Here is a 167,708-nt window from a genome sequence, read left to right as displayed (position 1 = left end):
GCGTCCCTACGGGGATTCGAACCCCGGTTACCGCCGTGAAAGGGCGATGTCCTAGGCCTCTAGACGATAGGGACGTTTCAGAGGTGGGCGTATATTAGGTCGATTTAATAAAAGTGTCAAATAGTTTTCTGAAGAAATATTAAAAAAAACAATCAAGCGATTAAAAATAACTCAAATTGTAGAAAATATATACATTTAGCCCTCATTTTTCTGAAAAGGTTCAATAATTGCCTTTATAACCGATGGATGTTGTAAATATCCTAAAATCTCATGTGGTTGGTGGGCAAAGGTATAAATTTTCTGATTGATAATGGCAGGATCAAAATTAAATGGGGCCTCGCATAAGGGAAAAGCGGTCAAAAAATCATCTTGAGAGTAAAAATTAAACCAGTCACCATGAATACAGGGTGGTCTAGAAATTGGATTCGGGAGCTTACTTTGAATCACGCGAAAAGCTAAAGGCGAAGCTAGGGTAATAAAACGCTTAACTGAGAATTGATAAGATGGATCTGATAATAATTGGAAAGCGATAACTGAACCAAGAGAGTGTCCCACCACAATATAATCTTCTTCTTCTCGCATTTTCTTTAAAATTCTTTGATGTACTTCCTGCATGAACTCTGGATTAGATAAATACATATAGGTTTCGATAAGGAATTGTTGAATCAAACTTTCATGCAGTTTAGGAAAGTTATTTAATAGAACAACTAGTTCTTTCAGTACGCGATCTTTAACTAATTGAGAAGTGAGATAAAGTCGTTCTGAGAAGCTTTGCTCAGCTTGATCGGTTGAGGGACGTAACAACGGAACAAATGGAGTGTGCTCTTTAGGTGGGGGATTACTTGGGTGTACGTTAATAGGGAAATAATTATTAAAAAATGATTTAGGTAACAACGTGTTAAGGTCTAATTGATTGCTTAATTGGTATTTGGTCATTAAGTCGCCATAAAATGGCATGTGAATATGAAGATCACGGATATTAACTCTGCAAGGCATTTGTTTTAGGCCGAGCTTAAACACTTTTAACCAATGCTCTTTCAAGCGATGTGCTGTGTAGTTTTGTTGATTCATCCCATGGATAAATATAATTTTCATTCTATACAAAGAATTGTTTTTAATATAAATTTTAATCTACCGTGGTCTGATACATAAAACCAGTATGTAGGCAAAAAAAAGTGTAGCTTTTTGCTACACTTTAATTGAATAACGACAGTTTTAGTCTTTATTACGATAAAAAATGAAATAACTGGCATAGCATAAAGCTGTGAAAATGAGACAGCCTACAAAGCCAGCTCGCATTTCAGGGTCTGCTGCCATACTTAAACAAGTAATAAAACAGAAAATAAAACCTAAAATTGGCACAATAGGAAATAAAGGCGCAGCATATTGTAAGTCTTTAACAGTATGGCCTGATTTATACCATTGGCGGCGGAAATTGAACTGGCTTAAACAAATGCTCATCCATACAATCACCATGGTAAAAGCCGCTACGCCAAGCAGATTCTTAAAAATAGTCTCTGGTGCAAATTGCTCTGATAGCAAACCTGGAATTGCTCCAAACATGGTTACAACTAGAGCAACGATTGGTGTTCCACTTTTTGATAAAGTCGCAAACACACTAGGTAGTAATTTTTGTTCTGACAGAGACCACATCATACGTGAAGCTGCATATAAGCCAGAATTTGCTGCTGAAAGTAGAGCAGTAATAATTACAAACCTAATAATGTCATCCGCATATGGAATGCCAATATAATTAAATACGGTCACGAAAGGACTGCTACTTACACCATCACCGCCTAGACCTGCGAGTTGGAATGGGAGTAAGGCGCTAATAACAATGATGGTACCTACAAAGAAAATAAGTAGGCGCCAGATCGCGGCATTAATCGCTTTTGGTACATTTTGAGCTGGATCTTTTGTTTCGCCAGCTGCTACACCAATTAATTCGGTTCCTGAGAAAGCAAAGTTAACAATTAGCATGGTCGTAAAAATAGGAATTAAACCATGAGGGAACCAGCCTTGAGCTGTAAGATTGCTAAATAGTGGAGCAGTCTGGGCACCATGGAATGGAATTAAACCAAAAATTGCTAATAAGCCAAGAACAATAAAAGCAATGACCGTGACGACTTTAACAAGGGCTAGCCAAAACTCAGACTCAGCAAAAATACGCGTTGAACTAATATTTAAGCCAAAAATAGTAACTGCAAAAATAATTGTCCAAATCCACATTGAAATCTGAGGGAACCATTCTTGCATGAGCAATGCTGCGGCTGTGAATTCTGTTCCAAGTGTTGCAGTCCAAGTTAACCAGTACATCCAAGAAATCATATAGCCTGTACTTGGACTAATGTATTTTTTGGCATAGGCTCCAAAAGAACCTGAAACAGGCATGTGTACAGCGAGTTCTCCTAGGCAGAGCATGACCATGTAAGCGATCGCGCCACCAAGAATATAGGCAATAATTGCGCCAATAGCTCCAGTTTGTGAAATGACTTCCCCTGAACCTAAAAATAGACCAGTTCCGATCGCTCCGCCCAGTGATAACATCACAAGGTGGCGAGTACTCATGGCTCTTTTTAAAGGTGCAGTACTGTTCTGATGCTGATGAGCATCTAGTTGTTTGTCAGATGGCTGCATATTACACATTGAGAGAATTAAGAAAGACGCTATTTTAGATAAAATAGACAAATGTGCAATCTAGAAAGAGATAAAGAATAAACAGTAAGGTGACGATAGAGTCTTTTAATAATTTTTAAAGCAGAATATGGCGTCCCTACGGGGATTCGAACCCCGGTTACCGCCGTGAAAGGGCGATGTCCTAGGCCTCTAGACGATAGGGACTTAATGAGGCAAACACAAAGGAGCGTGGTGGAGTCAAGCGGGATCGAACCGCTGACCTCTACAATGCCATTGTAGCGCTCTACCAACTGAGCTATGACCCCAGTTTGTGTGAGCGCAATCTTAGGGTGAATGCGCTCACACGTCAACAAAAAAATGAATTAAACTTCGCTAGTTGCGTCATTTTTCGGCAATTTTAAGCTCTCATTGAGTTTTTCCCAATTTTTAACTTCTTTCTTGCTTGGTCCGCCTACAATTTCTAGGGCATGACGTAAGCGAGCGAAAGTTAAATCAGGTCCAAGCGTAACCATTGATTGCATCACTGGGGTCGAACTCGTTGAACCGGCGATTGCAATAAAGAACGTTGGCATGAAATCACGTAATTTAATGCCCATCTGATTCGCAAGATCCATTAGGGTTTGGCTAACGGTGTCATTATTCCAAGTAAACTGACCTTCAAGACGCCAAATTGCAAATTGTAAACTTTGACGAACTTGCTCTTGAGTCAATTTTTTACTTTCAAACATTTCAGCAGTAATTTGTGGCATATGGTTAAAATAGAAACCAGCCCAATTTACAGCTTCTGAAAGTAAATTAATACGTGGTTGAATAGCGGCAGCAATATCTTCTAAAGTGTTGCGATCACTCTTCCATGTTAATAAACGGTCTAATAATTGGCCAGGTGTTAAACCTTTGATCCATTGACCATTTAACCAATTCAGTTTTTCAACATCAAAAATTGGTCCACCTAGTGATACACGCTGAATATCAAAGTTGTCCATCATGTCTTGTAATGTGAAAACTTCTCTTTCATCCGGCATTGACCAACCCATGCGGCCTAAATAATTTAACAAGGCTTCTGGTAATACACCGATGTCGCGGTAGTAGTTAATTGATGTCGGGTTTTTACGTTTAGATAGTTTTGATTTATCAGGGTTACGCAACAGTGGCATATGGCAAAGTGTTGGCATTTCCCAACCAAAATATTGGTAAAGCAACTGATGCTTCGGTGCAGATGGAAGCCATTCTTCACCACGCAATACATGAGTGATTTCCATTAAATGGTCATCAACAACGTTAGCCAAGTGGTAAGTTGGTAAACCATCTGTTTTTAGAAGGACTTGCATATCGACTTGTGCCCAAGGAATTTCAACTTCTCCACGTAGCAAGTCATTAAATTTACAAACACCTTCTTCAGGCACTTTCATACGAATGACATGAGGTTCACCTGCTTCAAGACGTCGAGTCACTTCTTCTTGAGAAAGTTTTAAACCGCGGCCGTCATATTTTGGTGTTTCGCCACGTGCCTGTTGTTCAGCACGCATTTGATCAAGTTCTTCTGCTGTTGCGAAACAGTAAAAAGCATGACCTTTTTCAACAAGTTCTAATGCGTATTGCTTATAAATTCCCATACGTTCAGATTGGCGATATGGCGCATGTGGGCCACCTACATCTGGACCTTCAGACCAATTCAGACCTAACCAACGTAATGAATCCAAAATCATTTTTTCAGATTCTGGTGTAGAACGAAGTTGGTCTGTATCTTCAATCCTTAAAATAAATTCTCCGCCATGTTGTTTCGCAAAACACATGTTAAATAAAGCAATGTAGGCTGTGCCAACATGAGGAAAACCGGTAGGGGAAGGTGCAATACGAGTACGAACTTTCATAGATAATGGGTCAGAATAAAAATTGAAACTATTATAACGAAAAAGCCCAGTATTCTGACGTTTTATTTAACGTCAGTCTGGGCTAAGACTGAAACGAAGAGGGGATGTTTCAGATTTTAAGAAGCATGCGGCTGAAAGATTGCCTGAACAAAACGTGAAAAACGTTCGTGTTGTGCAGCAAGAAAATTTTGGGTTGGAGTAACGCGAATAGTATTAAGAACCTTAAGCTCATCATTTGTAGAAGGTAACACGATAGGGTTACGTTTCTGCTGATCTAAAGCTTTTTCAATAAGCGAAGTTTGCTTATCTGAACCTGTTTTGTTTGGAGTGTCTTTAAGTACTGCTGCTGCAGAAAACTGTGATGCTAAACCCAGCACCAAACTTAAGCTTAAAGCTTTTCCATAATGAATTTTCATTGTTAATCATCCCCTCTGTTCATTACATTTCATCTATTTTTTGAGTTTAACAAAATGTAAAATTACGGTAATGCTACGATTTAAACATAAATATTAATAAAAAAGTGGAACTGTGTCACACTTTTTACAAAATTTACCTATATTTTAAATTGGTCGACTCAAATGTAGACCATATGTATCCTTTACACTTCATTATTTAACAAATTAATGTGTAGATAAAGTGAAGGTCCTAAATAAGTTGTAAGAATAATTACAAAATTTTTCAAAAATGAAATAACTTAGACATTTTCAGCTATATATCTAAAAAAGATTAATAAAAAAGATATAAATATAAGTAATTGATTGTAAAAAATAAAATTAAAAATATAGTTAAACTAAAACGAATGATGGGTTTTGTAAATGAAAAAAATATCAATAATAGCGGTCGCTTTATATATGGGAATAGCGACAACAGCGGCTCAAGCAGCTACCTCTTTTTTAAATGTTTTTTATGATCCGACTCGAGAGTTTTATCAAGAATATAACCAAGCATTTGGTAAATTTTGGAAACAGCGAACAAGGCAAGATGTTTAATTTAAACAGTCACATGGTGGATCTGGTAAACAAGCCCGCGCGGTAGCCACAGGACTTGAAGCTGATGTAGTAACGCTAGCGTTAGCGAATGACATTGATGAGATTGTGAAAGCTGGGTTTATTCAGCCGAACTGGCAAAAAGAATTCCCAAATAATTCTGCCTCTTATACGTCAACTGTCGTGTTTCTAGTACGAAAAGGTAACCCGAAAAATATACGCGACTGGAATGATTTAACAAAACCAGGTGTGGAAATTATCACCCCTAACCCTAAAACAGGTGGTGCACCGCGTTGGATTTATCTCTCTGCGTGGGGATATGCTTTAAAACAGCCGGGTGGAAATGATGCTAAGGCTCGAGAGTTGGTGAAAAAGCTTTATCACAATGTGAAAGTTCTAGATTCGGGAGCCCGTGGTTCACTTACGACATTTGCCGAACGTGGCATTGGTGATGTTTTGTTGTCTTGGGAAAATGAAGCTTTGTTGGCGACGAAAGGACCTGATAAGGATAAATATCAAATTGTTTATCCATCAATTTCAATTTTGGCAGAACCATCTGTAGCGATTGTAGATAAAACAGTAGATAAAGATGGAAACCGAACCTTGGCAACAGGTTATCTGAACTTTTTATATTCACCTTTAGGCCAAGAATTGGCTGCTAAACATTATTTCCGTCCGCGGAATGCTCAAGTGGCTGCGAAATATGCAGCGCAATTTCCAAAAATTAAATTATTTACCATTAATGATGTGTTCGGTGGTTGGGCTAAAGCTCAGAAAACTCACTTTGCAAATGGTGCTATTTTTGATCAAATTTATGATGGAAAGCAGTAAATAAAATGATCTAAAACAATAGTCCAAAAAGAAAACTTAGAAGTTAAATATTCATAAATAAAGCAAGCAAACTTAAAAAAGTGAGCTTTCTTTATTTTTTTGCTTAAAAAATGCTAACAAAACGGTTTTATCTATGAAAAATTAATATTTTCCTACAAAAAGCCGTTTGGCGTTGATCATAAACAAGGTGATAATGTGCAGTTACATTTTTACGCAATGATTTAACACCTATGTCGCATATTTCTGTCTTACTTTTCGAGACCGTTGAGAGCTTATTGGCAGATCGCACAACAGGGGTGTATATCGATGCAACCTTCGGACGAGGTGGGCATACACGTTTATTGCTCTCAAAACTTGATGAAAATGCACGAGTATATGCATTTGATAAAGACCCTCAAGCTTTGGAAGTTGCGGCTGCTTTGGCAAAAGAAGACCCAAGATTTACCATTATTCATGCCAGTTTTGCTGATATTAAAGAAAAAATGCAGGAAATTGGTGTGATGAGTGTTGATGGCATTATGGCTGACTTAGGGGTGTCATCTCCTCAACTCGACCAAGCTGAACGTGGTTTCAGTTTTATGCAAGATGGTCCTCTAGACATGCGAATGGATAATTCTAAGGGGTTAACCGCAGCTGAGTGGTTACTTGAAATTGAAGAAGAACAATTAGCAAATATTATTTATCAATATGGCGAAGAACGTTATAGTCGACGTATTGCAAAAGCGATTAAACAAGCTGGAAAACTAGATACAACAGCCCAATTGGCAGAACTTGTTAAAACAGCTCATCCAAAATGGGAAAAGCATAAGCATCCAGCAACACGGACATTTCAGGCAATTCGTATTGCTATTAATAAAGAACTAGATGATATTGAAGTATTTTTACCACAAGCTGTAGACTTACTAAAACCAAAAGGGCGTTTGTCTGTGATTAGCTTTCATTCTCTTGAAGATCGCTTGATCAAACAATTTATTCAAAAAGAATCGACTTTGGCAGAAGATATTGGCTGGGGAATGCCACAGCAACAGGTAGATACAAGAAGGTTAAAGAAAATTTCACGGGTTCGTGCGAGTGAAGAAGAAGTAAAAGCGAACCCACGTTCACGTAGTGCATGGCTTCGGGTTGCTGAACGCTTGGAACAAAAAGGCGCGTAATGAAAAGCAGTGATGAAATTGAAACCACTGAAAATAAAGTGGTGAAAAAAGTTGTGGCATACACCGTATTAGTGGTGCTTGTTTTTATCAGTGCCATGATGGTGGTATTTCAAGTGTTTGAATATCGTCATGATTATAGAGAGCTTAGCTCTTATATGCGTGAACGTGATGATCTCAATGCTGAATGGGGACGTTTGCTTATTGAGCAACAAACCTTCGGTGCAACAGCACAGATTGGTACGCGTGCTGTAACCCAGCTACGCATGTTTTCGCCACCTGCTGCAGAAACGGTGGTAATTTCTTTACCGATGACCTCAGAGCAAAATAAGTAAGGCCTTGCTGTATGGTAGATAAGCGAACAAAGCAAACACGGAAAAAACAGCAGTCTATTTCGGAAAAGCCAACTCTTGCCTTCGATATGTGGCGGTTTTATCTGCTATGGGCAACAGTACTGCTCTGTTTTGTTGTTTTAATTGCACGTGCATTTTATGTGCAAGTGATTAATAAAGACTTTTTGCAAAACAAGGCCAATGCCAATATTTTGCGTACTGAACGTATTGAGGCAATGCGTGGGGTTATTAGTGACCGTCATGGCGTGCCTTTGGCCATTAGTACGCCTATTATGAAAATTGTCATTGATCCACGTGATTACTTTGATACCAAGCATTTATATGACGAAATTACAGCCGAATTAAAAAAAGATCCAAATAATCGTAAGTTAAAACGACAATTACCAGATAAAAACCTAAACCTTGATGAGTTGGCGGATGTGGTTGGTTTAGATCGTGCAGATCTAAAGAAACAGATGAATGCACGTCCACGTTCTCGTTATTTGGTTTTGAAAAAAGAAGTTCCGCCGCAACAGGCAGATCTTATTACAAAGGGTAACTTCCAAGGCGTTTATGCCGAGAAAACATATAAACGTTATTATCCTCAACCGCAGCCAAATGCTCAGATTATTGGTTTAACCAATAGTGAAGGCCAAGGGATTGAAGGCTTGGAAATGCAGTTGAATAAACAACTGTCTGGGGTAGATGGCGAACAAAAAATTATTCGTGATAAACGTGGTAACCGCTTAAAAGTTTCAGAGGTTATTCGTGAGGGTGAACCAGGCGAAAACATCACTTTAAGTATCGACTCTCGTTTGCAATATATTATGTACCGTGAGTTGACTGCTGCTGGTGTTGCAAATAACGCTCGTTCGGCGACAGCAATTGCTGTTGATGTTAAAACAGGCGAAATTCTGGCCATGACCAGTTGGCCATCTTATAACCCGAATGATAAAAACGGTTTATCTAATAAAGATGCCATGCGTAACCGCGGTGCGATTGATATGTTCGAGCCAGGTTCTACCATGAAGCCTTTTACAGTTTCTGCTGCACTCGAAACTGGACAATATACGCCAAATACTATTGTCAACACTTCGCCAGGTTCAATGCGTTTAGGCTGGCATACTATTCGTGATACGCATAATTATGGTGCTTTGACTGTCAGTGGCGTAATTATTAAGTCATCAAACGTGGGTTCAGCAAAAATTGCGTTGTCACTTCCTAAGGAAACATTACCAAGCTTCTTTAACCGTGCTGGCTTTGGTAAACGTTCTGCTGTGAAGTTCCCCGGTGAAAGCTCTGGTTTAGTACTTCCTGTAAGCAAATTAAACTCTTCCCAAATTGGTACCATGGCTTATGGTTATGGTCTAAATGCAACTATTCTTCAGTTGGCGCAAGGCTATGCAATGCTTGCAAACCATGGGGTAAAAATGCCTCTAAGTTTGCATAAGCTCGATCAAGCTCCTAAAGGTGAGCAAGTTCTTGCTCCAAAAATTGCTGATCAGGTTTTGCTTATGCTTGAGCAAGTGACGATGCCAGGCGGTACCGCAAAGCAAGCTAATATTCCAGGTTATCGCGTTGGTGGTAAAACAGGTACGGCTCATAAACTTCGTGCAGACCGTAAAGGTTATTCTAATAATGAATATCGTGCTTTATTTGCAGGTGTAGCTCCGATTAGTGATCCTCGTTTAGCGGTTATTGTAGTTGTTGAAAATCCACAAGGCCGTTATTACGGTGGTTTGGTTGCGGCCCCTATTTTTGCACGCATTATGCAAGAATCATTGCGCTTAATGAATATACCGCTTGATAAGCCCCTTGATACTCCAGAAAATCCTATTCGCAGGTAAGCTATGTCTGTTTCTTTCCAAGAAATTAATCCAGTCGAGATCGATGCACAGTGGTCTAAACAGCCTTTTCAAGGCTTTAGTTTAGACAGCCGTAAGGTTGCGTTAGGCCAGATCTTTATCGCTTTGACCAGTTATAGCCAACCTGAAAAAACACGTGCTTTTGCTGAGTCAGCTTTAGCTAATGGTGCTCTTGCCATTATTAGTGAGACTGAGTTGGGCGTAGCAAATGAGTGGGTATGTTCTGATGTACGTCAACGTATGGGTGAGTGGCAAGAACGTTATTTACAGCATATAGATCCCGTAGCACCAGTGCGTATTATTGCAGTGACTGGTACAAATGGTAAAACCACAATTTCGCGTCTAGTGGCTGAATTAATTAGCTCTCAACAACAACGCTGTGCTGTGATGGGTACTACAGGCAATGGTATTTTACCAGACTTAACACCATCAACTCACACTACGCTTGATGCTTTACAACTGCAAAATGCATTACATGATTATGCAAAACAAGGTGCGACTTTTGCTTCTTTAGAAGCAAGCTCACATGGTTTAGAACAAGGTCGTTTAAATGGTTGTGCGATTGAGATTTCTGTTTATAGTAATTTGAGTCGTGACCATCTGGATTATCACGGTACTTTAGAGGCTTATGCAGAAGCGAAGGCTCTTTTATTCCGTTTTAGCTCTTTAAAAGTAGCCGTTATTAATTTAGATGATGAGCATGCTACTCTCATGATCAATGCAGCAAAGCAAAATCCTGCTCAACCGAAAATTTTAACGTATTCACTTACTCAAAATACTGCTGATTATTATATTACTGACCTGAGTTACAGTTTAGCAGGGGCGACATTTAATTTAGTGAGCCCGCAAGGTTCTTTTGCTGTGCAAAGTCCATTGTTAGGGCATTTTAATGTCGAAAACTTGGTTGCAGCTCTTATTGCTACTGAGCAAGCAGGTTTTGATTTAAAAGCGCTAGTAGCTTTCGTTCCTGAGCTGATTGGTGCCCCAGGTCGAATGCAAGTTATTCGTGATGGTGAGCGTTTATTTGTTGTTGATTATGCACATACACCAGATGCATTAATTCAAGTGCTTAAAACATTAAAACGTCATGTTTCTAATCAACTTTGGGCTGTATTTGGGTGTGGCGGGGACCGTGATCGCGGTAAGCGTCCACTCATGACTCAAGCAGCTCTGGATGGCGCAAATCCAGTTATTTTGACGTCGGATAACCCTAGAACAGAAGACCCTGAACAAATTTTTGCTGACATGAAGCAAGGAATCGATTTTTCAGGGCACCGTATGCATGAAATTCATGACCGCCGTGAAGCAATTAAATTTGTTGCACAGCAGGCTCAGGCTGGTGATATTGTTGTGATTGCCGGTAAAGGACATGAAAATTATCAAGAAATTAATGGCGTACGTCACTGGTTTGATGATGTTGTTGAAGTGCGTTCTGCGATTGATGCACAACATCACACTGTAGACGCTGCTTACCCTGCACAATAGGACAAATTATGCATACTTCAACCACCAGTACCGTGCCTTTGGAACCGTGGACAGCTCAACAATTACAACAGGCAACACAGGGCTACTGGCATAAAGACCAAATCCCTCAAACTGAAATTAAACGTATTTTGACGGACTCTCGTCATGCGGAAACTGGGGATGCCTTTTTAGCACTAAAAGGTGAGCGTTTCGATGCGCATGATTTCGTTGCACAAGTTGTTGCAAATGGTTGTCAAATAGCTATTGTTGAACGTCCGCTAGATGTAGATATTGCACAACTCGTTGTTGCCGATACCCGATTGGCTTTAGGGCAACTCGGTGCTTATCGCCGTGAGCAAAACTCACAATTAAAGGTGATTGCCTTAACGGGAAGTAGTGGTAAAACTACAACCAAAGAAATGCTGGGAAGTATATTGTCGCGCTTAGCACCGACACTAATCACCCGAGGCAATTTAAATAATGACCTTGGTGTACCAATGATGTTGCTAGAGCTTCGCAAGGAGCATCAATATGCGGTGATGGAGTTGGGTGCAAGCCATCAAGGCGAGATTGATTACACATCAAAACTCGTTCAGCCTCATGTTGCGGGCATATTAAATATTGGTACAGCTCATTTAGGCGAGTTTGGTGGTCGTGAAGGTATTTGCCGCGCTAAATCGGAAATTTATCGTCATATTTTACCAAATGGCGTTGCAATCGTGCCAAAACAAGATGACTTCACTGCTGAGATTGTTGATGCTGCAAAAGCTCATCGTATTTCTACATTTGGTGTAGGAGGTGATGTCTATGCAACAGATGTGGAATTGTTGCCTCAATCAACGAATTTTAACCTTCATACACCGCAAGGTAGTAGTGCAGTTAAGCTTCCTTTTGCGGGGGAGCATAATGTTCAAAATGCGACCGCAGCTGTAGCTTTTGCTTTAGCAATTGGTATTGGACTAGAAGATATTGTCCAAGGTTTAGAGCAAGCTCAGGGAGCCAAAGGTCGTCTTAACTTTATTCAAAAGTCACCTTACTTATTTATTGATGATACCTACAATGCCAATCCGACTTCTATGCGCGCTGCTGCACAAGTATTGTTACAGCAACAAGGCGTAAAAGTGATGGTCATGGGGGATATTGGTGAGTTAGGTGATAGTAGTTGGCAAGAGCATCATGATTTAGGTCGTGATCTTGCTGAGCTTCCTTTAGATCATATTATTGCGGTGGGGCAATTTGCTTCAGCGGCTCTCGAGGGTGCAGACTCTCATTCTAATAAAGTGAAAGCATTTCAGACACAAGCTGAGGCGCTTCCATTTTTAATTAATCTAATCCAAACACATCAACCCCAGTCCATGAGTTTCCTGTTTAAAGGTTCTCGCTTTACTCATATGGAAACGTTGATGGCTGATTTGATGGAGAAACTTTAAATGCTGTTATGGTTGTTTGAACAACTTGCGGGCTATCACAGCTCGTTTCAGGTCGTTCGTTATTTAACATTACGTTCTTTACTCAGTGTACTAACTTCACTGACCATTGGTCTGGTCCTCGGCCCGATCATGATTCGTAAATTACAAGCGTTAAAATACGGTCAGGCAGTAAGTTCGTTTGCTCCTGAAAATCATGCTAAGAAAATGGGTACACCGACGATGGGTGGGATTTTAATTCTGCTCTCAATTGGTATTAGTACTTTGCTGTGGGCTGATTTGTCTAACCCTTATGTCTGGATTGTGCTTGGTGTAATGGTTGTGTTCGGTGCCGTAGGCTGGGCAGATGACTGGATTAAAATTCGCTATAAAGACAATGCGGGATTACCTGCACGTAAGAAATTTTTCTGGACTTCTGTTGCATCGCTGGGTGCTGGTATTGCGTTATATTTAATCGCAACTCAACAGTCCAATGCAGAACATACCGCAAACATGCTGGATTTATTGATTCCATTTTTTAAGAATCTTTCAATTCCACTCTCAATTGTTCCGTTAGGTTTGGCATTTATTGTATTTACCTATCTGGTGATTAATGGTGCTTCTAACGCTGTTAACTTAACAGATGGTTTAGATGGCTTGGCAATCATGCCGGTTGTCATGGTAGCTACGGGCTTAGGCGTATTTGCTTACTTGTCTGGTGACATCCGTTTCGCTAACTACTTACATATTCCATATGTGAAATATACTTCTGAGCTTGTAGTGATCTGTTCTGCCATGATTGGTGCAGGTTTGGCATTCCTTTGGTATAACGCGCATCCTGCTCAAGTATTTATGGGTGATGTCGGTGCTTTAGCTTTAGGTGCGATGCTTGGAACAATTGCAGTTATGGTTCGTCAAGAAATCGTATTTGCAATTATGGGCGGTGTATTTGTAATGGAGGCAGTATCTGTATTTTTACAAATTGGCTCTTTGCGTATGCGTAATAAACGTGTGTTCTTAATGGCGCCGCTGCATCATCACTATGAAAAGCAGGGCTGGAAAGAAACGCAAGTTGTGATCCGTTTTTGGATTATTACAATTATATTAGTAGTTTTAGGTCTAATGACTTTAAAATTGCGATAGATCTTATTTTAGTGTCAATATAAAGCCAGTTCTACTGGCTTTTTTTATTGGAGAGGTGAATGACAAAAGTTGCTGGTCTAGACCAATTATCTGTGATTAATCAAAAAGTAGTTGGAGAGGGCGAAGTATTACCTCAAGTTGTACTTAAAGATGGAAGTCAGGTGCAAACAGGAACTGTAGCGACAATGCTGCACAATATTGAATTATATAATGCAGGTCAAAGAGGACAAATTGAGGAAGAGCTAAAGATCGCAATTCCAACTTTAGTCAAAGTAGGTCTGTTTGATTTGTTTCAGGTAGATGAATGGATTAATGGTACAAATGCAGGTCGCACCTTTGTTGGACTACACGCAAAGACTTATTTACAACAAAAAGAACAAGAGAATAATTAAAAGTGGCTAAGCAAATTTTAATGTGTCCTGTGTGTCGTCAGTCCCTGAATTTAACTGAACGAACTTGGCGATGTGAGCAAGGACATAGTTATGATGTAGCTAAACAAGGCTATGTCAATTTACATGTGGTGCAACATAAACATAGTAAAAACCCAGGGGATACACCCGAGTCAGTAGATGCGCGACGAGCTTTTTTGCAAAGTGGTTATTATCAGCCTTTACAACAGGCTGTAGTCGCTTTATTAAAGCAACTAGATGTAAAAGCAATACTCGATATCGGATGTGGTGAGGGCTACTATACAAGTGCTATGCAGCAAGTCGTTGAGCAGTGTGTTGGTGTTGATATTGCAAAAAATGCGGTACAGCGCGCAGCAAAGCTCAACACTGAAGTAACTTGGGTGGTGGGAACAGGAGCAACTTTACCTGTGCTAGATCAGAGTATGGATGTTTGCACCAGTTTATTTAGCCCGATTCCGCAAGCCGAAATTGCGCGTGTTTTAAAAGAAGATGGTTATTTAATTGTTGTTACGCCTGCCTCTGAACATTTGTATGCCATGCGTGAAGCTCTTTTTGAACAAGTGAACCCTCACACACCAGAAAAGTTTGTAGAGCAGCTGCAAGATTTGTTTGAGTTAAAGCAAGAGCAAATTATTGATGCCCCTTTTGTGCTCGATCAACAAGCCCTAAAAAATCTGATTGCTATGACGCCTTATGCCTATAAGGCTTCTCCCGAGCGTCGCTTGCAGTTAGAGCAACAATCGCAATTAGAAGTAACGGCGTCTTTTCAAATTTATGTTTTTCAGAAACGCAATAAAAAAGCCATCTAACGATGGCTTTTTCTATTATTCAATCTGATTAATCAGATTTTCTAGTTCATCTTTTTCACGCTTAGGCACAGGCTCCTGTGAAGGTTTTATAGCAGGAGGTGCAGCTTTAGATGGAATAACAATTTCTTCACCTGGTAAATCGGAAAAGTCATTGTCATTGCTCAGTTTTGGTTGAGGCGGTGCTGGACGATAGAGCGGACGTGCCAGTGGTGGAGCCGCACGATAAGTTTTCTTATCGCCTACTTCAGTAACGGTTTGTTGTTTGTCACGGGAAATAGGGCCTTGAGCATCTTTATCTAAGCGAACCCAAGCTGCTGGCGTACCTTGCAATGCTTGCCCCATAAAGTTAATCCAGATTGGTAATGCAGCAATACCACCATATTCACGGCGACCAAGCGTAGTCGGTTGGTCAAATCCAACCCATGCTACAGTCACTAACTTGCCGTTGAAACCTGCAAACCATGCATCTTTTGCATCATTCGTAGTACCTGTTTTACCACCTAAATCACTACGGCCAATTTTAAGCGCAGCACGACCTGTACCATGCTCAATTACATCACGTAAGATGTTCGCCATATCGTAAGCAGAGCTTGATTTTAAAATACGTTGAGCTTGGCGATATTGACTGTTGTTTTTATCAGTCTGTTTAAGATTAAGCTGCTTAGCGGCCTTTTCGTTCTGCTCTACGTCTTTATTTGTAACTTCGATGACTTCATCATCGGTTGTTTTAGCCTTTTGCTCATCATTTGTTGTGTCAGGCGCGTTAATACATGGAATACATGCGTATTCTGGTTTAGCTTCATAAATGACTTTGCCATAAGCATCTTCAATACGTTGAATGAAATGCGGTTGAACACGGTAACCGCCATTTGCAAACGTTGCATAACCAGTTGCCATCTGAATTGGTAGTACTTGAGGAGTACCTAAGGCAATGGTGTAGTTACGTGGAATTTGGTCTTCCTGTAAACCAAAATCCATAAATAACTGACGAGTACGTTCAATACCCACTGTTTGTAGAAGTCTTACTGATACGGTATTACGAGACAAATACAAAGCACGACGTAATGGGATCATGCCTAAGTAACGGCCATCAGAGTTTCGCGGTGTCCATTTGCCAATCGTAATAGGGCTATCATTCACCATGCTATACGGTGTCATGCCTCTTTCTAATGCTAAAGCATAGAGGAAAGGCTTGATTGTAGAACCCGGTTGACGCCAGCCTTGTAAGGCGCGGTTAAATTTTGATTGGTAGAAGTTATAGCCACCTACAATTGCTTCAATTGAACCATCATTCGGGTTAATTGCAATGAGTTGACCTTGAACTTTTGGAACCTGAACTAAAGACCAAGCTGTTTTATTGTCATTTGGGCGTAAACGAACAATATCTTTAACTTTAACAATTTGAGATGCACGTGAAGGAGCGCCACCTACGCTATTTGCGTTGCGATAGGGGCGTGCCCATGACATGCCTGACCACTGAACAGTAACAGTTGAGCCATCTTGCATTAATGCTTCAAAAGAGCTGCTATTTACCTTAGTGACTTGTGCAGGATAAGTGTTGGCATATGCTCTAAATTCACTTAATGGTTTGTCATGTGCTTCTGCACCACGCCAGCCATGGCGACGGTCATAAGCTTCAAGGCCATCTTGCACAGCTTTTTCTGCAATCGCTTGGCGTTTAGCATTAATTGTTGTGTAGACTTTATAGCCAGAATCAATGGCTTGTTCACCAAAATGCTTTACAAGTTCTGAACGAACCATTTCACCAGCATAGGGATGAATATTATTTAAATCCCGATTGGGCATGTTTAGGTTAATCGGTTCTGCTACACCTTTTTGATATTCTGCTTGAGAAATATAACCCAGCTGTAACATACGGCCTAAAATCCAGTTGCGTCGTTCGAGAGCGCGTTCTGGATTAACTACAGGGTTATATTTAGATGGTGCTTTGGGCAAACCAGCGATCATCGCCATTTGAGCAATGCTGAGCTCATTAATGCTTTTGTTGTAATAAATTTTGGCTGCTGCTGCGATACCGTAAGCATTTTTTCCTAAGAAGATTTTATTCACATAGAGGCTGAGAATTTCTTCTTTGGATAAATTTTGCTCAATTTTTCGAGCCAAAAAGATTTCGGTTATTTTACGCTTTAGGGTTCTTTCTGGACTCAAATAATAGTTCTTTGCAACTTGCATAGTGATTGTTGAACCACCAGTTTGCACATCTGAACCCGTCACACTTTCGCTCAAAGCACGACCTAAACCCTTAAAACTGATCCCGCTATGTTCAAAGAAAGAAGAGTCTTCTGCTGCTAAAAATGCATGAATAAAAGCAGGAGGGATTTGTTTGTATTCAACAGGAATGGAAAGCTTACCACCGTACTCGGCAATCAGTTGATTGTCTGAAGTGTAGACCTGTAATGGTTTTAAAAGGGGAGCTTTTTTTAGTGAACTCATTTCTGGAAGCGATGGGGCGATATAGAGATACATGCCATAAAAGCCCATCGGAAGTGAGACTAAGATAATAATAATGATCAAAAAAATTGGACGCACGAAGCCCAAACTGGATAGCTTTTTCATGATAAGTAAGCTTTAATAAGATCGAATACAAACTAATTGTGGTCAGTATAGCCTTTAGACATGCGGATTGTTAGATGAGATATTGTATCCGTGTAAAAATAAAGACCGAGATTATTGGTTTGTAATTTTTTTTGGGGATAAAAAAATAATAGGACAATAGTGTGCTCAGGTTATATCGTAAACCGAATAAGGGGTTAATGGGCGTCGATATTAGTTCGACTTCTGTTAAGTTGTTAGAGCTCTCTGTTAAGAACGGTAAATATTGGGTAGAAAGCTATGCTTTGACGCCTTTACCTGAGAACAGTGTAGTTGAAAAAAATATCTTGAATCCAGAAGCAGTTGCAGAAGCTTTAGAACGGGCGATGAATTTAGCAAATCCCCACACCACTAACGCTGCAATTGCTGTTCCAACATCGACGGTTATCCATAAAACCATCGAAATGGATGCAGATATGAACGATGATGAACGTGAAGTTCAGATTCGATTAGATGCGGAGCAATATATACCGTTCCCTTTGGATGAGGTGAGCCTTGATTTTGAGGTTTTGCCAGATCGACTGCCGAATCCAAATCGTGTGAATGTACTTTTAGTCGCAACACGAACAGAAAATGTTGAAACACGTGTAGAAGTACTGGAACTGGTTGATTTAACGCCTAAGCTTGCTGATGTTGAAAGTTATGCTGTCGAGCGTGCTTTTAGTGTGTTTGCTGATAGCTTACCCATGGGTGCAAATACCATTGGTATTTTAGATATCGGTCATACTATGACCACATTATCGGTTATGCAAAATGGCAAAATCATTTATACCCGTGAACAAGTCTTTGGCGGTAAACAGCTTACTTTGGAAATTCAAAGCCGTTATGGTTTGTCATTAGAAGAAGCGGGACGCGCTAAAAAAGAACGTTCTTTGCCAGATGATTATGACATCGAAATCTTAGAACCATTTTTAGATGCTGTAGTGCAGCAAGCTGCTAGATCTCTGCAATTTTTCTTCTCTTCATCGCAATTCAATGAAATTGACCATATTTTGCTAGCGGGTGGTAATGCCAACATTCCAGGGCTTGCTAAATTGTTGCAGCAAAAACTTGGTTACCGAGTCACTATTGCCAACCCGTTTTTACAAATGGGTTTCTCTCCTCAAGTCGACATTCAAAAAATTGAAAATGATGCTTCTTCATTAATGGTGGCATGTGGCTTGGCTTTAAGGAGTTTTGATTAATGGCAACAATTAATTTACTCCCTTGGCGAGATGGGCTTAGGGAGCAGCGTAAAAAACAATTTATTATTTTATGTCTTGGGGTCGTTGTTTTGGGGATAACCACTGTATTTTCAGGGTGGTTTTATTTGAATCAAAAATTAAATGATCAAGAACAAGCAAATCAGCTCATCATCAGTACAAACCAGAATCTAGATCAACAACTTAAAACCTTAAATGGCTTGCAAGAACAGCGTGACGCAATTATTGAGCGTATGAAGCTCATCCAAGGATTGCAAAGCCAGCGTCCAGTTGTTGTACGTTTAGTGGATGAATTGGTTCGTGTGACTCCTGCAGCCATGTATTTGACTAAATTTAGTCGAACTGGAGATAAATTCACCATCGAAGGTAAAGCGGAAAGTCCAAATACTGTTGCAGAGTTATTACGTAATCTCGAGGCATCACCATGGTATCGCAATGCATTTATGAATTCTTTTTTGGCGACCGAAGAGAAAAAAGATAAGGCTGTAAGTTCTTTGCTTCCTAGAGTTGAAGATAGCTATGGCAGTTTTGTTGTTACTGTTGATGTAGGGGAAATGGGGGTGACTACAATAGATGATACCGCTAATACGTCTGTAGGTACGGATAAGGAGGTAGCAAAATGAGTCCTGATGAACTGTCTTTAGAGCAAGCTCCATCTAAGAAAAAAAAGATCACCTTAGAAAAATTTCTTCAGCAATTTAACACGCTCGATATGAACAGTTATGGCAGCTGGCCATTATCTGTGAAAATTACGTGTTGGATTTTTATTTTCTTTGCTGTATTGGCTTTGGGGTATTTTGTTGCTATTCAACCAAAGCTACAAGCAATTGATAATGCTCAAGCACAAGAAAGTAATTTATTAAATGAGTTTCGAGAAAAAGACTCAAAATTACGTAACTTGCAGCAATACCAACTTCAACTTCAAGAGATGCAAGCCAGCTTCAATCAGCAGTTAGAACAATTGCCAAAAGAAACCGAAATTCCAAGTTTAGTTGAAGATATTAACTTAACGGGGGTGAATTCTGGTCTGAAGTTTAAAAATATCCGCTTAGAAGATGAAGTGAAGCAGGAAATTTTTATTGAACAGCCTATTACTATCGAAGCAACTGGGGATTATCACGCTTTCGGTGCTTTTGTTAGCAGTATTGCGGCGTTGCCACGTATTGTGACGATGCATGATTTTGTTGTTGAAGCTGCTCCTGTTAAGGATGGTAAATCAGATATTCCTGTTCTTAATTATTCTATCAAAGCAAAAACTTATCGCTATATGGGTGCTATAGAAAATCCTGAGCATCAGGAAAAAAATGCTTCGGCTTCTTCGGTAGCCCCTGATTCTTCTACTGCCAACGCACAGCCGAAATAGGAGAATTACGATGAAACTTAAAAAATTTTCTCTTTCTATTTTGGCATGCTTGGCTTTAGCTGGATGTGAGTCGAGAATCGACGCTGTAAATCAACAAATGGCCGATATACGTAATCAACCACCACAAGCCATAGAACCAGCACCTGTTTTTACTCCTGTGCCACAGTTTAATTATGCAGCCCATCAGTTAAAGAGCCCATTTTTACCAAGCTCACTTGCTGCTGAGCTCAAAATTATGGCGGGGAAACGAGTATATCCGAATTTCTCACGAGCACCACAGCCACTCGAAAGCTATGCATTAGAGTCCTTAAATATGAAAGGAAGCATGCGTAACAGTCGTGGACAAGTCATGGCTCTGATCCAAACGCCTGATCACCAAATTGAGCGAGTGCAGGTAGGGAACTATATTGGGATGAATCAAGGTCGTATTACCCATATTGGGCCGACTCAGATTGATCTGGTAGAAATTGTTCCTGATGGGCGAGAAGGTTATGTGGAGAGACCAAGAACCTTAGTGTTAATTGGACCTGCACCCTAGAATTTAGGGAATAACAAAGAAAAAATTATTTTTAAAGATTATTTATTGGGGATGGTTAGACAATGAATCACGTATTCCGTCAGTTTTCGATGGGGGCTGTAGCGATTGCAGTTATGCAGGTTGCATCTGCACAGGTCAGCATGACCAATATTGTACCGACACAAATAGCGGGACAGGGTACAGAAATTCGGGTTATGTTTAATGGTTTGCCGCCGCAACCACAGGCATATCAGCTTGAGAATCCTTCACGTTTGATTTTGGATTTTAATAAAGCGCAGCAGAATCTAACACAGTCAAAAGTAGCGATTGGTACGAATGAAGCAAGTTCGGTCGATGTAAGCTCTGATGATCAGCGTTCACGCCTAACTGTAAATTTGAAAGAAGCTGGTGCTTTTACAACTCGTATTGAAGGTAACACTTTTATTTTAAAGATTAATTCTATACAAGCCACAGTTAAACCTGTATCAACAAGTACGATGCAATCCCAAGGTGTTTCAAATATTGGCTTCCAACGTGGTAGTCAAGGGGAAGGCCTCATCGTTATTGACCTGTTGGGAAGTAATACTCCTGTTGATGTGCAACAACAAGGTAGCAAAGTTGTAGTAAAAACATTAGGTTCTAAAATTCCCACGCATTTAGCTAAGCGCTTAAATGTAAATGATTTTGCAACGCCTGTTTCGACCATTGAATCTTATAATGATAAAGGCAATGGTGTTATTACGATTCAATCTACTGGTAGCTATGAATATATGGCTTATCAGGCAGAAAATAAATTAACTATTAGCCTAAAGCGTCCTCAGGATAAAAATGTAAGTGCTTCATCTAAGCAAGCTAATTATTCAGGTAATAAGCTCTCTCTTGATTTTCAAGATATTGAAGTTCGTAGGGTCCTACAGTTACTGGCTGATTTTACCGGCATTAATATGGTTGCGGCTGATAGTGTACAAGGTAATATCACTTTGCGTCTAAAAGATGTACCTTGGGATCAGGCACTTGATATTATTTTAAAAACCAAAAATCTCGATAAACGCAGAAATGGGAATGTAATTTGGATTGCGCCAGTTGCGGAGCTAATCAAAGCAGAAGATGATGAGGCAAAAGCGTTAGCACAAAGTATTAAATTAGCACCAATTCAAACAGATTATATTCGCTTAAATTATGCAAAAGCAGCAGATGTGCTTAAGCTAATTGAAGATACTCGTGATGGTAAGACAGCTGTCGCAAACCGTACCGCAAATTCAGACTCTCTTGCTTTAGAAAGTTTATTGAGCTCACGAGGCAGTGCTGTTGCTGATACGCGTACTAATACTTTGATTGTAAATGATACAGCCCAGAACATTGATAAAGTTCGTAAAATGATTGATTTGCTGGATGTGCAAGTTAAACAGGTTATGGTTGAGGCGCGCATTGTAAGAGCATCTACTTCTTTTACTAAAGAGCTTGGCGTGAAATGGGGAATATTATCTCAAGGGGTAAATAGTAATAACAGTTTACTGGTAGGTGGTAGTGATACAACGCTTTGGAATTTAAGAGAGCCGGATGACGACGGGAAATACACGATTGAGCGGCCAGATAATTTAAACGTTGATTTGGGTGTTACATCGGCTGGAGCTAGTAGCATAGCTTTTAGTTTAATCAGTATGTCTGATTTTATGTTGGATTTAGAGTTATCGGCATTGCAGGCGGATGGTTATGGTGAAGTTATCTCAACACCAAAAGTCATGACTACAGATAAACAAACTGCGAGAGTAGCGACAGGTCAGCAGGTTCCTTATCAAACCACGACTAATTCTGCTGCAGGAGCAACAGCAAGTACATCATTCAAAGATGCACTATTAAGTCTAGATGTTACTCCAAGTATTACGCCAGATGGTAAAATCCAAATGAAATTGGATATTTCTAAGGATTCCGTGGCAGGTGAGGCACCAAATGGCGAGTTGATTCTAAATAAAAATAATATCAATACTAATGTACTGGTGAATAATGGAGAAACAGTCATTTTAGGTGGAGTATTTGAGCAGACTACAACTAACTCACAAACCAAAGTTCCTTTCTTTGGAGATCTGCCTGTAGTTGGACGTTTATTTAGAAAAGATGTGAAATCTGATGATAAGCAAGAGTTATTGATTTTCGTTACGCCACGAATTGTTAATGACACTTTGGTGAGAAATCATTAATATATTTTTCAATGAAAGCAATTGAAATAGGTGGCGCCTTGCCAAGCAAAGCGTTTGAAACCCTGCCAAATATTTATTTGGTAGGGCCCATGGGGGCAGGAAAAACAACCGTTGGACGTCATTTAGCCGAAATATTAGGGCGTGATTTTTTAGATAGTGATCATGAAATTGAACGCAAAACAGGCGCCACTATTCCTTGGATTTTTGAGAAAGAAGGGGAGTTAGGTTTTCGTACTCGTGAAACTGTAGTGTTAAATGAGTTGACTTCCCGTAAGGCCTTGGTGTTGGCGACAGGGGGAGGTGCGATTACTCAAGCACCTAATCGCGAATTTCTAAAGCAACGTGGTATCGTTGTTTATCTTTACACTCCTGTAGAATTACAATTACAGCGGACCTACCGCGATAAAAACAGACCTTTATTACAAGTTGAAAACCCTGAACAAAAATTACGAGATTTGTTAAAAATACGTGACCCTTTATATCGTGAAGTTGCTCATTACACGATTGAAACCAATCAGGGTGCTGCTCGTGATCTTGCTCAAAAGATTTTGCAACTTATTTTGTCCAACCCGCTAAAATAGCCAAACTTACTTGTGGTTTTATAAACTCATGCAAACTTTACATGTTGAATTAGGCGAACGCCGTTATCCTATTTTTATTGGCAGTCAACTTGATCCGAAACAGTTGCTTGAGCCTTATCTCCATGGTCAACAGGTCATGATCGTGAGTAATGAAACGGTCGGACCTTTATATTTGTCTCATTATCAAGATGCTTTAAAAAGTTTGGGTAAAACTGTAGCGACTTGTATTTTGCCGGATGGTGAGAAATATAAAGATATTCAACATCTAAATTTAATTTTTGATGCTTTACTTGAAGCTGGTTTTAATCGTGATTGTACGGTTTTAGCTTTAGGTGGTGGTGTTATTGGTGATATGGCTGGCTTTGCATCGGCATGTTTCCAGCGCGGTGTTTATTTTGTTCAGGTTCCAACTACGCTCCTTTCACAAGTAGATTCAAGTGTGGGTGGTAAAACCGGTATTAATCATCCACTCGGTAAAAATATGCTGGGTGCATTTCAGCAACCTCAAGTTGTTTTGGCTGATATGGCTCAACTCAATACTTTACCTGATCGAGAGTTATCTGCTGGATTATCAGAAGTTATTAAATATGCTTTGTTGGGAGATGCTGATTTTCTCGTTTGGTTAGAACAGAATATGGATGGTTTAATTGGACGAGATGCTAGCCTTTTAGCGGAAGCTGTTTATCGTTCATGTGCTCATAAAGCGCGTATTGTTGCTAACGATGAAAAAGAGCAAGGCGAACGAGCTTTACTCAACTTGGGCCATACTTTCGGTCATGCGATTGAATCTTATCTTGGCTATGGTACTTGGTTGCACGGTGAAGCAGTAGCGACAGGCATGGTGATGGCAGCTGATTTATCACAACGTTTAGGTTGGATTTCAAGCGATGATGTAGAGCGTACAAAAAAAATTATTCAACGCGCTAATTTGCCGATATCATGTCCAAAAATTCCATTGGATGAATTCCTTGGATATATGGCGCATGATAAAAAAGTTCTCAATGGTCAATTACGTTTGGTGTTGTTAAAACAACTTGGTCAAGCAGTAATTACTAAGGACTTTGATGTTGAACTCATGAAACAAGCTATTTTGGCGAATCAACACGGATAATAAATTAAGGTAACACATGACTGTATCACGTACACTTTGGCAGAATGTTCAACAATATATCTGGTTGGTGGGTGGTATTGTCTGCTTGTTTCTGGCTTTTATTTTCTGGGTAATGACTGATAGTAAAAAGCTTGTCGAAGTTGAAAAAGCAGCTGATTCAGATGCCCCAGTACAAATCCAGCCAGAGAAGGTAGCAACAACTGCAAATTTAGGGGCACTAGCTGATGAAGTGAGGCCTCTTGATTTAACAACCCGTACGGTTGCGTCTGGTCAGCATGAGGCAGAGTTCCGCGGTACAAAGTTTATTAATGAAAACAAGAAACAATGGACGCTTGAGCTTTTTCGTGCGTCTGATGAAGATATTATTAAAAACTTTTTAAAAAATCGTCCAGAGCGAAATAAATTTATCTATTTCCGTTTAAGTGGAGATAAGCAATCTGAACAATATGTTTTGACGTATGGCGTATTTAAACGTTCTGAAGATGTAATTCAGCAATTAACTCAACTGAATCTTGATTTACCTGAGTCAATCAAACCTCAACCACAACAATTTTCAACTTATGCACCATTAGTCAATGATTTAGGTGCGGATGAAATGAAAGGTGGAATGAGTCAAACTTATGAAGTGCGTTTACGTCCAGCTGCCTTGCCTAAAATTGATGAGTCTTTACTCATAGGGACTGGCGTAAGCGGAGCTGCGAATACACAACCTAAGGTGGCTGCTCCCGCAACAAACTCTACAACTCGAACAACAATTATTCGTCGAGATGCTGAGGGAAATGTTGTGGATGTACATCAGTCTAATTCGGCAGTTGATGTGCCTAAAAAGGCTCAACAGAATCGTACAACAGAGCCTACAGTAAAAAATGCAACAAATGAGGGCACGCGAGGGAATTAATTATAAGGATGCGTTGCACAAATATGGTGCAACAATAATAGTTACATATATTTTTTGATCACCTGTGGTGCATATTTAGTCATTTATTAAAATGATAACGCGAATAAAAACTATCTATTTTCAACAATTATAAATACTTAGATGTAAAAAACAGTATTGGCATGGTTTTTGCTTTATTCTTGTGCTTATTAATGTGCTGTAAACTATTTTAGCGCTCTAAAGAGTAAATTCTATGCAGAGTCGAGGGGTCGAACTGCTTTAAAAGAGTGCGAAATAAGTCAAAACATTTTTCTAGCAAAAACCAGTGTACGTAAAAATGGAACAGCGTATATTGGCTTATCAGCCCAAAATTTTTTTTTGTGAAACATTGAGCTAACTGTCGTCCGTAGGCACTATCGCAAAAAGAAGTTGTTTGTTTGACGCTCGAAAGAGCCTTATTGAAAGAAGGGTACGCTATGCACATGCCATCGCCTAATACTGTAGCTCCCGCTCAAGGTTTATATCAGCCTGATGAGTTTAAGGATAACTGTGGTTTTGGACTGATCGCCCATATGAAGGGTGAATCAAGTCATCATCTAGTTGAAACCGCGATTCACAGTTTAAGTTGCATGACGCACCGTGGTGGTATTGCCGCAGATGGCAAGACGGGAGATGGTTGCGGCTTATTATTGGCGATGCCAAAGCAATTTTTCCGTGATGAAGCAAAAAAACTGAGTGATATTACACTGAGTGAAATTTTTGCTGTGGGTACTGTATTTTTAAATACTGATCCGGCATTAGCGCAACATTCTAAAAATATTTTAACGAAAGAAATCGAGTCAGATGGCTTACGTGTACTGGCTTGGCGTGTTGTCCCTACAAATAACGATGCACTAGGTGAAATTGCGCTTCAATCTTTACCAGCTTTTGAACAGGTCATTGTGAACTGTCCAATGGGTGTGACTGAAGTCGAATTTAACCGTAAATTATTCTTGGCACGTCGTCGTGCAGAACAACAATTACAAAATGATTCTTCATTCTATGTGACTACGCTTTGTTCGACAGTAATCAGCTATAAAGGCTTGATGATGCCGGCTGCAATTGCTGAGTTCTATACAGACTTAGCAGATGAGCGCTTAAAATCACATATCGTGGTATTCCACCAACGCTTCTCTACTAATACATTACCGCGTTGGCCGTTGGCTCAGCCGTTCCGTTACCTTGCTCATAATGGTGAAATCAACACAATTACAGCAAACCGTAACTGGGCGTTGGCGCGTACTCCTAAATTTGAAAACCCATTATTACCAGGTCTTACTAAGCTTAACCCAATCGTTAACCGTACGGGTTCGGATTCTTCAAGCTTAGATAATATGCTTGAGATCTTAGTCGGTGGTGGTATGGATTTATTCCGTGCCTTACGTATGCTCGTACCACCAGCTTGGCAAAACGTAGAAACTTTAGATGCAGACTTACGCGCATTCTATGAGTTCAACTCTAAACATATGGAAGCTTGGGATGGCCCAGCTGGTCTTGTTATTCAAGATGGCCGTCATGCGATTTGTATGCTTGATCGTAATGGTTTGCGTCCTGCGCGTTGGGTAATTACCAAAAATGATTACATTACCTTGGCATCTGAAATCGGTGTTTGGGGTTATGAGCCTGAAGACGTAGTTTCTAAAGGTCGTGTAGGCCCTGGCCAAATTTTGGTAGTTGATACCTTAACAGGCAAAGTACTTGATACTAAAGATGTTAGTACACATTTGAAAAACATGCGTCCGTACCGTGAGTGGTTACGTGATCATGCGATTCGTTTAAATGCAAACCCAGAACTTGAAGAGCAATTAGTCGATAAAGGTTTAACTGGCGATGCTTTAAAAGCGGCTCAAAAAATGTTTATGGTGACATTTGAAGAGCGCGACCAGTTGTTACGTCCAATTGCTGAAAGTGGACAAGAAGCTGTAGGTTCTATGGGTGATGATACGCCAATGGCTGTATTGTCTCGTCAAGTACGCCACGTAACAGATTACTTCCGTCAACAGTTTGCTCAAGTGACAAACCCGCCAATTGACCCGCTACGTGAGTCAATTGTAATGTCGCTTGAAACCTGTTTAGGGCGTGAGCAGAATGTATTTGAGCAAGGCCCTGAGCATGCTGACCGTGTCATCATCTCTAGCCCAGTTTTGTCAAATTCAAAAATGCAGCAAATCCGTAGCATTGAGCGTCCGGGTTATGAAGCAGTTGATATCAATTTAAACTATGCCGAAGAAGAAGGCTTGCAAGCTGCGATCACGCGTATCTGTGAAGAAGCGGCACAAGCGGTTCGTGATGGCAAAACTTTAATTGTTTTAACAGACAAAAATATCCGTCAAGGTTTATTGCCAGCAAACGCAGCACTTGCAACAGGTGCGGTACATCATTACCTCATCAAAACTGGTCTGCGTACTGATGCAAACATCATGGTTGAAACTGGTTTTGCACGTGATCCGCATCAATTTGCGGTATTACTTGGTTTTGGTGCAACCGCAGTTTACCCATATCTTGCATATGATGTGATCAATGACTTGATCGCTAAAGGTGAGCTTTTAGGTGACCCAATTCATGCGCAAGCAAACTTCCGTAAAGGTATTGAGAAAGGCTTATTAAAAGTTCTTTCAAAAATGGGTATCTCTACAGTTGCTTCTTATCGTGGCGGTCAGCTATTTGAAGCAGTAGGTTTATCATCTGAAGTGGTAGATCAGTGTTTCTTAGGTGTTCCAAGCCGTATTCAGGGTGCAACATTTGCTGACCTTGAAAAAGACCAGAAAAAATTAGCAGCGACAGCTTGGTCAAATCGTAAGCCAATTGATCAGGGTGGTTTGCTCAAATTCGTATTTGATAAAGAGTACCATGCATTCAATCCAGATGTGATTAACGCATTACACAAAGCCGTTCGCTCTGGTAAGTACGAAGACTTTAAAGAATATGCTGAGTTGGTGAATAATCGTCCAGTAGCGACTATTCGTGACTTATTTAAGTTAAAAACAACGAACTCGATTCCAGTTGAACAAGTTGAATCAGTTGAAGATATCTTGCCTCGCTTTGACTCGGCAGGCATGTCTTTAGGTGCTCTGTCTCCAGAAGCACATGAAGCAATCGCAATCGCGATGAACACGATCGGTGGTCGTTCTAACTCTGGTGAAGGCGGTGAAGATCCTGTTCGTTACGGCACAATTCGTAACTCGAAAATCAAACAGATCGCATCTGGTCGTTTTGGTGTAACTCCTGCATACCTAACTTCTGCTGAAGTCTTGCAAATTAAAGTTGCTCAGGGTGCAAAACCGGGTGAGGGTGGTCAGTTACCAGGTGGTAAAGTAAATGGTTTAATCGCACGTTTACGTTACTCAGTACCGGGTGTAACGCTAATTTCACCTCCTCCACATCACGACATTTACTCAATTGAAGATTTGTCTCAGTTAATTTTTGACTTGAAGCAAGTTAACCCGAAAGCAATGGTATCGGTGAAATTAGTATCTGAGCCGGGTGTGGGAACAATTGCTGCAGGTGTTGCAAAAGCTTATGCAGACTTCATTACCATTTCAGGTTATGACGGCGGTACGGCTGCATCTCCACTTTCTTCAATTCACCACGCGGGTTCTCCGTGGGAATTGGGTTTGAGTGAGGCGCACCAAGCACTTCGTGTAAATGACTTGCGTGGAAAAGTACGTGTACAAACTGATGGTGGTTTAAAAACGGGTCTTGACGTGATCAAGGCAGCAATTTTAGGTGCTGAAAGTTTCGGCTTTGGTTCAACACCAATGATCGCTTTAGGTTGTAAATACCTCCGTATTTGTCACTTAAATAACTGTGCAACCGGTGTTGCAACTCAACAAGATCATTTGCGTCAAGAGCACTACATTGGCGAGCCAGAAATGCTCATCAACTTCTTCCACTTTATTGCGGAAGAAACTCGTGAATGGTTGGCTGCATTAGGTGTTTCTTCATTGAAAGACTTGATTGGTCGTGTTGATTTGCTTGAAGTATTACCAGGTGAAACTGAAAAACATGCTCACCTTGATTTAAGTGCTCTATTAACTTCTCATCCTTCTGCCGAAGGTAAAGCACAATACTGTCAAGTGGAAGGTAATGCACCATTTGATAAAGGTGTATTGGCTGAGAGAATGGTCGCTGAAATGCTTCCTGCAATTGAGTCAAGCGCTGGTGGCCAGTTCAACTTCAACGTCGTGAACTGTGACCGCTCAATCGGTGCCCGTGTTTCGGGTGAAATTGCTCGTCGCTACGGCAACTTGGGTATGGAAGCTCATCCAGTTGTAATGAACTTAACTGGTACAGCTGGTCAATCTCTTGGTGTATGGAATGCTGGTGGTTTACACATTCGCCTTGAAGGTGATGCAAACGACTATGTAGGTAAAGGTATGGCGGGTGGTCGTATTTCGATTTTCCCACCACAAGGGTCGCCTTTCCAAACACAAAACACAGCAATTATTGGTAACACCTGTTTGTATGGTGCAACCGGCGGTAAGCTTTTTGCAGCAGGTACAGCGGGTGAGCGTTTTGCAGTTCGTAACTCTGGTGCGTTTGCTGTAATCGAAGGTGCGGGTGATCACTGCTGTGAATATATGACAGGTGGTGTTGTGACTGTACTTGGTAAAGTGGGCCATAACTTTGGTGCGGGCATGACGGGTGGTTTTGCTTATGTACTTGACCTCGATAATGACTTCGTAGATTACTACAACCACGAGTTAATTGATTTAAATCGTATTTCAACAGAATCTATGGAAGATCATAAAGAGTTCTTGTTGCGTATTATCGATGAGCATATCAAAGAAACTGGTAGTGCTTGGGCTTATAAAATCCGCAATGAGTTCGATTTCTACAGCCGTAAATTCTGGCTTGTGAAACCAAAAGCTGCTAATTTGCAAACGCTTTTGAAAACAACACAAGCTGACCCACAATAATTCCACGACTGCAAAGACATAGGCAGGTGCGGGCAACAAGGAAATCCGCGCCTACCCACGGAGAGAGACATGGCAGAACGCCTAAATAATGACTTTCAATTTCTGGATGTACCACGCCAAGATCCAGAGAAAAAAGATATTACTGTCCGCAAAGCAGAATTTGTGGAAATTTATAAACCTTTTACATCGGAAACTGTCACTAATCAGACTCACCGTTGTTTAGGCTGTGGTAATCCATATTGCGAATGGAAATGTCCTGTACATAACTACATTCCAAACTGGTTAAAACTTATCGCTGAAGGCCAAATTTTCCAAGCTGCTGAGCTTTGTCACCAAACGAACACATTGCCTGAGGTATGTGGTCGGGTATGCCCACAGGACCGTTTGTGTGAAGGTGCTTGTACCTTAAATGATGGTTTTGGTGCAGTAACCATTGGTAATGCTGAAAAATATATCAATGACACAGCTTTTGCTTTAGGCTGGCGTCCAGATATGTCAGGCGTAAAATGGACTGACAAAAAAGTTGCAATTATTGGTGCTGGTCCTGCTGGTTTAGGCTGTGCGGATATTCTAGCTCGCGGTGGCGTTAAACCAGTTGTATTTGATAAGCGTCCTGAAATTGGTGGCTTACTTACATTCGGTATTCCAGAATTTAAAATGGAAAAAGATGTGATGAAACGCCGCCGTGAAATTTTCACGGGTATGGGCATCGAATTCCGTTTGAATACTGAAATTGGTAAAGACATCACGATTGATGAATTACTTGCAGAATATGATGCGGTATTCATGGGTATGGGAACTTATACCTACATGAAAGGTGGTTTCCCAGGTGAAGATCTTGATGGTGTTTATGATGCACTTGATTTCTTAATCTCTAACGTGAATCGTTGCCAAGGTTGGGAAAAAGATCCAAGTGAATACATTAGCCTAGATGGTAAAAAAGTTATTGTTCTTGGTGGTGGTGATACCGCAATGGACTGTAACCGTACTTCTTTACGCCAAGGTGCTCACGATGTAACTTGTGCATACCGCCGTGATGAAAGCAACATGCCAGGTTCTGCGCGTGAAGTAAAAAATGCCTACGAAGAGGGTGTGAAATTCCTATTCAATCGTCAACCAGTCGAAATTGTTGGTGAAAATGGCAAAGTGACAGGCGTAAAAGTGGTAACGACACAAATGGGTGAACCAGATAGTCGTGGCCGTCGTAGCCCTGAGCCAATCCCTGGTTCTGAAGAAGTATTACCAGCTGATGCGGTTTTACTTGCTTTCGGTTTCCGCCCAAGCCCAGCAGACTGGTTTGGTAATGTGAATATCAATCTTGATGGTTCAGGCCGTGTTGTCGCAGCTGAAAAACAAGAATTCAAATTCCAGACATCAAACCCGAAAATCTTTGCTGGTGGTGATATGGTGCGTGGCTCAGACCTAGTCGTGACAGCGATTTGGGAAGGTCGTCAAGCTGCTGAAGGGATTTTAGACTACCTTGGTGTTTAATAAATTAATTTGTTAAAACACTCAAAAAGCCTACTTCAAGTAGGCTTTTTTATTGTCTACCATTAGTCACTTTGATGTTTTTGGCAAATATAATAAGCTTTTTTGCCCTTTTTAGCTTTTTAAGCTCGCGACATACTCGAAACTTCCTTCTTCAATACAGTAGGTGTTGAATATGAACATCGCAGATATGACGGCAGAAAAATCATATTTAAATCGTCGAAAAGCGTTGGGTATTACAGTACGTCGTCTTGAATTTAATCCAAAGGCGATCAAGCGCCACTATTTTGCAAATTCACCCCTCATGTCGCATTTTTTAACTGCACTCTCATCAACGTTTCCGGTGGGTGAGCAATTTTTTGTAAATAGCGTACGTAATGTGCGTAATAAAGTCTCAGATCCTCAGCTACAAGCACAAATTGCGGCGTTTATTGGACAAGAGGCCATGCATTCCAAAGCACATGGTGAGTTTAATGAAGCTTGGCGACGTGATGATTATAATCTGGACAATTTTCAAAATTGGCTAAATGAGCGCGATAAATATTTAAGAACAATTCCACCTAAGCTGCAATTGGCGTTGACGTGTGCATTTGAACATTTCACTGCTTTACTTGGGGGATATGTTTTACAACATCCAGAGTTATTAAAAACCCTAGATGAAGATGCGCTAAAACTTTGGGTATGGCATGCGATTGAAGAAATTGAACACCGTTCGGTCGCATTTGATGTTTATCAACATGTATATGGTGATGATCGTATCCGTCGTTTACTCATGCGTAGCGTCACTACAGGATTTGCGAGCCTCGCTTTTTATGGGACAACTCGTTTATTTTGGCAAGATAAATGGAATAGCTTACCTAAAATGGGGGGTAATTTATTTGGATTATATTTACTGATTAAGATGCTTGTTCAGTTAATGCCTGAATACTTCGCATATTACAAAAAAGACTTTCATCCGAGTCAAAAGGATTATGGCAGGATGGTTAATTATTGGAAAAGCTCTTTAGCAGAAGAATATCAAATGGCAAGTTTTGAACAAGAAAAAGATCAGCGATTGAGCTAATAGATAACCGGATTTAAAAGTCCGGTTTTTTAAAATCAATAAAATAAAAGCAACACAATAATGTCTAATTCATCATACAATCAGGTAAAGAGGTTAAAAATATAAAGAAAAACTTGAGGATAATGTGACGATGAAAACGTTGAAACAATTTGCGATCGCAACAACACTTGCCAGTACCTTACTGTTTTCGGGATGTGGCTATAACACTCTACAAGTAAAAGATGAGGCTGTAACAGCAGCGTGGTCTGAAGTACAAAACCAATATCAACGTCGTTCAGATTTGGTACCAAATCTTGTGAACGTCGTTAAAGGTTATGCTAAGCACGAAGAGCAAGTCTTAACTGAAGTGACACAGGCACGTGCTAATGTGGCAGGTTTAAAAGTTGATAAAGAAGTTTTAGAAGATCCGGCTTTACTTGAAAAATATCAACAGGCTCAAAGTCAATTAACAGGGGCATTATCTCGACTCATTGCTGTTTCGGAAAATTACCCGGATTTGAAGGCCAATACTCAATTCCAAGAATTACAAGTTCAGCTTGAAGGTACGGAAAACCGTATTGCTGTTGCACGTAATCGTTACATTACAACAGTACAAGACTATAACTCATATGTGCGTCAGTTCCCTCAGGCAGTAACAGCAAAAGTAATTGGTATGCATCCAAAAGCCAATTTCTCTGCAGAAGCATCCGCACAACAGGCTCCAAAAGTTTCTTTTGATTAATTTTATAAATCAAAGGAGTGCCGTATGAGAAATACTCTATTGCTTCAATCAAAGCAAATTAAGGTCTTTATTTCGACCTTAATTTTGCTCTGTTGTGGTGTTCTTTTTCAGAATACGGCATGGAGTGAAAGTAATATTGCAACTGCTACCGATGAGGCAGACACAATAGTTGCTGGCAAAATTATTCAAAAGCAACAAACTCAAGCTACTGCAACTAAACTAGAAGGGCAAGCTGCTTCAAGCCCTGCTCCTCAAGTCCAAGTTGCGAATGATATGGCTGATGGCGAATCAATTCGTGGTTTGCCAACTTTAAACCAGCCTGTTATTGATCAAGCCAATATCTTAAGCGAGGCTGAGAAGCAGCAACTTGATCAAAAAATTCTAAGTTTATATCAACAAGGCAAAGCGCAGATTGGTGTCGTTATTGTTCCTACCACTGGCCAAGAAGATATCTTTGATTATGCGTTACGTGTTGGTGAAAAGTGGCAATTAGGATCATCTAAACGTGACAATGGATTACTCATTGCAGTCGCTGTAAATGACCGCCGTATACAAATACTAACTGGCTATGGTTTAGAAGGTGTGTTGCCGGATATTGTGGCAAGTCGGATTATTCGAAACCAAATTACACCTTATTTTAAACAAGCCCAATATGCGCAAGGTTTGAGTGCAGGTATTGATGAAATCGGAAGAATTTTAAATTTAGATCCAGAAGTTGCTCAGCAAGCTGCGCAAGATTTAAAAGAACGTCAGCATCAAGCTGCAGAAGAACAGCAAGCCAAGCAGACAACGCTGACAATGGCTTTATTTATCCTTGTTGCTGGAATTGTGGGTTCGTTTATTGTTGGTCGTCCGCTTAGTGCATCTACAGCAGGGGTTGCTGCTGCGGTAGCAGGATTCGTAAATGGGGCAGGGTTGGTCACTAGCTTACTACTTGGTTTTGGTATTTTCTTTTTACTCATTACATCAATTGCCCAACTTATTTTACAGGCCATTTTAAGTGGGTCTGGCGGTGGCGGACGCGGAGGTGGCTTCGGCGGAGGTGGCGGAGGCTATGGTGGCGGCGGAGGTCGTTTTGGCGGTGGAGGTGCTTCAGGCTCATGGTAACAACATCAGAAACAACACAAATTATTACTCAACCAAAAATTGATGAATCTGTAGAACCTAGCCTAAAGCGTTGGTTCAAGCACTTTTGTTACTTGCCAGCCAGCAGCCGATATTTTTCCAAACAAGATAAACAAGCTATTGCAGATGCTGTACAGCAGGCAGAACATGGGCATGTTGGAGAAATACAGGTTGTAATTGAAGGTCATATTCCATGTTCACAAGCCTATAGGCAAAATACACGTTTAAGAGCACAGCAATTATTTGCAGAACTAGGCGTTTGGGATACCGCCTTAAATAGTGGCGTATTGTTATACCTAAATTTATGTGAACGAACAGTAGAAATTGTATTTGACCGTGGCATTAGAAATGCGACTAACGATCAAATCTGGCAACAGATTTGTGAAGCAATAGTACAAAAGCTTAAACAAAAAGAATATCAACGAGCTGTAGTGATTGGCGTACAACAAATTGGGGAGGTGCTGTCAAAGTTTTATGACGAAAACATGCCTGATCAATCCAATGAATTGGGGAATGCTCCGATTATTCTTAATTAACTCACTTTTTAAAATTCCTATATTAGCTAATTCTCATAATTTTGTTTTTAAAGGTGACTGACAAAAAATGTCACCTACTTGTTTATTTTTTAAAGTGATTTTGTTCACACAAATAAATATAAAATTTGAATTGTGTAATTTATTTTTTTTAATGCGTGAGGTGTTTTTATAAAAAGTTATATGACATTTTTTGTCAATTACTTACACCCATTTAATATTTAAGAATAGTTGAATTTTCATTAAGTATTTGTTTTTTTAAATAAAATAAGAGTTGGCATGGATACTGCACTATAGTTGATAGCTGAAAAAGCTTATATAAAAACATACATACAATCTTTGGGGAAAAGGCTATGAATGCACAAAAAGGTTTTACATTAATTGAACTCATGATCGTAGTTGCCATTATTGGTATTTTAGCTGCAATTGCGATTCCGCAATATCAGAATTATATTGCACGTTCTCAAGTTACTGAAGCGATCAACTTATCTGCTGCTTTAAAAACAAATGTTAATGAAACATATGGCCAAATTGGGACTCTTGCTGGTATTGATTCATCATCCCATGGAATTCCTGCCGCTACAGAAGTGAAAGGTAAATATGTAAACAATGTCGCTGTAGATGAAGGTGTTATTACAGCGACTTTTGCCTCTACAGGAGTTTCTAAAGGTCTCCAAAGTAAGACATTAATATTAACACCTACTGCAGATTCTAGTAACAATCTAACTTGGACTTGTACCTCTACAGGTTCTACCAAAATTGAGCAGAAATATTTACCTAATACATGTACAGCTTCTTAATATTTAATAAAAAAGAGAGAGGTTTCGACCTCTCTTTTTTATTAAAGAAAATAAATATGTTAAAAAAAACTATTCTATTTATTCTAATAGTAATTTATCTTGTCGCAGCTTTATTAGGTTATCAAATTGGCTGGTCAGTTATCCAATATGATGAACTTCGTTTATTACAATTTCCCTTAGCATTATCTGCTTTATCGGTTTTAATATTTACCAAAAAAATAGAATATTCAATTTTTACTCAAATTACTTTTTTTCTGATTGGTGTATTAACTGCTATAAAGATAACAACTTATAGCATTTTTCAATTTCAAGAACTTTGGTCTGCGATAGCATTACTATTTATATTTTCTGCTTTGCCATATGATTTAAAGAATGTAAAAAATATAGAACACGGCTTAGCATTAGTCGTTTTTTCAGCATTTATTCCTTGTTTATTTATTTGTATTTCTATCACTAATTTTATTTTCTACAAACAATGGTTTGACTGGCAATTTAACTCTGGCACGATCCGAATTTATGACAGTGTTATCGTGCCTATATTCTTTTTTCTAATTTTTTTAAAAAATAAAAATTTCCCTTATTTTTATTACTTTTATCCATTTGCTAGTTTCTTTTTTGCTTTAGCATGGTTCTTTGACGGAGCCAGATCCGCCTTACTTGCTGTAGTGATAGGATTGTTAGTTTTCTTTATCTACTCTCGAGAAAATCGAAAGCTCATTTTGCAAAGCTGTATTTACATTTTTTTAGCTTTTTTAGTTTATAAAACTACTATTTATTTCGCTGATAAAAATACTATGACCGTAATGAGAGTGGGAACATCCATGCGTGCAGAGATGTGGAGTTTCGTTTTTGAGCAATGGAAAGAAAAGCCATGGACTGGAGTGGGGGGAGGGTATCTCTCAGAAATTCAATATAAATATGGACATCACATACATAACTTATATTTAAGGTTAATTTTTGAATGGGGAGTCGTTGGGTGTATTTTTTTAGTTTGGATGATATATCAAGTTCTTAAGTTGTTTCGAAATAAGAATGTTTTACCTATTGCGAAAGCTGGCTTAATTGCAATTTTAGTTGATGCGATGTTCTCAGGAAGTATGGTTTATCCTGCTTCACAAATGGCCTGTATATTATTTTTAGCATTTGCTTTTTCCCAGCTGGAGCAGTCTAAAGAATATTTGAAATATCCTTATAGACTGACGAAACTATTAATTGGTTTATGGGGAGCTTTATTTTTGTACATTACGATTATGTACTTAGGACAAGATTTAACTTGCTGGGAGTGTACGAGTTATGTCGGACGGATGGCACCAAATTTTTGGGAGTATGGTAGTACACAGCACTTGATACCAGCTTCACACATTCCTTAATTTTTTTATACTAAATTTTATTAAGATCTTTTCATTTAGACTTCATACATTCTTTTTTAGACTTCCATGTATAATTCCCACAAGTTTTGGTCTCTAACCTCTCACTATGCAAGTATTCTTCCTATTCCTCGCTGCAATCCTGTTGGGCTTCGCATGGTTGTCTCCATTTCACTACAGCCCTTGGGTCATGTTCTCAAGTGAAGTCAGTACTTTTGGGGCTGGGTTATGCGTATTAGCTGCCCTAATTCAACAAAATATTAAAATTCCTAGAGCACAGATATTGTTGCTCCCATTTACTTTAATTCCTATTGTGCAGTGGGGCTTTGGTTTAGTTTTTGATTTAAGTACGGCCTTATTAAGTTCATTTTACTTATTAGGTTTTTGGTTTATGGTCGTGACTGGCTACAATCTATCTTTAGATCAAAAAAAGAGAGATCAAATTTTTTCAGGTTTTAGCTTATTAGTAATTATTACATCGCTATTAACCAGTCTTATAGCAATTTTCCAGTGGCTGAATATTGAATCACATTTAATTTATACACTTCATCTAATTGGTAATCGTCCTTACGGAAATTTTGGTCAACCCAACAACATGGCGACATTCTTAATTATTGGATTATTAGGATGTTTGTATTTATATGAAAAAAATAAAGTAACACTTTGGTTATTATTGCCTTCAGCGCTGATTATTTTGTTCACAATTGCTTTAAGTCAATCACGAACATCATGGATCGTTTTTCCATTCTTATTCATCTACTGGATAGTTAAACAATTTGGAAAACAAAAAAGATTTGGATTTATTCAAGGTTTTTTGTGGTGTGTTGGTTTTTTTGTAATGGCAGGCATAGTATTGCCGTTTGCTACTAGTTTAATTGAAGCATGGGCAAGTACTGATGTAACCCAGGCAAGTAGTTTGGTTGAAAGAGCAAGCTCTGGGTATTTGCGCTTTAATATCTGGTCACAAATGTTGCTTGCCGTACAGCAGCACCCTTGGTTGGGTTATGGTTGGAATCAAACCAGTGTCGCACAAATGACGGTTTATCATGCTTTCCCAACAGGAGAGTGGACCACCAGTGCTCATAATGTACTGCTTGATCTAATTATCTGGAATGGTATTCCACTGGGTGCTGTAATCATTACCTACTTTGCTTGCTGGTTTATTTGGTTAAATCAACAGGCTAAAAATGCCATCTCGATTATAGCGATTATGATGGTATGTACAGTACTTATTCATGCCATGTTAGAGTTTCCACAACGTTATGCTTATTTCTTACTTACTTGCGGGTTCCTACTTGGTATTGTGCAAGCCCAGACTCCTGTTCTGAAAGGAATTATCCTCAACAAACATATTCTTCGCTTATCATGGGGTGTAAGTTTACTGCTTATTATTGCGATTTTACGTGATTATAATGTCTATGTTTTAAATAGTAATTTGCTTTTTAATAATAAGCGTCCAAATGCCGAATTTATGGGAAGCGGTAAAATTTTTGTTTTAACGCAGTTTGAGCAGCGTTTACGTTGGATTGAACTTAATCCCCACACACTATTATCTGAAGCTAATTTGGATCAATGGGAAAATTTTGTGAAGAATAAACCTACTCCATATAACTTGCGTAAATACGCAAAATTACTGGCTTATAATGGAAAAGTGGAGCAGGCACAGCAGCAAATATTTATTTTACAGCGACTCTATAAGCAAAAAATAACGCTATCAGGGTTATTAAAAGAAAAGTAATAAAAAAATCCCCTTGTACTCAAGGGGATTTTTTTATGAGAAATTACATTTTGCTCTGGATATAGTTTTCAATACCTACGCTGCCAATAAGATCAATTTGGGTATCTAACCAATCCCAATATTCTTCTTCTTTTTCTAAAATTTCTTGAACAAGGTCACGGGTGACATAGTCTTGCTCTGTTTCAGCTAAAGCAACCGCTTTTTGAATTGCTTCTATATTTTCTTTTACTTTACGAATGTCACAGTGCAGAACTTCTTCTGTGTGTTGACCAATATAAAGCTTACCTAAATGTTGGAGGTTAGGTAGTCCTTCTAAAAATAAAATACGTTCAATGATTTTATCGGCATGTTTCATTTGACGAATTGATTCTTTATATTCAGCAGAGCCAAGCTGCTCAATTCCCCAGTCATTAAACATGCGTGAATGTAAAAAGTATTGATTAATTGCAGTTAAATGATGATACAGCACTTGATTAAGCTGATTAATGACATCACGATTGCCTTTCATTGTAGCTACTCCAAAACAATTTCTGCCTCAAACTTAATTAAGGCAATCTATAAATCCATTTTAGTGAACAATCATGGAGATGGCGAGTAATTTATGGAACAGCAAATGAAAATCGCAATCAAAAACAACACAATATTAGAAAGGGTATTTTCATGCCAAAAAAAACCGCTTGAATGAGGAACTATAAATGTTCCGCAAAAAGCGGTGGAGGAGTCAATAAATTTTGTTAAATATTAATTTTTATTATGCAGCTACAGAAATGCGAGCAGCGATTTCTGCTAATTCTTCGCTAATGATAGCGCGAGCTTCTGGTGCACAGCGTCCACAGCATGTACCAAGATCAAGCAAATCGCGAATTTCACGATAGCTTTCAGCGCCATTTTCAATAGCGTCTTTAATATCCTGATCGGTAATGCCACGACACAAGCAAACGTACATGGGAGTGATCCCCAAATATAAATGCGATAATTGATATTATTGATAATTATTATCGTTTGTCAATGAAATTCATTTAAAATCTCATTTATCATTATTGGGATTTTGAATAAAAAAAGACCACCTAAGCGGAAATCCAAGAAGAATTTAGATTTTTATGCAAAAGTGGTTCGTGTTTTAAAAACTAAATAGTGAAATTTAGATATTCTGATTTTTATATCTTATTGATTAATAATTACAATTCCGTCCATTTCCACTAATGCACCTTTTGGCAAGCTTGCTACACCAAGAGCTGCACGTGCAGGGTAGGGCTGAGCAAAATATTCACCCATAATTTGGTTTACGAGTTGGAAATTTGATAGATCAGTTAAAAAAATATTGAGCTTAGCAATATCTGCAAGTGAACCACCAGCAGCTTCACAAACTGCTTTTAAATTATCAAATACACGGCGAATTTGAGCTTCGATACCTTCTACAAGTTCCATACTGTATGGGTCTAAACCAATTTGCCCTGAAAGATATAGCGTATTGTCTACTAAAATAGCTTGAGAGTATGTGCCGATAGCAGCAGGGGCATTTTCAGTATGAATGACTTGGCGGGACATTTGGTTCTCCTTGATTAAATCTATTTCCATCATAATCGATGATAGCTTTGGACAAAAGTATCATCGATTTAATTGATTAAGTGAATTTGGAAAGTTTGATTTTGTTAAGGAAACATAAATCTAGTCAATAGTCTCTATAGAAATTTAGCTTACTTTTGAAATTTCCATTTGCGGAGCAGGAGCATCTAAACGTTCAATGCGCGGGAAACCATAGTGCATGCGTAAATCACGAATGACTTTTGCAATATGCTTACGGTTATTCACTACAATATTCACAAAAGTTCTTTGCTCATTTGAGTGAACCATCTCTACCCCAGCGTTATTTTTACGACATTGATAGATCAGGTCTGATACTTGTTCATCATTCATCGCCATATAAATAGCAAGGTACGCTGTAAAACGGACATCATCTACATCATCTGCTTTCCATTGAAGCGGCATGATATTTTCAGGATGTAGATGCTGTTCATGTAGCAAGTTATGACAGCGAATACGATGCACAATTAACCCGCGACGTGTTAAATGTCCTTGAATTGGATCGCCTAGAATAGGATTGCAGCAGTGTGCATATTTAACGTCGACTCCTTCCGTGCTTTGAATAAGTCGATCTGAGTTTTCTACTTGCGGATGTTTATCATGAGCAAACAGGTGGTTTGCTACAAGTTGAGGTAGTAAATCGCCAACCGCAATTTGTTCAAACAATGTATTTTTATTATCGATATGGCGCCATTGTAATAGATCTAACCAGTCAGCTTCGGAAAGATCATTGATTGAACGATTAAAGAGTTTTAGTGCTCGAGAAAGCGCTTGTGCACCAACAAGACGTTGTTCTTCGATATCTTGATCTTTAAGCACATGCTGTAATGCACGACGCGCTTTTTGCGTATTAATAAAGCTTAGCCAGTCTGGGTTTGGTGTTGCTAAAACATCAGTAATAATCTCGATAACCTGACCACTAACTAGTGGGGTAGAGAGTGGTTTAATCTCTCCATCGACTTTTGCACCAACTGCATGGTTACCTAAAAATAAACTTGCTGAATAAGCAAAATCAACTACGGTAGCGCCTTGCGGTAGCTCATGCAGTTGGCCATGGGGCGTATATACCCAGATTTTTTCTTGGTGCAGATAATCAAGCAAATCATTAAAAGTTGTTTTAGCACATTCACCGTCAATCAATGTATTTAAGTTCTGCATTGAAGCCTGAATGGCAGAGCGACAAGTTTGCGGCGCATTTTCACCTAACACTACCCCAAAACGGGCAGCTTTACGCATGAGCTCAGTTTGAATGGTAAGAGATAGTGTTGTTTTTTCGCCTTTAAGTTTAATCAATAAAGACTGATTACCGCCGGGTAATGGTCGACGAATGTGGTCTTGGTACTGGATAACCTGAAAGTTTTCTCTTAATGCTTCTTCTAAGCGGTCACAGTCGGCAATGCTTTGTAGAACAATTTCAAAAGCATGACTATGGGTAAGCTCTTGGAGATCCATCTCGTTTTTAACGAAATGGCGTAATAATTCGATATTGTTATTTTTCTTTTTAATACGGCCTTGAATATGATAATTATGCAGAAGTTCAGCGAGGTTTTGTTCCCAAATACTTTGATATTTACAGCGTTCTGGCTTTGTCTGTAGCAGAGCATTCTGAACGTTATCAAACATATCAAGGTCAAGGTTTTGATAGCAGAGATTCTCTAGATTATCGCCCATTTCATTCATGCCGACTAATCTTGCCATCGGTACAAATATATCAAAAGTTTCTTGAGCGATACGGGCTCGTTTATCTGGGCGTAAAGCACCTAGAGTTGTCATATTGTGATAGCGATCTGCTAATTTAATAATGATGACACGTGGATCTTGTAAGGTCGCTTGCAGAATTTTTCGGAATGAAGCTGCTTTATTATATTCTTTATCGCTTGATTGGCTAAGTTTGGTTACACCATCGACTAGCTCTGCAACGGTTAGGCCAAACTTTTCAATAATATCTTCTTTTGTATATTGAGTATCTTCAATAACATCATGCAAAAGTGCTGCCATTAAAGTTTCAGCATCTAAACGCATGTTTGCAAGAATGCAACTTACAGCGATAGGGTGCAGAATATAGGGCTCACCACTTTTACGTGTAATGCCAGTATGCGCTAGATCGGCAAAATCGCAGGCAGCAAGCACTTTTTCGACTTCGCTTACCGATAAGTAAGGGTCGATAATTAATTTGAGCTGTTGCTTGGCTTGGCTGACCTCTTCGCCTGGCATAAATCACCCTTTTTCCTATTACTGAAAAACTAAATCTATCTGCTTCTTAATGAAAAGCATATTGCGGAACTTGTCAATTTTTTCATTTGAAAAACTGTATTTTTTTTTCAATGAAAATAATTGCTTTTCTCAATATCTTTAAATATGGCGCAAAGCCAAATAAAAAACCATCGCAGAAAAACGATGGTTTTTTTATGAAACAGAGTGAATTAGAAAGAAAAACCTTCTAAATTCAAGCTGTTTGTAGAAAGGGCAAGATCAAGACTAGAAGTTTGGTAATCTTGCTCACGTTGTTTAAGAATTTCTTTCGTAACGTGCCCTGCCGCGATTTCGCGCAAAGAAACTACAGTCGGTTTGTCGTTATCCCATTCTACAGTTGGCTCCATGCCTTGACGTGCCAATTGACGAGCACGTTTACTTGCAACGAGCACAAGCTCAAAACGGTTGTCTACATGATCTAAACAATCTTCAACGGTGACGCGTGCCATAAAAGTTCTCGTTTTGGAATGGTGAATTTGAACAGACTAAATAGTATAAAAGGCTTTCGATCTAGACTCAAGTTATTCCTGTTTTGGTTGAGGAGTAATCAAGTCCTGAATTAAAGCTTGATGACGTTTTGCTTGCTGAGATAGCACCAAACGGTTCGCTGTAATTACAGCTTCAAGCTCATGTAAGGCTTTATTAAAATCATCATTGATAATGATGTAATCAAAGTTCGTGTAGTGCTGCATATCTTCTACTGCACAGCTTAAACGATGCTCAATGACTTCAACTGAGTCAGTGCCGCGATTAGATAAACGCTGACGTAGATCAAATTGAGTTGGAGGTAAAATAAATATTTGCTTGGATTCAGGGAAAAGCTTGCGTACTTGTTCTGCACCTTGCCAATCAATTTCAAGTAAAACATCGTGTCCTTGAGCTAACTGTTGTTTTACCGTAGCTTGAGAAGTGCCATAGTAGTTACCAAATACTTCAGCGTATTCGATAAATCCATCATGGTTGACTTGGTCTAGAAATTCATCTTTTGTAGTGAAGTGATAGTGAACACCATCTAACTCACCGGGACGTTGACCTCGGGTTGTATGTGAGACTGAAACATGTAAATTGCTCACACGGTCAAGCAGGGCTTTCACCAAAGATGTTTTGCCCGTTCCTGATGCAGCAGAAACGACAAACAATAGACCCGACATGATATTTTTCCTGATATGATAAAATATCTTCGCTATTGTAGTGTACCGTGCGTTTAAACTGAATAGTTTTAATTGCAAATATTCAAGAGAAATTCCCCTGTTTTATTAATTTTGAGGCTGTTATGGAAATTGTGTTAGCTAATCCGCGTGGTTTTTGTGCCGGTGTTGATCGAGCCATAGCAATCGTCAATCGGGCTTTAGAATGTTTCAACCCTCCTATTTATGTACGTCATGAAGTTGTACACAATAAATTTGTGGTAGATGACCTACGTCAAAGAGGGGCCGTTTTTGTTGATGAACTAGATCAGGTTCCGGATGACTCAATTGTAATTTTTAGTGCGCACGGTGTTTCAAAAGCAGTTCAACAAGAAGCTGAACGCCGAGGTTTAAAAGTTTTCGATGCGACTTGTCCTTTAGTGACCAAAGTTCATATTGAAGTGACTAAATATGCGCGTGAAGGTACTGAAGCGATTTTAATTGGTCATGAAGGGCACCCGGAAGTCGAAGGTACAATGGGGCAATATGACAAATTAAAAGGCGGTGATATTTATCTGGTTGAAGATGAAGAAGATGTTGCTGCACTTACCGTACGACATCCGGAGAAACTTGCATTTGTAACTCAAACAACGCTTTCTATTGATGATACAGCTAAGGTTATTGATGCTTTGCGTGCAAAATTTCCGCATATTCAGGGCCCACGTAAAGATGACATTTGCTACGCAACTCAAAACAGACAAGATGCTGTGCGTGATTTAGCTGAAAAGTGTGATGTGGTTTTAGTTGTAGGTTCACCTAACTCATCAAACTCAAATCGATTACGTGAGCTTGCAGAGCGTATGGGTAAAGCCGCTTACCTTGTAGATAATGCTGATCAGTTAGAGCAATCATGGTTCAATGAAACTTGCAAAATTGGTGTTACCGCTGGTGCTTCTGCGCCAGAAATTTTGATTAAACAAGTGATTCAACGTTTACAAGATTGGGGGGCTCAAGCACCGAAAGAATTAGATGGGCGTGAAGAGAACATAACTTTTAGTCTTCCTAAAGAATTACGCATTCATGTGACTCAAGCGTAAAGTGTGATGTGTTTAACACACTGATTTTAAAAATTTAAACAGATAATTGTTGATGTGACAGTTATCTGTTTTTTTATACCCTTTATCTGCTTTGTATTTGTTTTGTAAACATAAGACGTAAAATTTAATTAATAAATAAAAAATTTTAAAGTTTATTTGGGGTGTGGGGATGAGGGGAATTATTGCGCAAGACGGGTTCACCTTGGTTGAACTTATGGTGACGATTGCGGTCATGGCTATTATCGCGATGATGGCTGCACCATCTATGTCGAATTTATTAGAAAGCAAACGACTAGATGGAAACCAACGAGATCTAATCAATACTTTATCGGAAGCAAAGAGCCAAGCCATACTTGGTCGACAAGACGTTTCTATTAATCTGAATTCAACAGCTTTAAATACTCCCACTTCCTTGAATTGGAAAGCTGATTCCAATAACAGTCTTGAGCTTAAAAATATCGCTGCTGATGGTACGCAGAGTTCGTTAACAGCGACGACTTTAACTTTTAATGCGAATGGGGTGATAACCAATATCGCCCAAGACACACTTTTCTCTATCTGTAATTCAAAAATAAATAAAAAGAAAATTCTTATTTTAACAAAGCTTGGCATATTAATTTTTAAAGCTGAGGAGACATGTTAATGCAGGGCTCTAAACAAAAAGCTCAAGTTGGGGTGGGTTTATTAGAAGTGTTGGTTGCCCTAATTTTAATTGCGATAGGGGTTTTAGGATATATTGCCTTGCAAGTCCGAGCTATGGATGCTTCTTCAGAGGCATTAAGTAAATCTCAAGCGATTATGATCATGAGAGGATTAGCAGAAAACATTCGCGTAAATAGTTCTCAAGCTAGTCAGTATCCTGCATTTGTCCGTAGTTATAGCAACTATTCATCTGCCACCACTGCTCCTACTTTGTGTTTCAATGCAGCTTGTACACCTTCTCAGCTTGCCCAATTTGATGCATATCAAGCAGCAAGAAATGCTGATCAACTTGGCATGAAAATCACAATGACGAATTGCCCAGGGGTTACAAGCACAATGGCCCAGCAGAGGCAATGTTTGTTTGTTTTTTGGGGAAAAACCGCTCCAGTAATTACAACAAATGAGCGAGTCACTAGCGCGGATGTGTCGAGTTGTATGAGTACAAATGGCGTTTATGTCAATAATTCGAACTGTTTAATGATGGAGGCATATTAATGGCTCACTCATTTGTATCATTGAAGCAGCGAGGCTTTACATTAATTGAGCTAATGGTTGCATTGGCTTTAGGTCTAATTTTGGTAGCCGCGGCGACTCAATTATTTATTGGTGGACTTCTATCAAGCCGTCTACAAAAAGCAAATGCTGAAATACAAGATAGCGGTATTTTTGGTTTGGAATATATTGCCCGTGATATACGCCTTCTAAATTATGGAAATGTAACCAACCCAATATTAACTGATACAACCCCTTGGGGCGGTGTTGTATTAACTGGCTCCACTGCAACAAATAACAACAATGTTAATTTTGTCCCTAACGTGGGAACAAATACCTATATTGCTGACACATTACTTAGTCGTGGTGCTGGCGATACGGTGAGTACCGTGAGTAATCACTGGAAAGGTCTTTCAAATATACAGAACAGTTCAAATGCAGCTGTGCAAAGTGATCAGCTGACTATCCAATTTATTGCGCCTACGAATATGACCAATTGTGAAGGTGTAAATGTACTTGCAGGAGATTTAATTGTAGAGCGTTATTTTTTACGTCTGGATAGTAATGGTAGTTCCCAGCAAGATTATGCACTTGCATGTGATGCAAATACTCCCTCGGCTGTAGCCACAGCTCAACCGACCACTATTGCTGGGTTGGGCGACGCTGGTCAAATTGTATTGCCGCGTATTGACCATTTTCATGTGCTGTTTGGTGCAAAAAATGCGGCTGGCAATTTTGCTTATTATACCATTCCCCAATATCGCGCTGCTGCACAGGCTGCACGAGATGCCACACCATCTGTGATGCCGCCACGAATTCTTTCAATACAAATATCTGTATTAGCGCGCTCTACTAATAATGCCCAAAACAAAGCAATAGATCCTGCGCAATCTTTTCTTATGTTAGATCAAACCGTGCATGCTTCTGATAATACAACTCGATTCTTACGCCGCACTTATAACTTAACAATTGCTCTACGCAATGCGATGGGGGAAAGTCTATGACCCATTTAATTCATAAAAGTCGATCTAAAGAAAAAGGGGCAACCCTTATTGTTGTACTGATTATTTTATTGATTGTTATTTCTGTAGGCGTTTTAGCAATAAGAGTGGCTATTGTTTCTTTAAAAGTTGCTACGAATAGCCAAGTTAGCCAATTAAATTTTCAGTCATCTGACACTCCTTTAGAACTCATTGTGCAGATGAATCCTACTACCCTAACTAATATTACTAATGTGATTGGTGCCGCGCTTAAAGAGCATGAAAGTAACCCGGGTGCAGAGTACAATTTTTGTTATAAGCCTGTTTCTACATCAACAAATTTTGCTCAGACCAGAGGCGCAAGTTTACTTCGAGCAGGAAGTGCCAATAATGCGGTTGTCGAAGATGGCGGAGTGGCGGGTTTCTGCAATTTAACAAGTGACTATGGTAGTAATCGTCAAGCAGTGGTTACCCAAGTTGCTGTAAGTGTTCCAACAGATGCTGCTAGCGATATTCCAGGTTCAAATTTACCACGAGGAACAAACACCTCGGAAGGTACGCAACTTCCTAAAAGCATGTTGTCTACGCAACGTATTCGAGTGATTACAACTGCTTTTTTACCAGCCTATGCTTCTACCTCTATTGAAACTTTACAAAGAGATTGCTTAAGCACGAGTTCGGCAAAAATTAGTGATAATTTTGATACCGCATTAACGGCTAAACAAACATTGGCGGAGTGTTTGGCAAATCATAACGTGCCTTTTAGTACTCAAGTTCAAGAATTTAACTATACCAATAAACTCACTCAAATTACGGCACCAGGTTCATAACGGGGAATATCGTGAAAATAAAATTGAAGAATTTTAAGCCAAATAATTTATGGTATGCCATCTGTTCGAGTTCGGTTGCTTTTACATGGCTAATGACAAGCTCCGTTGTGCAGGCGAGTGATTTACAAATTTATGCTTCACCTACAGCTGGTAAAAAAACCATTGTGATGATGTTGGATACATCAGGAAGTATGACTAACAATAGTTATGGTGAAAACCGTCTGGCCATGCTTAAAAATGGTATGAATGCTTTTTTAGCAAGTAATAATCCTGTTTTAAATGATACTCGTGTGGGGTTGGGAAATTTCTCTGCAAATGGTGATAGCCGAAGTGGACAAATTTTGGTGGCCGCTGCTCCCTTAGGGGACGCGAGTACTTTAAATACAGTGGGTTCTCAGCGTTATAAATTAAAACAGGCTGTTGCAAATTTAACTGCTGGCGGGTCAACGCCTTCGGCTCATGCTTATGCGGAAGCCGCTGCTTATTTGATGGGTACAACGACTTATTCAGAGGCGAATTATGCTATCCGAAAAGATAGCTATATAAAGCGTGTGCGAAAATCTGATAATAGAACGGAATACTCATATTGTACGAATTATCGTGATTCACAAATCGATACCACAAATCTATGGCAACCTTGTCGCTCTAATAACTATTGGAGTAACTGGTCAACTTCTAATCCAGGTGTGGATGCGGCAACTGCTTATGATACTTCGTCGGATTGGACTTATTCTTATACTTATTACTACACCACCTTTAATTATGCTGTAGCAAATGCAGATAGTGGTATCCCAAAATCAAAATCAAACGATACAGCCAGCAATCCGAATATTGTTGTAGATAGAAATGCCTCTAATTTAAATGCTATTTACCAATCTCCTTTGCCTGCGGTAGCCAATCGCCAGAGTTGTGATGGGCAAGGTATCTACTTTTTATCAGATGGGGAGCCTAACAATACAACAAATACGCGTTCGGCAACTGTCATGTCGACAGCCCTAGGCAGCACTTTGGGAGCAAATTTTACTTGTTCTGGAGGTTTGTCTAACACGACAGCAGACTCTGGTTGGGCTTGTATGGGGGAATTTGCAAAAAGATTATTTGATAAAACAAAAAACCCAGCTGGAGTTTCTATTCAAACAGCATTTGTCGGTTTTGGTAGTGACTTTTCTAGTTTAAGTTCTTCTGATGTAAAAAATGCCTGTCGTTTAAGTTCGAGAACCCAATCTGATCGTAAAAGTGATGATAATTGTTCGCCGAATCAGACCACAAATGCGGTCGCTGCACCTGGTTATGGAAATGGAGGATTTTTCCCTACCCAAAGTGCGCAAGGTGTAACAGATAGTGTTATCGCATTTATTAATAACTTAGATAAAGTTCCTTTAGAACCCTTAACCACAGGTGCTATCTCTGTTCCTTATGATGCACTAAATCCTAAAAATTTACAGGAATATGGTTACTTACGTGCTTTTGAGCCAAACCCGGCTAACACCTACTTAACATGGCGAGGAAATTTAAAGAAATATCATGTTGTTTTATCGGGAACAAATGCTGGCGCTTTTGAAGCTAATACTGGTGGGTTGGTTTACAACGCAACTGGGGCATTTAGAACGGGTACAAAAGATTATTGGAATAGCTCTACTTATAATGATGGAGGTAAAGTCTTTTTTGGTGGTTCATATGCAAAAGTTCCTTTACCAATTGCGGGACAAAATGAAACACGTGATGAAGAAGGAAATATCACAAAATATTATTACGCAGTACAAACTAAAATCCGCAACTTATTTACTGATGTTTCCGCCGTCGCATCAGATGGTAGCTTAACGAAGCTATCAACTTCTGGAGCTAATTTGCTAAAAATTCCAGCTACTCCACCAGAAGGAACTAATCCTTTTGATAGTGTGGCTAATACAGCAAGTTATGTTTTAGGAAAATTTAATGCATCAACGGGACAAGATATTTTAAAAGCTTTCCCGATTAGCTTGAAATTAAAAATATTAAATTATCTAGGTTACTCAACTGATATTAGCGCTACGACTTTACCTTCGTCATTAGTTACATCGAATGAACCATATTTATCGATGGGCGGTAGTATTCACTCTTTACCGGTACAGCTTACCTATAATGGAACATTAGATGAAAATGGGAATTTAACATCTGCGCGTGAACAATCCATTCTTTATGGAACGATGGAAGGTGGTCTGCATATTGTGGATGCCTCAACAGGGGTAGAACAAATGGCTTTCGTTCCCGCTGATATATTAAATGATCCAGTTGCATCAAAAGCTTTAGTGGTTGGCCAAAGTGATGCCTCAGCTCCTGCTTACGGTATGGATGGGGCTTGGGTATCTGACCCTGCATATAGTATTACTACAACGGGAAGCGGTAGCTCAGCAGTATCAAAAGTAACTGCAAAGCAAATGAATATTTATGGTGGTATGCGAATGGGGGGCAGCAGCTATTATGGCTTAAATGTCTTAAATCCTGCTTCACCTAAGCTCCTGTTTAGAGTAGGAGCAGATCAAACTGATTATAGTCGTATGGGGCAGAGTTGGTCTAAACCTGTACTTGCAAATATACGTTATAACGGGGTTATTAAACGGGTTATGATTGTTGCTGGTGGCTACGACCAATGTTATGAAAACCCGAATATTACTTTGAGTAACTCTTGCTTTACGAATGGAAAAGCAAAAGGGAACGCTGTTTATATTATTGATGCTAAAACTGGGCAGCGCTTATGGTGGACTAGTGATACAGGCTCTAATATAGATAACTCTAATATGAAGCACAGTATTGTTAGTCGCATTAGTACCTTAGATCGAGATGCTGATGGTTTGGTAGACCATTTATATTTTGGCGATTTAGGCGGGCAAATTTTCCGTATCGATCTTAATAATAACCAGACAAAAACAAATTCAACTTATAGCAGTTTCGGGGTGCGAGTTGTTCGATTAGCTAATTTAGCAACGAATGACTCAACTTATGATGCTTCGAATGACTATACCGCTGGGAATGCGCCGCGTTTTTATGAACCGCCAACAGTGACAATTCACGATTACGGAATCCGCACTTTTATTACTGTAGGTATTGCTTCAGGTGACCGTAGTACACCTTTAGATGTTTATCCGCTTACAGGTCGTGAGGGGATGTCACCGAGCACGGCATTAAGCGGAAGACCTGTAAACAACGTTTATGGAATTATCGACAAAGACTTTATTAAAAAGAACTTAATGTCTTTAACAGATAGCCAGCTTGAAACAAAAGATATTACTCGATCGACGCTTCGAAAAAATCCACAAATTTTACGATCTGGAGAAACTCGAGTAGCACAGATTTTCTTTCCCAACACTGGGGCGGGACAAAATGGTTGGTATCGCTCGCTTTCTAGTATGAGCGATGGTACCGAGAAAGCTAATAATAGTTTCCGTATTAAAGGTGGGCTAAAAGCTTTTGAAGAGCCTATGGCAATTACAGGGACTTTAATTGTGCCTGTTTATGACCCGCAGGGAACAGGTATTGTAGCGGCAGATCCATGTTTACCCCGTGTAGTAGGTGAAACGGATCAACAGACTTACTGTTTACCATTTGGTGCCTGTCTTAATTCTGATGGAACGATTAATCGTGATAAAGAAGAGGATAGCGGGTTTCAAACACAAACGGGTAGTAACTGCCCAGCAGGAGTTTCTGAATGTAATAAAAACGTTATTGGCTCAGGTATCCGTGGCGTAGCATTTGTGCCAAAAAGAGATGAACCTCCAGTGACTAATAGTTGTGGAAAATTACAACTGGCTGGAAACGAGAGTGGAACAGGCGAGTGGCAGTGTACAAGTCATTTAGTTCCTACGCGTTGGTATGAGCGTTATCGCTAAGGGATTATTTATGAATAAATACTATATCCAGCGGTTTAATCAGGGTGTTACCTTGATTGAACTCATGGTTGTCATCATGATTGTCGCTATTTTTGCTTCGATTGCTATCCCTTCATATCAAAGTTATAGCCGCAGAGCGACTGCCTCTGCTGCTAAAGGTGAAATTCTAAAATTGGCAGAACAGTTGGAACGACATAAATCCAAGAACTTTACCTATAGAGGATTTACGACCACATCTGTAACGTTACCACGGAGTGGTTATACAATTGAAATTAGTGATGATACGACGACAGGAAATTTATTGACGAATGCTGCTGCAAATGGGCAAACATGGGTCATTAAAGCGACAACTACAGATTCAAGAAACTTTAATTTTATTGCTAAGAATTCAGGTTTGCGTTGCCAAAGTTTAACAGCTACGGCTGTTGATAATGACTGTGGTGGAACAGTCACTTGCAATGTATGTGAAACAAATAGTGAGAATTGGCAATGAAGAATGGTTTTACCTTAATAGAACTCATGATTGTAGTAGCAATAATTGCAATTTTAGCAGCTATAGCGACACCTTCGTATTTGCAGTATTTACGCAAAGGACATCGTACAGCTGTTCAATCTGAAATGATGAATATTGCCCAAACATTAGAATCAGAAAAAGTAGTTCACAATCGTTATCCGTCGAATGCGACGATTACTTCGATTTATGGGTCTAGTGTCAGCCCTCAACAAGGCCAAGCCTTATATAACTTAGCTTTTGCTAGCATAACTGATTCAAGCTGGGTGTTAACTGCTACACCTATTGCTACTAGTTCTCAAGCTGGTGATGGGATCATTTGTCTTAATGATCAAGGGCAAAAATTTTGGGCAAAAGGTGCAACGAATTGTGCGTTATCTGCCGCATCAAATTGGCTACAGTAATTTTAAATTCAAAACTGCGGATAACTCAAAAAATAATCTTTCTTTCAGGGCGAAAATCACGTAGAATGTCGCCCTCTATGAAAGGGGTTTGAAGTGTTGCCGATGGTCGGCGCAGGGATAATCCGTAAGAATTATAAGGCTTTTATCATGGTTGTTATTCGTTTAGCACGTGGCGGCGCAAAAAAACGTCCATTCTATCAAATCGTTGTGACTGACAGCCGCAATGCACGTGATGGTCGTTTCATCGAGCGTATCGGTTTCTTTAACCCGACTGCACAAGGTCAAGCAGAAAAACTTCGTTTAGACGCAGACCGTTTTGCTCACTGGGTTTCTCAAGGTGCTCAACCTTCTGAACGTGTTGCTTCTTTAGCTGCTCAAGCTAAAAAAGCTACTGCATAATTTTTGTAGTAGGTAGCCCATGACATCAACACAGAATGTTCCCGAAGATCGTATTCAGATTGGACAGTTACGTTCAGCTTATGGATTGAATGGGTGGCTCTGGGTGTATTCAAATACAGAACCTATGAGCAACATGTTTGACTACCTGCCTTGGTACATTGAGACCAAGGCCGGTTGGCAAACAATAGATGTAAAACGTTGGAAACCACATGGCAAAGGCCTAGTTGTTGCGTTGAAAGGTGTGAGTGATCGCACTGGAGCGGAAAGCTTGGTTGGCGCTAATATCTGGATTGCTAAGTCTCAACTGCCAAAAGCAGATGTAGATGAGTACTACTGGTCAGATTTAAAAGGCTTAACTGTGTTAGGTCTTGATGAAGAAGAACAGGAAGTAAACTTAGGGAAAATTCATGAGTTGTTTGAAACTGGAGCTAATGATGTGATGGTGGTGCATGCTACCCCTGACAGCATTGATTCAGAAGAGCGCATGATTCCTTGGCATAAAGATGTAGTACAACGTGTTGATCTTGAAGCTGGTCGTATTTACGTCAATTGGGGCGTAGATTATTAATCCCTTTAGGATTAATACAGCAGGAAAATAGAGGAGTCTGTAATGTTTTTTGCAGTCATTACGCTTTTTCCTGAAATGTTTGAAGCGATTACAGCCTACGGCATCAGCGGACGTGCGGCAAAACGAGATATTGTACAAGTCACTTGTATTAATCCTCGTGATTTTGCTGAGGGAAACTACAGAAGAGTGGATGAACGTCCATTTGGTGGTGGCCCCGGTATGGTGATGATGGCTGAGCCTTTGGCGAAAGCAATTTCATATGCCAAACAGCTTGCCTCACAAGCAGGACATGTTAATGTCCCTGTGGTGTATATGTCCCCACAAGGCAAAACCTTAAATGAACAGGCAGTAAAGCAGTTTGTCGATTATGACGGCTTAATCGTACTGTGTGGACGTTATGAGGGAGTAGATGAACGTTTGATCCAGCATTATGTTGACCAAGAATGGTCAATTGGTGATTATGTTTTATCTGGTGGTGAACTGCCCGCTATGGTGTTACTTGACAGTATTATTCGCCGTTTGCCGAATGTAATGTCAGATGAACAATCAGCAGTACAAGATTCTTTTGTTGACGGTCTTTTAGATTGTCCGCAATATACAAAGCCTGACCATTTTGAAGGGCTGGATGTGCCAGAGGTATTAAAATCTGGACATCATGGCAATATTGAAAAATGGCGTTTTTTGCAGCGATATCAAAGAACTCTAGAGCGCCGACCAGAGTTGGTTGAAAACGTAGAGTTGACTAAGCAGCAAAAAAAATGGCTAAAAGATACGCAAGTGAATAACGGTAACTCTTAATCGTTATTCTCAAGAACGAAAGTTCTGCAACAAGACGAGAAGCAATGCTTCGAGTTAAAGCATAATTCTATTTAATGAATAGTTTTATGTAAATTTAAAGGCTCTTTATAGACATATTGTCGTAAAGGGAAAGATAAACGGGTTGATATGCGCTTTAGCCTCTATCCCCAGCGGAAATTCAGACCTCTTCTGACTCCGCACATATTGGAGATTCCCACAATGAGTGGTAAACATCCTTTAGTTCAAGCTGTTGAAAATGCACAGTTAAAATCTGATATCCCTGCTTTTGCTCCTGGTGACACTGTCATCGTTCAAGTAAAAGTAAAAGAGGGTGACCGTGAACGTCTTCAAGCATTTGAAGGTGTTGTAATCGCTAAGAAAAACCGTGGTTTGAACTCTGCGTTCACAGTACGTAAAATTTCTAGCGGTGTTGGTGTTGAGCGTGTATTCCAAACTCACTCACCAGTTGTTGCTAAAATCGAAGTGAAACGTCGTGGTGACGTTCGTCGTGCTAAACTTTACTACCTTCGTGACTTGTCTGGTAAAGCTGCACGTATTCGTGAAAAATTACCAGCTCGTAAAGCGTAAGCTTATAGCGAGTAAAAAAATGCGCCTTTTGGCGCATTTTTTTTAAAAACTATAGTCCTTGAAGTTTCAGACGATTTGCATGTTGACGGTAAACCGAGACAGGATCGGAAGCAAAAATAGAACGTATACCAAGCACTTGGTTCACTTCATCTAAATGATTCCAGTTGTAATCATCACGAATTGTTTTACCAAATTTGGCACTGCATCGGGAAACAAGTCCATCATTATCACCAAATGGATCGACCACTAAACTGCTACCTGTAAGAGCAATATCAAATGGATCTAATGGATTGGTCAGCGCTTTATTCCCTGAGAAAGAATACATATAAATGCCTTTCTCTTGATATGTCCCTTCACCACAAGAAGTAGTTGGTACACCCATAGGGAACTGAGCATTAAATTGAGCTGAACCTTGAGTTGATAAGCTATGAGCACCTGCTAAAGAGTCGTGAGGATAGCTTGTTGGGTCTAGTCCTCCTGCCCAAGTAATTGCTGCTGAAAACCAGTTTACTAACGTTGCTATTCCAGACAGAGGAGTACCCTCAACTTTCAGTATAACATCTGCCATTGGTGATCCCTTATGAGGTGCACCTATCGTGGTGAGTGAGGCAACTTTCTCTGGCATGATGCCGGCCACATAACGAATTGTCGGGCCCCCATGGCTATGACCGATCAAGTTGACTTTAGGCTTACCGGTAATAGCAATGATCTCTTCTACTTGCTGGGCAAGTTGTTCACCACGCACTTCTGTTGAGTTAAAAGGTGACACTCTGGTTGCCCAGACATTTCCTCCATTACGAGCAAGATCCGGAAGAATTTGGTACCAGTAATCGAGACCAAGTGTATCTGTCCCAACTCGGTTAAAACCTGCCATACCGTGGTTAAAAACCAGTGGATATTTGGTTTGTGCGTAAGATGAATAGACGAACGAGTTTTTAACTTGTTCAGCATTGGTGGCATGGGCCGCTGAAATACTCAATCCTGAGAGCATTGCAGCGCAAAAAAACGTTAACTTCCTTTTCATTTTTTACTCACTATTTTTATTTTGTATGAAAAGCAGCTTCTTACTGCTAGTGCTTGTTTAGCCAGTCCCTAATAGGAAAGACTTAATAATTAAATGGCAGTTCACCTCCCTGATCATGGACCGTTTCAAAAGTTCGAAGTCTTAATTGTTCTTGTGCTGAATTAAATTGTTGTTGCCGTAATTGTTGTATGGCTTGATTTTTAGCACTATCACTCATATTGCTTTTAATAATTTCATCTCGTCCACTTAGGTAGCTTGTGACCCTCTGCTGCCAAGCACTACGCTGCGTATCTAAAGTTTCTAGCCTTTGAGTTGCTTCAGCTCCGACGAGTGCTGTACGCATTTGTCTAAGCTCTTCTGCTGAACCATGACGAGCTTTAATTTGTTTGGTCAGTGTATGTAAGTCATCGAGTTTAGAAAGTTCTTGTAGGTTTTGTTGCCAGTTTTCTGGTAGCTGTTCAAAGCGTTCTTTAAGCTTTTGAGCCTTTTCAATTTCGTTTAAAGAAGAGTCCTCAAGTATTTGCATACGATCTAGCGTGTAGTTCTGATAGATATCTTCATTTGAGAAGAGCCCTTCAATTTCAGCGGCCGAAAAGAAACGTTTTCTTAGATCTTGAATTGAATTAAAGATTTTTTGAAAGTAATTTTTATCTTGTTGTTTTGACGAGGGCGTTTGGATTTGAGCAAGCTGTTCACGATATTTTAAGTAGCGACCCCATAAATCCAGAATCTGTGAGCGAGCTGGCTCTAAATATTTTCCCTGAATAAATTGTCCAAAGTGATTTTTAATTTGCTCTAAATCATTTTCTCCATATTGGGTAATAAAATATTCAAAGCAGTCACGAGTTTGACTGTTAACAACCAAATGTTGGGAACTATCAATTTTTAACTGACAGTTAACTTCAGTATCTTGCTGACTTTTACTATGGTAAGCATCTGCATTTAGCGATGAATGATTTGTAGGTGGAATAGATGCTAAGCTTTTAGCTTCGTTCTGATTTAGTTGAGTCGATGTATTTTTTGATTCTGGGCTTAGCCAATATACACATGCAATGAGGCCCAAAATAAAAAATCCGAGCACGCACCACAATACCTTCTTCTGCATCCCTTGCATAAAGATATCTTCCTTAAGTTTTAATTTGTTGTTTTTTTACTCGATCATTAATGTGCCATAAAATAAGTGAAAAGGCACCTAAATATTGTGAAAATATCTTGCCGAATTTGCTAACATGTCGGCACTTTTTTCTAGCTTTGTGTTCCAGTAAAAATGACGACAAAAAATCAAAAAATTTCTCGTCGCCATATCAGTGGTGTATTTCTATTAAATAAACCATTAGGCTTAAGTTCAAATGCGGCTTTGCAAAAAGTGCGTTGGTTATATCGCGCCCAAAAAGCAGGCCATACTGGAGCGTTAGACCCCTTGGCGACAGGTTTGCTCCCGATTTGTTTGGGAGAGGCGACCAAGTTCTCACATTATTTGCTGGACTCAACAAAGCGTTATCAAACCACTGTTCGATTGGGACAGACCACTACAACAGGTGATGTGGAAGGGGAGATTTTACAAGAGCGTCCTATTCCGGTGCTTAACCAAGAACTTATTGAACAAACCTTAGAGAAATTTAGAGGAGATATTCAACAAGTTCCACCCATGTATTCGGCTTTGAAAAAAGAAGGTAAGCCGTTATATGAGTTGGCGAGAAAAGGTATAGAGATTGAGCGTGAAGCGCGTCCAGTCACGATTTATGCTTTAGAGCTTATTGAGTTTACCGAAAATAGTATCACTCTGGATGTAACCTGCTCTAAAGGTACATACATCCGTGTACTAGGTGAAGATATTGGTGAAGCACTTGGTTGTGGTGGACATTTAACGATGCTAAATCGGACTCAAACAGGACATTTTGAGCTTATACCGAGTTATACCATTGAATATCTGGAAAGTTTAACAGAAGAGCAAAGAGAAGCTTTGCTACTTCCAGTTTATGCACCAGTTGACCATTTCCTAAAAATTCAAGTTCCGGAAGGGCGTGAAAAATATTTTTGCAACGGTTTAGAAAGCAATATTGAGCATTCAGCAGAAGCAGAAGTTTTGGTGTTTTCAGGTGAGCGCTGTTTAGGCTTAGCCGAGATTACCGATAAAAAACGGTTGGTACCTAAGCGTATCTTAAATTTGTAGTAGATGTAGAGTATAGAGCATGGGCATGGAATGGGATGTTATCCTTAGTTTGATCTTTTTTGCGTTTACTGCAGGAGCAATTGATGCTGCTGTAGGCGGCGGTGGACTCATCCAGATTCCCGGGATCATGAGCACTTTTCCTAACATGTCGACTGCTACGGTGATTGGTACCAATAAAGTCTCATCCATTTTTGGTACTGCATCGGCGGCTTATACATTTGCTAAAAAAGTAAAGTTGCAATGGAAGCTTCTAGCAGTTATTGCCATTTGTGCCTTGATTAGTTCTTTTGCCGGCGCGGCATGCTTATCACTTATTCCTCAATCGGTATTGCGTCCTTTCGTTTTCGTAATGTTGATTGTGATTGCGATTTATACCCTAGTTAAAAAGAACTTCGGTCAAGTTCATACCGAGCAAAAAATTACCACGAAAATGTTAATTTTAGCTGCTATTGGTAGTTTGGCGATTGGTTTTTACGACGGTATTTTTGGGCCGGGTACTGGCAGTTTCTTTATTTTCTTCTTTATCCGTTTTTTACAAGTTGATTTCTTGCATGCTTCAGCTTTGTCAAAAATCGGTAATTTTATGACTAACTTAGCTGCGCTGAGTTTTCTCATCCCAACTGGTCACGCTATTTTACATATTGGTTTAATGATGGCAGCGGCTAACGTACTTGGTTCTATTGTTGGGGTACGTACCGCGCTTAAGTACGGTAGTGGTTTTGTGCGTATTATCTTTTTAATCTTGGTGAGTATTCTGATTTGCCGTTTGGGCTATCAAATGTTTGTTACGGGTTAAATAAGATTGAAAGTATGAGCTGTCCCTAAAATGCAGTTCATACTTTTATGTATCATTTAAAGCTAGAAATATAAAAATCATTACAGAAATTTACTAGAAAGAAAACTGTGTAAAAAATAGTCTCATTTTAAGCTACTTAAACTTTATAAATTTCAACGTATGATAAACCTTGAAATAAAAAAGATTTTTTAGCTAAAAAATGAGGAAGAGAATGAATATTTTCGAAGTATTAAGAGAAAGCCATGAAAATCAACGTAACCTTTCTGAACAACTTATTCAGACACATGGTTTAACTGAAGAAAGAAAAGAACTATTTGATGCATTAAAAAATGAACTTTATGCCCATTCAGTTGCCGAAGATCGTTATTTATATATTCCTTTAATGTTTGACGATGTCGGTTTAGATATTACGAGACATGCTTTATCTGAGCATCACGAAATGGATGAGTTGGTTGAGCAGCTCGAAAAAACCGATATGAGTAGCCCAAGCTGGTTAGCAACTGCCAAACAGTTGAGTGAAAAAGTCCATCATCATTTAAAAGAAGAAGAACATAAATTTTTCCAGCAAGCTGGAAAAATTCTTAAAGACAGCGAAAAAGAAACGCTGGGTAATAAATATTTAAAGGAATATAAAAAGTATAAAAAGCAGCAGTAGATTAAACCTACGCAGCTTTTTTAGTACTTCTTAAAGTAACACCAATAGAGGCCAGCATTACGCAAGCCAAAGCCACCCATTGCAGCATGCTGATTTCTTCGTGAAGTAATAAGAAACCCGTTAATGCTGCCAATGCTGGTGCTAAACTCGTTAGAGTCCCATAAGTTAATTTATTAAGTTGTTTGAGAGCCATTAAGTCGAGTGCATATGGAATTGCCGTTGCTAATACCGCAATAAGTAAGGCTTTACCCCAGTACTGTGTTTCAAGTAATGCAGGAGCATTGTGCCAGATTCCAATTGGCAATAAGGCAAGTGCAGATACACCGATCCCAATCGTTAATGCATGCATCCCGATATTTTGGGTCACAACTTTATGACCGAAATAGATATAGAAGGCCCAGCAAAGTCCGGCACCTAGCGCACATGCTGCACCTACATACGAGAAATGGTGTTGAATGGGGTTTTGCCAAGGTACCATGAGTGCAATGCCTAACATGGCCAGTGCTACCCAAATGTAGTCGCTCTTTTGTTTAATAGAAAGAAGCGCAAGACCCAATGGACCAATAAACTCTAATCCAACAGCAATACCTTGGGGTAGTTTTCCAAGTGAGGTATAAAATAGGATATTCATTAAGCCTAAAGAAGCGCAGTACATCAATAAATCACGCCATTTTAAATAGGGTAAGCGTGACCAGATTTTCCAAGATCGGAACATAATTGCGACAATAACCGTTGCAAAACTCAGCCTTAAAACTGTAACGGTGAGAGGGTCTAATGTTGCAATGAGCTGTTTGGCAAATGAAGCGCTGATTTGATATGAGACCATAGACAAAATCATATACAGCACAGCAATAATTGGAAGATTTTGCATGGAAAATACTCTAGCGCTTCATCTGATGTCTAAAAATAATGGTGGACAATTATAACGAATACTATGTTTTAGCTGGCAGATTTCATTAAATTAACTTGCTGCTTTTTCACGTTCTTGGCGAGCTTTTTGGGTGGTTACGGTACAACCAACAGAGGCAGTGATAATGGTTGCAAGTGCTAGCCATTGATTCCATAAAAGATATTCACCCAAGAAGATAAATCCAGATAGTGCTGCAACTGCGGGCTCTAGGCTCATCAATGTTCCAAAGCTTAAAGGTGTCAAATTGCGCAGTGCTAACATTTCTAAAGAGAATGGGAGAGCACTGGCTAAAATGGCCAAACCAATAAAATAAAAAAGATAGGGAAGTTCAATCACTTGACCAATCGAGCCTGAAAAAAAGGTAATGGGTAATAAGATGCATGCACCTACACTCATTCCTAAACACACCGTATGATTACCAGAAATACCAGAAGGTTTCTGCCCGGCAATAATGTAAAGTGCCCAACAAGACCCTGCACTAATTGCAAATAAAACGCCGATCCAATCTAAACTATGTGCTTGATTAAAAGGGAAAAGTAAAATCAGCCCAATAATTGCGAAGCTGACCCAAACGAAATCATATTTTTGACGTGCGTGATATAACGCCACACTTAAAGGGCCAATAAATTCAAAAGCAACCGCAATTCCAATCGGTAAACGTTCGATCGACAGATAAAATAAGGCGTTCATACCTGCAAGCGCAAATCCATAAGCTAAGATTGCTTTCCAGCGAACCTGACTAAAATTAATTCGCCAAATTTGAAAAATAATCGCAAGAATAATTGCACCTAAACATAGGCGCATTGCTGAAACAGTCAGTACAGGAAAGTTCTGAAACAGAATTTTAGCTAAAGATGCACTGCTTTGTACGCTTAGCATAGCGAGGATGAGAAAACCCAAAGCATGTAGCTGAGATTTCTGGCTTAGAGTGGACATTTTATTATTTGATCGATTGGTATACTTTTCACATGATAATGTAAATGCCCATAAAAAAGCCACAGACAATGCTGTGGCTTTTGAATTTACAGTTCGTATTAGAACAATACGCGCACGCGAATTGTACCTTCAACTTCATGCAACATATCTAAAGCTTCTTGAGAAGCAGAAGCGTCAACATCCATGACGAGGTAACCGATGTCACCTTTAGTCATAAGTGACTGACCAGAAATGTTGATGCCTTGTTCAGCAAACAAGTTGTTGATTTTAGACAATACACCTGGCACGTTTTTGTGGATGTGCAATAAACGGTGTTGACCAGCTGTCAATGGTAATGCGATTTCCGGGAAGTTCACCGCAGAAAGTGTCATACCTTTGTCAGAGTAAGCAACAAATTTCTCTGCAACTTCTAAACCAATGTTTGCTTGCGCTTCCATGGTTGAACCACCAACGTGAGGAGTTAAAATCACGTTGTCTAAGCCGCGAAGTGGAGATTGGAATTCTTCACCATTTGCTTTTGGTTCTTTCGGGAATACGTCAACCGCTGCACCAGCAATATGACCAGACTTGATTGCATCAGCTAAATCTTCAATCACTACACATGTACCACGCGCAGCATTTAAGAAGATCGCGCCTTCTTTCATTTTCGCAAATTGTTCTTTAGTGAAGAAGTTACGTGTAGACGGAACATCTGGCACATGCAACGTTACAACATCTGCAGTTGCTAAAAGTTCATCTAGAGAACCAACTTGGCGAGCATTACCCATTGGTAATTTGGTTACTGCATCATAATAAATAACATGCATGCCCATGCTTTCAGCAAGAACTGAAAGTTGAGAACCGATGGAACCGTAACCCACAATACCTAAAGTTTTGCCACGAGTTTCAAAAGAACCGACAGCAGACTTGTCCCAACCACCACGATGACAAGCCGCCGATTTTTCTGGAACACGGCGAAGAAGAAGAATTGTTTCAGCAAGTACAAGCTCTGCAACCGAACGCGTATTTGAATACGGTGCGTTGAATACAGGAATACCACGTGCCATTGCTGCTTTAAGATCAACTTGGTTTGTTCCGATACAGAAACAGCCTACAGCGATCAATTTATTTGCAGCTTCGAAAACTTCTTCAGTCAATTGGGTACGCGAACGAATACCAATAAAGTGAGCATCTTTAATTGCTTCTTTAAGTGCTTCGCCTTCAAGAGCAGTTTTACGATAGTCAATATTGGTGTAACCCGCAGCGTTTAAAGTATCGACTGCGTTTTGGTGAACGCCTTCTAACAAAAGGAAACGGATTTTATCTTTAGGTAGTGAAAGATGTTGGCTCATTACGGCTCCGCTACAAAGGCCAAATTTGGTGGCGGTATAATAACATACTGGGCAGCGCTATAGATATTTCGTTTATACCATCGCCTTATGGCAATTTTATCTATGTCTAATCACTTCTGTTTATGGCTTGTCGAGCATTTTAAAATATGCTTGGTAGGGGGATAAATGTGATTTTTCTATGAAAGCCCTATAGAAAGCATTTATTTACGTTAAACATGTTTTGTAGTGACAGTATCTCTATTCTGAACTTTATCGCTTGCGCGGATACATGTAGAATATAGGAGTTCCTTGAACATTATGGCTTTGCTCAGGTGAGAACCTTGAGAATTATGAGGTCATAGTCCCACCACAGTTTACTTCTTGCTAGGTCTGCAAACGATGAATGCTCCAGTCGCTTTAACACCTGAGTTACTCACCCAATTAACAGCAATTGTCGGTGAAAACCGTATTAAAACTGATGCTGATAGTCTCGAAAACTGGGGTAAAGATCATACCAAGCATTTTAATCCGAACCCATCGGTCATCGTTTTTCCTTCAACGACTGAACAAGTTCAGGCGGTTGTTAAGCTTGCGAACCAGTTTAATGTTGCGATTACACCGTCAGGTGGTCGTACTGGTCTCTCTGCTGGTGCGGTAGCAACCAATGGTGAAATTGTCATTAGCATGGACAAAATGAACCAAATTCTTGAGTTCTTCCCAGCAGACCGTATGGTTCGAGTGCAAGCTGGTGTTGTGACTGAGCAATTGCAGAATTATGCAGAAGAACAAGGCATGTATTATCCAGTGGACTTTGCATCCGCAGGTTCTAGCCAGATTGGCGGTAATATCGGAACAAATGCCGGCGGTATTAAAGTCATTAAATATGGTATGACACGTAACTGGGTACTTGGCTTAACCGTAGTGACTGGTAAAGGTGACATCCTGCGTTTAAACAAAGGCATGGTTAAAAATGCAACTGGTTATGCATTACAGCATTTGTTTATTGGTGGTGAGGGTACATTAGGTTTAGTGACCGAAGCTGAAATTAAACTTGAGCGTCAACCACAAAACTTACAAGTTTTAGTTTTAGGTGTTCCTGATTTTGATGCGGTAATGCCTGTATTACATGCATTCCAAAAAGACATCGACTTAACTGCATTTGAGTTCTTTGGTGAACTTGCAATGCAAAAAGTTTTAGATCATGGACATGTACAACGCCCATTTGAAACACAATGCCCGTTCTATGTATTACTTGAGTTTGAAGCACCATATGAGCCGATTCTCGATAAAGCAATGGAAATTTTCGAGCATTGTATGGAGCAGGGTTGGGTACTTGATGGTGTAATGAGCCAGAGCCTTGACCAAGTAGAAAGCTTATGGCGTTTACGCGAAGATATTTCTGAATCAATCGCACCATTTATTCCATATAAAAATGATATCTCAGTATTAATTACTCACGTACCTGCATTTATTCGTGAAATTGACGCGATTGTTCAAGAAAACTATCCAGATTTTGAAATTTGCTGGTTTGGCCATATTGGTGACGGTAACTTGCACTTAAATATTTTAAAACCTGAAAACTTAACCAAAGATGAGTTCTTTGCGAAATGTCAGGTGGTTAATAAATATGTGTTTGATACTGTTAAAAAATACGACGGTTCAATCTCTGCTGAACATGGTGTAGGCATGACGAAAAAGCCATATTTGGAATATTCACGTTCGCCTGAAGAAATTGAATATATGAAAGCTTTGAAAAAAGTATTTGACCCGAATGGTTTGATGAACCCAGGTAAATTGTTTGATCTTTAAATTATATCTATTTTGTAGGACTACATAGTTTCTACAGAGTAACCGACAAAGCCATAGCATCATAAAGCTATGGCTTTTATTTTGGGTGATAAAAATGCAACGTTTATTTTTAATTTCAGCGCTTTGTGCTGGGCTTTTCACTGGGTGTGCGACGACCAGTAAATTAATTCCTTTTGTGGGTTCGGAAACTCCGATGCAACAAGTACTTAAAGCCCAGCCTGAGATCGTAAAAGAGCATAACAATACCTCAGTTCAGCAAGTATTTAACCGAGTAGAATCTCCAACAGTTTCCCGTATTACCGTTATCCAAACAGGTTTAATGGATGATTCTGTTTCTGCAATCCGAACAGAATATTCATTTAAGCTGGTTGATGAAAAGTGGCAATTGCAAAATAAGCAAAAGAGCTATCAATGCGCGAGAGGGAAAGGGTCTAGAGGTTTTCAAACTCAGCTTTGCTCTTAAAAATAAAAAAGACGATAAATATATCGTCTTTTTTTATAGTCTAAATTATACGCCGCTTTCTAAAATTTTAATTTTGACGTCAACGACATCATCTTTGACTGCTTCATGATGCGCTTGCATATGAGGCGTCGCTAAATGCGCTTCAAGATGGGCAACACTTTCCCATTTTTCCAACATCACAATAATGTCTGGGTCTTTGTTTTGGAAGCTTGCATTTGAGATGTGGTCAACTAAAGGTTCATAACCATGGCAACCATCTTCTGCTAAAACAGTTGGAATGATTTTTTGAAAGGCATCCAATACGTTCTGGCGATGCTGTCCACCCGATTTAGTACGAATTTCCGCAATAATGGTTAGCATGGATTTCTCCTTATTAGGCTGCTGCAAATACAGTATTTAAGTGTGCTTTATATTCTTCAACATAACTATCAACGTCAGGCATTTTAATCACGTCATTTACAATAAATGTCGGAAGGGTGCTCATGCCTAAGAACTGATTGGCTTTATGAAATGGTAAATAAACGCCATCTACACCTACGCCGTGGAAGAATTGATCTGTATCTTCAAATGCTTCCATTGGAGCATTCCAAGTCAATGACAGCATATATTTTTTGTCATGAATTAAACCACCTGAACCATATTTTTTTGAGGCATCAGAACGGCTACGCCCATCACTTGCATAAAGTGAACCATGACCAGTGGTAAAGACATCATCAATGTACTTTTTGACCGTCCAAGGTGCGCCCATCCACCAGCCTGGCATTTGATAAATAACAACATCTGCCCATAAGTATTTTTCAACTTCACTTTCAGCATCATAATTGCTGTCTGCACGGGTGACTTGAACTTCGTGGCCGAGTTCCGTGAGATGTGTCGTTGCAAGGGTGGTTAATGTGTCATTTAATTCACCGTTTGAGTGGGCAAATTGTTTAGCACCATTAATCACTAAAATCTTACTCATGGAGGTTGCTCTCATTAAATTCCTGTATTTGACGCATACTCTATGAGATTTACTGTTGTAGAAAAATGCATGAATAGGAAAAATATTGTTGATAAAAAATCAATAATTATTATTGGATTTCTATTTAAAATTAATCTATCTAATTAATATCAATAAATTTATGCCTATTTACAAAGCTCAAAAGGAAAAAGTGGCCTATTATCTTTAGCATTAATTTTGAGTAAATAGAGGGGAAGAGTGATGAAAAAGAATGGTTTGTTGATTATTTTCAGCCTAAGTATATTAACTGCTTGTGCTCCACCTCAAAATTCTTCTGCTCAACTCGCTGATAGTCCTATACAGGCTGTATTGCTCGATCAACCTGATCTTTTAAATAATGCAAGCAATTTAGATATTTCACAGCAAATGAATGCTTCGGATGATCCTTCCAATGCGCAAGTTACTATTTTGCAAACAGAGCCTAGTCCAGATGCTGTGTCGAAAACACGTACTGAATATTTATTAAAAAGAGATCAGCAAATCTGGAAAATTGTGAATAAAAAGCAAAGCTATCAATGTACAAAAGGAGAGGAAACTACAGATTTTCAAGTTAATCCTTGCCCATGATGCTTAATTTTTCATCGAATATGTGGATAACTTTGAGTTTGTGCACAACCACAATTTGCATGCCTTTTTGTGCAAAAAACTGAAATTTAAGCTTCTTAAAATTGCATGATTGCTGATCAATTTAAAAAGTGCTATTGTTGCGCTCGGCAATTGTGCCAATTGGTAAAAATTACCGAATCTCACGTCATATATTTTTTCTCGTTTTAGACACCTTGTGAATACGGTGTTTCACACTCTAAACATGCACTCTCACGGCATATAAAAACTTAACTAAAGATTGATTGACCATACATGTCATCGTCATGACTACATCTTATTTTATAGGTAGTCCTACAGACATATGGCCGCTATTTTGAAGTGTACAACTCATGAAAAATATTCAAACGACAACGTTGAACCGTACAACGTTGATGTTTCCTTTGGCCTTAGTGCTATTTGAATTTGCGGTTTATATTGGTAATGACCTGATTCAGCCCGCCATGTTGGCAATTACTGAGGACTTTGGTGTAAGTGCAACTTGGGCACCGTCTTCGATGTCATTTTATTTGTTAGGTGGCGCATCTGTCGCATGGTTACTTGGTCCTTTGTCGGACCGTCTCGGACGTAAAAAAGTACTATTAGCAGGAGTTTTATTCTTTGCTCTATGCTGTTTTTTAATTTTACTTACGACGCAAATCGAGCAATTTCTAGCTTTAAGATTTTTGCAGGGAATTGGCTTAACCGTAATTTCAGCAGTTGGATATGCGGCTATTCAAGAAAGTTTTGCTGAACGTGATGCGATTAAAGTCATGGCACTCATGGCCAATATCTCATTGCTTGCGCCCTTGCTAGGACCTGTACTTGGCGCTTTCTTAATTGATTATGTGTCATGGCACTGGGGCTTTGTCGCCATCGCTGTATTGGCATTACTCAGTTGGATCGGGTTGAAAAAACAGATGCCGAGCCAGCAAGTCAGTGTAACCAAGCAACCTTTTAGTTATCTTTTTGATGATTTTAAAAAGGTGTTTACCAACCGCCGTTTTTTAGGTTTAAGCCTTGCATTACCTTTAGTGGGTATGCCTTTAATGCTATGGATTGCTTTGTCTCCAATCATTTTAGTAGATGAGTTAAAACTCACCAGTGTGCAATATGGCTTAGCTCAATTCCCTGTGTTTTTGGGTTTGATTGTAGGCAACATTGTCTTAATCAAAATTATTGATCGTTTGTCCTTAGGTAAAACCGTCATGATGGGTTTACCGATTATGCTCACTGGTACACTTATTTTAATATTAGGTGTGGTGTGGCAAACCTATCTCATACCTTGTTTGCTTACAGGCATGACATTGATTTGTTTTGGTGAGGGGATTAGTTTCTCGGTCTTGTATCGTTTTGCACTCATGTCATCTGAGGTCTCAAAAGGAACTGTTGCAGCAGCAGTTTCAATGTTACTGATGATGAGTTTCTTTGCAATGATTGAGCTTGTACGTTATCTCTATACACAATTTCATTTATGGGCTTTTGCATTGTCTGCATTTACCTTTATTGCTCTTTGGTTTAGCCAACCGCGAAGTGCTTTGAAGCAGGAAATGCAAGAAAGACTGCAACAAGGCAACAATTAAATAAAAAATACCGGAAGTGATATTCCGGTATTTTTTTATTCTACTTAATCTCTTGTTCTAAAAGTTTGTCTTTAAGTGTTAATAGTTCTGGTAAGGTTTCTAGCAATAAACTGATTTGTTTTAACACGAGTGTGTAATTCTCTGAAAAGTGCTCATGAGTAGTTAGGCTTTGAATTTGTGCTAAGGTCTGCTCAAGGAAATTGAAATCAATATAAGCTGGATCAAAGAAGCTCTGTTTAAGAATTTGCTGACAATCCAGTAAGAGTTGTAATACCTGTTGATCATCAATTTTTTGTCGTTGGCTTCCTAACGCTGCTACGTAACTCAGTTGACTGTGACTATAAACCAAATAACGGAAAGCATAATGGATGAGTTGAGGGTTCGGGTTGGGTTCAGCGCTTAGGCTCGAAATCATGTTGGATAGCTCAATTTGAGCGTTATGCGCAGCACGACGAATTCGGCGGTACTCTATATCCTGATTTTTGCCATATTGATATTGCTCAACAATCACATTGAAATAATCTAAGGTCGCTTTGCTGCTTTTATTAATATTGTTGGGGATGTTCCGGAAGTTCCAATCGGGCCAAATAAAGTTTACGGCAAGCCATGCAATAAAGCAGCCTAATAAGGTATCTATCAGTCGAGGCAAAATAATACTGTAGCCAGCGCCTTTTAAGTTGAAAATTAATAGCACCATAAGGGTAGCCATGAGCGTAGCCAAAGCATATTTCTTTTGACGTAAGTAAAAAAAGCAGACTCCACAAATAATTGTAATGATGAGCTGGCCTTCAATACTCGGTACAAAATATAAAATAGGTATTCCTAATAAAACACCGAGTAAGGTACCAATCGTTCTTAATTTAAGACGACTTTTAGTCGCAAAATAAGTAATCTGACAGACAAACAAACTGGTGAGTAAAATCCAGTAACCATGCTGCGCAAAGGGTAACAGTGAAATTGCATAACCTGCGGCGAAAACCACAGCAATTCGTATGGCATGCCTAAACAGCGCTGACTGTGGCGTAAGTTGTTGCCGAAGTTTTAAGATAAGATCTGAAAATCCTTGAATATCATCATCAAGTAAATTTAAGTGTTCTTGTCTTGTTTGAGTGTTATTTTCAGGAACAGGTTGGGCATATTGCAGTTGTTCAAACTGTTCATGCATTCCTTTTAAATTATCAAAAATAAGTTTTAAATTTTTAACTTCAAAATTTTGTGGATGTTGTTGTATCCAATCTTTTAAAGAACTTTCCAAATGTCCCAATACTTTCTGACTTTCTTGCGAAGGCTGATATGGCTGGTTATATAAAATACATTGAGCTAAGTCTTGGCATGCTTGTGCTTGTAGGCGCAGATTTTTTTGGAAACGGAAAATAAGATCACTACGGCTAAAATTCTGTTGAATATGTTCGTAATGTAAATAATTTGAAGTGGCTTGCTCGTGAATATCTCGTGCGAAAAAATATAGGTTTAGCCAATAGATGCTTTTATTACTGACTCTGGAAGCTTTAAGCCGAGTAAGTAGTGAACTGCGTATTTGATTGAGGCTTTGGGCAACTTGCGTATTTTGTAGCGATAATTCATATAAAAGCTGTTCAACATTCTCTTTATTGTCCGGATCAAACAAACGAGCTTTTGCTTGTAGTAGAACAGAAATTTCTTTAAAAATTTGTGAGAGCTTATCTTGTAAGGGGAGTGTCGGTTTAATAATAAAAAATAAAATAGAAGTTAAACCGTACCAGAGAGCACCATAAACAAAATAAGTAGGTTGTTGATACCAATGTGTATATTCGCCTAAACCGAACATACTATAAATAGAGAGCAAAATAGTGCCAAAAGAAATCGTGGCATAACGTTGCCCTAAGGCGCCTAGTAAAATAAAAAAAGCGCTTGAGATAGAGAGATATAAAATAAAGAAAATTTTGTAAGGTGCTAAAAAGCCGAGAATGCTACTGACTGTAAAAAAGAGCAGGCAGACATAAACCAAGTTGCGTAATCGAATACTTAAACGATCATCAAAGTCTGTTAATGCTGCTGCAATTGCGCCTAAGGTCACGGGAACAATAAGTTGATTATAGCCCAGCCACAGCAAACCTAAAGTTGTGCCAGTGAGTACAATCAGAATTTGCAGGCAATAAATTAAAATAGAGTTTGTCTTAAAGCTATTAAATATTTGGGTCAGATAATTCACGGCTTTTGTTCTAAATTAGAGAATACGTGAGAAAGCAGTATGTAACTTTAAATTTTTATTACTTCAAAAATATTATTCTTTTTATCTACAAAAGTCAGTCATTTTTTAAGATTTTATTAGACTTAAACCAAGGTGTAACGATCAATAAATTAACAAAATTGTGGATATCTTTTTAGATACCCACAATTTGAAAAACACATAAATTATTTAATCACACCACACGCAATTCGTGCTCCGCCACCGCCAAGAGGTTGAGGTGAGTCTGAATAATTGTCGCCACCAGCGTGGATCATAATAGCTCGACCTTGAATATCAGCAAGTTTCAATCGAGGGGCGATTACGGCAGTTGTTGCAACACCTGTATTATCGACAACTAAAACAGGTAGATCGCCTAAATGGCCAGTGGTTGGAGTACCATGATGAGGGGCTTGGTTCGGGTTATAGTGGCTACCCGCAGCTAAAGCAGCGCCAGGTTTTCCATCTTTTACAGCAGGTGCACAAGAAGCGTTTTCATGAATATGGAAACCACGAGTACCACTTGGTAAGTCAGCAAGAGCAGGGGTAATAATTAAACCTTTGTCGCTATCTTGAAGGCTAATCGTACCTATTTTTTTGCCAATACCGTTAGCTGTCACTTCATTTACGTCGACCACTTTTTTAGTATGCATTGAGGTTAATGCTTGAGCTGTGTCAGATACAGTTTTAGTTACCGAACTACAGCCAACGGTAAAAAGGGCTGTAAGCACACAAACTGCGCTAATTTTATTAAACATCTGCATGATTGGATGTCCTTATAAATATATATGATCGTTTGATTCAAACAAACAGAGGTCTGACCTACAAGTTAATTTAAATAGTTAATTTGTATCTAGAAACATTTTTAAATTAAATCACTATGTCACTCTTTGTCATTGGACGATTCACTTTCAGAGTCATAAATCATAGTCGTTTTTGGCATAGGTTCAGGTTCAATCGTTTCATGTAACCATTCACGCCAAATTGCCAGTAAAATAGCCAAAATTACAGGACCAATAAATAAACCGACCAAGCCGAAACTCGCAATACCACCTAATACACCAAACATAATTAATAAGAACGGAATTTTGGTGGCGCCAGAAATGACGAGTGGTCTAATCACATTATCTGAGCTACTGACAATCACCACGCCCCAAACGACAACGCCAATAGCTTCCATGGTTTGTCCTTGAGAGAACAACCATAAACCTACGCCTAAATAGGAAATTGGGGTACCAAATGGAATTAAAGCCAATAAGAACGTAGCAATAGTGAGTACCATAGGGTTTGGTACACCTGCTACGAAGTAACTTAATCCAGCTAAAACGGCTTGAGCAATTGCAGTTAAACCTACGCCATAGACTACTGCACGAGTTGTCTCGGAAATCGTATCAAGATAGTGATGAATACGAGGGCCAATGACCATTTCTAAAGCTTTACTCACTTGAGACAAAATCATTTGACCATCACGGTAGAAGAAAAATAGGCTAAATACGGCAAAGCCAAGTTTGACAATATTTTTGCTAATCTCACCGAGCAGTACACGGCCATAACTTAAATGACTTTGTACCCAAGCTGCGATATTTTGAATGGTGCTATTAGGATCGTTGTTTAACTCATTAAGTGTACGAGAAATTTCTTTTCCTACAAAAGGAAGCTCGCGTATAAAATCTGGAATGCTTAAATGGCCCGAAAAAACCTGACGTTGTAAGTCAAAATATAAGTTGCGTCCTTCATGCTGCAAAATGAAAATAGCACATGTAAACGGTACACCAACAACCAAAATGACCAGACTAATCATTAGAGTTGCATTTAAAGTATTACGGGTTTCTCCAAAAAAGCGCTGAATTCTTAAATAAATAGGCCAAGTCATATATGCAATGATGGCAGCCCAAAGTACAGGAACAATAAAGTATTTCAGGATATTAAATCCTAAAAAAATCAAAATAAAAAACAGCCCAAACAATAAAACGCGCTGTAAATTAGGAGCGTATGGATGCACGAACAATATTTCTCTAATTTTCTATGTAGAATAAAGTCATATTAACTGAAAAATAACCTGAGGCAAATTTTAAGGTCACAATGTAAAAAACCTTATACATGCAGTTGTAGAGGCTAAAACTCCCTTAAAACCATTCAGCTTTATCTTCAATTAACTTGTTTAGAACAGGTTGCCATTGATTTTGGATACTAATAAAGTTCTTTTGCGGTTTATCAAAAATGCTTAAACCCTGCATTGCTAAGCTGCCATACGCAGTGCGTTCAGCAATCCATGCAACAGGTTCCTGTTCAATTTTTTCAAAGAACTGTTGGATATCTTTTGAACTTGCACTGTTTGGTTTTACACGATTTGCAAGAAGTAAAATCTGAACTTTACCTTTACGAATACGTTTAATGTCTTGTAAATGCTTTAAAAAACGACGAGTACTGTCTATATCAAAAAATGAAGGTTGAAGTGGAGTAATAATGGCATGCGCTTCACTAATAAGCTGTTCAGCATGCTCACCTGACAGAGCACCAGGCGCATCAATAATTAAATAGTCCAGATTTTTGGGTGCATCACCAATTGATTTTTCATGACGCCAGTCTAGGCTTTGAATCGTTGCAACAGTATCAGGGCGCTGTTTTAACCATTGTAAGGCCGATTTTTGATTGTCCGAATCTGCTAATGCTACTTTATATCCTTTTTGTGCCAATGCCGTTGCTAACGTAATGGCTGTCATGGTTTTTCCGCATCCGCCCTTTTGATTTGCAATAAGTATCGTTTTCATAAATCCAATTATTTTCAGCAGCACATTTGTTTATGTTTTATACCTTAGCATCTTTTTGTGAGAAGTAGATGACTGCATTTGACAAAAGTTTAAGCTGTTTCGTTATTTTAGATATGATTAGAGCTGTAATCTTAATTCGCGCTTTTTAAGGAAAATTTATGTCTGTATGGCTTGCCATGCTTATTGGTGCTGGCATTGGTATTATCATCACTACTATTATTTTATCAAATACACGTAATGGACGAATTAAGGCTGAATATGAGCAATATATTGCTGAACTTGAACTAGAGCATCAACAGGCGCTTACTCAAGCACAAAAGAGAAGTGTAAATACAAGTCGTGCGGTGTTGAAAGGAAAAATGGCAGAACAATTTGCTCCCGTTTTACCTGAATTTCAGTATTTACCAAGTGATGCAAAATTCATGGGCGATCCGGTGGACTATATTATTTTTGATGGATATACCGATTTCCGCGATGGCGATGGTACGGCAGAAGACATCAATATTATTTTGCTTGATGTAAAAAGTGGTGGAGCTAGACTTACGAAAGGTCAACAAGCAATTGCCCAAGCTGTTCAACAAGGTAAGGTTCGTTTCGAAACGTTGAGAATAGATTTCGAAGATTAACAAGCTGTTTAATTCAGCACAAAAATAGACGAAATTGATCTGTATTGTTACTAAATTTCGATATTTTTTTCATCGCTTAAAGCTATTATAAATTGAAGATCTAATCACTTTGATCTAGCAATATTTGAGGTGTAACACGATGAAAAAACAAAGTTTGATGATGGGCTTACTCGCCGTGATTGGCATGAGTTCAACATTTGCATCGACCTCAAGTGAATATAATATTGCCAATGGTTTGAGCCCGATAGAAAAAGATCAATCTATTTCTGTATTACAACCTTTTCAAGGAAATTTCAGAATCTTGGGTTCAAAAGTTTATCAAAATGATGAACAAGCTAAGTTTTCTCCTATCGACTATGCAGTAAGTTGGGGATTGTTTGCAAAGCCTGAGATCGCACGTCATATTTCAGTGAAACAATATGACCGTTATTTAAACTGGAAAATTCCTAAATTACCTGTTCCAGCAGAGCAAGCGATGCAAATGGTATCTAACATGCACATCATTCCTGCAAATCCTGAAATTGCTCAGCAGATTAAACAGGTTAAACGTGGTGATTTAGTTTATCTAAAAGGTGACCTTGTCGAGATTAAGGACAAAAATTTAGTTTGGAAATCCTCACTTACGCCGACTGATACGGGTGATGGTGCATGTGAGTTATTCCGCGTTCAGGCAATTCATTGGGTTGAAAAGCAAAATATATAATTTATAAAAAAGCCTTCATAAGTTTGAAGGCTTTTTTATAACCAATACATTGCTATTTCTGTTGCGATGCTTTCCAATATTTTAATTGATTTTGCGCTTGTAAATAGTCGGCAAGATCATTGATCTGTTCATCTTTATTGGCTTGCTTATCACTCAAGTGTTTTTCTTGGTTTTCCCAATATTGATAAAGTAGACCCTGAATGTAACGACCTTGCTCAGTTTTTAAATCTAAATCTTTTAACATGGTCAGAGAAGAGCGCACATTATCGAGAGTACGCTGTTGCTCAAACTCTGTAGTGAGGGTTCCAGCTTCATGCATTTTTGCTAATTCACTTTCCATCTCGTCACTCATTTCTGTAAAGCGACGATCATAATCCTCTAACAGCGCAATATCGTGTGCATCATCAGCAGTGGCAGGGAAGGTCTTAACAGGTCTTTCATTTAGTTTTTCTAAAACCTGATCGGTAGATGAGGTGGCAGAAGGTTGCTCCGTCTTAGCAGGCTCATCCGCTTTTTTACAAGCAGTCAGAAATAGGCTAGAGCAAAGCAAAGACATTAATATGATTTGAGGTGTTTTCTTCATAACTTTCAACCAAACCTATTCACTAATTATTTAACGGGTAACGTACTTTTTTGAAAGTGATATGCATACGTAACATATGGAAAATCAATCTGATCTTGAGGACCTAATCCAGTAAAATCATAAACAATTTTTTCAAACAGTGCTTTGAGTTGTAATTGATCTTTTTCAGTCATTGCAGCAATAAAGCTCGTAGAGAGTAAACGTTTACTTACGACTTGTTCGACAGAACCGTGTTGTGACTGCGTGAATGTTTGTAGGCTATCAAATAGGAATAAATCTTGTTGTTCAAATACGCGTTTCCACTTTTCACTATGATAACGAGGTGTGTCACCTTCAAGTGGGAGTAGGAAGTCAGCTAAAGCTTTGACCCAATCTGTACGTTCGTCTCGTTGATTCCAAACTAGCCCTAAATGTCCTTCTGGTTTTAATACTCTATGCATTTCTGTTAGGGTATCGAGGTTGTCAAACCAGTGAAAAGATTGCGCACAAATAATGGCATCAATTTTATGATCTTCTACAGGAATTGAATGGCTAAAAGCCTGTAATGTTTTGATATCAGGATAAACTTGTTGAAGCTGCTGTAACATCTCGCCAATTGGTTCAACTGCAATAACATCTGCATGTGTTTGTTTTAAGTAGGGTAAGAATTTGCCAGTACCTGATCCAAGATCAATAACAGTAGAGTTTTCCTGTATTTGTAGGCAATTTTGCAGCCAACTTACTATTTCTGCGGGATAATTGGGTCTAACTTGCTGATATAGTTCAGCAGCTGAACTGAAGCCTTTTTGAGCGGCAGGATGTAAGGATTGTGTCATATTTTGCGCTTTTTAATCTGACTGGCATCTATAAAATAAGATACTCCGCAATCATAAATTGGCAAAACACCTATTTTGTTTCATTTTTGACGTTGTATGTGGGAGTAAATTTTCTTTCGGTGTGAGCATGGATAAGCAAATTATTTTTGAAGACGAACACATTAGAGCCATTTTTTTACCAGGCGATTCTAATACATTGGTTCTCTCTTTTGGCGATTTGATTACCCGAGCGAGTGGCTTATCTATCAATGCTGAAAAGTCTCTAATTAAATACCAATATAATGTTATTGGGGTAATGCCAAAACAAAAATCATGGTTTCCTCAAGCAAGCATGATTGAGCTGGCACAAGCAATTTCGCCTATTCTAGAAGGCTTTAAAAATATTGTGGGTTATGGCGGTTCAATGGGCGGCTATGCGGCAATCAAATATTCTAATTTATTGAATATGAACCGTGTGATTGCATTTGTGCCTCAATATTCAATTGATCCAGAGCATGTTGAAGACCGACGTTACGCTGAGTTTTTTGATGCTATAGCAAATAAAGACATGCAGATTCAGCCACAAGATGTCGATGCAGTGCGTGAATACATTATTGTTTATGACCCATATTTCTCGATTGACCGTGAACATTACTTAAAAATAAAAGAGCTGTTACCAAGCTTACATACGATTCATTTGCCATTTACTGGTCATGAAGCATTGTCTGTATTGGCTAGTTCAAGTTTATTACATGATTTTATTGAACATGATTTCAATGAAATCTATTTTTATCAGCAAGTTCGTAAGGTCAAAAAACAAAGTAAGTTTTACTTCCGTAATGTACTTGCGCATGTTCTTACTCATCATGATGAAATGTTGTTAAAAATATTGCGTCAAAATGATTTTCAGTTAGATGAACGTTATTTTGATAACCCACTTAAACAGGCTATTACACGTAGTCTGATAAAAACAAATCAAGCAACTGAGTTGGACTTTCAAAAGCTCGGTATTAAAGTGCAGCGAATTCAAGAAGATGCAAATTATAAAGAAGGCTTGCAGACTAGCTTTGGTTTAATTTTGGTATTTAACCTCATCAATTCAAAGTTTGAAAGTTATACAGTAGATACTCTACTGGCGAATAAATCTTATTTGGTTCCAATTGTGGCTGAGCAAACTGGTGTAGTGCACATTGAATTAAATAATGAAATTTATTTGTTAGCGATGAATGATCGTAAGATTATTAAATTGTTCAAGCGTGAAGAGCCCTTAACATCGGATATGAGTCCGTTTGTAATCAAAAAATATTCGGATTCTTTAGCGATTAGCTATAAGCAATTAAATTTATCTTGTGATGAACAAGGGCTGTGTGAATTTACGGAAGGTTCAATTCAATCTACCGAACAGTTGAGCACCATCAGCTATTAAAGCTTTATAGTGTTTAAATAAAGCTCAGACCTTTAGGTTTGGGCTTTATTTTTTGCTTAAAAAATATTTTTTTATAAACTTATTTGTATATTATTTTAAAACTCATTATTTAAATAAATAGTAGGTTTGTTATATAGTGCTCTGCTGTATTTAAAGTAGGCATAACCAGTAATATATATAAATACTATGTTTAAAGATAAATGGGTTTTTCTACTACATAAATTATAGAAATAATATGAGATTAATTAAAATACAGATATAGCTATAAAAAAATATAACTAAATGTTTTTTCTATGTATTTTATTTTTACATGAAGAGCTTGGTTAAAATAAGTTCACTATTCAAAGATAATTGCATATTTATTTTTTTCTCCTAAAATGATTTTTTACTAAATTGTCGTTACAGTTTTTTATATGCAATCATTAAATTATCGGAATAATGATGCATCGCAACATGGAAGTTCTGCACCTTTGAAACGAGCAATGAGTACTCGACATTTGGTGATGATCTCCCTTGGCGGTGCCATAGGTACAGGTCTTTTTTTAGGGTCTGGTGATGTAATTTCCCAAGCAGGCCCAATTGGCGCAATTATTTCTTATTTTTTGGGCGGTTTAATTGCCTATACCGTGATGTTATGCCTTGGTGAACTTGCGGTTCATGTGCCGGAATCAGGTTCTTTTGGTGAATACGCACGTCGTTATATTGGTCCGGGTACGGGCTATATGATTACTTGGCTCTATTGGTTAACTTGGACTGCAACTTTAGGGACTGAGTTTACTGCAGCGGCTTTATTGGTGCAGGAGTGGTTTCCATCTACCTCGGTATGGGCTTGGACTCTTTTTTTTGGTGCCTTAGTTTTTTTCCTTAATATCAGTTCAACTCGATTATTTGCCGAATCTGAATTCTGGTTGGCACTCGTTAAAGTTATTACAATCATCTGTTTTATTGGTTTGGGTCTACTGGCAATTTTTGGTTTTATTCCTTACCACGGACATGAAACAGCGCCATTATTTAGTAACCTGACTGCCCACGGTTGGTTCCCAAACGGTCTCTTCCCAATTTTTGCCACTATGCTTATTGTTAACTTTGCTTTTTCGGGCACAGAATTAATTGGGGTAGCGGCGGGGGAAGCTGAGAATCCAGCACAGACAGTTCCTAAAGCAATCAATGCGGCTATTTGGCGGTTACTAATTTTCTTTGTTGGTACAATTGTGGTGATTAGTTCATTACTGCCGTTCCAACTTGCAGGCCTTAGTGCAAATGAAGTAAGTAATAGTCCTTTTGTGACGGTATTTAACTATATTGGTATTCCATATGCAGAAGATATTATCCGCTTTGTAATTATTACGGCTTTACTTTCTGCTGCAAATTCTGGTTTGTTTGCTGCTTCACGTATGATGTGGTCGCTTTCGGCGAAAAATCAGTTACCAAAAATATTTTCTAAATTAACTCCTTCTGGAACACCGATTGTTGCCATTACTGTAACTATGTTTGGTGCAATTCCTGGATTGCTTTCAGAACAATTCGCACCAGAAACAATTTTTAAGAATCTATTGGGGGTTGCAGCTTTTACGATGGTTGTGGTTTGGATTGCGATTTGTATTTCGCAGTTTAACTTCCGTAGACAGTGGTATAAGTCAGGAAAAACAGCAAAAGATTTGCGTTTCGCGGCACCTCTTTTCCCTCTTACCCCAATTGTGGGTGGGTTGTTCTGTCTCGTTACCTGCATCAGTATGGTCTTTGACCCATCCATGCAAGTTGGTTTTATCTGTTGTATTGTTTTTATACTTCTATGCTATGCAAGCTACTTCATTTTTTATCGAAAGAAAGATCTGGTGCAGAGCTGAGCTTTCTAGAGTCTAAAGAATGTTTTTTTAAAGGTCCCGTAAGGGGCCTTTTTTGTGTCTTACTGGAAGTTAAAAAAGAAGGAATTTATATATTTTTTTTTAAAATGAAGTTTTATTTTTAATCATGAAAACAAATATTGTTTTGTAAAATTACCATTTATCGGATTCTTATTAATATTTATTTATTATTAATATTTGATTAAGTCTATGTTTAGCTTGGTTATTTGATAAAGAGGTTTTTGAGATTTTATGAAATATGAATTAGAAATGGACTTATTATAGATTTAATGTAGAGAGGGTATAGTTTTTTGACAATTTTACGAAGGCGATTAATTTTTAAATTGTTGTTATTTATGGTTTTAATTTTTTGTATTTTTTTAAATTATGATTTTATGTTTTCTATAAAAATTTTTTATTAAAGTTAAGCTTTTTTTAATATTTGTTGTTTTTTTATTATAAGGATTAGTGCGATTTGATTATTTTTTCTCTGCTTATTTATTTTAAAATGTTCTAAATGAGTGTGCTCTATGCTATATTTATTGGAAGATTTTATAGCTATGTTCCGGCTTAATTTTAAGCGGTATGTGTAGAGATAATTAATCTGTAGCATTATTGAACAATGTTTATTTTTAAAAAGACTAATGGAGGGATCTATCGATTAGTCAAAATAATTTTTATGGACATATGATTTTTTTATAAATCATCGTTCTTTTTAACTCCCAAACGGTTATGCCATTTCTTTTGTATTTATATTTCAGCCGACTGGATTAAGTGGGTTGTGGTTAAACTTTGCTTTTATAAAGATAGCTTTATAAACAGTAAGTTAAATGAAAGAAAGCTTGTAAAAGATATCGATATATAAAAGTAGATCATACTTTTAGTATCAACAAATGGAATTTAAAAAACCTAATGCTTTAGAAGAGCAGAAGGTTTAGTAAATAAACTAAGACTTTGTTATTGCAAGGTTTTAGTTGCTGAATAATAAAGACTACGGATTTATCAAATCTGAGTCTATGAAGGTATATAGGAAAAAAGATGTCAGATCTTTCATACGTAAACGAACATAGCGATGCATGGCAAACTTACTTGGCACAAATTGACCGTGTAGCGCCATATTTAGAACACTTAGCTGATTATATCGATACTTTAAAACGTCCTAAGCGTGCGCTTATTGTTGACGTGCCAATCGTGATGGATGACGGTTCGATCCAGCACTTTGAAGGCTACCGTGTACAACACAACTTGTCTCGTGGTCCGGGTAAAGGCGGTGTTCGTTACCATCCAAATGTTGATTTGAATGAAGTAATGGCATTGTCTGCATGGATGACAATTAAAACTGCTGTTTTGAACTTGCCATTTGGCGGTGCAAAAGGTGGTATCCGTGTTGATCCACGTAAATTATCAACTCGTGAATTAGAGCGTTTGACTCGTCGTTATACGACTGAAATTGGTCATATTATTGGGCCTCAAAAAGATATCCCTGCTCCAGACGTTGGTACGAATGCCAATATCATGGGTTGGATGATGGATACTTATTCTACTAGCCAAGGTCACACTGTAACTGGTGTTGTAACTGGTAAACCAGTTCACTTAGGCGGTTCTTTAGGTCGTGTGAAAGCAACTGGTCGTGGCGTATTCGTTACAGGTCGTGAAGTAGCAGCAAAAATTAATTTACCAATTGAAGGCGCGAAAGTTGCTATTCAAGGTTTTGGTAACGTAGGTAGTGAAGCAGCTTTCTTATTTGTTGAATCAAAAGCGAAAGTTACGCACGTTCAAGATCACACTGGCACAATTTTCAATGCTGATGGTATTGATCTTGAAGCATTACGTGATCACGTAAATGCAAACCAAGGTGTTGGTGGCTTTGCTGGCGCGCAATCAATTGCTGACGAAGATTTCTGGACAGCTGACGTTGACATTATTGTTCCAGCTGCACTAGAAGGCCAAATCACTGTTGAACGTGCTCAAAAACTTAAAGCTAAGTTGATTTTAGAAGGCGCAAACGGCCCGACATATCCTAAAGCTGAAGATGTATTAGTTGAGCGTGGCATTGTTGTAGTTCCTGACGTGGTATGTAACGCCGGCGGTGTAACTGTAAGTTACTTCGAATGGGTTCAAGATATGGCGAGCTACTTCTGGAGCGAAGAAGAAATCAACGAACGTTTAGACAAGTTGATGGTTCAAGCTATGGATGATGTTTGGAATACAGCGAACAGCAACGCTTGTACTTTACGTACAGCAGCTTACATCTTGGCATGTGAGCGTATCTTAAAAGCTCGTAAAGAACGCGGTATTTTCCCAGGCTAATCTGCGGAAATTACTTTTAGAAAAAGTGGTTTGAGCAAATATAAAGGATGTTATAGGGTTTATTTGTTCATTCCCTTTTTCTGAATTATTTAAATTTAAGTGTTATCGAATATATTAAATAAATACTGAGGTAAGCATGGAACAGCCAATTTCTGTAACTCGAAGCAACTTTAACGACTGGATGGTTCCAGTTTTTGCACCGGCAAATTTCATTCCGGTACGTGGTGAAGGTTCACGTATTTGGGATCAAGAAAATAAAGAATATATCGATTTTGCAGGCGGGATTGCAGTAAACGCATTAGGTCATGCGCATCCAGTGGCAGTAAATGCTTTAACAGAACAAGCAACAAAACTTTGGCATGTAGGCAATGGTTATACAAATGAACCCGTTCTACGCCTTGCAAAACAACTCACCGAAAATACATTTGCAGATAAAGTATTCTTCTGTAACTCAGGTGCAGAAGCAAACGAAGCAGCACTCAAACTAGCTCGTAAAGTTGGTCTAGACAGCGGCGTTGCTGGCAAAAGTGGCATTGTGGCATTTAACAATGCGTTCCACGGCCGTACCTTATTTACCGTTTCGGCGGGTGGTCAACCTAAATATTCACAAGACTTTGCACCACTTCCAAACGGTATCAACCATGTTGCCTTTAATGATTTAGAAGCTGCAAAAGCGGTCATTAATGAACAAACTTGTGCCGTGATTGTTGAGCCAATCCAAGGTGAAGGCGGCGTTATTCCTGCTGACATCGAATTTTTAAAGGGTTTACGTGCACTGTGTGATGAGTTTGGTGCCTTACTTATTTTTGATGAAGTACAAACCGGTGTTGGCCGTACAGGTGCACTGTATGCCTACATGAACTCTGGTGTTATTCCAGATGTATTAACGACTGCAAAAGCACTAGGTGGTGGTTTCCCAGTAGGTGCAATGCTAACAACCGATAAGTTTGCTCCGCATTTTTCAGTCGGTACACATGGTACAACTTATGGTGGTAACCCGTTAGCAAGTGCGGTTGCAGGTGCAGTATTTGAGTTTATTAATACACCTGAAGTGCTTGAGGGTGTAAAACATCGTCATCAATATTTCATCGACGCATTAAATAAATTAAATGCTGAGTACCCGATTTTTGAAGAAATTCGTGGTCAAGGCTTACTCATTGGTTGTGTATTAAAAGCTGAGTATGCAGGGAAAGCGAAAGACATTACCACATGGGCAGGTGAAGAAGGTTTACTTGCTTTAATCGCAGGACCTAACGTGGTTCGTTTTACACCGTCTCTAATTATTCCTGAACAAGATATTGATGAAGGAATTGCTCGTTTAAAACGCGCATTGGCAAAGTTGGCTAAATAAAAAAAAGGAAAGCTAGCCATGATGATCGTCCGTCATGCCGAGTTTCGAGACCTTGAAGATATTTATAAATTAGCAGGTAAGTCGGGTGTAGGCCTGACTTCCTTGCCACAAAATATGGATACACTTTCGGCTCGAATTTCACGTACTCGCAATACTTTAAATGGCAATGTCCATAAAAGTGAACAAGGTTATCTGTTTGTTCTTGAAGATACAGAAGCTCAACGTGTTATTGGGTTAAGTGCAATTGAAGTTGCTGTTGGACTCATTGAACCTTGGTACAACTTTCATGTTGGTACTCAAGTACACGCTTCAAAAGCATTAAATGTGTATAAGTCATTACCTACTTTATTTTTAAGTAATGACAGAACAGGTAGTAGTGAACTCTGTACATTATTTTTAGATCCAGAGCGTCGTGAAAACCAAAACGGTAAATTCTTATCGAAAATCCGTTTTATGTTTATCGCTGCGTTTAAGCAATATTTCGAGAAAAAGTTAATTGCTGAAATGCGGGGTTTCTCAGACGAAAATGGATGTTCTCCATTTTGGGATGCGATTGGTCACCATTTCTTTAATATGGATTTTTCAACAGCAGACTATTTAAGTGGAATTGGGCAAAAAGTGTTTATTGCAGAGCTTATGCCACGTTTCCCAGTCTATGTAGATCTCTTGCCAAAAGATGCGCAAGAGGTAATTGGAAAAATGCATCCACAAACTTTACCTGCTTATCATGTGCTTGAGTCGGAAGGCTTACGCTATCAAGGATATGTCGATATTTTTGATGCGGGTCCAACCATTGAAGCCAATATTGATGAATTGCGAGCAGTAAAAGAAAGTCAGTTACTAAACGTCAAAATTACAAGTGAAGCTGCGGTCGGTAAGACCCAATATCTCATTGCCAATGATAATTATCATGACTATAAGGCAATGTTGTTAAAGCTTGATCTTGTTGATAACACAATAAATTTAACACATGAACAAGCTGAAAAACTCGGTGTACAAGAAGGTCACGTTGTTCGTGTGTTATCACTAAATCCAATGGAAGTATCCTGATGTCAAACTCTTTATTTATAAACGGTGTCTGGTTACAAGGCAGCGGTGCAACATTTGAAAAAACAAATCCAGTTGATAACCAAACTGTATGGTCAGGTGCCGAGGCTACTGCTGCTGATGTTGAGCAAGCTTGTCAGGCAGCGCGTACTGCGTTTCCAGCTTGGGCGCGTTTACCACTTGCAGAACGTGTAGCGATTGTTGAAAAATTTGCCGCTTTGCTTGAAGAAAATAAAAAGTATTTAGCAGAAGTCATTAGCCAAGAAACCAGTAAGCCATTTTGGGAAACGTTAACTGAAGTTCAATCAATGATTGGCAAGGTTGCGATTTCGATTCGTGCTTACCACCAACGTACAGGCGAAAGCTCAACTGAAATGGCCGATGGTGTAGCATCTTTACGTCATCGTCCGCATGGTGTACTTGCGGTTTTTGGTCCATATAACTTCCCGGGCCATCTACCAAATGGGCATATTGTTCCTGCATTACTTGCTGGCAACACAGTTGTATTTAAACCAAGTGAATTAACGCCATGGACTGCTGAAGAAACTGTAAAACTTTGGCAGCAAGCTGGTCTGCCAAATGGTGTGATGAATTTGGTGCAAGGTGGACGTACCACGGGTGAAGCGCTAGCTGCTTCACATGAAATTGATGGTTTATTGTTTACCGGAAGTGCAAACACTGGTTATCACTTGCATAAGCAAATGGCAGGTGCACCTGAAAAAATTCTTGCGCTTGAAATGGGTGGCAATAATGCATTGATTATTGATGAAATTATCGATGTTGATGCAGTAGTTAATCTTGCTATTCAATCTGCTTTTGTTTCGGCAGGTCAGCGTTGTACATGTGCACGCCGTATCTTGGTAAAAAATGGTGCTGAAGGTGATGCATTTATTCAACGTTTTGTTGAGGTTGCTAAAAACCTAAAAGTTGGCCGTTGGAACGATGAACAACAACCATTTATGGGTGGGGTAATCTCGTCAGTTGCTGCAACAAACATGATGCATGCTCAGCAAAAATTACTTGAGCTGGGTGCAAAAAGCTTGTTGCCAATGACACGTCCTCAAGAAGACAGCTCTCTACTTACTCCGGGTATTGTTGATGTAACAGGCGTGAAAGATATTCCAGATGAAGAATATTTTGGTCCGCTTACGACTATTCAACGTTATGACAACTTTGATGAAGCATTAAAAATTGCTAACGCAACTCGTTTTGGCTTGTCAGTTGGTTTGGTTTCACCAAAACGCGAACTGTTTGATGACTTACTCATTGAAGCACGTGCCGGTATTGTGAATTGGAACAAGCCATTAACTGGGGCTTCAAGTGCTGCACCATTTGGTGGTGTAGGGGCATCAGGTAATCACCGCGCGAGTGCTTTTTACGCTGCCGACTATTGTGCTTGGCCAATGGCATCACTTGAAAGTGACAGCTTAACCTTACCAGAAAAATTATCTCCAGGGATTGTGTTGCCTTAAACACTAGGGAAAGAAAAAATGAAAGGATATGAAGTAAATTTCGATGGTTTAGTGGGACCAACACATCACTACGCGGGTTTGTCGTTTGGTAATGAAGCATCGACAAAAAACCGTAATAATACCTCGAATCCAAAATTAGCAGCTAAACAAGGTTTGCTAAAGATGAAAGCCTTGGCTGACATGGGAATGAAACAAGGTGTACTTGCTCCGCATGAGCGTCCACATGTTCCAATGTTACGCCGTTTAGGTTTTACAGGTGATGACATTAGCGTTGTTGCTCAAGCAATGCGTCATTCACCTGAACTATTGTCATCTTTAAGTTCAGCTTCTCCAATGTGGACTGCCAATGCGGCTACTGTTTCACCTTCGGCAGATAGCCAAGATGAGCGTGTGCATTTCACAGCAGCGAACCTGAACAATAAGTTTCACCGTTCAATTGAAGCTGAAACTACAAGCCAAGTTTTACAAGCCATCTTTAAAAATGAACGCCACTTTGTACATCACGAAGCATTGCCACAAGTGGCTTTGTTTGGTGACGAAGGTGCAGCCAATCATAACCGCTTAGGGGGTGATTATGCTAAGCGCGGTGTTCAGGTGTTTGTTTATGGTCAACAACATTTAAATAATGGCTTGCCGGGACCAAAACGCTATCCGGCTCGACAAACGCGCGAGGCAAGTGAAGCAATTGCACGTTTGCACCGTTTAGATGATGCACATACCGTTTTTGTTCAGCAAAATCCGGATGTAATTGATCAGGGCGTTTTCCATAACGATGTGATCGCGGTAAGTAACCAACAGGTTTTATTCCATCACCAACATGCCTTTTTAAATCAAGATCAGGCTTTTGCTGAAATTCGTAAAAAAATGGCAAGCATCGGTGAAGACTTTATTTCGATTGAAGTGCCTGAAAACCGCGTTACTGTAGACGATGCCGTAGCAACCTATTTATTTAATAGCCAAATTTTGACTCGTCCAGATGGTGGAATGACTATTGTTGTACCGGAAGAGTCTCGTCAAAATGCAGCAGTGTGGGGCTATTTAAATGACATGATTCAAATGGGCACGCCAATTGATGCTATTCAGGTATATGACTTACGTGAAAGTATGCGTAACGGTGGTGGTCCAGCTTGTCTACGTTTACGCGTAGCTTTGAACGAAACTGAGTTAAATGCCGTAAATCCAAAAGTTCTAATGAATGATCAATTGTTTGGCACACTCAATCAATGGGTAGATAAACACTATCGTGATCGTTTAGCACAAGAAGATTTGGCTGATCCACATTTGTTAATGGAAAGCCGTATGGCACTTGACGAACTGACCAAAATTTTAGGTTTGGGTTCGGTTTATCCTTTCCAAAAATAATGAGGAGGTGACATGCAAGATTTTCTAGCATTAACCTTACAAGGTGAGCAGCCTACAACTCGCGAAGGAAAACAAAATAATTTTTCTTGGCGTTGGTTGGGTGAAGGACTTCTTGAATGCACCCCAAACGCACAGTACGACAAAGCTGTCGTACTGTCAGCTGGAGTGCATGGTAATGAAACAGCACCAATTGAATTGTTATCTCATCTTTGCACGGATTTATTTGCAGGGCGTTTAAACCTTGCTGTGAGGTTGCTGCTTGTATTGGCTAACCCCTATGCAATGCGTCAAGGCAAACGCTATGTGTATGATGATGTAAATCGAATGTTTTGTGGCGGGTATAAAACTCTACCCGTGACTGAAGAATCAAAGCGTGCTGAAGTTTTAGAGCAAGTTGTCACGACTTTCTTTCAAGAAAGTGCAAGTGACGCTAAACGCTATCACTATGATTTACATACAGCAATTCGTGCTTCATTGTTACCAACGTTTGCTTTATTTCCCTATCAAACGCATGGCTATGATGCTGATTTAACAGCAAGTCTTGAAGCAGCCGATTTAGATGCTTTGGTTTATCACAATGCAGTAGGTAAAACGTTTACACATTTTACGAGTGAGAATTTTAAAGCGGCGAGCGCAACTTTAGAGTTAGGCAAAGCCTTACCATTTGGGCAAAATGACTTGAGCCAATTTGCTGCAATTGATGAAGTTATTCGTAATGTAGTTTCTGAGCAAGCCTTACCGCTACGCAATAAAACAAAAATTCGAGTCTTTAAGGTGTCTGATTCTTTAATTAAAAAAGATGAAGACTTCCAGATGAATTTATCTGCTGAAGCTCCGAATTTTTCGACTTTTACCAAAGGTGAAATCATTGCAACTCAACCTTCTGGTAATTATGTGGTTGAGCAAGATCAGGTCTGGATTTTATTTCCAAATCCAAATGTGAAGCTTGGTTTGCGTGCGGGCTTAGTTTTAACTGAAGCGAATTGAATACTTGTTTTTTGAGAAATAAAAAAGGGCAATTAATTGCCCTTTTTTATTTATAACGGATTAGTTATTACCGAAAAGACCTTTAACCCAAGATTTCTTTTCAGCTTTTTGTGTAGATGCTTGAGCACCAGCGTTTATATTTGCATTTGTGTTAACTCCAACAGGACCAACGTTAACACCAACATTTAAACCAGTTTGAGCATTAATTGCATGTGCTGGTTGAGCTGCATTTAACTTCGCTTGAGCATCTGCTTTTGTGTCAGCTACAAACTCTTTTTGCTCGGCTTGGTTTTGAGCTACACGAGTTTTTACAGTATCTACATGTGCTTGAGCATTAGCTTGTTTTTCAGCAGTAAATTCTTTTTGGTCTGCTTGTTTTTCTGCAACTTTAGCTTTTACAGCATCAACACTTGCTTTTGTATCAGCTTTCGCTTCAACTGCTAGATTTTTAGTACCGTTTGCAGCTTTAGTCGCTACATTTTTAGTACTTGTTACTGCTTCGGTAGCAAAATGTTTAGTACCGTTTGCAGCTTTAGTTGCTACATTTTTAGTACCTGTCGCAGCTTCGGCAGCAAAATGTTTAGTACCATTTGCAGCTTTAGAAGAAAGTTCAGTCACTTTTCCTGTTGTTTTTTTTGTAGCTTTAACTGTAGTGTCAGCCGCTACATGACCAGCATGCTTTGCTGTGCTACCCACAGTATGTGCAGTATTTTTGACTGTATTGGCTACGCCACTAACAAGACCACCCGGTTGTACATTTACTTGAGCAGAAGCACCTGCATTAACGCCCGCACTTTGTGCAAAAATAGAGGCAGAAGCAAGAACACTTGCAGTAACGATAGCTGTTTTCATCATTTTCATTGCGATATCCTTCAAAGAATATACCCTTTTAGTGAGGTATTTCATAAACGCAAACGAATCATAGCCAAGGAAATATGGGCTTGGGAACTAACTTCATCAAAATGTTACAACAGTGTTACGTTGAGTAAACAGACTAGGGATAAATTGTGAAGATTAATAAAAATTAATAATAAAGTGAAAAAGAACATTTATTTGTTAGATATTCTAATTAAGCTCGCTTGTCTTTCCTTTTTTAAAAAATATCCTTTAATTTTTTCTCTTTCGTTTTTTCCTGACTTGTTCTTTATATCTTTAAATGTGATGTGAATCTAATTATTTATTAGAGGAAACGGCATAATTATTGCTTATTATGAGAATGGAGTGCTTTTTTAGCACTTTTTTGAACCATCTTCTGCCAGAAATATAAATGTAAGGGCAGAACTGTATTTTTGCTTATTCGAGAAAAGGTACTTTGGCTTTTCTCAGGTTTGTATATTTCATGAAATAGAAATTTCACATGAAATATATTGAAAGAAATGGCACTTTATTTCGAATAATCAAAAATAAAAATAGATATCTATAAACAAAAAAACAGAGATATGACAGATGAAAATTATTGCTTCCCTTCTTGTATTGGTCGGCTTGGTCGCCGTTGTTCTCTATCTTAAGCCAACAAGTGGTGCATCTGATGTGTTCAATTCTGCTTTACATGAGTCGAATTCGCCACAACCAGACACCGCGTCCTTTCTTTCTAAACTTAAGGAGCCTACTCAACCTAAAAATCTATCTCAACATTCAACTCATCCTCAATCGGTATCAGCTGATACCGTCCCTTTTTATGACACAAAAAGTGATCTTTCTATTCAACCGATTGATCCAGAAAAAGATCCAGCAAATGAAATAAAAGCGAAATAAGCAAATTGTTAGTTGAAAAACTACGGAGAAAAATAATGCAAAGTAAAACGTTATTTCTATTAGGTCTATGTACAATATTAAGTACAACTGCATCCGCTCTTCCTTTGGACTCTAAAGGTGCTAAACAGCGGTTAAATCAAGCAGCAAAACAAAAAGTATTTCAGGGCAAAATCGATTTGGATGCCTTGGTTAATAATGATTCGAATGATTTAATCGTCGAATACAATATTCCTTCGGTGAGTGTGCCTTCCGGTTTAGAACGGCGGAGTTATATTGCAACAAATAAAAAGAATATACAGGCAAGGTTTAACCGTGCTGGTGGTGTACAAGTACTTCGGGACTACAATAATTTGCCTTTAGCTTTCTATCGAATTAGTAATCGCGAAGCTTTGGTGACTTTATTAAATGATCCAAATGTTAAAGCGGTTTATCCGAACCGTATTAACCAGACTACGACCAATGAAAGTTTACCTTTAATTAATCAACCACAAGCCAATACCAATGGTTTTACGGGCGAAGGCTCTAGTGTGGCGGTGATTGATACAGGTGTGAATTATCTTCACTCTGATTTTGGCTGTACGGCAGTAAATACACCATCAAACACATGTCGAGTGGTTTATTCATTTGATAGTGCACCAGATGATGGCGCTTTAGATGATGATGGGCATGGTAGTAATGTTTCAGGGATCGTATCTAAGGTTGCTACCAAGACCAAAATTATAGGCATTGATGTCTTTAGAAAAGTGAGATCCCAAGGTAAATGGGTAAGCACAGCTTATGATAGTGATATCCTCGCAGGGATTAACTGGGCTGTAAATAATGCACAAACCTATAATATTAAAGCAGTTAACTTGAGCCTTGGCGTACCGGGTGTTAAATATACCTCTGAGTGTAGTGATAGCAGTTATGGAACGGCATTTGCCAATGCACGAGCTGCTGGTGTGGTGCCTGTAGTCGCTTCAGGTAATGATGCATTTTCAGATGGCATCTCATCTCCTGCTTGTGTAGCTGGTGCAGTAAGAGTAGGTGCTGTTTATGATAGTAATATTGGTGGTGTGTCATGGGGGAACCCTGTGAAATGTTCGGACCCAACCACAGCGGCAGATAAGGTAGCGTGCTTTAGTAATGGTGGTAGTCTTGTGACCTTATTGGCACCGGGAGCAATGATCACGGCGGGTGGTTACACCATGGGTGGTACATCTCAAGCGACACCGCATGTAGCTGGCGCGATTGCTTTATTACGAGCGAATAGTGTGAGTCCGACAGAAAGTATTGATCAAACGATTAGTCGTTTAAAAACGACAGGTAAACCAATTACTGACCCAAGAACGGGATTGGTTTTCCCTCGTATTGATTTACTGGCAGCAACAAATGGTTTGACTATTAATTAAATAGCTTATTTATAATTTTTTAAATTAGGTCCAAGAAATTTATAAATGGCTATAACCCGTTGCAAAGGGTAACTTCTGCAACGGGCTTTTTATGTAAAAGTATTAATTACACTTTGCTAGATTTGCTGGATTAAAGTTGTTTTGGAGTTTCTTGAAATTATTCTGAATTTCTGGATCTTGAATATTAAATGTCGTTGAACTTTTGGTTGTAGAGTTGGTTGCCTGATTTAATATGCCTGATTCATCAGGATACTGCATAGTCGATGAGGTCGCTGAAATCAGACCATTATTATTAAAAGTCCAGTGCTCAGTTACATGTCCGCCCCCTAAATAGCCAGTAAATTCAATCATACAAGCCTGTTTATCTTGTTTAATGAGTTTGGCTACATTACCTGTGGTAGAGGGATAAGCCTCGATATTTGTATCTTGTTCTAAAACTTGTGCCTGAGAATAAGATGAAGAAGGAGGTGTAGAGGTCGCACATGCAGTTAATGCTAAGCAGCATAGTGTTGTAAAGAGGAGTTTTTGACTATTCATAAGGCAGATTCCCAACTTTCTTATAGTTAATGACATTATTTCTAGATGAATATCTGTGTTTATAAGAGCGCGAAGTTATCGCGCTATCCAAAAAATTAGTTAGCTGTTGTGCTCGATTTACTTAATTCACCTTGCTCGATCGGAATATTTTCACCATTTCGGCTACTGGTAATATTTTGTTTGGCTTGCTCTATTTTCTGTTCGGTAAATACTTTGGCGGTATCTGCTTTTTGTTGAACCACTTCTGCTTTTTCAGCAGTGAATTCTTTGGTATTTTGCCATTTCTCACTAATTTTATTCGATGTTTTTTCAGAAGCACCTTGAATAGAGTTTCCTAAATTTTGTATACCTTTGCCTGTTTTATACAACAGTACGCGCCCTAAGCTAGGATTGTCACCATAAGGTTGTGTTTTAGGTGTCGTTTCAACAACTTGCTGTGGCTGTGTTGTTTCTGCAAATAAGGTTGATGAAGCCAATATAGAACTTGCAACGCATAACACTTGTAAGGTTTTCATATGGATCAATCTCCCCAACCAGAATCAAAACATGAAGTGGTGATCTTACTGTTAAAAATAAAGCTTGTACTGCAATGAGATAAAACCCATACGATTTGATTACGATAAATCATCATTTAATAGCGCTAAACGAATCATTGCAATGATTCATAAACTAAATTCAGTCTTAATCAATTCTATAAACATGTCTCTGGCTTTATGGTTGCTCACATTTTTGTGCCAGAAAAAGTGATTTTGCATAAAGGCAAGATATTCAAATTTATAACTTTGGATATGAGCCAAATTCTTATATTGCTCATAAATACTTTTAGGCACTAAAGCTACCCCTGAGCCTGCACTGACACAGCCAATAATCGTGGCATAGCTGGTAATGCTGGTGATGGGAAGAGAGATGTTTTTAAGCTTAAGCCATTCTTCGAGAGCTGCGCGGTAAGGACAGCCTTCAGTCCACATAAAAATTTCTTTACCAATCAAATCTTCTTGGCAATGAATCTCTCCCAAAGAGTGAGATGCAATTAAGACCATATCTTCTTGGTAAATACTGAGTTGATTGAGCATTGGAAACTCAATATTACCCGCAACAATTGCACCATCAAGTTTATGTTGAGAAATATCGACTAGTAACTGTTTCCATGTGCCAGTAATAATTTGAATAGAAACTTCTGGAAAACGTTGATGATATTTCGCAAGTAAGTTTGGCAGACGAGTGGTAGCAGAAGATTCAATTGCTCCAATTTTTAATGGACCAGAAGGTGGGGCATCTGGATGAATGCTTCGTTTCGCTTCATCGCATAGCGCTAAAATTTTATGGCAATAATCTAGGAAAATTTCTCCTGATGGAGTGAGTTTTAAAGCTTTACCTTCACGATAAAATAAAGGTGCACCAAGCTCTTCTTCGAGTTGTTTAATCCGTGTCGTAATGTTGGAGGGTACACAGTGCAGTTGCATTGATGCCTTTGCCATTGTTCCGCATTCAACCACGGTTTGGAACATCTTTAATTGAGCGATATCCATGTTTTATCATTCACTTTTAATGAATATTAAACTCAATATAAGTTAATTTTATTGAATTATCCATGCGCATATGATGAAAGGGTTCCATTTCATTAGTGCAGATTTAACATGGCAATTTCTCTTGCTGCCGAAACTCAGCCTCCCGCATTTAAGCTCTATTTATGTATTGCTGTGACAGTCTTTTGCTGGGGCTATTCACCTATTGGTGTGCATAGTGCTTTGCATTCATATACCCCGCAGCACATTGCCTTACTTCGCTTTTTGATTGCATCGTTTTTTTTGCTGCTTTTGGTCATAAAAAAAGGCATTCAGCCTTTAAAGTGGAAAGATGCTCCTGCGCTTGGGGTGTTAGGATTTTTCTCCGTAACACTGCATCATTTGCTGATAAATACAGGGCAACAATATGTGACTGCGGTTGCCTCCAGCATTTTAAGTCAGTCTATTCCGTTATTTACCTTTATTATTTCAGCTTTAGTTTTTAAAGAGCAAATTCGGTTTAAACAATGGTTATGTATTTTGCTCGGTCTTTGTGGCGCCATTTTGGTAGTCAGTGGTGACCATGGTTTTGGTGTACCGAGCCCTTATAGTTTGTTGATTGTTTTAGCTGCAATTGCATGGGGTCTGTACTTTAATTTATATAAAAAATTTGCTTTAAATTATGATGCTTTGAGCATGATGTGCTACATCATCTGGTTCGGAACCATTCCTTTACTTTTTTATAGTGCTCATTTGCCTGATGAGATTTTACATGCCACTTGGCAAGCCAATATGTCGGTTGTCTTATTGGGTATTTTCCCAAGTGCGATGGCGTATGTACTTTGGGGCTATGTACTTAAAAATATGCCGTTAACGATTGCATCGAATTTTTTATATTGTTCGCCGATTGTCGCGATGAGTTTAGCCGTTGTTTTCTTAAATGAAAAACCATCAATGATGGTGCTGTTAGGTGGAGTGATTATTGTGGGGAGCTTGGTATGGATGAATTGGGGGAATAGGCGTACTATCGAATAAGCTATAGATAATTAAAGGATCTGTAGATTGATGTTATGTCATGTGCTGCTTACTTTAAGAGAATGAGATGATTGTTGTTACCCTGACTTATAAAAAAACATTAGCCGAAGTTGATGCTGTACTCAAAGAGCATATTGCTTTTTTAGATCATTACTATGAGCAGAAGAAATTTCTGGCATCGGGACGTCGAGAAAATAGAGTAGGCGGGGTAATTTTAGTTTTAAGCTCTTCGGTTCAAGAAGCTGAAGAAATCATGAAAAATGATCCGTTTTATATTCATGATGTGGCCAATTATGATTTTATGTGGTTTGAACCATCGAAAAGTTTAGAAGAAATTAAAGCATTTGTTTGATTACATTAGAGAACAACTTAAATTTAAGTAGTTCTCCAATGTATTTGGTTAATATTTATTATTGCTCAACAATATAAATACTATTTTCGAATACATCTCCTTTATTTGTTTTAACTACACCAACACATAAATTGTCAGGAGTTTGGATAAAAGAAACTAAGGATGTATCTGCATTAGTTTTACAGTTCTTTTGCTTGCTCTCATCAAATGCTTTTAAATTTAATTGATGTTGTAAATCTAAAGTGAATACTTGGCTAAGAGCGCTAAATGCTTGATCTGCTTTTTTCATAAATAATAAATTATTTTGAGCTTCCCATTCAGCTAAAGAAATACGATCCTTACTTACATAGTGATATAAGCGTTTTGTATCTGCATTATTGTCTGCCGCATTTTTAAATTGGGTCTTTAAACCAAAATTTACTTTTACAATTGGCTTTTCACGGAAAGAAAGACGTGAATAAGGCACAATTTTAACTTCAGATGCCTGATTTAAATCTAGTAATTTGATTGTAGGATCAGCTTTATTTTGGGTGAGGGAGTCAGTAATTTTTTGATGTATTAACTGGTCAAATTTAATAGGCTGATTGAGAGAGCTTTTTTCAATGGCTGAACTATTTGCATTTTTATCAATTGCCATTGCAACACCTACCCCAATAAGACCAAACATTCCAGAAACTGGGCTGGCAGAAGCATTACTTGAATCACCAACTAATATTTGGCTGTCTTTTATAAAGTAATCACCTGCACCTGATTCAGTCATTGAAGATAATTGTTCTGAAGAAACGGAAAGAGAGGTTTGTTTACCCGCAGCTGGATATTGAATCGATTTAGTCGTGGCACATCCAGTAAATAATAATGTCGATATGAGTAATAAATTTAAGTTTTTCATTGCAATGGTACTTTGTTAAGTTTGGTAATTATTTGTTTTAGTTTATTGAATTGTGGATAAAAAGTGAAGGAAGTAAATAATTCTTATTTATTAATTGGATGTAAAATAATCATTTATAATTATATTGAATGAAATTCTTCAATAAAAAACCATGTTTCCAACTAGAGTGAAAACATGGTTTTTATTAAAGCTTAATTATACAAAAATTAATTTTTATATAATTTTAACCCTGCAACACACTCACATCAGCCACTGCAGTAAACAAGCTACGCAACTGAGCCAATAAACGTAAACGGTTTGCTTTCAGGTCAGCATCATCTGCCATTACCATTACACAATCAAAGAATGCATCAATCGGTGCGCGAAGTGCTGCAAGCTTAGAGAGTGCGGCAGTGTAGTCTTTTGCTGCAAGTAATGGTTCAACCACAGGAGTCACTGCTTGAAGCTCGGCAAATAATGCTTTTTCAGCATCTTCAACCAAGTTCGCTTCAACTACAGAACCTTCTGATGCTGCTTCTTTTGCAAGAATATTAGCAACACGTTTGTTCGCAGCAGCAAGTGCAGCAGCTTCAGGTAATGTACGGAAGTGGTTAACAGCATTTACACGCTTGTCAAAATCGAGTGGAGATTTTGGTGCAAGTGCTTGAACCGCTTGAAGTACGTCAACAGCAACACCTTGGTCTTCATACTTAGCACGGTAACGACCTTCCAAGAATGCAACCGCGTCAGCGCGAGTTTTGTCGTGGTCTTTAACGATATCGCCATAACCTTGAAGTGCAAGATTCACTAACTCTTCAATTGTTACATCTAATTCATTTTCAATGATTAAACGTAAGATACCAATTGCTGAACGACGAAGTGCAAACGGGTCTTTAGAACCTGTAGGCGCTTGTCCAATACCGAAAATACCAACAAGCGTATCTAAACGGTCAGCAAGGGCAATGGTTGTACCTGTTTTGGTTTTAGGTAAAACATCACCAGCAAATTTTGGTAAATATTGCTCACCTAAAGCTTCTGAAACTTCAGTGTTTTCACCTTCAATACGTGCGTAGTAAGTACCCGCAATACCTTGAAGTTCTGGGAATTCACCAACAAGCTCAGAGGTTAAGTCGCATTTAGCAAGTAATGCAGCTTTTTCAGCATCGGCTGGGTTTGCACCAGTGATTGAAGATAATGCAACCGCAAGTTTTGCAATACGTGTTGATTTGTCCCAAAGCGTACCAAGCTGTGCTTGGAATACCATGTTTGCTAATTTTTCTTTACGAGATGCAAGCGGTTGCTTTTGATCTTGTAAGAAGAAGAACTCAGCATCAGACAAACGAGGGCGAACAACTTTTTCGTTACCTTCAATAATTTGAGTCGGATCTTTAGACTCAATATTTGAAACAGTAATAAAGTAAGGCTGTAATTTACCTTCTGCATTGATCAAACAGAAATACTTCTGGTTGTCTTGCATTGTCGTAATAAGAGCTTCTTGAGGAACAGCTAAGTAGCGTTCTTCAAAAGTTGCACGTAAAGCTACAGGCCATTCAACGAGGCTTGTTACTTCATCAAGTAAGTCAGTTGGAACAATCGCAGTCGCGTTAACTTCATCAGCTAACTTTTTCACTTGTTCTTGAATGGTTGCTTGACGTTTTTCAAAGTTCGCAACAACGTAAGCTTTTTCTAAAGCAGCTAAATAGTCATTTGCATGCGCTAAAGTCACTGCTTCTGGTGCGTGGAAACGGTGACCATAAGTCACATTACCAGCTTTGTGATCTTGAATAGTTGCGTCAACAATTTGGTCGTCTTTGAGTAAAAGAACCCATTTAACCGGACGCACAAACTCGGTACGGCTTGCAGCAGAACGCATACGCTTAGCAATTGGTAAATTGTCTAATGCAGTTTGTAAAATTTGTGGAAGTAAAGCGTCAAGACTTTGACCTTTCACATCTTTTAAATAGCAAACTTTTTCAACTTTACCAGCTTGGAAAGTAGAAAGCTGGTCTACAGTAATTCCTTGACCACGCATAAAGCCTTCGAGTGCTTTAGTCGGGTTGCCTTCTGCATCGTAAGCTGCTTGAACTGCAGGGCCGTCAAAACGTTTTTGTGTATCAGCTTGTGCAGCATCGATGTCGACAATTTTGAGCGCTAAACGACGTGGAGCTGCATAAGCTTCAATTGATGCGAAGTTTAAACCAGCATCTTTTAAGCCTTTTACCGTTTCTGCCTGTAATGCATCACGTAAAGTTTTTAAGCTTTTTGGTGGAAGCTCTTCACAGCCAAGTTCGAATAAAACAGTATGTTTGCTCATTAGTTTTTCTCCGCCTTTGCTGCTTCACTTTCAGCTTGTGCTTTTAGCTGTGCCAATACTTCATCACGTAGGTGTGATTCTGCCATTGGGAAGCCAAGTTCTGCACGCGCTTGTACATAACTTTGTGCAATAGCACGCGCTAAAGTACGTACACGTAAAATGTAACGTTGACGCTCAGTCACAGAAATTGCACCACGTGCATCAAGCAAGTTAAAGGTATGAGAAGCTTTAACGACTTGCTCATAAGCAGGAAGAGAAAGTTTTGCTTCAATTAAACGGTTTGCTTCTGATTCGTAAAAATCAAACAGTTCAAATAGCTTTTCAACTGGAGCGTATTCAAAATTATAAGTCGATTGTTCAACTTCATTTTGATGGAATACGTCACCGTAAGTTACAGTACCAAATTGGCCTTTGGTCCAAACAAGGTCATAAACCGAGTCAACACCTTGAAGGTACATTGCAAGACGTTCTAAACCGTAAGTGATTTCGCCTGTTACTGGGTAACATTCGACACCACCGACTTGTTGGAAGTAAGTGAACTGAGTTACTTCCATACCGTTAAGCCAAACTTCCCAACCTAAGCCCCAAGCACCTAGCGTTGGAGATTCCCAGTTGTCTTCTACGAAACGGATGTCGTGAGTAAGCGTATCAATCCCGATTGCTTTTAAAGAATCGAGATAAAGCTGTTGGATGTTGTCTGGATTTGGCTTAAGTACCACTTGGAACTGGTAGTAGTGTTGCAAACGGTTCGGGTTTTCACCATAGCGGCCATCTTTTGGACGACGTGAAGGTTGAACGTATGCAGCATTCCAAGTTTCAGGCCCTAAAGCACGTAAGAATGTTGCGGTGTGGAATGTTCCAGCGCCCATTTCCATGTCGTACGGTTGTAGTACGACGCAGCCTTGTTCGGCCCAATAGTTTTGTAGGGCAAGAATTAAACCCTGAAATGTATCAATATGCGATATAGCACGACTCATGGTGCATCCACTGGAATCAAACAAAAATTGTGGTTAAGTATAAGGATTTTGGTGGTGAGTGGCAAAGGCTAGTTGGGGAATTACGTCCCGTTTTTTAAATGCTGTTTGAGATCTGCTCTGAGCAGTAATATCCAATAGATGACAGCATAGATCAACGAAAATGGACCTAATACATAGAAGAATTCAATCACAAAGAATTCAAACTGTTCTAGTGGTGCGAATATCAACATAAGTAAGGTTGGAATGACGTACGTAAGAAACAGCGCGCTTAGAATGACGGTAAAAAAATTAATACGATGATACCTATGTAATTTAAGTTGAACAAAAATGGCAGGAAAAAATACGAAGATGTAGTAGATAAGGAGTAAGAATCCAATAAATAATCCGAATTGAAAGATGAATTTAAAATCAGGCAGTTCAAATCTAATAATGTTGGGGTAAAACATAAAAATAAGAAAAAAGATATAAATAGTGATGGAAGCATAGAGAGGTGTAGTCAATGACAAACATCTCCAAATTTGATCTTCATTTACATTTAAATTACGAATGAGAAGTTTAAAAAAAGAAAAAATGGGATTCAGCATTGGTGTTGTACCCATACAAAAAAGCGAACCTCTTTTTATATCACAGCTTATCTGCTCAATTGCGATATTCCGTTTTATTTTTCGGGGGATTGTCACGTCACCTTATGACGCCGAGCGTACTTCACTGGATTAAATTTAAGAATGCAAAATGATATTTTTTAAACGATGCCATAAATGAGTCGTTTGATATGTCTGATCGCATTCGAGAAAAACTACAGATTCTTACCGATGCTGCTAAATATGATGTGTCTTGTTCATCAAGTGGCAGTGACCGTAAAAACAAAGATAAAGGTCTAGGTGATGCCAGCCATTCGGGTATTTGTCATAGCTATACTGAAGATGGCCGCTGTGTATCTCTCTTAAAAATTCTATTTAGTAATGTATGTATTTTTGACTGCGCCTATTGTGTTTCACGCCGTTCTAATGATGTCCAGCGTGCAGCATTTACCGTACAAGAAGTCGTAGACTTAACCATTAATTTTTACCGCCGTAATTATATTGAAGGCTTATTTTTAAGCTCTGGCATTTTTAAATCGGCAGATCATACGATGGAGCGTATGCTTCAAGTCGTAAAGAAGCTGCGCCTTGAAGAAAACTTTAATGGCTATATTCACCTAAAAACGATTCCAGGAGCATCGCCTGAACTGATTCATGAAGCAGGTTTATATGCTGACCGCATGAGTATTAATTTAGAGATGCCGACCGAAATTGGGCTAAAAACTTTTGCCCCAGAAAAATCACATCAGGAAGTGCAAAAAGATTTAGGATTAGTGCGTGACAGGCTGATTCAGCTTAAAGATGAGCGACAAATCATTAAGCATGTCCCAAAGTATGTGCCAGCAGGGCAGACCACACAAATGGTAGTGGGGGCCCATCAAGAGTCAGACCAAGATGTCTTGTTTATGGCAGACAAGCATTACAAAGAATTTAAACTCAAACGCGTCTATTTTTCTGGTTATATCCCAATTAATACCGAAAATAATTACTTGCCAGCAGTGGGTTCTGCACCGCCATTACTACGGGAAAACCGACTCTATCAAAGCGATTGGCTAATGCGTTTTTACGGTTTTGAAGTTAATGAAATTGTCAATGAAAAACACCCAAACTTAGACCTTGATGTAGACCCGAAATTAAGCTGGGCTTTAAGGCATCCTGAAAAGTTTCCAGTAGATTTAAATCGTGCCGATTATCAAATGATTTTGCGTGTGCCGGGCATTGGGGTGAAATCGGCCAAGAAAATTGTACAGGCTCGTCGTTTTGGAAAAATCCATATCGATTTATTAAAAAAACTCGGCGTAGCCTATCAGCGTGCAAAATTCTTTATTCGCTGCGAAGACAGTCCAAAATTCCAAAAAGAACTATCATCAAGTTTTATTCGGCAGCAGATTTTAACGCAGGGATCTTCGAAATATGTGCAGCAACTCTCGCCACAATTAAGCCTTGGGTTTTAGCAATGTTTAATGATGAAGTGGCTTACTATTTTGATGGTTCAATGGTTGGGCTGCTGAGCTGTGTTTTTCGTGCATTTCAATTTAAAGAATTACAGGTCAGGCTCTGTTTGAATAATGTAGCTCAACATGGCTTATTTGCCGATAAAATTGAGGTTGCAAATAACGAGCAGCATGCTGAGCGTGTGTGGTCAGCGCTACAAAAAAAGCTTTCACCATCTTCGTTAAAACAATTTTATTTTGCCTCTTTATCTGAATCTTTAGACGCCTATCAGCACTTATTTGATTATTGTATCTATGTGTTTACTAGCCATGTTTCCATTGAAAAAGATTATTCAAATCCTAGTGTTTTAGCGATTGCGCAGTGGACGAAAAAGGTCGGGCGAGAGAAGCATCGGATGGAAGCTTTTATTCGGTTTAAGAAAACTAAAGATGAGCTTTTTTTAAGTTTAGTACGTCCCGATTTTAATGTTTTACCGCTTATTCAGCCTCATTTTAAACGGCGTTATCAAGATCAACGTTGGCTTATTTATGATGAACAACGCAAGTTTGGAATCTATTATGATTTACGTGAAATACATGAAGTTTCATTAGAAGCCTCGGATGTTGATCGTAATTTAAAAAATGGAATGAGCCAAAGCTTTCAGCTTGAGCTTGATGAGCAGGAAGTTTTATATGATCAGCTTTGGAAGGATTATTTTAAGAGCGTAAATATTACTGAACGGCAAAATATAAAACTTCATGTGCAATATTTGCCGAAGCGTTATTGGCGTTATTTAAATGAAAAATTGATTGAATATTAAAGTATTAGAATAGTAAGAATAGGTTTAATAAGTTTTCTGATAGTTAAAAGGTATAATTTAAATGCACTTTATGTGTCTTTGGGCGTATACTTTTGCCCGTTATAAATAACGGCATATCCCCTAAGGTGTACTGTGAGTGTTATACAGCCAGAATGGTTACAGATTTTAAAGCCAAATTTTAAGGTTCTACCATTAAAAGAACGATTACTTTGCGGAATTGGAGCTTTGTGTGGTTTAGCAATTTCCTCCTTAATTAGCTGGTATGTTCTGGGTGGAATTAATGCATGGTACATCGCCCCAATGGGTGCCTCATCTGTTCTATTGTTTGCTGTGCCGACTAGTCCTTTGGCCCAACCATGGAATGTGATTGTTGGTAATACGTTAGCCGGAATTATTGGTGTAGCCTGTGCACAGTGGATTCCTGATTTAACTACAGCTTTTAGTGTCGCGGTAGGTTTTGCCATATTTTTAATGATGACCACTGACTCTTTGCACCCACCGAGTGGAGCGGTTGCGATTACAGCAGTACTAGGTGGAGCCACAATTCATAAGTTGGGCTTTTACTTTATTTTTTATCCAGTTTTACTCAATTCGTTACTTCTACTTGGGTTTGCTGTTTTCTTTAATCGATTGATTGGGCGACATTATCCGGTTACCGCGCATTTAAATGAGCGAAGTAAGGACCCAACGCCAACTCAAAAAGTATCGATTCAGCCGAAAGATATTGAGTATGCATTAGGGCATCACACTGAACTTTTAGATATTAGCCAATATGATTTAGAAAAAATCATTTTAGAAGCTCAGGAACATGCCAATGAGCGTATGGTAAATCAATATATCTGTCAGGATATTATGAGTCGTGATGTGATTAAACTACATGAAGATGATGATATTCATCAGGCACTCGATAAGTTTAAACAAGTGAACTTAATGAGCCTACCTGTAGTAAATGCAGAAAACCATTTGGTCGGAACTTTAGCGTTATATGAAGTCGTAGAGTGGTTTAAAGGTGCAGCCGACCCAAGGAATTCTTGGCAGCATTATGTAAAACAAATTATGAGCCGTAGGGTGGTTACCGTACTGCCAACTCAACCTATTCAAGATTTGGTGCCATACTTTGTTGAAAAGTCTTTTAATTACATTCCTGTTGTTGAAGATCGTAAGCTTATAGGAATGATTAGCCGTGCAGATATGATTGCTGCATTGCAGCAACAGTTAAATCGAAAGCTATAATTTCTAGAATAAAAAAAGCTACGGTTGATTAGGGGATGCAACCGTAGCGACCAAAGTTATGAATTAACGTACTTGTTCTTCATTTACTGTTCGGACGGATTGTCGATAGCCTTCAATATGTTCTGGCTGTTTTTTAGGAATCACTAACCATAAAACCAGATAAACTAAAATTCCTGGAAAGGCAGCACTCATAATTGAGATCAAAACAAAAATGACACGTAGTAAAGTTACGTTCCAACCAAAACGTTCAGCAATACCACCCATTACACCGGCGATCATGCTGTGTCGGTTCGAGCGATATAAACCAGAACTGGCCATCTAATTCTCCTTAAAGATAAAAGTTACAAGAAGCTATTACTCTTGCTTAATAAAAATATGGAGACGAAATAACGGGTTTAAAGTCCTTTAAAAAGTAAAATAGTTAAAATATGTAAAGGATTGAAATGAACGAAACTAACATCTACTAAAATGCACCCTTTCAGGGCTTAAGAGTTTAAAGCGGCAATCAGCTAATACTTGATTTGAATCGTAAATGTAGCTGTAGCTGTTATCTGTGAATAATGTATATGTCTTTGAAGTGGTCTCGTTTTTCAGTTAAGCATGTGGTTGTAGTGGCTGCGATGTGCATGACACTCAGTGCTTGCGATATAAACCATACCAATTCAAAAGATCACTCAACTACAAGTTCTAATCATGAAGAAAACTTAATAAAAAGTAGTACGTCTATAAAAACATTGGATTATGTCGCTGGACGAACTTTTTTACCTGAAGATACCTCAGATCAAACCCAAAAATTAAATGCAACTTCATTGCAATATGTAGGGCGATATCACACTCGTATTTCATGCGAGGATGCTTTTGCTGATTGTGAATCAGGCGAAGCAGAATACATTTTAAATTTATTACCAAATGGGTCAGCTTATTGGAATGTTGTCCATTTTGGTCGTGTGGGAAGTAAGGACGGTGCTAAAAGTGCCGCTGTAAATCAGTTATGTCCTACTCTAAATTGGAAAGTAGATGAAAAAGAGCGCGAGCTAACAATTCAATGTCCATTATCTAAAGTTAATTTTTATTTTAATCTTGATTCAAATAAAAAATTGGTCACGAATTTAGAAAAATTACTGTATAGCGACTATGGAAAAAATCGTGAGTTTTTAGAGCAAAACTATTTTGTTCCAAATCAGGCTTATGTTTTAACTAAAGAATAGATACCTCTTTATATGAAAAGAGCGCAATTTATATTGCGCTCTTTTTCGTTTCACTATTTAACAATGATTAGTAATCGAAGCTAAAGTGTTCCACTGGTAATGATGTTAATGTGCGAGATGTAGTCACCATTGATTCTGCATGACCTTGAGCACGCGGTAATAAACGGTCGAAGTAGAAATCAGCAACTTTGATTTTTGCTTTATAGAATTCAGCAGTTTCTTGGCCGTTACCTGCTTCTAATTTCTCAGAAGCAACCACAGCTTGTTGAGCCCAGAAATAAGCCATCATCACGTAGCCTGAGAACATCAAGAAATCTACAGAAGCAGAAGATACGATGTCACGGTCTTTACGTGCAGCAAGCATGATACGAACTGTTAAAGTGTTCCACTGAGCACAAAGTTTAGTTAAGTCCCAAGCAAAACGACGTAAATATTTATTACGTGCATGTGCAGCACAGAATTTTAAGATTTCAGCAGTGTATTCACGAACTACTTTACCTTTTGAACTTAACAACACTTTACGGCCAATCAAGTCGAGTGCTTGAACGCCAGTTGTTCCTTCATACAAGGTCGCAATACGTGCATCACGTGCAATTTGCTCCATACCCCATTCTTTAATGTAGCCATGGCCACCGTAAACTTGCATACCGTGGTTAGCAGCTTCTAAACCAAGTTCAGTTAAGAAACCTTTTAAAATTGGTGTATAGAAACCAAGTTTATCATCGTAGTCTTCAAAAGCAGCTTGATCACCACGTGCTAAAGCGTCTGTCATTTTGTCAGCGATTTGAGCAGCGTAGTAAATCATAGAACGACCGCCTTCAGCGATTGCTTTTTGAGTTAACAACATACGGCGTACGTCTGCATGGTGAATAATTGCATCAGCAACTTTATCTGGATCTTTTTTACCAGAAAGCGCACGCATTGACATACGATCTTTGGCATATGGTAATGCGCCTTGGAACGATAACTCAGCGTGTGCAATACCTTGAACAGCAGTACCAATACGTGCTGTATTCATGAAGGTAAACATTGCATGTAGGCCTTTGTTCACTTCACCGATTAAATAACCAGTTGCATTATCAAAGTTGAGTACCGCAGTTGCAGATGCACGGATTCCCATTTTGTGTTCGATTGAACCACAAGCCACTGTATTACGCTCACCAACACCTCCATCAGCTGTAGGCATGAATTTTGGTACGATGAATAATGAGATACCACGAGTACCAGCAGGTGCATCTGGAAGACGTGCGAGTACGATGTGAATGATGTTTTCAGTTAGATCGTGTTCACCAGCAGAAATGAAGATTTTTGTACCAGTGATTTTATAAGTACCATCTGCTTGAGGTTCAGCTTTAGTTTTTACCTGTCCTAAGTCTGTACCACATTGAGGTTCGGTTAAGCACATTGTGCCGCTCCAAGTACCTTCAACAAGCTTAGGCATATATGTTTGTTTTTGCTCATCAGTACCGAATTGCAAAATAGTATTCATACAACCAGAGCTTAAACCTGGGTACATGGTAAATGACCAGTTTGCAGTACCCATCATCTCTGATTTAATCAGATTTAAAGACATTGGAAGGCCTTGACCACCAAATTCTTCTGGGTAAGAAAGACCTTGCCAACCGCCCATTACGAATTGGTCATAAGCTTCTTTAAAGCCTTTAGGAGTAGTTACTTCGCCGTTGTCAAAATGGCAACCTTCTTCATCACCAGATTGGTTAAGTGGCGACAATACGTTTTCACAATAATCTGCCGCACCTTCAAGAATCATATCTACTGTATCAGGATCTGCATTTTCACCGTTCGATAAAGTTTTGTAGTGGGCAGGATAGTCTAGTACTTCATTCATTAAGAAGCGGATATCGTGTAGCGGAGCTTTATATGCTGGCATGGCTTTAATCCTAATTTTGAATCATTGTGGGATTATCTGAATCGATGATTTGATTATTCACTCGCATGATAAAAATACAATGTTAATCGCACCCGAAAGAAATGTCAGAAAAGCGAATTTTGTCGAAAATAAATACACCTGAAATTATAATTTCTGCTAAAGTCGGGACTTATACTTTTATGTGAAAAAACAACTAATTTTCTTATTTTTAGCAAGTTTTGTTAAAAAGATAAAGCGATAAGGTTTTAAAAAAGGTTATGCATTTAAAATATCTCAGTTTATGTTTATTTAGTTTGGGCTTGACCGCATGTACACAACACAACGTGCGTCCACAGGTGGCATCTGCGAGTTTAGAGCAAAAAGCTATTCAAAGTGTTAATGCGATGTATGAATACCCGAGTTATGATTATCGCGGAAACTTTAAAATTACCGTTGATCCCTCACAACTAAAACAAAATGTAAAAGCTGAGAATACTTCTAAGTTAGATGCTGAATTACAGAAGAAAGTTGATCAATATTTACGTGAGCAAAAAGTTGCCTTAAGTCGGGCGCAGAAACAAACCTTATATGCAGCGATTGCAAATGAACAAGGTGATTTGGGACTGACTTCATCTGCACGTTCTGAAAAAATTAATGCCGTATTATTTAATTTGTTAAATGATTTGCAGTTTAGTTATGACGGCTCAATACATTATCGTCAAAAAATGGGTTCATTTAATTTAACTGCCAAATATGAAAAACCGACACTTTTAGTTCAGGCAAAATTGCCAATGGTGCTTGACCTTGAGAATTATAAGTTTTACATAAATTATTTTGGTTTGATGCCATATCTGGTCAATAAAGATAATCAAAATAATTTGGCCTATATTGATTTCTCAAAATATAAAGCCTTCTTTAAAAATGTCGATATGAAAAAGTTTATTGAATATCTTAAAGCTTCAAGTGCTGTTTCATACCGATTAGCTGAACCGCAAAACTTACAACGTGTATCGTTGACTGAGGCTGATCGTAAAGCGGGTGCGGTTGAAAAAATTCGTTTAAAAACGACGGTTGAGCAATTGCTTTTAGAAGTAGATTTGTACGGGCAAGTCAATGAAAAATATCTTCAAAAAATTGTTTTAGGTGTTGATGAGGAAAAACTTGCTGAAACGCTTGCCGCAGAGATTGCTTCTTCTGATGCGAAAAAAGGCATTGCTGGTAAAGAAAAACAAAAAGTTTCTTCTGATGATGCCGCTGCTGTTAGTCAACAGTTGTACTCACTTGTTAATGCTCATTTAGGTAATACCTCTACTTCTGAAGATGAAGAAGTAGAATCTGCTTCTAGTGAAGAGGCGGGTGATGTGGCTGTAGCAGAGGCTGAACAAACTTCAGAAAATGAAGAAGTAGTTGCACTGTCTGAAGATCAATGTATTGAATTAAAATCACTTAAAAAACCAGTCGCTTTAGGTGATATTAATTATTGTCAGATCTACGGTATTGATGTGCTAGATCAGAGCGATACAAGTATCCAAAAAGCGCAAATCAAGTCTCGTCAGGACGCTTTAAAGCAAACTTTTGAAGCTTATAACCAAAACCAGTTTATTAATGATGAAGCATTTAAAACTCTTTGGTTAAAACATAAGGACGAAATTGAACAAGCTTTACCGAAGCAAAGAAACCCTATCACAATTGATGTAGCTTTAGATGACAAAGGCCGTGCAGTTAATATGGACTACGATGTCGATTATACGCCAGCTGAGTTTAAGCACCGCTTTAATATTAAAGCAGATATGCAAATTCTCAATTATGGGAAAGCGACTTCAATTGATCAGCAGCAGCTTAAACAAGCTAAGTCTGTAGCTGAAGCAAGTAAAGGTTCTATGCTTGAAAACTTTATTAAAGGTTTTGGCGAAAAGCTTGGGCAAAGTGATGTTTCAGAGCATCCTGTGGGCATCCATAGCGATGTGCAAGATTTAGATGCAAATCTGGCTGTGCTTGCAGATAAAACTTATGATGCAACGCATACTTATGACAAAACTTATAAGGCTGTGTTTATTGCAAAATTAACTGCCGAAAAACCGTCATATATTAATTATTATTCAGTTCAACAGTTGCAAGAAATTGCCGAGGTTTATGCTTACTGGTTCTCTGAAGAGGAAACCTATAACCCACAAGGTAAAGCTTTAGAACGTATTGAGGCGTTGCAGAAAAAGCATCATCTTGAGCAAGAAGACCAATTTGATAATGACTTAGGCCGAGCTGTGGACCATATTGTGATCACAACAATACAAGGTGAAGCTGGGCGTGAAGCATGGCAAAAACTACAGAAACAATATAAGCAACCTGAACAGCTTTTCTCAAAACAGTATCAATTAGAGTTTGAAAAACAAAATGGTACTTCTGATGAAGAAAAACATTTGTTGTCAGAAACAGCTGATATTTTAGGTAAAGTTTATGTCGCTGCTCGCAAACAGCAACTTACGGAAAAAACAATTCAGAATTTAAAACCTGAACATAATGAATTTATTGATTATGAGATTTTCCGAGATGTTTATAAACAGATGGTTGCAGCTAAAAAATAATAGCTGAGATAAAAAGAACCTACTTAAGTAGGTTCTTTTTTGACTTATAGAAAATCTTTTAATTCTGGCTTTACGCCATTCCAAATATAGAAAGCTTCAATGGCCTGACCAACGAGCATGCCAAAACCTTCCGCATAAGGTACATTGCGCTGTTTGGCTTGATCAAGAAAGCTAGATGGCTTGCCGTAGGCCATCTCATAGGCATATTTGAACTCTAAATTTTCTGGTAGTTGTAATGCATCACCAGATAGGCTTGCAGAAGTTGCATTAATTACAATATCAAATTTCCCTTCTAGCTCATTTAGAGAAATTGCTTGTAATTGAGCTTGTGGGACTGCTGCTTTTAAGTCATCTACAAGTTGATCAGCACGAGCAATAGTCCGGTTTGCAATCACAATCTTTTTAGCGCCAGCCTGCACAAGCGGGTAAATAACACCACGAGTTGCACCACCAGCACCTAAAATTAAAATAGTTGTATTTTCTAGGTTCCAATCTAAAGCTTGAATTGCGGCAACTAAGCCTTGGCCATCTGTATTGTCACCATGCAATTTGCCATTTTCCATCCAAAGTGTATTTACAGCTTTGGCAATTTGAGCACGTTCAGTCAGCACATCACACAAAGCAAACGCCTGTTCTTTGAACGGTACGGTAACGTTCATGCCACTCCCGCCATTTTCAAAGAAACTACGCATACTCGGCTCAAAACCATCAAGAGGCGCGAGACGTTTTTGGTAGTCTAGGTCAACACCTGTTTTTTGAGCGAAAGCATGATGCAATTCAGGAGAGCGTGATTGTTCGATGGGGTTGCCAATTACTGCAAACTGTTTGGTCATTCTTATATCCAAAATTTTAAAATGGCATGAGGCAGATAAAGTCTGTACTGAATTTTCAGCAGGCCTCACTATAAGCCAAATTTTAATAAGAAAAAATATTTGAATGAGATTCAGAAAATTGAAAATAAAAAAGGAGATTCTTTAGGGTGGAAGCCAAAGAATCTCCGAAAAGCAAAAAATTAAGCAACTTTTTCTTTTAGGTTTAACCAATCACGTGGTTTTAAGTAATAGTCGGTTAAACGTTTCTCTGGTGAGTCTTCATCCCATTCTGGACGATATGACCAAGCTGCAAGATTAGGCAGGCTGACTAAAATAGACTCAATACGTCCACCTGTTTGTAAGCCAAACAATGTTCCGCGGTCATAGACTAAATTATATTCGACATAACGACCACGACGGTAAAGCTGGAACTCTCGTTGAGCTTCGGTATAAGGCTGTTCACGATGTTTTTCAAAAATTGGCAGAATGGCATTTAAATAACTATTGCCTACAGCTTGGATATATTTAAAGCAGGTTTCGAAATCCCAGCAATTTAAATCATCAAAGAATAAACCACCGACACCACGCTGTTCATCTCGATGTTTTAGATAGAAATAGTCATCACACCATTTTTTATGTTCAGCGTAGACATTGTCACCAAAAGGCTGGCATAGGTCATATGCGGCTTGATGCCAGTCGATAACATCCTGTTCATCTGGATAGAACGGTGTTAAGTCAAAACCACCGCCAAACCACCAAATTGGATCTTGTCCTTCAGGCTCTGCAACGAATAAACGTACATTGGCATGGGAGGTTGGAATATTCGGGTTTTTAGGGTGAATGACTAATGACACACCAAGCGCTTGTGCTTTAGCACCAGCAATTTGAGGATGTCTTTCTGTAGCAGAAGCGGGCAGTTTACTAATGTTGATGTGAGAAAACATCACACCACCTTTTTCAATCACGGTGCCATTTTGTAAAACTCGTGAACGACCACCACCACCTTCTGGACGTTCCCAATCATCAATAATGAATTCACCCGTACCACCGCCAGCTTTTTCTTGTTGTTCTAAACCAGCACAAATACGGGCTTGTAAATCGAGGAGAAATTCGCGGACACGTTGAATATCTGTTGAAGTCGGATGTTGCATAGTGACCCTCAAAGATGATTGAGATAGGAGATAGATACATCAAAACACAAAACCATAAAAAAAGTAAGGGATTTTTAAGAAATGTCTTAAAAATCCCTTCCAATTATTTTTAAGTTTATAATTTTGTTTTAGAAATCATCTTTTTGATAAAGGTGATCCATGCGTTCACGTTTAGTTTTTAAATATTGTTCATTAAAAGGATTACGTCCAACCGTTAAAGGAACACGACCAACCACATTAATACCTTGATCCTTGAGTGCCTGAATTTTCAAAGGATTGTTAGTAATTAACTTAACTTCTTTTACTTTTAAGTGATCGAGCATAATGCTACACATGTCATAACGGCGCGCATCAGCTGGCAAATTTAAAAGTAAATTTGCATCTACCGTGTCATGACCTTGATCTTGTAAGGCATACGCACGAATTTTATTCGTAAGCCCAATACCACGGCCTTCTTGGCGTAAATATAAAATAACGCCTTGACCTGCTTCGTTAATGAGCTTTTGAGTTGCCTGTAATTGAGGGCCGCAGTCACATTTTAATGACGCAAAAGCATCACCTGTTAAGCATTCTGAATGAACACGTACTAAAACAGGGCCTGTGGGTGGATTTTCTAACCCTTTAGACAGTGCCACATGTTCTTCACCTGATACTGGATCTTGAAACACAGAAATATTGAATTCACCAAAAGCAGTCGGGAGTTTTGATGTTGCAATGAACTCTATAGGCACAGATTAACTCATCTTTTAACCGAAAACGGTTTAAAGTATAGCGTAATGCTGGGAGATTGGTCGAATTGTCATAATCATTTTGAGCACTAAGGTTTTCTTTTTTGTATAAAGAAGACGATAATAGTTGATAAATAGTCAGATTATTCAGGATAATCTGCCAACCATACCCATACTGTATGAGAGACTGCTTTGCATGACCTCGTTCGCAAATGTGGCTGATTGAAGGTGACTTCATTCGATTGTATGATCGACCCATTTTGACCCAGCTTAGGATTTGCCAGGCTTATAAAGGCTTTGCCACATATGTTGTATACCGAAATTCCAACTCAACGCCCTGTTACGCCATTGTTAGATGCAATTGATCATCCTCAACAATTACGTCAGCTCGAGCATAGCCAATTGGTTCAAGTGGCTGATGAGTTGCGTCAATATATTTTATATGCAGCAGGCCAGAGTGGTGGCCATTTCGGTGCTAACCTCGGCGTGGTTGAGCTGACGGTTGCGCTGCATTATTGCTTTAATACTCCAAATGACCGATTAGTTTGGGATGTAGGTCATCAGGCGTACCCACATAAAGTCTTGACTGGTCGCCGTGAGCAAATGACAACAATCCGTGCTAAGAACGGTTTGGCAGCATTTCCAGCTAGAGAAGAATCAGTTTTTGATACTTTTGGCGTAGGGCATTCATCAACTGCAATTTCGGCAGGTTTAGGAATGTCTTTAGCACGTCGCTATCAAAATGACCCATGTGAAGTGGTTTGTATTGTGGGTGATGGTGCAATGACAGCAGGTATGGCATTTGAAGCCATGAACGATGCTGTGGCACACGATGCTGATTTAATTGTTGTACTTAATGACAATGACATGTCGATTTCTTGCAGTACAGGTGGTTTTGCTAAGCATTTAGCTGCAATTTGGGAAAAAGGTCATTTAGTTAATGTCGATGAACATGGCGAGGCTTATGTACAGCCGCATCCGAAATGGACGTACAACTCTCGTTTACATCAATCGGCAACAGATGCGGCCGATAATTTATTTAAAGCGATTGGTTTTGACTACTTCGGTCCTTTTGATGGACATGATGTAAATCAACTCGTTCAAGTATTTAATGCATTGAAAAAGCGTAAAGGTCCACGCTTAGTCCACGTCTATACTAAAAAAGGTAAAGGCTTTACTCCGGCAGAAGCTGACCCAATTACCTATCATGCAATTGGCAAAATTAATGCGACTTCAGTAGGTAAAACGCCACCAAAATATTCTGATGTATTTGGTCAATGGTTGTGTGACGAAGCTGCACAGGATGAACGTTTATTAGCGATTACTCCAGCTATGTGCGAAGGCTCGGGCATGGTTAAGTTTGCTAAAGAATTTCCAAAACGTTTCTTCGATGTTGCAATTGCTGAACAGCATGCGGTAACACTTGCAGCAGGAATGGCTTGTGAAGGTTTAAAACCTGTTGTTGCAATCTATTCAACATTCTTGCAACGTGGTTACGACCAACTTATTCATGATGTTGCATTACAAAATCTTGATGTAACTTTCGGTATTGACCGTGCTGGTTTGGTTGGTGAAGATGGACCAACTCATGCTGGTGCATATGACTATGCATATATGCGTACAGTTCCGAACATGGTCATCATGGCACCAAAAGATGAAAATGAATGCCGCCAGATGTTGCATACTGCCTATGCTTATAATGGGCCAGCAGCAGTACGTTACCCTCGTGGTGCTGGGGTAGGCGTTGAAATTCAGCAAGAGCTAACTGCTATTGAATTAGGTAAGGCAGAAATAGTTGCTGAAATTAAACCTGCTTGTGATGAGCAGATTACGATTTTAGCGTTTGGTAGTCGCGTTATGGTTGCCATAGAAGCTGCTGAGCAATTTTCACAAAAACATGATGTTGGTGTGCGTGTTGTAAATATGCGTTTTGTGAAACCACTTGATGAAAAAATTATTCGTGATTTGGCTGAACATACACAATTATTTGTAACTGTTGAAGAACACGCGATTATGGGTGGTGCAGGCAGTGCAGTAAATGAGTTCATGGCACAAGAACAAATTGTTAAACCTATCATTAATTTAGGTCTACCAGATTTGTTCTTGCAGCAAGCGTCACATGGTCAAATGCTACAAGATTGCGGGCTAGATGCTAAAGGTATTTTGAACTCAATTGAACGAGCTTGGCTTAAGCTAAATCAGGTGGTTTAAGCCTTTAATAAAATTTTTGAAACATTTTTTCCCCTAAAGCGCATTCATTTGCTAAAATGTATGCGCTTTTATGCATTATTCTTTGTCAAAATCTTCAAATTTGTATTGTAGTGGGTGTTCAATGGAACCTATGGTGGTTATGGCTGCGCGTGCGGCTCAAACAGTTGGTCAAGAGCTTTTAAAAGCGCATCAAAATCGTCATAAACTCGATTTGCAAGTTGAAGAGAAAGGCATTGATGGCCCGGTAACACGTGTAGATCGTTATTTGGAACAATTGACGATTGATACATTACGTAAAAGTTATAAAAACCATAGCTTCTTAGGTGAAGAGTTCGGTTTGCAAGAAGGTAAAGGCCACGATGCAGACTGGTGCTGGGTAATTGACCCACTTGATGGCACGCAAAACTTTATTAATGGTTTCCCTCATTTCTGTATCTCTATTGCAGTTCAGCATAAAGGCGTTACTCAACACGGCGTAATCTACGACCCAGTACGTGACGAATTATTCTCTGCAAGTCGCGGTCGCGGTGCGGTCATGAACCAACGCCGTATTCGTGTAAATGTAAAAGATACTTTAGAAAATACATTCTTGGCAGTAGGCCATCCTTACCGCGCTAAACGTGCTGGTGAGATCGTATCTTATGCAGAACAACACTTTGCTTCATTATTAGCGGTTACTCAAGCAGGCGCACAAATTCGTCGTGGTGGTTCAGCTGCCCTAGATTTAGCATATGTTGCTGCTGGCCGTTTTGATGGTTTCTTTGAGCTTGGTTTAAAACCATGGGATATCGCTGCTGGTGAGCTTATTATTAAAGAAGCAGGCGGTGTAGTGGTTGATGCACGCGGTGGTAACGAATCTCTTGAAAATGGTCAAGTGCTTGCAAGTTCACTAAAAATGCTAAAACCTTTAATGCAAACTGTAGTTCCAGCTTGGGCTCAAGCCGCAAAATAATTTAATTATTTATAAATAAAACCCTCTATTATCAGAGGGTTTTATTTTTTTAGCCATGGGTAAATGTTACTGAGTTCAATAAATATGAAGAAAGTTGATTAAAACACATGACTTTTAATTTCTTTCTGCTATAATCCGCCCACGCACTTAAATTTCCGTTCATTACCTGAACATTCTGTTCTATTCATTGTAAGCGCACGCTGTCCATAGAGAGGACCATTTCTTGCGCCCCGATCGCTCAGCGATTCTTCAGGTTCGGCCGTAATCAAGCGTGCGTTTAGTCCACATCGTCGTTACTCGGATTGCTGCTGAAAAAACGTTTCAGCTAACTTTGCTTTGCCGCTTTGTGCCGATGTCTATTTTGTATTTATTAAAAATGGAGCACCCACTAGGGTGAAACTCTCTATGAGCAAAACTTTTGCCGAATTTTCTTTGCATGAAACCTTACAACAAGCGCTTGAAGGTTTAGGTTTTACTACCCCGACTCCTGTGCAAGAACAATCTATTCCTGCAGCTTTAGAAGGAAAAGACCTTCTAGTATCTAGCCAGACTGGTTCTGGTAAAACTGCGGCATTTTTATTACCGACATTACATAATTTAGCTGGTCAAGAAACTTTTGTTCCGTTCAAAGAACGTATGAAAGCTGTGACTCAACCTAATATTTTAGTTTTATGCCCAACACGTGAATTGGCTCAACAAGTTAGCCAAGATGCGATTGCTTTCGTACGTCACATGAAAGGTGTTCGTATTGCTGCAATCATGGGTGGTATGCCTTTTGGTAAGCAAATCCAACAACTTAAAGGCGCGCAAGTTATTGTTGCGACTCCAGGTCGTTTATTAGATTTAGTAAACCGTCGTCAATTAAAGTTAGATAAAGTTGAAGCTTTAATCGTTGACGAAGCTGACCGTATGTTAGACCTCGGCTTCTCTGAAGATTTAGAAGCAATCAGCGATTTAGCTGGTAACCGTCGTCAAACATTAATGTTCTCTGCAACTTTCGCTGACCGTATTATTCGTCTTGCTGAGCGCATGATGAATGAACCTGAGCGTATTGCTATTGAAACAGGTCACAGTACAAACACTGACATCACCCAAACTTTACACTGGACAGATGGTTTCGAACACAAGAAGAAACTTCTGACTCACTGGTTGGCTGATGAAACTCTTGATCAAGCGGTTGTATTCGCGAGCACTCAAGAAGATACAGATATGTTGGCTGAAGAACTTGCAGAAGCAGGTCATTCTGTAGTTGCACTTCACGGTGCAATGCCACAAACAGTTCGTAACCGTCGTTTACGTAGTATTCGTGAAGGCCGTGCAAAAATCTTGGTAGCGACAGATGTTGCTGCACGTGGTCTTGATGTACCGACAATTTCTCACGTAATTAACTTCGGTTTACCAATGAAACATGAAGACTATGTACACCGTATTGGTCGTACAGGTCGTGCTGGTCGTACAGGTCAAGCAATTACTTTAGCGACTTATCGTGAACGCGGTAAAATCCGTGCGCTTGAAGACTATTTAGATGCACGTTTAAGTGTTTCTGAAATTGAAGGCTTAGAGCCATCTCCACCTCCTGCTCGTTCAGGTCGTGATGGCGGTGGTCGTGGTCGTGGCGGCAACGGTGGTCGTGATGGTCGTCGTGGTGGCGGTTTTGGCGGTGGTCGTCGTTTTGAAGGCGAAAGCAACTTCAAACGCCGTGAAGGTGGTCGTGATGACCGTCCACGTCGTAGCTTTGATGACAAACCACGTGGTGAACGTCCATCATTTGGTGGCGAAGATCGTCCACGTCGCGAGTTCAATTCAGATCGCCCACGTCGTGAGTTCAACTCAGATCGTCCGCGTCGCGAAGGTGGTTTCAACGATAAACCGCGTTTTGACTCAAATGATGACAACCGTGGTAACCGTGTAGATTACAAACCACGTCGTGAAAATGGTTTTGGTGACCGTCCAAAACGTACTTTCGGTGGTGAAGATCGTCCGCGTCGTAGCTTTGATGACAAACCACGTGGTGAACGTCCATCATTTGGTGGCGAAGATCGTCCACGTCGTGAGTTCAACTCAGATCGTCCACGCCGCGAAGGTGGTTTCAACGATAAACCGCGTCGTAGCTTTGATGATAAACCACGTGGTGAGCGTCCAGCGTTTGGTGGCGAAGATCGTCCAAAGCGTAGCTTCGGTGGTGAAGATCGTCCGCGTCGTAGCTTTGATGACAAACCGCGTCGTAAATTCGACCGTTAATCAATAGGTTGTTTAAAGAAAGGCCAGTAGAAATACTGGCCTTTCTTATTTTTCAGTTTTGTTATAAAATAACAAAGTGTGAATTGGTTCAATTTTTTATTAAATAATGAGTAAAAGTAAGCGAAAACAAACAATAATGGCACAGTTGAAGAACTTATTAGTTCAGCACGGCTTGCCTTATCTTTTTATTGCACTTGTTTTGTGTAATGGGGTTTATTTTGCCTATGCTTTTATAACTGGAAGTTCTATTGAGCAGTTTCAAATTTCTGAATTAACCTCTTTTTACGAACATACCTCTTCTATTTCTACCAATTAAGTCAGTTTTGCTTTTGTCAAAATAACAACAAGTTTGCCAATTTTCAGTGTTATAGTATGCGTGCATAAAAGTGCAGGAACGATTGCCATTATGAATAATAAAACTCCTCTCTCGACTCAACCACTTATTGAAGTGAAAAATTTGAGTTTTAATCGAGGGGAACGCGTCATTTATGACAATATTAGTTTAAATATACGTCGTGGCCAGATTACGGCTATTATGGGACCTTCTGGTACAGGTAAAACAACATTATTACGTCTGATCGGTGGACAGTTAGTTCCTGATCAGGGCGAAGTTTTGCTCGACGGTAAAGATATTGCAAAAATGTCTCGTCAGGAACTTTTTTCAGCCCGTGCACGTATGGGAATGTTATTTCAGAGCGGTGCTTTATTTACGGATATGTCTGTCTATGAAAATGTAGCATTTCCAATTCGAGCACATACCAAGCTTCCTGAAAATCTAATTGCTGAACTGGTTGCATTAAAACTTGAATCCGTAGGCTTGCGTGGTTCTGAGCAATTAATGCCTACAGAACTCTCAGGCGGTATGAACCGTCGTGTCGCTTTGGCACGTGCGATCGCGCTTGACCCCGATTTAATCATGTACGATGAACCGTTTGCAGGGCAAGACCCTATTGTAAAAGGTGTTTTGACACGTTTAATCCGTTCATTGCGAGAAGCTTTAGATTTAACCACAATTATTGTTTCGCATGACGTTCCCGAAACCCTTTCTATTGCTGACTACATTTATGTTGTAGCAGAAGGAAAAATTCAGGGGGAAGGAACACCAGAAGAATTACAGGCATATGCTTCTCCATTTGTGCGCCAATTCTTAACAGGTTCGGCAGAAGGACCAGTTGAATACCAATTTAGTCATCAAGCCTATTTAGATAACGAGGTTCGTCCATGAATACGATTGCCTGGTTAGGTAGACTCGTTATTGAGCGGATTCGAGGGATTGGTGTTGCGGCACTAATGCTCTTACAAATTGTTTTTTCTTTTCCTTCATCTGGTGGTTTTGGACGATTTATTTACCAAATGCATCGGGTAGGGGTGATGTCTTTGTTAATTATCACTGTGTCGGGCCTATTCATTGGTTTGGTACTGGGTTTACAAGGATACTCAATTTTAGTGAACGTCGGCAGTGAATCAATGCTAGGCACAATGGTGTCTTTAACATTGCTGCGTGAATTGGCACCTGTGGTTGCTGCCTTATTATTTGCTGGCCGAGCAGGTTCTGCATTAACAGCAGAAATTGGTTCAATGAAGCAAAGTGAGCAACTTGCCAGCATGGAAATGATCGGGGTTGACCCATTAAAACAAATCGTATCACCGCGTCTTTGGGCGGGAGTGGTCAGTTTACCGATGCTAACTGTCATTTTTGCTGCGATTGGTATTGTGGGCGGTAAAATGGTAGGTGTCGATTTTCTTGGCGTCGATGAAGGCTCATTCTGGAGCGGAATGCAAAACAATGTGCAATTTGGGCATGATGTCGTAAATGGCATTATCAAAAGTATTGTGTTTGCTTTGTTATGTACATGGATTGCGGTATATCAAGGATATGCGTGTGATCCAACTCCAGAAGGAATCGCAACTGCAATGACAAGAACAGTTGTATATTCTTCATTATGTGTTTTAGGTTTTGATTTCGTGTTGACTGCGGTCATGTTCGGAGGGATTTAATGAAATCACGTAGTAGTGAGCTGGCCGTAGGTATCTTTGTTATTATCTTCGGTATTGCCTTGTTCTTTTTAGCCATGAAAGTTAGTGGCCTTGTAGGTACTAATTTAAATGATAGTTATACCATGAAGGCTCAGTTTGATAACGTCAATGGTTTAAAGCCTCGTGCTAAAGTAACGATGAGCGGTGTCACAATTGGTCGTGTTGATTCAATTACCCTTGATCCAGTTACGCGTTTGGCTACGGTAACCTTTGGTTTAGATGGAAAATTGACAAGTTTTAATGCTGAGCAGCTAAAAGAAGTTCAAAAAAATGCTTTAGATGAACTACGTTATAGTTCTGATTATACGCAGGCTTCTCCAGAGCAACAAAAAGCAATGGAACAGCAACTGATCAGTAACATGTCCTCCATCACCAGTATTGATGAAGATGCTTATATAATGGTTGCAACCAATGGTTTATTGGGTGAGAAATATTTGAAAGTCGTTCCAGGTGGTGGTTTAAACTATCTTAAACGTGGCGATACAATTTCAAATACCCAAGGAACCATGGATTTAGAAGATTTAATTAGTAAATTTATTACTGGTGGTGGCGCAGGTAAAGTTGCCGCTGGTTCATCCTCAGCAGAAGAAAAAGCTCCTGCAAGTACCGACAGCAGTGCACAGCCGTCATTTGTTGAGTAAGAGTTTATTTGAAGGAGTGGTTCCAGGTGAATACGTTGTTTAAACAAACCCTGACAGCAAGTCTTTTGTCTACTATGATTGCAGGTACAGCTTTTGCTGCACCTTCAGAAGCACCACCTGATTTTATTAAGCGTGTTGCTGATGGCTTGATCGCTCGTTTAAAAGCAGATCATGCTAAGTTGCAGAACAATCCTGCTTTAGTAAAATCAATTGTACGTCAGAACTTAGACCCGTATGTTGATTCACAAGCGTTCACTCGTATTGTGATGGGTACTTATGCGACGAATCAGTATAGTACAGCTGCACAGCGTGCTCAGTTTGAAACAAACTTCCGTAATACATTAATTGAAAATTACGGTAGCGCATTTGCTAAATATACAAATCAAAGCTATACCATGCGTCCTTATAAGGCAACTGCGGGTAAAAACCCTGTAGTGACATTGGACTTTAATCACAATGGTGAAAAAATTCCTGTTTCTTTCCAGTTAGCTGACAAAGGCACTCAATGGAAAATCCGTAATATCAATGTCTCTGGTATTGATCTAGGATTACAGTTCCGTAATCAGTTTGCTGCAACAGTGAAACGCAATGGCGGTGATTTAAATAAAGCAATTGCTACGTTCCAACCTGATGCAGACGCGGCTGTTAATCAAAACAAAAAGAAATAAGTAGGTGACGTGTGGTTCAGTATCTCAACCAACAATTGGTTGTTTCGGGAAAAATTGATTTTGAAAATGCGGAACAACAGTATCAAGCAGGTTTGGCTATCATAAAGAAGCAGCAAAGCTTCCCACTTGTGGTGGATTTAACTGAGCTTGAGCATGGTAGTACCTTGGCCTTGGCTGTTTTAGTTCAATGGTTACGAGAGACTCCCAAAAATACTGGTTTGCATTTTAAAAATGTCCCTGAAAAAATGCTGAAGATCATTCAAGCCTGTCATTTGCAGGACGACCTGCAAATGATCTGATGTTTTAGATGTAAAAAAGCACCTATATTTAGGTGCTTTTTTATGCTCGAAATTAGCATTTTATTACAAAGCTTAGATCCATTTTTTCCAGCGGAAATAAATGATCGGCCCAATAAAGAAACCCATAATAATGAGTAAAACAACGAAGAAACTGGTCGTACCATGTGCAAAAGGTAATACATCAGTGTTCATGCCGTAAATACTGGCGATAAGCATCGGAGGAGCTAACATGCTTGGTAAGATCGAGAATCGACGAATCGTGTCATTCTGTTCGGTGTTAATGAATCCGGACGTCGTATCAAGTAAGAATCGTACTTTTTGGAATAAGAACGCATCATGTTCTACCAGTGAACGCACATCTTCGCTGAGCTCTCGAATGTCAGCATCATAGATATGACTGCCTAATGCTCGCGGACGCGATAAAAAAGTAAGTACTCGTCGTAAATCAATGAGACAAAGCTGTGCTTTTCCTAGCATATCTTCTTGTTGAGCTAGGCGCGTAATCATGTCATCGAGATCTAGAATTTTTTCACGTTGGTGGTTATTAAGAACCTCTGTGGAGTATTTTTCTAAATCTTTGTGGATATCTTCTAAGATATCCGCAAGCTCATCGAGTTTTGCTTCAAGAAGGCCTAATAAAATCCACGTTGGATCTTTATAGTCCATGTCATAGTCATTTCGACGAGCGCGTGCCCGAAAGGCGCGAAAGGCAACTAATTTTTCTCCGCGCATCGTAAAGAGGCGGTCTTTATGCAAAATGAAAGCGACCGTTTGCACCATTGCTAAAATATGTGATGAGTCTTCTGCGTCACCGTCCACCTGATAATTTTTATTTTTCGTTAAAAAATAAGTACTGATGTGCAAAATACCGTCATCATCACGGTAAAATCGTGCAGAAGATGAAATGTCTTCAAGCGACTTTAGTGTTGGTAAATTTTGGTCATAGGCATCTAATACCCATTGTTGCTCTTCTTGCGAAGGTGCAATAAGATCAACCCAGACTAATTCGGGATGTAGATCAAATCCACCATTGATGGTGGCATCTTCCAGACTTCCGCGTTCTGTGGCATAAAAGGCTTCAAGCATGTGTCTTTTTTCCTCACGCAGTCTGATGGAAATGGATGGGTGTATTTTAGACAAGGATTTGCCGAAAAACACTTGCCAATACGCTATTTTGCAAAAAAAAACTCTATCGATAGTTTAGTTTGTCAGCATGACAGTTCAATAAAACGGTTTTTTACACTATGAAATCAATTTGTATTTTCTGTGGTTCATCTCTTGGTTCAGACCCAATTTTCCAAAAAATTGCCCAAGCTACAGGCGAGGCTATTGCAAAACAAGGTAAAACCTTAGTTTATGGTGGTGGTCGCTCAGGCCTAATGGGTGTAGTTGCCGATAGCGCCTTACAAGCAGGTGGACAAGTCATTGGCGTGATCCCTCGTGCTTTAGTTGATCGTGAGTTAGCTCATCCGGGTTTAACCAGATTATATGTGGTTGAAAATATGCATGAGCGTAAAACCAAGATGGCGGATCTTTCAGATGGCTTTATTGCTTTGCCTGGGGGTGCTGGTACATTGGAAGAAATCTTTGAACAATGGACCTGGGCACAATTAGGTATTCATCAAAAGCCATGTGCTTTCTTAAATGTAGCGGGCTTTTATGAAGATTTACTTAAAATGATTCAAGGCACGGTGGATAATGGATTCAGCCAAGCACGGTTCGTTGATAAATTGATCGCCTCAGACAAAATTGAAGATATTCTTCAACAGTTTGAGCAATATCAGGCTCCTGCTCCAAAATGGACAAATGCAGATGTTCAACCATAAACGAGGTTAAATAGGTGAAAACAATTACGGTCGCTGCCGCAGTGATCTTAAATGAGCAAAATCAGTTGTTGCTTGTAAGAAAACATAATACACATGCTTTTATGCAAGTGGGTGGCAAGCTTGAACCTAATGAGGCACCAGAGATCACCATGCAGCGAGAAATTTTGGAAGAAGTCGGTAGCTCTTGTGTGATTGAGCAATTTATTGGTCATTTCGAAACAGCAGCTGCCAATGAGCCAGATCATATTTTGATGAGTCATTTATATCTTGTTCAGCTTGATCAGGCCCCTAAAATTGCAGCCGAAATTGCAGAAATGAAGTGGATAGATTTAAATGATTCTGAAACTCAACTTGCACCATTGACCCGAGAAATTGTCATTCCTTGGTGTGAAGAGTATTTATCTACACTGCAATAGCTTAACTCTTCGGCGTTGCTGCTAGGCACGCCGTATGAATGGATGTGCAGCCTAATTGTTTAAGTGCTTGACTGAGCGCATTTACAGAGCTTCCCGTGGTTATCACGTCATCAATAATAAGAACACGGCGATAACGTCGTTTCTCTTGATGATGGGGTAAAAATTGTTGTTCGATATTTTCAAAGCGTTCTAGTCGAGAAAGTCCTTTTTGAGCGTGTTCATTTAAGCGTTGAATTGGTTGCCAAACAGGTATTTTTAAGTGTTTGCTTAAGATATTGGCAAGTAGCAAAGATTGATTGAAACCACGCTCAATTAAACGTTGATTGGAAATAGGCATGGGTACGATCGCTTGTACCTTGGGAAATTTTAATTGTTTTAAAATTTCACCTAATAAGATCTGATAATGTAACTTTTGTTCATATTTAAACTGCTGAATGATCCGGTTAATTGGATAAGCATAATTACAGGCCACAAGAACAGATTGATTATTACGTTGAATCGTTTGTTTAAGCCAAGGTAGCTGTTCCCAACAGTCTTTACAGAGCGATGATTTTTCTCGCATGCCTAACTCGCACAATGAGCAAGGTGAAAATAACTGAATAAGAGGTTGGAAGTTTAAAAAATTAAACATACGCGTAGCGAGGCGCCTCAGGAAGCCAACGTTTTAACAGAGCATCTGCCTGTTCTGGATAATCTTTTAAAACTTGCTGTGCTACATAGTGAGCCTGACTCAGTAGGTGATCATCTCGCTCTAATCGAGCCACTCTAAATCCCATATCCCCAGTTTGTTTAGTTCCTAGTAATTCACCCGGCCCACGTAATTCCAGATCTTTTTCCGCAATTACAAAACCATCATTACTTTCTCTTAAAATAGAAAGTCTCTCTTGTCCATTTTGCGAGAGAGGCGTTTTATATAAAAGTACGCAAAAACTAGCTTGAGCACCTCGACCTACGCGGCCACGTAATTGGTGTAGCTGAGAAAGCCCTAAACGCTCGGCATTTTCAATGACCATAATGGAAGAGTTAGGAACGTCTACTCCAACTTCAATCACTGTTGTTGCGATAAGAAGCTGTAATTCATTATTTTTAAATGCTTGCATGACGGCTTGCTTTTCATCGGCTTTCATTTTGCCATGTACCAAACCAATATTGAGTTCGGGGAAACGCTCTTTCATCTCTTGGTAAGTTGCTTCTGCTGCTTGAGCATCTAAAGTTTCAGACTGTTCAACTAATGTACATACCCAATAGGCCTGTTTCCCATCTCTACAATTCGAAGCAATACGTTGGAGTACTTCCTCACGACGATCAAGCGGAATTGTAACAGTTTGAATTGGAGTGCGGCCCGGAGGTAACTCATCAATTATGGATGTGTCTAAATCGCCATAAGCACTCATTGCTAGAGTTCTTGGAATAGGCGTGGCTGTCATTACGAGTTGATGTGGGGTGAACTGCTCAGCACCTTTATTACGTAAAGCTAAGCGTTGATCTACACCAAAGCGATGTTGTTCATCAATAATCACTAGCCCTAATTTAGCGAAGCCAACATTATCTTGAAATAAGGCATGTGTACCGACAATAAGTTCCGCGTGGCCTTCTTTAATCTGTTGTTCTGCTTGGGCACGGGCTTTACCTTTTTGTTTGCCAGATAACCATGCCACGGTTACACCTAATGGTTCAAACCAACGTTTAAAGTTTAAATAATGCTGTTCTGCAAGAATTTCAGTCGGAGCCATTAATGCAACCTGCCAATCTGCTTCTAAAGCATGACAAGCGGCTACAGCTGCAACAAGGGTCTTTCCAGCACCTACGTCGCCTTGTACTAGGCGTAGCATAGGTTGGTGTTGTTTTAAGTCATTTAAAATTTCTTTAGATACACGTTTTTGTGCATTGGTCATTTGAAATGGTAAAGCTTCTAATAGTTTTTTAGCTAATACTTTACTGCTTGAAAATGCAGGTGATGCAATTTGGCGAATATAAGCACGGCGATTAAGTAAACTGATTTGGTGTGCAACCAACTCTTCAAAAATAAGTCGTTGCTGTGCAGGGTGCGAGCCTTGAGCCAATTGCAGCATGTTGGCATCCACAGGAGGCTCATGAATGTAATACAAAGCCTCTTTAAGCGCATAGCCATTGGTATATTGTTTCGGGAGTAGCTCTGGTAAGGCGTCACTATGATGCTTTAAAGCTTGTTTAACGTATTCGCGTAATTTAGGTTGAGTTAACCCATCCGTACTTGGATAAATTGCTGTAAGCTGAGTTTTTGGTAGAGGTGTATGTTCATGAATGAGCTGAATTTCAGGATGATACATCTCAAGGCCGCGAGCACCTACACGGACTTCACCAAAAATGCGTAAGCGATGACCGGGTTTTATTTTATCAGTCAGGTTTTTATAAATATGATAGAAGCGTAAGGTGACTTTACCGAATTCATCTTGCACCAAGGCTGCCATAGATTTTCTTTTTCCCGGGGGGAAATCAATTGATTTGACTTCTCCTTCGAGTAAATAGCTCCGCCCAACCACAAGTTGATTCATTGGAATAATCGTACTGCGGTCTTCATAATCACGTGGCAGATGAAACAGTAAATCATCTGTGGTAAAAATATTTAGTTTTTCGAGCAGGGCTGCTGAAGCCGATCCAACGCCTTGTAACTGATGGACTGAAGTCATGTCCCCTCAACGAGTTTTCTATGCATATATTATTTATCGGTTATGGTAAAACATCTCAGCGTGTTGCTAAACAACTATTTGAGAAAGAACATCAAATTACCACAATCAGCCGTAGTGTAAAAACGGATAGTTACGCAACACATCTTGTTCAGGATATTTTTACGCTCGATTTAAGTAAAATTGAACCTGTAGATGTTGTATATATTTTACTTTCTCCAAATGAGAGTACGGTTGAGGGCTATCAGCAAACTTATGTTGATAGTGTTGAACCGATTCGAGAAGCATTAAAAATACATCCAGTAAAAAAAATAATCGTTGTCTCTTCTACGCGGGTATATGGTGAAAATGCAGGGGAGATTATTGATGATTTTAGTGAAATTCATCCAAATGATGCACAAGGCCATATATTGCGTAATATGGAGCTACTCTGGCAAAAGTACTATCCAACTCAATCTGTAATTGTTCGCCCTACAGGTATTTATGGAACTTCCATTGCCCGTTTAAAGAAAATGGCTGAAAATAGTCAAAGTTATCCAAATATACATTATAGCAATCGAATACATATTGATGATTTAGCAAGATTTTTGGCTTTTATGCCTGATTATGAAAGTCATCAAGCAAGCTATATCGTGACTAATAATCAACCATTACCTTTGCATGAAGTTATCGCATGGTTTCAAAAACAATTGGGATTGCCAGAATTAACTTTAGAATCAAACCAAATTTCAGGTAAAAGAATTTATGCAAAACATTTATGTACAATAGGTTTTCAGTTAGAACACCCAATTTGCTTTAATGACTATTTATTATGTTTAAATGTTCATAGCGCTAAATAAAATTTTGATTAAACTTTAAATAAGAACATAAATACCTGATGAGGCAGTCAAATTGCCGATAAAGATAAAAAGTTTGAAAATGAAAAAAATTTGTTTAGCTCTTATTTTGAGCGGAACAGCTGCTGCGAGTTGGGCCGAGGATCAGGTGTGGTGTGCATATGATCCTATCGGGTCCCAAGGGGATATTACTCGCCGTTTAAATGACATTCGGCTATATGCCCAGCAATATCAAGTCAAATTTAAAGTGGTTACCTATCAAAAAGAACAGCAGGCCATACAAGCTTTTGATGATGGGAAATGTTCAGGTTTGGCTGCATCCAATTTCAATACTTATCGTTATAACCAGTTTATGGGAAGTACCGCGGGTATAGGGCTTATTCCTAATAATCGTACGGCCAAAAGCTTTTTGCAGCTTTTAAATCACCCTACAATTGAGAAAAGGCTGGTTTCTAAGAATTATGAAGCTGTAGGAATGATTCCAATTGGAACTGCTTACATGGTTCTAAAAAATAAGAAGCTCTCTAGAGTCGCTCAATTAAGAAATCAACGTATTGGGGTGCTACCTAATAATCCACCACAACAAGCATTGGTACGAAGTGTAGGTGCTCAGCCAGTTTATGTTGATTTATCAAACGCGATTGCGCAGTTTAAGCAAAATAAAATCGATATTGTTCCTGCACCAGTGTATGGGTTGTTGCCATATAACTTACAAAAAGAATTTGGATCAGATACTCAAGTCATCAATTTTCCTTTGGCATATTTCGGTGTCAATTTAATTATTAAACCGCAAGCTTATCCTGCTAATTTTGGCCGAAAAATCCGAGGATGGTTTGTCCATAATAGCCAATTGCTGACGAATCGTGCGACACAATGGGAGAATCATTTACCTGCTTATTATTGGGTGGATGTCTCTTTTTATGAAAAGCAAAGTTATGATGTAATGGTTGCCAAAATACGTAATCAGTATGTTCTTTCAGGCTACTATGATGCTTATTTTGTTCAGCTTATGAAGCGATTACGTTGTATGGACGATCCACGTTATTTTGAATGTCCAATTCGCTAATAAAATAAAAGGCAACCGAAGTTGCCTTTTATTTTGACTAAAGACTTTAAGCTTTTTTACGTTTTAAACGGCGTTTAGCTTGTTGAGATGCCATTGCTTCAAGAGCATCTTTCAATTCTTCGTCAGTAAAGGTGGTGATGTGCTGCAACATTTGCAAGGTTACTTCATCAAGCACCAACTGTGCGCCAGCAGCCATTTGACGGAAATTATCATCAAACTCAATTTGGCCTTGGTCATTGGTACGAATGTAATTTTGTTGTGTAAGTACTTTTAAGAAGCTTTGGAATAAAGCTTTATCGAAGAACTCTGGCGAATTAAATTCATATAGAACTGATAAACGTTGTCCGAGTAAATGACTTAATTCTTCAACTTGTTTAGCAGAAATATTACCAGAACCACGTTGAGTAATGAGCGCAAGCGTCATGTAGTAACGCTCAAGACTTTGCTTAACTGGTGTTGCTAAAACGACAAGCTGATTATGCTCTTCTGTATTTGGCGCAGAGCTAATCAAGTTACCTTCATCGTCTTGTTGAATAAGGTTAGATTGAACTAGAGCATCTGCATATTGCTCAACTTGTGCTTTAAGCTCGCTGCTCTTCCATTTAAGGAATAACTCAGCTTTCAAGAATGGATAGAGCGTATAGATGACATTAGTTAAATCTGAACGACTGATTTTCCCATTGTGTTCAACAAGTGATGCTACTAGAGAAGGTAAAACAAAGGCGTGCAAGATATTATTACGGAAGTAAGTCAGAAGAACAGCTTGGTTATCTTCAATCGCAATAATATCGCCCAGTGCATGCTGAACGCGTTTAATGAGTTTAAGCTTTAAACCATACGCAATAATTTCTTTACCAGAAAGTGGTGTTACTTCCATACGTTGGTCATATGGGAAGTTTGATGCCAAGTTGCGGTAAGCTTCAAGTTGCTTAATACAAATTTCTTCATCAAGCGTATGCTTTGGAGTTGCAAGCAAAATAATAGAAAGTAAAGAGACGGGGTTAATCACCACAGCTCGGTTAATGTTTTCTAAAATTGCATGTGCAGAGCTATTTACTGCATCTGAAACAGCTTGAGGAATTGGGTCGTCATTTTTCTCGATATAAACGTTTTCTGCATTATGTTGCTTAAGCAGATCATCAAGGAAAACAGGTTCACCAAAGTTCACGTGGACTTTACCAAAAATACGTTCAATTTTTCGTAAGGTTTTCACAATACCAAAAATAGATTCGGCTTCTTTTGGCTTGCCTTGCATTTCGCCTACGTAAGTTGAGCCTTCCATGAGTCGTTCATAACCAATATAAGTTGGTAAGAAAACGATCGGTTTAGCACGGCCACGTAAATGGCTGTGAACTGTCATGGCAAGCATACCGGTTTTAGGCGGTAATAAGCGTCCAGTACGTGAGCGTCCACCTTCAATAAAGTATTCAAGTGGCGTGTTGCGTGACAAAATACTATATAGATATTCTTTAAATACAGTAGTGTAGAGTCCATTTCCACGGAAAGAGCGGCGAATGAAGAATGCACCGCCACCACGTAGAAGCTGTCCAACAAAAGGTAAGTTTAAGTTGTCACCCGCAGCAATATACGGAACCATTAAGCCACGCTTATAGATCACATATGACAATAGTAAATAGTCAATATGACTGCGATGACAAGGCGTATAGACAACTTCATAGTCTTTAGCCAGTTCACGAACGGTACTAAAGTTATGCACTTCTACGCCGTCATAAAGCTGGGTCCATAGGCGTGTTAAGGCAAGATCGGCAAAGCGCACTGCTGAGTGTGAATAATCCGATACGATTTCATTCACATAGCCAATCGCACGGCGTTCAGCTTCAAGCATGCTCACTTTTCCGCGAATACTTTCACGGCGGATTGCTTCTTGCACATCACGAGATTTAACAACCGATTGCATGACATTGCGGCGATCCGACAAGTCGGGGCCTAACACGACTTCACGCTGACGGTCTAAATAATCATTTAATGTACTTACAATATAAGTTGCTGGTGAAAGATTTGGATAATGCTGCTGTGCATATTCAACCAATTCACGTAGCGATTGTGGTTCATGAAACTCTAAATAAGACTGACGACCATGCAAACCAATATTAACCAGCTGCTTAACTGTGCTTGGTGTTGCCCATGTGTCTGAAAATAATAATTTAAACCAAGAATCTTCTTTATCTGGCGAACGGCCCCATAAAACTGTAACTGGAACAAGCTCTATATCGAGTTCAGGATTTTCTTGTAAAACTTCAATCAGTTTTAATAAGCGTGGTGGAAAAGCATGAGGAGGCGGATTCAGTAAATTATTTTCATCATTGTGCTGTAAAAATAAAACTGATGCTTTTTCCTGATGAGTGCCAACAACTAATGGATCTAACGCAGGCTTTAAATTTAAACGACGCGTTTCTCCATCAACCACCAGAGCATTGCTTCGAGAGTGGTTTTGTAAGACGTAACAAACCACTTTTTGGCGGTCAGTTTTTGGTTCTGTTTCTGTTGTTTCTGATACTGGTTCAGTAGGAACTTCCCCAAGAACATGTGGTGTTACCACGAGGTCAAGTAGTTTACTCGAAAGCCGACGATACATTTGACCAAACCCACTCTTGGACATAAGAACTCCTACTTCTTAAAGACAAATCCCAGCACCAAATGCAGAGGGTAATTATTTTGCGGCATTTATTAAAAAAAACAATATGCTACTTTCTTATAAATTATAATGCTTTTGGCATATTTTATCGTTAAAAATCGTATTTTTAGCTGTTATATGAGCAATCTTCATCAGAAGTTGACTGATTGTTCCATGTTCAAATAGTTTTTTATGGCACAATAGATTCTACACATCTGTACTTTAATACGATTTTTTACCTGAAATATGAAGGTATCTCTCATGAATGCGTTAACCCAAGAACTAGTAGATCTTCTTACTTTAGAAAAGTTGGAAGAAAATATTTACCGTGGCATAAGTCGTAATCTTGTCGGTAAACGTGTCTTTGGTGGGCAGGTTTTGGGTCAGGCTTTACGTGCGGCATCTTATACAACCGATCGTCCAGCGCATTCTTTGCATGCATATTTTTTATATGGCGGCGATATTAATGCCCCAATTATTTATGAAGTAGACCGTTTACGTGATGGGAAGAGTTTCGTAAGTCGTCAGGTTCGTGCAATTCAGCATGGACGAGTTATCTTTTCGGCGATGGTTTCTTTTGCTAACCCCGAAGAAGGCTTGAACTATCAACATCAAGAACCAGAATATCCAGCACCAGAGACTCTTAAATCTGAAAATGAGCTCAAAGAAGGTATTTTAAACTTCGTACCTGAAAATGTTCGTGCTAGTTTCATGCGTGAGCGCCATGTAGAAATCCGCCCAATTGATCCAGTAAATCCGTTTCAGCCTCAACCTGAAGCGCCGTATAATGCGCACTATATCCGCACACATGACCGTATTCCAAAACAATTAGATGATATTGCTCTACATCAAGCGATTGTTGCGTTTTATTCAGACTTTACCTTAATGACAACCGCTTTAAGACCGCATGGTTTAAGCTATATTTCTCCAAGTTTGCAGTGTGCAAGTATTGATCATGCAATTTATTTCCATCGCCCGCTGCGTGCTGACGAATGGATGCTTTACGATATGGAAGCAACAGTCAGCGCAGCTTCTCGCGGTTTAAACTTTGGACGTATGTGGCAAAATGGTCAGTTGGTATGCAGTACCGTACAAGAGGGTTTAATTCGTTTGCGGGAAATTGAAACGCAATAAACTTATTTATAAAGCCATCTCATCAGATGGCTTTTTTATTTTTAATTGAAACGATGTGACAAAAAATTGCTCGTATGAATAGCGAGCTCATGTCATATTTGCAAAAGGATTGCCAACTGAAAAAAATAATGCTGATATGAACTTAAACACACAAATTCTTATTGCGGCCATTTTAGGCTTAGCCTTTGGTTTTATATTAACGTTGTATCCCGATACTGCGTTTGTAAAACATAGTTTATATGGGTTAGGCATATTAAGTAGTGTCTTTATTGGGCTGCTTAAAATGTTGTTGGTGCCTTTAATTTTTAGCTCGATTGTTGTGGGGGTCTCTAATTTGCAGGCGGGAGGGCAGTTAGGTCCAGTCTGGAAAATTACCTTTTTATGTTGTTTGACCACAACAACATTGGCTTTAATTTTAGGTATAAGTTGTGCTCATCTATTTGAAGTAGGGCGTGGTATAGATATCTCTATTTTCCAAACGTCTATGCAAAACTATCAGGCACCAGATAGTTTAAATCCTGCAAGTTTTTTCACTAATTTTATTCAAAATACATTAATTAACCCATTTAAAGCATTTAGCGATGGTAACGTTTTAGCTGTTGTGGTGTTTGCACTATTTGTTGGTGTTGCTTTAGTCCATGGCGGTGAGCGTTTTAAAAGTATTCGCGTATTGAGTCATCAATTTTTTGAAATGATGATGATGCTAGTCGGCTGGGTAATGAAGCTAGCACCTTTGGGTATTTTTGCTTTATTAGCAAAGTTAATGGCAACGGAAGATATTTCGGTACTAAGTCGTTTGGCTGAGTTTGCTGTTGTAGTGACAGGGACTACCATTTTTCATGGTGCTGTTGTTTTACCGTTACTACTTTGGATTTTTGGCCGCATGAGTCCTTGGACTTTTTTCAAAGGAACACGTACAGCGCTAATTACAGCATTCGCAACCAGTTCTAGTTCTGCCACGATGCCACTTAGTATGAAATGCGCACAGGAAAACTTAGGTGTTCGTCCGCAAACAGCTGGTTTTGTGATTCCTTTAGGCACACAGCTTAATATGGATGGTACGGCTTTATATGAAGCAGCCGCTGCATTGTTTGTCGCAAATTTGGTGGGGCTAGACTTAAATCTGACACAACAAATTATTGTGTGCTTAACAGCAATGATTGCATCACTAGGAGCACCTGGAATTCCGAGTGCTGGTATGGTTACCATGATTATGGTTTTACAGTCTGTAGGTTTACCGGCTGAAGCAATTGCAATTTTACTTCCGATTGACCGCCTATTGGATACAGTAAGAACAGTGGTAAATGTGCAGGGTGATATGATGATTAGCGTGGTTGTTGACCGTTATACAAAAGATAAAGATATGAGTGTCTAATCTCCTAAATAAAAAAGCAGGATTTTAAATCCTGCTTTTTTATTTTTAAGCCGCTTGTAATTCAGCTCTTTTTGCTGCTGGAGATTGTGATAAATAATTTACCGCATCTTCAGTGCTACCTTCTTTTACTGGATCATACCAAGGCATGAGGTAATCAATTTGTTGGGCAATAAGCCAGATTGGATTTGGTAAAATCTGATTATCTTTTCGGCTAATTTTATACCATTCTACTGCAACCCATACTGGGAAAAATCTAGATTTAGCCGCATCTACAAAACGTGGATCTTGTTTCATAATATGTGCAGCGCCATCTACCCATAATCCAAGCACTAGTACAATTACTGCGAGGCTTAAATAGTAGCGTGGAATATAACCACCACCCAAATGGCGGTATAAATCAAAAGCAACTGTACGGTGTTCAATTTCTTCTGAACCATGCCATTTAACCAGATCGACCATTTCAGGGTCAGCGCCTAATTCTTCCCAGCGCTTGTTATAGAGTGCATATTTCCCTAATACACAGGTCATATGCTCAACAGTTGCAATAACGCCTAAACGGAAAAGGTCCCATTGCCCTTGTAGAAATTGAGGGACTTCTTTGTCGAATGGTTTATCTGCTAAGGCAGTGGTAAATAGATAATTCATAATGTCCAGATTTCGCTGGATATCAATATTGCGTGCACTTAAATATTCTTTATTAGCAGATGTATGGGCGTTGGCGTGCATAGCTTCCTGACGGATAAATGCTTGGACATCCTGTTTAAGTTTTTCGTCTTTAATTTGAGGTAAAACCTTATTGTACAAACGGCAGAACCAGAATTCTCCGGCAGGCAAGATATTATTAATTTCATTAATAAAATAACTTGCGAAAGGCTGATTTGGAATCCAGTCAACAGGGGTATCTTTCCAGTCAAATTTTACTTTACGTGGAAGAATTTTATAGTCAATAGAAGAACCTAAAGCTTTGTTCTTCAAAAAAGATAACAATTTCATCATTTAGTCCTGATTTTTAACTCGATGAAGTTATAACGAGTATAAAAAAAGCCCCTACATTTGTGTTTAGCAATAGGGGCCAATTTGAAAATAAATTTAATAAAGAAATTGTATCTGCTTTGACGATTTACTCTTCAGCATCCTCATCGCTTGCTTCAGGGATCGCGTCAACGTCAAATTCCGGTTCCTGATCAAGTGTAAAATGCAGGCGTCCAGCCATAACACTTGCTAGCTCTTCTAAACCTAATTTGTTAAGTGATGAGAAAAGTTGAATTGAGAAATCAAGCTTCATTTTTTTCAGCTGTTGCTTAACTTCTAATAGCACTTTGTTTGCAGGGCCACGATTAAGTTTGTCAGCTTTTGTGAGGAGAATATGAACAAAGAGATGACGTGAATAAGCCCACTCTAGCATCATCATGTCGAAATGCTGTAGAGGATGGCGAATATCCATAAGTAATACTAAGCCTTGTAAGCTTTTACGATGGATTAAATAGTTCTCTAATTCTTTTTGCCATACTCGTTTCATATCTTCAGGTACGGCTGCATAGCCATAGCCAGGAAGATCGACTAAACGTTGATCGGGGTTGCCTAGACTAAAGAAGTTAATCATTTGAGTGCGGCCAGGTTTTTTAGAGGCGCGCGCTAACTGTTTTTTGTTGGTTAGTGCATTGATAGCACTAGACTTACCGGCATTTGAGCGTCCTGCAAAAGCGATCTCGTAGCCACTATCTTCAACACAAAGTGCCAATTTAGGTGCACTCATTAGAAACTCAGCTTGGCGTAACCAGTTGAGTGATTGCACAGCGTATGCTGTGATCGCTGGATCTGGTTTCTTTTCATAGCTGATCTTTTGCTTGGGTGCGAGTCTGGCTTTGGTGTCTTTCGATTTTTCACTACGACGCATAAAAAATAACTTTTTAAATGAGAGGGCTCGCGCCTAGTATAAAGGAGCTTGGGTATTCTTGCTAATTTTCAATAAATCTAGTTATTAAAAGTAATAGAGGTTAGATTTGTAAAAATGCAATAGGGGAGTTGGCAGGAGCGGATTTTGATTGCTGCAAAACTTCTCCGAGTGTGTATTGATCTAGGCTTTGATAAAAACTCTCTAAAGCCTGATCTAAAATACCTTTTAAACCACAGTGACTGCGTAATACGCAAGGTGGCGTATTACATTCAACGATTTGATTGTCGCCCTGTAATATCCGAACGATTGAACCTAAATTTGAGTTAAGTGCATTTGGATTTAAGCGAATTCCTCCGCCTTTTCCTCGAATGGTAATAATCCATTCTTGCTTGCCCATGAAGTGAACAACTTTAACTAGATGGTTTTGTGAAACATGCAAATCTTTCGCGATTTCTGCAATCGTGTAAGGTGCATCACTTGGGCGTGCAACATACATTAAGAGTCGTAATGCATAATCGGTAAATTTATTAAGCTGCATGATCACCAAAAATGGAAGAGATTAAAAGGATGATCATCTTAGCCTGAAAGTCTAAATAATAAAACTTTCAGGCAAGAGGTTTTTACATTACAGCGTTAAAGGGGCTGAAACCTGTACTTGATCACCCACTCTATAATGCTCAAGTAAAATATTAGCAACCGAAAACTCAGTATGATTTTCTTCAGGCTGCACTTCAAAATGATATGAGTTATCTTCTTGAGCTTCAGTAAATTTAAACGCTTTCGGTTGTTCAAGTTGTTGTTCGGGAACTTGTACTTTAACTGAAATAAAGGCATTTGCTGGGCTAGTCAGTACGTCTTCATGGTCAGTTGCTTTTAAAGTGAAGCGTTTGCCAGATTCCAGGGGATCAATTTGAGTAATTTCAAATGAACGCCAGCCAGCCCATCCACCTTTTAAGCTTTCAAGTTGCTCATATTTTTGTTTTTCAACACCAATCAAAATATCAGCTAACTGTAAGTATGCTTGCTTCCAAGCTTCGATAAGCTCTGATTCGAATGGCACGTTGAGTACTTCACTAATTGAATGAAGCAAGTTGTCTCCAACAATTGCATATTGGTCTGGTTGGATATCTAAGCTCACGTGTTTAGTGGTGATACGTTCAACAGCTTTAGCTAGAACAGTGGGGTTCTCAATATTTTCTGCATAAGCAAGCACAGCAGCTGCAAGAGCACGTGGCTGACGTAAGCTGGTTTGGTCATCTAAATTGAAAACATTTTTTAATTCTGGATTGTTATTCAGCATGCGCTTATAGAAGTATGTAGTCAGCGTAACGCCGTGTTCACGTAAAACCGGTACAGTAGATTTAACAAGTTCAATTTGTTGTGGAGTCATTGCTAGACCTTATTTATCTGGCTATTTAAGATGTATTTAAAATACATCTTTAAAAAATGAATGGCAATAACTTTCTTTATAAAAACCATAAAAAAATTAGGGGATATAAAATCCCCTAAAGTTAACGCAATTTTTTAATATTTTTATTTACCAAATAAAGAGCCAAGTAAGCCTCTTACGAGTTTTTGGCCAGTACTTCCTCCTAAACTGCGTGCAGCACTTTTGGCAAAAGTTCCAACAATGTCTTGTGTGAGTTTGGCTCGTTCACGGGCTGCTCTTTCTTCCTCTTTTAATTGCTCACGTGCCAAACGTTCCTGCTCTTTAGCTTGCTGTTTTGCTAAAGTTTCTTGTTCTTTAGCTTGCTGTTTTGCAAGTTCGGCGTCTTGCTGCTGCTGTTCTCGTTCAGCAACTTTATTCTGTAGCATTTCATAGGCACTATCACGATCTACAGCTTGTTCATAAACGCCAGCAATAATACTTTGCGAGATTAAAGTCTGACGCTCTTCTGGAGTGATCGGTGTAAATGAAGAGTAGGGAGGCATGACCCAGCCACGTTCTACAATCTGTGGGGTACCTTGTTCATCTAGACAGCTAATTAATGCCTCACCAACACCAAGTTGGGTAATAGCTTCATCAACTTTAAACTCTGAATTAGCACGGAAAGTGTCTGCTGCGGTTTTTACAGCTTTTTGATCTTTAGGGGTGAATGCACGTAATGCATGTTGAACGCGATTACCAAGTTGACCAAGAACGCTTTCAGGTAAGTCGAGTGGGTTTTGAGTAATAAAGTAGATACCCACCCCTTTGGAGCGGATTAAACGTACCACTTGTTCAATCTTGTCTTGGAGTGCTTGGCTGGCATTATCAAATAACAAGTGAGCTTCATCAAAGAAAAACACGAGTTTAGGCTTATCCATATCACCGACTTCTGGTAGCTGTTCAAATAGCTCTGAAAGCATCCATAAGAGGAAAGTGGCATATAACTTAGGCGTATTCATGAGCTTGTCGGCAGCAAGAATATTGATATAGCCGTGTCCGTTTGCATCGGTTTGGATAAAATCCAGAATATTTAAAGCTGGTTCCCCAAAGAACTGTTCTCCACCTTGGTCGGCAAGAGCGATTAAGTTGCGTTGAATGGCGCCTAGGCTGGCTGGAGATAAATTGCCATACTCGGCTTTAAACTCAGCTGCATGTTCACTCACAAAAGTGATCATGGCTTTTAAATCTTTAAAGTCGACTAAAAGTAACCCTTGGTCATCTGCAATACGGAATACAGCAGATAAAACACCTTCTTGGGTATCATTTAAGTTGAGTATGCGTGCTAATAAAATTGGCCCTATTTCTGAAATGGTGGTTCGGATAGGATGACCTTGCTGACCAAATAAATCCCAAAAAACAACTGGGTTCGCTGCGAATGGAACACTATCAATTTGTAAAAGTTTTAAGCGTTCATTAAATTTATCGGAAGCTTCACCAGCTTTTGCGAGACTCGAAACATCGCCTTTAGCATCGGCAAGAAATACCGGCACACCGATTCGAGAGAAACTCTCTGCTAGAACTTTTAACGTAACTGTTTTACCTGTACCTGTGGCGCCTGCAATAAGTCCATGACGGTTAGCAAACTGGGGAAGTAAAACAATTTCTTTTGATGTGTCATTAATATTTTTAGCAATAACAATCGGTGTACCCATATATTTTTATCCTATGGTTTGAGTCACTATAATGTTGTCGTTTTACAGTTGTTTCAGTGCATTTTCGATATCTTGTATCAAATCTTGCGGATCTTCTAGTCCTATACAGAATCGAACCAATAAACCTTGTTGTAAATGTGTATTCTTAAGTTTTCTCATCATTTTTAAATCATAAAGCATAATCAGGCTAACGGGACCACCCCAGCTAAAGCCGAGCTTAAATAACTCTAATGCATCGCAGAAACGACGTACTGCTGTAATGTCATATTCAGGTTTAAAAATAATACTCACTAAGCCTGCACTTTGACCAGTTGTGCATATTTCTTGCCAGTATTGATGACCTGGTGAGGATTTATCACTTGGGTGTAGAACTTGTGCAAATTGGCGTTGGTCCTTTAGCCACTTAAGTAAAGTTTGAGCATTGGCTGATTGTTGTTCATAGCGTAAAGACATATGAGCAAGACTGCGCTGAACTTGAGCCGCATCATCTCCTGAAACTGCAATACCTAAAATAGCATGGGTACGGAATAGGCGATGATGAAGCTTCTCATCACGAGTTACAATGCTACCCATTAATATATCACCACCACCACTTGGATATTTGGTGAGTGCGTGAACGGTTAAATCGATAGATAGATGTTCATCAGAAAAATTAAAAGCATTAAACGCAAGCCCAGCTCCCCAAGTGTTATCTAGAGCAGTCAATACCCCATGTTTTTTAGCTTTCTTGACTAGATTTTTAAGATCAGGGAATTCTAAAGTAACCGAACCTGCAGCCTCCAACCATAATAGTTTACTTCTTTCGGTGGGTTGAAAACTTGCAGCGTCAATGGGGTTATATACTTTAACAATAATGCCATATTGACTTTGTAGATAGGTTAAGTGTTCTAGATTTGGTCCATATATATTGTCTGGGACCCATACTTCATCATTAGTGCTTAAAAATGCTGAATTCACAATATTAATTGCGGATAGGCCACTCGGTGCAAGCAAACAATGCAAACCACCTTCAATTTGCGCAATATTGTCGCCTAGGGTGAAGGTAGTGGGGGTGCCATGTGTTCCATAGCTATAGTCATATTCGTCAGTCCAGTGGCGATCAAAAAGGTGCGAAGTTGATTTGAAAATAATGGTTGATGCGCGAAATAAGGGAGGTTGCACTGTTTCAATGAATTGCGGAGCCTTTCTTGGGGCATGAATGAGGCGAGTCTGGAAATCGTTATGCTTTTTCATAGTGCGTTATGTTTTAAATGATAAAGTTAGATTAAGAGAAATTTAAACTCTTCGCTAGATTTATAAAGTTTTGTAAGAGGTTTCGTTACAGTAGACCTATAAAACAAAAACTTGGCTTTATTTTTGCAAAGACCACTACAACATTCTAACAACAATAGGTTTAAGCGCATGAAGTCGCATTTAAGAGTTCATTATTTTCAACATATCGCGGGTGAGGGTTTTGGGAGTTGTTATTCATTTTTAAAAGCCCACCACGCGACTATTAGTTCTACGGAGTTTTTTGCACTTCCGGTTGATCGGTCACTTGAAATAGAAGCTTTACCACAAATTGATGAGGTTGACTTATTATTAGTCATGGGTGGCACCATGAGTGTAAATGATGAAGCGAATTATCCATGGCTTAAGATAGAGAAAAGATGGTTGCGTCGTTATTTAGCAGCAGGAAAGCCTGCTATAGGTCTCTGTTTGGGTGGGCAGCTAATTGCTAATGCACTAGGCGCCGCAGTCAGTCGAAACCGCTATCAGGAACTTGGCTGGTCAACAGTTCAGAGGGTGGCAAATTTACCTCAAGACAGTTTTCCATTGCCTGAAAAGATAAAGGTGATGCAGTGGCATAGCGAAACATTTGAAATACCCAAGGGTGCCATACACTTAGCCGAGAATATAGCTTGTCGTAATCAGATGTATCAAATTGGAAAAAATGTGCTGGGTTTTCAATTTCATCCAGAAATGACACCGGCAGCTTTAGAACTCTTACTTGAAAATGAAGAAGAGCTATCTATTTTTAATGGAGAATATGTGCAGCCTGTGAGTGAACTACAATATTCAGAAGCACAAAAATTTGAACAAGGTAATCAACTCTTAAATAAAGCGATTGAATTTGTCATAAACGCCTAGAGTGAGTTGAGAATACTAGGTTAAAGTGTGTTTTGAACAAAAAATAGAAAAAGAGAATTGCATAAGACTTAAACAATCGTTATAATGGGCGACCCTCAAAAGGAGGGGCATTTACTGCGAAGAAAGTAGTAAATGTGCATTACAGTCGTGGCATCGATCATGACCTTAGTGATTTTCACTGCCTTTGACACTTACCAATGGGTGAGATGCGTCAAGGGTGATTCTTTATATGTTTGGCTTGGAGTTTACTGGTATGTCTAACCAGAGAATTCGTATCCGTTTGAAGTCTTTTGATCATCGTCTGATTGATCAATCTGCTCAAGAGATCGTAGAAACCGCTAAGCGTACTGGCGCACAAGTTTGTGGTCCAATTCCGATGCCTACTCGCATCGAACGCTTCAACGTTCTTACTTCACCGCACGTTAACAAAGATGCGCGTGACCAGTACGAAATCCGCACCTATAAACGTTTGATTGACATCGTTCAACCTACAGATAAAACTGTTGATGCATTGATGAAATTAGATCTTGCGGCTGGTGTTGATGTTCAGATCGCTTTGGGTTAAGGCTTTCGGTTGATTAACTTCTAAGTTAATTAGGCCGCTTTTTTAGAGGTTTATGCACATGGCTATTGGTTTAGTCGGTCGCAAATGTGGTATGACTCGCATCTTTACAGATGCAGGTGTTTCTGTACCTGTTACAGTCATCGAAGTCGATCCAAACCGCATTACGCAAATCAAAACACTTGAAACTGATGGTTATCAAGCTGTTCAAGTAACTACTGGTGAACGTCGCGAATCTCGCGTAACTAACGCTCAGAAAGGTCACTTCGCGAAAGCTGGTGTTGCTGCTGGTCGTTTAGTTAAAGAGTTCCGTGTTACTGAAGCTGAGCTTGAAGGCCGTGAAGTTGGCGGTACTATTGGCGTTGATTTGTTCACAGTTGGTCAAGTAGTTGACGTAACTGGTCAATCAAAAGGTAAAGGTTTCCAAGGTGGTGTTAAACGTTGGAACTTCCGTACCCAAGACGCTACTCACGGTAACTCAGTTTCTCACCGTGTATTAGGTTCTACAGGTCAAAACCAGACTCCTGGACGCGTGTTCAAAGGCAAAAAAATGGCTGGTCACTTAGGTGATGAACGCGTAACAGTACAAGGTCTTGAAATCGTATCTATTGACGCTGAACGTTCTGTTTTAGTTGTTAAAGGTGCAATTCCTGGTGCAACTGGCGGCGACGTGATTGTACGTCCTACCATCAAGGCCTGAGGGGAAATACCGTGAATTTGAAAACTGTTTCCGGCTCTGCTGTTGAATTGTCTGAAGTTGCTTTCGGACGTGAATTTAACGAAGCTCTTGTACACCAAGTTGTTACTGCTTACTTAGCAGGTGGTCGTCAAGGTACTCGTGCTCAGAAATCACGTGCAGACGTTTCTGGCGGTGGTAAAAAACCATTCCGTCAAAAAGGTACTGGTCGTGCTCGTGCGGGTTCTATTCGTAGCCCTATCTGGGTTGGTGGTGGTAAAACTTTTGCTGCTCGTCCACAAGATTGGTCTCAAAAAGTAAACCGTAAGATGTACCGCGGTGCAATGCAATGTATCTTAGCTGAACTTGTTCGCCAAGATCGTCTTGTATTGGTTGAAGAGTTTGCTGTTGCGGCTCCAAAAACTAAAGAATTGCTTGCAAAGCTTAACGACTTAAATGCTGCTCGTGCATTAATCGTTACTGACGCTGTAGATGAGAACTTATATCTTGCAGCACGCAACCTTCCGCATGTAGATGTGGTAGATGCAACTGCAATCGATCCTGTAAGCTTGATCGCGTTTGATAAAGTTGTGATGTCTGTAGCTGCTGCTAAGAAAATTGAGGTAGAACTCGGATGAACAACGAACGTATCTATCAAGTCCTAAAAGGACCAGTCTTCTCAGAAAAGGCACAAGTATTAGGTGATACTGTTGGTGTTCAAGTATTTAAAGTAGACATCAATGCTACTAAGCTTGAAATCAAAAAAGCAGTTGAAAAACTTTTTGGTGTGGAAGTTGTTAAAGTTAACACAACTATTACTAAAGGTAAGACTAAGCGCTTTGGTCGTACATTGGGACGCCGTTCTGATGTTAAAAAAGCATACGTCACCCTGAAAGCTGGCCAAGATGTTGAAATGGCTGACTTGGGCGATACCGCTGAAAGCGCAGCGGAATAAGGACGAAAATTATGCCGATTCAAAAATGTAAGCCAACGTCTCCAGGACGTCGCTTTGTAGAGAAAGTGGTTCATGACCATCTTCACAAAGGCGCTCCTTACGCACCGTTGGTTGAAGCTAAAAAACGTACTGGTGGTCGTAATAACAACGGTCACATTACTACTCGTCACGTTGGTGGTGGTCATAAACAACACTACCGTATCGTTGACTTCAAACGTAACAAAGACAGCATCCCAGCTGTTGTAGAGCGTATTGAATACGATCCAAACCGTACAGCACATATTGCTTTGTTGAAATATGCTGATGGTGAGCGTCGTTATATCATCGCACCTAAAGGCTTACGTGCTGGCGATAAAGTACAATCTGGTAACGATGCTCCAATTCGTCCAGGTAACTGCTTGCCACTTCGTAATATGCCGATTGGTTCTACACTTCATAACGTTGAACTTAAAATTGGTAAGGGCGCGCAATTAGCACGTTCTGCTGGTGCATCTGTTCAGTTGTTGGGTCGTGATGGTTCTTACGCAATCATTCGTCTTCGTTCAGGCGAAATGCGTAAAGTACATGTTGAATGCCGCGCTGTAATTGGTGAAGTTTCTAACCAAGAAAACAACCTTCGTTCATTGGGTAAAGCTGGTGCTTCGCGCTGGCGTGGTGTTCGTCCTACCGTACGTGGTATGGCGATGAACCCGATTGATCACCCGCACGGTGGTGGTGAAGGGCGTAACAAAGGTATTCAACCTGTAAGCCCATGGGGTCAAAAAGCTAAAGGGTACAAGACACGTACCAATAAGCGTACGACTAAGATGATTATTCGCGACCGTCGCGTCAAGTAAAGGAATCTGACTAATGCCTCGTTCTCTGAAAAAAGGCCCATTCGTCGATGCGCACTTGTTCGCTAAGGTTGAAGCGGCTGTTGCTAGTAACTCTCGCAAGCCGATTAAAACTTGGTCTCGTCGTTCGATGATCCTTCCGGATTTTGTTGGTTTAACAATTTCTGTTCATAATGGTCGTAACCACGTTCCAGTAATTGTTACTGAGCATATGGTTGGTCATAAACTCGGTGAATTCGCGCCAACTCGTACCTATCGTGGTCACGGTGTTGACAAGAAATCTAAACGTTAATAGGTGTCATGATGGAAGTAACTGCTAAATTACGCGGTGCCGCTATCTCGGCACAGAAAGCACGTTTGGTTGCAGATCTTATTCGCGGCAAATCTGTTGCGCATGCTTTAAATATCTTAAACTTCAGCAATAAAAAAGCTGCTGTTTTAGTAAAAAAAGCATTGGAATCTGCGATTGCAAACGCTGAACACAATAACAGTTTAGATGTTGACGATCTTAAAGTTTCTACGATTTACGTTGACGAAGGCATGAGCCTTAAACGTATTATGCCACGTGCTAAAGGCCGTGCAGATCGTATTACTAAGCGTACTTGTCACATCACCGTTAAGGTAGGGGTTTGATATGGGTCAGAAGGTTCATCCAATCGGTATCCGCCTAGGTGTTGTGAAACGTCATAACGCTAACTGGTATGCGAATCCGAAACAATACGCTGAATACTTGCTTAAAGATCTTCAAGTTCGTGAGTTTTTAACTAAAAAACTTAAGAATGCGATGGTAAGCAACATTCTTATCGAACGTCCATCAGGCGCTGCTAAAGTAACTATTAGCACAGCTCGTCCTGGTATCGTAATCGGTAAAAAAGGCGAAGATATTGAAAAATTACAGCGCGAACTTACCAGCATTATGGGTGTTCCAGCGCAAGTAAGTATCAACGAAATTGATCGCCCAGACTTAGATGCGCGTTTAGTTGCTGAAGCAATCGCTTCTCAATTAGAAAAGCGTGTAATGTTCCGTCGTGCTATGAAGCGTGCGGTTCAAAACACTATGCGTGCTGGTGCTAAAGGTATCAAAGTTGAAGTGTCTGGCCGTTTAGGTGGTGCAGAGATTGCTCGTACAGAATGGTATCGTGAAGGTCGTGTACCTTTACATACATTGCGTGCAGACATTGACTATGCAACTATGCGTGCAGAAACAACTTACGGTACGATTGGTGTTAAAGTTTGGATTTTCCGTGGCGAGATTTTAGGTGGCATGAAACAAGTCATGAACCCTGCTCCTGCTGAAGATCGTCCAGCTAAACGTGGTCGTGGTCGTGGTGAAGGTCAAGAGCGTCGTGGTCGTCGCGGTGACCGTGCTGCTGACAAGGGAGAATAATCCATGTTGCAACCTAAACGTACCAAATTCCGTAAGGTGCACAAAGGCCGTAATACTGGTCTAGCGCATCGTGGTAGTACAGTATCATTTGGTTCGATTGCAATTAAAGCAACTGAACGTGGTCGTATGACTGCTCGTCAGATTGAAGCTGCACGTCGTACTATTAGCCGCCGTATTAAGCGTGGTGGTAAAATCTTTATTCGCGTATTCCCGGATAAGCCAATCACTCAAAAGCCTCTTGAAGTGCGTATGGGTAAAGGTAAGGGTAGCGTGGAGTACTGGGTTTGCCAGATCCAACCAGGTAAGATCCTGTACGAAATTGAAGGTGTGAACGAAGAATTAGCGCGCGAAGCATTTGCTTTAGCTGCTGCTAAACTTCCGTTTAAAACCACTATCGTGACTCGGACGGTAATGTAATGAAAACTAAAGATCTACGTGAAAAATCGGTAGAAGAGTTGAAAGCTTTGCTTGATGAGCAACAGCTTAACCAATTCCGTCTTCGTATGGCGAAAGCAACTGGTCAGTTGGGTAAATCGCATGAAGTGCAAGTTGCTCGTAAGACAATTGCTCGTATTAAGACACTCCTTACCGAAAAACAGGGGAACGGACAATGAGTGAAAAAACAGTCCGCACGTTAACCGGCAAAGTAGTAAGCGACAAAATGGACAAGTCTATTGTTGTTCTTATCGAACGCCGCGTTCAACACCCGTTGTATGGCAAGTCAATTCGCCGTTCAACTAAGTTACACGCTCATGATGAAAACAATGTTGCTAAGCTTGGCGATGTTGTGACCATTAAAGAAAGCCGCCCAATTTCTAAAACTAAAGCTTGGACTTTAGTGGAAGTAGTTGAAGCAGCTGCTGAGTAATTCGACGTTCTTGTTGCATCATCGGTCAATTTCGAGTACTCTTTGAGCCTTTCGAAATTGTGACCGGTGATGCTCGGTTTTGGAGTAGGGCAATGATTCAAACCGAAACTATGCTCGACGTAGCAGACAACAGTGGTGCTCGCCGCGTACAATGTATTAAAGTACTTGGTGGTTCACATCGTCGTTATGCTTCTGTTGGCGACATTATTAAAGTTACTGTAAAAGAAGCAATCCCACGCGCACGTGTTAAAAAAGGTGACGTGATGAATGCGGTTGTAGTTCGTACTAAATTCGGCATTCGTCGTCCAGATGGTTCTGTGATCCGTTTTGATGATAATGCTGCAGTTATCCTGAACAACAACAAAGCTCCGATTGCTACTCGTATCTTCGGACCAGTGACTCGTGAACTTCGTACTGAACAGTTCATGAAAATCATTTCATTGGCTCCTGAAGTTCTATAAGAGGCAATCATGGCTAAGATTAAAAAAGGCGATCAAGTTATCGTGATCGCAGGTAAAGAAAAAGGCAAACAGGGTACTGTATTGTCTGTTTCTGAAGACCGCGTTAAGGTTGAAGGCCTTAACTTAGTGAAGAAGCATCAAAAGCCGAATCGTGTAACTGGCGCTGAAGGCGGTATCGTTACTCAAGAAGCTTCGCTTCATATTTCAAACGTGGCAATTTTAAATGCTACAACCCAGAAGGCTGACCGTGTTGGTTACCAAGTGATTGATGGCGTGAAAACTCGCGTTTATAAATCAAATGGTGAATCAGTGGCGGTAGCGAAGTAATAGGTTGAAAAGGCAATGGCCAGACTTAAAGCACGTTACAATGATGAACTTAAAGCAAAGTTACAAGAAGAACTTAGCATTAAGAACGTGATGGAAATTCCACGCATCACAAAAATTACCCTAAACATGGGTGTAGGCGCAGCTGCAACTGATAAGAAATTATTAGATGGTGCTGTAGTCGACATGCAATTAATTGCTGGTCAAAAACCAGTAATTACACTTGCTCGTAAATCTATCGCTGGTTTCAAAATCCGTGATGGTTGGCCGATTGGTTGTAAAGTTACTTTACGTGGCGACCAAATGTACGAATTCTTGGACCGTTTGATCTCAATCGCAATCCCTCGTATCCGTGACTTCCGTGGTTTCTCTTCGAAATCATTTGATGGTCGTGGTAACTACTCAATGGGTTTGAAAGAGCAAATCGTTTTCCCTGAAATCGATTTCGATAAGATTGATCGTATTCGTGGTATGGATATTACTATTACTACGACTGCTCGCACCGATGACGAAGGCCGTGCGCTTATGCGTGCATTCGGCTTCCCGTTCAAATAAGAGGTCGATATGGCTAAGAAAGGTATGATTAATCGCGAATTGAAACGCGAAAAAACAGTTGCTAAATACGCTGCAAAACGTGCTGAATTAAAAGCTACGATTGCAAACGTAAATGCAAGTGAAGAAGAGCGTTTCGAAGCGATGTTAAAGTTACAAGCATTGCCACGTAATGCATCTCCGGTACGTCTTCGTAACCGTTGTGGTTTAACTGGTCGTCCTCATGGTTACTTCCGTAAGTTCGGTTTAAGCCGTAACAAATTACGTGACACAGTAATGCAGGGTGATGTACCAGGCGTTGTTAAGGCAAGCTGGTAAGGAGCGACTAAATGAGTATGCAAGATACCGTTGCCGACATGCTAACACGTGTTCGTAACGCACAAATGGCTAAGAAACAAACTGTTTCTATGCCTTCTTCTAAGTTGAAAGTTGCAATTGCAAACGTACTTCAACAAGAAGGTTATATTTCAAATGTAGAAGTTGCTCAAGAAGAGACAAAATCTACTTTGACAATTACTTTAAAATATTTCGAAGGCAAACCAGTTATCGAAATGGTTAAACGCGTAAGCCGTCCAGGTCTTCGCCAATACCGTGGTAAAGATAAACTTCCAAGCGTTAAGCAAGGTTTAGGTATTGCAATTGTTTCTACAAGCAAAGGCATCATGACTGATCGCGCTGCACGTGCTGCGGGCGTTGGTGGTGAAGTTATTGCTTTTGTTTCTTAATAGGTGATTCCTCATGTCTCGTGTGGCTAAAGCCCCAGTAACTGTTCCTAATGGTGTAGCAGTTACTCAGAACGGCCGGCAGGTCGAAGTGAAAGGCAGCAAAGGTACATTGTCTTTCAACCTGCATGCGCTGGTCGAGCTAAAACAGGAAGAAGGTAAACTTCAACTTGCTCCAGTTAAAGAATCGAAAGATGCTTGGATGCAAGCTGGTACTGCTCGCGCTGTATTGAATAACCTTGTTAAAGGGGTTAGTGAAGGCTTCGAACGTAAGTTGCAGCTAGTTGGTGTTGGTTATAAAGCTGCGGTTAAAGGTACTGTTGTAAACCTTAACCTTGGTTTTTCACACCCAATTGACTACGCTTTACCTGAAGGTGTAACAGCGGAAACTCCAACTGCTACTGAAATCATTTTGAAATCAGCAAACAAGCAGTTGTTAGGTCAAGTAGCGGCAGAAATCCGTGCATATCGTTCTCCTGAACCATATAAAGGTAAAGGTGTTCGTTATTCGGATGAAGTCATTCTTCGTAAAGAAGCTAAGAAGAAATAAGGCGCGAGGTTCTTATGAACGAAAAGAAACAATCCCGTTTGCGTCGTGCGAAAAGCACACGCTTGCACATTCGTGCATTGGGTGCGACTCGTTTGTGTGTAAACCGCACTCCGCGTCACATCTATGCTCAAGTTATTTCAGCAGATGGTGGCAAAGTTTTAGCACAAGCTTCAACTTTGGATGCATCTTTACGTAGCGGTACTACAGGTAATGTAGATGCGGCTACTAAAGTAGGCGCTTTAATCGCAGAGCGTGCGAAAGCAGCTGGTGTAACTAAAGTTGCATTTGACCGTTCTGGTTTTAAATATCATGGTCGTATCAAAGCCTTGGCTGATGCTGCTCGTGAAAACGGCTTGGAGTTCTAATCATGGCTAAAGTTGAACAAAACGAAGGTCTTGTTGAAAAGCTGGTTGCCGTTGATCGTGTAGCCAAAGTTGTTAAGGGTGGTCGTATCTTCTCTTTCACAGCATTAACTGTTGTGGGTGATGGTAATGGTCGTGTTGGTTTTGGTCGTGGTAAAGCTCGTGAAGTTCCAGCTGCTATTTCTAAAGCACTTGAAGCTGCACGTCGCAACATGATTACTGTAGACCTTGCAGGTACTACTTTACAACACCCTGTGAATGCTCGTCATGGTGCAAGCCGTGTATATATGCAACCTGCTTCTGAAGGTACTGGCGTAATCGCTGGTGGCGCTATGCGTGCCGTTCTAGAAGCTGCAGGTGTACATAACGTACTTGCTAAATGTTATGGTTCTACTAATGCTGCAAACGTAGTAAACGCAACTTTCAAAGGTTTGCGTGATATGACTTCTCCTGAGAAAGTCGCTGCGAAACGTGGTAAATCAGTAGAAGAAATTCAAGGGTAATCAATCATGAAAACGATTAAAGTTACCCAGACTAAATCTTCTTCACATCGCTTGAAAAATCACAAGCTTTGTTTACAAGGTTTAGGTCTGCGTCGTATTGGTCATACTGTAGAAGTGCAAGATACGCCTTCTAACCGCGGTATGATCAACAAAGTCTACTATATGGTTAGTGTAGAGGAATAAGCCATGACTCTGCGTTTAAATGAACTTGCGCCTGCAGAAGGTGCAAAACGTGAACACCGTCGTTTAGGCCGTGGTATCGGTTCTGGCGTTGGTAAGACTGGTGGCCGTGGTGTCAAAGGTCAAAAATCACGTAAAAGTGGTGGCGTTCGTCCAGGCTTTGAAGGCGGTCAAACAGCGATTTATCGTCGTTTACCTAAATTCGGTTTCACTAGCCAAATCGCTTTAAAAACTGCTGAAGTACGTTTATCTGAGTTAAGCAAAGTTGAAGGCGACATCGTTAGCCTAGAAACTTTGAAAGCTGCGAATGTTGTTCGTCGTGACCAAATTCGTGCTCGTATCGTACTTTCTGGTGAAATCACTCGTGCATTCACTGTTCAAGGTGTTGCATTGACTAAAGGCGCTAAAGCTGCGATTGAAGCAGCTGGCGGTAAAGTCGAGGAGTAATCTCGAGTGTCTATGTCTCCTAGTTCTTCAGGTCATGTCAACATGATGAAAGGTCAGCCATTTCATGTGAAATACCGTGAAATTATTCGCCGGATGAGTTTTCTAATCGGTGCATTGCTGGTCTTTCGACTAGGAGCGCATATTCCAGTACCAGGCATTAATAATGCTGCGTTAGAAAATTTATTTCATGCGAACCAAGGAACTATTCTTGGGCTATTCAATATGTTTTCTGGCGGTGCTTTAGAGCGAATGTCTATTCTTGCTTTAGGAATTATGCCTTACATTTCTGCATCAATTATTGTGCAGTTAATGTCTACTGTAATTCCATCACTTGAAGCCTTGAAAAAGGAAGGTGAGCAAGGTAAGCGTAAAATTAATCAATATACGCGTCAGGGTACATTACTACTTGCTGTGGTTCAGGCTGTTGGTATGTGTGCTGGCTTAATTGGTCAAGGTATTACTTTGACAAATGGCCTTGCATTTTACGTACCTGCTGTTACTTCTTTAGTTGCGGGAACAATGTTCCTAATGTGGCTAGGTGAACAGATCACAGAAAGAGGTATCGGTAATGGTATCTCAATGATTATTTTTGCAGGTATTGTTGCTGGTTTGCCTAATTTAATTATGCAATCTATCTCTTCTGTAGATAATGGTCAGACAAGTTTGATTGGTCTTGTAATCTTTGGTCTTTTGTCTCTAGGTGTATTGGCAGCTATTGTGTTTATTGAAAAAGCACAACGTCGCATTCCAGTAAACTATGCGCAAAAGCAACAAGGGCGTCGTATATTTACAGCACAGCAGACGCATTTGCCATTAAAAATTAATATGGCTGGTGTTATTCCTGCGATTTTTGCAAGTTCTCTACTGTTGTTCCCAGCAAGTCTTGGTCAATGGGTGGGAAGTGCAGATCCAAATGCTGGTTTTATTAAAAGCAGCTTACAAGATTTAGCTTTAGTATTGTCGCCTGGACAGCCTTTGTATTTGGTGCTCTTTGGTGCGTTAATTATCTTTTTCTGTTACTTTTATACGGCTTTAGTATTTAGCCCTAAGGAAGTATCAGAAAATCTAAAACGCAGCGGAGCTTATGTGCCTGGTATTCGCCCAGGTGAGCAAACTGCTCGTTACTTAGATCATATTCTTAATCGTTTGACGTTTATTGGTGCGATTTATATTACGGTCATTTGTTTAATGCCAATGATTCTACAAAGTTCTTTTGGGATTCCATTCTATTTGGGTGGTACCTCACTATTGATCGTAGTTGTCGTGGTTATGGACTTTATGGCTCAGCTACAAGCGCATTTAACATCTCATCAATATGATAATCAAACATTAATGAGAAAAACGACTGCTCATCCTAAGGGATAAGCGCACTTAGAGGTTTCATCATGAAAGTACAAGCTTCTGTAAAGAAAATTTGTGGTAGCTGTAAAGTTATCCGTCGTAATGGGGTTATTCGCGTAATTTGTAGCGCAGAACCTCGTCATAAGCAGCGTCAAGGTTAATCTAATCAAGACCTGTTGATTTCAGTAGGCGAATTGGGTTAATATCCGCCCCTCAAGATTTTTGTGGGGCGGTTGATTATCTCTACTGCCTTTTTGGAGAAAGTGAATGGCTCGTATTGCCGGTGTAAACATTCCGGATAACAAGCATGCTGTTATCTCCCTCACTTACATCTTTGGTATCGGTCGCCACACTGCTAAGAATATCTTAGCTACAGTTGGTATTACTGAAACTACTAAGATCCGTGAGTTGGACGATGCTCAGCTTGATGCGATTCGTGCAGAAGTTGCTAAGGTTCCTACCGAAGGTGACTTACGTCGCGAAATTTCCATGAACATTAAACGTTTAATGGATTTGGGTTGCTACCGCGGCCTTCGCCATCGTCGCAGCTTGCCTGTCCGTGGTCAACGCACCAAAACTAACGCACGTACCCGTAAAGGTCCGCGCAAACCGATTAAAAAGTAAGATTTCTGGAAGCTAAAAGATGGCTAAAGATACTCGCACACGCAAGAAGGTCACTCGTACCGTCTCTGAAGGTGTTGCACACATTCACGCGTCTTTTAATAACACCATTGTTACGATTACTGATCGTCAAGGTAATGCATTGGCTTGGGCCACCTCAGGTGGACAAGGCTTCCGTGGTTCACGTAAATCAACTCCGTTTGCTGCTCAGGTAGCTGCTGAAGTTGCTGGTAAAGCAGCTTTAGATTACGGTTTGAAAAATCTGGATGTCCTTGTAAAAGGTCCTGGTCCAGGTCGTGAGTCTGCGGTTCGTGCATTAGGCGCAGTGGGTTATAAGATTAACAGCATTACCGATGTGACTCCAATTCCTCACAACGGTTGCCGTCCACCTAAAAAACGTCGCGTGTAAGGAGAAACATTCATGGCTCGTTATATTGGTCCAAAATGCAAACTCTCTCGCCGCGAAGGGACAGACCTGCAACTTAAATCTGGCGTTAAACCATTTGACGTCAAAACTAAAAAAGCTAACAAAGCACCTGGTCAACATGGTCAGGCACGCGGTGGTAAGCAATCTGAGTATTCACTACAATTACGTGAAAAACAAAAAGTCCGTCGTATTTACGGTGTGTTAGAACGTCAATTTAGTAACTACTATAAAGAAGCAGCTCGTGTTAAAGGCGCAACAGGTGAGAACTTGTTGAAATTGCTTGAAAGCCGTCTTGATAACGTTGTTTATCGCATGGGTTTTGGTTCTACACGTGCAGAAGCTCGTCAGTTAGTAAGTCACCGTAGCATTACTTTGAATGGTCGTCGTGTAAACATCGCATCTATTCAAGTTAAAGCTGGTGATGTAATTGCGGTTCACGAAGGTGCTAAACAACAATTGCGTATTAAAAACGCGATTGAGTTAGCTGCACAACGTGGTATTCCAGCTTGGATCGAAGTTGATCATTCTAAGCTTGAAGGTACGTTTAAAGCTGCACCAGATCGTTCTGATTTACCTGCTGAAATCAACGAAAGCTTGATTGTAGAATTGTATTCTAAATAATCCTTGAGGTAGCAATAATGACGCGTACTGCAAACGAGTTTCTAACTCCGCAAGCGATCAAGGTCGAAGCGGTAAGCGGGACCTCGGCAAAAGTGATTCTAGAACCTTTAGAGCGTGGTTTTGGCCACACTCTAGGTAATGCTTTACGTCGCATTCTATTGTCTTCTTTACCTGGCGCTGCTGTGGTTGAAGTTGAGATAGAAGGTGTCGAGCACGAGTACAGTACTTTAGAAGGCTTGCAGCAGGACATCGTCGAGCTCTTGCTGAACCTAAAAGGATTGTCTATTAAGCTGTTCGATCAAAATGAAGCATATTTAACATTAGAGAAACAAGGTCCTGGCGATATTACTGCTGCTGACCTTCGTTTACCTCATAATGTTGAAGTGGTTAACCCAGAACATTTAATCGGTACTTTAAGTGCTTCAGGCTCATTAAAAATGCGCTTGAAAGTTGCTCAAGGTCGTGGTTATGAAACATCTGATTCTCGTTTCCCTGAAGGCGAAACACGTCCTGTTGGTCGTTTGCAATTAGATGCTTCTTATAGCCCGATTAAACGTGTTTCTTACACCGTTGAAAATGCGCGTGTAGAACAACGTACCGATTTAGATAAACTGGTAATCGACCTCGAAACAAATGGAACGGTTGATCCTGAAGAAGCAATCCGTAAAGCGGCAACAATCTTGCAACAACAAATTGCAATTTTTGTTGATCTTCAGAAAGACCAAACTCCAGTTGCTCAAGAGCCTCGTGAAGAAGTTGACCCAATCTTGCTTCGCCCAGTAGATGATCTAGAGCTTACTGTTCGTTCTGCTAACTGTTTGAAAGCAGAAAATATTTACTACATTGGTGATCTTGTTCAACGTACTGAAGTTGAGTTGTTAAAAACTCCTAACCTTGGTAAAAAATCGTTAACAGAGATCAAAGATGTTTTGGCATCGAAAGGCTTACAACTCGGTATGCGTCTTGAAAACTGGCCACCAGCTAGTCTTCGTATGGACGACCGTTTTGCCTATCGTAGCCGTTAATTAAGTAGGACTATCACCATGCGTCATCGTAATAGTGGTGTGAAATTAGGCCGTACAAGCAGCCATCGTAAAGCGATGTTCCAAAACTTGGCTAATTCTTTATTTGAACACGAGTTGATCAAAACAACTGTGCCTAAAGCTAAAGAATTACGTCGTGTTGCTGAGCCTTTAATCACTCTAGCAAAAAACGATACTGTAGCAAATCGTCGTTTAGCATTTGCTCGTACTCGTAATGCTGCAACTGTTGGTAAATTATTTACCGTACTCGGCCCTCGTTACAAAGAACGTAACGGCGGTTATCTACGTGTTCTTAAAGCGGGCTTCCGTGCTGGTGATGCAGCACCGATGGCTTACGTTGAGCTTGTAGATCGTGAAGTAAACACTTCAGCTGAATAATTGATTTTATTCAAAAAAGACCGGTTTTATGCCGGTCTTTTTTATTTCTACTCACAAAATAAATTATAAAAATGTCCTCAAGTGACATAAAAAAGTAGATAAACGGTCAAACTTGACATTGTGTATTGTCAAAATTGTGTTTTAATAAACTTATATTCTCAACAATGGGTATAAAAATAAAATGGAAAAGCAAGTTGATATTTTAATCATTGGCGCAGGTATTTCAGGAATCGGAATTGCTGCCCATTTGTCAAAAAATTCACCACAACGACAATTCGAGATTTTAGAACGTCGTGAGTCTTTTGGTGGAACATGGGATCTTTTCCGTTATCCTGGTATCCGTTCAGATTCAGATATGTCTACCTTTGGTTTTAACTTTAAACCATGGTGTAAAGCGAATGTATTAGCTGATGGTGCTTCTATTAAAGGATATTTAGGTGAAGTAATTAATGAATTTAAATTAAAAGAAAAAATTCATTTTGGTCATCGCGTACTTTCTGCTAATTATGATTCGGCTTCAAAAAAATGGCAGGTTGTAGTCGAAGATAGCAATAAAAAACAGCAGACTTGGATTGCTAACTTTGTGGTCGGTTGTACAGGTTACTATAATTATGATCAGGGTTATGCGCCTTCTTTCCCAAATCAAGAAGCATTTAAAGGGCAACTCATTCACCCACAGCATTGGCCTGAAAACTTAGATTACACAGGTAAAAAGGTGGTTATTATTGGTAGTGGTGCAACAGCGATTACTTTAGTACCAGCAATGGCTAAAGGTGGGGCAGGTCATGTGACCATGTTGCAGCGTTCACCAACATATATTGCTAGCGTTCCTTCTATCGATTTTATCTATGAAAAAACGCGTAAATTTATGTCTGAAGAGGCAGCTTATAAATTTACTCGAGCTCGCAACATTGGTATGCAGCGCGCTATTTATGCGCTGTCTCAGAAACATCCTAAAACTGTACGTCGTTTACTTTTAAAAGCAATTGAAGTGCAGCTTAAAGGTAAGGTTGATATGAAGCATTTTACACCTTCATACAATCCTTGGGATCAGCGTTTATGTGTAGTGCCAGATGGGGACTTGTTTAAGATTTTACGTGAAGGCAAAGCGAGCGTAGAAACTGATCAAATCGAGAAATTTACTGAAAAAGGTATTTTACTTAAATCTGGCAAACATCTTGATGCTGATATCGTTGTTTCTGCAACAGGATTACAAGTTCAGATTATGGGCGGAGTTCAGGCGACTCTTGATGGGAAACCAATCAACTCATCTGAACATATGCTTTATAACGGCATAATGCTAAGTGATGTACCGAATATGGCTATGATTATTGGCTATGTAAATGCCTCATGGACACTCAAAGTAGATATCGCTGCCGAATATATTTGTCGCTTATTAAACTATATGGACAAAAATAGTTATGATGAAGTGATTCCATCGGGTGATAAGACTGTGATGGAAGAAGATACCGTAATGGGTAAACTATCTTCAGGTTATATTAATCGTGCAGCACATGAACTTCCTAAACAAGGTAAGCGTGCTCCATGGCAGGTGACTAATAACTATTTAGAAGATAGAAAGTCTTTGAAAAATGCAAAATTTGAAGATGGCATTCTTCATTTTCATAAGCGTTCTGAAGCGAATGAGCGTAAACCAAAATTAGTATCTTAAGTCCTGTTAAATAAAAAAAGGGGCGTAATGCCCCTTTTTTTGTGAAGGTATTAAAGTGTTCTTGAAATTAATTCTTTCATGATTTCATTTGTACCTGCATAAATTCGATTTGCTCGATGATCAATGTATGCACGTGCAATTGGATATTCAAGCATATAGCCATAACCACCATGTAACTGAAGACATTCATCTACAATCTTTGAGAACATATCAGAAATTTTATATTTAGCAGCAGCTGCAGCTTCGACACTCAATTTTTCTTCAAGTTGTAATTCCATACAACGATCTAAATAAGTACGACAGAAATCGATTTCTGTTCTAAGTTCCGCAAGTTTGAAGCGCGTATTTTGAAATGCGCCAATAGGTTTACCAAATGCCTTGCGATCTTTTGTATATTGGACGGTATGTGCAAATGCTGCTTCAGCACCTGCCTGACAAATAATAGCAACTAACATTCGTTCCCATGCTAATTCTTTCATGAGCATGATAAAGCCCATACCTTCCATGCCTAAAAGGTTTTCTTTAGGAACGCGAACGTTATCAAAGAATAATTCGCAGGTATCTTGGCCTTTCATACCAATTTTGTTTAGTGGTTTACCTTTACTAAAACCAGCTCTGTCTGCTTCTACAATAATTAAGGATAAGTTCGCAGAACCTTTGTCACTATTACCAGTCTTACAAACGACTATGGCCATGTCGCATAAGTAGCCATTTGTAATAAAAATTTTAGAACCATTAATGACATATTCATCACCCTCAAGTACGGCGGTGGTTCTTACCGCTTGTAAATCTGAACCAGTGCCTGGTTCCGTCATTGCAATAGCAGTAACAATTTCTCCAGTTGCCATTTTGGGTAACCATTTTTGTTTTTGCTCTTCATTACCAAAATTATTAACGTAATTAGCAACAATATCGGAATGTAGAGAAAAACCAGTACTTGAGTCCATCGCATACGCTTGTTCTTCAATAAGAATCATACTGTATAGGCGATCTACCCCAGAGCCACCATATTCCTCTGGCATTGTGGTACAAAGAAGACCTAGTTCTCCAGCTTTATTCCAAAGATCTCGGTCAACATGTTGCTGTTTTTCATATTTTTCTATATTGGGAACGACTTCCTTTTCATAGAATTTACGCACTGTCTCACGGAAGGCTTCGTGTTCTTCATTGAATAATTGTCTTGGTAACATATTTGGAATAGGACGGATGGCACCAGATTGCATTTGTATTTCTTCCTTGGTTCAGGTGTGATGTTATGCCCTAAACATACGTAAGCATTTCATGCCTAACAATGTGATGAATGCTCAATTATGCGGATAAGATGATAAATTTGGTCAATTTGATATTTTTAGCGATCTTTAGGATGTGATCAGGTAAACTAGGCGCACTATCAACACAGATGGGGACGTAAATGTCTGACGAAATGACCTTGGAAGAACGTAAAGTAATTTATCGAGCACGCCGCGGCTTAAAAGAAATTGACGTCTATTTTGACCCGTATGTAAAAAACTATTATTTAAAAGCTGATCCAGCAGAAAAAGCATTATTTGCAGAGTTAGTTGATCAAGAAGATCCGGATTTATTAGATTGGTTCATGGAAGTTTCTGAACCTCCACGTACTGAGTTACGTGAATTTATTTATAAACTAAAACAGTATGTACATGGCTAAACTGTTTTGATAAAAGAATTAAATTTTGAGCTGAAATATAGCCGTATCTCGGTAATATTTCAGCTTTTTGTTGGTTTGGGTTTAGCAATCCTGCTTTATCAGTTATTAACACCGATATGGTGGCTATGTGCTGTTATTCTTCTATTTATTGGTTTTATTTTCTTTTTAAAGCAAGCACAAATATCTCAAATTGAATATTTAGATCAAAAATTATGGTCGGTTGCATATTTCTCAAAAAAAGAAATTTACCGTGCGGAAATTACTAAAATAATTGATTATCAGTTATTTGTAGTTATTTATCTTGAAGAAACTCCTAAGAATATAGCTATTGTATGGTTCGATCAGCTTCCCATTCAGCAGTGGAAAAGATTAAAAGTTCTAGAAAAACTCTATTAATTGTTAGACAATTCTACAATTGTATATTTATTTAAAAATTATAAAAAACAAAAGTTTAAGAATTATTTTCTTTATTAAACTTCGGATTGTCTAATTAAAATATAGAAAAAAGCCAAGGAAAGACAATTGTCTGACAATTTCACCTATGGGTAACTATTTGATCGGTTAAAGTACAAACACCAACGTAAAGTGTGTCGGAGGTCTCAAAATGGAGATGCCAACATGGTCGTTCTTGGTCATTGCCATAATTCTGGCAGTGGTGATAGGAAGAGCAGGAACTTTACTCAGGGAACATCTTAACAAAGTTAATTTTAACAAGGTTAAGAGACAGAGGATGCAAGGTCGTCGATCAGTCAATTATTAAAATTGGTAAATCGATTAATTTCATCAAGTGTCCAGTTTATAACTGGGTGCGATTGTAGTAAGGAGGTCTCTCATGGAGATTTCAATGTGGATGTTTCTGTTAATTACAGTTGTTATGGCTGTAGTAGTAGGAAGAGCAGGAACTTTACTTAAGGATTATATAGAACAAAAATAATATAAGCCGTTAAAAGCTTATCCCAGTTAATAAGTAGCATGTGCTGAACCGTCGCAATGCTACTTTTTTTTGCCTAAAATTTCTGTTTCCTCGAAAAACTGTCAATTTTATCTGCTGTGAAGTGTGTCAAAGTATAAGCGCTACAATTAGAGTAATTACTCTTTTATTCAAGATATGCATCTGCTAATGTACATCTGAAAAGGAAAAAACAAATTACATAGAGGACAGGAAGATGTCTAAAGTCCAAAAAATAAGCCAAGGTTTGGCGGTGAGTTTTCTTGCAGCTTCAGTTTTATCAGGTTGTTCATACGTCGTGAAAACTGGAGCAAATGTTGCTCTAGGTTTTACGGAAAAGCACGTCGTTCCACCAATTTTGGCAATGCAAGATGCTGAAATGGTATGTAATACTGGTAGTGCGTTAACACCTGCAATCATGTCTACTAAAGGGATGGGTGCAGATCCGACACGTGTTGCAGTATTAATGTATGCAGCATCAGGTGTATGTGCGGAAAATCAGGCTTTAGAAGCAGAATTACGTTATTTGCGCGCCTCAAAAGCTGGTCAAGTGACAGAAGCCCAAGATGCACGTATTGCACAAAAGCGTTGGGCAGCAATTGCTGCTGAACGTCAATATACGGGTTATAAGTTATTTGCTGATCGTTGGGAATCTAAATATAAATATCACTTAGGTGATTCTTGCCCAACGATGCGTAATGATACTGATCAAACTGTTTATTTACTTGGCATGATCAGTGGTCTTCAGGCTGTGACCAACGATATTAACTCAGGCGGTGCAGTCAATGTTCCTAAAGATATCGCTGCTATTGTAGAGCGTGGCATGGTTTGTCTAGATAATGAAAAATTCTGGGGCGCACCTAACGCAACGCGTGCTGTTATCTGGACTTTATTGCCAGGTGCTGATGAAGGGAAACCTGATCCGTACCAAACTTTAAAACAGTCAATTCAGATTGCTGAGAAAAAAGGTGTTCGCCTATCTCATGCCTTATATGCTGTGGCTGCTCAAGCAAGCGGTGATGATGCAAAAATCCGTGATGCCTTAAGAACCTATGCAGCATCACAAGCTGATGACAAACCTGTCAATCCGAACTTTAAGTTAATCGATAGTATGGCTGGTCTTATTGTACGTGGTATCTCTGACCGGTACTGGACTGAGCATACTGGTGTACGTACCGGAGATAATGGTATGTCTCATTTCTGGGATGATAAAAATGAAGGTGCAGCAGAGCTAGATGAGTTGTTTGATGGGGGAGCCGCTTCTGAGGTTCCTGCGGATTCATCTGCTTCACCAGCAGCGCAGTAAGAATATTTGAAAGACTAACTTCTTGCGAGTCTATTGTTAAGTTCTACAATAATTGTAAGAAGTTTAATTTCAAGGAGTGTGCCATGAAGGATCATGTACTGAATAGTAAAGTGCTTTTGGTCGCAGTGTGCATTTCCATATCTGCATGTTTACAGGTGTTTCCTGATACTTTTATTTATTGGCGCGAAAGTTTACTTGGCGAATTCTGGCGTTTGTGGACTGCACATTGGGTACACGTTGGATGGGTTCATTTCCTTTTAAATATGATGGCATTCGCTTGTTTACCCTTTATTTTTCCACATACAAAAGCATGGCATCTTCTAAGTCTACTTTTGCTGTTGCCACCCTTTATTAGTTTGGTGTTCTACTTTTATTTACCTTATATCGAAGCTTACGCAGGTCTGTCTGGTGTCTTACATGGACTATATACAGCGGTTGCTTTGGTCTATCTGCAATATCGTAAAGAGCGAAATTTTGCTTTGCTGGTTTTAGGGTTAATTATTGCCAAACTCATATGGGAAAATACTTTTGGGCAAACAGGAACTGCTCAACTAATAGGGAGTCCAGTTTTAACTGAAGCTCATCTATATGGGGCAATTGGTGGAGCAATCTTTGGAGGATGTTATTGGATTTTCCAGAGATTAAAAAAGAAACATTGACAATACAAACTGTTAAAAAAGAGATTTTAGTCATTCTTTATTAACAAAGTTTGATGCAAATTTGATCGTTGAATAAAGGGATTGGTAGAAGGGGGATGGATTTAACCCCTGACCAAGAAAAATTGCATGACTCAAGTCCTTATTTTTTTAGGGATTTGAGAGAACAAAATTGGAATATTTATGCAAGAACATCAAGAAAAAAGATCTGGATTAGGTCTGCTGGGTTATATCTGGAACGAATGGATCTCAACATTCGTCATCCTCATTTTGCTATTAATGACGCTAATTATTGGTACCGGGGAAATGATCCACGGACAATTATTACGTATCGGGGAACGTCTTTATGGCGACCCTGCTACAGGTATGCAATATTCTTTTTTGCGTGCTGAGCCTGAAAAGCCAACTTGTGATCGACATCCAAATATCGAGGCTCAAGTAAAAGAACAAATGAAAGCGAACGCGTCTGATGATTTCGCGAGTTTCTTTGGTGCGGCATCGGAAAGTGATGTCCGTGCATCACTACTCGCAGCACAGCAACAATGTGATGAAAAATATCAGTTCTATGATAAAGCGATCACTTATATGGATGCGCATCCAAGTATCCGTACGTATCGAACGATAGAAACCTCTTTTTTTGGTCTCTTTAAATTTGGTACTGAAAATAGAGCAATGCTTTTAGTTGTGATGGTTGTATTAGCGGCAATAACGGCTACATTAAAGACACATCATATTGGTTTGCGCAGTCCTGCCACTAGAATAGATTTTCGTGTTTATTCAATCGCAATGTTATTTGCCAATGGTCTTTTAACATCATCAACGATTAGCCAATACCATTCGGTAACTGGTTCGGGGGTGCCCGTAGCAATTGAAATGCAAGTGATTTATTGGTTATGGATTACTTTATTTGCGACTTTGACATTAATCAGTTTATTCCAGTTGATTAAATCTCCAACTCCGACGAAAGAAGGGGGAAATCTTGGGCTTGCTTTCTTAAGCGTACCGCTCTATGCCTATATGGCGATTATCACTGGTGTCGCATTTACTTTCTTTATGGATTACCCAATGGGGCAGGGGATTTACCTTGGCCAGTTAGTTGAGTTTTCAAGTATATTCTTAAATCTGGCTCTGTTTATTTGGGCCGGGATGTTACTTAAACAGACACGCATTGTTGATTTATTTTTAAATATCCTTCGACCTTGGAATCTTGCTCCAGAAACACTAACTTGGTTAATTCTAATTGCTGCCGCATTACCAACAGCTTATACAGGAGCTTCAGGTATTTTCGTTATTGCAGCGGGTGCAATTATTTATAAAGAAGTTTGGAATGCAGGTGGTCGCCGTCAATTTGCATTGGCAGCCACAGCTATGTCTGGTTCATTAGGTGTTGTGTTACGACCATGCTTGCTGATAGTTGTTGTTGCATCTTTGAATAAAGAAGTCACAACAGATATGTTATATCACTATGGGGTATATACATTCTTATTATCATCAACTTTATTCTTGATAGTTTCTTTATTTTTTGCTGAGCAAAAATTCCGTATCGCTCCAGTAAAAATCGCTTTCCCAAAATCTTTACGTGCTTTTGTTCCTGTATCTCCATATATTGTAATTTTTATTTTAATTTGGTTGTTTTACAAGCATGCTTTAGCAACAGATTTGAATGAGTTCACTGCACCAGTAATGATGCCCGTGATTTTATTATTAATGGTGTTATTCGATAAATTACGTAAAGAACCTGCTCCATTAGCTCCAGTAGGGCATTGGGACAGTACCTTAAATGTCTATACGGTTCCGTCAGATGGTTCACAGCCTATTCCGGCAGTCAAACCTGTTGATGATCCACGTAATCCTGAACGAAGGGTCTCTTTCCGATCAGCTTTACATACAGCAACCAGTGAAACTGTAGGACATATTGGTGCATTAGTTATCCTTATGGCATTATCTGTAAGTGTTGGTGGATTCTTAGAAAGAATTGAAATCATGGAGGCCTTCCCAACAGATATTAGTAGTCTATTTGTTGTGATTTCTCTGATTGTAGTTCTGATGATATTTGTCGGTATGATTATGGATCCATTTGGTGCCGTTATTTTAATTTCAGCGACCGTAGCACCAGTAGCATACAAATACGGAATCGATCCTGTACATTTTTGGATGATTGCTTTAATTGGTTTTGAACTTGGTTATATTACTCCGCCCGTTGCTCTAAACCATTTATTAGCTAGGCAAGCAATTGGCGACGATGAGGTATCTGAAGCAGATGCAGAAGTTCGCCATAAATCGTTCTTCTACCGCTTCGAGCGATGGGTGCTTCCACTAATTGTAATGGTGCCTGCGATGCTTATCATTGCTTATGCACCTTACTTCTTTAAATTATTCGGTTGGTATCACTAATCTAATGATTTGAAGTAAATATATTGATAAAAAAACACCCTCTTTAAGAGGGTGTTTTTTTTTGAATGATACAATATGAGTATTCTGCATTCGATAAAAATCTAATTTTCTTCTTAACATTAGAAAGCTAAAGATGGATAGCTTTAGCTTTTTTAGATTCTATTGAAAAACTATTGCTGTTTAAGCTGAGCTTCCAGCAATTTAACTTGTTCTTCTTTGAGTTTAGTTAATTGATCAGCATCAGCATGCTGAGTTTTTAAGGTTGCTTCCTGATCTTTTAGCTGGCGATGAATATCTTCAAGTTTAGATACTTCTTCTTTTGCTAAAGACTCTTGTGCAGGGACAGGCTCTTTAAGCACATTTTCACTGACAAGTTGCTGAGAGCTTGCATTTTCAGCTAAGGGTTCAGAACTTGGTAATGGGTCAACTGGTTTAGCAGGAGCGGATGTCGAGACAGGTTGTGGATCAACCAGTGGTGCTGACGACTCAGTTTTTTTAAAAAACCATTGCGCTGCAAAAAAAAGCACTACGAGAATGCTTAAGCCCCCAATTAAAATCCATAATAATTTTGAGTTTTGTTTTCTTTGTAGTGGCATGTTTAAGACCTTTAGTCGGGACGACGTGGCTTGAACTGTATTACACCAATTTCATCTGGTTCAGCAGGCGTTTCAGGCTCATCAACATGAGTCGGACGATTTTCGCTATAACCGCATTCGATACATTCAATCCATTCGTCTTCTGCGGTGGTTAGCATGACAATTCGATCCATGGCTTCACATTTTGGACATTTTGCCCCAGCAATGAAACGTTTTTTCATCTTTATCACCCTAACCACACGATCAATTTAGGCCCATAGTTTAAGCGGTTTTGTTGTCATTCGTCCAACCTTGATGACGTAACAACGCGTCAATTTTAGGCTCGCGCCCACGAAAATTAACAAATGCCTCAAGTGCAGTGTCTTTTCCTCCCACAGCTAGAATTGCCTGACGGAATTCTTTACCCGTTTGAGTATTAAAAATACCTTCATTTTCAAAACGATCAAATGCATCACTTGCTAAGACTTCTGCCCATTTGTACGAGTAATAACCTGCAGCATAACCACCAGCAAAAATATGACTAAAACTATGTTGGAAACGGTTGTAGTCGACAGTAGGAACGACTGCATACTGCTTACGAATGTCGTTTAACGTTTGCTGAATTTGCTCACTGTTCAGGGCAGGCGTTTTGGTGTGAATGGTTAAGTCAAACAATGCAAATTCAAGCTGACGTAAAGTTTGCATACCAGATTGGAAGAATCGAGCATTTAATAAAGCATCTAGTAATTCTTGTGGCAAAGTCTGTTTACTATCGATGTGTTCACTTAATACATCTAGACTTTCTTTATCCCATGACCAGAATTCCATAAACTGGCTTGGTAGTTCTACTGCATCCCAAGCTACCCCATGCGTTCCTGCAACCGAGATATTATCTACTTCGGTCAACATATGATGTAAACCATGTCCGAATTCATGGAACAAAGTAATCACTTCGTCATGAGTCAATAAAGCAGGTTGGTCACCTACTGGAGGAGTAAAATTACACACCATATAGCAAATTGGTTTTTGTAAACCATGAAGAGTCTGCATGCGCGAGCGGAAGCCGTTCATCCATGCGCCACCACGTTTACCTGTACGTGCATAGATGTCAAAGAAGAAGCCACCAATCACTTGACCTTGGTCTTCTAATTCAAAATAACGTGCATCTGGATGCCAGACAGGTGCTTGTCTTTCAATAATGTTAATGCCATATAGGCGCTGCACAATCTGGAATAATCCCTGAATAACTTTAGGTGCAGGGAAATAAGGCTTTAATGCTTCTTGAGATAAATTAAATTGTTGCTGTTTCAGCTTTTCAGAATAGTAAGTTGTATCCCAAGGTTTAAGGTCATCAACACCATCTTGTTTGGCAATTTCTTGAAGTTCTGTAACTTCTTGAAGCGCAGGAGCACGCGCATGCTCTGCTAGGTCAACCAAAAACTCATGTACTGTTTTTACGTCTGGTGCCATTTTACTTGCAAGAGAATATTCAGCATAGTTATTGAAACCAAGTAGTTTTGCCATTTCCTGACGAAGGCTCAAAATTTCTTCCATAATTTTGCTGTTATCAAACTCAGTTTGTTCAGACTGATCAGATGCACGTGTCACATAAGCTTTATAAAGCTCTTCACGCAATTCACGGTCATCTGCATAAGTCATGATTGCAAAATATGCTGGGAAATCTAGAGTTGCGACAGCTTGGTCAAGTTCGCGTTGTTTACCATACTGTTTTAATAACTCAATATTACTTTCTGGAAGACCTTTTAACTGATCTTCGGTAAGTGGCTTAAAGTAAGCTTGTGTTGCATCAAGAACGTGATTTGAAAAATCAGAAGAAAGCTGTGAAAGACGCGCAGAAATCTCTGCATAACGTTTTTTCTCTTCGCCTTCTAAAGCGACGCCAGAAAGTTTAAAGTCACGCAAAGCTAGACGAATAGCACTTTGTTGGGCTGGGCTAAGAGACGTATAACTTTGACCATCATGGATGTATTGATAAGTTTGATAAAGCGCCGTGTGTTGACCAAGCTGAGTGTAATATTCACTTAATGCTGGTAATAACGATTGATAGACTTCTCTCGTTTCTGCATTGCTCATTACCGCGTTTAAATGCGATAAAACGCCCCATGATTCACTTAGATTATTTTCAAGTGTATCGACTTGCTCAAGTACTGCAAGTTGCTGAGCTGTATCTGTAGGTGCAGCTGTAAGAGTATTTAAAAATTCCTGACCTGCTTGAATCGCTTGTTGGATGTCTTGTTTTAAATTTTCTAATTCAATTTGATCAAAACGCGGAGTTGGTAAAGTCGCTTGCTGTAAAGTCATTGCTAATAGCCACATTATTTTTTAAACATGGTATTAGATGTAGGTCCTCTCAAGTCGGAAATCAAGCTTAATGTGTAAAATAACCCTTTTAAAAAGAAATAAGCCTCCTATTGGAGACTTATTTTTGAAACGTGATAATTATTTACTCATTATTCAGCCTTTGATTTTGCATTCGATTTTTTCTTTTTAGGCTTAGATTTTTTCTTCACCTTTTCTGATTTAGTCTCGGCTTTTGCTGAGGTTTTCTTACCAGATTTCTTGGTGTAAGAACTTGGCTTACTTTTTTCTTTCTTTTTGTGAACAGGTCGCTCACCATCACTACTGACAGTTGGTTTACTGAAAACTTCTTCAGTCGCCTGCGTAGTAGTTTTAGTTGTACGCGGCGCACGGCTACGAACTACTCGGCCTGCATGGGTAACTTGCTTAATGAGCTGGAAGTCAATTTTACGTTCTTCCAGATTGACACCAGCAACCTGAATTTTAACTTCATCACCCAAACCAAAGACTTGTCCACGATTTTGACCTACTAGATTTTGGCTCGCTTGGTCATAAATAAAGAAGTCATCGCCGAGTTGGCTAATATGAATCATGCCATCGACATATAGATCTTTCAGTGTCACGAACAAACCAAATTCGGTCACCGCACTTACAATGCCAATAAATTCATCACCTAGATGCTGTTGCATGTAGTGACATTTCAACCAAGTCGTTACGCTGCGAGATGCTTCATCAGCACGGCGCTCGGTTTGAGAGAAATGTTCACCTGCATCATCTAGTGCCGCACCAGAGAGTGGATAAGGCTTTTGTTTCAAATGTGCTTTAATGGCGCGGTGTAACAATAAGTCTGGGTAACGACGGATTGGTGAAGTGAAATGCGTATACGCTTCATAGGCCAAACCATAGTGCCCTGCATTTTTTGCACCATAATAAGCTTGCATCATTGAGCGTAATAAGACGGCATGAATGCTTGGTGCATCAATACGATCTTTAGTTGCTTCAATTACTCTTTGATAGTCTGCTTGAGTTGGTTGGTCGGGGAAGGGTAGACCCAGTAATTTCACAAAGTCTTTTACTTTTTGAATACGTGAGAATTCAGGAGCTTCATGCACGCGATATAACATTGGAACATCATGTTCTAATGCATATTCAGCCGCAGCAACGTTAGCAAGTAACATGCATTCTTCAATGAGCTTATGGGCTTCATTACGTGTACGTGGCAAAATTTCTTTAATCCCGCCTAGCTCATCAAAAGTCATGTAGGTTTCAATGGTTTCAAATTCCATTGCATGACGGTCGGCACGTAAATTTTTCAAAATCTGATAAAGTTGGAAAAGCGTATTTAAAGATTTATGAACATCACGATCTTTTGGAATCGCATCTGTTGCGCCGTCAAAATATTGGGCTACCTGTGTATAGGTCAAACGTGCTTTTGAATGCATAACCGACGGATAAAAATCGTAACTAGTTACACGGCCTGTACGAGAGAGTTTCAAGTCGCAGACCATGCATAAGCGGTCTACATGAGGGTTCAGAGAACACAAGCCGTTTGACAAAGCCTCTGGTAGCATTGGTAATACAAAGTGTGGGAAGTATACCGAAGTACCACGTTCCTCAGCTTCTTCATTGAGGGCTGAGTCTAAGCGTACATAATGGCTAACATCAGCAATTGCGACAACTACACGATAACCGCCCCCTGGACGTTTTTCTGCATAAACAGCATCGTCAAAATCTCGAGCATCTTCACCATCGATCGTAACTAATGCTAAATCTCGTAAATCAATGCGGCCTTCACGATCTTGAGCGGATGGTTCTTTAAAACTTTCAGCTTCTTTTAAGACCTGATCTGGAAACTCATATGGCAAACCAAATTCAAGAATGGTTTGTGGAATAATAATTTCTGTATCGGCTTTGTCGGCCATAGATTGAATAATATGCGCCGTTGCAAACTCTTCACGAGTTGGATAGCTGTCTATTGCGACACGTAGCATATCGCCAACATTTACTTCAGCGTGTGTTACCAGTTCTTTTTCTAAAGGAATAGGTTGGTGCTGATTTGGATTGTTGGGTTGAATAAAATATTCGCCATCGTGAACCGACAATTTACCAATTAATTGTTTAACACGATGTTGTAAAACTTCTGTGATAAAGCCCCAAGGTTTACCTTTACGGTCAACCGAAGTCTGGCGCACTCTAACTCGATCACCATTAAATACTAAACGTAATTCACGTTCAGGAAGTAAAAGATCAGTTTGACCATCAATATGTGCCGTACCTAAACCTTTACTATTGATATAAACAGTTGCTTCATAGGTTGGTTGATCTGCCACCAACTGAAATTTAAACCCGTCTTTCATGATTTGACCATCACGAACCATGGCACTTAAGCGGTGACTGAGTGCTTCAATACTTTTTTGGTCATGAATGTTAAAATGATCTACAAGTTCTGCATGAGATTGCGGTGTCTGCAATTGTTCCAATGTATCTAAAATAAGAGTACGGCTCGGAATAGGATTGTCATAACGTTCAGCTTCAGCTTTCGCTTCGGGGTCAGCCCAGTTTTTTGTCATGTCGTTTGGTTTCACGCTTGGCAGATAAGTTTAGCATAAGTCATGCAGACCCGAACTGCACGTTTAGGTTTGCAATAATGTGTTATGCACTACAGTATTTTGATGAAGAAATAATATCTATCTTAACAAGCGTTTGATCTAAAAAGACGAAAATAATGAGAAAATTGCTTAAAAAATAATTCATTGAACTAAAAAACAAGAAAATTTCACTATGATGACTTGAACAATAGGGTTTTAGTTTGTATTATGGCGGCTCGTTCCGGTGAGGTGGATGAGTGGCTGAAATCACTTCCCTGCTAAGGAAGCATACCTATTACTGGTATCGAGGGTTCGAATCCCTCTCTCACCGCCATTTACTTAATGCGCTCATAGCTCAGCTGGATAGAGCACTTGGCTACGAACTAAGGGGTCGGGAGTTCGAATCTCTCTGAGCGCACCA

Annotated in this window: 163 protein-coding genes, 5 tRNA genes and 5 pseudogenes; 117 read left to right on the top strand and 56 right to left on the bottom strand. The window is 39.4% G+C overall.

The window, feature by feature from the left end:
- Position 1: 1 nt before the first annotated feature.
- From KTI79_RS13005 to KTI79_RS12975, 7 genes are all read right to left on the bottom strand, one after another.
- Positions 2–74: transfer RNA gene (locus KTI79_RS13005), tRNA-Glu, on the bottom strand.
- A 121-nt stretch (positions 75–195) separates the two neighbouring features.
- On the bottom strand, positions 196–1,095 hold the full coding sequence (locus KTI79_RS13000) for a hypothetical protein (protein WP_086376066.1): 900 nt from the start codon (positions 1,093–1,095) through the stop codon (positions 196–198).
- A 120-nt stretch (positions 1,096–1,215) separates the two neighbouring features.
- Positions 1,216–2,637 carry an amino acid permease gene (locus KTI79_RS12995; RefSeq protein WP_086264786.1) on the bottom strand — a complete coding sequence of 474 codons (1,422 nt, stop codon included), beginning with the start codon at positions 2,635–2,637 and terminating at the stop codon, positions 1,216–1,218.
- A gap of 128 nt (positions 2,638–2,765) precedes the next feature.
- Positions 2,766–2,841, bottom strand: a tRNA-Glu gene (locus KTI79_RS12990).
- A gap of 25 nt (positions 2,842–2,866) precedes the next feature.
- A tRNA-Ala gene (locus tag KTI79_RS12985) sits at positions 2,867–2,942 on the bottom strand.
- A gap of 57 nt (positions 2,943–2,999) precedes the next feature.
- Positions 3,000–4,508, bottom strand: a complete 1,509-nt coding sequence (gene gltX / locus KTI79_RS12980; RefSeq protein WP_086264787.1) for a glutamate--tRNA ligase — start codon at positions 4,506–4,508, stop codon at positions 3,000–3,002.
- Positions 4,509–4,624: 116 nt separating this feature from the next.
- Positions 4,625–4,924, bottom strand: a complete 300-nt coding sequence (locus KTI79_RS12975; protein WP_016142869.1) for a hypothetical protein — start codon at positions 4,922–4,924, stop codon at positions 4,625–4,627.
- Between the two features lie 399 nt (positions 4,925–5,323).
- On the opposite strand from KTI79_RS12975, the pseudogene KTI79_RS12970 reads away from it, so the two are divergent.
- The 9 genes and pseudogenes from KTI79_RS12970 (at position 5,324) to KTI79_RS12930 (ending at position 14,905) form a co-directional block, all read left to right on the top strand.
- A pseudogene (locus KTI79_RS12970) lies at positions 5,324–6,325 on the top strand (sulfate ABC transporter substrate-binding protein).
- A gap of 230 nt (positions 6,326–6,555) precedes the next feature.
- On the top strand, positions 6,556–7,479 hold the full coding sequence (gene rsmH / locus KTI79_RS12965) for a 16S rRNA (cytosine(1402)-N(4))-methyltransferase RsmH (RefSeq protein WP_033848923.1): 924 nt from the start codon (positions 6,556–6,558) through the stop codon (positions 7,477–7,479).
- Positions 7,479–7,811 carry a cell division protein FtsL gene (gene ftsL / locus KTI79_RS12960; protein WP_086264788.1) on the top strand — a complete coding sequence of 111 codons (333 nt, stop codon included), beginning with the start codon at positions 7,479–7,481 and terminating at the stop codon, positions 7,809–7,811. Before rsmH ends, ftsL begins: the two co-directional genes overlap by 1 nt.
- A gap of 11 nt (positions 7,812–7,822) precedes the next feature.
- Complete coding sequence (gene ftsI / locus KTI79_RS12955; protein ID WP_086264789.1) at positions 7,823–9,655, top strand: penicillin-binding protein PBP3; 1,833 nt, start codon at positions 7,823–7,825, stop codon at positions 9,653–9,655.
- Between the two features lie 3 nt (positions 9,656–9,658).
- Positions 9,659–11,158, top strand: a complete 1,500-nt coding sequence (locus KTI79_RS12950; RefSeq protein WP_086264790.1) for a UDP-N-acetylmuramoyl-L-alanyl-D-glutamate--2,6-diaminopimelate ligase — start codon at positions 9,659–9,661, stop codon at positions 11,156–11,158.
- 8 nt (positions 11,159–11,166) lie between these two features.
- Positions 11,167–12,567 (top strand): UDP-N-acetylmuramoyl-tripeptide--D-alanyl-D-alanine ligase, encoded by a 1,401-nt coding sequence (gene murF, locus KTI79_RS12945; protein ID WP_086264791.1) that lies wholly within the window; start codon positions 11,167–11,169, stop codon positions 12,565–12,567.
- Complete coding sequence (gene mraY, locus KTI79_RS12940) at positions 12,568–13,686, top strand: phospho-N-acetylmuramoyl-pentapeptide-transferase (protein ID WP_002116751.1); 1,119 nt, start codon at positions 12,568–12,570, stop codon at positions 13,684–13,686. It abuts the gene before it with no gap.
- A gap of 59 nt (positions 13,687–13,745) precedes the next feature.
- On the top strand, positions 13,746–14,078 hold the full coding sequence (locus KTI79_RS12935; protein WP_002116981.1) for a hypothetical protein: 333 nt from the start codon (positions 13,746–13,748) through the stop codon (positions 14,076–14,078).
- A gap of 2 nt (positions 14,079–14,080) precedes the next feature.
- Positions 14,081–14,905 (top strand): putative RNA methyltransferase, encoded by an 825-nt coding sequence (locus tag KTI79_RS12930; protein WP_086264792.1) that lies wholly within the window; start codon positions 14,081–14,083, stop codon positions 14,903–14,905.
- A 15-nt stretch (positions 14,906–14,920) separates the two neighbouring features.
- Here the strand turns inward: KTI79_RS12930 and ponA are convergent, their stop codons facing one another.
- Positions 14,921–17,482, bottom strand: coding sequence for a penicillin-binding protein PBP1a (gene ponA / locus KTI79_RS12925; protein ID WP_139841463.1), 2,562 nt, complete (start codon positions 17,480–17,482; stop codon positions 14,921–14,923).
- A 161-nt stretch (positions 17,483–17,643) separates the two neighbouring features.
- Between ponA and KTI79_RS12920 the strand changes: the two genes are divergently transcribed.
- The 17 genes from KTI79_RS12920 (at position 17,644) to KTI79_RS12840 (ending at position 39,160) form a co-directional block, all read left to right on the top strand.
- On the top strand, positions 17,644–18,702 hold the full coding sequence (locus KTI79_RS12920; RefSeq protein WP_199964076.1) for a pilus assembly protein PilM: 1,059 nt from the start codon (positions 17,644–17,646) through the stop codon (positions 18,700–18,702).
- Positions 18,702–19,343, top strand: a complete 642-nt coding sequence (locus tag KTI79_RS12915; protein WP_086264794.1) for a PilN domain-containing protein — start codon at positions 18,702–18,704, stop codon at positions 19,341–19,343. Before KTI79_RS12920 ends, KTI79_RS12915 begins: the two co-directional genes overlap by 1 nt.
- Positions 19,340–20,083 (top strand): type 4a pilus biogenesis protein PilO, encoded by a 744-nt coding sequence (locus tag KTI79_RS12910; RefSeq protein WP_086376067.1) that lies wholly within the window; start codon positions 19,340–19,342, stop codon positions 20,081–20,083. The genes KTI79_RS12915 and KTI79_RS12910 overlap by 4 nt, the downstream gene beginning before the upstream one ends.
- Positions 20,084–20,093: 10 nt before the next feature.
- Positions 20,094–20,621 (top strand): pilus assembly protein PilP, encoded by a 528-nt coding sequence (locus tag KTI79_RS12905; protein ID WP_086264796.1) that lies wholly within the window; start codon positions 20,094–20,096, stop codon positions 20,619–20,621.
- A gap of 62 nt (positions 20,622–20,683) precedes the next feature.
- Entirely contained in the window at positions 20,684–22,798 is a 2,115-nt protein-coding gene (gene pilQ, locus KTI79_RS12900; RefSeq protein WP_086264797.1) for a type IV pilus secretin PilQ, read from the top strand.
- An 11-nt stretch (positions 22,799–22,809) separates the two neighbouring features.
- A complete protein-coding gene (aroK, locus tag KTI79_RS12895) occupies positions 22,810–23,379 on the top strand; it encodes a shikimate kinase AroK (protein WP_086264798.1) in 570 nt (189 codons plus the stop codon).
- Positions 23,380–23,407: 28 nt separating this feature from the next.
- Positions 23,408–24,490 carry a 3-dehydroquinate synthase gene (gene aroB, locus KTI79_RS12890; protein WP_086264799.1) on the top strand — a complete coding sequence of 361 codons (1,083 nt, stop codon included), beginning with the start codon at positions 23,408–23,410 and terminating at the stop codon, positions 24,488–24,490.
- 16 nt (positions 24,491–24,506) lie between these two features.
- Positions 24,507–25,388, top strand: a complete 882-nt coding sequence (locus KTI79_RS12885) for a hypothetical protein (protein WP_086264800.1) — start codon at positions 24,507–24,509, stop codon at positions 25,386–25,388.
- A 461-nt stretch (positions 25,389–25,849) separates the two neighbouring features.
- Positions 25,850–30,325 (top strand): glutamate synthase large subunit, encoded by a 4,476-nt coding sequence (gltB, locus tag KTI79_RS12880; protein WP_171265331.1) that lies wholly within the window; start codon positions 25,850–25,852, stop codon positions 30,323–30,325.
- Positions 30,326–30,394: 69 nt separating this feature from the next.
- A complete protein-coding gene (locus KTI79_RS12875; RefSeq protein WP_002117101.1) occupies positions 30,395–31,816 on the top strand; it encodes a glutamate synthase subunit beta in 1,422 nt (473 codons plus the stop codon).
- 172 nt (positions 31,817–31,988) lie between these two features.
- Positions 31,989–32,876, top strand: coding sequence for a metal-dependent hydrolase (locus KTI79_RS12870; protein ID WP_086264802.1), 888 nt, complete (start codon positions 31,989–31,991; stop codon positions 32,874–32,876).
- A gap of 130 nt (positions 32,877–33,006) precedes the next feature.
- Positions 33,007–33,597 (top strand): LemA family protein, encoded by a 591-nt coding sequence (locus tag KTI79_RS12865; protein ID WP_086264803.1) that lies wholly within the window; start codon positions 33,007–33,009, stop codon positions 33,595–33,597.
- 24 nt (positions 33,598–33,621) lie between these two features.
- The gene (locus tag KTI79_RS12860; protein WP_086264804.1) at positions 33,622–34,704 is read left to right on the top strand and encodes a TPM domain-containing protein; all 1,083 of its coding nucleotides are present in this window, start codon (positions 33,622–33,624) and stop codon (positions 34,702–34,704) included.
- Positions 34,698–35,258: a TPM domain-containing protein gene (locus KTI79_RS12855; RefSeq protein WP_086264805.1), complete on the top strand. Its 561-nt coding sequence runs from the start codon at positions 34,698–34,700 to the stop codon at positions 35,256–35,258. Before KTI79_RS12860 ends, KTI79_RS12855 begins: the two co-directional genes overlap by 7 nt.
- 350 nt (positions 35,259–35,608) lie before the next feature.
- On the top strand, positions 35,609–36,055 hold the full coding sequence (locus KTI79_RS12850) for a pilin (RefSeq protein ID WP_017400494.1): 447 nt from the start codon (positions 35,609–35,611) through the stop codon (positions 36,053–36,055).
- A 56-nt stretch (positions 36,056–36,111) separates the two neighbouring features.
- Entirely contained in the window at positions 36,112–37,425 is a 1,314-nt protein-coding gene (locus KTI79_RS12845; protein WP_086376080.1) for an O-antigen ligase family protein, read from the top strand.
- 106 nt (positions 37,426–37,531) lie between these two features.
- Positions 37,532–39,160: a PglL family O-oligosaccharyltransferase gene (locus tag KTI79_RS12840; RefSeq protein ID WP_086265010.1), complete on the top strand. Its 1,629-nt coding sequence runs from the start codon at positions 37,532–37,534 to the stop codon at positions 39,158–39,160.
- 43 nt (positions 39,161–39,203) lie between these two features.
- On the opposite strand, the gene bfr is transcribed toward KTI79_RS12840, so the two are convergent.
- Together bfr and KTI79_RS12830 are read right to left on the bottom strand one after the other, a co-directional pair.
- On the bottom strand, positions 39,204–39,668 hold the full coding sequence (gene bfr / locus KTI79_RS12835) for a bacterioferritin (RefSeq protein ID WP_017387045.1): 465 nt from the start codon (positions 39,666–39,668) through the stop codon (positions 39,204–39,206).
- A 243-nt stretch (positions 39,669–39,911) separates the two neighbouring features.
- Positions 39,912–40,106 carry a bacterioferritin-associated ferredoxin gene (locus KTI79_RS12830; protein WP_000289091.1) on the bottom strand — a complete coding sequence of 65 codons (195 nt, stop codon included), beginning with the start codon at positions 40,104–40,106 and terminating at the stop codon, positions 39,912–39,914.
- Positions 40,107–40,208: 102 nt separating this feature from the next.
- On the opposite strand from KTI79_RS12830, the pseudogene KTI79_RS19195 reads away from it, so the two are divergent.
- A pseudogene (locus KTI79_RS19195) lies at positions 40,209–40,292 on the top strand (hypothetical protein); the annotation flags it as partial.
- Positions 40,293–40,324: 32 nt separating this feature from the next.
- Here KTI79_RS19195 and KTI79_RS12825 read toward each other — a convergent pair.
- The 5 genes and pseudogenes from KTI79_RS12825 to gmk form a co-directional block, all read right to left on the bottom strand.
- Positions 40,325–40,708: a RidA family protein gene (locus KTI79_RS12825; RefSeq protein WP_002116996.1), complete on the bottom strand. Its 384-nt coding sequence runs from the start codon at positions 40,706–40,708 to the stop codon at positions 40,325–40,327.
- Between the two features lie 144 nt (positions 40,709–40,852).
- On the bottom strand, positions 40,853–42,958 hold the full coding sequence (locus tag KTI79_RS12820; protein WP_002116807.1) for a RelA/SpoT family protein: 2,106 nt from the start codon (positions 42,956–42,958) through the stop codon (positions 40,853–40,855).
- Positions 42,959–42,976: 18 nt separating this feature from the next.
- Positions 42,977–43,129, bottom strand: a pseudogene (locus KTI79_RS12815) (hypothetical protein).
- A 38-nt stretch (positions 43,130–43,167) separates the two neighbouring features.
- On the bottom strand, positions 43,168–43,446 hold the full coding sequence (gene rpoZ, locus KTI79_RS12810) for a DNA-directed RNA polymerase subunit omega (protein ID WP_002116990.1): 279 nt from the start codon (positions 43,444–43,446) through the stop codon (positions 43,168–43,170).
- A 72-nt stretch (positions 43,447–43,518) separates the two neighbouring features.
- Entirely contained in the window at positions 43,519–44,148 is a 630-nt protein-coding gene (gene gmk, locus KTI79_RS12805) for a guanylate kinase (protein ID WP_005804544.1), read from the bottom strand.
- A gap of 122 nt (positions 44,149–44,270) precedes the next feature.
- On the opposite strand from gmk, the gene ispH reads away from it, so the two are divergent.
- From ispH to rplS, 12 genes are all read left to right on the top strand, one after another.
- Positions 44,271–45,221, top strand: a complete 951-nt coding sequence (gene ispH, locus KTI79_RS12800; protein ID WP_002116992.1) for a 4-hydroxy-3-methylbut-2-enyl diphosphate reductase — start codon at positions 44,271–44,273, stop codon at positions 45,219–45,221.
- A 169-nt stretch (positions 45,222–45,390) separates the two neighbouring features.
- Positions 45,391–45,864, top strand: a complete 474-nt coding sequence (locus tag KTI79_RS12795) for a Tfp pilus assembly protein FimT/FimU (RefSeq protein WP_086265009.1) — start codon at positions 45,391–45,393, stop codon at positions 45,862–45,864.
- Positions 45,858–46,418, top strand: a complete 561-nt coding sequence (pilV, locus tag KTI79_RS12790; protein WP_086265008.1) for a type IV pilus modification protein PilV — start codon at positions 45,858–45,860, stop codon at positions 46,416–46,418. The genes KTI79_RS12795 and pilV overlap by 7 nt, the downstream gene beginning before the upstream one ends.
- Positions 46,418–47,419, top strand: a complete 1,002-nt coding sequence (locus tag KTI79_RS12785) for a PilW family protein (protein ID WP_086265007.1) — start codon at positions 46,418–46,420, stop codon at positions 47,417–47,419. The genes pilV and KTI79_RS12785 overlap by 1 nt, the downstream gene beginning before the upstream one ends.
- Complete coding sequence (locus KTI79_RS12780) at positions 47,416–48,225, top strand: PilX N-terminal domain-containing pilus assembly protein (RefSeq protein WP_086265006.1); 810 nt, start codon at positions 47,416–47,418, stop codon at positions 48,223–48,225. The genes KTI79_RS12785 and KTI79_RS12780 overlap by 4 nt, the downstream gene beginning before the upstream one ends.
- 11 nt (positions 48,226–48,236) lie before the next feature.
- Complete coding sequence (locus KTI79_RS12775) at positions 48,237–52,091, top strand: PilC/PilY family type IV pilus protein (protein WP_199964077.1); 3,855 nt, start codon at positions 48,237–48,239, stop codon at positions 52,089–52,091.
- Positions 52,092–52,101: 10 nt separating this feature from the next.
- A complete protein-coding gene (locus KTI79_RS12770) occupies positions 52,102–52,584 on the top strand; it encodes a type IV pilin protein (RefSeq protein ID WP_086265004.1) in 483 nt (160 codons plus the stop codon).
- Positions 52,581–53,006 carry a type IV pilin protein gene (locus KTI79_RS12765; protein ID WP_086265003.1) on the top strand — a complete coding sequence of 142 codons (426 nt, stop codon included), beginning with the start codon at positions 52,581–52,583 and terminating at the stop codon, positions 53,004–53,006. The genes KTI79_RS12770 and KTI79_RS12765 overlap by 4 nt, the downstream gene beginning before the upstream one ends.
- 147 nt (positions 53,007–53,153) lie before the next feature.
- Positions 53,154–53,405: a 30S ribosomal protein S16 gene (gene rpsP, locus KTI79_RS12760; RefSeq protein WP_000260334.1), complete on the top strand. Its 252-nt coding sequence runs from the start codon at positions 53,154–53,156 to the stop codon at positions 53,403–53,405.
- Between the two features lie 19 nt (positions 53,406–53,424).
- Complete coding sequence (gene rimM, locus KTI79_RS12755) at positions 53,425–53,973, top strand: ribosome maturation factor RimM (RefSeq protein WP_002116736.1); 549 nt, start codon at positions 53,425–53,427, stop codon at positions 53,971–53,973.
- Between the two features lie 42 nt (positions 53,974–54,015).
- Complete coding sequence (gene trmD / locus KTI79_RS12750; protein ID WP_086265002.1) at positions 54,016–54,771, top strand: tRNA (guanosine(37)-N1)-methyltransferase TrmD; 756 nt, start codon at positions 54,016–54,018, stop codon at positions 54,769–54,771.
- A gap of 219 nt (positions 54,772–54,990) precedes the next feature.
- Positions 54,991–55,359 carry a 50S ribosomal protein L19 gene (gene rplS, locus KTI79_RS12745; protein WP_002116654.1) on the top strand — a complete coding sequence of 123 codons (369 nt, stop codon included), beginning with the start codon at positions 54,991–54,993 and terminating at the stop codon, positions 55,357–55,359.
- A gap of 49 nt (positions 55,360–55,408) precedes the next feature.
- On the opposite strand, the gene KTI79_RS12740 is transcribed toward rplS, so the two are convergent.
- A complete protein-coding gene (locus KTI79_RS12740) occupies positions 55,409–56,350 on the bottom strand; it encodes a lipase family alpha/beta hydrolase (protein WP_081325856.1) in 942 nt (313 codons plus the stop codon).
- A 115-nt stretch (positions 56,351–56,465) separates the two neighbouring features.
- On the bottom strand, positions 56,466–57,497 hold the full coding sequence (locus tag KTI79_RS12735) for a lipase secretion chaperone (RefSeq protein WP_086265001.1): 1,032 nt from the start codon (positions 57,495–57,497) through the stop codon (positions 56,466–56,468).
- 153 nt (positions 57,498–57,650) lie between these two features.
- Here KTI79_RS12735 and truB point away from each other — a divergent pair, with 153 nt between their 5' ends.
- The 3 genes from truB (at position 57,651) to KTI79_RS12720 (ending at position 60,007) form a co-directional block, all read left to right on the top strand.
- Positions 57,651–58,556, top strand: a complete 906-nt coding sequence (truB, locus tag KTI79_RS12730) for a tRNA pseudouridine(55) synthase TruB (protein WP_032004865.1) — start codon at positions 57,651–57,653, stop codon at positions 58,554–58,556.
- A 19-nt stretch (positions 58,557–58,575) separates the two neighbouring features.
- Complete coding sequence (locus KTI79_RS12725; RefSeq protein ID WP_081404667.1) at positions 58,576–59,352, top strand: sulfite exporter TauE/SafE family protein; 777 nt, start codon at positions 58,576–58,578, stop codon at positions 59,350–59,352.
- A gap of 211 nt (positions 59,353–59,563) precedes the next feature.
- A complete protein-coding gene (locus tag KTI79_RS12720) occupies positions 59,564–60,007 on the top strand; it encodes a hemerythrin domain-containing protein (RefSeq protein WP_086265000.1) in 444 nt (147 codons plus the stop codon).
- A 7-nt stretch (positions 60,008–60,014) separates the two neighbouring features.
- On the opposite strand, the gene KTI79_RS12715 is transcribed toward KTI79_RS12720, so the two are convergent.
- The 3 genes from KTI79_RS12715 to serA form a co-directional block, all read right to left on the bottom strand.
- Positions 60,015–60,878, bottom strand: coding sequence for an EamA family transporter (locus KTI79_RS12715; RefSeq protein ID WP_005067148.1), 864 nt, complete (start codon positions 60,876–60,878; stop codon positions 60,015–60,017).
- 90 nt (positions 60,879–60,968) lie between these two features.
- Positions 60,969–61,853 (bottom strand): EamA family transporter, encoded by an 885-nt coding sequence (locus KTI79_RS12710; RefSeq protein WP_086264999.1) that lies wholly within the window; start codon positions 61,851–61,853, stop codon positions 60,969–60,971.
- A 98-nt stretch (positions 61,854–61,951) separates the two neighbouring features.
- Positions 61,952–63,184, bottom strand: a complete 1,233-nt coding sequence (gene serA / locus KTI79_RS12705) for a phosphoglycerate dehydrogenase (protein WP_002116919.1) — start codon at positions 63,182–63,184, stop codon at positions 61,952–61,954.
- Positions 63,185–63,562: 378 nt separating this feature from the next.
- On the opposite strand from serA, the gene KTI79_RS12700 reads away from it, so the two are divergent.
- Positions 63,563–64,972 (top strand): FAD-binding oxidoreductase, encoded by a 1,410-nt coding sequence (locus tag KTI79_RS12700; RefSeq protein WP_002116692.1) that lies wholly within the window; start codon positions 63,563–63,565, stop codon positions 64,970–64,972.
- Positions 64,973–65,066: 94 nt separating this feature from the next.
- On the top strand, positions 65,067–65,435 hold the full coding sequence (locus KTI79_RS12695; protein ID WP_017400479.1) for a hypothetical protein: 369 nt from the start codon (positions 65,067–65,069) through the stop codon (positions 65,433–65,435).
- Between the two features lie 45 nt (positions 65,436–65,480).
- Here the strand turns inward: KTI79_RS12695 and KTI79_RS12690 are convergent, their stop codons facing one another.
- Positions 65,481–65,795, bottom strand: a complete 315-nt coding sequence (locus KTI79_RS12690) for a putative quinol monooxygenase (RefSeq protein WP_032004859.1) — start codon at positions 65,793–65,795, stop codon at positions 65,481–65,483.
- 13 nt (positions 65,796–65,808) lie between these two features.
- Positions 65,809–66,396, bottom strand: coding sequence for an NAD(P)H-dependent oxidoreductase (locus KTI79_RS12685; protein WP_017481707.1), 588 nt, complete (start codon positions 66,394–66,396; stop codon positions 65,809–65,811).
- Positions 66,397–66,633: 237 nt separating this feature from the next.
- Here KTI79_RS12685 and KTI79_RS12680 point away from each other — a divergent pair, with 237 nt between their 5' ends.
- Both KTI79_RS12680 and KTI79_RS12675 read left to right on the top strand, forming a co-directional pair.
- Positions 66,634–67,002, top strand: a complete 369-nt coding sequence (locus KTI79_RS12680) for a hypothetical protein (RefSeq protein WP_086264998.1) — start codon at positions 66,634–66,636, stop codon at positions 67,000–67,002.
- 368 nt (positions 67,003–67,370) lie between these two features.
- Positions 67,371–68,600 (top strand): MFS transporter, encoded by a 1,230-nt coding sequence (locus KTI79_RS12675; RefSeq protein WP_068563916.1) that lies wholly within the window; start codon positions 67,371–67,373, stop codon positions 68,598–68,600.
- A gap of 40 nt (positions 68,601–68,640) precedes the next feature.
- Here KTI79_RS12675 and yccS read toward each other — a convergent pair whose 3' ends face one another.
- From yccS to KTI79_RS12655, 4 genes are all read right to left on the bottom strand, one after another.
- Complete coding sequence (gene yccS, locus KTI79_RS12670) at positions 68,641–70,791, bottom strand: YccS family putative transporter (protein ID WP_086264997.1); 2,151 nt, start codon at positions 70,789–70,791, stop codon at positions 68,641–68,643.
- A 203-nt stretch (positions 70,792–70,994) separates the two neighbouring features.
- Positions 70,995–71,564, bottom strand: coding sequence for a superoxide dismutase family protein (sodC, locus tag KTI79_RS12665; RefSeq protein ID WP_086265011.1), 570 nt, complete (start codon positions 71,562–71,564; stop codon positions 70,995–70,997).
- Between the two features lie 125 nt (positions 71,565–71,689).
- Positions 71,690–72,808 (bottom strand): AI-2E family transporter, encoded by a 1,119-nt coding sequence (locus KTI79_RS12660; protein ID WP_086264996.1) that lies wholly within the window; start codon positions 72,806–72,808, stop codon positions 71,690–71,692.
- Between the two features lie 124 nt (positions 72,809–72,932).
- On the bottom strand, positions 72,933–73,577 hold the full coding sequence (locus tag KTI79_RS12655; RefSeq protein WP_005804567.1) for a ParA family protein: 645 nt from the start codon (positions 73,575–73,577) through the stop codon (positions 72,933–72,935).
- 158 nt (positions 73,578–73,735) lie between these two features.
- On the opposite strand from KTI79_RS12655, the gene KTI79_RS12650 reads away from it, so the two are divergent.
- Together KTI79_RS12650 and KTI79_RS12645 are read left to right on the top strand one after the other, a co-directional pair.
- Positions 73,736–74,203 (top strand): Holliday junction resolvase-like protein, encoded by a 468-nt coding sequence (locus tag KTI79_RS12650; RefSeq protein WP_046811866.1) that lies wholly within the window; start codon positions 73,736–73,738, stop codon positions 74,201–74,203.
- A 139-nt stretch (positions 74,204–74,342) separates the two neighbouring features.
- Complete coding sequence (locus KTI79_RS12645; RefSeq protein ID WP_046811865.1) at positions 74,343–74,906, top strand: hypothetical protein; 564 nt, start codon at positions 74,343–74,345, stop codon at positions 74,904–74,906.
- A gap of 52 nt (positions 74,907–74,958) precedes the next feature.
- On the opposite strand, the gene KTI79_RS12640 is transcribed toward KTI79_RS12645, so the two are convergent.
- Both KTI79_RS12640 and KTI79_RS12635 read right to left on the bottom strand, forming a co-directional pair.
- Positions 74,959–75,489 carry a hypothetical protein gene (locus KTI79_RS12640; protein ID WP_005078420.1) on the bottom strand — a complete coding sequence of 177 codons (531 nt, stop codon included), beginning with the start codon at positions 75,487–75,489 and terminating at the stop codon, positions 74,959–74,961.
- A gap of 26 nt (positions 75,490–75,515) precedes the next feature.
- Entirely contained in the window at positions 75,516–76,304 is a 789-nt protein-coding gene (locus tag KTI79_RS12635; RefSeq protein ID WP_086264995.1) for a class I SAM-dependent methyltransferase, read from the bottom strand.
- A gap of 127 nt (positions 76,305–76,431) precedes the next feature.
- Between KTI79_RS12635 and KTI79_RS12630 the strand changes: the two genes are divergently transcribed.
- The 8 genes from KTI79_RS12630 to astE all read left to right on the top strand — a co-directional run bounded on the left by KTI79_RS12630 (position 76,432) and on the right by astE (position 88,082).
- On the top strand, positions 76,432–77,709 hold the full coding sequence (locus KTI79_RS12630; protein WP_086264994.1) for a hypothetical protein: 1,278 nt from the start codon (positions 76,432–76,434) through the stop codon (positions 77,707–77,709).
- Positions 77,710–78,122: 413 nt separating this feature from the next.
- On the top strand, positions 78,123–79,556 hold the full coding sequence (locus KTI79_RS12625) for an amino acid permease (RefSeq protein ID WP_017481699.1): 1,434 nt from the start codon (positions 78,123–78,125) through the stop codon (positions 79,554–79,556).
- 1,035 nt (positions 79,557–80,591) lie between these two features.
- The gene (locus KTI79_RS12620; RefSeq protein WP_086264993.1) at positions 80,592–81,863 is read left to right on the top strand and encodes a Glu/Leu/Phe/Val family dehydrogenase; all 1,272 of its coding nucleotides are present in this window, start codon (positions 80,592–80,594) and stop codon (positions 81,861–81,863) included.
- A 136-nt stretch (positions 81,864–81,999) separates the two neighbouring features.
- Entirely contained in the window at positions 82,000–83,214 is a 1,215-nt protein-coding gene (locus tag KTI79_RS12615; RefSeq protein ID WP_019767428.1) for an aspartate aminotransferase family protein, read from the top strand.
- A gap of 18 nt (positions 83,215–83,232) precedes the next feature.
- A complete protein-coding gene (gene astA, locus KTI79_RS12610) occupies positions 83,233–84,264 on the top strand; it encodes an arginine N-succinyltransferase (protein ID WP_002116871.1) in 1,032 nt (343 codons plus the stop codon).
- Complete coding sequence (gene astD / locus KTI79_RS12605) at positions 84,264–85,733, top strand: succinylglutamate-semialdehyde dehydrogenase (RefSeq protein ID WP_086265749.1); 1,470 nt, start codon at positions 84,264–84,266, stop codon at positions 85,731–85,733. Before astA ends, astD begins: the two co-directional genes overlap by 1 nt.
- A gap of 18 nt (positions 85,734–85,751) precedes the next feature.
- Positions 85,752–87,095, top strand: coding sequence for an N-succinylarginine dihydrolase (astB, locus tag KTI79_RS12600; RefSeq protein WP_086265750.1), 1,344 nt, complete (start codon positions 85,752–85,754; stop codon positions 87,093–87,095).
- 12 nt (positions 87,096–87,107) lie between these two features.
- Entirely contained in the window at positions 87,108–88,082 is a 975-nt protein-coding gene (astE, locus tag KTI79_RS12595) for a succinylglutamate desuccinylase (protein WP_086265751.1), read from the top strand.
- A 60-nt stretch (positions 88,083–88,142) separates the two neighbouring features.
- On the opposite strand, the gene KTI79_RS12590 is transcribed toward astE, so the two are convergent.
- Complete coding sequence (locus KTI79_RS12590; protein ID WP_086265752.1) at positions 88,143–88,943, bottom strand: hypothetical protein; 801 nt, start codon at positions 88,941–88,943, stop codon at positions 88,143–88,145.
- Between the two features lie 585 nt (positions 88,944–89,528).
- Here KTI79_RS12590 and KTI79_RS12585 point away from each other — a divergent pair.
- Together KTI79_RS12585 and KTI79_RS12580 are read left to right on the top strand one after the other, a co-directional pair.
- Positions 89,529–89,837 (top strand): hypothetical protein, encoded by a 309-nt coding sequence (locus KTI79_RS12585; protein WP_046811856.1) that lies wholly within the window; start codon positions 89,529–89,531, stop codon positions 89,835–89,837.
- Positions 89,838–89,872: 35 nt separating this feature from the next.
- Positions 89,873–91,228: a S8 family peptidase gene (locus KTI79_RS12580; protein WP_086265753.1), complete on the top strand. Its 1,356-nt coding sequence runs from the start codon at positions 89,873–89,875 to the stop codon at positions 91,226–91,228.
- A gap of 102 nt (positions 91,229–91,330) precedes the next feature.
- Here the strand turns inward: KTI79_RS12580 and KTI79_RS12575 are convergent, their stop codons facing one another.
- The 3 genes from KTI79_RS12575 to KTI79_RS12565 all read right to left on the bottom strand — a co-directional run bounded on the left by KTI79_RS12575 (position 91,331) and on the right by KTI79_RS12565 (position 93,294).
- Positions 91,331–91,765: a hypothetical protein gene (locus KTI79_RS12575; RefSeq protein ID WP_068530122.1), complete on the bottom strand. Its 435-nt coding sequence runs from the start codon at positions 91,763–91,765 to the stop codon at positions 91,331–91,333.
- 95 nt (positions 91,766–91,860) lie between these two features.
- Positions 91,861–92,280: a hypothetical protein gene (locus KTI79_RS12570; RefSeq protein WP_017481690.1), complete on the bottom strand. Its 420-nt coding sequence runs from the start codon at positions 92,278–92,280 to the stop codon at positions 91,861–91,863.
- Positions 92,281–92,427: 147 nt separating this feature from the next.
- Positions 92,428–93,294, bottom strand: coding sequence for a LysR family transcriptional regulator (locus KTI79_RS12565; protein ID WP_086265755.1), 867 nt, complete (start codon positions 93,292–93,294; stop codon positions 92,428–92,430).
- Positions 93,295–93,402: 108 nt separating this feature from the next.
- On the opposite strand from KTI79_RS12565, the gene KTI79_RS12560 reads away from it, so the two are divergent.
- Positions 93,403–94,305: a DMT family transporter gene (locus KTI79_RS12560; RefSeq protein ID WP_086265756.1), complete on the top strand. Its 903-nt coding sequence runs from the start codon at positions 93,403–93,405 to the stop codon at positions 94,303–94,305.
- Between the two features lie 67 nt (positions 94,306–94,372).
- Positions 94,373–94,657 carry a YciI family protein gene (locus tag KTI79_RS12555; protein ID WP_086265757.1) on the top strand — a complete coding sequence of 95 codons (285 nt, stop codon included), beginning with the start codon at positions 94,373–94,375 and terminating at the stop codon, positions 94,655–94,657.
- Positions 94,658–94,715: 58 nt separating this feature from the next.
- On the opposite strand, the gene KTI79_RS12550 is transcribed toward KTI79_RS12555, so the two are convergent.
- The 3 genes from KTI79_RS12550 to glyQ all read right to left on the bottom strand — a co-directional run bounded on the left by KTI79_RS12550 (position 94,716) and on the right by glyQ (position 98,816).
- Entirely contained in the window at positions 94,716–95,546 is an 831-nt protein-coding gene (locus KTI79_RS12550; protein ID WP_000793438.1) for a hypothetical protein, read from the bottom strand.
- A 223-nt stretch (positions 95,547–95,769) separates the two neighbouring features.
- Positions 95,770–97,839, bottom strand: coding sequence for a glycine--tRNA ligase subunit beta (gene glyS / locus KTI79_RS12545; protein ID WP_086265758.1), 2,070 nt, complete (start codon positions 97,837–97,839; stop codon positions 95,770–95,772).
- The gene (gene glyQ, locus KTI79_RS12540; RefSeq protein WP_086265759.1) at positions 97,839–98,816 is read right to left on the bottom strand and encodes a glycine--tRNA ligase subunit alpha; all 978 of its coding nucleotides are present in this window, start codon (positions 98,814–98,816) and stop codon (positions 97,839–97,841) included. Before glyQ ends, glyS begins: the two co-directional genes overlap by 1 nt.
- Before the next feature lie 772 nt (positions 98,817–99,588).
- On the opposite strand from glyQ, the gene KTI79_RS12535 reads away from it, so the two are divergent.
- The 3 genes from KTI79_RS12535 (at position 99,589) to KTI79_RS12525 (ending at position 102,884) form a co-directional block, all read left to right on the top strand.
- Positions 99,589–100,851, top strand: a complete 1,263-nt coding sequence (locus tag KTI79_RS12535; RefSeq protein ID WP_086376069.1) for a putative DNA modification/repair radical SAM protein — start codon at positions 99,589–99,591, stop codon at positions 100,849–100,851.
- 2 nt (positions 100,852–100,853) lie between these two features.
- The gene (locus tag KTI79_RS12530; RefSeq protein WP_086265760.1) at positions 100,854–101,651 is read left to right on the top strand and encodes a TIGR03915 family putative DNA repair protein; all 798 of its coding nucleotides are present in this window, start codon (positions 100,854–100,856) and stop codon (positions 101,649–101,651) included.
- Positions 101,652–101,783: 132 nt separating this feature from the next.
- Positions 101,784–102,884, top strand: a complete 1,101-nt coding sequence (locus KTI79_RS12525; RefSeq protein ID WP_086265761.1) for an HPP family protein — start codon at positions 101,784–101,786, stop codon at positions 102,882–102,884.
- 63 nt (positions 102,885–102,947) lie between these two features.
- Here the strand turns inward: KTI79_RS12525 and KTI79_RS12520 are convergent, their stop codons facing one another.
- The gene (locus tag KTI79_RS12520; RefSeq protein ID WP_002116779.1) at positions 102,948–103,202 is read right to left on the bottom strand and encodes a PspC domain-containing protein; all 255 of its coding nucleotides are present in this window, start codon (positions 103,200–103,202) and stop codon (positions 102,948–102,950) included.
- Positions 103,203–103,450: 248 nt separating this feature from the next.
- On the opposite strand from KTI79_RS12520, the gene KTI79_RS12515 reads away from it, so the two are divergent.
- On the top strand, positions 103,451–104,092 hold the full coding sequence (locus KTI79_RS12515; RefSeq protein WP_086265783.1) for a hypothetical protein: 642 nt from the start codon (positions 103,451–103,453) through the stop codon (positions 104,090–104,092).
- Between the two features lie 67 nt (positions 104,093–104,159).
- Here KTI79_RS12515 and KTI79_RS12510 read toward each other — a convergent pair whose 3' ends face one another.
- Entirely contained in the window at positions 104,160–105,983 is a 1,824-nt protein-coding gene (locus KTI79_RS12510) for an acyl-CoA dehydrogenase C-terminal domain-containing protein (protein WP_064786488.1), read from the bottom strand.
- Positions 105,984–106,240: 257 nt separating this feature from the next.
- On the opposite strand from KTI79_RS12510, the gene KTI79_RS12505 reads away from it, so the two are divergent.
- A complete protein-coding gene (locus tag KTI79_RS12505; protein WP_086265762.1) occupies positions 106,241–108,544 on the top strand; it encodes a hypothetical protein in 2,304 nt (767 codons plus the stop codon).
- 44 nt (positions 108,545–108,588) lie between these two features.
- On the opposite strand, the gene aroE is transcribed toward KTI79_RS12505, so the two are convergent.
- The 3 genes from aroE to ribA all read right to left on the bottom strand — a co-directional run bounded on the left by aroE (position 108,589) and on the right by ribA (position 111,238).
- Entirely contained in the window at positions 108,589–109,377 is a 789-nt protein-coding gene (aroE, locus tag KTI79_RS12500) for a shikimate dehydrogenase (protein ID WP_086265763.1), read from the bottom strand.
- A 179-nt stretch (positions 109,378–109,556) separates the two neighbouring features.
- Positions 109,557–110,507 carry an oxygen-dependent coproporphyrinogen oxidase gene (hemF, locus tag KTI79_RS12495; protein ID WP_086265764.1) on the bottom strand — a complete coding sequence of 317 codons (951 nt, stop codon included), beginning with the start codon at positions 110,505–110,507 and terminating at the stop codon, positions 109,557–109,559.
- Between the two features lie 128 nt (positions 110,508–110,635).
- Positions 110,636–111,238, bottom strand: a complete 603-nt coding sequence (gene ribA, locus KTI79_RS12490; protein WP_002116908.1) for a GTP cyclohydrolase II — start codon at positions 111,236–111,238, stop codon at positions 110,636–110,638.
- A 303-nt stretch (positions 111,239–111,541) separates the two neighbouring features.
- Between ribA and dxs the strand changes: the two genes are divergently transcribed.
- The 9 genes from dxs to KTI79_RS12445 all read left to right on the top strand — a co-directional run bounded on the left by dxs (position 111,542) and on the right by KTI79_RS12445 (position 120,284).
- Positions 111,542–113,446 carry a 1-deoxy-D-xylulose-5-phosphate synthase gene (dxs, locus tag KTI79_RS12485; RefSeq protein ID WP_046811839.1) on the top strand — a complete coding sequence of 635 codons (1,905 nt, stop codon included), beginning with the start codon at positions 111,542–111,544 and terminating at the stop codon, positions 113,444–113,446.
- A gap of 121 nt (positions 113,447–113,567) precedes the next feature.
- On the top strand, positions 113,568–114,398 hold the full coding sequence (locus tag KTI79_RS12480; RefSeq protein ID WP_005078362.1) for an inositol monophosphatase family protein: 831 nt from the start codon (positions 113,568–113,570) through the stop codon (positions 114,396–114,398).
- 405 nt (positions 114,399–114,803) lie between these two features.
- Positions 114,804–116,639 carry a DEAD/DEAH box helicase gene (locus KTI79_RS12475; protein ID WP_086265765.1) on the top strand — a complete coding sequence of 612 codons (1,836 nt, stop codon included), beginning with the start codon at positions 114,804–114,806 and terminating at the stop codon, positions 116,637–116,639.
- 106 nt (positions 116,640–116,745) lie between these two features.
- Positions 116,746–116,955: a hypothetical protein gene (locus KTI79_RS12470; protein ID WP_086265766.1), complete on the top strand. Its 210-nt coding sequence runs from the start codon at positions 116,746–116,748 to the stop codon at positions 116,953–116,955.
- Positions 116,956–117,045: 90 nt separating this feature from the next.
- Positions 117,046–117,864, top strand: coding sequence for an ABC transporter ATP-binding protein (locus tag KTI79_RS12465; RefSeq protein WP_002116999.1), 819 nt, complete (start codon positions 117,046–117,048; stop codon positions 117,862–117,864).
- Positions 117,861–118,637, top strand: coding sequence for a lipid asymmetry maintenance ABC transporter permease subunit MlaE (gene mlaE / locus KTI79_RS12460; protein WP_002117010.1), 777 nt, complete (start codon positions 117,861–117,863; stop codon positions 118,635–118,637). The genes KTI79_RS12465 and mlaE overlap by 4 nt, the downstream gene beginning before the upstream one ends.
- Positions 118,637–119,317 carry an outer membrane lipid asymmetry maintenance protein MlaD gene (locus KTI79_RS12455; protein WP_005067241.1) on the top strand — a complete coding sequence of 227 codons (681 nt, stop codon included), beginning with the start codon at positions 118,637–118,639 and terminating at the stop codon, positions 119,315–119,317. The genes mlaE and KTI79_RS12455 overlap by 1 nt, the downstream gene beginning before the upstream one ends.
- Before the next feature lie 26 nt (positions 119,318–119,343).
- On the top strand, positions 119,344–119,985 hold the full coding sequence (locus KTI79_RS12450; protein ID WP_002116826.1) for a phospholipid-binding protein MlaC: 642 nt from the start codon (positions 119,344–119,346) through the stop codon (positions 119,983–119,985).
- Between the two features lie 11 nt (positions 119,986–119,996).
- A complete protein-coding gene (locus tag KTI79_RS12445) occupies positions 119,997–120,284 on the top strand; it encodes a lipid asymmetry maintenance protein MlaB (RefSeq protein WP_005078357.1) in 288 nt (95 codons plus the stop codon).
- 72 nt (positions 120,285–120,356) lie between these two features.
- Here the strand turns inward: KTI79_RS12445 and KTI79_RS12440 are convergent, their stop codons facing one another.
- Positions 120,357–121,370, bottom strand: a complete 1,014-nt coding sequence (locus tag KTI79_RS12440; RefSeq protein WP_068563869.1) for a magnesium and cobalt transport protein CorA — start codon at positions 121,368–121,370, stop codon at positions 120,357–120,359.
- Between the two features lie 158 nt (positions 121,371–121,528).
- On the opposite strand from KTI79_RS12440, the gene KTI79_RS12435 reads away from it, so the two are divergent.
- Positions 121,529–122,110: a TIGR00730 family Rossman fold protein gene (locus KTI79_RS12435; RefSeq protein WP_068563868.1), complete on the top strand. Its 582-nt coding sequence runs from the start codon at positions 121,529–121,531 to the stop codon at positions 122,108–122,110.
- Between the two features lie 14 nt (positions 122,111–122,124).
- Positions 122,125–122,526 (top strand): NUDIX hydrolase, encoded by a 402-nt coding sequence (locus tag KTI79_RS12430; protein ID WP_068563866.1) that lies wholly within the window; start codon positions 122,125–122,127, stop codon positions 122,524–122,526.
- Position 122,527: 1 nt separating this feature from the next.
- Here the strand turns inward: KTI79_RS12430 and KTI79_RS12425 are convergent, their stop codons facing one another.
- Entirely contained in the window at positions 122,528–123,157 is a 630-nt protein-coding gene (locus KTI79_RS12425; RefSeq protein ID WP_086265767.1) for a ComF family protein, read from the bottom strand.
- Positions 123,150–125,195 (bottom strand): ATP-dependent DNA helicase RecG, encoded by a 2,046-nt coding sequence (gene recG, locus KTI79_RS12420; protein ID WP_046811835.1) that lies wholly within the window; start codon positions 125,193–125,195, stop codon positions 123,150–123,152. The genes KTI79_RS12425 and recG overlap by 8 nt, the downstream gene beginning before the upstream one ends.
- Before the next feature lie 20 nt (positions 125,196–125,215).
- Between recG and KTI79_RS12415 the strand changes: the two genes are divergently transcribed.
- On the top strand, positions 125,216–126,031 hold the full coding sequence (locus KTI79_RS12415; protein ID WP_086376071.1) for an NAD-dependent epimerase/dehydratase family protein: 816 nt from the start codon (positions 125,216–125,218) through the stop codon (positions 126,029–126,031).
- 79 nt (positions 126,032–126,110) lie between these two features.
- Positions 126,111–127,094, top strand: a complete 984-nt coding sequence (locus KTI79_RS12410; RefSeq protein WP_086265769.1) for a putative solute-binding protein — start codon at positions 126,111–126,113, stop codon at positions 127,092–127,094.
- A 46-nt stretch (positions 127,095–127,140) separates the two neighbouring features.
- Here KTI79_RS12410 and plsB read toward each other — a convergent pair whose 3' ends face one another.
- Positions 127,141–129,714, bottom strand: coding sequence for a glycerol-3-phosphate 1-O-acyltransferase PlsB (gene plsB, locus KTI79_RS12405; protein WP_086265770.1), 2,574 nt, complete (start codon positions 129,712–129,714; stop codon positions 127,141–127,143).
- Positions 129,715–129,990: 276 nt separating this feature from the next.
- Here plsB and KTI79_RS12400 point away from each other — a divergent pair, with 276 nt between their 5' ends.
- Together KTI79_RS12400 and KTI79_RS12395 are read left to right on the top strand one after the other, a co-directional pair.
- Entirely contained in the window at positions 129,991–130,863 is an 873-nt protein-coding gene (locus KTI79_RS12400) for an acyl-CoA thioesterase (protein ID WP_002116924.1), read from the top strand.
- A 109-nt stretch (positions 130,864–130,972) separates the two neighbouring features.
- Complete coding sequence (locus KTI79_RS12395) at positions 130,973–132,238, top strand: dicarboxylate/amino acid:cation symporter (protein ID WP_086265771.1); 1,266 nt, start codon at positions 130,973–130,975, stop codon at positions 132,236–132,238.
- A 45-nt stretch (positions 132,239–132,283) separates the two neighbouring features.
- On the opposite strand, the gene KTI79_RS12390 is transcribed toward KTI79_RS12395, so the two are convergent.
- The 7 genes and pseudogenes from KTI79_RS12390 to KTI79_RS12360 all read right to left on the bottom strand — a co-directional run bounded on the left by KTI79_RS12390 (position 132,284) and on the right by KTI79_RS12360 (position 138,449).
- Positions 132,284–133,234 (bottom strand): metal-dependent hydrolase, encoded by a 951-nt coding sequence (locus KTI79_RS12390; RefSeq protein ID WP_086265772.1) that lies wholly within the window; start codon positions 133,232–133,234, stop codon positions 132,284–132,286.
- Between the two features lie 124 nt (positions 133,235–133,358).
- Complete coding sequence (yihA, locus tag KTI79_RS12385) at positions 133,359–134,135, bottom strand: ribosome biogenesis GTP-binding protein YihA/YsxC (RefSeq protein ID WP_005067265.1); 777 nt, start codon at positions 134,133–134,135, stop codon at positions 133,359–133,361.
- 100 nt (positions 134,136–134,235) lie between these two features.
- On the bottom strand, positions 134,236–134,673 hold the full coding sequence (locus tag KTI79_RS12380) for an RrF2 family transcriptional regulator (RefSeq protein WP_086265773.1): 438 nt from the start codon (positions 134,671–134,673) through the stop codon (positions 134,236–134,238).
- Positions 134,674–134,760: 87 nt separating this feature from the next.
- Positions 134,761–135,525: a globin domain-containing protein gene (locus KTI79_RS12375; RefSeq protein ID WP_014207751.1), complete on the bottom strand. Its 765-nt coding sequence runs from the start codon at positions 135,523–135,525 to the stop codon at positions 134,761–134,763.
- Positions 135,526–135,527: 2 nt separating this feature from the next.
- Positions 135,528–135,679: pseudogene (locus tag KTI79_RS12370) on the bottom strand (hypothetical protein).
- Positions 135,669–137,216 (bottom strand): helicase HerA-like domain-containing protein, encoded by a 1,548-nt coding sequence (locus KTI79_RS12365; RefSeq protein ID WP_086265774.1) that lies wholly within the window; start codon positions 137,214–137,216, stop codon positions 135,669–135,671. Before KTI79_RS12365 ends, KTI79_RS12370 begins: the two are co-directional and overlap by 11 nt.
- Positions 137,217–137,258: 42 nt before the next feature.
- Positions 137,259–138,449: a PLP-dependent transferase gene (locus KTI79_RS12360; protein WP_086265775.1), complete on the bottom strand. Its 1,191-nt coding sequence runs from the start codon at positions 138,447–138,449 to the stop codon at positions 137,259–137,261.
- Between the two features lie 168 nt (positions 138,450–138,617).
- Between KTI79_RS12360 and KTI79_RS12355 the strand changes: the two genes are divergently transcribed.
- The 30 genes and pseudogenes from KTI79_RS12355 to KTI79_RS12210 all read left to right on the top strand — a co-directional run bounded on the left by KTI79_RS12355 (position 138,618) and on the right by KTI79_RS12210 (position 154,831).
- A complete protein-coding gene (locus tag KTI79_RS12355; RefSeq protein WP_044099980.1) occupies positions 138,618–139,346 on the top strand; it encodes a type 1 glutamine amidotransferase in 729 nt (242 codons plus the stop codon).
- Positions 139,347–139,599: 253 nt separating this feature from the next.
- The gene (rpsJ, locus tag KTI79_RS12350; RefSeq protein WP_000070912.1) at positions 139,600–139,911 is read left to right on the top strand and encodes a 30S ribosomal protein S10; all 312 of its coding nucleotides are present in this window, start codon (positions 139,600–139,602) and stop codon (positions 139,909–139,911) included.
- Positions 139,912–139,969: 58 nt separating this feature from the next.
- Positions 139,970–140,608 carry a 50S ribosomal protein L3 gene (gene rplC / locus KTI79_RS12345; protein WP_002117051.1) on the top strand — a complete coding sequence of 213 codons (639 nt, stop codon included), beginning with the start codon at positions 139,970–139,972 and terminating at the stop codon, positions 140,606–140,608.
- 11 nt (positions 140,609–140,619) lie between these two features.
- Positions 140,620–141,222 (top strand): 50S ribosomal protein L4, encoded by a 603-nt coding sequence (gene rplD, locus KTI79_RS12340; protein WP_002049755.1) that lies wholly within the window; start codon positions 140,620–140,622, stop codon positions 141,220–141,222.
- Positions 141,219–141,539 carry a 50S ribosomal protein L23 gene (gene rplW, locus KTI79_RS12335; RefSeq protein ID WP_002049693.1) on the top strand — a complete coding sequence of 107 codons (321 nt, stop codon included), beginning with the start codon at positions 141,219–141,221 and terminating at the stop codon, positions 141,537–141,539. The genes rplD and rplW overlap by 4 nt, the downstream gene beginning before the upstream one ends.
- 11 nt (positions 141,540–141,550) lie before the next feature.
- Positions 141,551–142,375 carry a 50S ribosomal protein L2 gene (rplB, locus tag KTI79_RS12330; RefSeq protein ID WP_002049686.1) on the top strand — a complete coding sequence of 275 codons (825 nt, stop codon included), beginning with the start codon at positions 141,551–141,553 and terminating at the stop codon, positions 142,373–142,375.
- 13 nt (positions 142,376–142,388) lie between these two features.
- A complete protein-coding gene (rpsS, locus tag KTI79_RS12325; RefSeq protein WP_001138119.1) occupies positions 142,389–142,664 on the top strand; it encodes a 30S ribosomal protein S19 in 276 nt (91 codons plus the stop codon).
- Between the two features lie 11 nt (positions 142,665–142,675).
- Positions 142,676–143,005, top strand: coding sequence for a 50S ribosomal protein L22 (gene rplV, locus KTI79_RS12320; RefSeq protein WP_001982638.1), 330 nt, complete (start codon positions 142,676–142,678; stop codon positions 143,003–143,005).
- Position 143,006: 1 nt separating this feature from the next.
- A pseudogene (gene rpsC / locus KTI79_RS12315) lies at positions 143,007–143,823 on the top strand (30S ribosomal protein S3).
- The gene (gene rplP, locus KTI79_RS12310) at positions 143,763–144,176 is read left to right on the top strand and encodes a 50S ribosomal protein L16 (protein ID WP_002049688.1); all 414 of its coding nucleotides are present in this window, start codon (positions 143,763–143,765) and stop codon (positions 144,174–144,176) included. The pseudogene rpsC and the gene rplP overlap by 61 nt, the downstream one beginning before the upstream one ends.
- Positions 144,176–144,373: a 50S ribosomal protein L29 gene (rpmC, locus tag KTI79_RS12305; RefSeq protein WP_000849928.1), complete on the top strand. Its 198-nt coding sequence runs from the start codon at positions 144,176–144,178 to the stop codon at positions 144,371–144,373. The genes rplP and rpmC overlap by 1 nt, the downstream gene beginning before the upstream one ends.
- A complete protein-coding gene (rpsQ, locus tag KTI79_RS12300) occupies positions 144,370–144,627 on the top strand; it encodes a 30S ribosomal protein S17 (RefSeq protein WP_002116661.1) in 258 nt (85 codons plus the stop codon). Before rpmC ends, rpsQ begins: the two co-directional genes overlap by 4 nt.
- 92 nt (positions 144,628–144,719) lie before the next feature.
- Complete coding sequence (gene rplN, locus KTI79_RS12295) at positions 144,720–145,088, top strand: 50S ribosomal protein L14 (RefSeq protein ID WP_001982634.1); 369 nt, start codon at positions 144,720–144,722, stop codon at positions 145,086–145,088.
- Positions 145,089–145,097: 9 nt separating this feature from the next.
- Positions 145,098–145,415, top strand: a complete 318-nt coding sequence (gene rplX, locus KTI79_RS12290) for a 50S ribosomal protein L24 (RefSeq protein WP_002116820.1) — start codon at positions 145,098–145,100, stop codon at positions 145,413–145,415.
- A 15-nt stretch (positions 145,416–145,430) separates the two neighbouring features.
- Entirely contained in the window at positions 145,431–145,967 is a 537-nt protein-coding gene (gene rplE, locus KTI79_RS12285; protein ID WP_044119300.1) for a 50S ribosomal protein L5, read from the top strand.
- A gap of 9 nt (positions 145,968–145,976) precedes the next feature.
- A complete protein-coding gene (gene rpsN / locus KTI79_RS12280; RefSeq protein ID WP_002049689.1) occupies positions 145,977–146,282 on the top strand; it encodes a 30S ribosomal protein S14 in 306 nt (101 codons plus the stop codon).
- Between the two features lie 11 nt (positions 146,283–146,293).
- Entirely contained in the window at positions 146,294–146,689 is a 396-nt protein-coding gene (gene rpsH, locus KTI79_RS12275; protein WP_002049732.1) for a 30S ribosomal protein S8, read from the top strand.
- Between the two features lie 13 nt (positions 146,690–146,702).
- The gene (rplF, locus tag KTI79_RS12270) at positions 146,703–147,236 is read left to right on the top strand and encodes a 50S ribosomal protein L6 (protein WP_002116801.1); all 534 of its coding nucleotides are present in this window, start codon (positions 146,703–146,705) and stop codon (positions 147,234–147,236) included.
- Between the two features lie 14 nt (positions 147,237–147,250).
- Positions 147,251–147,601, top strand: a complete 351-nt coding sequence (rplR, locus tag KTI79_RS12265) for a 50S ribosomal protein L18 (RefSeq protein ID WP_002049741.1) — start codon at positions 147,251–147,253, stop codon at positions 147,599–147,601.
- 2 nt (positions 147,602–147,603) lie between these two features.
- Complete coding sequence (rpsE, locus tag KTI79_RS12260) at positions 147,604–148,101, top strand: 30S ribosomal protein S5 (protein WP_001141025.1); 498 nt, start codon at positions 147,604–147,606, stop codon at positions 148,099–148,101.
- A 6-nt stretch (positions 148,102–148,107) separates the two neighbouring features.
- Positions 148,108–148,284, top strand: a complete 177-nt coding sequence (rpmD, locus tag KTI79_RS12255; protein WP_000849088.1) for a 50S ribosomal protein L30 — start codon at positions 148,108–148,110, stop codon at positions 148,282–148,284.
- A 3-nt stretch (positions 148,285–148,287) separates the two neighbouring features.
- Entirely contained in the window at positions 148,288–148,728 is a 441-nt protein-coding gene (gene rplO, locus KTI79_RS12250) for a 50S ribosomal protein L15 (protein WP_002116985.1), read from the top strand.
- Positions 148,729–148,773: 45 nt separating this feature from the next.
- Positions 148,774–150,093 carry a preprotein translocase subunit SecY gene (gene secY / locus KTI79_RS12245; RefSeq protein WP_170249219.1) on the top strand — a complete coding sequence of 440 codons (1,320 nt, stop codon included), beginning with the start codon at positions 148,774–148,776 and terminating at the stop codon, positions 150,091–150,093.
- A gap of 20 nt (positions 150,094–150,113) precedes the next feature.
- Entirely contained in the window at positions 150,114–150,230 is a 117-nt protein-coding gene (rpmJ, locus tag KTI79_RS12240) for a 50S ribosomal protein L36 (protein ID WP_000867907.1), read from the top strand.
- A gap of 106 nt (positions 150,231–150,336) precedes the next feature.
- A complete protein-coding gene (gene rpsM / locus KTI79_RS12235) occupies positions 150,337–150,693 on the top strand; it encodes a 30S ribosomal protein S13 (protein WP_000090816.1) in 357 nt (118 codons plus the stop codon).
- Between the two features lie 19 nt (positions 150,694–150,712).
- Positions 150,713–151,099 (top strand): 30S ribosomal protein S11, encoded by a 387-nt coding sequence (gene rpsK / locus KTI79_RS12230; protein WP_001040166.1) that lies wholly within the window; start codon positions 150,713–150,715, stop codon positions 151,097–151,099.
- Between the two features lie 12 nt (positions 151,100–151,111).
- Entirely contained in the window at positions 151,112–151,738 is a 627-nt protein-coding gene (rpsD, locus tag KTI79_RS12225) for a 30S ribosomal protein S4 (protein WP_000135204.1), read from the top strand.
- A 17-nt stretch (positions 151,739–151,755) separates the two neighbouring features.
- Positions 151,756–152,763 carry a DNA-directed RNA polymerase subunit alpha gene (locus KTI79_RS12220; protein WP_002116730.1) on the top strand — a complete coding sequence of 336 codons (1,008 nt, stop codon included), beginning with the start codon at positions 151,756–151,758 and terminating at the stop codon, positions 152,761–152,763.
- A gap of 18 nt (positions 152,764–152,781) precedes the next feature.
- Positions 152,782–153,159: a 50S ribosomal protein L17 gene (gene rplQ / locus KTI79_RS12215; protein ID WP_002049717.1), complete on the top strand. Its 378-nt coding sequence runs from the start codon at positions 152,782–152,784 to the stop codon at positions 153,157–153,159.
- A gap of 181 nt (positions 153,160–153,340) precedes the next feature.
- On the top strand, positions 153,341–154,831 hold the full coding sequence (locus tag KTI79_RS12210) for a flavin-containing monooxygenase (RefSeq protein ID WP_002116796.1): 1,491 nt from the start codon (positions 153,341–153,343) through the stop codon (positions 154,829–154,831).
- Positions 154,832–154,881: 50 nt separating this feature from the next.
- On the opposite strand, the gene KTI79_RS12205 is transcribed toward KTI79_RS12210, so the two are convergent.
- The gene (locus KTI79_RS12205) at positions 154,882–156,054 is read right to left on the bottom strand and encodes an acyl-CoA dehydrogenase family protein (RefSeq protein ID WP_086265776.1); all 1,173 of its coding nucleotides are present in this window, start codon (positions 156,052–156,054) and stop codon (positions 154,882–154,884) included.
- A gap of 188 nt (positions 156,055–156,242) precedes the next feature.
- Here KTI79_RS12205 and KTI79_RS12200 point away from each other — a divergent pair, with 188 nt between their 5' ends.
- The 5 genes from KTI79_RS12200 (at position 156,243) to KTI79_RS12180 (ending at position 161,805) form a co-directional block, all read left to right on the top strand.
- The gene (locus tag KTI79_RS12200) at positions 156,243–156,500 is read left to right on the top strand and encodes a succinate dehydrogenase assembly factor 2 (RefSeq protein WP_002117064.1); all 258 of its coding nucleotides are present in this window, start codon (positions 156,243–156,245) and stop codon (positions 156,498–156,500) included.
- A 6-nt stretch (positions 156,501–156,506) separates the two neighbouring features.
- Entirely contained in the window at positions 156,507–156,896 is a 390-nt protein-coding gene (locus KTI79_RS12195; RefSeq protein WP_086265777.1) for a hypothetical protein, read from the top strand.
- Positions 156,897–157,666: 770 nt separating this feature from the next.
- Positions 157,667–158,755 carry a hypothetical protein gene (locus KTI79_RS12190; RefSeq protein WP_086265778.1) on the top strand — a complete coding sequence of 363 codons (1,089 nt, stop codon included), beginning with the start codon at positions 157,667–157,669 and terminating at the stop codon, positions 158,753–158,755.
- An 83-nt stretch (positions 158,756–158,838) separates the two neighbouring features.
- Positions 158,839–159,414 carry a rhombosortase gene (gene rrtA, locus KTI79_RS12185; RefSeq protein WP_005067290.1) on the top strand — a complete coding sequence of 192 codons (576 nt, stop codon included), beginning with the start codon at positions 158,839–158,841 and terminating at the stop codon, positions 159,412–159,414.
- A gap of 180 nt (positions 159,415–159,594) precedes the next feature.
- Positions 159,595–161,805 (top strand): TRAP transporter large permease subunit, encoded by a 2,211-nt coding sequence (locus KTI79_RS12180; protein WP_086265779.1) that lies wholly within the window; start codon positions 159,595–159,597, stop codon positions 161,803–161,805.
- Between the two features lie 170 nt (positions 161,806–161,975).
- On the opposite strand, the gene KTI79_RS12175 is transcribed toward KTI79_RS12180, so the two are convergent.
- The 4 genes from KTI79_RS12175 to rnr all read right to left on the bottom strand — a co-directional run bounded on the left by KTI79_RS12175 (position 161,976) and on the right by rnr (position 167,269).
- Positions 161,976–162,401 (bottom strand): hypothetical protein, encoded by a 426-nt coding sequence (locus KTI79_RS12175; RefSeq protein WP_086265780.1) that lies wholly within the window; start codon positions 162,399–162,401, stop codon positions 161,976–161,978.
- A gap of 11 nt (positions 162,402–162,412) precedes the next feature.
- Positions 162,413–162,622 carry a YheV family putative zinc ribbon protein gene (locus KTI79_RS12170; RefSeq protein WP_032004797.1) on the bottom strand — a complete coding sequence of 70 codons (210 nt, stop codon included), beginning with the start codon at positions 162,620–162,622 and terminating at the stop codon, positions 162,413–162,415.
- 40 nt (positions 162,623–162,662) lie between these two features.
- Positions 162,663–164,717: a M3 family metallopeptidase gene (locus KTI79_RS12165; protein WP_086265781.1), complete on the bottom strand. Its 2,055-nt coding sequence runs from the start codon at positions 164,715–164,717 to the stop codon at positions 162,663–162,665.
- Between the two features lie 134 nt (positions 164,718–164,851).
- A complete protein-coding gene (gene rnr, locus KTI79_RS12160) occupies positions 164,852–167,269 on the bottom strand; it encodes a ribonuclease R (protein ID WP_199964078.1) in 2,418 nt (805 codons plus the stop codon).
- A 261-nt stretch (positions 167,270–167,530) separates the two neighbouring features.
- Between rnr and KTI79_RS12155 the strand changes: the two genes are divergently transcribed.
- Both KTI79_RS12155 and KTI79_RS12150 read left to right on the top strand, forming a co-directional pair.
- A tRNA-Ser gene (locus tag KTI79_RS12155) sits at positions 167,531–167,621 on the top strand.
- Positions 167,622–167,631: 10 nt separating this feature from the next.
- Positions 167,632–167,708 (top strand) — tRNA-Arg (locus KTI79_RS12150).

The sequence above is a fragment of the Acinetobacter sp. WU_MDCI_Abxd143 genome (assembly GCF_025514195.1).
GTDB classification, from domain to species: domain Bacteria; phylum Pseudomonadota; class Gammaproteobacteria; order Pseudomonadales; family Moraxellaceae; genus Acinetobacter; species Acinetobacter pittii_H.
Note: the sequence above shows the minus strand (reverse complement) of the source record. Positions and strands in the feature narration are given on the sequence as shown.

Coding starts and splice junctions, on each gene's coding strand:
- KTI79_RS13000 (WP_086376066.1), bottom strand. CDS start 1,095: ATGAAAATTATATTTATCCATGGGATGAATCAACAAAACTACACAGCA.
- KTI79_RS12995 (WP_086264786.1), bottom strand. CDS start 2,637: ATGCAGCCATCTGACAAACAACTAGATGCTCATCAGCATCAGAACAGT.
- gltX (WP_086264787.1), bottom strand. CDS start 4,508: ATGAAAGTTCGTACTCGTATTGCACCTTCCCCTACCGGTTTTCCTCAT.
- KTI79_RS12975 (WP_016142869.1), bottom strand. CDS start 4,924: ATGAAAATTCATTATGGAAAAGCTTTAAGCTTAAGTTTGGTGCTGGGT.
- rsmH (WP_033848923.1), top strand. CDS start 6,556: ATGTCGCATATTTCTGTCTTACTTTTCGAGACCGTTGAGAGCTTATTG.
- ftsL (WP_086264788.1), top strand. CDS start 7,479: ATGAAAAGCAGTGATGAAATTGAAACCACTGAAAATAAAGTGGTGAAA.
- ftsI (WP_086264789.1), top strand. CDS start 7,823: ATGGTAGATAAGCGAACAAAGCAAACACGGAAAAAACAGCAGTCTATT.
- KTI79_RS12950 (WP_086264790.1), top strand. CDS start 9,659: ATGTCTGTTTCTTTCCAAGAAATTAATCCAGTCGAGATCGATGCACAG.
- murF (WP_086264791.1), top strand. CDS start 11,167: ATGCATACTTCAACCACCAGTACCGTGCCTTTGGAACCGTGGACAGCT.
- mraY (WP_002116751.1), top strand. CDS start 12,568: ATGCTGTTATGGTTGTTTGAACAACTTGCGGGCTATCACAGCTCGTTT.
- KTI79_RS12935 (WP_002116981.1), top strand. CDS start 13,746: ATGACAAAAGTTGCTGGTCTAGACCAATTATCTGTGATTAATCAAAAA.
- ponA (WP_139841463.1), bottom strand. CDS start 17,482: ATGAAAAAGCTATCCAGTTTGGGCTTCGTGCGTCCAATTTTTTTGATC.
- KTI79_RS12915 (WP_086264794.1), top strand. CDS start 18,702: ATGGCAACAATTAATTTACTCCCTTGGCGAGATGGGCTTAGGGAGCAG.
- KTI79_RS12910 (WP_086376067.1), top strand. CDS start 19,340: ATGAGTCCTGATGAACTGTCTTTAGAGCAAGCTCCATCTAAGAAAAAA.
- KTI79_RS12905 (WP_086264796.1), top strand. CDS start 20,094: ATGAAACTTAAAAAATTTTCTCTTTCTATTTTGGCATGCTTGGCTTTA.
- pilQ (WP_086264797.1), top strand. CDS start 20,684: ATGAATCACGTATTCCGTCAGTTTTCGATGGGGGCTGTAGCGATTGCA.
- aroK (WP_086264798.1), top strand. CDS start 22,810: ATGAAAGCAATTGAAATAGGTGGCGCCTTGCCAAGCAAAGCGTTTGAA.
- aroB (WP_086264799.1), top strand. CDS start 23,408: ATGCAAACTTTACATGTTGAATTAGGCGAACGCCGTTATCCTATTTTT.
- KTI79_RS12885 (WP_086264800.1), top strand. CDS start 24,507: ATGACTGTATCACGTACACTTTGGCAGAATGTTCAACAATATATCTGG.
- gltB (WP_171265331.1), top strand. CDS start 25,850: ATGCCATCGCCTAATACTGTAGCTCCCGCTCAAGGTTTATATCAGCCT.
- KTI79_RS12875 (WP_002117101.1), top strand. CDS start 30,395: ATGGCAGAACGCCTAAATAATGACTTTCAATTTCTGGATGTACCACGC.
- KTI79_RS12870 (WP_086264802.1), top strand. CDS start 31,989: ATGAACATCGCAGATATGACGGCAGAAAAATCATATTTAAATCGTCGA.
- KTI79_RS12865 (WP_086264803.1), top strand. CDS start 33,007: ATGAAAACGTTGAAACAATTTGCGATCGCAACAACACTTGCCAGTACC.
- KTI79_RS12860 (WP_086264804.1), top strand. CDS start 33,622: ATGAGAAATACTCTATTGCTTCAATCAAAGCAAATTAAGGTCTTTATT.
- KTI79_RS12855 (WP_086264805.1), top strand. CDS start 34,698: ATGGTAACAACATCAGAAACAACACAAATTATTACTCAACCAAAAATT.
- KTI79_RS12850 (WP_017400494.1), top strand. CDS start 35,609: ATGAATGCACAAAAAGGTTTTACATTAATTGAACTCATGATCGTAGTT.
- KTI79_RS12845 (WP_086376080.1), top strand. CDS start 36,112: ATGTTAAAAAAAACTATTCTATTTATTCTAATAGTAATTTATCTTGTC.
- KTI79_RS12840 (WP_086265010.1), top strand. CDS start 37,532: ATGCAAGTATTCTTCCTATTCCTCGCTGCAATCCTGTTGGGCTTCGCA.
- bfr (WP_017387045.1), bottom strand. CDS start 39,668: ATGAAAGGCAATCGTGATGTCATTAATCAGCTTAATCAAGTGCTGTAT.
- KTI79_RS12830 (WP_000289091.1), bottom strand. CDS start 40,106: ATGTACGTTTGCTTGTGTCGTGGCATTACCGATCAGGATATTAAAGAC.
- KTI79_RS12825 (WP_002116996.1), bottom strand. CDS start 40,708: ATGTCCCGCCAAGTCATTCATACTGAAAATGCCCCTGCTGCTATCGGC.
- KTI79_RS12820 (WP_002116807.1), bottom strand. CDS start 42,958: ATGCCAGGCGAAGAGGTCAGCCAAGCCAAGCAACAGCTCAAATTAATT.
- rpoZ (WP_002116990.1), bottom strand. CDS start 43,446: ATGGCACGCGTCACCGTTGAAGATTGTTTAGATCATGTAGACAACCGT.
- gmk (WP_005804544.1), bottom strand. CDS start 44,148: ATGTCGGGTCTATTGTTTGTCGTTTCTGCTGCATCAGGAACGGGCAAA.
- ispH (WP_002116992.1), top strand. CDS start 44,271: ATGGAAATTGTGTTAGCTAATCCGCGTGGTTTTTGTGCCGGTGTTGAT.
- KTI79_RS12795 (WP_086265009.1), top strand. CDS start 45,391: ATGAGGGGAATTATTGCGCAAGACGGGTTCACCTTGGTTGAACTTATG.
- pilV (WP_086265008.1), top strand. CDS start 45,858: ATGTTAATGCAGGGCTCTAAACAAAAAGCTCAAGTTGGGGTGGGTTTA.
- KTI79_RS12785 (WP_086265007.1), top strand. CDS start 46,418: ATGGCTCACTCATTTGTATCATTGAAGCAGCGAGGCTTTACATTAATT.
- KTI79_RS12780 (WP_086265006.1), top strand. CDS start 47,416: ATGACCCATTTAATTCATAAAAGTCGATCTAAAGAAAAAGGGGCAACC.
- KTI79_RS12770 (WP_086265004.1), top strand. CDS start 52,102: ATGAATAAATACTATATCCAGCGGTTTAATCAGGGTGTTACCTTGATT.
- KTI79_RS12765 (WP_086265003.1), top strand. CDS start 52,581: ATGAAGAATGGTTTTACCTTAATAGAACTCATGATTGTAGTAGCAATA.
- rpsP (WP_000260334.1), top strand. CDS start 53,154: ATGGTTGTTATTCGTTTAGCACGTGGCGGCGCAAAAAAACGTCCATTC.
- rimM (WP_002116736.1), top strand. CDS start 53,425: ATGACATCAACACAGAATGTTCCCGAAGATCGTATTCAGATTGGACAG.
- trmD (WP_086265002.1), top strand. CDS start 54,016: ATGTTTTTTGCAGTCATTACGCTTTTTCCTGAAATGTTTGAAGCGATT.
- rplS (WP_002116654.1), top strand. CDS start 54,991: ATGAGTGGTAAACATCCTTTAGTTCAAGCTGTTGAAAATGCACAGTTA.
- KTI79_RS12740 (WP_081325856.1), bottom strand. CDS start 56,350: ATGCTCTCAGGATTGAGTATTTCAGCGGCCCATGCCACCAATGCTGAA.
- KTI79_RS12735 (WP_086265001.1), bottom strand. CDS start 57,497: ATGCAAGGGATGCAGAAGAAGGTATTGTGGTGCGTGCTCGGATTTTTT.
- truB (WP_032004865.1), top strand. CDS start 57,651: ATGACGACAAAAAATCAAAAAATTTCTCGTCGCCATATCAGTGGTGTA.
- KTI79_RS12725 (WP_081404667.1), top strand. CDS start 58,576: ATGGGCATGGAATGGGATGTTATCCTTAGTTTGATCTTTTTTGCGTTT.
- KTI79_RS12720 (WP_086265000.1), top strand. CDS start 59,564: ATGAATATTTTCGAAGTATTAAGAGAAAGCCATGAAAATCAACGTAAC.
- KTI79_RS12715 (WP_005067148.1), bottom strand. CDS start 60,878: ATGCAAAATCTTCCAATTATTGCTGTGCTGTATATGATTTTGTCTATG.
- KTI79_RS12710 (WP_086264999.1), bottom strand. CDS start 61,853: ATGTCCACTCTAAGCCAGAAATCTCAGCTACATGCTTTGGGTTTTCTC.
- serA (WP_002116919.1), bottom strand. CDS start 63,184: ATGAGCCAACATCTTTCACTACCTAAAGATAAAATCCGTTTCCTTTTG.
- KTI79_RS12700 (WP_002116692.1), top strand. CDS start 63,563: ATGAATGCTCCAGTCGCTTTAACACCTGAGTTACTCACCCAATTAACA.
- KTI79_RS12695 (WP_017400479.1), top strand. CDS start 65,067: ATGCAACGTTTATTTTTAATTTCAGCGCTTTGTGCTGGGCTTTTCACT.
- KTI79_RS12690 (WP_032004859.1), bottom strand. CDS start 65,795: ATGCTAACCATTATTGCGGAAATTCGTACTAAATCGGGTGGACAGCAT.
- KTI79_RS12685 (WP_017481707.1), bottom strand. CDS start 66,396: ATGAGTAAGATTTTAGTGATTAATGGTGCTAAACAATTTGCCCACTCA.
- KTI79_RS12675 (WP_068563916.1), top strand. CDS start 67,371: ATGAAAAATATTCAAACGACAACGTTGAACCGTACAACGTTGATGTTT.
- sodC (WP_086265011.1), bottom strand. CDS start 71,564: ATGTTTAATAAAATTAGCGCAGTTTGTGTGCTTACAGCCCTTTTTACC.
- KTI79_RS12655 (WP_005804567.1), bottom strand. CDS start 73,577: ATGAAAACGATACTTATTGCAAATCAAAAGGGCGGATGCGGAAAAACC.
- KTI79_RS12650 (WP_046811866.1), top strand. CDS start 73,736: ATGTCTGTATGGCTTGCCATGCTTATTGGTGCTGGCATTGGTATTATC.
- KTI79_RS12645 (WP_046811865.1), top strand. CDS start 74,343: ATGAAAAAACAAAGTTTGATGATGGGCTTACTCGCCGTGATTGGCATG.
- KTI79_RS12640 (WP_005078420.1), bottom strand. CDS start 75,489: ATGAAGAAAACACCTCAAATCATATTAATGTCTTTGCTTTGCTCTAGC.
- KTI79_RS12635 (WP_086264995.1), bottom strand. CDS start 76,304: ATGACACAATCCTTACATCCTGCCGCTCAAAAAGGCTTCAGTTCAGCT.
- KTI79_RS12630 (WP_086264994.1), top strand. CDS start 76,432: ATGGATAAGCAAATTATTTTTGAAGACGAACACATTAGAGCCATTTTT.
- KTI79_RS12625 (WP_017481699.1), top strand. CDS start 78,123: ATGCAATCATTAAATTATCGGAATAATGATGCATCGCAACATGGAAGT.
- KTI79_RS12620 (WP_086264993.1), top strand. CDS start 80,592: ATGTCAGATCTTTCATACGTAAACGAACATAGCGATGCATGGCAAACT.
- KTI79_RS12615 (WP_019767428.1), top strand. CDS start 82,000: ATGGAACAGCCAATTTCTGTAACTCGAAGCAACTTTAACGACTGGATG.
- astA (WP_002116871.1), top strand. CDS start 83,233: ATGATGATCGTCCGTCATGCCGAGTTTCGAGACCTTGAAGATATTTAT.
- astD (WP_086265749.1), top strand. CDS start 84,264: ATGTCAAACTCTTTATTTATAAACGGTGTCTGGTTACAAGGCAGCGGT.
- astB (WP_086265750.1), top strand. CDS start 85,752: ATGAAAGGATATGAAGTAAATTTCGATGGTTTAGTGGGACCAACACAT.
- astE (WP_086265751.1), top strand. CDS start 87,108: ATGCAAGATTTTCTAGCATTAACCTTACAAGGTGAGCAGCCTACAACT.
- KTI79_RS12590 (WP_086265752.1), bottom strand. CDS start 88,943: ATGAAAATGATGAAAACAGCTATCGTTACTGCAAGTGTTCTTGCTTCT.
- KTI79_RS12585 (WP_046811856.1), top strand. CDS start 89,529: ATGAAAATTATTGCTTCCCTTCTTGTATTGGTCGGCTTGGTCGCCGTT.
- KTI79_RS12580 (WP_086265753.1), top strand. CDS start 89,873: ATGCAAAGTAAAACGTTATTTCTATTAGGTCTATGTACAATATTAAGT.
- KTI79_RS12575 (WP_068530122.1), bottom strand. CDS start 91,765: ATGAATAGTCAAAAACTCCTCTTTACAACACTATGCTGCTTAGCATTA.
- KTI79_RS12570 (WP_017481690.1), bottom strand. CDS start 92,280: ATGAAAACCTTACAAGTGTTATGCGTTGCAAGTTCTATATTGGCTTCA.
- KTI79_RS12565 (WP_086265755.1), bottom strand. CDS start 93,294: ATGGATATCGCTCAATTAAAGATGTTCCAAACCGTGGTTGAATGCGGA.
- KTI79_RS12560 (WP_086265756.1), top strand. CDS start 93,403: ATGGCAATTTCTCTTGCTGCCGAAACTCAGCCTCCCGCATTTAAGCTC.
- KTI79_RS12555 (WP_086265757.1), top strand. CDS start 94,373: ATGATTGTTGTTACCCTGACTTATAAAAAAACATTAGCCGAAGTTGAT.
- KTI79_RS12550 (WP_000793438.1), bottom strand. CDS start 95,546: ATGAAAAACTTAAATTTATTACTCATATCGACATTATTATTTACTGGA.
- glyS (WP_086265758.1), bottom strand. CDS start 97,839: ATGAGCAAACATACTGTTTTATTCGAACTTGGCTGTGAAGAGCTTCCA.
- glyQ (WP_086265759.1), bottom strand. CDS start 98,816: ATGAGTCGTGCTATATCGCATATTGATACATTTCAGGGTTTAATTCTT.
- KTI79_RS12535 (WP_086376069.1), top strand. CDS start 99,589: ATGTCTGATCGCATTCGAGAAAAACTACAGATTCTTACCGATGCTGCT.
- KTI79_RS12530 (WP_086265760.1), top strand. CDS start 100,854: ATGTTTAATGATGAAGTGGCTTACTATTTTGATGGTTCAATGGTTGGG.
- KTI79_RS12520 (WP_002116779.1), bottom strand. CDS start 103,202: ATGGCCAGTTCTGGTTTATATCGCTCGAACCGACACAGCATGATCGCC.
- KTI79_RS12515 (WP_086265783.1), top strand. CDS start 103,451: ATGTCTTTGAAGTGGTCTCGTTTTTCAGTTAAGCATGTGGTTGTAGTG.
- KTI79_RS12510 (WP_064786488.1), bottom strand. CDS start 105,983: ATGCCAGCATATAAAGCTCCGCTACACGATATCCGCTTCTTAATGAAT.
- KTI79_RS12505 (WP_086265762.1), top strand. CDS start 106,241: ATGCATTTAAAATATCTCAGTTTATGTTTATTTAGTTTGGGCTTGACC.
- aroE (WP_086265763.1), bottom strand. CDS start 109,377: ATGACCAAACAGTTTGCAGTAATTGGCAACCCCATCGAACAATCACGC.
- hemF (WP_086265764.1), bottom strand. CDS start 110,507: ATGCAACATCCGACTTCAACAGATATTCAACGTGTCCGCGAATTTCTC.
- dxs (WP_046811839.1), top strand. CDS start 111,542: ATGTTGTATACCGAAATTCCAACTCAACGCCCTGTTACGCCATTGTTA.
- KTI79_RS12480 (WP_005078362.1), top strand. CDS start 113,568: ATGGAACCTATGGTGGTTATGGCTGCGCGTGCGGCTCAAACAGTTGGT.
- KTI79_RS12475 (WP_086265765.1), top strand. CDS start 114,804: ATGAGCAAAACTTTTGCCGAATTTTCTTTGCATGAAACCTTACAACAA.
- KTI79_RS12470 (WP_086265766.1), top strand. CDS start 116,746: ATGAGTAAAAGTAAGCGAAAACAAACAATAATGGCACAGTTGAAGAAC.
- KTI79_RS12465 (WP_002116999.1), top strand. CDS start 117,046: ATGAATAATAAAACTCCTCTCTCGACTCAACCACTTATTGAAGTGAAA.
- mlaE (WP_002117010.1), top strand. CDS start 117,861: ATGAATACGATTGCCTGGTTAGGTAGACTCGTTATTGAGCGGATTCGA.
- KTI79_RS12455 (WP_005067241.1), top strand. CDS start 118,637: ATGAAATCACGTAGTAGTGAGCTGGCCGTAGGTATCTTTGTTATTATC.
- KTI79_RS12440 (WP_068563869.1), bottom strand. CDS start 121,370: ATGCTTGAAGCCTTTTATGCCACAGAACGCGGAAGTCTGGAAGATGCC.
- KTI79_RS12435 (WP_068563868.1), top strand. CDS start 121,529: ATGAAATCAATTTGTATTTTCTGTGGTTCATCTCTTGGTTCAGACCCA.
- KTI79_RS12425 (WP_086265767.1), bottom strand. CDS start 123,157: ATGTTTAATTTTTTAAACTTCCAACCTCTTATTCAGTTATTTTCACCT.
- recG (WP_046811835.1), bottom strand. CDS start 125,195: ATGACTTCAGTCCATCAGTTACAAGGCGTTGGATCGGCTTCAGCAGCC.
- KTI79_RS12415 (WP_086376071.1), top strand. CDS start 125,216: ATGCATATATTATTTATCGGTTATGGTAAAACATCTCAGCGTGTTGCT.
- KTI79_RS12410 (WP_086265769.1), top strand. CDS start 126,111: ATGAAAAAAATTTGTTTAGCTCTTATTTTGAGCGGAACAGCTGCTGCG.
- plsB (WP_086265770.1), bottom strand. CDS start 129,714: ATGTCCAAGAGTGGGTTTGGTCAAATGTATCGTCGGCTTTCGAGTAAA.
- KTI79_RS12400 (WP_002116924.1), top strand. CDS start 129,991: ATGAATGCGTTAACCCAAGAACTAGTAGATCTTCTTACTTTAGAAAAG.
- KTI79_RS12390 (WP_086265772.1), bottom strand. CDS start 133,234: ATGATGAAATTGTTATCTTTTTTGAAGAACAAAGCTTTAGGTTCTTCT.
- yihA (WP_005067265.1), bottom strand. CDS start 134,135: ATGCGTCGTAGTGAAAAATCGAAAGACACCAAAGCCAGACTCGCACCC.
- KTI79_RS12380 (WP_086265773.1), bottom strand. CDS start 134,673: ATGCAGCTTAATAAATTTACCGATTATGCATTACGACTCTTAATGTAT.
- KTI79_RS12375 (WP_014207751.1), bottom strand. CDS start 135,525: ATGACTCCACAACAAATTGAACTTGTTAAATCTACTGTACCGGTTTTA.
- KTI79_RS12365 (WP_086265774.1), bottom strand. CDS start 137,216: ATGGGTACACCGATTGTTATTGCTAAAAATATTAATGACACATCAAAA.
- KTI79_RS12360 (WP_086265775.1), bottom strand. CDS start 138,449: ATGAAAAAGCATAACGATTTCCAGACTCGCCTCATTCATGCCCCAAGA.
- KTI79_RS12355 (WP_044099980.1), top strand. CDS start 138,618: ATGAAGTCGCATTTAAGAGTTCATTATTTTCAACATATCGCGGGTGAG.
- rpsJ (WP_000070912.1), top strand. CDS start 139,600: ATGTCTAACCAGAGAATTCGTATCCGTTTGAAGTCTTTTGATCATCGT.
- rplC (WP_002117051.1), top strand. CDS start 139,970: ATGGCTATTGGTTTAGTCGGTCGCAAATGTGGTATGACTCGCATCTTT.
- rplW (WP_002049693.1), top strand. CDS start 141,219: ATGAACAACGAACGTATCTATCAAGTCCTAAAAGGACCAGTCTTCTCA.
- rplB (WP_002049686.1), top strand. CDS start 141,551: ATGCCGATTCAAAAATGTAAGCCAACGTCTCCAGGACGTCGCTTTGTA.
- rpsS (WP_001138119.1), top strand. CDS start 142,389: ATGCCTCGTTCTCTGAAAAAAGGCCCATTCGTCGATGCGCACTTGTTC.
- rplV (WP_001982638.1), top strand. CDS start 142,676: ATGGAAGTAACTGCTAAATTACGCGGTGCCGCTATCTCGGCACAGAAA.
- rplP (WP_002049688.1), top strand. CDS start 143,763: ATGTTGCAACCTAAACGTACCAAATTCCGTAAGGTGCACAAAGGCCGT.
- rpmC (WP_000849928.1), top strand. CDS start 144,176: ATGAAAACTAAAGATCTACGTGAAAAATCGGTAGAAGAGTTGAAAGCT.
- rpsQ (WP_002116661.1), top strand. CDS start 144,370: ATGAGTGAAAAAACAGTCCGCACGTTAACCGGCAAAGTAGTAAGCGAC.
- rplN (WP_001982634.1), top strand. CDS start 144,720: ATGATTCAAACCGAAACTATGCTCGACGTAGCAGACAACAGTGGTGCT.
- rplX (WP_002116820.1), top strand. CDS start 145,098: ATGGCTAAGATTAAAAAAGGCGATCAAGTTATCGTGATCGCAGGTAAA.
- rplE (WP_044119300.1), top strand. CDS start 145,431: ATGGCCAGACTTAAAGCACGTTACAATGATGAACTTAAAGCAAAGTTA.
- rpsN (WP_002049689.1), top strand. CDS start 145,977: ATGGCTAAGAAAGGTATGATTAATCGCGAATTGAAACGCGAAAAAACA.
- rpsH (WP_002049732.1), top strand. CDS start 146,294: ATGAGTATGCAAGATACCGTTGCCGACATGCTAACACGTGTTCGTAAC.
- rplF (WP_002116801.1), top strand. CDS start 146,703: ATGTCTCGTGTGGCTAAAGCCCCAGTAACTGTTCCTAATGGTGTAGCA.
- rplR (WP_002049741.1), top strand. CDS start 147,251: ATGAACGAAAAGAAACAATCCCGTTTGCGTCGTGCGAAAAGCACACGC.
- rpsE (WP_001141025.1), top strand. CDS start 147,604: ATGGCTAAAGTTGAACAAAACGAAGGTCTTGTTGAAAAGCTGGTTGCC.
- rpmD (WP_000849088.1), top strand. CDS start 148,108: ATGAAAACGATTAAAGTTACCCAGACTAAATCTTCTTCACATCGCTTG.
- rplO (WP_002116985.1), top strand. CDS start 148,288: ATGACTCTGCGTTTAAATGAACTTGCGCCTGCAGAAGGTGCAAAACGT.
- secY (WP_170249219.1), top strand. CDS start 148,774: ATGAAAGGTCAGCCATTTCATGTGAAATACCGTGAAATTATTCGCCGG.
- rpmJ (WP_000867907.1), top strand. CDS start 150,114: ATGAAAGTACAAGCTTCTGTAAAGAAAATTTGTGGTAGCTGTAAAGTT.
- rpsM (WP_000090816.1), top strand. CDS start 150,337: ATGGCTCGTATTGCCGGTGTAAACATTCCGGATAACAAGCATGCTGTT.
- rpsK (WP_001040166.1), top strand. CDS start 150,713: ATGGCTAAAGATACTCGCACACGCAAGAAGGTCACTCGTACCGTCTCT.
- rpsD (WP_000135204.1), top strand. CDS start 151,112: ATGGCTCGTTATATTGGTCCAAAATGCAAACTCTCTCGCCGCGAAGGG.
- KTI79_RS12220 (WP_002116730.1), top strand. CDS start 151,756: ATGACGCGTACTGCAAACGAGTTTCTAACTCCGCAAGCGATCAAGGTC.
- rplQ (WP_002049717.1), top strand. CDS start 152,782: ATGCGTCATCGTAATAGTGGTGTGAAATTAGGCCGTACAAGCAGCCAT.
- KTI79_RS12210 (WP_002116796.1), top strand. CDS start 153,341: ATGGAAAAGCAAGTTGATATTTTAATCATTGGCGCAGGTATTTCAGGA.
- KTI79_RS12205 (WP_086265776.1), bottom strand. CDS start 156,054: ATGCAATCTGGTGCCATCCGTCCTATTCCAAATATGTTACCAAGACAA.
- KTI79_RS12200 (WP_002117064.1), top strand. CDS start 156,243: ATGTCTGACGAAATGACCTTGGAAGAACGTAAAGTAATTTATCGAGCA.
- KTI79_RS12190 (WP_086265778.1), top strand. CDS start 157,667: ATGTCTAAAGTCCAAAAAATAAGCCAAGGTTTGGCGGTGAGTTTTCTT.
- rrtA (WP_005067290.1), top strand. CDS start 158,839: ATGAAGGATCATGTACTGAATAGTAAAGTGCTTTTGGTCGCAGTGTGC.
- KTI79_RS12180 (WP_086265779.1), top strand. CDS start 159,595: ATGCAAGAACATCAAGAAAAAAGATCTGGATTAGGTCTGCTGGGTTAT.
- KTI79_RS12175 (WP_086265780.1), bottom strand. CDS start 162,401: ATGCCACTACAAAGAAAACAAAACTCAAAATTATTATGGATTTTAATT.
- KTI79_RS12170 (WP_032004797.1), bottom strand. CDS start 162,622: ATGAAAAAACGTTTCATTGCTGGGGCAAAATGTCCAAAATGTGAAGCC.
- KTI79_RS12165 (WP_086265781.1), bottom strand. CDS start 164,717: ATGTGGCTATTAGCAATGACTTTACAGCAAGCGACTTTACCAACTCCG.
- rnr (WP_199964078.1), bottom strand. CDS start 167,269: ATGACAAAAAACTGGGCTGACCCCGAAGCGAAAGCTGAAGCTGAACGT.